Consider the following 230,686-nt stretch of genomic DNA (forward strand, 5'->3'; position numbering starts at 1 on the left):
GATCCCGCGAGTCCCGTGTCCGGCATAAAACCGGACGTCCCGAGACGGCAATTGTCTCACACTATAATCCCACAGAGGCGAAAGCCGTCTCGGGATCCGCCTAACTTCCAGAACCGCAACCCAGGCGGCGCTTGCGCACGCTTGCCCGCTGGCACGGGCTGTGGAACACAGGACGCCGGACTATTCGGAGCAAGCCATGTCCTTTGAAAAACTCGATACGCTCGGCCGCCGGCTGGAATCGCTGGAACATGCGCTGTCCATCCTGGGCGCCGACGAGGCGACCCACATGGCGGTGGGCGGCGGCGAGAAGCGCGCCGAAGCCATGTCCAATCTGGCCGGCATGTACCACAGGCAGGCCACCGCGCCCGAAATCGCCGACTGGATCGAGGCCGCCAAGGCCCAGGACCTGTCGGAGGACCAGCAACTGGCGCTCGGTGAGTTCGAGCGCAATTACATCAACGCCACCTGCCTGCCCACCGAATTCGTGGAACGGCGCACCGCCGCCACCATGCGCTCCGAGCAGCTCTGGCGCGACCTCCGCGCCAAGGGCGACTGGGACAGTTTCCTGCCGGCCCTCGAAGGCGTCGTCGCCCTCGTGCGCGAGGAAGCCCAGCTCCGCGCCGACGCCACGCAGCTGGCGCCCTACGATGCGCTGATGGATCAATATGATCCGGGCAACCGCATGGCCGATCTCGACGGCGTCTTCGACGACCTCAAGACCTTCCTCAAGGACTTCGTTGGCGAGGCGCTCGATGCCCAGGAGCGGCGGCTGAGCCTCCGCCCGCGCAAGAGCCTCCATGGCCCCTACCCGATCGAAAAGCAGCGCGAGCTCGGCCTTGCCGCCATGCGTGCCGTCGGTTTCGATTTCACCCATGGCTCGCTGGCCGTCTCGCACCATCCCTTTTGCGGCGGCGTGCCCACCGATGTGCGCATGACCACGCGCTACCGCACCGACGAATTCCTGTCCTCGCTCATGGGCGTGCTGCACGAAACCGGCCATGCCCTTTACGAGCAGGGGCTGCCCAAGGACTGGTCGCACTGGCCGCTGGGCAAGGCCCGCGGCATGGGCATTCACGAGTCCCAATCGCTGTTCGTCGAAATGCAGCTGGCCCGCAGCCCGGAATTCTGGGAATTCGCCCTGCCGCTGGTGCACCAGCATCTGGGTGAGGACGCCATCCCCGGCTGGGAAATCGCCGATATCCTCAACGAGGTGAACTTCGTGGAGCGCGGCTATATCCGCGTCGATGCCGACGAGGTCACCTACCCGCTCCACGTCATCCTCCGCTACGAACTCGAGCAGGACCTTGTCAGCGGCCGGATCGAGGCCAGCGACATCCCCGAAGCCTGGGACGCAAAGATGACCGAGTACCTGGGCATCTCCACCATCAACGATCCCCGGAACGGTCCCATGCAGGACGTTCATTGGCCGGGCGGCGCCTTCGGCTATTTCCCCAGCTACACGCTCGGCGCCATGATCGCCGCCCAGCAATGGGCAGCTTTGGAAAAGGCACAGCCTGACCTGCGCGACGACATCCGCCGGGGCGATTTCGCCAGCATCAACCAGTGGCGCGCCGACCACATCTGGTCGCAGGGCTCACGCTGGTCGACGCCCGACCTCATCACCCGTGCGACCGGCGAGCCGCTCAACGCGGACTTCTTCAAGGCGCATCTGAAGCGGCGATATCTGGGGAGCTGAGCCGGCGCTCGCAGCATCACGCAGCGGATGTTGACCACCACCAGACGTCACCCTCGGGCTTGACCCGAGGGCTCTTCGCTTGCGAACCGTTTGGTAAGTGCAGTGTCCTCGGGTCAAGCCGAGGATGACGCCGGTGGGCGTGGCCACTTCGAAGACGACAGGTTGACATCTCCGCCCCCTTCCCTATTTTCCCTCAATCCGCAGCACTGACCGGACGGCCCAAATGGATTCCACTTTGAACGACTGCCTCGCCCGCATCGCTCATCTGGAATCCGCCCATGCCTGCCTCCGTTTCCCTGCACCAGCTCAGCTGGTCCACGCCCGATAACCACCAGCTCTTCAGCGGCCTCGACCTCTCCTTCGGCCCCCACCGCACCGGCCTGATCGGCCGCAACGGCACGGGCAAGTCCACCCTGCTTCGTATCATCGCCGGTTTTATCCCCCCTGCCAGCGGCTCTGTTACCCTTCAGGGCACCATCGGCATGCTGGAACAGTCGGTACAGGTGAGACCCGAAACAACCATTGCTGAGCAACTTGGCATCGCAGCCGAACTGGCGCGGCTGGACCGCCTGGAACAGGGACTCGGCACGCTGGACGACGCCGGCGAAGCCGATTGGACCCTGCCCGGCCGCGTAGAGGAAGCGCTCGCGGATGTGGGGCTTCCCCACTACGCACCTGATCGTCCGGTCACGACGCTAAGCGGCGGCCAGCGCACGCGCCTATTGCTGGCCCGCCTCCTGCTGGCCGAGCCCGACATCATCCTCCTTGATGAGCCCACCAACAATCTCGACGCCGATGGACGCGCCGCCGTGGCCGAACTGCTCGGCCGCTGGCGCGGCGCCGCCATCGTGGTCAGCCACGACCGGACGCTGCTCCGCCAGATGGACGCCATCGTGGAACTGACCAGCCTCGGCGCCAGGACCTATGGCGGCAACTGGGACCACTATAGCGAGCGCAAGGCGCTGGAACTGGCGGCGGCGGAGCACGGCCTGTCCACCGCCGAGCGCAAGGTCGCCGAGATCGACCGCAAGATCCAGGCCGTGGCCGAGCGCAAGGCCCGCAAGGATGGCGCCGGCAAGCGTAAGGCTGCTCGCGGCGACATCCCCAGGATCATGCTGGGCGGCATGAAGGAAAACAGCGAGAATACCAGCGGCGAAGGCGCCCGGCTCGCCAGCCGCCTGCGCCAGGCCGCAGCGGAAGCGGCCTCCGAGGCGCGGGCCAATGTCGAAGTCCTGACCCCGCTCTCGGTCACGTTGACGCCCACCGGTCTTCCGGCGGGCAAGGTCGTGCTGCAGGCCGATGCCCTGAGCGGCGGACCCGATGCGGCAGCGCCCGTCATCAGGAATTTCTCGCTGCAGCTGACGGGACCCGAGCGCGTCGCCGTCACCGGCCCCAACGGCGCGGGCAAGACCACGCTGTTGCGCCTCCTGACCGGCGATCTGGCTCCGGCAGGCGGTTCAGCCCGTATCCTGGTGCCCCATGCGCTGCTCGACCAGACGGTGAGCCTCCTCGATCCCCAGCTCTCCATCCGCGACAACTTTCGCCTTCTCAATCCCGACGCCGACGAGAACACCGGCCGCGCAGCCCTCGCCCGCTTCATGTTCCGCGCCGATGCGGCCCTGCAGCTGGCCGGAACCCTCAGTGGCGGCGAGATGCTGCGCGCCGGGCTCGCCTGCACCATTGGCGGCAACAGCCCGCCGCAACTGCTGATCCTCGACGAACCGACCAATCACCTCGACATCCACGCCATCGAGCAGGTGGAGGCGGGGCTGCGTGGCTATGACGGCGCTTTGCTGGTCGTGAGCCACGATGCCGACTTCCTCGAACACATCGGCATCGACCGTACGGTCATACTCGGAGGCGACGCTAGTTGAGAAACACCGTGACCGTATCGCCCCTGCCCGCGGCATCCACCACGGAAAGGGTGACATAGCCGGGGCCGTCCGGATCCCAGAGGTTCTGCCGGGCAAAGTCCGGCCGGCCGATCGGCGCGCCGTTGGCGAAATAGGTGAAGGGCGGCACCCCGTTGCGCACCTTGACCATCAGCGGCGAGGCAAAGCCGGTGGCCAGCCCCAGGTCGACGTCGACCCCGTCGCCGGGATAGGCAATTTCGGGCGCCGCGTCCCGCGCCACCATGTCCTCGTCGGGGTGGCGGAAGCGGCGCAGCGGCGTCGGTAACTCGCTGTTGGAGGCAATGATGGCCCCGCTCGGCGCCCGCGGCAGCGGCGCACGCCGATCTCCGAGGCGGTCGAAGGCCTCGAACAGGATCGGCGCTGCGCCCACAATGCCGGAAAGGCCGGGCACCGGCTCCCCATCCGGCCGGCCCACCCAGACGCCTACGACGGTCTTGCCATCAAAGCCGATCGCCCAGGCATCGCGATAGCCATAGGACGTCCCGGTCTTGTAGGCGATCCGCCCGGGGGACCCATTGAGCGGCGGCGGCACGTCTGCCAGGATATCGGCCACATACCAGGCCGCCACCGGGTCCAGCACCGGCGCCGCAAGCCCAGCCTCCGGCGCCGGCACAATCCCGTCATGCAAGGTGACCGGTTCGCCGCCATTGCCGATCGCGGCATAGGTCGCCACCAGGTCGCGCAGCGTGATCCCCACGCCACCGAGGCCCACGGCAAGGCTGGGCGCCGTGTTGACCGGCAGGCGCGGATCGGCATGCGCCCGGCGCAGGCGCGAGACCAGCCGTGCCGGGCCTACGGCATCCAGCACCACGACGGCCGGGATGTTCAGCGACTCGGTGAGCGCATCATGGATCGTCACCGTCCCCCGGCTGAAACCGTCGAAATTGACCGGCACATAGGCGCCGAATGCCGTTGGACGGTCCTCGATCAGGCTCTCGGGATGGGCCAGGCCCAGTTCGAAGGCCAACCCATAGATCAGCGGCTTGAGCGTCGATCCCGGAGAGCGGATGGCCGTGGTCATGTCGACATAGCCAGCGCTCTGCGTTGCAAACAGGCCTGCAGAGCCCACCGAAGCCAAGATATCCCCGGTCCCGATATCGGCTGCTACAATAGCGATGGAAACCTTGGGATCAACAATGCGCGCCCGTCCTGCAGCCAAACGCTCAAGTGCCTCCTGCAGCCGCCGGTCGATGGTGAGCGCCACTTCGCGTTTCTCGGGCTGCGCCTTGACCGCCTGCTCCGCCAGGTGTGGGGCAAACATGGGGAACTCGCGACGCACCAGCGGCACCGGGTCGTCCTTGGCCGCAAGCGCCTCTTCGGCGGGCAAGGCTCCCATGGCGACGAGCCGGTCGAGCACCATGTCACGGCTGCGCCGCGCCGCTTCCGGGTCACGGTCCGGCCGCCGCGCCTCGGGCGATTGCGGCAGCGCCACCAGCAGCGCCGCTTCGGCGGTGGTGAGCCGTCCCGGCTCCTTGCCGAAATAGGCAAGGCTTGCCGCACGAACGCCCTCTATATTGCCGCCGAACGGCGCCAGCGTCAGGTAAAGGTCGATGATCTCGTCCTTGGTGAGGTCCTGCTCCAGCCGGTCGGCATGCACCATCTGCCGCAGCTTGCCCCAGAGGTTGCGCGTCGGCTGGCCCTCGACCAGCCGCGCCACCTGCATGGTCAGCGTCGAGCCGCCGGAAACCACCCTTCCCCCGGCCCCGACAAACTGCCCGGCAGCACGAGCCATGGACGACCAGGCAATGCCATGGTGACCCGCAAAGCCTCGGTCTTCATAGGCGATCAACATGTCGAGATAGCGGGGGTCGACCGTCTCTCGGTCCACCGGCAGGCGCCAGCGTCCGTCGCGCGTGGTGAAGGCGCGCAGCAACTGACCGTTGCGATCGGTAACCGCCGCAGAAACCGGCAGCGTCGCCACATCGGGCGTGGGCGGCAGGCTTCCCGCCGCCTCGCCTACCATCGAACTGAGCTGGACCGAACCCGCTGCCAGAAGAACGAACAGCGAGAACCCGGCAAGCGTCAGCCGCCGGATCCAAGGACTCGGCACCCATTCCCTGGGTCCTGCCGCCGCGTCGCTCATCGCCCGGTCGCGGAAACCTCGATCGACCCGGCTGCCCCGTTGGCCCGGTATTCAGGGCGGTACATGTCCTCCACCGTGGCACCGGGCAGGACGAAGCTGCCCGGAGAAACCGCCCGGACCAGATACGCCGTCCGGAAGATTCCACTTTCGCTGGAGTAACGGAATGCCGCCACATACTGATCGGTCCGCGACTCCACATGCGTAGCCCCGTCAAGCGTCAGCCAGTCGAAGTCGGAGACACCGCCGCCGGCAGAAAGATCGGGGTTCTCGATCTCGAAGCCCGCCGGCAAGGGATCGGTCACCAGGTATTGCCCGGATCCCAGCTGATCCGGCCGCACCGTAAGGAGAACCACGAAGCGGTCATTCTGCGCGATCGCATCGTTCTCGGGGTCGATCGGCGTTCCGTCGGGCAGGAAGTACTCGCGGATCAGCATGAAGCCATTGCTCGCCTCCTCCGGCGCCTCTTCAGGATAGCCCGTCACCGTCACCTTGGCTTCGGTATTGCTCTCGCCCGTATTGCCGATCTCGACCGGCGCGAAGTCGGTCTGCGAGAAGGAGCGATAGACTTGGCCGGTCAGCGCCTCGCCATTGAGGGTGATCGAGCCATCCGTGCTGGCCTCGCCCAGGGCGGCAGCAGCCAGCAGCGTCCAGCTGTCTTCTTGCGTCGAGGTATAACGCTCACGGTCCCGCAGCTTCGCCAGCTGGTTGGACAGCGAGGTCAGGTCGACCCCATCCAGCTTGAACTCGGCGGCCAATGCCAGGACGCCCGCCATGTCACGCAAGCGCGTCCCATAGTCGTCGCGGTAGCGCTTGTCCTCGGGCTCCGAAAGCCCTTCCACCGCAGCGGCAAAGGCCGAGTTGGCACGGCCCGGATCGCCATAAAGCGCCAGCGCTGCGCCAAGCTGTGCCTGCGCCAGCGGCGAGCCGAAGGCATCGAGCCTTGCCTCGTGATAGTAGCGCAGGTCGCCCATGGACACCTTTCCAGCCCGCGCCAGATCGTAGAGCGCATAGGCCACGCCCTCGCCGCCATCATCGAAGTCGCTGGCATAGGACAGCTGATTGGCCAGGTTGTCGAGGGCTCTGGTCATGGCCTGTTCGGGCACGGCATAGCCTGCATCCTTGGCCCGCAACAGGAAGTCCGTCACGAAACCATCCAGCCACATGTCCCCACCGTCAAAGGGCCGCCAAAGACCGAAGCCGCCACCAGCCGTCTGTTTGGACAAAACGTCGGCAATGGCATCGGTGACGGTCTGCTCGAGATCACCGTCCTCATCGAGGCCAATCATCTTGGCAACATCGTTGAGGTACAGCAGCGGCAGCGCCCGGGCCGAAACCTGCTCGGAACAGCCATAGGGGTAGCGGTCGAGCGCCAGCAGGAGACCCGGCACATCGAGCCGCGCCATGGGGCCAATCGCAAGCGTCATCTGGCCGGTATTGGCAAGGAAGCTGTCAAAATACTCGCTCCCTATGGTGGCGCTTTCCCCGGCCTTGATCGGCACGAGGCGGCTATTGGTGACAGGCGCACTGACCGGCCGCACCCCGAGCAGCAACTCCTTGACCTGCTCGGTACCGTCTGGCGCCGTTATCGTCAGCACCAGCGGCCAGTCCCCGATCTGCATGCCGTTGAGCGCCAGGTCGAGCGATGTGCGCTCGCCTTCTGCCAATTGCACCTCCTGGGCCTCGGCCGGTGTCGCAATCCCCTCGCCCGTGCCGAGCGCAACGCCATATGCACCCGCTTTACCGCCCACATTGTTGATCTCGACAAGGAGGCGCGACTCGTCCCCGACGCGCAGGAAACGCGGCGGGCTCAGCGTGACCACGACGGGATCGCGCACGATGACATCGGCCGAGGCATGGCCGACAGCCGTTTCGGTCCAGGCCATGGCCATGACCCGCACGGTGCCGGAGAAGTCGGGCATGTCGAAGGTGACGACCGCTTTGCCGTCTTCACCCACTTTGACAATGCCGGAATGGAGCGCCACAAGGACCGAAGTGGCCGGTGGCGTGCCGGTACGGGACGAACCGCCGTCGCCGCCCGAACGCATGGCGCCGGCAAGACCCTGCATCGGATCGATCAGCGAGCCGTAGAGGTCACGGACGTCCATGCCCAGTTGCCGCTGGCCGAAGTACCAGCCATCGGGATCGGGCACCTTGAAATTGGTGAGGTTGAGAATGCCAAGATCCACCGCCGCCACGGCAACATAGGCGGTCTCGCCTGCTGCAAGCTCGCCCAGATCGACCGTCGTGGTGAAACTCTGCCGCGGCAGCGTTTCCTCGGGTGTATCGAGGGTGACGTTCAGTTTGCGCTCGCCGGGATCGACATCGGCGAAGGCAAGGCCAAGCGCACGCGAGGGCATGCGCTTCTCGGCAGCGTCCGCCGGCCGATAAAGCACGGCCGTGACATAGGCCCCCGGGCCCCATTCCTCCGTCACCTCCAGCGGCACCGTGGTACCGCCTTCGGGTACATCCACCGCCTCCATGGCGATGACGCGGTTGTCGATGACCATGACCAGGGCGGTGCCGGCAAACTGCGGGTCAAGCTTCAGATTGGCCGTTTCGCCAACCCTGTACGCTGGCTTGTCCAGCGCCACCTCGAGCGTGTCGGGCGTGTCACTGCCGGCATCGGCATAGTAGTAGCCGGCATAGAACTCATAGCTCGACGAAGTCGGGTTCTCGCCGTTGCTCTCCACCTCGACGCGATAGAGCCCCCAATCGACATTGGTGCCGATCGTCGCGGGGCCGCCATCGGGGGTGTCGACGGCGCCCGTCGCCACTTCACGCGTCGTCGTGATGGATTCCCACTGCCAGGTAGAGCCATTGCGGTACCACTGGTAGTTGGTCTCGACGCGCGAGATGGACCACTGGAGGCCAGTGCTGGCCACCGCTTCGCCTTCCGGCGACACGACGATGATGTCGAACCTGGCTTCGCTGCCTTCCTCGAGGCCGGATGCGTCGCTGAAGGCTGGCTTGATGCCGATGCGGTCTCCGCTCGCCAGAACGGGCCGGCTGATGCTGCGCTCGACAGTCCGCCCGTTGGTGTCCACCAGCCGCAGCAGCAGTTGTGCTTCGAGCGGACGCGTGGTGACCTGCGGTTCGGGCAAGCTGATCTCTGCCACCGCGTTCCCGGCCTCATCGGTCGTGCCCACCACGCCCAGCGGCTCCCGGGTCGTCTCGATCGTGTCGTCGAGGCGCCCGAAGGTATAGCCGGGGAACGCCGTCAGCGTGGTCCTGGGGCTGATGATGGCGTCGGCTTCGATGTTGAGGCCCGGTGCCGTGGCGCCATAGAGGTACTTGGCAGCGACGTCGATTTCCGTGGTGACGCCGGTTTCCATCGCACCTTCAGCCGCGCTGACCTCGAACGACAGGCGTTCGGGCTCGAAATCTTCCACCAGGAAACTGGTGCTCGAAAGCGACGCGCCCTTCGGATCGGCAAAAAGGCGTGCTGTCCACGAACCGCGCATGGCCTCTGCAACCATCGGCAGCGCCACGAAGTAGCCGCCGGCACCCTCGTCCTGGAGCACCTGGCGCGTTGCGACGACGCCGTCAGGACGCTCGACTTCGAGCGTCAGCGGCAGGCCGGTAACGGCGTTAGCGCGTTCGTCGCGCAACATGGCCGTGAGATAAACCGTCTCGCCCGGCCGGTAGACGCCACGTTCGGTGGTGGCAAAGACGTCCAATGGACCGGGAGACGGGCGCCCCTCAACGCCGCGGTCTGTCAGATCGAAGGCGGGTCGGCTGAGGTCGAGGAAGGCATAGTCGCCCTCATCAGTCTCAGCCACCAACAGTTGCGGCGCCCTGCCCCCGGTGCCGCGGGCCAGACCTGGCGCGAAGATGGCACGCCCATCTGCATCCGTAGTGCCTTCGCCCAGGATCTCATTGTTCACCGCCACCAGGCGCACCTTGGCGCCGGCGATGGGCTGCGCGTCGGTGAGCCCACGCACAAAAGCATGCACGCCATCGTCGCCCTGGATCGTCGTCAGGCCGAGATCGGTGACGATGAACCACTGCGTGGCCACATCTTCCCAATATTCGTCGCCCGCTTCGGCGATGCGAGCGGTGATGACATAGGCACCAGGCTCCATCTCGCCCAGCGCCTCAGCCACGGGGATGGCGGTCGTCGTCAGCACATTGGGTTCGCCACGCGCGAGATCGACCTCACCATGCCAGACGTTTTCGCCAACCCGGCTGGCGATGTCCTCGGCGCCGTATTCGGAGAGATTGCCCTGGAAAATGCCGTCACGGACAGCCGTCGCAATGGACCGGTCGCCGATGCGATAGATAACGACCTCGGCCTTTTCGGCATTCACGGACGTAATCGGCAAACCGCCGCCCAGTCCTGCCGGCATCACATAGGCATTGTTGGCAAAGCCGACGAACGGCGCCCGATCGGGCACGTAGACGTCGAGCATCACATCCTTGAGCAGGCTTTCCCCATCAGCGGAAGGCAGCCCGGCGCGCAGGCGAATGGAATAGCGCCCGCCATGCGACAGCCCTTCCACGCAGATCTGATCCTGCTCGGTCTCGACCGAAGCCGCAGGCGTGTCCGCCACCACCACATAGGCGCTGAGGTCACTGGAGCCCAGCGGCAGGGGTTCGGAAAAAATGGCACAAACGCGCGGCGAGGCCGCTTCCGCATCCACCACATGATCGGTGACGCGGAAGCCGTTCTGCGCCACGACCTCCTCGAGATGGGCAGCAACGGCTTCGTTCTCGGCCAGGGCAAGGCTGAGGCGGTAGGTCGCGATCGCTTCGCGCCACATTTCTCTGAACTCGAGCGCGTTCGCCAGTGCAGCCAGCGAATCCGCGCGGTCCTGCTCTTCGGTGGAGCGGAGGAAGGCATTCATGGCTGCGGACGTGGCCGTCGATACCAGATCGGAAAGGCCGTCATTGTCCTCTTGGCCCGACACGGTTTCGGCACGAGAAAGCGCAGCTTGCGCCAGGGCTTGCCAAACATTGCGGTCACTGGCGTTGATGGCGAGGGCCTGCCGGTAGGCGACAATGGCCGCGGCGACATTGTCTTCGGCACTGGCTTCCTCGGCCGATTGCACCAGGCCGCTATAGGTCACCTTCGGCGGCGGCGCATCGGTCTGGGGCAGCTCGTCGGCAAAGCGATGCGCAGCGTCGACGAGGTCCTGCGCCGGGAATGGCAGCTCGGCATGACGGACGGCCTCCGTAGTGGCCGGCGCCGGCGAGCGGCTGACCTTGCCCGAGACTGCGCCGTCGAACGTGGTTTCCTCGCCCACAGCGCCCTTGAGGAAGCACCAGTTGCTCTGTGCGTTGAAGGTAAAGGCCCGACAGATGTTATCGTCGACGCAAGCCGCCGTGCAGGCATCGAGATCGGTGTTCTTGAGAATGGAGTAGTCGAACCCGGGAAGATCTGTGTCTTCCAGCAGGCTGATCTTGTGATCGGCAGCCATCGCCGCGGGCGAACCAAGCACCAAAGCCAGCGCCAGCCCAAGCCAGCGCACCTTCGAGACCACCTGCAGCATGTTGCCCTCCCAAGTTCAACGCCACCATATGCCCGTCAAGTCCGTGGGGAAGCAAGATGCGAAAATGTGGCGGTTAAACAGTTCTTGCTTTGCCTGGCGCAAAGCAAAAGGCCCGCTGCAAAGCGGGCCTTGGGAAGTTCGATTGGACTACTCGTCGCGATATACCTTTTCGCGCCGCTCGTGCATTTCCTGCGCTTCAAGGCTCAGCGTAGCGATAGGACGGGCATCGAGGCGCGCCAGGCCGATCGGATCGCCGGTTTCTTCGCAGTAGCCGTAGGTCCCATCGTCGATCCGCTTGAGGGCAGCATCGATCTTGGCGATCAGCTTGCGCTGGCGATCACGCGTCCGCAGCTCCAGCGAACGGTCGCTTTCCGAGCTGGCCCGGTCGGCCATGTCGGGATGGTTCTGCGACTCTTCCTGCAGGTTCTCGAGCGTTTCGCGGCTCTCGCGCAGGATATCCTCTTTCCAGGCGTTGAGCTTGGCACGGAAATATTCGCGCTGCCGCGGATTCATGAACGGCTCGTCGTCACTGGGCCGGTATTCAACTACTTCTGCAACCGAAGTCATCAGCAGACTCAACTCCAATGCACCCCTCAGGCGGCCTATATATGCGGCTGGCCTGCGCCCCGCAAGCAAACACCGTAATGCTGCTTAACCAGCGGCAGCCATAGCGCGAAAGGCGCATAGCCCGATACTGACAACAGTTTGATGACCGCCGCTAAAGAGGAGGAAATCTGTTGAACTTCGCCAGTTCGACCCGAACGCGCAGCTCGATGTCGTCGAGGAGACTATCAAGACCCGAGCCCGTCTGCTCCCGCGCCTCGCCCAGCAGGCGCACCATGTCGTCGAGACTGTCCGGGCTAACTTTGCCCAGCAAGAGGTCGGCACGAACATGGTCCAGCGTGTCGAGCAGCGCCTTGCCGCGCCGTACGCTCTTCTTCTTGCCGGTCAGCGGCTCCTCGACGCCCTGGAGTGCCAGAATGGAGTCGAGACCGGTCAATGCCTGTGCCGGCATATGACTAGCGACACGCGCCGGAGCGCTGCTCCCAGCCGGGACGAAGTCCACAGCCGCACCGGCCTTGCCGGCAGCTGCGCTGCGGTCAACACCGGAGAGACGATTGGTTGTATCGATGCGCAAGCTAGGGACTCGAATTCATGGACAAGGCCACCCCGGCAAAATCTGCCGGGAGCAGTTAACAGGGCGTTAACGCACTCGGCAGGAATTGCATCCTTGGCGTTTCGACGCAGAGAATTGCACCGCAGTCAGAAAATAATTCGACGCTATTTCAAAGATCTAAGCACAATCGACCGGGTTGGCATGGTTTTCGCAATAACCTCCCTGCCGCGTCTCCCGACGAGCCCGCGGCCAATGGACGAGGGTGTCGATGGCCAAATTTCTGCTGCGCAAGCTGTTCGCCGGTCTGCTGACCGCTTCGATGACACTCCTGCCCACCACCTCCGCGCAGGGCGCGGCGGCGCGCATCAAGGACATCGTCGATTTCGAAGGCGTCCGCGAAAACCAGTTGGTCGGCTACGGTCTTGTCGTCGGCCTCAACGGCACCGGCGACTCGCTCAACAACTCGCCCTTCACCAAGCAATCGCTGCAATCCATGCTGGAGCGGCTTGGCGTCAACACCGCCGGCGAGAACGTCCGCACCGCCAATGTCGCGGCGGTCATGGTCACCGCCCACCTGCCCCCCTTCGCCACCCAGGGCTCGCGGATCGACGTTTCCGTGGCGGCCATGGGCGACAGCGACAGTCTCCAGGGCGGCACCCTTCTGGTCACGCCCCTGGTAGGCGCCGACGGCGAGGTCTACGCCATTGCCCAGGGCCCAGTATCGATCAACGGCTTCAAGGCCGAGGGCGACGCCGCCAGCATCATCTCGGGCGTTCCAACCACCGGCCGCATCTCTTCGGGCGCCATGATCGAGCGGGAGATAGATTTCCATCTCGGCTCGCAGACCTCCCTGCGTCTGGCCTTGCGCAACCCCGACCTGACCACCGCACGCCGTATCGCGCTCGCCGTAAATGACTTCATTGGCGCTCCGACGGCGACGCCGGAAGACCCGGCCACCGTCCGCCTCACCCTGCCCCCAGGCTTCAACGGCAACATCGTCGACCTCCTCACCGACGTCGAACAGTTGATGGTGGAGACCGACCAGACCGCCAAGATCGTCATCGACGAGAATTCAGGCATCATCGTCATGGGAAAGGACGTGCGCGTCTCGAGCGTCGCCGTAGCCCAGTCCAATCTCACCGTAACGATCGCCGAAGATCCTACCGTGGTTCAGCCGCAGCCATTTGCCAACGGCGTCACCGCAGTTGAGGACAATACCCAACTCAACGCCAACCTCTCCGAGACCGCGCTGGCCGTCGTCAACGAGTCCGTCACCCTGCAGGAACTTGTGGACGGCCTCAATGCCCTCGGTATCTCGCCGCGCGATCTCATTGCCATCCTCCAGGCCATCAAGGCGACCGGCGCGCTGCAGGCCGAGATCGAGGTGCTGTGATGCTGCAATCCCTGCACAAGCCCGGCTCGACCCTCTCGCCGGCGCAGTATGCCACGGTCAAAGCGCAGGCCGAGGAACTTGAAGGCGTGTTTCTCAACACCCTGACCAAGGAACTCTTCTCCTCCATCAAGACGGACGAGAGCGCCATGGGCGGCGGTTTTGGCGAGGAGACCTGGCGCTCCATGCAATCCGAACAGCTCGCCGCCACAATGGCACAAGGTGGCGGACTCGGTATCGCCGAACAATTGCTGCCCGACCTGCTTGCCATGCAGGAGGCCGCCAACAACCAGAACAAACTACCGGGAGCCCCGAAATGACCGCAGCCGCACGCCTTGCCGCGCTCGACAGCCTGCCAGCCGAAGAGCTGTGCCACATGGCCGAAACCGCCCTTGCCGCCCTGGTGGACGTCATGAACCAGGAAACGACCCTGCTCCGCGCCGGCCATATGCGGCAGGCCAGTGTGCTGACGCCGGAAAAGACCAGACTGGCACAGGACTATGTCAGCTTCGCCCGCTCCATCCAGCGCCAGGGTCAGCGGCTGGGCACGCAAGCGCCCGCCGCTCTTGCCCGCCTGCGCCAGGGGCACGAGAGCCTTGCCACCCAGATGGCCGAAAACCTCCGCGTGCTGGCCACGGCCCGGATGGTGACGGAGGATCTCCTGACCGACGTCGCCAAGGTTGTGGGGCAGCAGAACAAGGCCAAAGCCTATGGGCGTAGCGGCGCTGTCGCGATCGATCCGGCAAGCTCTGCCCGCGGCATAGCCGTCAATCGCGCGATGTAAGGCATTTGTTTAAAGTTCGACTTGGAGCGGTAATGGCACCAAAAGGGGGCGGCGATAGTTCTGAAGGTTAGCACGCTGACCTCGCGAGGATTATCGCATGATCTCCGCCATTGCCGCCGACCTTCCGGTGACTGCAGACACGTCTCGTGGTCACCGCCGGCCGCCAGCGCCGCACAAGATGACGTCCAGGCCTGAAACCAAAGACTACACGAAGGCGCTGGAGGAAGACCGAGCCACACTGGCGGCACAGCCTGAGAGCCCGACCATACCCGCCGCGGCGAACTTCGCAGCCTCCGTCCTGTCCGGCGCTCTCCCCCCGGTTCCCGAGACGATGGAAGAACTGGTCCGCCGCATCGGCAGCAGCCCCATTCCCGTCGAATCACAGGCGCGTCTCAAGGACCTCCTGGTCTAGTTAGCGCCCGATGAACAGCTAAACGCCGCCCGCAAGTAAAAGCCCCGCCAAGCGGGGCTTTTTCGATGCACCCGGCAACTATTGCCCAGCAAGTGCGCCGCAATAAACGCCTGCGATTTAACGGTTCCTTATGACCTCCGGGCCCAAGTTCGGACGACCTCAGAAGAGGCTTCGTAGTACAGCGCATTCCTAGAAAAGGATGGACCATGTCCGATATCTCGCTTTCGAAAGCCGTTCGCACGAACCTGCTTTCGCTCCAGAACACCGCGACCATGATGGCAGCAACCCAGGATCGGTTGGCCACGGGCAACAAGGTGAACTCTGCCCTCGACAACCCGACCAACTTTTTCACCGCCTCGGCCCTCAACAGCCGCGCCGGCGATCTGAACCAGCTGATCGATAACATGGCTAACGGCGTCAAGACGCTGGAAGCCGCGGACAATGGTCTGACCTCGATCACCAAGACCCTGGAATCCATGCAATCGACCCTGCGTCAGGCCCGCCAGGACAAGTCCTTTGCCGTCGACACATTTGAAGTCGGCAAAGACAGCACCCTCAAGGTTGCCGGCGGTCGCTTCGGTGAATCCACCGACATCAAGCTGCAGGCTCCAAGCGGTGGCACCAAGGCAAGCGTTTCCTTTGCTGCCGCTTATGCCGAGCCGAGCATTGTGGGCTCTGCTGGCAATGGCACTATTGCTGGTGCAGGCGCTCGCGCCGTGATTAGCTACAACGCCAGCCACTTCACCGCGACCTCCAAGATGAAGGTTGATGGCCAAGAGATCACCTTCGATGGTGACGGCAACGCCACTGACACTGCGGCCGCAATCCAGACCGCACTGGGCGGCTCGGGCTCTGACTACACCGTCACCGCGGACACCGTGCGCAACTCGATCATCATCGAGAACAAGGACAAGACCCTTGCCTCGCCGAAGGTTGAATTGGGCTCCGGCATCACTGCAGCCACCTATGGCGAGACGTCATTCACCTACAATGCTGCCCATGCCGGTACCGTGACCGTTGGCGGTCAGGAGATCAGCAACGGCGGTGGTAGCTTCGACGAGTTTGTCACCGCGTTGAACGCGAAGGCCGAAGACGGCGGCTACACCGTCATCGCCGACAAGGCGACGCAGAAGATCACCCTGCGCAACGCCGAGCCGGGTGCCACTGCAGCTCCGACCATCTCCGGCCTGAGGGAACCCCTCGGCGCCAAGACCACGTTCGACCTGACCGGTGCAGCCGGTACGGCCAGCAACGAGATCGATTTCACGATCGACTCGATTGCACTGAACGACATCGTCGGTGCGGACGCGGCGACCGTTGGCGGTAACCTAAAGACCGCCATCGAAGGTAACGCCACCCTCAACGCCAAGTACTCGGTCACCATGGATGGCGATAACCTGGTGCTGACCCAGAAAGCCGGGGGTGCTGGCAAGACTGCTGCAGTCATGACTGCAACGGCTACCGGTACGGGTACTGCCCCGACGTCTACCACTGGTGCGTTCGTTGACGGCGATTCCACCGGCATCGCCGTGACCCGCACCAACGGTGCCGCCGGCGCTTCCACCAAGACCCTTGACGCTGCAGCGCACAAGTTCTCGGTGAATTATGGCGGCAAGTCGGTCGACCTCAATATTGTTGGTCGCGATGCCACTTCGGCAACGCCAAAGGAAGACCAGCTGAAGTCGATCAATGATCAGCTCAAGGCTGGTGGCCTCAGCGATATCGTGGCAACCTTCGACGCCGACGAGAAGCTGGTGCTGACCTCGACCAACCCGGAAGCCAAGACGCTGGCTATCTCCGGCACGAGCAACGACTTGTTCGGTACCAAGACGGTCTCCACCGGTGCAGCTGCGGTCTCCGCCTACAAGGCGACCAACGCCGTCGATCAGTTCGTTGAAGAGATCAACGGCAACGCGGCAACTTCCAAGTTCCTCCGTGCCTCGAACGACAACGGCAAGCTCCGCATCGAGAACCTCTCGACGCAGGAACTGTCCGTCGATTTCGACAAGGATGGCGCTAATGGCGCGGCTGCAACCTCGCACAAGATCGCGGGCAACTCCGTCCGTGAAGGCCTGGCCAAGCAGTTCAACGAACTCAAGGATCAGCTCAACAAGCTCTCCGACGATGCTTCGTTCAACGGCATCAACCTCCTCCGTGGCGACCAGCTGACGATCACCTTCAACGAGACTGGCAACTCGTTCATGCAGATCAAGGCTGGCGACGATCGTGGCGTCAACTCGCAGTCGCTCGACATCAGCGATCTGTCGGCCGTCGAGCTCGACGCCGACGAGAACATCGACAAGCTGCTTGGCGACATCAAGCTGGCTCTGAACGAAGTTCGTTCGCAGTCGTCTGCCTTCGGTTCGAACCTCTCGATCGTGCAGAACCGCCAGGACTTCACCAAGAACATGATCAACACGCTTGAGACTGGCGCTGCCAACCTCACGCTGGCTGACATGAACGCGGAAGCAGCGAACCTGCTGGCTCTTCAGACCCGTCAGTCGCTGTCGTCCTCTGCTCTCTCGATGGCTTCGCAGGCCGACCAGGGCGTGCTGCAGCTGCTCCGTTAATCGAAGCACTTACACTCGAATCGAAAAGGCGGGCTTCGGCCCGCCTTTTTGCTTTTGGCGCGGCGATTCTGCTGCGCCGACGGCCCTTCGGTAGTGTTCCAACCTGGCACAACCGTCAAAAGCGAGCAGTAACACTCCGGAAATCATCGTTTCTGCGGTCTTAACAGGCGTGGTTAATTCGTCATTAACGTTTACCTCCGTAAATCAAACCTTACTTGAAGGCGGAAGGCGTCCGGCCTCCCGGATGAGGTAAAGACCATGTCAGACATTTCCCTGTCGAAAGCAGTTCGCACGAACCTGCTGTCGCTGCAGAACACAGCCGATATGATGGCCAAGACGCAGGAACGCCTCGCGACCGGCAACAAGGTCAACTCGGCGCTGGACAACCCCACCAACTTCTTCACCGCCTCCGCGCTCAACAGCCGCGCCGGCGACATGAATTCGCTGATGGACAGCATGTCCAACGGTATCAAGACGCTGGAAGCGGCGGATAACGGCCTGACCTCGATCACCAAGACGCTGGAATCGATGCAGTCGACGCTCCGCCAGGCGCGCCAGGACAAGTCCTTCCAGACCGACACCTACGAGGTGAAGGCCGAGAGCACGCTCAAGCTCAGCGGCGGCCGTTTCGGTGAAATGCGCGAGATCCGCCTGCAGGCCCCGACCGGCGGCGAGAAGGCTCAGCTCACTGGCGCGCTGCCATATGCAGATCCCATCGCAGTTGCTCCTGAAGGCAATGGTGCACGCACCCTGATCGCGTACGACGCCTCGTTCAGCCAGAACGACAAACTGCGCATTGACGGCAAGGAAGTTACTCTCGGTGCCGGTGCCTATGCTAATGCCAGCGACCTAGCTGATCGCATCTCTGCAGCACTGACGACGGCAGGCATCACTGGCTATACGGTGAACGACACCGGCACTAGCGTCTTCATCGAACAGGCAGATAAGACCCTGCCCTCCCCAAAGATCGAGTTCGTCACCGGCGTCAATACCGCGACCTACGGCGAGACTTCTTTCATCTACGACGCAGCCGACATCGGCACGGTTACCGCCGGCGGCCAAAATATCACCACCGGCGGCGGCACGTTTGAGGAGTTCGTCGACTCGTTGAATGAGAAGGCCGAAGTCGGCGGCTACAAGGTCACTGCCGATCCAGCCACCAAGCGCATCACCCTGGTTTCCACCACACCAGGCGGTACTGCACCGACCATCACCGGTATCCGTGAGAATGCCCCAGCGACCGGCGCCTCCCACACCTTCGACGTAAACCTCGCGAACGTAAACGGCAGTTCCGTTTTCGGTAGCGCGGCCTTTGGTGCAGCACCCGCCAGTGTCTCGGCGATGATTACCACGCTGAATGCCGATGCAGGCTTCAACGCCAGCTACGTTGCGTCCGACGACGGCACCGGTCGTCTGGTTGTCACGAGCAAGACCCCGGGCACTGCCTCGCCAACGGTCAATCCAGCCGGTGGCGGCGCTGGCCTGACCAGCGTCCCCGGTTCGGCTGAAGCTGGAGCTGAGGCCATCACTGACGGCATCGCCGTCACCCGCACCGCAGGGGTCAACGGTGCCTTCCTCACCGAAGTCGAAGCGGCCTCCCACAAGATCACGCTGACCTACGGCACCAAGTCCGCCGACGTCAACATCGTTGGCCGCGACAGCTCGCTGTTCAAGGAAACTAATCAGCTCAAGCTGATCAACGATCAGCTCAAGGCTGCCGGCATCAACGATCTCGAAGCCACCTTCGACGCCGACGACAAGCTGGTCTTCACTTCGACAACCGCCGAGTCCAAGACGCTCGCCGTTTCGGGTGAAAGCAGCAACCTGTTGTTCGGCAGCGCCACAGTGGATACTGGCAACCCTCCGGTGTCCGCCTACAAGTCCTCGAACGCTGTTGACCAGTTCGTCGAAGAGATCAACCGGAACCCCGAAACAGCCGGCTTTATCCGCGCGTCGAACGACAACGGCAAGCTGCGCATTGAGAACCTGTCGACCCAGGAACTTGCCGTGGAGTTCGACAAGGACGGTGACGGGGTCGGTGCCTCGACCAATCACAAGATTGGTGGCAACAGCGTCCGTGGCAGCCTGGCCAACGAATACAACGACCTCAAGAACCAGCTAGATCGCCTGGCGGACGACGCCTCCTTCAACGGCATCAACCTACTGCGTGGCGACAACCTGCGCATCACCTTCAACGAGAGCGGCAATTCCTTCATCGAAATCCAGACCGAAGGTCAAGACGGTATCAATGCCGGTACGCTCCAGCTTGACCAGCTTGCCGCGATCGATCTCGACCAAGACGTCAGCATCGATGCTCTGCTCAACGACGTGAAGCTAGCACTCAACCAGGTCCGCACCCAGGCTTCCCAGTTCGGCTCGAACCTTTCGATCGTGCAGAACCGCCAGGACTTCACCAAGCAGATGATCAACACGCTGGAGACCGGCGCTGCCAACCTGACGCTGGCTGACATGAACGAAGAAGCGGCAAACCTGCTCGCCCTGCAGACCCGCCAGTCGCTGTCCTCCTCGTCCCTGTCGCTGGCCTCGCAGGCGGATCAGAGCATCCTCCAGCTCCTCCAGTAAGGGCACGTGCAGGGTTCACGCAGATAACCGCAGGGCGGGCCTCAGGGTCCGCCTTGATTGTTTCCGCCGCATTGGCGCGCTAGATCACCGGCAACACCGAAGCTTGGAGAGACGAGAATGGCGCTCAAGGTTGAACTCAAACCCGGCGAAAAGCTGCTGGTCGGGAACTGCATCATCACCAATTCGGACCAGCGGACGCGCCTCTTCATCGATGGCCGCGTCCCTATCCTGCGTGAGAAGGACATCCTTACTTCCGAGACTGCCAACACCCCCGCCAAGCGCATCTACCTGGCCGTCCAGCTCATGTATATCGAGGACGATATCACGGCAGCCAAGGACGCTTACTTCGCGCTGGTGAACGATTTTATCGAGGCGGTTCCATCTTCCGTCGGCCTGATTGCGCAAATCAACAACGAGATATTAACCGAGCAGCTATACAAGGCATTGAAGGCTGCTCAGAAGCTTATCGACTACGAACAGGATCTGCTCTCCAATGTATCAGCAAGGCGCGAAGGCCTACCAACAGACGGCCAAGGTAGTTGAATCGTCGCGTGAACGAGAGTCTGCTCTGCTCATGAAGGCAGCGGCCAGTCTGCAAAAGGTCAGGGACGAGTGGCCCAACAGCTTCGATGACATGCAGCCTGCGCTGAACTTCAACCGCAAGCTCTGGACCATCTTCATGACTTCGGTCACCAAGGAAGATAGTCCACTTCCGACCGAAGTGCGCCAGAACATCGCCAACCTGGGCCTGTTCATCATGAACCAGACGCGCGAAATGACGCTCGAGCCGCATCCACAGAAACTGGACGTGCTGGTTCGCTTGAATCGCCAGATCGCCGCCGGCCTGCGCGGCATGTAGCCAGCGCCGCATCGCCTTTCAAAGCCCCGCCTCGTGCGGGGCTTTTTGATTTCTGCTGCTACTCATGGTCAAAAGAAAACCCCCGCTCATGCGGGGGTCAAAACCTCGAAAATGGGAAACCTTTTTAGATGAAGTTCACCAGGCTCAGTTTGCTGACCATGGACGTGGTCTGGTAGCTCGCCTGAAGGCGCGTCTGCAGCGCCAGGATTTCCATGGCCACGTCCTCCTTGCTCACCGTCTCGATGTCGCTAAGCAAATTGTCGAGCTGGGCTTTGTAGTCGGTGTGACGCTTGGTGGAGTTTTCGAGCGTGCTGCGCGCCACGCCCAGCTCCATCGTCAGGATCTCGATCGATCCGGCTTCGGGATTGTGCGCTTCCGACATTTCCGACTGCTGCCTGATGGCCATGGCGTCAAAGCGACCCTTGGAAGTCTCATCCCCCGGCGGATAGGTTTCAACCGACATCGAGGCCATGGTGCGCACCAGGCGAAGGAAGCCTGACTCATTGGCCTGCATGCCATAGCTGACGCGCGTTGCATCATCGACCTGGGCGGTCACGCTCTGGCGCGGGCTGCCCTCCGCCGCCTTGGCAGCGTCAGTGAGCACCAGTTCGAGCCCGCCAGCGATGTTCTTGGCTGTAGCCTGTGGGTTGGCACCGATGGTGAATTGCCCAGGACCGGCCTTGCCGGCGACCGCCATCAGGGACACTTCCCGGACCGTTCCATCCGGCTGCGTCAGCGAAATGGTGACCTTCTCATTGGGCAGAGGATTGGTGGTCACCTCGAGCGACACGGAACTGGGATCGCCAGCGGTGTGGGTAGTCGTGATACCGGCGGTGGAAGCCGACACGCCGGTGACTTGGAAGCCATGAGCGGCGGACACTGGCGCCCGCTCCGTCAGGGTCACCGTATCTGTTGAGGTCGCGATGTCGAGGCGCCCCAATCCTGTGGCAGACACGGCGGGGGATTGCCCCTGGTACCACATGATCGTGTCTGCCGCCGTGGCGACCCGCATCCCCGTAGCGGTAGCGGGATTGCCGTTCACGCGCAGCACCGGCTCTCCTGGGCCATTGAAGAAGTTCTGCGCAGCACTGAACGTCGATGCGGCCGGCAGCTCCTCGGTGCCAACCTTGACCAGTTTGGCATCCAGAGCCGCCTTGAAGTTGGTGGCCGTTTCAGCGGCATCTGCACCGATCACAAAGCCGTCGACGGAGGCACCGGCCTGCTCTTCGGTCAGCGCCTTGAGCGTGATCTGCGTCTCCGTGCCGTCCGGCAAGGTCAGCCCAACGGTGATAGTATGCCCGGCAACGATCTGATCGGCCGGCGCGGGCTTAAAGGTGACGCTGATGGCATCACCATGGGGTGGCGTGCCGGGGACGGGCTGCGCCACTTCCACCGCGCCACTGGTGGTCGACACCGTGGACAGCTTGAGCCCGAACGGGTGCACGCCATCTTCCGCCAGACCAACGACGTTGACGCCATCGAGGTAGGACTGCAGCCGCCCACGACCATCGAGACCCGCATCGGCGGCCTTCCGCTCGGTAACGACGGCATTGAAGCCCGCCTTCCCCGCCTGCCCGTTCAGCAGGACATCGGTCGTGGGCAGTGGTGGCGTATCGGTATTGGAGCCGCCGAACAGATAGCGCCCAGCAACGTCCGAGTTGAGCAGCGTCACCAGTTCGTCGAGGCGGGCCTTTGAGAGACCTGGCAACGTCGCCATGTTGATGTCGTTGGTGCCGTACTGGCCCTGGATGGCAGAATTGCGCGCCTCGCCTTCGATCTTGTCGAAGCGGGTCATGGTCTTGTCGAGGAAGCTGAGGCGCAGATTGACCGTATCGATATTGCCCGAATAGCCCTCTATCTTGCCCAGGCGAGAGCGTACCGACAGCGACATCGGCAGGTCACGGCCCATTTCCGAGAGCTTGGATGCCTTTTCGCCTGTGCCCAACTGCGTCTGCAGCGTGGCGAACTTGTCCTGCATTTTGGAGATAACGCCGAACCCGGACTGCAGCGGGAACATCGACTTGTTGACGATCATCTTACGTTACCCCTCAAGTCGCCTGGAACAGCGTGTCGAGCAGTTCCTTGACCACCGACACCACACGTGCGTTGGCGGCGTAGGCATTCTGCAATTCCATCAGCCGCGCCATTTCTTCATCGACATTGACGCCATAGTCGCTCTCCATTTGGTCGGTGATGGTATCGAGCGTCAGCTGCCGGTCGTCCCGTTTGGTGATTGCAGCGTTGATCGTTGAGCCTTGGAACCCCACCACTTGCGAGATGAAGTCGCTCATGTTGCCGCTGAGCTGGAACTTGTCGCCATTGCCCGCCGGATTGCCGCCGGACACGAATTTCATCTTGGCGAGCTGGTCGATAACATAATCGGCGCGATCGGATTCGCCCAGCGTGCCACCCACCTCATACTGCACCATCAGCCGGTTATCGGCGAGAATTGCGTTGTTGACCGAGATGCGGGAGGCAAAGCCCTGCTTTTGCGCCGGATCGGTATCGAGGTTGTTGGTAAAGGGGCTGTTGCCCTGATCCACGAAAAGGTTGAAGCCAAGCCCTGCGCCCTGCAAGCCTTGCGACGTGGTGCGTGTCACGAGTGTCTTGACGTCAGTCTTACCAGGAAGTCCATCATCGAGCACGCGCAAGGTATCTCCGGTGCCGGTAATCTCAAGCCCGGGCAGCATGCCACCAAGCTTGTTGAGAACCTCGGGCGTAGCGCCGGCCGAAAGGTCGATGCCGATAACCCGCTGCCCGGTCGCATCGACATAATCGGCGGCTTCCTTCGTGTTGACCAGGCGTACCCGCTTGTCGACGCCATTGGCCGTGTAGTTGAGCAGCACGTCGTTGCCTGGTGCGAGCGCGGATAGATCAACCTCGAAGCCGGTGGCGTCGCCCACCTTTGCGGCGGTGCCGCTCGTCGTGATGGTCGAGAATGCCGTTGCAAGGTTGCCGGCGATCTCGTCGAGCTGATCCTGCGCCTCGACCAGTACCTTGTCGCGCAGTGAAATCAAGCCACCCAGTTCCCCACCCTGCAAGACGCCCTGGCTCACCAGATCAACGGTAAGCCCAGAAGGCGTTGTCAGTGTCAGCTTGCCGACCTTGGTCAGTTCAGGATCAGGATTGAACTTGGAATTGGGCGAGAGATTGCCGGCACTCTCGAAGTTGAAGCGAGAAATCCCGTTGTCCAGCAGACCCACACCCGAGCGGGTCATCAGCGCCACTGTGCCGTTGGGGCGATAGTCCGCCTGTACGTCGATCAACTCGGCGACGGATGAAACCAGGCGGTCGCGCTGGTCCTGCAGGGCGGCACGGGCGCTGTCGGTCATGCCGAGGTCGAGCATGCGGCTGTTGACCTCCGACAGCGAGTTCAGCATGCCGTTGAGGTTGTTGACGCCAAGGGCAATCTGACCTTCGGTCTCCTGCCGCATGCCTTGGATCGTGCTGGACATGCGGTTGAGCGTCTCGGCCATGGTCTGCGCGGCCTGAACCGCAGTTGACCGCGCCGTGTAGTCGTCAGGGCTGGTTGCGATCCCCTGCATCGCGTTCTGCAGGTTGTTGAACAGCGTATCGAGCGAACCGGCGCTGCCGGGTTTGCCTAAGAAGCCCTGCAACCGGTCGAGATAGCTCGCCTGCACGCCTGAGTTGGCGGTGTCGGAGACCTGGCGCGTGTAATAGGTCTGAAGGCTCTGGTTGAACGCTCGGTTGGCTCCTGCCGTGCGGGCATAGGAGCTGTTCTGGGCATTGTAGTCGATGATGTTGAGGGACTGCCTGTGATATCCCGGCGTACCCGCATTGGCGATGTTGCGGCTCAGGATGTCCAGTGAATCCTGATTGACCCGCAGGCCAGAGACAGCGTTGGTGAGGGAGGTCGACAAACCCATTCTGGGGATCCCCGAAGGAAGACGTTAGGTCCGGGGCCAGACGCCCCGAACCAGGTTCAAGAGCCCGCCTTAGCGGATCATATTGAGGGCTTCCTGCAGCATTTCGTCGGCCGTGCTGACGATGCGGGTGCCTGCGGCATAGGCCTGCTGCGTGACGATCAGCTTGGTGAACTCGTCGGAGATATCGGTGTTGGAGGCTTCCAGGGCTCCACCCAGCACGCCCGAACCGGACAGGTCGAGAATGGCCTCGCCCGATTCCGACGTGGTCGAGAATACGCCGCCGTCGAGGCGCTTGAGCTTGTTGATGGCGTTGAACTCGGCTGTCACCACCTGGGCCATGTCGATACGCTCACCGTTCGAGTAGGTGGCGGTGACGCGACCATTGTCGTTGATGGCGACAGAGACGAATTCGCCGGCGCCATAGCCGTTCTGGTTCAGCGTCGAGACATTCGCCGTGCCGTTGACGTCGGCGAACTGGCTGAGGCCGTTGGTGTCATAGCGGAACTCGACATCACCGACGGTCACGCCATTGATGGACAGGTTGCTTAGAACGATCGAGGAATCTGTGGGAGATGCAAGCGAACCGTCCGGTGCGAAGGTGAAGTCGGTGGGAACTTGCTTCCACATTTCTGCGCCGCCCGTAGCAAGGCTGTCCGACATGTAGAACAGATTCCAGGTGTCGGTGCCGCCGGCCTGCGCACTGGAAACCTTGGCCCAACGCAGTTGCACGTTCGCTGGCGCGCCATTCTCGGCGTAGACGGTGACTGCACCACCCGAGATGGAGTTCGATAGGAATAGGGCGTTCTGGTTGGCTGCCACGGAAGTCACCACCGTGCGAACAGGATCGGTGGAATTGGTGAGGTTGGGAATGCCGAGGCTGGCATCGCCTTCGACCACCTGGAAGCTGGCGTAGTGATTGTCGCCGAGTGTGATCTGGATACGGTTGCTGCCGTCGAGCGAGACAGTTGCACTGGCGGCCGAGGGACCGCCATTGGCGCGAATGGAGGCCTGCAGGTTGGCTAGCGCCGAAGCGATGTCCCCCGACACGTCGACGCCTTGGTTGGAACCACTATAAGTAGCGGTGTTATAGAAGTCGTAGGTGGACGTGGTGCCGTTGATGTTGAGCTTGATGCTCTGGCCAGGCTGGAAATAGGTCGCCGCAGCGGCGTTCATGGTCGCGGGCGTTGTGCCGGCCGCAAGGCCCAGCCCCGAAAGTGTCGGCACGTCCCCTGCGAGAGTGAACGACGCCGAGGTGTTTGTTCCAAGGTCGATATGCACTTGGCCGTCAGCGTTGAGGGCAACATTGGCATTGGCGGCAGGTCCTCCGCCGGCACGGACCAGGCCCTGGATCGTTGCGAGAACGGAGTTGATGGTAACTGGCGGCGTGATGTCGATGTCGTTGTTGACGCCCGCCCCTACTGCTGGGGCCTCAAAGAAGTCGAACACCACCGGGGCATTGCCGCCAACGGTTAAGGTGAGAGAGCCACCATTTGCAAGAACTGTGTTGGCATTTGCTGTGCCGACCATTGCCGTCGGCTTGCTGCCGTTCAGCGTCGCAGTCGTTGGCACGGCAACGATCTGATTCGTGCCGCCGACACGTGCGGGAGTGTTACCCGTGGCTGAATAGCTCCGCGGCTGCATGAGTTCGCTGTTGAAGATCGCCTTGTCGTAGGCCGTGGTCTTGGGCAGCTGCGGCAGGTTGGCCTGGTAGTTGATGCGGTTGGACTGCTGGGCCGGCAGGAAGCTGTTGGAGAGCTTGATCACTTCCGGCACGGAACCCGAAATGTTGCCCGTGCGGGTGTCGATCGGCAGGCCCTTGAGATAGTAACCGGCACCGTTGACCAACATGCCATCCTTGTCGATCTCGAAGTCGCCGCGGCGGGTGTAGAAGTTGCTGCCGGCAAAGACGGGGTTGCCGTCCGACTGGCCGATCTTCGGCTCGACGACGAAGAAGCCGTTGGAGTTGAGCGCAATGAAGGTCTCGTTGGACACCGTCTTGATGTCGCCACCAATGTCGTTGGTGCCGCGCGACTGCGCCAGCACGGCGCCGGGTACCTGGCGCGAGATCGGAGCATCGGGGATCAGGTCGAGAAAGTCGGTCTCGATGCGCTTGTACCCAGTGGTCTGCGAGTTCGCGATATTGCCCGAGATGTTTTCCAGCGCGTGCGCCTGGGCCCGCAGACCGGTCACCGCACTGGAAAGAGCGCCATAAATGCCCATGTGATACTCCGAAAATCCGTTGCGCCGTCGGACGCATTCGGCAGAAGCAATGCAAGGGCGATGCCAATCAGCTTTGGCTTTGTTTTAGTTGAACAATTTCTCTCAACGCACGCAGGATGAGCTACACCATCGGCAAGACCATCCTGCCGCTACGGCAGAAATTGCCGACCGCTTGTCGTCAGGCGTGGCATGCATTATTGCATGACCCGCAAACCGGGGCCCTACATGCTGTTTTCCAGTGCCGATGAATTCGTCAAAGCGCCGCGACGCGCCGTGACCGTGTTCGGCATGGCAGGCGTGGGCAAGACGCGTCTCAGCAACATGCTGCGCTCCAGCAACTGGTTTCACTATTCCGCCGATTACCGCATCGGCACCCGCTACATGGGCGAGTTCATCGTCGACAACTTCAAGGCCGAGGCCATGAAGGTGCCGTTTCTGCGCGACCTGCTGCGCTCGGACTCGATCTATATCTCGTCCAACATCACCTTCGACAATCTCGATCCACTGTCGACCTATCTCGGCACGCCTGGCAACCCTGACAAGGGCGGCCTGCCGCTGGCCGAATACCAGCGCCGGCAGGAGCAGCATCGGATTGCAGAGATTGCGGCCCTCACCGACGTCCCCTACTTCTTCGACCGCGCCAAAGCCCTCTATGGCTATGATGACTTCATCGCCGATACGGGTGGCTCGCTGATCGAGGTCATCGATCCAACCGATCCCCAGGATCCGGTGGTAAGGACCCTCGCCGCCTCCACCGCCCTGCTCTATATCCGCGGCACCGGCAAGGACGCCGCTGAACTGGTTCGCCGCTTCAAGCAATCGCCGAAGCCCATGTACTACCGCCCGCCCTTCCTCCTTGAGAAATGGGCCGAGTACAAGCTCATCCACGGCATCGTGGACGATTGCGATGTGGACCCCGCGGGCTTCGGCGCCTGGGGCTTCGAGGCGCTCCTGCATGACCGCCTGCCCCGCTATCAAGCGTTGGCCGACAACTTTGGTTATGTAGTCGAGGCATCCGATCTTGCCACGGTGCGTGACGGCGACGAGTTTATAGACTTGATGGCTGCAGCGATCGAACAGCGAATGCGATAGCGCGCTTCCTTCGGGGAGACGCGCACCGCCTGCATCGCTTCACGATCCATCTCTCGCAAGAGGCTCTCATGCCTATTCGTATTCCCGACAATCTCCCCGCCCGCAAGACGCTCGAAGACGAGGGCGTCTATGTGATGGATTCGACGCGCGCCGCGCGCCAGGACATCCGCCCGCTGTCCATCGGCCTCCTCAACCTGATGCCCAACAAGGAGCGCACCGAGACGCAGTTCACCCGGCTGATCGGCTCGACGCCCCTGCAGGTGGAACTAACGCTTGTGCGTGTCACCGACCACCAGAGCAAGAACACGTCCGAGGACTATCTCAAGACCTTCTACAAGACGTGGGAAGAGGTTCGGCCGCAGAAGTTCGACGGCTTCATCGTCACCGGCGCCCCGATCGCCCACATCCCCTTCGAGGAGGTGCGCTACTGGCCCGAAATGCTCGAGATCATGGATTGGACACAGACCAATGTGCACCACACTATGTTCATCTGCTGGGGCGCGCAGGCAGCGCTGCATCATTTCCATGGCGCGCACCGTTATCGCATGGGGCAGAAGGCCTTCGGCGTGTTCCGCCATCGCGTCATCAATCCGCGCTCGCCTTTCCTGCGTGGTTTCTCCGACAGCCCGATGATCCCCGTGTCGCGCTACAACGACATCGACCGGACCACACTCGGGCCGGACCTCGAGGTGCTGATCGACAACGCGGAGATCGGCGTCTGCATGCTAGGCGATCGCAAGCACCGCGCGGTGCATTTCCTCAATCACCTGGAATATGACAATCGCTCCCTGGCGGATGAATACGAGCGCGACATCAAGGCAGGGCTCGATACTGCCCCGCCAGCCAACCTCTTCCCCAATGGCGACACCACCGCTGAGCCCGAGAACCGCTGGCGCAGTCACGCCCACCTGTTGTTCCAGAACTGGATCAACGAGATCTACCAGACCACGCCATACGACATGACCAAGATTGGTACGGGCGAGGAATAGCTGCCTTCTCGGAGGTCACTTCCGCCAAGGCGGGAGTGACTCGGCTACTCCCCTGCGCCCACCCGCTTGAATGCTCTGCACAATTCCCTATCTTCCCCGGACGATAGAGAGACCTGCGCGTGCCCCAGAACCCTACGACCATTGTCGACGAACTGGGCATTGCCCTGGCCAATTTGGCTGACGCTGCAACGGGTGCAGTAACGCCAACCTTGCGACTGGGGGTGACCGGCCTCAGCCGGGCCGGCAAAACCATCTTCATCACGGCCTTGGTCCATAGTCTGCTGACCGGCGGCCGCATGCCCGGCTTTTCGCCGCTGGCTGAAGGCCGCTTCATCGGCGCCAGGCTTGCCGAGTATCCCGACGCCACTGTGCCACGCTTCGCCTATGAGCAGCACCTGGCTGCCCTGACGAGCGCCAATCCCGTCTGGCCGGAAGGAACGCGACGGATTTCCCAGCTCCGGCTGGTACTGAAATTCCAGTCCAAGCGCTGGTTCGGCAGCATGCGCGGTCCGTCGATCATCAATCTCGATATTGTCGACTATCCCGGCGAGTGGCTCCTCGACCTGCCCCTCCTCGGCCTCAGCTATGCGCAATGGAGTGCCGAAGCGCTGGATCGCGCCGATCGCCTAGGCTCTGGCAAGGAAGCAGGCCCCTTTATCGACTTGCTCAAAGAGATCGATCCACTCGGGGAGGCACGGGAGCCCGATGCGGAGCGCCTTGCTGCCGCCTTCACCGAATACCTGCGCCGCTCGCGTGAACACGGTGCCCTCTCCTCCCTGCCGCCGGGGCGTTTCCTCCTCCCAGGTGACATGGAAGGTTCGCCGGCGCTGACTTTTGCGCCTCTTCCACCGCAGCGCCAGGCGGTGCGTTCTGGCAGTCTTTATGCCCTGCTCGAAGGGCGCTTCGAAGCTTACAAGGATCAGATCGTCCGCCCGTTTTTCCGCGAACATTTTGCCCGCCTTGATCGGCAGATCGTTCTGGTGGACACCTTGCGCGCACTCAACGCCGGCCCTGCCGCCGTCGCGGACTTGGAGGCGGCCCTGACTGGGGTACTCGCCTGCTTCCGCCAGGGCGAGACTAATCCCCTGCTCCGCCCCTTCGTGCGCCGCATTGACCGCATCCTCTTTGCGGCCACCAAGGCCGACCATGTCCATCACACCAGCCATGATCGGCTGGAAGCGATCCTCAACCGGCTGGTGGCCAGCGCTAGCAAGCGTGCCCGCTTTGCCGGTGCCGAAACCAAGTCGGTCGCCATGGCCGCCATCCGCGCAACACGGGAGGGCACGATAGTCGAAGCTGGCGAGACGCTGCCGACCCTGATCGGGACACCGGTGAAAGGCGAAACGCTGGCTGGCACTTCCTATGATGGGAGAACCGAGATCGCGCTTTTTCCGGGCGACCTGCCGGAGCAGCCCGATCGGTTGTTCCAGGAAGGACAGTCGGCGGCGCTCAACTTCCTCCGCTTTACCCCGCCCCAACGCCTTGAGCGAAATGCAGAAGGCGACGTGATCTTCCCCTATATCCGGCTTGATCGTGCCTTGGATTACCTCATCGGGGATTGGCTCGCATGAAACCGCCTGTTGCTCGTCCGACCAACACCGTCTCTTCCGATCCCGACGCTACTCGCACACCGCGGGCCTTCGCCGCGAATGCGGCCGCCGTTGTGGAGCCGGCTTTCGACCCTTCGGAGGACGAGGCGCTCGTCGCTCCGCCACCTCGCCGCATGGGCGGGCTGGCCAAGTTGGCCTGGACGACCGGTGGCATCCTGGTTTCAGCCGGCCTGGGGCTGGCGGCTGAACGGCTCGTCAGCGACCTCTTTGCCGCCAACCAATGGCTGGGCTGGGCTGGCATTGCCGTGCTGGCCTTGTTCGTCCTCGCCGTTCTCGCACTTGCGGCGCGGGAAATGTTCGCCCTGCGGCGGCTCCGGGTACTCGATGCGCTCAAGCGCGATGCCGCGCATGCCACGGCTGAAAACGACCTCGATCGCGCCCGGCATGTCACCGACAGCCTTCTCACGATCTACGTCGCGCGCCCCGATCTCGCCCGTCCCCGGCAGCAGGTGGCGGAAAACCGGGAGCATGTCTTTGACGGGCATGATCTGGTGGCGCTGAACGAACGGAGCTTGATGGCACCGCTTGACGCGCGTGCCAAGGCGCTGACCGCAGCCTCGGCGCGGCGGGTGGCGCTGGTCACCGCCGTTTCGCCGCGCGCCCTGGTAGACGTCGCCTTCGTCATCTACGAGAGCATTCGTCTCGCCGGTGCGATAGCCCGGCTCTATGGCGCCCGACCGGGTCTATTGGGCTTCTGGCGCCTCGCGGGCGCGGTGTTGGGTCATCTGGCGGTCACTGGCGGATTGGTGCTGACCGATGGCCTGATCGAGCAACTCGTCGGCCAGGGCCTGGCCGCCAAACTCTCTGCCCGGCTCGGCGAAGGCGTGGTCAACGGGCTTATGACTGTGCGCGTCGGCATCGCCGCCATGCGAGTAGTCCGCCCGCTCCCTTTCGAGACGCAGAAGCAGCCCATGGTACGCGACTTCATCCCGGAGCTGACCAGGCTGGCGTCCGATCCAGGCTAGGATCAGGCGGCGTGGTCGAGCTGCTGCATCGTCTGGAACGTCTCTACCTGCGGCCTTGCGAAGTAGTACCCCTGAAACAGGCGAAGCCCCAAGCTGCGCAACACCCTCATTTCGGCTTCCGTTTCGACACCTTCGGCGAGGAGCGTAATGTTGAGCTCGGCAGCAATACCAACGAGGCCGCGCACGATGGCGTGCTTGACCTTGGAAGCTTCGATCCCGCGCAGCAGTTCCATGTCCAGCTTGATCAGGTCGGTCTGGAAGCGGGCCAGCAGCGACAGCCCAGCAAAGCCGGCACCGAAATCGTCCAGCGCCGTGGTGAAGCCCATGCGGCGGTATTCCGAAACAATGTGACTGACGTGAGCGACATCGTCGATGCGCTCGTTCTCGGTAAACTCGAACATTAACCGGCTGGTGTCGAACTGCATGCGTGAGGCAGCAGCAAGGGTCGCGCGGATGCATGCCTTGGGTTCGTAGACCGCGTTGGGCATGAAGTTGATGCTGAGCTTGGCGTCAGTGTTGCCGATCTTGGAACCGGCCAGTTCGATCGCCTTGACGCGGCAGGCCTGGTCGAAGGCATAACGGTTCTGCTCATTGACCTGGCTGAGCACCTGGTACGCGCTCTCGCCCCCGGTACCCCGAACCAGCGCCTCGTAACCCCATACCTTGCCGGCGGAGATATCGATGATGGGCTGGAACGCCATGGTAAAGGGAATGGAAAAACTGTTGGCGTCCGTATTGCGGCAGCCCTTGCATCCGGTAGGCATGACTTAACCTATGTTATTGAGCAACCAGCGCAATCTGGCCTGCATCCTGGCCCATAGGTCTTAAGTCACCGTCAATCGGCTCGGTTACCAATCAGTCTTTTGCGGCGCTCGGCGCCAGCGTCAACTTGAGCCCATCCAGCGCGTCGCTGCACAGAATCTGGCAGGAGAGCCGGGAATTTGACCGGACGTCTCCAACGCTGTCCAGCATGTCTTCTTCGTCGTCGCTCGGCGCGCCGACCACATCCAACCAGTCCTTGTCGACATAGACATGGCAGGTGGCGCAACTGAGGGCGCCGCCGCATTCGGCCTTGATGTTGAGACCCCAGTCACGGATCACTTCCATGACGCGCCACCCTTCCAGCCCCTCGAGCTGGTGGTTTTCGCCGGCCTGGTCCGTGACATGGATGATCATGAGCGTGCCCTCAACTTTCACGGGCGTCCATAGCGCCCCATGGCGCCACTCCGCAAGGGAGTGGCTCTCACGCTTTCGGCCTATGCGACACCCAGCTTCTTCTGCAGCTTGGTCGAACTGGTCGTGTACTGGAACACCACCCGCTCGCCTGGCGAAACGATTGCCTTGGCTGCCTGAGCCATCAAGGCCGCCTCATGGAAGCCCGAGAGGATCAGCTTGAGCTTGCCAGGGTAGTAATTGATGTCGCCGATGGCGAAGATACCGGGAACCGAGGTCTCGAATTTTTCGGTGTCCACCACGATCGTGTTGTCGTTGAGTTCCAGCCCCCAGTCGGCTACGGGACCGAGCTTCATGGTCAGGCCGAAGAAGGGCAGCAGGCGGGTCGCGGGGATTGAAAGGTCGCCCGCATCGGTCGTGAGATGGACGTGGTCGATCTGCCCATCGGTACCATCAAGCTTGGCAATCTGGCCAAGCTGGAAGTTGACCTTTCCGTCCGCAACAAGTTCCTTCATCTTGTTGACCGAAGCGGGCGCCGCCTTGAACGCGTCGCGGCGATGCACCAGCGTCAGCGTCCTCACGATGGGCTCGAGGTTGAGGGTCCAGTCGAGCGCGGAATCGCCGCCGCCGACGATCACCACGTCCTGATCACGGAAGTCTTCCATGCGGCGCACGGCGTAAAAAACCGACTTGTTCTCGAACGCCTCGATGCCCTCGACCGGAGGCCGCTTGGGCTGGAACGAACCGCCGCCAGCGGCAATCACCACCACCTTGGTGTGGAAGGTCTCGTCGGCGTCGGTCTGGAGCTTGAACGAGCCGTCGGCCTGCTTCTCGATCGAGTTGACCATGCGCGAGAAGTGGAATTCCGGCGAGAATGGCGCAATCTGCGCCATCAGGTTGTCGGTCAACTGCTGACCGGTGACCACCGGGAAGCCCGGAATGTCATAGATCGGCTTCTCGGGATAAAGCTCGGCGCACTGGCCGCCGGGGCGATCAAGGATGTCGATGAAATGGCATTTGAGATCGAGCAGCCCGAGTTCGAAGGCGGCAAACAGGCCGCAGGGACCTGCGCCGATGACGACGACATCGGTGGTAATTTCTGTGCTCATGTGATCTCAAGGTCCAATCGCCGGAGCGGCAGGGCTCCGGATTAAGCTGATAAACGTAATCCACTTACCCTAGTGGACGCGGCGGAGGAAGGGGCGGGTGCCGACGGGGACTTCCGTGAGACCAACCGGTTGATAGAACAGGGCAACTTCGGGAAGCCGGTTCTCGACCAGGGCCTGGCGGGTGGGCTCGTGGGTGACCACCAAGGCATTGATGCCGCAGCGGCGCATCAGCGGGATCTGATCCTGCAGAACGTCACCAACGGCCCTGATTTCGTTCGCATAATGATAACGTTCTGCTAACAGCCGCGCGGTGGAGTAACCGCGGCCATCGGTAAAGGCGGGGAACTTGATCGCCACCGATGCAAAGCGCTCAAGATCGCCCTCCACATCTTCGATCCGGTCGCCCGGCACGACCAGGAGACCCAGCGGGTGCTGCGTGGCGAGAAAAGCCTCGCGATTGGCGAGGAACACCGCCAGCGGCACGTGCTTGTAGGCAGCCGTCGCCGGCGTATCGTCCTCGGCCCACTCACGGAACGGATCCGCGATGAAGGCGCCATCCTTCCACAGCGTGTGCTTGGTCGCGGCGGCGTTGGTCATGGGCGAGGCAATGGCTCCGTTGAAGTCGAAGTGGATGCCGCACTCTTTCTTGTTGAGCCCGCGCCACCGTCCGGCGCGCGGATCCTCGCCTTCGGCAACCACCGAGGTGCAAGGCGCGCAGCCAATGGACTTGTAGCCCTTAGCGAACAGCGGATGCTCGGGCAAGCCGTGCTCGATCTTGTAGCGGTTGACGTCGGCGTCCGAGAAGTAGGCCAGCGGATTGACCTTGATGCGGTCGTCGCTGGTCAGCTCGAAATGGGGTAGCACGCCGCGCTCCTTAGTCTGGAAGCGTTTGCGACCGGTGACCCAGCCACCGAACTGGAGCGTGATCGGCTCCAGCGGCTCGGTCTTGCGGATATGGCAGCAGGAGTCCGGGTCCGTCTCCCAGAGCGTACCGGCCGGATCGAAACGCGCAAGGTCGGCCGGGTCGGGGTGGATGGCGTGAACGTTGATGAGGCCAAGATGGCGCTTCAGCGTTTCTACGTAGTCGAGGGTTTCAGCGAAGTGCTTGCCCGTCTCCAGGAAATAGACCGGCATTGAGGGATCAACCTGCGCCACCAGATGCAGCAGCACCGCCGAATCCGCGCCGAACGAGGACACGATGGCAAGATCGCCTGGCAGGACGTCGCTGACGGCGTAGCGGAGCACGCCAAGGGCGTCCATTTCGTCGAACATGCCGTTAAGGGCAAGGATGCCGAGTGCGCGCAGCTTGTCGTGGGCTACAGGAACCTGGGCCAGCTTAGGCATTGCCATATAGAGCCTCCTTGAATGGAGCTTCGCCCAGGCGGCGATAGGCCTCGATAAAGGTCTCGTCGCTGCTGGTGCGGTGGGCGATATAGGTATCGACCAGCGTTTCGATCGCGCCTGGCACGTTTTCCGCCTCGAAGCCGGGACCAATGATCTTGCCCACCGATGCCTTCTCGGTCGCGTCTCCACCAAGGGTGATCTGGTAGAGTTCGCCACCCTTCTTCTCGACGCCAAGAATGCCGATATGGCCGACATGGTGATGGCCGCAGGCATTGATGCAGCCCGAAATCTTGATCTTGAGATCACCGATTTCTGCCTGCCGCTTCGGTTCGGCGAAGGTCCGGCTAATCTCCTGTGCGATGGGGATCGAGCGGGCATTGGCCAGCGCGCAGAAATCGAGACCCGGGCAGCAGATCATGTCGGTGATGAGGCCGGTATTGCCTTCGGCCAGACCTGCAGCCACCAGCGCATCGTAGACGGCGCGAAGGTCGGTGATCGCCACATGCGGCAGAACCAGGTTCTGCTCATGGGTGACGCGCAGTTCGTCGAACGAATAGCGCTCTGCCAGATCGGCTACCACATCCATCTGCATGTCGGTGGCGTCGCCCGGAGCACCGCCCACGGGCTTGAGCGAAATGGTCACGGAGGCATAGCCGGGATGGCGGTGGGAGTTGATGTTGTTGTCGAGCCAGCGCCCATAGGCGGGATCGATAATGGACTCATAGGCAACATCGATCTTGGTGGCGCCGAGCGCCTTAAACTCTGGCGGCGCGAAATAGGTGGTGATGCGGTCCACCTCCTCTTGCGGCAGCGTCAGGACGCCGCCACGCACCTGGGCAAATTCGTTCTCCACCTGCCCCTTGATGGTCTCGAGCCCTTCCTCGTGCACGAGGATCTTGATGCGTGCCTTGAACTTGTTGTCCCGCCGGCCATAGCGGTTGTACACGCGCATGATGCTTTCGAGGTAGGCCAGCAGGTGCTCGTTAGGCACGAAGCTGTTGATCAGCTTGCCCACGATGGGAGTGCGGCCCAGCCCGCCGCCGACCCAGACTTCCCAGCCGATCTCTCCGGCTGCATTGGTGGCTGCCTGCAGGCCGATATCATGGAAGCGGATGGCTGCCCGGTCGTTGGGCGAGCCGGTGATCGCAATCTTGAACTTGCGCGGCAGGTAGGAAAACTCTGGATGTAGGCTCGACCACTGGCGGAGAATTTCCGCTATCGGCCGCGGGTCGATGATCTCGTCGGCTGCAGCGCCGGCGAACTGGTCCGTCGTGACATTGCGGATGCAATTGCCCGAGGTCTGGATCGCGTGCATTTCGACGCTGGCCAGTTCTCCGAGAATGGCCGGCACGTCCTTGAGGCGTGGCCAGTTGAACTGGATGTTCTGCCGCGTGGTGAAATGGCCATAGCCGCGGTCATAGGTGCGGGCGATATGTGCGAGCTTGCGCATCTGCCGCGATGACAGCGTCCCATAGGGCACGGCGATACGCAGCATATAGGCGTGGAGCTGCAGATAGAGCCCGTTCATCAGCCGGAGGGGGCGGAACTGCTCTTCGCTCAGTTCACCCGAGAGGCGGCGATGCACCTGGTCGGAAAACTGTGCAGTACGGCCGGAGACGAAGGCCGCGTCGAATTCGTCATATCGATACATGACCGTCCTCCCCCAGATGCTGGCGTTCATAGGCTTCGCCGCGCAGGCTCAGCGGTGCTGTGGGACCCGCCGCGCGGATGCGTTCGCGCAGGCGCTTGGGCGTGACGACGCCCGCCTCGAGCGTGACCTCTTCTATCTCGATGCCCACGATGCGGCCCGTCGCCTTGCTGGCGGCGATGGCGGCATCGCGATCAGCGACTTCGTCTTTGCTGAAGACGCGCGCCCATTGCAGGTTCTCTACCCAAGCACCTGTGGGGTCGAGATAAACCGTCCCGCCCGACGTCAATTCATTGCCAGTCAGTATTTCCATTGCTGCTACGCTACCTTGAAGCTCATGCCGGCGAGCTGGGCAGCGTCTGCCCAGTCGCCGGCCTCAACGGCTTCGCCTACAAAAATGATTGCGGGACCATCCGCCAGGGTCGCATGACCTTCAATCAGCGACGACAGATTGCCCGAATATGTTGTCATTGTGCTGCGCCCGGCATTGACCACGATACCCACTGGCGTCAGTGGGCTGAGGCCATGCGCCACTAGGCGCCCGGCAACCTCGGATGCGATGGACTTGCCCATATAAAGCGCCAGCGTCAGCCCAGACTGGGCGAGCTGCGCCCAGTGGTTAAGCTCGCCGTCATCGGCGCCATGGGCGGTCGCCATGATGAAGCCGCTGGACACTTTCCGCAGCGTCACCGGCGTCGCCGTATCGGCAGCGGCAGCGAGGGCGGCGCTGATGCCCGGAACGATCTGGTATTGTAGCCCCGCCTTGCGCAGCGCGGATATCTCTTCGCCGGCACGGCCAAAGACCATCGGGTCGCCTGACTTGAGCCGCGCCACGCGCTTGCCTTCCCTGGCAAGCCGCACGATCAGCGTGTTGATCTGCGCCTGGGAGAAGCTGTGGTGGCCCTTGGCCTTGCCGACATCGATCCGCTCGGCATCGCGGCGCCCCATGTCTACGACGACGCTCGGGACGAGCTGATCATGAACGATGACGTCGGCTTCCTGGAGCAACCGCTGCGCGCGCAGCGTCAGTAGGTCTTCCGAGCCAGGACCGGCGCCGATCAGCCAGACCACGCCCCGTCTTTCTCCGGCTGCGTGCTGCTGCAGCAGCTTGGTCGCGGCGACCAAGCCTTCGCCCCTGCTTTCGGCCCGCTCGATCTCGGGCGAGGTGACCAACCGCTCGTAGAAGCGGCGGCGGCTTGGCCCGTCCTGAATCAGGCTCTCAGCCAAATGGCGCAAGCGTCCGGCAAGTCCAGCGATTTTGCCAAGATTGGGCGCCAGCATGGCCTCGATGCGCGCCCGCACCAGCCGCGCCAGAACCGGCGCGTCGCCTTCGGTGGAAATGGCAACGGTGAGGGGCGCCCGCTCCACGATTGAGGGGGTGTAGAAATCGCACTCGGACGGGACGTCTACGACGTTGAGCGGGATGCCGCGGGCGCGCGCCGAGACCTTGGCGAGCTCGGCGTCGGCACCCTCTTCGGCGACAAAGACCAGGGCGGCGCCATCAAGGTCGGCAGCAGCGAAAGCGCGCGCGTGGACTTCGACCGGAAAGCCGGAAAAGAGCGGCTCGACACTGCGTGAAATAATGACGACCTGAGCAGTAGTCTTAGTGACCAACCGGACCTTGTTGAGGGCTTCTTCTCCACCGCCGACGATGACGATGCGCTGACCCTGTACTTTGTAGCTCAACGGAAATGTGTTGAGTTGACCCATTGGAACCCGTGCACTGAATGGCGGGAAAATACGCGACAGCAGCCGCCTGCCACAAGGTGTTGAGATTCAATAGCTTCTATATTTCCCTTCCGGTGCTGCGGATGGAACGAGGCCTATGGCTTTTGCCCAAGACCGCGATATGAATCTTTGGACCGCGTGCCTGGAAGAAATTTCGCGCAAGGATGTGCAGGAGAGCAGATGAGGACCACCCGCAACATCGCCGCCGTTTTCCTCCTCGCAGCTGCGGTGGCGCCCGTGACAAGCCTGGCGATGATGCCCTGGCCCCGAAAAGGAATTGCGGACGTTCCCAATGGCGTGGCAGCGCCCTTTGTAGGCCACTGGTCGATGGAGCAGGACGGCAGGCCCGCGACCGTCTATGCCACGTGCAAGCTGCCGGTGCGGATCAGGGCCGCCGACGACACGCACATCTTCTATGAAGGACCAAAGGACAGGGAAGCCGAGGCCGCCACGCAGCTGGTGGCGCGCGACGGCCGCACGCATTGGGAGCCCATTGCCGGCGGCCCGCGATATTTCACCGTCTGGGTCCATCCGGATCGTTTCCACCTCTATGAGGCGGAGGTGGAGGCCGAAATTGACTGGGGAGAGCCCTACGCGTTCACGCGCTGCGACTAGCCCTGCCGGCTGGGAACATGCACGACGAGACCATCGAGCGCATCGCGGACCTTGATCTGGCAGCTGAGACGGCTCTTGGCCGTAACGTCGAAGGCGAAATCCAGCATGTCTTCCTCCATGTTGGAGGGTCCCCCCACCGTCTCGGTCCAGGCGTCGTCGATATAGACATGGCAGGTGGCGCAGGTGCAGGCGCCGCCACACTCGGCGATGATGCCGGGTACGCCGTTCATGATGGCCGTTTCCATGACAGTGGCGCCATTCTGCGCCTCAGTCTCGATGCGTTCGCCGTCCTGCTGGACAAAGGTGATCTTGGTCATGAAGTCTCGGGGCTTGCTGTGTAGGGAGGGATATAGGGGATGGGACAGCGGTTTGGAACCCTGACCCAATAGCGAAGCTAAACCCTGCGCCTATTGTGATCGGTGGGTTGTTGCCTTGCGGAAATCCGCAGTAGACATCGCGGGCCGCTACGAAAGCGTGCCCGAACTTGCCTGAACCCCGATGCCACGACCTCGTCCTTCGACAGGCTCAGGATGGGGTCTACTGGGACGTCGTGGCTAAAGCTCCAGCAACCCCTCAAGGTAATGCCGCTCCACCCCAAACGTCTGCTTGATCTCCGCAATCTGCCCTAACACCGCTTCGCGGTCTCGCCCTGCCCTGCCATCCTTTTCGGCGACGATCAGGTTGTTCTTGGGCGTGTGGGCGTCGGAGACGAACTCGAAGACCTTGGTGCGATAGCCGTGCAGTTCCAGAAGCAGCGCACGCAACGTGTCGGTGACCATTTCGGCCTGCCGTTCGAGGAAAATGCCGTGGCGCAGCAGCGGCTGCAGCGTGCCCGATGGCGTGCCCGCCTCCATCTGGCGGCGGATCTGCTTATGGCAGCAGGGTGCCACGGCGATCAGGGATGCACCGGCGGTGATGCCCTTGAAGATGGCGTCATCGGTAGCCGTGTCGCAGGCGTGGAGCGCAATTACGGCGTCGGCGCCGCTGGCGTCATAGTCGATGATGGTCCCGGCAACGAAGCTGAGATTACCGAAGCCGGAAGCGGCGGCCGTCGCATTGCCGTCGGCGACCAGCTGGTCCCGTAGCTCAACGCCGATCACCTCGATCGGCTGCTGCGGCGCCAGGTGATCGTAAAGAGCAAAATCGAGATAGCCCTTGCCGGCGCCCATATCGACGACGCGCGGCTTCTCCGCCTTGATCGCCTGAATCAGTGGCGCAAAGATTTCGACCATCTTGTTGATCTGCCGGAACTTGTCCTGGCGGTCGTTTCGAACCTGACCGTCCTTGCCGGTGATCCCAAGCGCATGCAGCCAGGGCTTGCCTGTTTCGCCCAGCGGACGATTCTTGGCGCGGTTGTGTTCGGTAGAAGGCGCGGCGCGACCGGCAACTTCGGTGCGCTTGAGGCGGATCTTGTCGCCGTTGCGCTCGAACAGGAGGTCGAACTCTGTTGTCGCCAGCTGCGCCGAGCGAAATTCATCCTTGAGGCCCTGGCGCAAGAGCGCCAAGGCCTCGGGCTGGATCAGGTTCTTGATGATGTCGCGCGTCTTGTAGTGAAAGGTGAAGCTGAATTTCTCGCTTCCCTTGGCGACGATCTTCTTGACGTCGACATTCTTGAGGTCCGCTTCCGCGCCACGATAGCCGCCCAGCTTGAGCTTGATCAGCGTATTGCTGGCGAAGGCCGTCTTTACGGCCGAGAGGAATTCCTCGATGCGCTCGGTGCTCAATGCCGTTCCTTGGTGGTGAGGAAGCGGATGGCGGGGAAATCCTGCTTCGCGCGATCGGCCCACCAGGCGTTCTGCGCGAGGAAGACCGGCGCGCCAGTGCGGTCCTCGGCCATGTTCATCTTCTGCGCGGTGATGAAGCGATCAAGCTCTTTGGGATCGTCGCTCTCGACCCAACGCGCCACTTCATAGTTGAGGCTCTCGAAGGTGATCGGCACGCCATATTCCTTGGCAACGCGCGACGAGAGCACTTCGAGCTGCAGCTGGCCAACCACGCCCACGATCCAGTCGGCGCCCACCATGCGGCGAAACACCTGGGTGACGCCCTCCTCGGAAAGGTCGCTCAGCGCCTTGGCCATCTGCTTGGTCTTCATGTGATCGGTGAGACGCACGCGGCGGATGATTTCTGGCGCGAAGTTGGGAATGCCGGTGACGTTGATGGCAGCGCCTTCGGTCAGCGTGTCGCCCACCGACAACGTGCCATGGTTGGGGATGCCGACGATGTCGCCCGCCACCGCCTGCTCGGCCAGTTCGCGGTCATTGCCGAAAAAGAACATCGGGTTGGAGACGGCCATGTCCTTGCCCGAACGCACGTTCTTGAGGCGCATGCCGCGCGAGAAGGTGCCCGAGCAGAGGCGCACGAAGGCGATGCGGTCGCGGTGATTGGCGTCCATGTTCGCCTGCACCTTGAACACGAAGCCGGTGACCTTCTTGTCGGCCGGTTCAATGGGTGACGGAATGGCAGGCTGCGGGCGCGGCTCGGGGCCCCACTCACCCAGCGTGCGCAGGAGTTCGGCCACCCCGATGCCCTTGAGCGCTGAACCGAAGAGGACCGGGCTCAAATGCCCGGCATGGAAGGTTTCGAGGTCAAAGGGCGGCAACATGGCGGTCGCCATTTCCAGCGTTTCGAGCGCCGACATGAAGACCGGGTCCTCGACCAGCGTCTCGTTGTCGAGGAGGTCCTCGATGGCGTCGTATTCGGCTACCGGCTTGCCCTGGGGCGAGAGGACGCGCTTTTCCAGGAGGTCGAGATAGCCGTGGAAGTCGACGCCCTGCCCGATCGGCCACAGCACTGGCGTCAGGTCAAGCGCCAGCTTTCCCTGGATCTCGTCGATCAGGTCGAGCGGCGACAGGCCCTCGCGGTCCACCTTGTTGATGAAGGTGATGATCGGAATGTCGCGCAGCCGGCAGACCTCGAAGAGCTTGAGGGTCTGCGACTCGATGCCCTTGGCGGCGTCGATCACCATGATGGCGGCGTCGACAGCCGTCAGCGTGCGATAGGTGTCTTCCGAGAAGTCCGAGTGGCCTGGCGTGTCGAGGAGATTGAGCGTGAGCCCGTCATAGTCGAAGGTCATTACCGAGGAGGTGATGGAAATGCCGCGCTGCTGCTCCATTTCCATCCAGTCCGACCGCGTCGAGCGTGTGCCGGCCTTGCCGCGCACGGCACCGGCCGACTGGATGGCGCCGGCAGCGGCAAGGAGCCGCTCGGTCAGCGTCGTCTTGCCGGCGTCGGGGTGCGAGATGATCGCAAAGGTGCGGCGGGTGCGGAACGGCTCTGCAGACAGCCGGGGCGCAGCCTCGGCAACAGTGGACATGGACATCGGATAAGCTGGACTCTTGGGCCGCTGCAAGAGGCGCGGCAAGGTTAGCCGCTATATAGGTGATGGTGGCGGGAGGGTCAAACCGAGCGCCGAAAACAAATGGGCCCTGCCGATGGCAGAGCCCAGACACAGACGCGAAGTTGATCAGAACTTGTAGGCGAGACCGGCGCGAACGGTATGCGATGATACTTCCACATTTGGATAGACGACATCGAAGTTCATGTTGCGAGCACCCAGATTGGTATAGCGGTATTCCAGGCGGCCGGTCAGATTGTCCGAGAACGCCATTTCCACACCGGCACCGACCGTATAGCCGACGCGGACCGAAGCATCGGAAAACACGACGCCGGCCGGACTGGTGGTAGAACCGCCCGCATTGCCAAGGGCAACGCCAGCAGTGCCGTAGAACAGCAGGGTGTCGACCGCCACGCCGAAGCGCGCCCGGGCAGAACCCTGCGAATTCACATAGCCTCTGCAGGTCCAAAGGGGATTGCCGCAGGCGCGGGCGCCGTTGAAGCCTGAATAGTCCACATCCGCTTCACCACCGAAAACCAGGTTGCCGGACTGTGCGTTGAAGCCGGCGAACACGCCCCCCAGTGCGCCCGTACCTTCGATCGTGCCTTCGCCCGGAGCAAAGAGACGTACGCCCTGTCCGCCGATCCATGCACCGATATAAGCTCCGCTCCAGTCAAAGCCAGCGTCCTCATAAATGGGTTCGGGCGAAGACGGGATGACGAGATCGGCGGCAAGCACTGGCGTTGCCAGGATCGCCAAAACGGCAACGGTTGTGGTCTTGAGCATTTGAGCCTCCAGGAATGCTGGTTAAGCTCTAATGATTTATAGTTAATATCGACCTAATACTTCAGGTTGCCGCAATTTCAGGCAAGTAATTGAGGAGGAACAATTGTCCTGTCTATGCGGCTTCGCCGTCCAGCATGCTAGCAATAAAGCTTCGAACCTCCTCTACCGCAACGCAGAGGTCGCCGATGCGCTCGCGGGTGAGTGGCCGCCCTGCCTGCAATTCGGCTTCGCAGCCTCGGGCAAGATCGGCGATGGCCCAGGCGCCGACGCCATTGGCAGCACCCTTGAGCGAGTGGAGGTTGAGCGCCAGATCGTCGAAGCTTTCCGCCTGCTGCAGGCGGCTGAAATAGGTCTTGGCGGTCGTATCGAAGAGGCGGAGGATCTCCAGTTCCAGCCCCTCGTCGCCCAGGCACTGCTTGGCCAGATGCACGAGATCGATGGGGCGCATACCGCGCGGCGTGCTGACCTGGGCTGCGGCTTTGGCCGCTCCGACTGACGACGCCATGGCTGGCTCCTTGTACTGGCATGGCGACGCGCCCGGCGAAAAACTGGGCAATACCATGTGTTCAGGCTAGATTGCGCAGGTGAACAGCTGATTAAGCCACACCTTTGCCTTGCTTGGGGGCTTGGAGCAGACGGGGCTTCTTCCCCAAAAAATTAACCTTTGGGTAAGTTAGCACTCGGTTTGCGTAAAATTGAATGTATTAATGCGCTTTGAACCAGCACGCGGCGGCGACGGTTGGGGGAGCGATGCAAGTGTTTTGCATCAAATTGTTCCCATTTGGCGATGCGACCGGAAACGGCTGCGGAGTCATGACAACTCGACCATCCGCCTTGTTGCTGCGAAGCCGACGCGAGAGTTGTAAAGAGTATGGCGAAGAATCCGACCCCCAATAACGATCCCGCCGCGCTGGCTTTCTCGGCCGTCGAAGACGCTCTCAAGGACTCGGTGTTCAATCTGGACAGCACCCCCGCCAAGGCGCCTGAGCGCCGTGCCGCCGACCCTGCGCGCTCCGAGCGGCTGCGCGCCGCCGACAAGATCGCGCAGCAGGCTGGACCGGTCGCCAATGACGATCGCTTCCCTGCTTCCAAGATTCTTTACAGCCTGCAGAACCGGTCTTCGGCCGCGCCGACCTGGATCGCGCTGGTCCTTTCGCTGGTCTGGCTCGCCGCGGCCGGTGCCGTGGCCTGGCTGCGCTATGGCCCGCAGATGCAGAACTTTGGCCAGTTCGCGGGTACTGTAGACTTTGTGGGATTGCTGGCGATCTTGTTCCTCCCGGTCGTCGGCTTCTTTGCCGTGGCGACGCTGTTCCGCCGCGCGCAGGATCTGCGCAACGCTGCGTCTTCGATTACCCAGGCGGCCATGCGCCTCGCCGAGCCGGAGGTTACCGCGGCCGACAAGGTTGCTTCGGTTGGTCAGGCCGTGCGCCGTGAAGTCAACGCCCTGGGCGATGGACTGGAACGCGCCCTGTCGCGCGCCGGCGAACTCGAAGTGATGATCCACAACGAAGTCACGGCCCTCGAACGCACCTATTCGGACAATGAGTCGCGCATGCGTGCGCTGATCGCCGAACTGGCCAGCCAGCGCGAAAGCGTGCTCACCAATACCGAACGCGTGCGCGAAGCGATCACAGAAAGCCATACCGGTTTGGTGTTCGACCTCGACATGATCAGCCAGCGCATTGCCGGCACCATCGTCGAGAGCGGCGGCAATCTTACCCGCGCGCTCGAAACCGCCGGCAACACGCTCACCAACACCTTCGGCGAGCGCACCGAGAACTTCGTGTCGCTGGTCGACAATCGCACCACCGACTTCATCAGCGCACTCGATGACAGCGCCGGTCGCCTCGCCCTGAGCTTCGACGACAAGACCAGTGCGATGGCCGAAGTCCTCGACGCGCGGACGGCTGACCTCAATGCCGGTGTCGAGAACCGCATCGCCTCGCTGACCGACGCCCTGGACGCCCATTCGAACTCGATTGCCGAGGCCATCGACTCGCGGACGCAGGCGATCGAGCAGCGCACCGCGGCCCTAACCGGCAGCTTCGAGGACCGTACGCAGTCCATTGCCGGCCTGATCGAAGCCCGCACCAGTGAACTGGCTTCCGCGCTGGACGAGCGCACCTCCAACCTGTCGACGCTCCTAACCGAGGGCGGCGCTTCGCTGCTCGACCAGTTGCGCGACCGCGGTCATGAAGTGACCGGCGGGCTCGACATGATCGGCCAGCGTATTGCCGATGACATTACGGCACGCTCCCGCGAGGCCGAAGTGTTGCTGAACGCCCTGACCCGGCAGCTGGACGAGTCCGTCTCGATCCAGCTCAATGCCATGGATAGCCGCCTGCAGACGGCGATGATCGAGATCAACGGCGCCCTCGACGATACGTCCGAGCGCGCCCGCATTACCCTGGCCTCGGCCGGGCAGGATTCCCTCGGCCAGTTCGATGCGCGCCTGACCGAGATCGCTTCGATCCTCGACTCGCGCCTCCATACGCTGGACGGCGTGATCGGCGACAAGGGCGATAGCCTGATCGCACGGCTCGAAGCGCAGGGCACAAGCTTTGCCGCCCGCGCCAACGTGCTCGAAATGGCACTCAACGAGGAATCCGGCCGCTTCAACGACGTGGTGGCCGAACGCACCCGCGAACTTGGCGAGGTGCTCGGTTCGCGCACCCAGGTCATCAACGAGACCTTGTCCACCCGCAGCCGCGAACTGTCGCAGTCACTCGAGGGCCAGGCCGGCCTGATCGCCGATACACTCGACGGCCGTACCAGGGCGATCGAAGAGGTGCTCGCGGCGCGGACGACCGAGCTCAGCAGCGCCATCGAGACGCGGGCCATGGAACTGGGCGACACGCTGAGCGGCCACGGCCGCGACATGAGTGAAGCCATTCGGGTGCGCAGCCAGGAACTGGGCGAGACGCTCCAGGGCAGCACCTCGGCCTTCGACCAGGCCATTGCCGGACGCACGCAGCGCCTTGCCGACACCCTGTCGGAGCGGACCAACGCGCTGTCGCTCGAAATCGAATCCCGCACTGGATCGCTGGCGAGCCAGCTCGATGAGCGTACCACGACCCTCGTGACCCAGCTCGACGACCGCACCGCCACGATGGTGGGCCAGCTGGATGATCGTACCGCCACCATGGTTGGCCAACTGGATGACCGCACCGGTCTGCTGGTTGAGCGCCTCGATGACCGGACGGCCACCCTGGCCAACCAGATCGACGCGCGCACGAGCGGCCTCGGCGCGCAGATCGACGAACGCACCGGCGCCCTGGCCAGCCTTCTCGATGACCGCACCGGCACGCTGTTTACCCAGCTCGATAGCCGCACCGGCAGCTTCAACAACCAGCTCGACGATCGGATCGGCGCTTTGGTGAGCCAGCTCGACCAACGCACTAGCGGCCTTGCCAACGAGATCGCCGCGCAGACGAGCACGCTGACCGGCGAACTCGACGCACGGGCCACCGAATTGCGTTCGGCACTCGATGGCGGCACGGCCCAGCTCGCCCAGGCCGTAGGCACGCGTACGCAGCAGCTGTCCGAGGCGCTGAACCAGCGCACCCAGGCACTGAGCGATACGCTCGAGACACATACGACCTCGATCGGCGAAACCATCGGCCTGCGCACGGCCGAGCTGGCCGATACCATCGCCCAGCAGGGCGAGGAAGCACGCACAAAGATCGACGGCGCACTGCGCGAAGCCACCGACAACATGAGCGAGCGCGTCAACTCGATGTCGTCGCTGATCGCCGAGAAGGTGTCCGAACTCAACACCAACCTGGGCACCGGCCTCGACAGCGCCATTGGCCGCCTCTCCGACGCCGAGCATGGCATCACGGCACGCATCGACCTGGTCAGCAACACGGTCAGCGACAGCGCCCGCCAGGCGGCCGAGCTCATCGAGAGCGGCGTCAATGCGGCACGCAACGCCATTACCGACATGGTCGACCAGCGCCTGGGTACCCTGCCCGAGGCGATTACGGCCCGTGCCGACATCACGGCCGAACGCCTGGCCGCGCTCAATGCGACCATCAACACGTCCATCACCCAGTCGATGACCGACCTCGAAGCCGGCGCCGACCGCATCGAGGAAACCATCGCGACCCGCATCACCGCGGCCAGCCAGAACATCGTGGCTGACATCACGACCACGGCCAACCGCATGGACGACGCGGTACGGACGGCTCTCGAGCAGATTCGCGTCGCGGCGACCGACATCGACCACCTGCTCACGGTCAAGGCCGTGGGCGCGGTGGATACGATCGAAACCCGCCTCACCGACATCAACCAATCCGTGGAGCAGCATACCTCCGCCTTTGCCCAGCTGGTGACCGAGCGGTCGGCCCAGCTGCAGGGTGCGCTTGCCAGTCACGGCAATCTCCTGCGCGACGCTCTTGGCGAAAATGCCCGCGAAGCCGAAGCCATCATGGCCGTTTCGACCTCGCGCATTCTCACCGACGTCACCTCGGCGCTGGGCAAGCTTAACGACAGCAACCTGCTGCTGCAGCGCGTGCTGGACGCCTCGACGGCCAACCTTGCCAATCTCGAGACCAGCGTGGCCCAGCAAACGGCGAGCTATTCCACCACGGTGCGGGACGCCATCGGCCAGACCGAACAGGCCGGCGCCATGGTCAGCCAGCACGTCCAGGCGCTGCAGGCGACCATCCGCGGCATGGTCGACGAGTTCTCGTCCATCCTCGGCAAGCTCGATGCAGAAGCCGCCCAGATGACGCAGGCCTCCACTGCCCTTACCGTCTCGAGCGACAATGCGCTTGAAACGCTGGAAGACCGCCGTGGCGCCATGGATGCTCTGGCACAGAGCTTTGCCCTGCGCGCCGACGACATCGATGGCCGCATGCGCATGTTCGCCCAGTCGATCGCCGATACGGTCAACGACACCGAACGCCGCCTGATCGGCGCCCGCCGGGCCATGGACGAGGCGCTCACCGCAACCACCGGCACCATCGTCGAGACCATCGAGGCCTCCACCAACACGGTTTCGCAGGCTCTGCAGACCAATGCCGATCAGGTGGACAATGCGGTGCAGCGCGCCGCAGAAGCGGCCGCCGCAGCACTCAGCCAGACCGCATCTTCGGTCCGGCTGGCGCTCAACGACCAGACGTCGCAGGTCAACAGCGCATTGGAAGAGAACGCCCATCGCGTCAGCGACGTGCTGGCTTCGACGGCTGGCAGCGTGACCGATGTCCTGACCACGACGACGAGCACCCTGGCCGACACGATCAACGACAGCTCGGCCTCTGTGCGCAACGCCATTGCGGCCAATACCGGCACCTTCCGCCGCGCCATGGACGAGACCACCGGCACCTTCCGCCAGACGCTTGACGAAACCGCCGGCGAAGTCGGCGAAAAGATGGGTGACTTCCGCCAGGCGGCCGATGCCGAAAGCCGCCGTGCCGCCGCGGCCCTCCAGCAGGCACAGCAGCAGATGGCGGCCGAGATGCAGCGCGCCATCGAAGAGGCCACCCAGCGCTTCAACGACACGGCACGCGCCATGCGCGAAACCGCCCGCGAAGTGGGCAGCGAACTCGAAGCTACGCGTGCAGAACTGGCCCGCGGCGTCAACGAACTGCCCGAGGAAACCCGTGCCAGCGCCGCCGCCATGCGCCGCGTGGTCGCCGAGCAGATCGAGGCGCTGAGCGAGCTCAACGCAATCGTCCGCAGCCAGCCGGCAACCAGCGACGTGGCCGAGCGTCGTCCGTCCCGCCCTGCCCCGCGCACCGAAGCCCGCGTCGAACAGCCGGCCTACCAGCCGCGGCCGGCCGAACCTGCGCGCGACGTCTATCGCGAGCCGGCGCGCGCTCCGCTTGTGGATCCGATCCGCACCACGGAGCGCCAGCCCGAACCTGTCCGCCAGGCCGAGCCCGTTCGACAGGCCGAGCCCGTCCGTCAGGCTGAACCCGTGCGCCAGCCCGAACCGGTGCGCCCGGCAGCGGTTGCCGAAGCCGAGCCGGCCCCGCAGGCCGGCGAGAATGGCGGCTGGCTCCGCGACGTGTTGCGCAATGCCACGGCCAAGCAGCAGGGGGCGCAGCCGCAGCCGCAGCAGGCAGGCCTCTCCGGGCTCACCGAAGAGATCGCCCGCTCCATCGATGACCGTGCCCTTGCCGATGCCTGGGCCCGTTACCAGGCCGGCGAGTCCAACGTGTTCTCGCGCCGCATCTATACGCTGAGCGGCCAGAGCACCTATGACGACGTCCGCCGGAAGCTGCAGCGCGAACCCGACTTTGCCCGCACCGCCCAGGCTTATATGAGCGAGTTCGAGCAGTTGCTGAAGCGCGCTGCCGCCGGCCCGCAGCCTGCCGCCGAGACGCGCGAATATCTGCTCAGCGACCGCGGCAAGGTCTACACCACCCTGGCCCATGCCAGCGGCAGGCTGAACTAGGTTCTTCCCAAAACAAAACGGCCCCGGATGATCCGGGGCCGTTTTGTTTTGGGCCAGTGCTCTAGTCAGCTACGGCTTCTGTAGCTGGTGGCTCACGATCGCCGCGTTCCCAGTGGCCCTACCGTCCTCAAGCATCCTTGGGCGGCTTGAGGCGCAGCGAGACCAGGACGCAGACAATGGCTATCGAGGCCGTGGCGGTGGAGTAGAAAAAGGCGTGGGTGCCGAAGTGCTCGACCAGGATGCCGAAGATGGTCAGCGCCAGCATGGCGGCGCCCATACTGAGCATGTTGGCAAAACCCTGCGCCTCGGCCGCATTGGCTTCGTTGGTCCAGTTGGCGATGAAGTGCACGATGCCGAAATAGCCCATGCCGAAGCTGAAGGCGTGCAGCGTCTGCGTCAGGAAGAGGACTTCCACCGGCGGATTGAAGGCCATGATGGTGAAGCGCACCAGGGCCGCAAAGGCGGCGATCAGGATCATGTTACGCGCCGTGAAGCGGCCGCCGAAACGACGCCAGGCAAACATCAGGATCGCCTCCCCCACCGCCGCGATGCCGAGCAGCGGACCCAGGAAGTAATTGGGTATGCCGTTCTCGTGCCAGAGCAGTGCGCCGAAGCTGCCGATCACCGAGTTGGACGAATTGACCAGGGCAAAGGCCACTAGGGGCAGAACAAACCAGAGCTTGAGCGAGTCCTTGAGCTGGCTGCGGGGCATCTCGACCCCCGGCGTGTTGGTGAGCGTCAGCTCGGGCGCGGGGGCTCGGAAGCGCGGCAGAAGGAAGGCCAACGCCGCCCGCAGCAGCACCATGGCGACATAAAGCGTAACGAAAATTCCCGAGCCCAGCACGTTGAGGAAAAGGCCGAGCCCTGCGGCGGCAAAGACATAGCCAACCGTCGCCCAGGCGCGGATGGCGCCGAAGTCGGTGCCGTTGCGCCGCGTCATGCGGACGGTGGCAGCATCGATCACCGGCGCCACCAGGCCATTGCTGGTGGCGGTCAAACCCCAGATCAGGAGAATGCCCCAGAACTCGGAAACGAAATAAAGCGGCAGGGGCGCGAGCGCCGACACCAGCGAAATGAAGATGAGCGCCGAGCGCCAGTCGTCCGCGCGGTCGGCGACGCGGCCCACGATGATGTTGAGCAAGAGGAGACACAGCGTCGGCAAGGCGTTGACGAGGCCAATCTGATCTGCCGGGATGCCGTGCTCGCTGAGCCAGATGCCCAGAAACACCGAGGCGACGCCGCCCGGAACATAGACCATGAACTGGTAGATGGACGCGCGCAGCTCGGGCGTGTCCCAGCGCGAAGGTGCCGATGGCATGGAAGGTCAACTCCGGGCAAATCACTGCCCGGCGCTTTCCTGACTCGCATCAGCGGCCTTGGCAAGGCCGTTTGCAACGTTACTGTCCAGCTCAGGCGCGCATTTTGCGCGAGGGTGCCAGCACTGGTTCGAGCGCCTGGAAGAACTGCGCAGCGCTCACCTCCCAGGTGAAGCGCTCACCATGGGCTCGGGCGTCGGCGCGATCGAGGGTCAGGGCACGCAGGACTGCCTGCCCCAGATCGGCGTCGAGTGCACCGGCCTTCGGGTCGGAGAGCACATCCAGCGGTCCCGTGACGGGGAAGGCCGCCACGGGCGTGCCCGACGCCAGGGCCTCCGCGATCACATTGCCGAAGGTGTCAGTGAGGCTGGGAAATACCAGCACATCGGCGCTGCGGTAGATGGCGCCCAACTCCTCCCCGTGGCGGTAGCCGAGGAATACCGCGTCTGGAAAGGCGCGCATCAGGCGAAGGCGATCGGGACCATCGCCGACAACGATCTTGGTGCCGCGGACGTCGAGCTCCAAAAAGGCGCCAATGTTCTTTTCAGCCGCAACACGCCCGACATGAAGCAGATGTGGCCTTGGCAGGTCGGTGAACCAGGTCTTGGAACCGGGGTGGAAGCGCTCGCCATCAACGCCGCGGCTCCAGAGGGTGAGATTGCGGAAGCCCTTATCGAGAAGGTCCTGCCGCAGCGATGGCGTTGGCACCATGGTTCGGGTGGCAGCGCTGTGGAACCAGCGCAGATAGCCATAGGTCCAAGGTTGCGGCACCGGCATGCGCATGGCGAGATATTCGGCAAAGCGTGTGTGGAAGCTGGTGGTGAAGGCCAGCTCGCGATCTAGGCAATACTGCCGCGCCAGAAGACCGAGCGGCCCCTCGGTTGCAATGTGGATATGGTCGGCAGCGACCATGCCGATGTGCCGGGCAACGGCCCGCCTGGTGGCGAGCGACAGCCGAATCTCTGGATAGGTGGGGACCGGAAGCGTCCAGAATCGCTGCGGCGTCAGGTAGTGGAGGTCATGACCGGCCGCTTGCAAGACCCGGCCGATGCTTTCCAGGGTTCGCACGACGCCGTTGATCTGGGGGCGCCAGGCGTCCGTGACGATCAGGATGCGCCTGGAAGGGGTGGATCTGAACACGTCGAGCTGCATGGCGGCACCGATAAGGGTTTCAGTTCTTCCCTAGTGTGGCGCATCTTGGCGTCGCTCGTGTGAATGGTTGGTGACGGGCCGGTGACGCGCGGCTCAGCTCGCAGCCGCCCGGCGCAGGCGGAACTTGCGCGGTTCACCGAGCACCATCTCGGTCCACTTGATCAATTCGAACTCGCCCTCTGGCGTCTCGATGATGGCGGTGCAGCTTTCCACCCAGTCGCCGGTATTGATGTAGTGAATGCCCAGGCGTGAATGCATGTCGGCGAAGTGGATGTGGCCGCAGATGACGCCATCGACGCCCGACTGCTTGGCTTCATGCACCAAGGCTTCCTCGAAGCGGCCGATGACCGAGACCGCGTTCTTGACCTTCTGCTTGGCCCAGGCGCTCAAGGACCAGTACTGCAGGCCCAGGCGGCGGCGCACCCAGTTGATGGCGATGTTGACGCGCAAAGCGGCGTTGTAGGCCCAGTCGCCCACATGGGCGAGCCACTTGGCGTTCATCACCACCACGTCAAACTGGTCGCCGTGGATGACGAGATAAGTCTTGCCGGTGGCGGTAGTGTGCACGGTGCGGTCGACGAATTCGACCTCGCCAAAATAGGTGCCGAGATATTCGCGCAGGAACTCGTCGTGATTGCCGGGAAGGTAAACAATGCGAGTGCCTGCAGCGGCCTTGTCGAACAGCAACTGCCCGAGGACGTTGTACTCGCTTGGCCAGTGCCAGTTCTTGGCAAGGCGCCAGCCATCGAGGATGTCACCGACCAGATAGATTGTCTCGGCCTCATGGGCGCGCAGGAATTCGATCAGCTGGCCGACCCGAATGGGCTTCATGCCCAGATGCACATCCGAGATGAAAATGGCCCGGACTTGTCGGACTTCGCGGTATTCCGCCATCCAGCAACGACTCCTGCTTACTGGAGGCGCACTTTATCTGCGGAACGCGGCAGAGGGAACCATCCCTGCAGAGAAGGTGGGGAAAGCTCGCGTGGCTAGCGAATGCGCTGCTTGAGCTCGACGATACGGCCGTAGCTCTGCTCGATGCGGGCAGCAAATTCTGGATCCGCCTCAGCTTCTGCTAGGAGGATATCGAGGACTTCCTGACCGAGACCCGCCCGGTAGTCCGCGGTGTTGGAGAACAGCAGCACATCGGTGCCGGCGCGCACCGCCTGGACCACGGTCTCTTCAAGCGTGAAGTGATCGCGGATTGCACCCATTTCGAGGTCGTCGCTGATCACCACGCCATCGAAGCCCAGATCTTCACGCAGCACGCCGGTAATCCACTGCGGGGAGAGTGAAGCCGGCGTCTGCGCCCCTTCCTCGGCATAGCTGGCATGGAACAGGTGCCCCACCATCACCATGTCGACGATGCCCTCCGCGATGAGTTCACGGTAGGGATCGAGTTCACTCTCCTGCCATGTCTGGGTAATGTCGACAAAGCCCTCATGGCTGTCCGCTGTGGACGAGCCATGTCCGGGAAAATGCTTGAGCGCGGTCAGCAAACCGGCGGCATGGTGACCACGGATGAAGGCCTCGTCATAGGCGATCACGGTCTGCGCCTCGTCCCCGAAGGCGCGGCCGAAGCGGGCAATGACTTGATTGTTTGCGTTGAGATTGACGTCGGCCACCGGACCGAAATTGACCGAGAAGCCGAGGTCAGCAATTCCCTTGGCCATGTCGCCATAGATTTCCTCGGCCACGATGGGCGAGTGGTTCTTCGCTATGGTCGCGGCGTTGGGGATCTCCTTGAAGCCCACGGCCTTGGTCAGTCGCTCAACTGCGCCACCTTCTTGATCGACGGTTATGAAGGGCAGGAGTTCAGGCGATGCCGCCCGGAAGGCCTCGTTCATGCCGCGGACGGCGTCCAGCGACTTGACGTTGGTCTTGAGAAACATCACGCCGCCGAGACGACCTTCGGCCAGTTCGCCGGCGAGGGTCTTGACCGAGGCATCCGCGGCGTCATCGCCCTGGAAGCCCACGACGATCATCTGCCCGGCCATCTGTTCGATGGTTTGCGCGTGGGCAGCGACGGAAGACAGGGCGAGCGCCGATATGGCGAGGAGAAGATGACGTTTCACATGCAGGTCCGCAGAGGAATCACCGGGCAACGATGACGGGCAAAAGCCGGTGAAACAATGACCGGTTAGAAAAAGCGTTCACCTGCATCGGTCACGAAAGCGGGATGGCCCACCGGCTCCAGCCGGTAGGCCTAGGATGCATCAGCGGTTCTGCCGGTTCTCGATCAGGTCCGTCACCACAGCAGGATCAGCCAGGGTGGAGGTATCGCCCAGGGAGCCGAAATCGTTCTCGGCGACCTTGCGCAGGATGCGGCGCATGATCTTGCCGGACCGCGTCTTGGGCAGGCCCGGCGACCACTGGATGAGGTCAGGGGTTGCGATGGGGCCGATTTCCTTGCGCACCCAGTTCTTGAGCTCGCTCTTGAGGTCGTCGTCCCCGCTCTGCCCGGCCATCAGCGTCACATAGCAGTAGATGCCCTGCCCCTTGAGGTTGTGCGGATAGCCCACGACGGCGGCCTCCGAAACCTTGGGGTGGGCCACAAGCGCGCTCTCGACCTCGGCCGTGCCCAGGCGGTGACCGGAAACGTTGAGTACGTCGTCAACACGGCCGGTGATCCAGTAATAGCCGTCCTCGTCGCGGCGGCAGCCGTCGCCAGTGAAGTAGTAGCCCTTGTAGGTCTCGAAATAGGTCGAGACGAAGCGGCCATGATCGCCCCAGATGGTGCGGGCCTGGCCCGGCCAGCTGTCCTTGATGGCAAGGACGCCCTCGCCCTTGGTCTGCTCCTGGAGGCGCCCTTCCGGCGAAAGGAGCACCGGCTGCACGCCGAAGAAGGGCTTGGTTGCCGAACCTGGTTTGGTGGGAATGGCGCCGGGGAACGGTGCGATCATGTGGCCGCCGGTTTCCGTCTGCCACCAAGCGTCGATGATCTCGCAGCGCTCCTTGCCCACATGCTTGTGGTACCAGAGCCAGGCCTCGGGATTGATCGGCTCGCCCACCGTGCCCAGGAGACGGAGGCTCGGCATCTCGTACTTGTCGGCATATTCGCTGCCCGCGCCCATCAGGGAGCGGATCGCCGTGGGTGCCGTGTGGAAGATGTTGACCTTGTGCTTTTCCACCACCTGCCAGAAGCGGCTGGGATCGGGATAGGTCGGGATGCCCTCGAACATCAACGTGGTCGCCCCATTGGCCAGAGGGCCATAGACAATATAGCTGTGGCCGGTGACCCAGCCCACGTCGGCCGTGCACCAGAAGATCTCGCCACGCTTGTAGTCGAAGCTGAGTTCATGGGTCAGGGAGGCATAGGTCAGGTAGCCGCCCTGGGTGTGGAGCACACCCTTGGGCTTGCCGGTTGAGCCCGACGTATAGAGGATGAACAGCGGATCCTCGGCGTTCATCGGCTCCGGATCGTTGAACGGCTCGACGCCGGCGGCGGCTTCATGCCACCACACGTCGCGGCTGCCCTTCATCGGCACGTCGGCACCGGTATTGTGGACGACGAGCACCTTGCTGACGCCGGGGCAGTCATCGAGCGCCTTGTCGACATTGGCCTTGAGCGGGATGGTCTTGCCACCGCGGCGACCTTCGTCGGCGGTGATCACGAGAGCCGAGTCGCAGTCGTTGATGCGGCCCGCCAGGGCATCGGGGGAGAAGCCGCCGAAGACCACCGAATGCACGGCGCCGATCCGGGCGCAGGCCAGCATGGCATAGGCCGCCTGCGGGATCATGGGCAGGTAGATGGTCACGCGGTCGCCCTTGCGGACACCAAGCGACTTCAGCACATTGGCGCAGCGGCAGACCTTTTCGTGCAGGGTGCGGTAGCTGATATGCTCCGCCTGCCCATTGGGATCATCGGGCTCCCAGATGATGGCAATGTCGTCGCCATGGTCAAGCAGATGCCGATCGATGCAGTTGGCGGCAACGTTGAGCACCCCATCCTCGAACCATTTGATCGAGACATCGGGGTACTGGAACGTGGTGTTCTTGATCCTGGTGGGAAAGCGGACCCACTCGAGCCGCTTGGCCTGCTCGGCCCAAAACCCATCTGGGTCAGAGACCGAGCGCGCGTAGAGCGCGTCGTACTGGTCCTTGGTCACATGGGTGCGTGCGATCGCAGCCGCACTTGGCTCGAATACGAGCTGCTCGCTCATACTATCCTCCCTTGGTCTCTCCCGGCATCCGTTCTAAAGATGGGGAGGCTATCGGGCAAGGGCTCCTCCTCGGGCCCGGCGCGCAAGTTACCGCAACTGTTGAGCTACTCGCGATTAACTGCCTGACGGGTCGAGCCTTCGGCCGGCATCGGCAAGGTGCTACAAGGTGGGTCAGCAGCAAAAGGGACACGCATGAGCGCCACCGCGAAGATTTCGGGCCATGAAGCTGCTTCCGCCTCGAGCAGCCCGCTCCGGCCGGCGCGCTACGCCGATATCGCCATGGTGCACGGGCGGCTGCAGGAAGCGATCGATTCCTCTCCCCATTACAGGGCCCCGTTCAAGACCTATGAAAAGGCGCGACTGAGCAAGCTCTATCTCGCCAGCCTTCTGGACGCCGATCCGCACCATGTCATGGTGATGGAGCAAGGCGGCGGTCCGGCCGGTTTCATGCTCTCGGGGCCGGAGCTGGGTACGCTCTGGCTCTACTGGGCCTATATCTATCCCGAGCACCGTCACTCTCGGCTGGCGCTGACGGCGATGCGCGCCTTTGTCGAACATTGGGACAACGGCCGCTTCCACAAGATTGCGACCTATACCCGGCCAGGCAATGCTGCCCCGCAGGCCATCATCCAGCGCGCCGGTTTCGTGCAGGTCGCGACCTTGCGACAGCACATGTTCGGCGAGGACTACCTCCTGCACGAACGCACACTGACCAAGGTGGAGCCGGGCTATGATCACGGCACCAGTTGGGGCATTGCACAGCGTGCGCGGCGTATGGTGAAGCTGGCGGTAGCGCGCTAGCGCTACTCTGCAGCCACAGTTAGGGCGCGCCGGTGGCGAAACCACTGCATGATGGATACATCCATGTGGGCCGTGCGCAGGGCGGTCCACCACAGGCCTACCGACCATACCGAAATGGCGATAATGGCCGAGAGCGCCGCCCCCATCAGGCCCAGCCCCGGCACCAGCAGCCAGTTGGAGACCACGAGCGTTCCGATGCCAAGTGCCACAAAGGGCAGGCTGGCATAGGGGCGATCATGAATGGAAAGGACCAGCGACGCGGGGCCCATGGCCGAGCGGATCACCAATGCCAGGCACAGAACGGCCAGCGGCCCGGCGCCTGCAGCAAAGCTCGGGCCGAACAGCATCAGGAGCAGCGGCGCCACGAGCATCGTCGCGGCAAAGAGAGCCACGGAAATGACGCTTGCCACCATGTTGGCGTCGCCCACCTTGCGTTTGAACGCCTCCCGGTCGGCGTTGGCCTCGCTTTCAAACATGTCCGGGACCGTCACCGCATAGACAGCGGCCACCCCGAAGGAGATCAACGAGAAGAGGCGGGTACAGACGCCGAAGATCGCCAGCTCCTCGCGGGTCAGCGCGTGGCTGAGCAATAGGAGGTCGATATCGAAAAAGAAGTCCGTCGCCAGCGAGATCAGTACCCATGGCAAGGCAAAGCGCCACCAGCGGGCAGCTTCGTCCCGCCGGGGCGGCAGCGTATCGGCCAGCCGGGGAATCGAGGTGATGACGAAGGCGAAATGCACCAGGGCAATGCCGACATAGCCGAGGGCCACTGCCCAAAGCATCAGGGAAAATCCTTCTGCGGCCGTCTGCATGGTCAGGGCAACGAGAAAGCCCGAGATCACGATCAGCGGCCGGAACATCGTGTCGGCGAAAAAACCGGCGAATGGACGCTTCAGCCCCACCAGCACCGCACCGTTGACGTAAACCAGCGCCGTGCCGAAGGCGAGCAGCAGCACGGGCACGAAATGCTGCGCGAGCACGCTGGCGCCCTGCCCCATGGCTTCGAGCAGCAAGGGACCAAGCAGCAGCGCCACCACCAGGGTGCCCACCACATGGCCGTAGCAGCGCAGGAGGAAGACGATGAACTGCCGGCGCTCGCCACGCGCGCGATATTCGGCGCTGAAATAAGTGCCGACCGTGTGGAAGCCGAGCGGCATGACGACGGCGACGAGGTTCACGGTGGCGATCACCACCAGATATTCACCCAGGAGATCCGGGCCCCAGAGGCGGGCAATCAGGGCCTGCGTCAGGAAAACGAGCCCGGCGCCGCCCAGCCGTGCACCAAAGATGATGGTGGACTGCGATGCCAGGCGCCGCTGCAGACTCATGGCGCAGGCTCGGCGTCGTCTTTTTGCTGCGTCGGCCGCGTCAGCGGATTGCGCCAACCATCGACCTTACGCTGAAGGGCGTGGACGCTGTCGCGGGCCCAGAAAGCGCCAGCGCCGGCGGCATAGGCCAGCCGCCCGCTGGCGTAATTGGCCACGGGCGGTACCGGGCGAATGACGCCGGCGTCACCCACCATGCCCTTCTTGAACTGATGCAGGCCCTGGAACCCGTCCGTGCCGCCCAGATCATACCACTGCGCCTGCGTGTGGTCGCGCAACCAGCGAATGATGTGCCAGTGGAGGAAGTAGCCGGCGCGCAAGGGCAGCGCCTTGTCGTTAGTGGCACCATAGAGATAAACGGCCCGACCGCCCGCCTTGAAAATCAGCGCGCCTGCGACTAGTTCGCCGTCGTGGCGCACGAAGAACAGTTCAGGCCGGAGCGCCGGCACCTCGATCTGCATCAGTGCCGGCACGGTTTCATAGGCCGAATGATCTGAGAACTGCTTCCGATCCGTCATCGCATTATAGAGCGTCTCGAAATCACCTACGCGCTCCGCCCCAGCATATTCGAAGCTGAGCCCGGCCTTTTCCGCCTTGTTGAGTTGGCGGCGCCAGGTCTGGCTGAAGCTCTTGCGTTGCTCAGCATCCGAGAGGCGCAGATTGACGATGTAGCGGTTGGGGAAGCCCAGAACGGAGCCGCGGCGGAAGCCGCGCGCGATCAGGTGTCCGTACTCCTGGTTCACCTCGGTAATCGACGCCCGCGGCAGGATCGACAGCATCAATCGGCGGCGATCGGCATATTCGGCGACCATGGCCTCGACCATGCCGGCGCGGATCGCTGCCGCGTCACGGTGCGCCGCGTCTTTCAGCATCGGCGCCCATTTGGTGACAGCGATCTTGCCCAGGCGCAGCGGCAGGCTTTGTACCATCACCAGCGCACCGCCCACCACCTCATCGTCGCGGAGGAAGACCAGCGGTTCCTGCGCCACGCCAGGCCAGCGGATAGAGGCAAAGGCGTGCATCTGCTCCTGGCAGACTTCGTCGAAGCTGGCGATGGTCTGGTCCCATTCGGCACCAGAGACCAGCTGGGTTTCGAGCCGGAGACCAATCGCGCCCGCGGCCCGGACGGTGGGCGCGCTGGTCGTGCCGGCAACGACGCGATCGGCAAGGAAGGACATAAAAAACTTCCGCTCGGTATAACTCGAGCGGAAGCTAAGGCGCTTAGATGATCAAATTCCTATCTGGCGACGCCAAATGCCGCCATTTAGGACCTGTGGTTACCAAAGGCTAATGGGCTGCCGCTGCAGCAGGGGCATGTGGCGAGTAGAGCAGCGGGATTTCCGGCAGGGTGACGAAGGCACCGACGCCTTCAAGCGTCATGCGCACCGCAACCAGCAGGATGATCAGGAGACCGACCCAGGCAATCCAGCGATGCTTGTGCAGGAGGCCGGCAATAAAGGTCGCAGCCACGCCCATCATCACCACAGAGAGGCCAAGGCCGATGATCAGTGCCTCGAAGTGGTGCGCAGCCGCACCGGCAACGGCCAGGACGTTGTCGAGCGACATGGACACGTCGGCGATGATGATCTGGATAACGGCCTGGCGCAGGGTCTTCTTGGGCGCCTTGCCGGCCACCGTGCCGTCGGCATTGGTATCGGTGTTCTCGAGCGCTTCCTGCGCCTCGTGCTCCTCATCGTGGCTGGTGGTCAGCTCGCGATACATCTTCCAGCAGACATAGAGCAGCAGGATGCCGCCCGCGATCAGAAGGCCGCCGCCCAGCGCCAGCAGCTGCGTGGTGATCAGCGCAAAGAAGATGCGCAGCACCGTGGCGGCCAGGATGCCGATCAGGATCGCCTTGCGGCGCACGTCGCTGGCGAGACCGGCAGCAGCAAGGCCGATCACCACGGCATTGTCGCCCGCCAGGACGAGGTCGATGAGGATGACCTGAACCAGCGAGCTGATGAAACTCGGATCGATGCCGAACATGAGGAAACCTTGGGGAGAAGCTAACGAAATGTCGCAGGGGCTATACGCCACCCCCACCCCGGTGGGAAGCACTCAGGGCCTTCGGCGGTACAAAAAGCGGGAAAACTGGCGCTTTCCTGCGTGGCGACAGGTTGGTGACAGATTGTTGGCCCCGCCGCGCAGACGCGAAATCGCGCCACCGACCGGTGCAATATTGCAATCACTGCAGGGGAGACTTTGGTGGGCGAGCACGGATTCGAACCGTGGACCCGACGATTAAGAGTCGTCTGCTCTACCAGCTGAGCTACTCGCCCAGTGCTTGGGCTTCCAAAGTGGCGCCTCTATAGCGAAGGGTTCCCTGCCTGTCTACAGCTTCATGACACTTTCCTCACATCCTGTGTTTGCTACAAGGCGAGCAGGCATATTCGCATGGTAAAAGGGCACGATGACCGTCACTGAAGTCCTGATGATTCCAGCGCTCTGGCTGAGCTCCAACGCCCTGACGCTTCTCGCCGCCATCGCGGTACTGGTGGCGGGTTGGTATGTCGCCCGTGCCGCGTCCCGGGCGATCCGCCAGTTCCTCCCCCTTGCTTACGGCGTCGACAAGAACTTCGCGCCGCTCCTGTCACAAGCAGCGCGCTACGGCATTCTTATCTTTGCCCTGGTCACGGCGCTCAACCTGCTTGGCGTAGCCAGCAATTCAATCCTGACGGTACTCGGTGCGGCCGGCCTGGCAGTCGCCTTGGCGTTGCAGAACACGCTTGCCAACATCGCGGCTGGCATCATGCTGATCTGGCTCCGGCCGATCGCCATCGGCGAATTCATCCAGGGTGACGGCGTGGCTGGGGTTGTCGTTGAGATCGGGCTGTTTGGCACAAGGCTCCGCTCATCGAGCGGGCTTTATATCTTCACGCCCAACCAGAAGCTCTGGGCCTCTGCCATCACCAATCACAGCCGCGACCCGCAGCGCCGCATCGACGTCAATGTCAGCATTCCTGACACCATCGACATCGCCAAGACGCGCAAGATCCTGCTGCGCATTGCCGGGGAGGACCGAAGGGTGCTGTCCGATCCGGCACCCAATGTGCATGTGGACAGCTTTTCCGGCGCTGCGGTGAACATGCAGCTGCGGGCCTGGGTGGCCACGCCCGACTATCTGCCAACGCTTTATGCGCTGACCGAACAGGCCAAAATCGCTCTCAACCGGGAATTGTTCGGAAGCAAGGAAGACAAGTCGGGCATCACCGTCATTCCCGACCCGGCCAATCCGAGCCCGGAGACGCAGGCGGGTACCTGATCTGCGCCCGGAGCAGGCAACTTTTCCCCAAGCCGCTCTTTTGGGTGAGGAGAAACCCTCTGGAGCCTTCACATGAACGACGCCTTTCTTGGCATTTCCACCGCCTGGATCATCACCAATCTCTGGTCGCTGCTGATTGCCATTCTTGTGCTGGTGGCAGGCTGGTTTCTTGCGAAGTTCGTGTCGCGCTACGTCGCAACGCTCCTCTCGCAGCGGTTGAAGCGCGACGTGACGGTCGGCCCGCTTGTGGGGCAAGTGGTGCAATATGCCATTTTATTCGTGACCATTATCGTGGTGCTGGGACAATTCGGCGTCGAAACTGCCTCCATCCTCGCCGTGCTTGGCGCCGCCGGACTGGCTGTCGCCCTGGCCCTCCAGGGCACGCTCTCCAACATTGCCGCCGGCATCATGCTGCTCTTCCTGCGCCCCTTCAACGTGGGCGACAGCATCGATGCCGAGGGGACGGTCGGAACGGTTGTGGAGGTGGGGCTGTTTGCCACCCTCCTCCGCACGCATGAGGGCGTATTCCTCTTCGCGCCGAACTCCAAGCTCTCCAATGCGCGAATCATCAACTACACCCGCGAGCCGTCCCGCCTGCTGGAGATGAAATTCAACGTACCGCGCAATGCCGATCTCGCCTGGGTGCGGTCGGCCATCAAGCAGGGGCTACAGTCGCCTTTTCTGTCTCCCAGCGCCGAGCCGGAAGTGCTGGTGGATGCGTTGGGTGATTCGACGCTTGCCCTCGTCGCCAGGGTCCGGGTTCGCAGCCACGAGTGGCTGGAAGCCCGTTCGGATGTGCAGGAAAGGCTGCGCGCCGTGATCGATGACGCCGGGGGATTTGCTCCCCCGGCGACTGCTTGAGTCCTAGAGGCGATCGCGGAAGGCAGCGAAGTCCAGCACATTGCTGGCCGGTGGAGGCGGCGGCGAGTCTCTGCGCGTCTCGTCCATCAGAGTGATCGTCCGCTCGATTATATAACGCAACTGCCGGGTGCGGCTGTCGGCACCCTGCAGGATTGTGACGGCCCGCTGCAGGTGATCACGCGCAAGAATATAGGTGGGCAGCATGGTACCGACTCCGTTTGTTGATGATGAAAGACTGAGCGGAAGGTGCGCTCCCATGCTTTCTCCGACCTTGCCGGGCTGCGCCGCATTTGATGCAAATGCAATCGAGTAAGCTTGTTCCGCCGACAGCCCCGCCCCACGGGGCTTTGAGCTCGCCACCCTCGGCGGTGAACTGTGCATAACCTCCGCGACTATGATCTGGCGGGTGACCGGCTGTTGCCGATAGGATCACCCCACCATGCGAGTTGATCCTTTGCCCCGCCCGCCGCTGTCGCCACTCACCGCCAATCTGGCCGAAACCGTGCCCTTTGTCGGGCCCGAAGCCATTGCCCGCCGCAGCGGCATTCCGCTTCGGGCGAGAATCGGCGCCAACGAGAATCCCTTCGGCCCTGCCCCTTCGGTGATCGAGGCCATGGCACGCGCGGCGCGGAACAGCTGGCACTATGGCGACCCGGAAAACCACGACCTGCGCCAGGCGATTGCCGATCACCTCGGCATCCCCTTTGCCAATGTTATGCCCGGCGAAGGCGTCGATGCCATCCTGGGCATGGCGGTGCGGCTCTACGCGGCGCCGGGGAGCACGGTGGTGACGTCGCTGGGCGGCTACCCCACCTTCAACTACCATCTGTCCGGCTATGGCGCCCGCATTTATGCTGTGCCCTATGTGGAGGACCGCGAGGACCTCCAGAGCCTGGCTCAAGCTGCGGCGGAGACCGCCGCGGCGATGGTCTACCTCGCCAATCCCGACAATCCGATGGGGAGCTGGTGGGACGCCGAGGCGGTGCAACGCTTCATCGAGGCCGTGCCGGCCACGACCATGATCGTGCTCGACGAGGCCTATGGCGAGTTCGCCCCGCCCGGCACTTTGCCGCCACTTGAGGTGGACCGCCCCAACCTCCTGCGCATGCGCACATTCTCCAAGGCCTATGGCCTGGCAGGCACCCGCGTTGGTTACGTATTCGGCGAGGCGCAAAGCGTCTCCGCCTTTAATCGGATCCGCAATCACTTCGGCATCAGCAACGTGGCGCAATCAGCCGCAATCGCTGCATTAGCAGACCAGGAATTCCTCGAGCAGTCGATCGCCGCCGTCCGGCAGTCGCTGGCCGCGACCGGCGAGATCGTCCGCCGCCACGGTCTTGTTCCCCTGCCCTCGGCCACGAACTTCGTGGCGGTCGACTGCGGCCGGGATGGAAATCACGCCCGCGCCATCGTAGACGGACTGGCCCGACGGGGCGTCTTTATTCGCATGCCGAGCGTAGACCGGCTTAACCGCTGCATCCGCATCAGCGCCGGCACTGAAGAGGATCGGGAGCTGCTGGACGAGGCGCTTAGTGAAGTGCTCGAGGAACTGCGGCAGAGCCGATAAGGCGGTCCGTTGCCGAACCGCCTTGCTATCCGCCCTAGCCAGCCATAGCGCCCTGCGCCGCCGTCCCGCGGTCGATCAGCAGGCGGTTATAGGCGTTGAGATAGGCGCGCGCCGAAGCGACCAGCGTATCGGGTTCGGCTGCGTTGCCTGAAACGATCCGGCCGTTCATCTCGAGGCGGACATGCGCCGAAGCCTGCGCGTCGGTGCCCCCGGTCACGCCATCGACAGCGTAGAGCACGAGGTGCGGCTGCTGCCCCACGCCCTGCTTGATGGCGTTGAAGATGGCGTCAACCGAGCCCGTGCCCTCGAAGGTCACCGCCGATTCCTCGCCATCGATCGAAAGGGTCATGGTGCACTTGTGGGTGCCGCCGGTCTTGCTGACGACTTCCATGTCGACAAGCTTGATCCGGTCGCCCACAGAACCCACTTCGTCGTCCACCAGCGCCACGATATCGGCGTCGTAGACATGCTTCTTGCGGTCGGCCAGGTCCTTGAAGCGCACGAAAGCTTCCTGGAATGCATTGTCGCCCAGCTCGTAGCCGAGTTCGCGCAGCTTGTCCTTGAAGGCGGCGCGGCCCGAATGCTTGCCCATCACGAGGGTGGTTTCCTTAATGCCGACGCTGGCCGGCGTCATGATCTCGTAGGTTTCGGCATTCTTGAGCATGCCGTCCTGGTGGATGCCGCTTTCATGGGCGAAGGCATTCTTGCCCACGATGGCCTTGTTGTACTGCACCGGGAAATTGGCCGCCGCCGAGACGACCTTGCTGGCGCGCGCCAGATGCGTGGTTTCGATTTCGGTATGGTAGGGCATCGCGTCGCCGCGGGTCCGCAGCGCCATGACGATTTCCTCGAGCGCAGCATTGCCCGCCCGCTCGCCCAGGCCGTTGATAGTGCATTCCACCTGGCGGGCACCGCCGCGCACAGCCGCGAGCGAATTGGCGACAGCCAGACCCAGGTCGTTGTGGCAATGGGCCGAGAAGATCGCCTTGTCGGCGCCGGGCACCATGGTGATGATGTCGCGGAACATCTTCTCGTGCTCGTCCGGCACGGCATAGCCCACGGTATCGGGCAGGTTGATCGTGGTTGCACCCGCCTTGATCGCCGTCTCGACACAGCGCTTGAGAAACTCGATGGGCGTGCGGGTCGCATCCATTGCTGACCATTCCACATCGTCGATCAGGTTACGAGCCTGCGCGACGGTGCGCGCGATGATCTCGATGACCTCGTCCTCGGTCTTCTTCATCTGGTGCGCCAGATGGATCGGCGAGGTGGAAACGAAGGTGTGGATACGCCCGCGCTGGGCATGGCGCACGGCCTCGCCTGCCCGGTCGATATCGGCGGTGATGGCGCGCGCCAGCCCTGCCACCGTTGCCCGCTTCACCTGCTTGGCGACGGCAACGACGGCCTCGAAGTCGCCGTTGGAGGCAATGGGGAAACCGGCTTCGATGATGTCGACGCCCATTTCGTCCAGCGTCTCGGCAACCTGGAGCTTTTCCTCCAGCGTCATGGTGGCGCCGGGCGATTGCTCGCCATCGCGCAGGGTAGTGTCGAAAATAAAGACGCGGTCTTTGTTGGTATCGGCGGTGGCGGACATCAAGCTGTTCCTATCGAGCGGCCCAGAGTCGTGGCTCTGCAGGCCGGACATTTCACTGTTCGGCTGTGGCATAATCCCCTGACGACCCGCTCGCTAATCCGAGCTGCCGGTGATCAGGGGCTGATAAGAAGGAGAAGCAGGGCCGCGGGAAGGAGCAGCAAGCCAGCAGCCAGCACAAGAGCGCGGTTGCGCTCCTGCGTCTTGGAAATTGCAATGGCAATGGCGCGCTTGCGCTGCATGCGTTTAGTCCCGTGTGTTGTATCGACAATGCTTCAAAGCGCGATGCGGTTCAAGTCTGATCCGCAAAAACTCGGTAGCTTCAGGCGGAAAAGTTCGCCTCTTCCTTCAAGCGTGGTTACCGAGATCAAGCGTGCCCTCCGCGACGATGACGGCGTGTCCGCCGATCCCGCCATGGATCAGCACGTCATTTTCCTTGCGCAGCTGGAGCGTGATGCGGCAGGGGCGGCCCATTTCATGGCCTTGGCGAAGGGTAAGATCGAGCTGCCCGGTGCCGAGGTCGGCGTGCTCGGAGAGGAGACCGATCAGCGCGGCGGCGGCGGCACCCGTGCCGGGATCTTCCACCAGGCCCATACCTGGCGCAAACATCCGCGCTGCGAGATCGTTGCCGCTTTCCTGCGGCGTCTCGGTGAACACATAGACCGAGTTGTGGCCATGCGGGAACGTCTTGTTCCACTGTCCCATGTTGAGGTTGATGCGCGTCAGCACGCCCGCGTCGCGGACCGGCACGAGGTGAAAGTCGACCCCGGCACTGAACACGGCAGGCTGATAGGAACCGCAGCCGATCTCCTCGCGCTCGATCCCCAGCGCTAGGGCAATGGCAGCCCGATCGTCCAGGGAGGCGATGCGCACCGGCAACTGCGGCAGTGAAAAGCGTGCTTCGCCGGAGCGCTTGTCGTTGCGCTCGAAGAGTGCGGTGATCAGCCCAATCCTTTCCTCGATGCGGACGGCCGTGACCTTGTTCTGCAGGCCCAGCACCACTGCGGCACCCACCGTGGGATGGCCGGCAAAGGGCAGCTCTACGCCTGGCGTGAAGATGCGCACGGAGGCCGTGTTCCGCTCTCCTTGAGGCTTGGAGATGAAGATGGTTTCGCTGAGGTTGAACTCGCGGGCGATGGCCTGCATCTCCCCGTCAAGAAGCCCATCCGCCTTGCAGACGACAGCCAGCTGGTTGCCCTTGAGCGGCTCACGGGTGAAGACGTCGAGGAGGAGGTAATCGAGTTTCATGACTGCACCTTGGGCAGAGCGTATTCAGCGCGTTCAAGACCCAGGTGATCCACCAGCGCGTCTACCGCAACGCCATGATCGTCCCGTCCCGGCAGGCCGGAAATGGTGAGGCAGCCGATTATCCCTGCGCCCTTGATCCGGAGCGGAAAGCCGCCTCCGGCAATCACATAGTCGGCCATGTCGATGCCCGATTGCGGCGAGAACGGCACTTCGCCGCGTTCCAGCACCATGCGATAGCTCGCCCGCTGAAAACGGCGGACCGTGTTGATCTTGCGCCGCACCCATTCGGCATTGTCCGCGGACGTGCCAGCGGTGGCGGCAAAGAACATCTGCCGGTCCCAGGTCCGCAGATCGACCACCAGCGAAAGGCCTTCATCGGCCGCGCGGCTGCGGATGGCGGAGCCGATCTGATAGGCCACGGCTTCGTCGAAGGCCGGCAGGACCAGCTCCAGTTCCTGCCGTTTGACGCGTGCGATGTCGGCCTCTGTGCTCATGATCGTGTCCCCTGCGCCCTGGTCCAGGCGTCGAAAAGCGGCGTCCGGTCGGCAATGCCCTTGCCGAAATTGACGAGCCCTGGATCGATGTCGGCCCATTCGGCCTTGCTGTCGACCCAGATGTTGCCGACAGGCCTGGCCCAGTGCATGTCGTCCAGCGTGCCGGCGCGAGCGACCTTGATGCCCGGAGTCGGCGGGTCGTTCCAAATCCAGCCATGGCAGTTGGCGCAAAAGTTCATGGTGATGATATTGCCGCTATCGGCAGTGCGGCGGTATTGCTCGAGCTGCCCCGACAGAAGCTCGAAATCCTCGTCGCGCACGATCATGGACATGGACCACGCCGCGCCGGAGAAGCGCTGGCAGTCCTTGCAATGGCAGTTATAGACGCTGAGGGGCAAGGCCTTGAGGCGATAGCGCACCTGCCCGCAAACGCATCCACCCTCCACTGGAAACTTCGGCAGCGCCATTTCAATCCCCATGTCACAACGGTTCTAGACCAGCTCAGGAACGATTCGAAGACAAGCCGCACCACGCACTGACGCAAAAGAAAACGGGGGCCGAAGCCCCCGTCGCAAAGCTTAGTTCTTGGCCTTGTCGACCAGCGCGCCGGCCTTGATCCAGGGCATCATGTCGCGCAGCTTGGTGCCGACCTCCTCGATCTGGTGCTCGTCGGCAAGGCGGCGGGTGGCCTTGAAGCGCGAACCGCCGGCCTTGATTTCCTGCATCCATTCGGCGGTGAACTTGCCCGACTGGATGTCATGCAGCACGCGCTTCATCTCGGCCTTGGTTTCCGAGGTAATGATGCGCGGACCGGTGACGTATTCGCCCCATTCGGCGGTGTTGGAGATCGAGTAGTTCATGTTGGCGATGCCGCCCTGGTAGATCAGGTCGACGATCAGCTTCACTTCATGGAGGCACTCGAAATAGGCCATTTCCGGTGCGTAGCCGGCTTCCACCAGCGTTTCGAAGCCGGCGCGGATCAGCTCGACCAAGCCACCGCACAGCACGGCCTGCTCACCGAAGAGGTCGGTTTCGCATTCCTCGCGGAAGTTGGTTTCGATGATGCCCGAACGCCCGCCGCCGACGCCCGACGCATAGGCGAGAGCGATGTCATGGGCATTGCCCGAGGCATCCTGGTGCACGGCGATCAGGCACGGCACGCCGCCACCCTTCTGGTATTCGCCGCGCACGGTGTGACCGGGGCCCTTGGGGGCGATCATGATCACGTCGACGGTGGACTTGGGCTCAATGAGGTTGAAGTGGACGTTGAGGCCGTGGGCGAAAGCCAGGGCGGCGCCGTCGCGGATGTTGGGTTCGATATGCTGCTTGTAGATGTCAGCCTGAAGCTCATCAGGTGTCAGCATCATGATAACGTCGGCCCAGGCAGACGCATCAGCCACGGACATCACGCGCAGGCCCTCGCCCTCGGCCTTCTTGGCCGACGGCGAACCCGGGCGCAGGGCGACGACGACGTCGGTGACGCCAGAATCACGCAGGTTCAGCACATGGGCGTGGCCCTGCGAGCCATAGCCAACGATGGCGACCTTCTTGGCCTTGATGATGTTGAGATCGGCATCCCGATCGTAATAAACGCGCATGGGTTTCTCCCTTGAAATGCAGTGTTATGGGTTGTTGGCTTTCGCCCCATAAAGGGCAAAGAACTGGTCTGTCGCAGCCTTGACGTCGGCTTCGATATTGGCTTCCACATTGGACTGGGTCAGCGACTTGTCGCCCAGCAGCAGGCGGATCTGGACGTCGCGAACGACCAGACCGAAGAAGGTCCGGTAGGCGTCCTCGCTCGAGTCGAAGCGCAACAGCCTTGCGTCCCTGCCCGCTTCGAGAATGGGCTTGAGGCGGCGGCGGATGGCGAGCGGACCGTTTTCCAGCACGATGGTGCCCAGGCTATCCTTTTCCTGGGCAGCATGGGTCACGGCGGTGCGGTTGAGGGTCACCGACACTTCGCCCACGATCACGGTGAGCAGGTCCCGCGCGAACTGCTCGATGCTGAGGCGCAAGGCCTTGGCATTGAGGTGCGAGCGATCAACCACCGGCATACGCACCTTGGCTGCCTGCCACTGCACGGTCGCGGTCAGAAGGCCATCGCGATCGCCGAACCACTTGTAGAGCGTTTCCTTGGAACAGGAGGCGCGGCGTGCAACGGCCGTCATGGTCAAGCCGTCGCCGTTTTCCACCAGTAGATCGAGTGCAGCCGTCAGCACGGCCTGCTGCCGCGGCGTGAACGTCTCTTCATTGACCTTGATGGTCACCGGCACCGCGATTGTCTCCAAGCCAGATGCCGAACGCTTTCAGCAGAATTCGTCTTGCCGTACCGTACGGTACGGTTCGAAGCAAGCGCAAAGTTCGCCGTTTCTCCGGATTCATGCCGTCAAGCATGGCGATGAACTGCCGGGGTGTGGACATCCCCATCCTGGCTGCGCCAAGCTCATGATGCGGAGATACAGCTGTGGGAGAGGAAGAATGACGCTGACAATCAAGCGGCTCGGCCGGAACGACGTTACGGCGATGCGGCAGCTGAATGCCCTGTTCAGCACCGTCTTCGAAGACCCGGACAGCTATGCTTCCAAGCCCCCGGAAGACATCTACCTCGAGGCGCTCTTGGCCAAGGACCACTTTCTGGCGGTGGTGGCCATGGATGGCGCAGAGGTGGTAGGTGGCCTCGCGGCCTATCAGCTGGACAAGTTCGAGCAGGCCCGGTCCGAAATCTACATCTACGATCTCGCTGTCGCGGTCTCACACCGCCGCCGCGGCATTGCCCGGACCCTCATCACCGAACTCACCAGGATCGCGGCGGAGCGCGGCTGTTGGGTGGTCTATGTTCAGGCAGACTACGGGGATGATCCTGCCATCGCGCTCTACACGTCCATGGGGACGCGCGAGGACGTCCTGCACTTCGATATCGCCGTGCCGCCCAAACCGGGCAGCTGAGCTTGTGGCCTGTATCATAGGCAACGGTCTATCACCATGGATCAATTCGGGGGCCTTTTCGGCAACCTGAAGCCGCCTCCGCGCTTACTCGCAGAGGAGGATTGCACCATGGCCACCATCGTTCGCCTCACCCAGGCTCAGATCGACCAACTGCTCGCCGAAGCCGAAGACATGGAAGTTGCCTTCAAGGACATGCACGCCGAATTGTCCTCAGCGGGCACGGCCAAGGACACGCTTGCGCGTTTCGGCCGGCTGCATGACCGTTTCACCAGCGCCATTACCTTCCTGAAGCGGCAGCGCGAATTGGGCGGGTCCAACTAGGCGTCAGGCGTCCTTCCGGCCGGCCCCGCGCCTTTGCGGATGCCCGCCCAGCGATTGAAGCGGGCGAGGACAAGGCCGAAGGCGATCAGCAGCAGTCCACCGCCCAGGATGGAAAACGGCTGGGCGCCCAGTGCCATGAACCACTGAGTGAAGAAGTGAACCGCACCAAAGACGGCAACGGTATTGACCACCCAACGCCGGTTGGCAAAGAGCGCCCAGGCGCCGAATGCCAGCAGGGCCAGGGCCCAGGTAATGGCAAAAGCAAGGCCGGACCAACCCAGCACCTCGTCGCCGACGATGGTGCCTGCAAAGAAGGCGACATTGATGAGGAGGATGGCGGTGCGCATGGCAATCACCGCCAGCCGCTCCTGAGCCGGTGGCAGCCGGAGCGACACAGGATAGAGGACCAGGGTCAGCAGGGACAGGGCGCCGATGGCGACACTGAGGTAGCTCACGGACGACAACAGTTCACCGCCGAGAGTGATCGTAGCGCCGAAGGCAAGGACGGACAGTGAGACCAGAAGGCCGGACGTAGCCGCGACACCAGCCACCGCCAGTCCGAGCGTCAGCGCGGAGCGTACCCATAGATGCTCGCCATGGAGGAGGAAGAGGCTACCCACCAAGGCCAGGGCGCCGATCACCATGATGATCTGGGCAAAGAGCGACCACCGGCTCACCCTGCCGAGCCGCAGGGCAAAGCCCGCGGCGAAGAGCAAGCCGCCCAGCAGCGCCGCGGTCTCAACGCTTGGCAGCAGCACCCCTACCCCCACCGCCACTGCCGCGGCGCCCAGTGCCAGGAGGACATTGATGCCCAGCTGTCCCGTATCGGCCGCCGCATAGGTCTTGAGCCGTTCGGCCTCGGCGGGTGTCAGCTTGCCATCGGCGAGGAGCGCGTCGAGGTCCAGCGTGATCTTCATGTGCGCTCCTTTTATTGCGCCATACCTATCCGGCCGGCGTTCAACAGGAAAGAGCGGCACCGACGGGCAATGCGCCCACTGCAGAGGACCAACACTCCATCGTCACTTGCCGATGAAGCGCAGAGGGTCCATCTATCCTGCACTCCAACTGAAAGAGCCTTCCATGTCCCAGTTATTTTCACCCATCACCTTGCGCGACCTGACCCTCCGGAACCGCACGGTGGTTGCACCCATGTGCCAGTATTCGGCACAGGATGGTTTCGCCAATGACTGGCATTTCGTGCATCTCGGCCGCTTCGGTATCGGCGGCTTTGGCCTGGTGATTCTCGAGGCAACTGCTGTCGTTCCAGAGGGACGCATCACCTATGCGGACCTTGGCCTGTGGAAGGACGAACAGATCGCTCCCCTCACCCGCATCGTCGACTTCCTCCATAGCCAGGGTGCGGCTGTCGGCATCCAGCTTGCCCATGCCGGACGGAAGGCCTCGACGCCGGTGCCGTGGCGCAATGGCTTCGACGAGACCGAGGAGGAAAAGCAGGCACTGCATTTCGAAAGCTGGACTCCGGTCGCACCCAGTGATGAAATCCACGCCGAGAACAAGAACTTCACCAAGCCCGAGGCACTGGACGAGGCGGGCATCCGCAACGTCATCGACGGGTTCGTTGCGGCTGCGGGGCGCGCGGAACGCGCCGGGTTCGACACGGTCGAAATCCACGCGGCACATGGCTACCTCCTCAACCAGTTCCTGTCCCCGCTCGCCAACAAGCGGACTGACCGCTATGGCGGCAGCCGCGAAAACCGGATGCGCCTGCTGCTCGAAGTCACGGAGGCCGTGCGCGCCGTCTGGCCTTCTCACAAGCCGCTGCTCGTGCGCCTGTCCGTCAGCGACTGGCATCCGGAGGGCTGGCAGGTGGAGGACAGCGTTGTTCTCACCCGCGAGTTGAAGGCGCTCGGCGCCGATGCGATCGACGCCTCGAGCGGTGGCTTCGAGGGCGCCACCATGAGCGTCCAAGCTGACTACCAGGTGCCGTTTGCCGCCGCCGTCCGCAACGAGGGCGGCCTGCCATCCATAGCAGTGGGTTTGCTGGGCGACGTGCGCCGCGCGGAGGACATCGTCGCTAATGGCGAGGCCGACTTTGTTGCCCTGGCCCGCGGTGCCCTGGACAACCCTAATTGGCCGCTCCACGCCCGCCATGAGCTGGGCGCCAGCGACTACGATCTCTGGCCGAACCAGACCAAGCGCGTCCGCGAACGCGATCGCTCGTTGAAGCAGCGCAGCTGGGCATAGGCAACGTCTGCAAATCACCTTCGCGGCAACGCAAATTTGCCGCGATCCTCTCCACACTCTTGTTCGGCGGCTGGTCGATCACCAGATCAGCCCCGAGCAGGGAGACTCCGATGGATACCAAGGCCGCAATTCTGGCGCTGATGAGTGTGTGGGGTGTTGGCGTTTGCGCCACCGTGCCAGCTGCGGGTCAGGAATCGGAGGACATGACCGACGAAAGCGGTGACCGCAGCAATCCGCTCCTGAACAAGGTCTGGGTCCGCGCCGATGCCGACGACAGCCTGCCGGGCCCGATGCAGATCTTCCTGGGCGATGGTACGCTTGTCACCGACAGCTGCTGGGAGACCTATCGCCTGTCCAAGTGGCAACAGGTCAGCGACAGCGCCATCAGCTGGGACGAAGACGGCATGACCATCAATGCCGACATTGCCGAGCTGACCGAAACCGATCTCGTGCTCAGCCTGAAGCTGGGCAGCGAGGTACAGGAGCAGCGGTTCGTAACTGCGACCGTACCCTATCTATGCCCAGATATGGTGAAGTAGGGCCTTGCCACGACCTCGTCCTTCGACAAGCTCAGGATGAGGTCTGATGAAATCCCAGTAGACCTCATGGTGAGCCTGTCGAACCACGAGGTCTTGGCACAATGCTCTAAAGCACCACCTGCGTTCCGATTTCCACCACGCGTCCGGTCGGAATGTGGAAGTATTCCGTGGCGTCGCTGGCATTGCGCGCCAGCCGCGTGAACAGCCTATCCTGCCAGTAGCGGAGCGGGTTGCGCGACTTGGGTCCCGTCTTGAGGGATCGGCGGGAGAGGAAGAAGGACGTCGACATGATGTCGAACCTCCAGCCCAAACGCCGGGCCAGCACCAGGGCCTTGGGAATGTTGGGGCTCTCCATGTAGCCAAATGTGACCACGACGCGGCTGAAGAGCTCGTTATAGGCGTCGATGGTCACCTTCTCGTCGTCCGGCACGCGCGGCGACGCCGAGGTCCGGACGGTCAGGATGACGTTCTGCTCGTGCAGCACCTTGTAGTGCTTGAGGCTGTGCAGCAGCGCCGTCGGCGCGCCTTCGATGTCGCTGGTCAGGAACACGGCCGTACCCGGCACCAAAGTGGGGCGCTTCTTGGCCAGGTTGTCGACGAGGAATTGCAGCGGCACCTCGTCCCGGCGCGTCTTGTCCGCCAGGCGCCGGCGCCCCGCCATCCAACTCCACATGACCACGGCCACTGTCACCGCAACGAAAGCCGGCACCCAACCGCCCTGAAACAGCTTGGCGGCATTGGCAGCGAAGAAGCCGCCGTCGATCAGGGCAAACACCACCGCAAAACTGATCACTGCGGCCGGATGCCACTTCCAGTTGCGCCACATGACCACAACCAGCAGAGCCAGTGTCATGATCATGACGCCTGACACGGCAATGCCGTAGGCATGCGATAGCGCGCTGGAACTGCCAAACATCAGCACCAGCACCAGCACGCCCAGCATCAACATCGTGTTGATCTGGGGCATGTAGATCTGCCCGCTCTGGGTTTCGGAGGTATGGGTCACCACCATGCGCGGCAGCATGTTGAGCGCGATGGCCTGCTGGGTGAGACTATAGGTGCCCGAGATCACTGCCTGGCTGGCAATGATCGTCGCAAGGGTAGCCAGTGCCACGAATGGCCCCAGCGCCCATTCCGGCTGCATTTCAAAGAACGGGCTGTCCACGTTCTCCGGCCCGACCTGCAGGACGAAGGCTGCCTGGCCGAAATAGTTCAGCAGCAGGCAGGGGAACACGAGCGCGAACCAGACGATGACGATGGGTTTGCGGCCGAAATGACCCAGGTCGACATAGAGCGCTTCCGCACCGGTGACGGCCAGAAAGATGGCGCCAACGACAACAAAGGCAAGTCCGAGGTGGGTGACCAGAAATTCGAGCCCAAGCAATGGATTGAGCGCCCAGAGGACACTGGGATTGTCGACGATGTGAACCAGCCCCGAAATGCCCAGTACTAGGAACCACAAGCCGGTCACCGGGCCGAAAATCGTCGACACCTTAGCCGTGCCGAAGCGCTGTACCGCGAAGACGCCGATGATGATGACCAAGGTGATCGGCACCACCCACCGCTCCATCCCCGGGGCGACCAGCTTTGCCCCCTCCACTGCCGAAAGCACGGACATGGCCGGGGTGATGATCGCATCACCGAAGAACATGGCGGCGCCCATGACGCCAAGGACAGTGATCCAGATGGGCGGATTGGTGAAGGTCTTGCGCGCCAGCGCCATGAGCGACAGCGTGCCGCCTTCCCCGTTGTTGTCGGCACGCGTGACGAAGAAAACGTATTTGACCGCCACCGTCAGCGTCAGGGCCCAGACGATCAGCGACAGCAGGCCCAGGATTTCGCTCGTCGTGGTCGACGCGCCCGGCCTGATATGCATCGCCTCACGGAAAGCGTAGATCGGGCTGGTGCCGATATCGCCATAGACGACGCCCAGCGCACCGAGCATCAGCATCGGCAACTGCTTGGGAGAATGTGCGGAGTGGGAATGGTCGACTGCGTCGGCACCGGCCAGTTTCTCGCCGGTTGCATTCGTCTGCGTCATGAACCTGTTGCTTTCTTGGTCGAAGGCGGGCGCCGCTATACACCCGTCAATCGTCACACACAACACCGCGCCGCCCCGATTGGTTCAGAAGCAACAAGGGCCGCCCTTTCGGACGGCCCTCGCGGTAAACGAAGTTTGGAGGTCTTCGTATGGCTTATTCGGCAGCCTGCTTGGTTGCTGCCTCTGCGGCGCGAGCCGCCTTGGTTGCGTTGCCCCACCAGGCGAGCTGGTCGAGCATGTCGTTGGCTGGACCGCCGATCGAGCCTTCGATCTCGCTGAAAGGCTTGTTCTGCTGGCCAAGCGGATGGACGGCGAAGAAGTCCGAGCCGCCGATGTGAACGGCCGAGCGAGTCGAGACCATCTGCAGTTCGGTGCCGATGTTGCGCAGGTGCTCGGCGGCACGGGCACCACCGACGCTGCCATAGGCGACCATGCCGAAGGGCTTGCGGTTCCACTCGACATAGGCCTGGTCGAGGGCGTTCTTGAGCGCGCCGGTGATCGAGCGGTTATATTCGGCAACGACAAAGATGTAGCCGTCGAAGCCGGCCACCTTGTTCTGCCAGGCAACGGCGCGCGGGTCGCTCGACGGCATCCACAGGTTGGAGGCCATCTCATTGAAGAAGGGCAGGTCGAAGTCGCGCAGATCGACCAGTTCGGCTTCGATATCGGCGCGCTGATTGGCGCGGTCGAGGATCCACTGCGCCGGCTTGTCGCCGAAGCGGCTATCGCGGGTGGAAGAGATGATGACGGCGATCTTGAGCTTGGACACTTCAGTAGTTCCTCAGTAACAAATCGTAACTGAGGCGATATATGTGCCTACCAGAGGTCCTCACAAGGAGGCACCTTTCTGTGTTGCGGCGACATCGAACTGCCTAGGGCACAAGGATGTAAGTATTGGTCGGGACTGGAATATCTCGCTCCATCAGCGCGTCAAGACCCGCTTCCTGAGAAGAAGCGGTAGTTTGCCAACAAACTGTTCAATCCTCTTTGACGATGGACCTAGCTGCCAAGGGCGGCGCGATACTGCCGCACCGCCTCGGCAAAGCCGAGCAGCAGCGCGTCGGCCGTGATGCCGTGACCGATGGACACTTCGTCGACATGGGGAACGGCAGCCTGGAAGGCGCCGAGATTTGCGAGCGTCAGGTCATGGCCGGCGTTCACACCTAGGCCTGCAGCATGGGCCGCCTGGGCTGTGTGCGCCAGCGCCGCCAGTTCCCGCACCGCCCGGTCCGGATCATCGTAGCAGCCGCCATAGGGCCCGGTATAAAGCTCGATCCGGTCGGCGCCGGTTGCCCTGGCCGCCTGGACGCCCTCCACTCCTGCATCGGGATCGCAGAACAGGGATATGCGCCGGTTCGGCGCCTTGAGGCGCTGCACCACGTCGGTCAGGAAGTTGCCCTTGCCGCGGAAGTCCCAGCCATGGTCGGAAGTGGCCTGCAGCGGATCGTCGGGGACCAGCGTCACCTGCTGCGGATTGACCGCGTCGATCAGGGCGAGGAAGTCCTCGCTGGGATAACCCTCGATGTTGAACTCGGCAGCCGGGTATTCCTCGCGCAGCAGCGCCGAGAGGTCGAACACGTCGCTGCGGCGGATATGCCGCTCGTCAGGCCGCGGATGGACCGTGACGCCGCTGGCGCCGGCGTCCAGCACCACCCGCGCGATGCCGGTGACGCTCGGCCACGGCAGGTTGCGGCGGTTGCGGAGCTGCGCGACGGCGTTGAGGTTGACGGAAAGCAGGGTCATGGCAGGGACTCGCAAAACGATGCCCCTGCCCTATAGCAGACCGCCACGGGGACGGTCACATGCCTTCGCGACCGCGCGAGATGGCGGCGAGGCCGGTACGCACCACCTCCACAAGGCCGAGCGGCTGCATCAGGGCGATGAAGCTGTCGATCTTGTCGGGCTTGCCCGTCACCTCGAACACGAAGCTCTCGACGGTGGCGTCGACGATATGGGCCCGGAAGGCGTCGGCCAGGCGCAGCGTCTCGGCGCGATGATCGCCGGAGCCCGCCACCTTGATCAGGGCCAGTTCGCGTTCGATCGATGCGCCTTCCGCCGTCAGGTCATGCACCCGATGCACGGGCACCAGGCGCTCGAGCTGCACCTTGATCTGGACGAGCACCTTGGGCGTGGCGATCACGACGACGGTGATGCGACTAAGTCGACGCCCATGCTCCGTCTCGCTGACCGTCAAGCTCTCGATATTGTAGCCGCGGGCCGAAAACAGGCCGACGACGCGGGCCAGGATGCCCGGCTCGTTGTCGACAAGAACCGAAAGCGTATGGCGCTCGGTTTCCTGGGTTTCCTTGGTGATGAAATAGGCCGAACCGGTCGGCTGCAGATGTGCGTTCATTGGTCTTCTCCCCGCAGCGCCCTAGACGAGCTGCCGTCCCTTCTCGTCAATAATGTCGCCGATATTGGCCGTATCGGGCAGGATGATCTCGTTATGCGGCTTGCCTGATGGGATCATCGGCAGGCAGTTCTCGTCCTTCTCCACGATGACGTCGAACAGGACCGGGCCGTCATAGTCGAACATCTCGGCGATGGCGGCATCGAGCTCGGCCGGGTTTTCGCAGCGGATACCCTTGGCGCCATAGGCCTCCGCCAGCTTGACGAAATCGGGCAGTGATTCAGAGTAGCTATGGGCATAGCGCGACCCGTGCAGCAGGTCCTGCCACTGGCGGACCATGCCCATGCGCTCGTTGTTGAGGATGAAGATCTTGACCGGCAGGCGGTACTGCACGGCCGTCGAAATCTCCTGCATGGTCATCTGCACCGAAGCTTCGCCGGCGATGTCGATCACCAGGGCATCGGGATGGGCCACCTGCACGCCGACAGCGGCCGGCAGGCCATAGCCCATGGTACCCAAGCCACCCGAGGTCATCCAGTGATTGGGTTGGTCGAAGTGGAAGTGCTGGGCGGCCCACATCTGGTGCTGACCGACTTCCGTCGTGATGAACACTTCCTTGCCCTGCTTGCGGCTCATCTCGTAAAGCCGCTCGATCGCATATTGCGGCTTGATGGTCGTTTCGGAGTTCTTGTAGCCGAGCGAATCCACCGCGCGCCACTTTTCGATCTGCTTCCACCAAGGCGCGATGGCCTCGGTGCGGGGCTGATTGGTCTTGCTGCGCCAGATGCGCACCATCTCCGCCAGCACGCGCTCGCAGTCGCCGATGATCGGCACGTCGACGCGGACGACCTTGTTGATCGAGCTCGGATCGATATCGACGTGGATCTTGCGCGAATTTGGCGAGAAGGCATCGATACGCCCGGTGATGCGGTCGTCAAAGCGCGCACCGATATTGATCATGACGTCGCAGTCATGCATCGCCCAGTTGGCTTCGTAGGTGCCGTGCATGCCGAGCATGCCCATCCACTGCGGGTTCGAGGCCGGGAAGGCCCCGAGGCCCATCAGCGTCGAGGTCACCGGAAAGCCGGTAAGCTCGGCCAGCTCCCGCAGGTGCTTGGAGGCTTCGGGACCGGCATTGATGACGCCGCCGCCGGTATAGAAGATCGGCCGTTCAGCCTTGAGCATCATGTCGACAGCCGCCTCGATGGCCGCTGCGTCGCCGTCCATCTGGGGCCGGTAGCTCTGGTGGCGCAGCGTGTCGAGGTCGGGCCGGTAGTAGTCGCCAAGTGCGAACTGCACGTCCTTGGGGATATCGATCACCACGGGGCCTGGGCGACCGGTGATCGCAATGTGGAAAGCCTCATGCATGATGCGCGGCAGGTCTTCGACGCGTTTCACGAGGTAGTTGTACTTGGTGCAGGAGCGGGTGATGCCGACGGTGTCGCATTCCTGGAAGGCGTCGGAGCCGATCAGCGTGGTCGGCACCTGGGCGGTGATGCAGACCATGGGGATCGAGTCCATCAGGGCATCGGTGAGGCCGGTCACCGCATTGGTTGCACCGGGCCCGGAGGTCACGAGAACCACGCCACACTTGCCGGTGGAGCGCGCATAGCCTTCCGCCATGTGGGTGGCGCCCTGCTCGTGCCGCACGAGAATGTGCTGGACAAAATCCTGCTGGAACATGGCGTCGTAGATCGGGAGCGCCGCGCCGCCGGGATAGCCGAAGATATGCTCGACCCCCTGGTCGGCCAGCGCCTGGATCACCATCTCGGCGCCCGTCATTTTCTCGCCCATTGTTTTTCCTTTCCTTCCGTCCAGCCCAGTCTCGTAGCGGCGAAAACCGGGCAATAAAAAAGGCCCCGTTCGGGACCTGTTTTCGGCGCACCAGCTATCGCGCGGGACCTTTATCCCACGTTGCCGATGCGCCTGCCTACTACGAGAATGAGTGCCCGCACGGGACCTCTCCATGAAAATTCGGTCGCATTGATAGGTGCAATGTCCCGAACCTGTCAATAGCCGCACGCATTCTGCCGGCGCCTTAACCTGCAATATGGGTTTGAACGGTTAGGCAGGGCAAAGCATAGTCCCTCCGTTCATCCTGTTCGAGCCATCAACCGCACAATGCCGCGCTCCCTCCTGCCCCTTGGCATTGCCCTGGCCTTCTTGCTCCTTGCCGCGCTCGCCACGAGCTTCATCGTCCCGCCCGGGCCAATGCAGTGGCTGCTTGTTCTAGCGACCGGCGCAGCGGCCTATATGGCGCTCAATGTCGGGGCCAACGATGTGGCCAACAATGTCGGTCCTGCGGTGGGCGCCAAGGCCATCAGCATGGTAGGGGCGCTGGCACTGGCGGCTATGTTCGATGCAGCCGGTGCCCTGATGGCCGGCGGCGATGTTGTCACGACGGTCGCCAGCGAACTGCTTGTTGCCGAGGCTGGTCTCTCGAGCCTCGAAATTGCGCTGGTCATGATTGCAGCGCTCGTTGCGGCAGCATTGTGGATCAACCTGTCTACCGTTCTGGGAGCGCCGGTTTCGACGACGCATGCGATCATCGGGGCCATCATGGGTGCCGGCGTATCTGCCGCCGGCCTTGCAGCCATCAGTTGGCCCACCATCGGCATCATTTCCGCCAGTTGGGTCATCTCGCCCCTGCTGGGCGCTGCCTTTGCTGCCCTCCTCCATGGATTGATCCGCCGCACGATCACGAAGCGACCCAACAAGCTTGCCGCCGCCCGGCTTTGGCTCCCGCTTCTGATGGCTGCCATGGCCGGGATCTTTGCCATCTATCTCGCCACCAAGGTGCTGAGCCAGTGGTTCACGCTGGGGGCCCTGCCGTCGATGCTGCTGGCGGGTGGAGCGGCGCTACTAACCTGGTTCATGGCCATGCCCTGGGTGCGGCACCGCTCCCTTGCCTTGAGCAATCGCAAGAAAGACGTGGCCAAGCTGTTCCGCCCAGCGCTGATCATAGCGGCAGCGCTTCTGTCCTTCGCCCACGGTGCCAATGACGTGGCCAATGCACTGGGTCCCCTGGTTGCCGTCGCTCGCCTCACCGACGTGGTTCCCGTCGCCCAGCCGGGTGCGCCCTGGTGGAGCCTGCTGATCGGCGCCAGTGGCATTGCACTGGGCATCGCGCTCTTTGGTCCACGGGTGATCCATACGGTGGGAGAGCAGATCACCAAGCTCAACGAGATCCGCGCCTTTTGCGTGGCGCTTTCGGCAGCCACCACGGTCCTGGCGGCGGCAACGCTTGGCCTGCCCGTCTCGTCGACGCATGTCGCGGTGGGTGCCGTGTTTGGCGTCGGCTTCGTGCGGGAGTTCCTGGCCATTCGCAACATGAATGGGGCAGCCGTGCCGGTGCGCGCCAAGCTGGTGGATGCCTCCATGCTCAATGATCGGCCGGAGCAGGCGCTGGCGCGCGAACGCCGCAACGAGAAGCGTTACCTCGTGCGGCGGCTGAAGGTAGTGCAGATTGGCGTGGCCTGGGTGGTCACGCTGCCGGCTGCCGCCCTGTTGGGTGCAGTGACCAACCGCGTGCTCCACCTGTTCATTGCCTGACGCGGTCCGTGGTCAGGCTGCGGTGCAGCTTTTCGGCGAGACGAACCAAGGAACGCTCGGCCAGCAGGCGCCGGGCTTCCGCCAGAAGCACCCAGTGGCGCAGGCGCTGGTGCATCTCGTCCCATTCGTCGAGCTGCGTTTCCACCTTGAGCGGGTAAAGGTCGACATCGACCAGCACGCCCTTGTCCGAGATCTGGTAGCTGCCCAAGGGTTCCTGGCTGACCGTGCCGAGCACACCGGCTTCTTCCATCGCTTCCTTGGCGGCACTGTCCCAACCAGTCATGCCCGAACTGATCGAGCCCTTTGGAAAGATCCAGCGCCCGGTTCGGCGCGAGGTCACGAGGAGAAAGACCACCCGGCCCTCGACCAGCGTATAGGGCAAGGCGCCAGATTGTCTGGGAGTGGGTGCAGGGTCGGCCCTGGGGCTCCAATGCCGCAAAATCTCAAGCACGGATAAGTCGTCCCGCAGGGTTCATGAAGAGGTTGCCGGCTGCACTGCCGACAAAAAGAGGCACCCGGCCAGGATTGCTCCAAACCGGGTGCTCTGGCGCCCTAGGGCGCGTGCAGCATGGGGCGATGCTGCAATCTTGCTTAGCCGCGCGGGCAGGTGTCGCGGTAACGGCTGCCGTCAGGACGCTGGTAGATGCAGACGTCATTGCTGCCATCGGCACGGCCGATGACTTCACCGGCAGCTGCACCGACAACGGCACCAACGCCAGCACCAACTGCGGTGCTCAGCACGCTACCGCCAGCAGCAGCACCGATCACGCCGCCACCAACGGCGCCAATCGCAGCACCCTTTTCGGTGGTGGTGCAGGCGGCCATGGACAGAGCGGTGACGGCGATAATCAGAATCTTATGCATTGGAACCCTCCAAGGATAGTATCGAGGGCCAAAATGCACGGTTGCGTGATTGGTTCCAGCCCCGCCTCGGAGAAATTAACGAAAATGCAATTAGTGGTTCTTGCGAAGCACGCCGGAAAGCGCGGCAAGCAACCAGCCGCCGATCATGCAAACGCCGCCAAGTGGAGCGGCACCGGGAATTAGCGAATGTCCAAGCCACTGCCGCAAAGCCAGGTCGGCTGAAAACACAACCGTGCCGGACGCGAGCAGAATGCCGGCCAAGGCAATGACCTTGCCGCGACCCGCGAGGCTAATCGCCAGCAAAGCCGGCCCATGGGCGAGGCAAATGGCGGCAATCGCCATGAGATTCCGCGATTCGCCGGCATGCGAGGCCGCGGCCGCGCTCGCAACTCCCACGGCGCCGATCAGCCCGGCCAGCGCCAGCAGCAGCCGCATCATCGGATCACTTTGCGCCATTGCCTCACCTCTTCCGCACGCCCTGGCTTTCCTCTAAGCAGTTCGTCGCGAGTAGGACAATCAAATGAGCGAACACATTGCGGCAGCTCCCGACGCTGCCAGGGACACCTCACGCCGCGACGGCTGGGCCGCGGAATTGCGGGCCATGTTCGAGCTGGCCTGGCCATTGGTGATCGCCCAACTAGCGCAGAATGCGCTCCACACCACCGATGTGATCCTGCTCGGCTGGCTCGGATCCAACTACCTGGCCGCAGGCACCCTGGGCACAACCTTCATGATGCCCTTCCTGGTTGGTGGCGTCGGCGTAGTCGGTGCCGTGGCGCCGCTGGTGGCGCAGGCGCGTGGCTCGCGCGACATCAAGGCCGTGCGCCGTGTTGTGCGGCAAGGATGCTGGGCCGCCATCGCCCTGGCCGCCGTGCTCGTTCCGATCGTGCTCCAGATCAAACCCATCTTCGCGCTGCTGGGACAGGATCCCGGAGCGACCGAAATGGCGCACCAGTTCATCCAGATCGCTGCCTGGTCACTGTTCCCGGCGCTCGGCATCATCGCCTTTCGATCGCTCCTTTCAGCTTTTGACGCCACGCGCGCCATCCTGGTCATCACGGTCTTGGGCGTCCTGCTCAATGCCGCCATCGGCTATGTGCTGATCTTCGGGCACTTCAGCTTCCCGCGCCTCGAACTGCGCGGAGCGGCCATTGCGACGCTTGTGACGAACGTCGCCATGTTCCTGATGATGGTCGCCTATGTGCTGCGTCATCGCCGGCTCAAGCGCTTCAATGTCTTGCTGCGCTTCTGGCAGCCCGACTGGCCGCGCTTCCGGGAGATCTTCCGCATCGGTACGCCGATCGGCCTCACCGTTCTGGCCGAGGTTGGGCTCTTCACCGCGGCCGCTCTCCTGATGGGCCGCCTCGGCACGGATGAGGTGGCCGCCCATGCCATTGCGCTGCAATGTGCGTCCATGGCCTTCATGGTGCCGCTCGGCCTGGGCATTGCCGCCACCGTCCGCGTCGGCATGGCCTATGGCCGCAGCGATCCGGAAGGCATTCGCAAGGCAGGCTGGACCGCCTTCGTGCTCGGCACCGGCTTCATGGCCGTGTCCTGTACGGTGTTTTTGAGCATGGGTCCGACCATTGTCAGCTGGTTCCTCGATCCGCGCGTGCCGGAAAATGCCAATGCCCTGGCGCTGGCGGCGACCTTCCTCATGGTCGCCGGGATCTTCCAGTTGGTGGACGGCGCCCAGGTGGTTGCTGCGCATGCCTTGCGCGGTCTCAGCGACACCAAGGTGCCCATGATCCTGGCCATTCTCGGCTATTGGGCCGTTGGCCTGCCGGTCGCCTGGCTGCTTGGCTTCGTCGTCGGCTGGCGCGGCCTGGGCATCTGGATCGGCCTGGCGGTCGGCCTTGCCTTCGTGGCAGTCGTTCTCGTCAGCCGCTTTGCCATGCGCGAGCGGCTCGGGCTGCTTCGTCCGCGCTAGGCGCCTCCCAGGCCCCGCCGTGGCCAGTCGCCGAAGCGATTGCGGAACCAGGTGCGCTGCCGCTTGGCATATTGTTGCGTGGCGATGGTGGCGATGGCGATGGCCTCGTCGCGCCCGATAATGCCGTCCAGCCAATCGCCGATTTCGCGCACGCCGATAGCCTTCATCACGGGCAGCGATGGATCGAGGTCCAGATGCCGTAGCGCCTGCACCTCCTCCACCGCCCCGCCTGAAAACATCGTCTGGAACCGCTCGGCAATGCGCTGGCGCAGCACCTGGCGGTCGGGGTTGAGCACCAGGCGCTCGACCGAGTAGTCGGCGAGAAGGCTCGCCGACATCTCGTCCTGAAAGCTCGACAAGGTCCGGCCGGTCGCCCGCTTGACGGCAAGGGCGCGCGTCAGCCGCTGCGGATCCGCAACCTTGAGGCGCGACGCGGCGACGGGATCCTCCTGTTGCAGGAGTGCCAGGCGCTCGGCGCCATCGAGTGCTTGAATCTCTTGTTGAACTTCAAGAGCAATCTCGGGCGAGACCTCGGGAACATCGGCGAAGCCGTTCAGCAAGGCGTCGAAGTAAAGCCCAGTCCCGCCGGCGAAGATGACCGGCCCGCTGCCATCGTGCGACGACAGCACGTGCCCTACTGCCGTAAGCCACTGTCCCGTGGAAAAGCGCGTCGCAGCCGGCACTGTGCCATAGAGCAGATGGTCCGCCGCCTGCATGTCCGCCGCGCCGGGGCGCGCCGTGACCACTTGCAGCGTGTCGTAGACCTGCATGGCATCGGCGTTGATGATGGTGCCGCCCAAATCCTGCGCCATCCGCAGCGCAAGCGCCGACTTGCCGCTGGCAGTCGGACCCGCTATCAAAACCGCGCGTCCACGGACTGTCACACATTTCCCCCAAGAACAGATTCCATGTCAGTCCTTTGCCTCATTGCCGACCCGTCTGATTCCGAACTCGACCCCACCCTTGCTGCTTCGGTCGTGCGGGAGACAGGCGGCGAGCTGAACTGGCTCAATCACTCCATTGCCTGCGAGATCATCGCGCCCGAGTCAACCGATCCGCTGCCCATCGCGCGGGAGATCATCGGCACGCGCCGGGTCGATGCGGCCCTGGTGCCGGCGGAAAACCGCCGCAAGCAGATCCTCATCGCCGACATGGATTCCACCATGATCAACGAGGAATGCATCGACGAACTCGCCGCCGCTCTCGGCATCAAGGCCCAGGTTGCCGACATCACCGACCGCGCCATGCGCGGTGAGCTCGACTTCGCCCAGGCACTCGACACCCGTGTGGCTCTGCTCAAGGGGCTCGAACGCAAGGTGATCGAGGAAATCCGCCGCGAGAACATCACCCTTGCCCCGGGCGGCCGCGCGCTGGTGCAGACCATGAGGGAATATGGCGCCTATACCTCTTTGGTCTCGGGCGGCTTCACCTTCTTTGCCGATTACTTCGCCAAGCGCATCGGCTTCCACGAAGCCATTGCCAATGTGCTTGAATTCGACGGCGATGCCCTCACAGGCACGGTCAGCAAGCCGATCGTCGACAAGAACACCAAGCGTGAGCGCCTGCTGGCACTGGCCGCAGAACGCAACCTGCCGCTGAGCCAGACCATCGCCGTCGGGGACGGTGCCAATGACCTCGACATGATCCGCATCGCCGGCTTCGGCGTGGCTCTGCACGCCAAGCCTGCCGTTGCCGCCGAAGCGGGTATTTGCATCGATCATGGCGACCTGACCGCCCTGCTCTACCTCCAAGGCTACAGCGAAGAAGAAATCGTCCGCTGACGCCACCAACTCTATTGGTTGCTCCCAAACGAAAAGGCCGGCGCTGAGCGCCGGCCTTCGATTTTGTAGCCAACCTTACTGTGCTGCTGGCGCCGGTGCGGGCGCGGCAGGTGCCGGCTCGGGAGCCGGTGCAGGCGCATCTTCCGCCGGAGCAGGCACTTCGGTGCCTACGGTCGGCGAGAGTTCCGAGCCGTCTTCCAGCGTCAGGCTGGGCGCTGCGGTTTCTTCGATGCCGAGGCCATCAAGGGCAGGCTCATCCGCCGCTGGCGCCGTGATCGGGGCCGCGGTGGGCTGAACCGGCGCCGCCAGGTTCGGGTTTGCTGGCGGCAGTTCGCCATTGGAGCCGAAGTAGCGGAAGAACTCGCTATCGGGCGACAGCATCATGGTCGTGCCGGTATTCACCAGGGCGGAACGATAGGCCTCCATCGAGCGGTAGAACTCGAAGAATTCCTGATCCTGACCATAGGCTGCCGCGAACAAGCGGTTGCGTTCGGCGTCACCGGTACCTCGGATGATCTCGGCGTCGCGGGTTGCTGCCGCAACGATTTCCACTGCCTGTCGATCGGCAATAGCCCGCAGCGACTGCGCCTGTTCCTGACCGCGGGCCCGCAGCAGGGCGGCCTCGGCGAGACGTTCGGCACGCATGCGCTCGAAGGTCGTTGCCGAAACGTCCTGATCGAGATCGGTGCGCAGGATACGCACGTCCACCACGTCGACGCCGAGCTCGGCAAGATCAGGGCGGATGAGATCACGCGTTTCCTGCATCATCTGGGCGCGCTGGTCGCTGAGCGCCGCGTTGAACTCGCGGGCGGCATAGACCTGGCGCAGAGCCGAGTCGAGGTTGGCACCGATCCGGTCTTCAACCACCGAGAGCTGGCCCGTGGCACGCTGGCGGAACAGCCGAGCATCGGCAATGCGGTAGGTCAGGAAGGCATCGACCTGGTAGAAGGCGTTGCCCGAAACCTGCACGCGCATATTGGCGATGTCGTAGCGCAGCAGGCGGTCTTCGATGATCTGCACGCGGTCGACAAAGTCGGTCGGGATCTTGAGGTAGACGCCGGGCTCGGTGCGGATATCGGTGATCTGGCCGAAGCGGGTCACGATGGCCTGTTCACGCTCGTTGACGATGTAGATCGACGAGAAGAACACATAAAGCGCAACAAGAACGACGACGCCGATAGCAATGAGACGATTGTTCATGGCTTAGTTCCCCGTGGTCGTAGTCGTGGTGTTGGTCGTTGCGCCGGAGCGCAGTTCGGGCAGCGGCAGGTAGGGCACGACGCCCTGGCCGCTGGCTCCGTTTTCGATCAACACCTTTTCGGAGCTACCCAGCACTTCTTCCATGGTTTCAAGGAACAGGCGCTTGCGCGTTACCTCGGGCGAGTTGACGTATTCGGCATAGATGGCGTTGAAGCGCTCGGCCTCACCGGTCGCTTCCTGCACCACGCGGTTCGTGTAGGCGGCTGCGTCTTCGCGCAGGGCCGCGGCGCGACCACGCGCATCACCCAAAAGGGTATTGGCGTAGGAACGGGCCTCTTCCTGCAGGCGCGTCTCGTCCTGGCGGGCACGCTGCACTTCGTTGAAGGCATCGATCACTTCCGCCGGCGGACCGGCATTTTCGATCAGCACCTGCGTAACGTCGACGCCCAGACCGTAGCTGGTCAGGACATTGCGGATGATCTCGAGCACTTCGGTCTGAATGCCAGCGCGGTCGTCGCTATAGACTTCCTGGGCCGGACGGCGGCCGACCACTTCGCGCATCGCGCTTTCGGCGGCGTAGCGGATCATGGCTTCCTGGTCGCGCACGTTGAAGAGGTACGCGATTGGGTCATTGATAGCCCAGAACACCGAAAACTGGACGTTGACGATGTTCTGGTCGCCCGACAGCATCATGCCGTCGCTGGCGCCGCCGGCCTGGTTCCGGTTAGACGTCTGGGTAGCCGACGATGCGGTGCCGATCTGCGTCTGATTCAGCGTCAGCGGAACGCGTTCCACGCTTTCGATCGGCCAGACATGGAAGTGGAGACCCTCACCCGAAAGTTCGGGCTTGGGCGTACCGAACCGCAGTTCCACGCCCACTTCACTGGAGTTGATGGTGTAGACCGAGTTGATGCCCCAGAAGGCAATCAGCGCGAGCACACCGCCGATCAGGGCCCAGCGTCCGCCGGGGACCCCACCGCGGAACTGGTCGCGGCCACGGTTGAGAATATCTTCGAGGTTGGGCGTATTGCCACCCCCTGGCCGGCGTGGACCGCCGCCGCCACCGGGCGCCTGCCCCCAGGGACCGCCATTATTATTGCGGCCACCCCCGCCCCCATTATTCTCCCAAGGCATCGCGTTCCTTCCGCATCCACCGTTTCGTTGTGGACATATATAGGCAAGCGCCCGGCGCGATCAATGCGCCGCGCCTCAACGCCGCTCGTACACTTTGACGCGGTAGGTCGCCTCGTCCCTGGGGTTGGGTGCGACTTCGGGCAGATCGACCACCGCCCAGCCTTGAGGGTCGATCGGCGGAAACAGCACGTCGCCTTCCGGAGCCAGATCGACATGGGTGATATAGAGGCGATCGGCGCGGTCGATCAGCTGCCCGTAGAGCTCGCCCCCGCCGATGATCATGATCTCGTCGACGCCATCGGCGGCTGCAATCTGGCGCGCGCGGTTCAGCGCCTCTTCCACCGTCTTGCAGACCTCCACGCCTCCCGGCCGGTAGCCGGCCTGCCGCGTCACCACGATATTGGTGCGTCCCGGCAAGGGCTTCCCCACAGTCTCATACTGCTTGCGCCCCATGACGACCGGCTTGCCTATCGTAGTCGCCTTGAAGAAGGCCATGTCCGAAGGAATGCGCCACGGGATGGTCTGCTTGCTGCCGATGACACCGTTCTCTGCCACCGCAGCGATAAGGGCGATCTTGATCATCAAGCGGCTCCCAGGGCGAGAAGCGCCGCGCCATCGATCCGCACCTTGGTCCACTCGTCCTGCATCACGCCGCCCTGCGCCTTGTAGAATTTGATGCTCGGTTCGTTCCAATCGAGCACCCACCATTCGAACCGCCCCAGCTCCTCCCGAACGCATCGACGCGCGAGGTGCACCAGAAGGGCCTTGCCGATGCCCTTTCCGCGCATTGCAGGATCGACATAGAGGTCTTCGAGCCAGATGCCGTGCCGGCCCTGAAAGGTGGAATAGGTATAGAACCAGAGCGCAAAGCCCACCGGCTGCCCCTGCCACTCGGCGATCTCGCAGAACACCTTGGGATTGGCGCCGAAGAGGTCGCGCACTATATCGGCTTCGGTCGCCTTCGCCTCGTGGCTGAGCTTCTCGTACGCAGCCAGATCGGCGATGAAGCGGAGGATCGATGGGGCATCGGCCGCGACGGCCGGGCGGATGCTGAGGTCCTCCGCCATGCTACGGCGCCGGCTGCCGCTCGAGGAGGAGGATTTCCAGTTCTTTCTCGGGCCAGAAGTTCGTCTCCACCATCTCGAAAGTGGTGGGTCCGATCTTCTTGACGTTGTCGCCGCAGAACGAAACGAGGTTATCGGTACTGCCCTTGTCGACCACAAGGCGGAAGCGTTCGATGCTGCCGCTGCCCCAGTTGCCGCCGGTGGTCAGGATATAGGAGATCCAGCTCTCGTAGAACGGCGCCGACCAGGGTTCATCCGGGTTGGCGAGCGTTGCGCGCACCGCCTTGAGGAACCCCTCGTCGGTACAATACTTGGTCTTGTATTCCGTGGCGGGATCGTAGCCCTCGTAGGGGTCCCCGAGGAAACTGACGCCCACCGTGCCGCCGACGCTGGGTCTGTAGCGGTGTTCCACCGTGACCGTTTCGCCCGCCGGAAACGCGCCTTCCCAGGTATAGGTCGCCTTGTAGGTCCAGGCGGGCCAATAGTGCTTTTCCGAGCCGTCCCCGGAATCGAACTCGTCAGGGATCAGCATGCCCAGGTGCAGCAGGCGCTCGGCATCCTCGGGCGCCAGCTCGTCGGTGGCCTGCGTCGCCGCGTCGCTGATCGGCACCAGCGGCAGCCCCAGCTGCTTCACCAGCTTGGTGCGGTCGACGCCGAAGGCATAGGCATATTCGTGCAGCGTTGCCTCGACCGGCTCGCCATCCAGCGTCGTTTCGAACTCGAAGAGGTTGTCATCGGGCCCCGTCGGATAGGCGACGGGGGACCAGTGGTTTGGCACAATATCGGGCATGGGAAAGGCAACCAGGATGTTCTGGTCCTCGGCGCCATCATTGCGGAACTGGTAGATGACCCGGATCTCGTCCTTGGAAATGAACAGCTCCTCGCTCTCCATCACGATATGCTCATTGGTGACGAATTCGAGCCCGCCTGTCGTCAAAACCGCCGAGGTATCGTTGGCCATGACCGGGGCAGCAGCCAACAAGGCGCTGATCGCAATGAGAACTCTCATTCCACTCTCCATAGGTGCCACGCGCAACATCAACCTTGCGGTGGCAAGTAGCTAAGCCACTTTCGTTGCAGCGCTGCGTCAAGATCAACGCCGTTGTGGCGGGCAAACAGCAACAGCATGGCGAGCACGTCCGCCGTCTCGTCTTCCAGAGCTGTTCTTACGTCGTCTCCGCTGGCGCCCTTGAGCCGCCCGCGTCCGGTTGCCCGCAGAACCTCTGCGGTGAGTTCGCCCTGTTCTTCCTGCAGCTTGAGGATGAACCAGTCGTCATCACGCCGAATGTCGAACAGTTCCGCATAGCGATCGGAGACGCGGAGCAATGCATCCGTGAGCGCCGACAGCTGCCCGGTCATACCGAAACCGCCGCCTTTATGTGCGGATGGGGATCGTAGCCCACGAACTCGAAGTCCTCGAAGACGAAGTCCTCGATCCGTTGGACGGCAGGGTTGATCTTGAGCGTCGGCAGGGGCCGCGGCTCACGCGTCAGCTGCAGCCGGGCCTGTTCGAAGTGGTTGGCGTAGAGGTGCACGTCGCCAAAAGTGTGGACGAAGTCACCGACGCCGAGCCCCGTAACCTGCGCTACCATATGCGTCAGCAGCGCATAGGAGGCGATGTTGAAGGGTACGCCCAGGAAGGTGTCGGCCGAGCGCTGGTAGAGCTGGCAGCTGAGCTTGCCATTGGCGACATAGAACTGGAACAAGCAATGGCAGGGTGGCAGTGCCATTTCGTCGACTTCGGCGGGGTTCCAGGCCGACACGATGTGGCGCCGTGAGTCCGGCTTGGTGCGGATGGACTCGATGACGTTGGCCAGCTGATCGATCTTCTGCCCGCCCGGTGCGGGCCAGCTGCGCCACTGCGACCCATAGACCGGCCCGAGGTCGCCATTCTCGTCGGCCCATTCGTCCCAGATCTTGACGCCATGCTCCTGCAGCCATCGCACATTGGTCTCGCCGCGGATGAACCACAGGAGTTCATAGACGATTGACTTGAGGTGCAGCTTCTTGGTGGTCAGCAGCGGAAAGCCCTTCGAAAGGTCAAAGCGCATCTGGTAGCCGAACAGCGAGCGCGTACCGGTACCGGTGCGGTCCGCCTTGTCGACGCCGTGTTCGAGGATGTCGGAGAGGAGTTTGAGATAGGGCTGCATGCAGCCACTGATACCTCGATTCCGCGCCGTTGGCATGCCCCGACAAGCATGGGCACAACTCGTCACCGCGAGTAACCTAATACCGCCTGCAATGCCGCCGTTGGATGTCAGCAGCTTTGCGCTAAGCTACCCGTCAGCAACCAGGAGCGGCATCGTGGCCATCGAATATGTCAAACCCCAAGGCATGCACCATAACCCGGCCTTTTCGCAGGGCACATCATCATTCCTGCCGGTGCGCGTATCCTGCTGATCGGCGGCCAGAACGCCGTCGATGCCGACGGGAAAGTGGTGGGAAAGGACGATATTGGCCGGCAGACGCAACAGGCGCTGGGCAACATGCTCAAGGTCATTGATGCCGCAGGTGGCAGGATCGAAAACCTGGTCAAGGTCACGCTGGCCATCAAGCAAGGGATCGATCTCGGACCCGGTTTTGCCGAATGGATGAAGGTCTGGAACAATCGTCCCAATCCACCCACCGTTACGGCGCTGATGGTGGCGGGCCTCGCGCATCCTGACTACCTGATCGAGATCGAAGCCCAGGTGGTGCTGCCATGAGCCCGGCGCTTCGTCCGCTTCGCAAGCGGGAGGACATGCCTGACTTCGTCCGCGAGGCGCTCGATTCACGCAGCCTTCGCGCCGCCTATGAGGCCCGGCCGCCCTATCAGCGCAACGACTACCTGTTGTGGATCAACAAGGTGAAGCGTGAGGATACCAAGCTCCGCCATCTCGAACAGATGCTGGCGGAACTCGAGGCCGGCAATGTCTATATGGGCATGAAGTGGAACGGCTAGAGCTCTAGTCGTATGTATCCTCGTTGGCGCCAGCCGAATTTGGTCCCTCGGCGCCGGGGAGTTCCTTGTCGTCCTTCTTGGCCTGTTCGCTGCGGCCCGGATCCTGCTGGTTGGCGGTTTCCTGGCGGTCGACTTCCACCGTCTGGGCAGGACCCTTTTGCTCGAATGGCTGGCTCATGGCTGTTCTCCGTTGCTGAAGAAGACAACGTGGCTTCTCACTTTTGGGTCCATTTCGCCTGCGGGGTTTGCATACGGCAAGCGGCGTGCCTATATAGGTCTTGCCCGCAAGGGCTATGGCAATAAACTGTCATCGTAATAAACCTATCGGACCCGGGGGCAGTACCCGGCGCCTCCACCATGAGGGGGCGAAACAGGATCGACGAGGGCGTAAAGGGTGTGCTTTTGCTCGGTGAGGTACCACCGTTATCGGTCCGAAACTTATAGTTGCAAATGACAACCATAAGGCTCCAGTCGCTCTCGCTGCGTAAGCAGTGCTAGCATTGGGAAATTAAGTCCTCCAGCCCTAGCCGGCTGACAGGCGGGGTCCGCAGGCACCTGGCAACAGAAGCCTGCACCTTCCCTTCACCTTGAGTGCCTTTGTCCTTGAAATCTCACGGAACGTGAGGCTGATATGGACCGTTCGGGATTCTATGCCCCTGTTGCGCTGCAGCAGCCGAATTTATTGGAAGGTAGCCATGGCCGAAGATCACATGCGATACGACATTCTCGCCCAGGAAGCCCTGCGCGGGGTCGTGCGCAAGGTGCTGTCCGAAGTGGCGCGGACGGGCCTGCCGGGCGAACACCACTTTTTCATCTCCTTCTCGACCCGCGCCCCGGGCGTGCGCTTGAGCGAGAAACTGCTCGGCCAGTACGACAAGGAGATGACCATCGTCATCCAGAACCAGTATTGGGACCTCAAGGTCACCGAGACGGGCTTCGAGGTTGGTCTCTCCTTTGACGGCGTTCCAGAAACGCTGGTGATCCCCTTCTCGGCCATCAAGGGCTTCTTCGACCCCTCCGTACAGTTCGGTCTCCAGTTCGATCCGGCGACAGCACCCTCCTCCGAGGCGGTCGAGGGCAAGGCGGACGCGGCGACCGAAGCCGTCGCAGCAGCCGAACCAGGCGAGGACGCCACGGGCGAAAAGGTCGTCAGCCTCGACGCCTTCCGCAAGAAGCCTTGACCGCCATCGATGGACAAACGTTCCCTGTCCATCGCCGGCCATCGCACATCCATCGCGCTTGAAGCCGAGTTCTGGGAAGCCCTCGAGGCAATGGCAGCCGAAAAGGCCGTTCCCATGGCGCGGCTGATCCGCGACATCGACGAGAACCGGACTTCCCCGAACCTGTCCTCCGCCGCGCGGCTTGCCGTGCTCGCGTGGTACCGCAGGCGGGCCGAGGGCGCCGCCGGTACCGAGGCGCCAACAAGCTAGAACGGCGGCTGGTTCACGCCACTCCCGATGGACTGGTTGACCTGCGGCGGTGGCAGTTCGAAGGTAAATGGTGCAGCCGAACTTTCCGGCAAGACCTCGAACGAGGGACTGACCGGCTGTTGTTCCTGCTCAAGCTGCTGCTGCTCGAGGCGCCTTGCTGCTTCTGCCGCCTCCCGCGCCGCTTCTTCGGCTGCCAAACGGGCGGCTTCCTCGGCAGCACGCTTGCGCTGCGCCTCGATCAGCCGGTTGCGCTCTTCGGCTGCAGCCCTTTGCCTGGCGGCGTCTTCCGCCTGCAGCAGTTCGAGGCGATCGACCTCCAGCTCATTGGCGCGCACCAGTATCGCGGCAACCATCTCGTCGAGGTCCACCTCCACCTGCGGGGCAAGGAGCGTCCCCGCCAGCCGCGCAATCACCCGCGATGTATCCGGCCCCACAAGCCCAGAAGGATCCTCGAAGCCGGCCGGCGTCATGGTGAAGCTGCCATCGAGCTTGAGTGTTTCCAGCGCAAGGCTGAGGCTGCCGGAGAGATTGGCCCCCTCGCCTTCGACGATGAAGTTGGCCAGCCGCACCACGCCGCCCGCCAGGGTGAAGGCGCCGGTTGCGGCAGGCGCCGAGAATGTGTCCTGCCCAAGGGCGAGGCTCATCAACGCGGTCATGGCGTCCGGCTCCATGTTGAGCACGTCCTCGAAGCCAGCCACGGCGGGGTAGACGTCCGGCGACAACTGCTCGACCGAAAACCCGGTCAATGAGACGGTGCCCTCGCCGGCAGCGCTACCCAGAGCTTCGGCGAGGCTGGCGCCGGTGCCCTCGAAACTCATCCCTCCGGAGATCGTGCCATCCAGCGCAGCGCTGACGGCGCCGGGAGCGATCGTCTCCACCGGCAAGGCGTTCACGCTCAGCCGGCCGCTAAGGGTACGGGTTTCAAGCGGCCCGGCACAGCAAACCGCCATATCGAGCGCGATGCTTCCCTCGCCAGCCGCGGCTGTGAGATCAACGATGCGGGTGCGGGTCTCGTCCCAGTTCAGCTCAAACCAGGTTGCACCGAACTTGTCCGTCCCACCGGCCGACAGTGCGCCAGAGGCGACGGTCACGGCACCACGGGTCCGCCGCGCTTCACCGGTGTCGGCGAGAGGACCTTCGGGCCACACACCATCACCGGCAACCAGGGCTGCCGGTCCGAACAAGGTCGCCGCCAGCCCTTCGGCGGAGACACGGTCGACTTCCATCGCCCCTGTCACGGACCCCGTCGAGCCGGTCCGCGACAGCGTCAGCGCGCCAGAAAACGCCGTCTCGCTCGACGTCCCCGAGATCTCCGTCAGCTCGGCGACTTCCGTGCCTTTGAACGCAAGCTGCGCGCTGCCATTGGCGGCGGGCAACGACAAGCCGTCGGCGCCGATCACGCGCGCCAGTGCTCCCGCATCGTCGAGCCGGACGTCCAGCGTCCCTTCCCCGTCAATGGCGCCATTGTCACCGGGCTGCAGACGGCCTGCAAAGCTCACGCTCTCCTCGCCCAGGCTGGCCGTGATGTGGCTGATCAGGGCGTCGTTCGGCACCCCTTCGACGCCGAAGCTGACCAGCATCGACCCCTCGCCCGCAAACAGGCCGGCGGGGCCCAGGCCCAGTTGCTGGCTCAAGCCCGTAACGTCCGTGGATTCGAGCGCGCCAGTCACCCGCAGCGGTGCGGACGTCAGCCCCGCGAGCCCACTACTGAGTTCCGCCCGCAGGTTGAGTTCGCCCGCGCCCACGGCACCGTTCAGCGTCACCGTCTGTGCACCTTCGACCGGTACGCTGACGTTGACCAGCAGGTCGGCTGGGGAGGACCCGCCGAGATAGGTACGCCAGGACACAGGCAAGGAGGCCAGGTCGTAGAGCCGCTGCAGTGCCGGGGCCTCTCCCTCGACAATCCGCACCATTCCCTCGCCGGATACAGAGGGCTGTGCCGCGCTGCCGGAGAGGGCAAGCGTGGTATCTACTCCAACCCCGCCCCAGTCCGCTGCCGAAAGCCGCGAAAAGCTCAATTGCCCGGCGCCCCACTGGCCTTCCGCGACCAAGCCCTCCCCATCCAGATCCAGCAGCCGGGCGCTCTCGGCACTCAGCGCGAAACTGCCGGTAGGGAAACTGTTGGCGAAAGCGGCATCCCCTGCGCTATCCGGCAAGAGGGCTGCGAGGGCAGCGCTACCCGCCGTGCCCAGTTGGTCGAAATGCCCCACGAGGTCGAGCCGCCTCTCGTCCCCAAAGCCCAGCCGGGCCTCCACGGCGTGGCTGGTCTGGTCCAGGGTCAGGACTCCATTGCTGAGTCCAAGGGCATCGCCCGCCAGCATGACCTGCCCGGTGAGTTGCCCCGGCAGGTTGAACAGGGGGGTATTGTCGCCGGGCTTGCGCCACAGGGCCGCCAGTGCGTCGAGCCGTTCGCTCCGGACGTTCAGCTCACCCCGCAGCGTGGGCCGATCGGCCTCGGCAGCCAATGTGCCCTTGAGGCGAAGCTCCGTGTCGCCTGGCAGTTCACCGATCAACTGTTCAATGGACCAGACGCGGCCATCGGTGGTTGCATCCACCCGCAGGTTGCGCAGGGAGAAGCCACGTAGTCCAACCTCGGCTAGGTCGATCCCAATCCGGCCGGCGATGGGAGGCACGATCGGCGCGGGCAGTTCCGACAGGAGGCGTACGGCCTCGTATGGCAAGATGCTGGCATCTTCCTTGGCATCACGCGGCGGCAGCGACATCACACCACCAGACACTACCGCATCAAAGCTCCGGCGCATGCCCAGCTGTATGCTGGCCGCCCCGGTCAGCCGCGTCCCTGCCCGGTTTTCATCTGGCCGCAGTGTGTAGTTCGAGAACACTATGCGGTCAGTGGAGCCGGCGACCTTGGCTTCCAGCACCATGTCGCCACGAATGTCCTCCGCCGCCTGGGCCGCTGGTGGTGCCTGGCGGAAGACCAGATCGCCGTCGAACTTGGGCGCCATGCCAGCCTGCAATGCCCCCTCGGCCGAAAAGGAGAAGCGTCCCGACTGTGGCTGGAGAAACGCCGACAGCCGGGCATTGCCAGCCGCATCCGGCGCGCTGGCATTGATCCGCAGGCTATAGACGGCATCCCGGTATTCGGCGGTCCCGGCAAAGGAAAACGGCCCGCTGAAGTTGGAGAGCCTCAGGTCGCCAGTGACCTTTTCAGCAACGAAGTTCTCGCCCGAGCGCCGGTCCATCAACCGTACGGTGGCATCGACCACGGTGGTCTGCCCAAGGCTGATGCCGTCCGTCCCCGTGGCCACGGTGACTCCGCTGCCAAACAACCCGCTCTCGTCCACGGCAAAGTCGATGACCGGCTGGCGCAGGACCAGGCGGGTAATGGTGTAGTCATCGCGCAGGAAGTCGATCAGCGCGAACTCGGCCTCGACATTGTCGACGGTCGCAGCCGGCGCCTCGGTGGATCCAACCAGCACATCGGCAAAGCGCAGGCGCGGCTGCGGCAGGAGGCTGAACTCGATATCGCCCCGCACGGTGACAGGCGTGCCCAGCATCGCTGTCGCCAGTTCCTCCATGCGTCCGCGATAGTCGCTCCAGCTGATGAAATAGGGAGCAATGAAGGCGCCGGCCAGCACGATGATCGCCAGCGTACCGACGATGATGTAGATGCGGTTCAGCACGTCGAATGGTTACCCCGTAAAGCTGCGCAAGTGTAGGCAAGACCGGCTTACGCGCAAGCATGACCAAGGCTGAATACACGAGCGGAATGAGCGGCGGTGCCTCAATTGGGCGCGATGGCGCAAAAATGAAACGGCCGGGCACCAAGGCCCGGCCATTCAAGCGTGATGCATGCACGCTTATTGGATCGAGCCGATGGACCAGAAGAAGGTCTCGCCCGAAGAATCATCCACGCCATCATTGTCGGTGATGACATAGCCGTTGCCCTCGCTGTCGATGGCAAGGCTTTCCACCTTGTCCACCACATAGCCGTTGAAGGCCTGGAGGTCGGGGATCAGGTCGCGCACTTCCTCCTTGCTGACGGTGGGCAACTCGCCTCCCAGTTCAGCCGGCACCAGCTCGGCAACCGGCACGCGGAAAATCGCCTTCAAACCCGCCTTGGCACCGATCTGGTTGTCGCGCTCGACGATATAGGCGTTGTCGCCATGCACCGTGATTTCGCTGAGGCCGACCCAGCCACCTTCCGGCGCTGCTTCTAGCGGGTAGCGCACGGCGCCCCATTCTTCGGAAGCCGGCTTGTAGGACACGAGCTTCACGAAGCCCTTCTCATCGTCCTTCCACTCACGCTGGATGGCGATCCAGAGCGTGAGGTCGTCGCCCTCGCCGATAGCAGCAACGCCTTCGGCGCCCGAACGGATTTCGCCGGCCAGCAGCTCGGAGGGGAAGGCGATCTCGTCCTGGATTTCGCCTTCGGCATCGACATGGATCAGCGCGTGCGGCGTTAGGGCGCCGGTATCGCCTTCATTGGCCAGCCAGAACCCGCCCTCGCCGTCCAGCGTGATGCCTTCCAGATCGAGCTTCTGGGCCCGTTCGCCGTTGCGCGTGATCGGCGTCTTGGCCGTGATCACCGCCGGCGTTTGCGTCGCGTCGATTGTATAGATGGCCGGCTCACCCGAAAGCACGCTGTCGGAGACCGCGTAGATCGTGCCCGGCTCGGCTCCGGCGACGGCACCCGACAGGGCGCCCCAGCCAATTGGGTGGCCATCTTCATCGAGGTCACTGACGAGAGTGGGGTAGCTCGCCTCTCCCCCGGCGAGTTCAAAGAGCATTGCATGGCTGCCGACGCCGCCATCTTCCCGCAGGTCGGCTTCGTTGGCGGTGGCCAGGAGGTTGCGCTCGGGAATGGCGACCAGCCCCTCCGGCGAGATGCCGGATGGCAGCGACTGCACGAATTCGGGTTCAGCGCCGGTGTCCTTGTAGACGGCGATCAGCGAGGAGCGCTCTTCGGCAATGAAGATATACTGGGTGTCGCCAAAGGTCGCAACTTCCAGACCTTCGGGCTCCACGCCCTTCTTGTTGCGCCCGTCCGGATAGTGGCCCATCTGCGCCGCGTTGACATCGAGCGCATTGCCGGAGTCGAACAGTACCGAACCTTCCCGATCAAAGATTGTGAAGCCGCGCGAACCGCCGTTCCAATCGCCTTCATTGGCGACAACGAGGCGGTCATTGTCGAGCCACTTCACCGCATCGGGTTCGCGGGGCACGACCTTGTTCTCGCCCGAGAAATCAATCCGGCCGTCGTCCCTGGTATCGACGCCTGAAATGCCGGTCTCGCCAGCATCGAATCCGCCGACTACGGTCGCAGTCCTGGCATCGATGATGGCGACGTAATTGTTCTCCTGAAGCGTCACGGCAACCTCGTCCTGCTCGTTGAAGGCAACGAACTCGGCTTCCGCGTCATCTGCGGCCACGGCGGCGAGGCCTGTCAGCTCAACCTTCTTGATCCCGTCCTGGGTAACGGCACCATCAGCCAGCGTGACCAGCGTCAGGTAACCAGAGGGGGCCTGAGGAATATCGCCGTCGTTGACGTCTTCGTCGCGCTCGTTCTCGACGGCGATAGCAAGGATCGTGTTGTCCTTGTTGTGCGCGATAGAGTCGGGCTGGCCGCCAAGGTCGAACTCACCGTCGACCGACTGGCCGGCAATGTCGACCACTACCAGCTTGCCCGACGGCTCGGTGTAGGATTCGGAGGTGTTGACCGCCACATAGGCCTTGCCGCCGATTACCGTGACGGAAGTCGGTTCACCCTCCATATCGAGGAAGCCCGCTTCCTTGGGGGCCTTGGCGTCACTGATGCCGACAAAGCCGATGCCGCCAGCGGGACTGTCGGAATAGATCAGGGTCATGCCGTCATCGGTAGCGGTGATGATTTCCGAGGACGAGGCTTCTGCCTCGGGATTGTTCAACTCGACCGGAAAGCTGGCCACGCGGTTGAAATATTCGGCCGCTCCCACCGAAGCGGTCGTGGTGAGCAAGGCGGCAGTCAGCGCCGTCAGCAGTTTCGATGAATGCATGGAGGTCCCCCTGGATTGGTGGGCCTCCGCTTAGTGAGCCGCCAAGACTCTTCGATGACAGCTGTATGACGGATCGGTGACGCCCCCTCGTCCTATACAAGGTGGGCTACCGAACCTATATTGCGCACCAGAACAAAATGAGATTCGTCAAGGCTGGTCGACCGCCTGTGGCGCCAGCTTCCGGAACAAAGCACCGCATGTCCGAACCCGCTCCCCTGCACCGCCCGCTTGGCGGTCCCATCACCAGCCAGTTGAACCGGCAGCAAGCGCCGGACTACCTGGCCGGGCTGAATCCGGAGCAGCGCGACGCGGTGCTGTCGACCGAAGGGCCGCTCCTGGTGCTTGCCGGGGCGGGTACCGGCAAGACCCGGGTTCTCACCACGCGTATCGCCCATATCCTCAACCAGCGCCTCGCCTGGGGCAGCCAGATTCTGGCCGTGACCTTCACCAACAAGGCCGCGGGCGAGATGAAGAAGCGCATCCATGACCAGGTGCCGAATTTTGACGGCCTGCCGTGGATGGGCACCTTCCACTCGGTCTCGGCGCGCATCCTGCGTGCGCATGCCGAGCTGGTCGATCTCAAGCCGCAATTCACCATCCTCGACACGGACGACCAGATCCGGCTGATCAAGCAGCTGCTGGAAGCCGAGAACATCGACGACAAGCGCTGGCCGGCGCGGCAGTTCGCCGGGATGCTGGACGCCTGGAAGAACCGAGGCTGGCTGCCTAAGGACGTGCCGGTCACCGAGGGCGGCGTCTTTGCCAATGGCAAGTCGCTCAAGCTCTATGCCGACTACCAGGCGCGCCTCAAAGTGCTCAACGCCGCCGACTTCGGTGACTTGCTGCTGGAGTGCATCCGCCTGTTCCGTGAGAACCCGGAAGTTCTGGCCGAGTACCACCGCAAGTTCCGCTACATGCTGGTCGACGAGTACCAGGACAGCAACACGGCGCAATATTTGTGGCTGCGCCTCCTGGCGCAGGGTCGCCCGGCAAGCGAGGCCAATATCTGCGTCGTGGGTGACGACGACCAGTCCATCTATGGCTGGCGCGGCGCCGAGGTAGACAACATCCTGCGCTTCGAGAAGGACTTCCCCGGCGCCAAGGTCATCAAGCTCGAGCGCAACTACCGCTCCACCGCCAATATCCTTAAGGCCGCCTCGACCCTGATCGCCTTCAATGAAGGCCGCCTGGGCAAGACCCTTCATACCGACGTGGCCGAGGCCGGCGAGCCCATCTCCTTCACCCAGGTCTATGACTCCGAGGAGGAGGCGCGGACGGTTGGCGAGGAGATCGAGCAGTACCAGCGCCAGGGCGAGTCGCTGAACTCGATGGCGATCCTGGTGCGCGCCTCGTTCCAGATGCGCGAATTCGAAGAGCGCTTCATCACCCTCGGCCTCAACTATCGCGTCATCGGCGGCCCCCGCTTTTACGAGCGAAAGGAAATCCGCGACGCCCTGGCCTATCTCCGGCTCGTTGCACAGCCCTCCGACGACCTTGCCTTCGAACGCATCATCAACGTGCCCAAGCGGGGCCTTGGCGACTCCACGGTCAACATGCTGACGGCCACCTCGCGGCACCAGAACATGCCGCTGCTGCAGGCAACCCGCCTGATGGTTGAAACCGAGGATCTGAAACCCAAGCAGCGCACCACCCTGCGCAACCTGGTGGCGCAGTTCGACAACTGGTCCTATCGCGCCGACAGCCTGCCCCCCTACCAGCTGGTGGAGCAAATCCTCGAGGAAAGTGGCTATATGGACATGCTGGCGGCAGACAAATCCGCCGAGTCCCAGGGCCGCAAGGAAAACCTCAAGGAACTCAGCCGTTCCATGGAGGAGTTCGAAACCCTGGGCGGGTTCCTTGAACACATCTCGCTGGTCATGGATCGCGACAGCGCCGACTCCAGCGACGCCGTCACCATCATGACCCTCCATTCCGCCAAGGGGCTGGAATATGACACGGTCTTTCTTCCCGGTTGGGAAGACGGCACCTTCCCCAGCCAGCGCTCCATGGATGAAAGCGGCCGCGCCGGCCTGGAGGAAGAACGGCGCCTCGGCTATGTCGGCATAACCCGCGGGCGCAAGCGCGTCCGCATCTCGGCAGCGCAGAACCGGCGCATTCACGGCCTCTGGCAATCGGCCATTCCGTCGCGCTTCATCGACGAGTTGCCCCCCGACGCTGTCGTGGTCACCGATCGCGGATCGGCCTATGGCGGCTATAGCTATGGCGGCGGGGCCGCCAGCCGGTTCAACAAGGCTGACCCCTTCGAGAGCGTCTATGAAACGCCGGGCTGGCAACGTGCCCGCGCACAGCAGGCGAGCCGCAAGGGCGGTGGCCCCTTGACGATCGAGGGGGAACTGGTTGCGCGTTCCGTTGATCTGGGCAATGACCGCTCCGCCTTCGCAATCGGCGAACGCGTCTTCCACCTCAAGTTCGGCTACGGTGAAATCACCAATATCGAAGGCAACAAGCTGACCATCGAGTTCGAGAAGGCCGGTCAGAAGAAGGTGCTGGAGAGCTTCGTCAAGAAGGGCTGACAGGCGTAAGGATATATCTTTCGCCCACCTGCCCTTTTTCCGGTCCTGCATCAGACCTATTTCTCCCCTATCAACAGAGGAGAGAGAGATGATCATTTCGACCACGCCGACGCTGGAAGGCCGCCCCATCCGCGAATATCTGGGCATCGTCACCGGCGAAGTGATCGTCGGCGCGAACATCTTCCGCGATCTCTTTGCCAATATTCGCGACATCGTCGGCGGCCGCGCCGGTGCCTATGAAGGCGCCCTGCGCGATGCGCGCCGCCAGGCCTATGACGAACTGGCCTACGAAGCCGAGCGCGTCGGAGCGGATGCCGTAGTCGGTGTCGATCTCGACTATGAAGTGGTCGGCCAGGGCGGCTCCATGCTGATGGTTTCCATTTCCGGCACCGCCGTCCGCCTCTGACCGCTGGCTCCAGCTCGTCACAGCCAAGGCGATTGACCTTGCGCCGCTCTTGGCGCAAGGAGGCGGCAAATCAGGAATACGCCATGGCCGTCCAGCAACTCACCTCATCCGCCCTCAGCAAAGACCAGGCCTATGCGCTGGTAGATGCGGTCATGGAACTGGGTGAACTCGCGGCCACCGCCTCGGCACACGAGAACGAGGACACTGGCGAGTGGTTCTTTGAAGCCGGCTGCGAGGAGACACCGGACCTGCAGAGCTTCCGGGACCTGGCACAGCAGAGCCTCGGCATCGCCGTCGATTTCACCGTAGAAACGATCGACCCCGACATCAACTGGGTTGCCCGCTCTCTCGAGGGGCTGGCGCCCGTGATTGCCGGCGGATTCTATGTCTACGGTAGCCACGAGACGGCCCCCGTCCCGGGCGGGTTTACGCCCATGAAGATCGATGCCGCCCAGGCTTTCGGCACCGGGCACCACGAGACGACCACCGGGTGCCTTGAAGCCATCAACATCGTCCTCAAGCGCAGCCGTCCGCGGCACATGATCGACGTCGGCACTGGTACCGGAGTGCTGGCCATCGCCTTGGCCAAGCGCACCAACCGTACGGTGATCGCCAGCGATATCGACCCGGTTTCGGTCACCACGACCATCGACAACGCTGCCCAGAACGGCGTCGGCAAGCACATCGTGGCTCTGGAAGCCACCGGGGTGAACCACCCCGCGATCAAGCAGAACGCCCCCTACGATCTGATCGTCGCCAATATCCTTGCCGGTCCTTTGATGGCGCTGGCGCCATCGGTCGGCCGCATCGCGCAGAAGGGCGCCACCATCATTTTGTCCGGCATCCTCCAGCACCAGGCGCGCGGCGTCATCAATGCCTATGCCCGCCAGGGCATGGTGCTGAGCCAGAAGCTTCAGCGCAAGGACTGGACGACGCTCATCCTCCAGATGCCCTGAAGCCGAGCGCTTCATCGGCGTATCGCCAACTAAGTCCAGAAAAAGCAAAATCCCCGAAGCAGGCTTCGGGGATCAACCAGGATCGTCAGCAGTAAACCGCAGCGGGCCTTACGGGCGCTTGGTGAATGCGCCGATCAGCTGATGCTGCATGCGATAGCTGACCTGGCGGCTCGATTCACGGCCACGGGCTTCGAGGACGGACCCCAGTGCCTTGCGGAAATCGTTCTTGCTCTCGGTCATCTTAGTCTCCATGCACGTCGACGACGGTCTATTGCCCTCGTCACGGTCTATCTAGTTCAACGCGCCTTGCATGATTAGACGGTATTCCGTCAGACCAGCCCTGCAAGACTCGCAAACCGCCTTAGCGCTTCCTTAATCTTCCGTTCATCTCGTCCATTTCGCGCTCGAAACGGGCGACATAACGCTGGGCCTGGCGCTCGCGTCCGGCGATCAGCGCCTCGAATGCGCGGCGGGCAAAATTCTTGTCCTGTGCCATTTTCGCTCTCCTTTGTCCTGCTACTAAGATAGTGTCCGGCCACGCTTATTGTACTGGCCGTTTCGTCACGCCAGCCATGCCCTTACTGCAGTCCGCCCAAGGATCGTGCCGCCCATGTCGTCCCGGAACTTCCCACCCACGGTCTTCCAGAGCTTCGAGGAAAAGGCTGACAAGACCCAAGTCGCGCCGCGCCTTGCCGCCCTCCGGCAGGCAATGAAAGGCAGGGGTCTCGATGGTTTCCTGGTGCCCAGGGCCGACGCCCATCGCGGCGAGTCCGTTCCACCCGGCGAAGCCCGGCTGGCCTATCTCACCGGCTTCACCGGCTCGGCCGGTCTTGCCATGGTCGGTTCGGAGAAGGCAGGACTCTTTGTCGACAGCCGCTATACCCTGCAGGCACCGGCACAAACCGACACCGATCTGGTCACCGTCATTCAGTCTGATCGCGGCGGTCTCAATGACGCAGCGCGCGAGCTGGTCGCCGAAGGCAGCACCATTGCCTACGATCCATGGCTTCATACGCCGGGAGAGATCCGGGAGACGGCCAGCCTTCTGGAAGGCCACGCCACTCTGACTCCCGCAGAAAACCTGGTCGACACCATCTGGACCGATCGTCCTGCCCCTCCCGCCTCCCCGATTGAATTCCTCGGCCACAACCGCGCCGGCAAGACGGCAGCCGACAAGATCAAGGAGCTTCAGGCGTCGCTGGCCGCCGACCACGCCGATGCCGCAGTCCTGACCCTTCCCGAATCCATTTGCTGGCTGTTCAACATGCGCGGCCGCGATGTGCCCAACACTCCCTTTGTGCTGGCCTTTGCTATCGTGCCGCAGGAAGGCGAACCGGTGCTTTATCTGGGCGCTGACAGGATCACGCCCGAGTTGGAGCAATCCCTCCATGGCATCGCTCGTCTCGAAAGCCGCGAAGCCTTTGCCCCCGCCCTCGAGCATCTGGGCCGAGCCGGCAAGGCCGTGCTGATCGATCCGTCCAGCGCACCCGAGGCGGTGGCCACCACCCTGCGGCATGGCGGCGCCAAGCTGGTCGAGAAGCGCGACCCCGTGCTGCTGCCGAAGTCGCGCAAGAATGCTGCCGAACTCGCCGGCATGGTCGAAGCCCATCTGCTAGACGGCGTCGCCCTGGCCAAGTTCCTTGCCTGGTTCGACAGCGAAGCGCCAAAGGGCAAGCTCACCGAGATCGGCATCGTCACCGCGCTGGAGGCCTTCCGCCGCGAGGATGAGAGCTGCATCGACGCCAGCTTCGACACGATCGCCGGGGCTGGCCCCAATGGCGCCATCGTCCACTACCGCGTCAGCGACAAGACCGATCGCAGGCTCCGCCCCGGCGAGATCATGCTGGTGGATTCAGGGGCTCAATATCTGTCGGGCACCACCGACATCACCCGCACCCTTTCGACCGGCGCCACGACGCCCGAGCAGCGCGACCGCTATACGCGCGTTCTCAAGGGCATGATTGCCATATCCCGCGCACGCTTCCCCAAGGGCACCAGCGGCGCGCAGCTCGATATCCTCGCGCGCCAGTTCCTGTGGCAGGATGGGGTGACCTACAATCATGGCACCGGTCATGGCGTCGGTGCTTTCCTGGGCGTTCATGAGGGCCCCGTCGGCATCTCCTCGCGCTATACCCTGCCCTTGGAGGTCGGCAATGTCCTGTCCAACGAGCCCGGATACTACCAGGAAGGCGCCTTCGGCATCCGCATCGAGAACCTGATCACTGTGGTGGAAAGCCCCACCTATCCAGGCTATCTCGAATTCCAGACGCTGACCCTTGCGCCCATCGACAAGCGGCTCATCGAGCCTTCGCTCCTCACCGGCGAGGAGCGGAGCTGGCTCGACCTCTACCACCAGCAGGTGTGGCAGCAGATCGGCCCCCGCGTCAGCGGCAGCGTCAAGGCGTGGTTGCAGCAGGCAACGGCGGAGCTCTAGCCCCCTTCGCTACTCGGCGTCGCCCGTGGCCTCGGCGAAGATTTCGCTCAGGCGGTATTCATTGTCCGGATTGGTCGAGACCAGGTCATTGATCTTCCAGCCGCCGTCTTCGAACACCAATTCATAGACGAGGCTGCGCGGTTCGCCGAAATTCTCGAACGTAACCGCAACCGAAGCCGTGTCCCCCTCGATCTCGGCGTCACCGATCTCAAGCTCGGTGAGATCGAAATCTTGCCCATCGATATAGGGATCAAAGCCCAGGGCACCCATCTCGCCATCGGGCGTATTGGCATCATCGGCATCATAGAGCGCCTGCAGGGCTTCGGACCGGAAGCCGCTCTCGTCCTCGGGGAAGTCGCCGCTGGTATAGGGGCTGTAAAAAGCTTCCAGCAGCGCCTCCGGCGTCTGGTAGGGCTGGGCCAGGGCGAGGCTGCCCAGGGCAAGAAACAATCCGGTAGCGATGGCAGTGCGCATCGTGTCTCCGATGGGGTTAGTTGAACCAGAAGGCATAGCTGAGCCAGTCGGCGCCCAGTGTCTCGCTCGCCTCCGCAAAGCTTTGGGCATCTGCCACGGGGCCGTCACGAAGGAAGGGCAGCGCCCCCTGCCCCGTCATCAGCATAACGATGTCGGTTTCGGTCGCCGAGGTGAAGTAGGCCTCAAGATCGAAGCCCTGCTCGAAGCGCCAATGGGGCACCAGCAGTTCGCCCGCCAGCACCCGGTCCACCGTGTCGAGCGTCGCCAGCCAGGCATCCACCGTCTCCTGCGTTACCGTCATGCTTGGCACGATGGAGGTCTGCCGCGGCGATGGCACCAGTTCCCGGTTGTCGTCGTCTTCAGCCAGGATCAACTCCCAGTTCCGGCGCGACAGGGAGGTGATGCGCTTGAGGCGCTCCAGCACACCGGCGAGCCGCGGCGCGTCGGCCACGGAGAAGTCGCTGGTGTGGATAGCCGCAACCAGATCGGCAATCCAGGCATCACTGCTGGCATCCATGAACAGCATGCCGCCTTCAGAATGGTCCTGCATGGGCAGTCCCGCCTTGGGAAACACCCGATGCAGATAGGCGTCGAAAAAGGCCGAAAAGTCATGCGCCAGGAGAAGGTCTACCGGCGCTGCCACGATATTGCTGTAGCCGGCAAACCAGATCGCGTCGGCATTGTCGAAGCCGACGCTGGTGTCGGGACGCGGCGGCGGCCGCTTGACCTTGCCTTCCGGCGGCAGGCCATCCGGATATGGCATTTGTGCGAACTCCCCCAGCGCATCGACCAACAGCGCCAGCGTCTCTCCCTCGCCGGCCGCACCATTGCCGTCCAGATCCACCCGCACCTGGAACGGATCGATGGTGATAACGAAGCTCTCGCCATTCCCCGCCCGCTCGAAAAGGGCGGACGCGCTGGTCAGCTGGTCTTCGAAGGCTTCCAGTATGGCGCGCAAGTCCTGGTAGCTCAGCGGCTCCGGATCAGGATTTGCCGGACCCGGCTTCTCGGCGCCAGTGTCCATCCCCAGCAGCAGCGCCATGCCCGGGGAACCAGGGTCCGTCGCCCCGTGACGATACAGCGACTGCGCCAGATCTTCATAAGCGCTCACAAGGGTAAAGAGGCCAGTGGCGAAGCAGGCGTCGGATTGCTCCTCCTCGCAAAGCGCGGCGGCTTCGGGCGCGACCTCCCGCCAGCTGCCGTCATAGAGCCGGCTAGGCAGTTGGTCGCCCATCTCACCGGCAAGAGCGGGCACAAGCATGGCCACCATCATTGCCGCAACCCAACCCACCTGACGCATGCCGTCCCCCTACTTGCCCACGCGGGCAAACCATTCGTCTTCGCTGATCACCTCGACGCCAAGCGCCTCGGCCGACTTGAGCTTGGAGCCGGCGCCCGGCCCCGCGATCAGGATATCGGTCTTGGCCGACACCGATCCCGCAACCTTGGCGCCCAACCGCTCCGCCATAGCCTTGGCTTCCGATCGTGACATTTTTTCCAGCGTGCCGGTGAAAACCACGGTCTTTCCCGCCACGGCGCCGTCGGCGGCAATGGCAACGACGTAAGGCTTGGGGTGAACCTGCTCCAGCAGACGATCCAGCGCGGCCACATTGCGCTCGTTGGAGAAGAAGTCCACCAGCGCCTCGACCACCGTCGCACCAATACCGTCGATCGAAGGGAACACCGCCATCGGGTCGGCGGCGCCTACCAGCTCCTTGCCCGCCTCTTCCAGCTTGTCGATCGACCCGAAGGTACGCGCGAGGACAGCCGCGGTCGTCTCCCCGATATGCCGTATGCCCAGCGCGAAGATGAAGCGATCGAGCTCCGGCTCGCGCCGCGCGTCGATCGCCGCGAAAAGCTTGTCGAGCCCCTCATAGTTGCGGTCCTCGACGCTGCGCACATTCTTGCGCGCCTTGCCAGACTGGGCCTCGCGCTGGCGCGCCTGCTCCTCACGGCGTTCGGCCAGCGCCCGCTGCACCTCTCCGCGTCGACCCTTGAGCGTGAAGATGTCGGCCGCTGTCTTGATCAGGCCGGCATTAAAGAAGAGGTCGATGTTCTCGGCCCCGAGCCCTTCGATGTCCATCGCCCCGCGCGACACGAAGTGGCGCAGCGCCTCTACGGCCTGGGCGGGACAGATCATCTCGCCGGTGCAGCGGCGGCGGGAGTCCTCCTTGCCGGTCTTCTCGTTGAGTTCACGCGTCGCCGGCGACCCGCAGACGGGACAGGTATGCGGCATCTGATAGGGTTGTGCATCGGGCGGACGCTTCTCGAGCACCACGTCAACGATCTGCGGAATGACATCGCCAGCGCGCTGGATCAGCACGGTGTCGCCGATGCGGATATCCTTGCCGTCGCGGATCGGCTGGCCATTGCTGTCGCGGCCCGCAATGTAGTCTTCGTTGTGGAGCGTGGCATTGACCACCGTCACCCCACCGACGCTAACGGGATCCAGCCGGGCGATGGGCGCCAGTGTGCCGGTCCGACCCACCTGGATTTCGATGTCGCGCACCGTGGTGCGCGCCTGCTCTGCAGGGAACTTGTGCGCAATGGCCCAGCGCGGTTCGCCGGTGACGAAACCCCAGCGGCGCTGCAGCTCCAGTTGATCGACCTTGTAGACCACCCCGTCGATGTCATAGCCCAGCGAGGAGCGCTGCTCTTCGATCCGGTGGTAATGGGCGATCAATTCCTCCGCCGAGCGCGCGCGCACCATGAGCGGATTGATCTTGAAGCCCCAGTCGGCAAAGCGCTGCACCGCGTCGAACTGGGTTGGCGCAGGGTCCTCGCTGGCGGCCCCCCAGGCATAGGCAAAGAACTTGAGGTTGCGGCTTGCCGTAACTGACGCATCCTTCTGCCGCAGCGAACCGGCTGCCGTATTGCGTGGATTGACATAGTCCTGCCCGCCAGAGGCGGCGGAACGCGCCTTGAGCGCCTGGAACTCCGCATAGGTCATGTAGACCTCGCCGCGGATTTCAAAGGTCGCCGGCCAGCCGTTGCCGGCAAGCTTGTGGGGAATGTCGGCGATGGTCCTGAGGTTGGCGGTGATGTCCTCGCCAACCGTGCCGTCGCCGCGCGTGGCGCCACGCACGAAGACGCCATTCTCGTAAAGCAGCGATGCCGACAGCCCGTCGATCTTGGGCTCCGCCGTGAAGGCGATGTCGAGGTCCTTGTCGCGCTCAAAGAAACGGCGCCCACGCGCAATGAAATCGAGCACGTCCTCATCCGTATAGGCTTTCGCAAGGCTCAGCATCGGAACGGCATGCCGAACCTTGGCAAAGCCTTCGGCTGGTGGTGCCCCGACCGAGTTCGCCGGACTATTCGGCCGCACCAGATCGGGGAAGGCTTGCTCGATGGCATCGTTGCGCCGGCGCAGCGCATCGTATTCGGCGTCGGTAATCTCCGGCGCGTCCTTCTGGTGATAGGCGATGTCAGCTTGCGCGATGGCCTCGGCCAGCCGCGCCAGCTCGGCCTCGGCTTCGTCAGCGGTCAGGTCGGTGACGGGCTTGTTGGACAGGTCGGTCATCGCGGTGCACTCTGTTAGGCCTCATGGTGGGCCTGTCGAACCACGAGGCCGGGCACACCATCTTGCCACAACCTCGTCCTGCGACAGGCTCAGGATGAGGTCTACTTCTCTATTCTGTTAGAACCCTAATGGATTCCAGCCGGCGCGGGAATGACGCCGTATGTGAGGTGACAGCTACCCCACTTCGCTCAACAGCTTGCTTGCCGCAGCGCGCGCCTCGTCGGTGACCTTTGCGCCCGCCAGCATGCGCGCCACTTCCTCCTGCCGCGCCGCCACGTCGAGTGGCTTCACATGCGTGCGCATGAATGCCCCTTCCTTGACCGCCTGCTTTTCGATCAGCAGATGCCGCTGCGCCCGTGCCGCGACCTGCGGCGCATGGGTCACCGCCAGCACCTGCACCTTGCCCGCCAGGCGCGCCAGCCGCCGCCCGATCGCGTCGGCCACCGCCCCGCCGACACCGGTGTCGATTTCGTCAAAGATCAGTACCGGCGCCGAACCGCGATCCGCCAGCACCACCTTGAGCGCCAAGAGGAAACGGCTGAGTTCGCCACCCGACGCGACCTTGAGCAGCGGACCGGCTGCCGTGCCGGGATTGGTCTGCACATGGAACTGGATCTGGTCGAAGCCCGAGGCCGCCATGCGCCCATCGTCGACCTGATGATCCACGATGAACCGCGCCGAGCCCAGCTTCAGGTCGGGCAGTTCGGCGCCTACCGCCTTGCTGAGAGCACCCGCTGCCTTGGCTCGCCCCTTGCTCAGCACTTCGGCGGCCTTGCGATAGTCTTCCAGCGCCTTGACTTCCGCTGCCTGCAAGGCGGTCAAACGCGTCTCCCCGCTCTGCAGCGTTTCGAGATCGGCGCTGTACTTGGCCAGCACCTCCGCCAGGCCGTCACAGCTGGTCTGGTGCTTGCGGGCCATGGCGCGCAGGGCAAAGAGCCGCTCCTCCAACGCCTCTAGCTCGGATGGATCATAGGCGATTTCGCGCTTGAGCTCTTCCAGCGCATCACTGGTGCGGTCCAGCGCCACCAGTGACGCGTCGATCGTATCGACAATCGGCTGAAACAGTGTCTGCCCGCCATCGATCTTGCGCATCAGCCGGCGCATCAGGCCCGCTAGAGCCGGCGCCGGCGCCGAGGGTCCATTGAGCATCTCGTCGATCTCGACGACGTCGGATGCAGATCGCTCGGCCTGCTGCAGGTGCTGCCTCCGTTCGGCAAGTTCCTCTTCCTCGCCAACGGCCGGCTTGAGCTTGCTGAGTTCCTCCACCGTGTGACGCGCATAGTCTTCCGCAGCCAGCGCCTCGGCCACCAGCGCCTTCTGCTCGGCCACCGCCTCCTGCGCTTCGCCCAGCGCCAACCAGGCAGCGCGGACTTTGTCCACCTGCTTCTCGAGTTCGCCGAATGCGTCCAAAGCCGCACGATGCGTGGCGACATCTACCAGCGCCCGATCGTCATGCTGGCCGTGGATTTCCACGATCTGGCCGCCAACCTTCTGCAGCAGCGCCGCCGAGACCGGCTGGTCATTGATGAAGGCCTTCGTCCGTCCATCGGCAAACTGCACGCGGCGCAGGATCACGTCCTCGTCGTCGGGAATGGCATTGTCCCGCAAGGCCGCCCGTGCCGGGTGATCGGGTGCAAGCTGCAGCACGGCGACAACCTGCCCACTCTCCTGCCCGCTGCGCACCAGCGAGGCATCGCCGCGGCCACCCAGCGCCAGAGTCAGCGCATCAAGGAGGATCGACTTGCCGGCGCCGGTTTCCCCGGTCAATACGGTCATGCCCCCGTCGAGAGCCAGATCAAGCTGGTCGATCAGAACAATATTGCGAACCGAAAGCGCGTTCAGCATGCGCGGATTACCCTAGACTCTTGCCCGACTAATCTATCACCCGGCGGCCGTACGTGCGACGGCCATCGGACACAACTCCCGCACATCGGCGAGAACACGGTTCCACAAACGATCTGGGGCGCATTGTAGCGCCCCAGAACAAACTAGCAACAAAATCTTGGAACCCCTAGGTCCGAAGGCCCGCCATCCAACTGCCGCTGTTGACGGAGGGGGTAAGCCCTTGCTTGCCCAGGAGCTCGAAACCCTGCTTGTACCACGTGCTCGACGGGTAGTTGTGGCCCAGAACCGCGATCGCCGTACTGGCTTCGTTGGTCAGGCCCAGCAGCAGATAGGCTTCGGCGAGGCGATACAGCGCTTCCTCGATATGCGTCGATGTCTGCCAGGTTTCCACCACGACGCGGAAGCGGTTGATGGCCGCCGTATACTGCCCGTTGCCGAGATAATAGCGGCCCACCGACATTTCCTTGCCGGCCAGCTGGTCATAGGCCACCAGGAGCTTTTCCTTGGCGTCCTCGGCATATTCCGATTTCGGATAGGTGGAGATCACCAGGTTGTAGGTATCGATCGCGTCAGTCGAAAGCTGCTGGTCGCGCGTGATGTCCTTGATCTGCGCGAAATAGGCGTTGCCCTTGAGGTAAAGGACGTAAGCGGCGTCCTTGCCATTGGGGTAAAGCGCCATGTAGCGGTCGGCGGCCAGGATTGCCTCGGGCAGCTTGCCGGCACGATAATTTGCGAAGACCTGCATCAGCTTGGACTTTTCGACCATGGGGTCGCGGGGATGCTGCCGGTCAAGTTGTTCCAGCGACTTGATGGCTGTCGCGAAGTACTGGCGATCCATGTCGTCCAGCGCCTTCTGGTACAGCGTCGCAGCCGGAATGATCGGCTCTTCCTTGACCTTGGGCGGGCCAAACATGCTGCAGCCAGCAAGAAAGGCCGCGAAGGCAGCGACCGCCACAAACCGGGCGGTGCGGCTGGCGAAACCACCAAAAACGTCAACTGTCACGAAGTGCCCCGTCCTTAATCGAAACCGCTGGCTGCGGCGTAGTTAGCAATTGGATCAAAACTGTGGCGCGGCCGATCCGATCAGGAGCGCACCGAACGCAGGTAATGATTGACCGCAAGGCCTTGGGGTTGATCCTCGAAGGCTTCGAATTCAAGCGGCAGGTCCTCGGCGCCAACTATCTCATAGTTGGCTTCGCTGGAAAAGAGACCGGTCAGGACATGGGCATTGAGGGCATGGCCGCCCTTGTACGAACGGAAGCGGCCCCAGATCGGCAGGCCACCCAGCGACAGATCGCCGATCGCGTCGAGCAGCTTGTGGCGCACGAACTCGTCTTCGAAGCGCAGACCGCCGGGGTTGAGAATGCGGTCCTCGTGCACCGTGATGGAGTTGTCGAGGCTCGATCCCAGCGCATAGCCGGCCTGGCGCAGGATCTTGGCATCGCGCACAAAGCCAAAGGTGCGGGCGCGCGACACGTCTTCATAATAGCGGCGCGGTGTCCAATCGAAGATCATGCGCTGGCGGCCGATCACCTTGCTGTCGAAGTCGATCTCGAGATCGAGCGCACGGCCGTTATAGGGCTCGAGGGCGGCGAAGGCGTCGTTGTTGCGCACGGTCACGGCGCGCAGCACCTTGAGGAACTTGCGCTGCGCCGGCTGGATATCGAGGCCGACGCTGAGAATGGCATCGGCGAATGGGCGGGCGCTGCCATCGAGGATGGGGCACTCGCCGCCATCCAGCTTGATGATGGCGTTGTCGACACCCATGCCGCTGAGGGCCGAGGTCACGTGTTCGATCGTGGCAACGCTGATGCTGTCGCCAAGGTCGAGAGTCGTGCAGAGCGTCGTGCGGGTCACGCGCGAGAAGTGCACCGGAACCGGCACAGTCGTTGTGCCATCGCCACGTTCGCGGCAGATGGTCAGGCCCGAGTCAGGCGCGCCGGGGCTGATCGTCAGCGTCACTGGCTGGCCGCTATGCACGCCATATCCGGCGAAGCTGATCGCAGCAGCAAGAGTGCGCTGGCGCGTGGCAAGTTTATGCATACTCGAATAACTCCGACACGACCTTCTCCGCCCAGCAGGCGTGTTAGCCAAAAAAAACTCGGTGCGAAAGTCGCACCGAGTACTCTTCTTCGATTATACGCGGCAGATGTTAACCGTGTTTGCGCAGGAAGGCCGGGATCTCGAGGCTTTCCTTTTGCGGTGCCGGAGCCGGCTGGCGGCCGTGCATGTCGAGGTTGCCACGGGCACCTTCGACGCTCGGCGCGACGCGCGAACCCCTTGCGCCACCAGCTTCAATCGCGCTGCGCGCAGCGGCGTCGTCGGCCGGGGAGTAGACCGCTTCCTGCTTGGGAGCGGCAGCCTGCTGGCCCAGATTCAGGCCGACATTCGAGGCCAGTTTCTTGAACAAAGCGCGTGCATTACGCGGTTCGCTCTCGAGACGATCCTGCGGCTCCTGTGACCGGCGAGCAACAACCGGAAGCTCCTCGGTGCGCGGCATGCGGCGCTGACCTTCGGGCCGGGCAGCATGAGAGGGGACATAGACGCTCGGAACCGGCGAATCATCGACGGCAACAGGCTCGTCCTCGTGGATGCTCTGGGCCTCGGGGATATAGGGCTCCACGAAGACGCCATCGTCTTCCACGGCATCATAGGATGCTGCTGGGGCGGCATGCTGGCTGGACAGACTGAAAGCCTGGGCCATAGCCGCTTCCACATCCTGCTCGATCGCCTGAGGAACCGGCATCGGTGCCGGTGCGGGCGCAGGCGCCGGAGTTGCCACGGCGGCGCGCTCCATCTGCACGCGGGTCGGCTCGACCGGCACGTGGCGGCGCACTTCGAGCGGCGTACGCGAAGCATGCGGCTTCGCCGGCTCGAGGGCCTGCACCATGGTCGCGTCGGTGCCGGTGGCCACAACCGAAACGCGCAACGTGCCGGTGAGGCTCGGGTCGTAGGTGGCGCCGAGGATGATGTTGCAATCGGGATCGACTTCTTCGCGAATGCGCGAAGCCGCTTCGTCGACTTCGTAAAGGGTGAGGTCCGGACCGCCAGTGATCGAGATCAGGAGGCCACGGGCACCGTGCATCGAGACGTCGTCGAGCAGCGGGTTGGCGATGGCAGCTTCGGCGGCGTGGCGGGCACGATCTTCGCCCGAAGCCTCGCCGGTACCCATCATCGCCTTGCCCATGCCGCGCATTACGGCGCGCACGTCGGCGAAGTCGAGATTGATGAGGCCTTCCTTGACCATCAGGTCGGTGATGCAGGCAACACCCGAGAACAGCACCTGGTCGGCCATCGCGAAGGCGTCGGCGAAGGTGGTCTTCTCGTTGGCGACGCGGAAGAGGTTCTGGTTCGGAATGACGATCAGGGTATCAACGTGGCGATGCAGCTCGTCGATGCCATCTTCGGCGAGGCGCGCACGGCGATTGCCTTCGAAGTTGAACGGCTTGGTCACAACACCGACGGTCAGGATGCCCTGCTCGCGCGCCGCACGTGCTACAACCGGAGCAGCGCCGGTACCGGTACCACCGCCCATGCCGGCGGTGATGAAGACCATGTGCGAACCCGAGAGGTGATCGTTGATCTCATCCCAGCTTTCTTCGGCTGCAGCACGACCCACTTCGGGGTGCGAACCGGCGCCAAGACCTTCGGTAACGCCCACGCCAAGCTGGATGATGCGCTGCGCCTTGCTGAGCGCCAGTGCCTGCGCGTCGGTGTTGGCGACCACGAAGTCCACGCCATCGAGCCCGGACTCAATCATGTTGTTAACGGCGTTGCCGCCCGCGCCACCCGTACCAAAGACGGTAATGCGAGGCTTCAGTTCCTGAATATCCGGGATGGTGAGGTTGATGGTCATGAATGGCCTCATAGTGGCGTTGTTGGTAAAGATTTACCCTGCCAAACGTTAACCGCTCCCTAACAATTGTCTCACCGGTGTTAACGTGATCGCATTTTGCGACACGCCGCCGTTACGAATTCAAGTTTCATAAACCAAAAGTGGCATGTGACGTCGAAGGGCCCCGGCCTCGTTCGTCATCCGGTGGAACGCAACGAGGAGAACACCATGTCCAAGCTCATGCCCTGCCTCTGGTTTGACGACCGCATCGATGAAGCCATCGACTTCTACACCGCAACCTTCAAGAGCACACGCATCCATGCCCGGCTTCGCCAAGCTCCCGATCAGCCGACCTTTACCTGCACGCTCGAGATCGAAGGGCAGATGTTTCTCTTGCTTAACGGCGGCGACAAGACCAGCCGCCCATTCACCGAGGCGGTGAGCTTCGTCATCGAGACCGATGGGCAGGAAGAAACCGACTACTTTTGGGATCGGCTCACCGCAGATGGCGGCGAGGAAAGCATGTGCGGCTGGTGCAAGGACAAGTTCGGCCTCTCCTGGCAGGTCACGCCCAAGCAATTGCCGCAGACGCTGACCGGGTCGAACCAGGAAGGCGCCGGCCGCGCCATGCAGGCCATGCTCAAGATGCGCAAGATCGACGTCGCAGCGATCGAGCGTGCCTATCGCGGCGACTAGTCAGCGCTGATGGGTCAGCGCCCGGACACCCATGAGGCGCGGATTGGCGATAGCCATTCCGCTGCCCATGACGATGGCATCTTCCACGAGGCCCGACGACATCTGGCCGTAGCGGGCAATGGCCGCCTTGCGGAGCCTCAAGCCGATATAGGACGATAGCAGCGCCGCACCGATTGCCACGGCCGCGCCAGCCACCTGCTGGTTCCTTGGGGCGACCGCGGCGCCGGCGTAAGCCGATGTAATGGCACGCACGGCGAGGCCGATTGGCACGGTGCGATCTGGCGCCGACTTCATCTTGTCGCCGCCCATTTCCGCAGCAGCAAAGGCCAGCGTCCCGGCGGCAACAACCGGGTTCAGCATCAACTGCTGCAGCGGCAGGTTGGCGCGAACCTCGCCGCGCTGCGTGGCAACGGCAATCGCGGCGAGCGGCGTGATGCCGCGCTGACCTGCAACCAGGCCCATAAGAAGCGATCGAAGCATGGGTTATCTCTAGGACGGTGATGATGACCTAACGGCACGATCAGCAAAATCGATCCGCCAGCCGGCTTGCACGGCAAGAACAAAACACTAACATCCGGCCCATTACTGGTGAGTCTTACATCATGCTTGAAGCTTTTCTTGCCGCCTGGGTCGGCTGCATCCTGGCCCAGGCCTCGCCCGGACCCAACATGATGGCCACTGCCAGCGCGGCCCTTGGACAGGGCCGCCGGACAGCCCTGCTGGTGGTGCTGGGCATCAGCACGGGTTCGCTGCTCTGGGCGGCTGGCGTGTCGCTGGGTCTGGGTGCGCTGTTTGCCGCCTTTCCCCTTTTGCTGATCTTGCTGAAGTTTGTCGGCGGGCTCTATCTGCTCTGGATCGCAGTGCGCTCCTTGCGCTCGATCCTGGCCAACAATGAACTCTCGGTCGCCGCCCGGCAGCAGCCGCTCGGCGATTTCGCGGCCTGGCGCTATGGGCTCTTTGTGGTGATGACCAATCCCAAGGCCGCACTGATGTGGTCGGCCGTCGCGACCTTTCTGTTCGGCGCAGGTCTGGGCAGGCTGGAAGTGGTCGCCTTCGGGCCGCTGGTCGCCCTCTCCGCTTTCACCATCTACGGCTTTTATGGCCTCTTGTTTTCCACCGGCGTCGCCATGCGCGCCTATGGCCGCTTCTGGCGCGCCATTGAAGGCGCTTTCGGCCTGGCCTTTGGCGCGCTGGGCATGACGCTCCTCGCCTGGGGCGTACGCGACCTGCGCAGCTAGAAGCTCGTGCGCAGCCAGTTGCCGACGCGGGCAAAGTAGCCGTCGGTGCCGGTGAGCTTCCGCGAGCCACGCGGCTCCTGATATTCTTGCGAACAGACCTGCGGATAGATCAGCATGCCGGCAACGGTCGCGAAGGCTGCTCCCTTGGCCATTTCCGGCAGGCCGGCGATGCCCATCGGCCGGCCGTTGCGCACGTTTCGCGCCAGGGTGCGGCGCGCGACTTCCGGCAGGCCGGTCATTTCGCTGGCGCCGCCGGTCAGCACGAAGCGGCGACCGCAGACATCCATCATGCCCGTGGCTTGCATGCGGTCACGGATGGCGGTGAGGATTTCCTCGATGCGCGGGCGCATGATGCGGGTGAGCACCGAACGGGCCACCTGCCCCGGCGCCTCGTCATGCTGTGCGCCGACGGGGTTGATCGAGATCAGATCGCGTTCATCGGCCTGCCCGGGCAGCACCGACCCATAGAAGGTCTTGAGCCGCTCGGCATCGGCCACGCTGACCGACAGCTGGCGGGCAATATCAAGCGTCAGGTGATGGCCGCCAATGGCGATGGCATCGGCATAGACCAGGTGCCCGTCGTTGAATACCGACACCGTGGTTGTAGCGCCGCCGAAGTCGACGCAGGCAACGCCCAACTGGGCCTCGTCATCCACCAGCACCGACAGCCCTGAGGCATAGGGCGTGGCGATCAGGGCCTCTATCTGCAGGTGGCAGCGATGCAGCACCAGTTCCAGATTGCGCATCGCCAGCGTCTCGGAGCTGACAACGGCAACATCGACGCCCAGCTTGTCGCCGACCATGCCCTTGGGATCACGGATACCCTTCTGCCCGTCGATTGCGTAACCGATCGGCAACGCATGGATGATTGACCGCTCCGGCCGCACCGAACGTTCGTTGACCGCTCGCAGCACCCGGTGGAGGTCTGCCTTCTCCACTTCCTGCCCGTCGAGCGACACCGCCGCCGAGAACGTTTCCGAGCCCAGCCGCCCTGCCGTGACGTTGACGATGACCGATTCCAGCGTCAGTCCGGCCGCGCGCTCGGCCATGCCGACGACGGAGCGGATGGCATGCTCGGCCTTCTCGATATCGGTGACGACACCGCTCTTGACGCCCGCCGATGGGCCATAGCCGAAGCCGATCACCTCAGCCTGATGCGAGCGCCCCTTGAGCGCCCTGCCCTCGGGGCGCGGCGTGAGGCGCGCGATGACGCAGCAGATCTTGGTCGAACCGATATCAAGCACCGCCACCAGCGTGGTCTTGCCAGGCTGGACAGGGCGGAGCCGGGAGGTCATGGCATCGGTCATCATTGCGGAACGATCGGTTGGGCTAGTGTTTGCGAAGGAAGATTGCGCGGCGGCATTGGGTAAGGCTGGCCAGACTTGGCGCGCTCGATGATCGCCGCCTTACGCTCCTCCTCCTCGGCCGCGATCTCCTCGTCGGTCTTGGTGGGGCGCACGGCAACGAGATTGGCGACGCGAAGGTCGATCACGGTCAGGTCACGCTGCAGCAGCTGGTACTCGGCCTCGTAGTTCTCGAGGTGGTTCAATGCCCGCGCCACGCCGAGCTCGGGCAGCTGCACCCTGAGGCCGGTCTCGTAGATAAGATCCCAGCGCCGGTCGGCAATCCGCGACAGCGCCACCAGCCCCTGCTGCAGCACCGGATGCTGCTCAAGAGCGCGGATCATCACCATGGCGTCGTCGCTGGCGCCGTCGCCGACCACGAGAGGCAGTTCGCCATAGGCACCCCTGTCTTCCCCAATCTGCTCACCCGCTGCGTCAATGACAAAGGTAATGCCGTCCACGCGCCAGCGCGCCACCGGCGTCTCTTCGGTGATGGTGACGATCAGGTCGCCCGGATAGGTCTTGCGGACGCTCACGGTCTCAACGGCCGGCAGCTCGGCAATGCGCTGCCGCGCCGCCTCGACGTCGAAGGAAACGGTTGAGGTATGAGGCTCCACGCCCAGCGCATCGAAAATGGCCTGTTCACCGGTCAGGGTCTGGCCGGTTATAGAGATTTCGCCGATGGCAAAGCCGGCATCGGCAAAGCGGCCCTGCACCACTTCCGACAGGACGCCGGCACCAAAGGCGATCGGCTCGCGCAGCTGATAAAGGACGGTGGCGCCAGCCAGCAGCGCCGCCACGGCCAGGCCACGAACGATACCGGTGCGATGGAGCACCCAGGCGCGGCCGAGATTGTTGGCCAGCTTGCGCCGGGCCGGGCGGACAGGAACAGGCAATGCGCGAGGATCGACGATCCTGGCGCCAGCGAGAAAGGCCTCGCTTTTTACCTGTTGCAACTCGCGTCCTCCACCAGCCAGGAGACCAGATCTTCAAACGAATGCCCGGCATGCAACGCCTGTTCAGGCGCCAGCGAGGTGGGGGTCATGCCCGGCTGGGTGTTGATTTCCAGACAGACAAGCTCACCGTCTTCTCCCGCTGCATCGTTGTAGCGGAAGTCGGTTCTGGTGATGCCGCGGCAGCCAAGCGCAAGATGCGCCTGCAAGCTCATCTTTTGAACTTTGTCGTAAATTTTCGGTGAAATTTGCGCCGGAATGACATGTTGTGATCCGCCGGCGGAGTACTTTGCTTCGTAGTTGTAGAAGGCCAGGTCGGTGACGATCTCGGTGACCCCGAGCGCCACATCGCCCATCACGGCGCAGGTGAGCTCACGGCCGGGAATATAGCGCTCGACCATCAGCTCTTCCCCGCCCTTCCAGTCCTCACCGAGGATCTCCTGCGGCGGATGGGATTGGCCGGCCTTCACGATCATGATGCCAAAGCTCGAACCGTCGGCCACGGGCTTGACCACATAGGGAGCCGGCATGACATGGGCGCGGCCGACATCCGCGCGGCTGGCAATCACGTGATCGGTGACAGGTATTCCGGCAGCCTTGAGCATGATCTTGGCCTGGTGCTTGTTCATCGCCAGCGCCGAGGCCATCACGCCCGAATGGGTATAGGGAATGCGCAGGAATTCCAGCACGCCCTGGATCGTGCCATCCTCGCCGAAGCGTCCATGAAGGGCATTGAACGCCACGTCCGGCGCAATCTCCCGCAGCCGCTCGGCGATGTCGTAGCCCACGTCGACTTCGGTGACGCGGTAACCGGCATTGCGCAGTGCCTCTGCGCAGCCCCGCCCCGAGCTCAGCGATACGGGGCGCTCGTTGGAGAGCCCGCCCATCAGAACGGCAACGTGCTTGCTCATGGCAGTTCGGGCTCCTTGCCGATCAAGGCGCCCAGTTCGCCAGGCAGCGCAGCCGCCCATTGCGTGATATTGCCGGCGCCCAGGCACACGACATAGTCTCCGTCCTCGGCACGGCTGGCGATCAGCGCTGCCAGCGCTTCGGGGCCATCGATCAGCCGGGCATCGCGGTGGCCGCGGGCGCGAATGCGATTGACCAGCTCTTCATGGGTCACGCCCGGGATGGGCTGCTCGCCCGCCGCGTAGACCGGCGCGACGATCACCGTGTCGGCGTCGTTGAAGCAGGCCGAAAAGTCATCGAACAGATCATGGAGGCGCGAGTAGCGGTGCGGCTGCACCACGGCGATGACATCGCGTCGCGTCGAAGACCGCGCTGCCCGCAGCACGGCCGCAATCTCCACCGGGTGGTGGCCATAGTCGTCGATCACGGTGATCCCGCCAACAACACCCGTCCGGGTAAAGCGCCGCTTGACCCCGGTGAAGCCCTTGAGCCCCTTGCGGATTGCTTCCGCCGGCACGTGCAACTGGTCGGCCACCGCGATGGCAGCCGTAGCGTTGAGCGCGTTGTGAATGCCCGGCATGGGCAGTTCGAGCCCGTCGATCCTCAGCTGCGTCAGACGAATGCGGTCGCGGATCTCGACCGAGAACTTGCTGACCCCACCGACATTCTCCAAGTCTACGAGGCGCACATCGGCCTGCGGGTTCTGCCCATAGGTGATCACGCGGCGATCCTTGATCTCACCCACCAACGCCTGCACTTCCGGGTGGTCGAGGCACATCACGGCGAAGCCGTAAAAGGGCACGTTCTCGACGAACTGGTGGAAGGCCTTCCGCACGCCTTCGAAGTCGCCATAGTGGTCCAGGTGTTCCGGGTCGATGTTGGTGACCACCGCCACATCCGCCGGCAGCTTGACGAAGGTGCCGTCCGATTCATCGGCCTCGACCACCATCCATTCGCCGGCACCGAGACGGGCATTGGTGCCATAGGCGTTGATGATGCCGCCGTTGATCACCGTGGGATCGAGATTGCCAGCATCGAGCAACGTCGCCACGAGCGTCGTCGTGGTCGTCTTGCCATGCGTGCCGCCAATGGCGATTGCGGTCTTGAACCGCATGATCTCGGCCAGCATTTCGGCGCGCCGCACGATGGGCAGGGCCTTGGCGCGGGCCGCGACCAATTCCGGGTTATCCTTCTTGATCGCCGAGGAGACAACGACCACTTCGGCCTGGCCGAGGTTGTCGCCGCTCTGGCCGATCTCGACCTTGATGCCCATGTCGCGCAGCCGCTGCACGTTGGGATTGAGCGAAGCGTCCGAGCCCTGCACCACATAGCCCTGGTTGTGCAGGATCTCGGCAATGCCGCTCATGCCGATGCCGCCGATCCCGATGAAGTGGACGGGCCCGATATTGCGGGGCATTTTCATGAACGGTAATCCACTTCGAGGTTCTTGCCAGAGAGCATCTCGGCAATGTCAGCCAGCTTCTCGACCGCACCGGGCCGGCCCAGTGCGCGGGCAGCAGCGGCAGCGTTGGTCAGTGTTGCAGGCTCGGTTAACAGGGAGGTGAGGCGAGTGCCCAGCGATTGCGGCGACAGCGTGGCCTGCTCGGCGATCCATCCGGCGCCGGCATTCTCCATCACCAGGGCATTGTTCTTCTGGTCGGCATCGAGCGCGCCTGGCAGCGGCACCAGAATGGCGGGGCGTCCGAGCACGGTCAGTTCGGCAATCGTCGAGGCGCCGGAGCGGCCGATCACCAGGTGGCTTTGGGCCATGCGCTCGGGCAGGTCGGTGAAAAAGGCGGCCAGTTCCACATTGACCTTGGCCTGCCGGTAGGTTTCCGCCACGCGATCGAGATCGTCGGCGCGGCACTGCTGCACCACTTGGAGCCGTTGGCGCAATGCCTCCGGCAAGGTGGCGATAGCAGCCGGTACGATGTCCGACAGCGCCTTGGCGCCCTGGCTACCGCCAAAGATCACCAGACGGATCGGCCCATCCGCCGTCAGCGCCGGATACGGCGTGCCCGCCACCGCACGGACGCGGTCACGCACAGGGTTGCCTGAAACGATCTTTTCCAGCGTCAGCGTGTCGGCGAATTTGGTCTTCTCGAAGCTCATGGCCAACACGTCGGCAAAGCGGCCCAACGCCCTATTGGCGCGGCCCATGACGGCATTCTGCTCATGCAGGATTCCGGGAATGCCGAGGAGGTTGGCCGCCATGAATGGCGGAAAGGTCGGATAGCCGCCAAAGCCTACCACGCAGTCTGGCCGGTTCTGGCGCAGCTTGCCCCAGGCTACGCGAATGCCCTGCAAGATCCGGACACCGCCCCGGACGAACTTCACGGGGTTGCGTAGCGATGGCGTCGCCGACGGCACGATATGAATTTCGCTGGCTGGAAAGTCGGCGCCATAGCTCTCGACCCGGTGGTCGGTCATGAGCTCAACCCGATGCCCGCGGCGCAACAGTTCCTGTGCCAGCGCCATGGCCGGGAAGAGGTGCCCCCCGGTCCCGCCGGCCATCAACATGAACTTTTTCATTCGGCAGCCGCCAATGGTGCAACGGCGCTGCGATAGGCCGGGATACCTGTGGACATGCGCTCCTCTGGTTTGGTGCGGGTAAGCGCCAGCATCAGTCCCATGGCAAAGGCGATGGCGATCATGGATGTGCCGCCATAGGACACGAAGGGCAAGGTCATGCCCTTGGGGGGAATGAGGTTGAGGTTCACCGCCAGGTTGATGCCCGACTGCATGGCAAACTGGATCGCCAGCGTCGACGCGGCAAGGCGAGCGAACAGGCTGGACTGCCTCTGGGCGCCCATCATGGCGCGGATCACGATAAAGCCGATCAGCGCCACCAGCACCATGCAGAACAGGATGCCGAACTCGCCGGCAGCGGCCGAAAACACATAGTCGGCGTGAGCATCCGGGATCAGCTTCTTGGCAATGGACTCGCCCGGCCCGCGGCCGAACCATCCCCCTTCCAGCAGCGACTGGAGCGCGCGGTCGATCTGGTAGGTATTACCGCCGCCCTCTGGATTGAGGAACGTATCGATGCGGCGCGACACGTGCGGAAAGAACATATAGGCACCGAACAGCAGCGCCACCGCCGCACCGGCAAGACCGAAGATCACGAACCAGGAAATGCCTGATAGAAACAGCAGCACCGCATAGGTGCCAAGCACCAGCGCCGTTTGCCCGATATCGGGCTGCAGCAAAAGCGCACCCACGACCGAAGCCATCATTGCCGTCGCCAGGATACGGCCAGGCACGTTGCGATGGATCATCGACTCCGAGAACAGCCAGGCGCCCAGCACGGCGAAGGCGGGCTTGACGAATTCTGACGGCTGCACCGACTGCCCGGCAAAGGAGATCCAGCGGCGCGCGCCCTTGACCTCCGTGCCGAACCGCAACGTCGCCCACAGCAGCACCAGGCTGACGACGAAGGTCGCCAGCGCTGCCAGTCGCGCCTGGCGGTGGTTGAGCAGCGATGTCACCAGCATCACCGGCAGCGCCAGCAGGCAAAACAGCGCGTGGCGGATCACGAAATTCCATTCGTTGAGCCCGATGCGCTCCGCCACGGGCGGGCTCGCGGCAAAGCTCAGCACCATGCCGCAGGTCATAAGGAGGATCAGCGCGCCAAGCAGTTCGCGATCGATCGACCACCACCACTCCGCCAAGGGCGTCTTTTCGGCACGAGAGAACATCATGAGGCAGCCGGCAACTCGATACAAACTGCGCCATTTCTAGCAGCCGTTTGGTTACCGAATGCTCAAGACCGTTGCGTTTTGCGACTCGGTTAGCGCAGCTTGAGGCTCGACAGGCCCACAAGTGCCAACACGAAGCTGATGATCCAGAAGCGGATCACCACCTGCGACTCCGTCCAGCCCAGATGCTCGAAATGGTGGTGGATCGGGGCCATGCGGAACACGCGCTTGCCCGTGAGCTTGAACGACGCCACCTGGACGATCACCGACACCGCCTCGAGCACGAAGAGGCCACCGATAATGGCAAGGACCAGTTCATGCTTGGTGGCAACGGCGATCGTGCCCAGCGCACCGCCGAGGGCGAGCGAGCCCGTGTCGCCCATGAAGATCTGCGCTGGCGGCGCATTAAACCACAGGAAGCCTAATCCGGCGCCGATCAGCGCGCCGCAGACGACCGACAGCTCGGCCGTGCCCGGCACCGCATTGAGCAGGAGGTAGTCCGAGAAGTTGGCGCTACCGACTAGATAAGCGATGAGAGCAAAGCAAGCCGCAGCGACCATCACCGGCACGATGGCCAGGCCATCGAGTCCATCGGTAAGGTTGACCGAATTGCCCGCTGCAACCACCACGAACCCGCCGAACAAGATGTAGAAGTAGCCCAGGTTGAGCGCCAAGTCCTTGACGAATGGGAAGAGGAGCGACGTGCCGTATGAACCAGATGCCAGCTGCGAGATGAAGAAGGCGGCGATGCAGCCGATAAAGGCTTCGAGCAGCAGCCTCTGCCGCCCGCCGAAGCCCTTGTGGCTCATCCGCTTGACCTTGAGGTAGTCGTCATAGAAGCCGATGGCGCCAAAGCCGACAGTCACGAACAGCACGACCCAGACATAGCCGTTGGCTAGGTTTGCCCACAGCAGGGTCGAGATCACGGCACCCGACAGGATCATCAGCCCGCCCATGGTGGGCGTGCCCTTCTTGGTCAAGAGGTGCCCCGCCGGACCATCCTCGCGGATCGGTTGTCCCTTACCCTGCTTGAGGCGCAGCAGCGCGATCATGCCGGGACCGAAGAGAAACACGAAGAACAGGGCGGTTACGACAGCGCCCGCCGTACGGAAGGTGATGTAGCGGAAAACGTTGAAGGCCGCGAGTGCTTCACCCAGCTGACCAAGGAAATACAACATGAAGCGAAGGGTCCTTGTTGGGCGGAGTCAGTTGCTGCCGAACTGTTTACGGATCGTCTCGACGACGCCTGCGAGCCCCACGCCGTTTGATCCTTTGACCATAACTTCGTCGCCATAGGCAAGGTCGTTCACCACGATCTCAGCCATCTCCGCAGCCGTTTGTGTATGAGCGGCAACACGCCCGCTCCCGAGAGCCTCGGCCAGCGCCGTCATGGCACGACCGACGAGGTAGACCCCTTCTGCACCCGACGCCACAACCGCTGGGGCGAGACTTGCATGCAGGCTCGCCGATTGCGCACCCAGTTCCAGCATGTCGCCCAGGATCAGGACCTTGCGCCCATTCGGCGCCACCTGCGTCCTGAACACATCGAGCGCTGCCGTCATCGACGCCGTGTTGGCGTTATAGCTTTCATCCGTGAGCCAGAGCGGCATGTCGCCGGCGCCCAGACGCAGGCGCTGTCCGCGACCAGGCTGGGCACCGAAACTCTCGAGCGTCCGTAACGCAACGGCCGGCTCGACCCCGGCTAGAGACGCCACCGCCAGGGCCGCGGTGGCATTGGCCACCATGTGCCGGCCGGGCACATTGAGCACCAGCCGGTAGCTGGCCCCCTTATGCACCACCGTGGCAGTGCTTCCGCCGGCCGCCAATTCAACGTCCGTGATCTGCCAGTCTGCCCCCGCCCCTTCTCCATAGGTGACGACGCGGCCAACGCCTGCAACTTTCGCCTCCGCCAGGAGAACACCGATCTGCGCGTGATCCATGTTGAGGAGCGCCGTGCCCCCGGGCTCCAGCCCGGCAAAGATCTCCGCCTTCGCACGCGCAATTCCGTCCAGCGAGCCGAAAGCCTCGAGATGTGCCGCGGCAATGGTGGTGATGACGGCGATGTGCGGCCGCACCATCTGCGACAGCGGACGGATCTCGTCCGGGCCGCTCATGCCCATCTCGAAGACGCCGAATTGCGCCGTGGCGGGAAAACGGGCCAGCATCAGCGGAACGCCCCAGTGGTTGTTGTAGCTCTTGATCGAGGCGTGGGTTTCACCCGCCGCCTCTAAGACCACCCGTATCGCTTCCTTGGTCGTCGTCTTTCCCACGCTCCCGGTCACGCCCACGACCACCGCCCTGCTGCGCTCCCGCGCTGCCCGGCCGATATCACGCAGGCCTTCCAGCGCGTCGGGCACCACGACCTGCTTCGGCCCATCCCCCCGCTGCACCAGCGCCGCGGCGGCGCCATTGCCGAGCGCGGTTTCGACGAAGTCATGCCCATCGAACCGGTCGCCCTTGATCGCGACAAACAGCGCATCCGGCCCCAGCTCCCGCGAGTCGATGGATACTGAATTCACCGGCGTCGCCGGATCGAGGGCAGTAACGCCCCCCGTCGCAGCAATAATGGAAGCGATGGTGTGGAGAGGTTCGGTCATGGGTCTCGACGTCCGTGGCGCAGCGGCAAGGCAATACCCTCTCCCGCGGTGCCCCTCAAGGCACCTCGCCGCTACCGAGCGGCACCCAGCCTCTCGATGATGTCCAACTCGGCCTGAGCAAGCGCCGCTGGATCCGCAACGTCGATCAGCCAGACGCCAGCCGCTTCCGCCGCCGCCGCCAGGTCCTCATTGTCGCGCAAGGAACGCTCTACGAAGATGTCGATCAGGTGCTTCATGCGCACATCGCGTTCGTCATAGCCGCTCTCCCTTCGGATTCGCTCGCGAAGAAAGTCCGGCGCGGCATGGAGGCAAACCGTCAGCAGACCGTGTTGTGTAAGCGTTGCAACATGCTCCGGCCGGAGTGCCGAACCCTCCAGCACGAACCCACCCGACGCATTCTGCTCATCGGCAATCACCCGCTGCAGCAAGGGCCACATATTGGTGTGATGCACGCGCAGGAACCAGTAGATGCTCTGCGGCGAAAGGGTTTCGTAGAACTCCATGACCGGCTCCGGCACGCCCAGCCACGGCCGCCCGGGATGCCGCGCCAGTTGATCGGTCGAGACGACGCGCCAACCTTGAGCAGCACCGATCTTCTGAGCCAGGGTGGACTTCCCGCAATGGGACGTCCCGCCAATCAGCAGGCCCTTCACTTGGCGTCGCGCACAGCTTCCGCCACGACCTCATGGTCGGAGAAGTGGTGCTTGGTCGTCCCGATGATCTGGTAGTCCTCGTGGCCCTTGCCGGCGATCAGCAGCACGTCGCCCTTTTGGAGCGACTTCACTGCCTCGACGATTGCCGTCTTGCGATCGCCGATCTCCCGTGCGCCCTTGGCCGCCGCCAGGATTTCGGCACGGATCGTTGCGGCATTCTCGGTGCGCGGATTGTCATCGGTGATGATGACGTCGTCCGCCATGCGCTGGGCCACCTCGCCCATCATCGGGCGCTTGCCCTTGTCGCGGTCGCCACCGGCGCCGAACACCACCCGCAGCTTGCCCTTGGCATAGGGGCGCAGCGAGGCCAGCGCCGATTCCAGCGCCACCGGCTTGTGCGAATAGTCGATGAAGATGGCCGCGCCATTAAGCTCGGCCACCAGCTCCAGCCGGCCCTTTGCGCCAACAAGCTCGCTGAGCGCCGGAAACGCCTGCGCCTTGTCGACGCCGCTCGACATGGCCAGCGCCGCCGCCACGATGGCATTGCTCACCTGGAACTCACCCGTCAGCGGCAGGTGGAAGCTGAGCTTCTCGCCCACATGACGGATCTCGACCCGCTGCCCATAGCCCTCCGGCTTGACCGAAAGCACTTCGATATAGGCGCCCTCGCGCCCCACCGTCAGCAGCGTCGCGCTGGCGCCCAGCGCCGCGAACATGAAGGGCTCGTATTCAGGATCGTCGACGTTGACCACGGCGGCGCCGCCATCCACCAAGAGGTCGGTGAACAGCCGAAGCTTGGCGTCGCGATACTCTTCCATGCTCGCATGGTAGTCGAGGTGATCACGACTGAGATTGGTGAAGGCCACGGCCTCGAAATGCATGCCGTCGAGCCGGCGCTGGTCAAGACCATGGCTCGAAGCCTCCAGCGCCACGTGGTCGATACCCTGCGCCTTGAGCGCGCGCATCGACTGGTGCAGCGTGCGCGAGTCCGGTGTGGTGAGGCTGCCGTCGATATGGCGTGTCGCCGTGTCGACGCCCAGCGTGCCGATGCTGGCACCGGGAATGCCGGCATAGTTCCAGATTTGGCGCACAAAGGAGGCGACGGAAGTCTTTCCGTTGGTGCCGGTGACTGCGACTGTGATTTCCGGCTGCGGCTCGAAGATGCGCGAGGCGGCCCGGGCATAGGATGCGCGCACGTCCTTGACGATGATCACCGGTACGCCCGGATCGCCCACTGGCGCCGTATCGGTGATGATCGCCAGCGCCCCGCGCTTGACCGCATCTGCGACGAACTGGTTGCCATGCACATTGTTGCCCGGCAGCGCGAAGAAGATGTCGCCCGGCTCGATCCGGCGGCTATCGGAATTGAGGCCGAATACCGCGCCGAGCCCCTTCTTGGGCCGCGCACCGGAACCTTCGAGCAGTTGTGTTACGCTGAGTGACACGGGGTCAGTCCTTCGAAATCAGTTGAATTGCGAGCCCGGCGGGCCGTTGCGAAGCGGGGCGGGAACGAGACTATCGTCGATAAGCGGCGAAAAATCGGGCGCGATACCGAGCATCGGCGCTGCGCGCTGTACGATGCGGCCTGTGACCTGTCCGGCATTCCAGCCGGCCGTCGTGCCCGACTGCGGGTTTTCCGCCTTTGGTTCGTCCACCATCACCACCATGGCATAGCGCGGGTCATCGAGCGGGAAGGCGGAACCAAAGAAGTTGGTCACCTTGCTCGACGAGTAGCGGCCATCCACCACCTTTTCAGCCGTGCCGGTCTTGCCGCCCACGCGGAAGCCCAGCGCCAGCTTGTTCATCTGTGAACCTGAACCGCCTGAACCGATGGCGTTGAGCCGCATCAGGTAGCGGATGGCCTCGCTGGTCGACGGCTGGACCACGCGCCGATAAAGCGGCTCAGCCTCAGCCACGTCGCGCTTGTAAAGAGTTGGCGGCACATAGTTGCCGCCATTCACGAAGGCCGAATAGGCCGCGACCATGTGCAGGGGCGAGACCGAAAGCCCGTGCCCGAACGACGCCGTCGCCGCGCCAACTTCGGAGAATTCCTTTGGCACGCTGGGCAGCCGCATCTCAGGCAGCTCGAACGGCACGCGCTGGTCAAAACCCATCGTGGTGAGGAACGCGCGGTAATTGTCCTTCCCCATCGCCTGCATCACTCGGATGGTGCCGATGTTGGACGAGAACTTGTAGACTTCGGGCAGGCTAAGGATGCGGTGCTTGCCGTGGAAGTCGTCGATGGTGAACCGGCCAAAGCGCACGCCGAAGCGCGCATCGAACTGGTCGGTAATCCGCACCGCACCGCTGTCGATCGCCCCCGCCAGGGTGACGGTCTTGAAGATCGAGCCGGGTTCGAAAATGCCCGCGGTGACCCGGTTGAAGCTGTCCTTGACCAAGGCCGTCTCAGGCGCATTGGGGTTGAAATCTGGGACCGACGCCATGGCGATGATTTCGCCGGTGCGGACGTCCATCATCACGCCTGCAGCCGCAATTGCCTGATACCTTGTCATTGCGTCCAGCAGTTGCTCGTGCATGACGTGCTGCACGCGCATGTCGACGCTCAGTTCCACCGGCGCCAGCGCATTGCCACGCGCAAGGCCCAGGTCCTGCAGCAGCGCCACCGCTTCGCTGTCCATGTGCCGCTCGATACCGGCGATGCCCTGATTGTCGATATTGGTCGAACCCAGGATATGGCTGGCCTCGGTCATGCCGGGATAGAAGCGCTTGGACTCCGTGATGAAGTCGATGCCTGGGATGCCCAGGCGCATCACCTTGTCCTGGATCGCCGGCGACAGTTCGCGCTGCACCCAGACGAAACCCTTGTCGCCGGTCAGGCGGTTGCGCAGCCAGTTCTCGTTGAGATCAGGCAGCACGGTGCGCAGCTTGCGCACGGCTTCCTCGACGTCGATGATCCGCCGCGGCTCGGCGAACAGCGACGGCACGCGGATGTCCACGGCCATCTCGAGCCCGTTGCGGTCGAGGATAGGTGGACGCGTCGCGGTGATGATGTCGCGCGCCTGGCCCTCGATCGTCGTGTCGGTTTCCACCATGCCTAGTTGTACCAGCCGCCCCCCGACAAGGGCGAAGCCAAGCACGATGGCCAGGATCATCCAGCGAATGCGCGCCTGGGTCAGGTTGCCGCGCGCCTTGCGGCTGCCTTCAATGGAGATTGTTGGGGTGAAATCCTCGGCAATGGCCATCACTCGATCCCTTCCATCTCAAGGATCGCATCGATCGGGTCGACGCCCGACGCCAGCGCCTCGAACAGCGCATCCATGGCCATGCTGTTGGGCTTTGCCGGACGCATCGGCAGATCGGCAAACGAGCCGAACTGCTCCTGCTTCACCGGTGCAATGGCCAGCGCAAACTCATGCCGCGCGACAATCGGTGCGATATGCCCCGGCTGCGTCAGCACCGCCTCGTCGGCCTTGAGGATCGACAGCTCCCCCTCCTGCGCATCGATCTGCGCGATCAGGCGCGTGCGTTCCGACGCCGTGTTCTCGATGGCAAACTTGAGGCCGTAGACGCCCGACAGCATGAGCACGCTGGTGAAGATCAGGATAATGTTGAGGTTGCGGATCATTCAGCCCCCCTCACCCGTGGCACGCTCAATCCTTCGAGCGTCACTGGCCGCGCCGGCGCAGCCGAGCGTGTGCCGGCCCGCAATACGGCGGAGCGCGCACGCGGGTTGCGCCCGAGTTCAGCCTCGCCAGCCTTGCGCGCCTTGGCGACCTCGACCCAGCGCCGCGCTTCCGTCTCGACCTGGGGCAGGTGGCGCGATTGGGCGGGCCCACCCTTGTCAGGGTCGAAGAAGCGTTTGACGATCCGGTCTTCAAGCGAATGAAACGTCACAACGACCAGCCGCCCACTCTCGGGCAGCAGCCGCTCGGCCGCGAACAGCGCCTCGACCAGTTGCTCGAACTCGGCGTTCACGGCAATGCGCAGCGCCTGGAACGTGCGTGTCGCGGGATGCGCATCGCCCGGCTTGCGGCCGATGGCCTTCTCGACGATCCGCGCCAGGTCCAGCGTGGTCTCGATGGGCGCAGTCTCGCGCGCAGCGACGATGAATTGCGCGATGCGCCGCGACTTGCGCTCTTCGCCAAAGGCATAAAGCAGGTTGGCCAGCGGCTCGGCATCTAGCGTGTTGACGAGGTCGGCGGCGCTTTCGCCCTCACCGCTCATGCGCATGTCGAGCGGCCCCTCTCGCATGAACGAGAAGCCGCGCTCGGGCTGGTCGAGCTGCATGGAGGACACACCGATGTCGAGCACCACGCCATCGATTCCACCAAAGGCGGAAGCTAGAGTATCGAGTTGGGAAAACGTGCCGGGCACGAACTGGAAGCGCTCGCCGAACTCGGCCTTGAGCGAGTCTGCGAATGGCTTCACGGTCGGGTCGCGATCTATGGCAATGACGCTAGCGCCTGCCTCGAGCAGCGCACGCGAATAGCCACCTGCGCCAAAGGTGCCGTCGACGATGCGCTTGCCGGGGAGTGGCGACAGGGCCTCGAGCACCTCGTCCAAGAGGACGGGAAGGTGCGGGCCTGCCTCCTGGCCGTTTTCGGGCATGAAAAGCTTGCCCATAGATGCCGCTACTCCACTTCCGGCATTCGGCCGGTCTATTCACATCGGCTCACTTTGACCAAGGACGCTTAAGATTTTGTTTCCCATGCGGCTCTCGCCTGCGTTTTCCTGTGAGCAGTAGGCCAACTAATGCCCCGAAACGGCCTCTGAATTGCTTTTCGTTGTTGTACACCCCTGCCCTTTGCGCCATGAACGCAAGTGTTCTGCGCCGGGACTTCTGCATGCCGATTTCCACCAATGTGTTTGTGCGTTCGACGACGCTGCTGCTGGCCGTCGCCTTCCTGGCGCTGGCCGCTATCGTCGGTACAACCATCTGGCTCGTCGAGAACAACAACTACTGGTTCAACGAAACCACCAATGCGCGCGTAGCTCGCGCTGCTGTGGTCAACGTTCGCAACGCGCTGCAGGATGCCGAAACCAGCCAGCGCGGTTACCTGCTAACGCAGGAAGAGCGCTATCTGGCCCCCTACAACGCCGCCGTGCCCGAGCTACCGGGTTTTCTCGACCGCCTCGATGGCGTGCTCGCTCCCTATCCGGAAGCTGAAGGCGTTGCCGAACGCATTCGTACCGTCACCAATGCCAAACTTGCCGAACTCGCGCAGACCATTGAACTCACCCGCTCCGGTCGACTGGCAGAGGCGCTTGCCGTCATACGGACCGACCAGGGTAAAGAAGACATGGATGCGTTGCGCACCCTCTTCACCGGGATCATCGATGCAGCAGACACGCGCACTATTGAAGGCCTCGAAAATCAGCGCAACGGCACCGTCGCCCTGCGTTGGGTGACGATCATCGGCGGCCTCATCATCTTCGCCTTTGTCGGCGCAGCCGCCTGGACGGTCGTGACCTACAACCGTGAAATCACTGCCGCTCGGGCAGAAGTGGAGGCCGCCAATGCCAGCCTTGAGCAGCGGGTGCGCGAGCGCACGTCCGACCTTGGGCGCGCCAACGAGGAAATCCAGCGCTTCGCCTATATCGTGACGCATGACCTGCGCGCGCCTCTGGTCAACATCATGGGCTTTACCAGCGAGCTGGAAACCAGCGTGGGTGAACTCTCCCGCTACATGGCCGACAAGGATGACGACAGCGATCCAAAATTCGCCGACGCCAAGCTGGCGGCCACCGAAGACCTGCCCGAAGCGATCACCTTCATCCGCGCCGCCACGCGCAAGATGGACAGCCTGATCAACGCCATCCTCAAGATTTCGCGCGAAGGCCGCCGCCAGCTCAAGCCGGAGACCCTGGACCTGGCCGAGATCATCAAGGCCACCGTCAATTCGGTGCAGCACCAGATCGTCGAGAATGGCGGCTCGGTAGACCTCGACATTCGCGTGCCCCGCCTTGTCAGCGACAAGCTGTCGCTCGAACAGGTGCTCGGCAATCTCCTCGACAACGCCGTCAAATACCAGCAGCCGGGCCGGCCGGTGACCCTTGCCATTCGGGGCAAGCAGATGTCCGGCAACCGCGTCGAGATCGAGGTCGAGGACAACGGCCGCGGCATTGCCGCCAGCGACCATGAGCGGGTCTTTGAACTCTTCCGCCGCGCCGGTACCCAGACCCAGCCCGGCGAAGGCATCGGCCTCGCGCATGTCCGCACCATGGTGCGCAGCCTGGGCGGCGACATCACCCTGCGTTCCGAACTGGGCGTGGGCACCACCTTCATTATAAACCTGCCGCGCGACCTGCGCAGCTTTCTCGGGAGCAAATCGGCATGAGCAACGACGGCAAGCCAGTTACCATCATCATGATCGAGGACGATGAGGGCCACGCGCGCCTCATCGAAAAGAACATCCGCCGCGCTGGCGTGTCCAACCAGATCGTGCCCTTCACCAATGGCACGGCCGCTCTGGAATACCTTATGGGTCCCGATGGGTCCGGCGAGGTCAATAAGGGCCGCCAGCTCCTCGTGCTGCTCGACCTCAACCTGCCCGACATGACCGGCGTAGACATCCTTGAAAAGGTCAAGGGCAACGAGCACACCCGGCGCTCGCCTGTCGTGGTGCTGACGACGACTGATGATCAGCGCGAGATCCAGCGCTGCTACGATCTGGGCGCCAATGTCTACATCACCAAGCCGGTCGACTATGACGGCTTCGCCAATGCAATCCGCCAGCTTGGCCTGTTCTTCTCCGTCATGCAGGTTCCGGAAACCAACTGATCATGCCCCAGCGGCCTCCTCAGGTCCTCTACATCGACGACGATCCAGGCCTGGCACGGCTCGTGCAAAAGGCGCTGGAACGGCGCGGCTATGCCGTGGAACTTGCGGAGACCGGTGAGGCTGGCCTCGAGCGCATCCGGCGCGGCGGCATCGACGTCGTCGGCCTTGACCACTACCTGCCCGGCGGCACCGGCATTGACGTGCTCGAGCAGATGGCGGACCTTCCGGACCGGCCTGCGGTCGTCTACGTCACCGGCACTGCGGAAACCGCCGTCGCTGTCGCAGCACTCAAGGCAGGTGCGGCCGACTACGTGCTCAAGGCCGTGGACGAGGATTTCATCGAGCTCCTCAGCAGTGCCATCACCAGCGCCGTCGACCTGATCAGCCTCAACCGCGCCAAGGCGACGGCCGAGCGCGAAATGCGCGAAGCGCGCGAGCGGGCCGAAATGCTCTTGGGCGAGGTCAATCACCGCGTCGCCAACAGCCTCGCCATGGTGGCAGCCCTTGTCGGCCTGCAGGCAAATGCCGTCGACAATGACGATGCCAAGCAAGCCCTCGCCGAGACCCAGGCCCGCATCCAGGCCATCGCCGGCGTCCACCGCCACCTCTATACGACCGACGACGTCCGCTCCGTCCAGATCGCCGATTACCTGCAGAGCCTGGCCGCCGAACTCGAAACCACCATGCGCGCTACCGGCAACGACTCCCGCATCCTGGTTACCGCCGACAACATTGCCATTCCTACCGAGAAAGCTGCCTCCATCGGCGTCATTGTCACCGAACTCGTGACCAACGCCATCAAGTACGCCTATGCAGACCTCGGCCAGGGCGATGTCCGCATCCGCATGACCCGCGGTGGAGACGAGACGGTGGACCTCTCCGTGGAAGACGACGGGATCGGCTGGGACGGCAGCGGCAAGCCGCAGGGCACTGGCCTCGGCAGCCGCATCGTGCGGGCCATGGCCAGCAGCCTCGGCGCCACCGTCGCCTACCGCACCGAAGGCGGCGGCACCCGCGTCAACGTCCAGTTCCCGGCTTAAAGACCGACTGCTTTCTTCAAGACTTCATCGATCCGCGTTTGCCAGCCTGGTCCATCTGCCTTGAAGCGTTCGACAACCTCGGCGGTAAGACGGATCGAAACCGGGATCTTCTTGGGCTCAACTTGAAGCCCACGCGTCTTGGGAAAAGCTTTCAATACCTCCGGCGGCAACACTTCATGGGCCGGACGGGCCCGCTTGAAGTCCTCCTCGGTCCATTCGGGATTGTCGTCGTCAAAGAGCACTGTTTTGGACATGACGTCTGATCTCCTTGTCGTGGGCACGTCTCAAGCTGATCGGGCGCACGCTCGCGCCTCGCGTAGTGAAGACCAAGCAATAGTGCTCGCCGTCGATCAGACCCCAGGCCCGGTAGCGATCTTCACCATAGTCAAAGCGGGTGTCTGCCTCGACAGCAAGCATGTCAAAATCACTCGCCCTTGCGAGCGAAATGCCGTGCTTGGCGACGTTGGTCGCTTCCTTGAAAGGATCGAACTCGATGGCCATGCATGTATATACAATTTGCCTGCTCCCGTTTCAAGGGGAGACAAAGGTAAACGCCAGTTGACCTATAAGCCGGGTTCTGTAGGGCCTGCGCCTTGCGGGCAGGCGTGGTGACCATTCATCTGTGGCGCCTGTTGCCAGGACGCTCGTGCAACCAACCCGGATGATCTGGCCTCAAAACTGGCTGGGGCCGAAGCCCCGCGTCATCCCTATTTGGTCTTGCTCCCGGTGGGGTTTACCGTGCAGCTTCCATTGCTGGTCGCCCGGTGCGCTCTTACCGCACCCTTTCACCCTTACCGCTCCAGGGAGCGGCGGTTTGCTTTCTGTGGCACTTTCCCTGGGGTCGCCCCCGCCGGCCGTTAACCGGCACCGTGTTTCGAAGGAGCCCGGACTTTCCTCCAGCAGCAGGTTACCCCACTGCCAGCGGTCACCCGGTCAACTGGCATCGGTGGTGTAGAGACCTCGGAGCCCCGGCGTCAAGCCGTGGCGTCGGCCGTCAACAGCGGCGTCTGCGCCGGCTTGGTCAGCGCCTGGTAGGCCAGGTTGATCGCCTTCATCCTGTCGGTCGCCACGTCGATCAGGTCTTCCGGCACGCCCTTGGCAATCAGCCGGTCGGGATGATGCTCGGCCACAAGGAGCCGATAGACCCGCCGGATCTCGGCAGCGTCGGCACCGGGCGCGAGGCCGAGCACGGCATAGGGGTCGACGCCCGCCTCAAGCCGCACATGCTGGCTTGCCAACTGCTCGAAGCGCACCTCGTCGAAGCCGAAGATGTCGCTGACCGATTTCAGGTAGTCGAGTTCCGCCTCATGCACCATGCCATCGGCGGTCGCGATATAGAACAGCGAGTCGAGCACGTGTTCGAGCGTGTCGGGACTGTCGTGGAAGAAGCGCGTCACCTTGCGCGCATAGGCGTCGTAGCCAGCCACGTCCTGCTTGGCGAGGTTGAATACCCGCGCCACCTGCGCCTCGTGCCCGGCGGCGATTTCCACCGTCGCGCGGAACGCGCGCTCCTCCGATGCAGTGACAGCACCGTCGGCCACCGCCATCTTGGCGGCCAAGGCAATCAGCGCCAGGGTAAAGGCGGCATCGCGGCCGCCGGGCAGCCAGTTGTCCGGGTCGAGCGCATTGGCCAGCGAGCCGGCAAGGCCCGTGCGTTGGCTGAAAGAGCCAACGAAATCGCTCAGCCGGTGCCACATGTCGCTTTCGGTCTCGCAATCGCGCATGCCCGTGACTATCCGCTGCGCCTGTTGATCGGGTGCGGAGCTTAGCGCCTGCCGCATCCCCGGTCCACACGCGACTGGCGCATGGCTTCCCTGCCCTAGTCGGCGAAGAAGGAGAAGACCGGCTCTTCCCAGCCGATCACGCGGTCACCGCGGCGCGGCTGGGGCGCCTCGTCGAGGAAGAATCCCTCCCCATTCCGGGTCATGGTCGCAGCGCTGCCCTGCTTGCGCGCGAGGAATTCGGAAAGCGGGCCGGTTTCCCAGTCCTCCAGCTCGTCAGCGGTCACCGTCGCTGAGGAACGCGGCCCCAGTTCTGCTGGCACATAGACTTCCTGAACAGGAGGTGCCACGGCCACCGGCACCCGGATGGGATCCGGCCGCATGGAGAGCGGCATGGGAACCGGAGCAATCTTTTGCGGCGGAATGGCAGCCACTTCAACCGGATCGGCAACAGGTGCAACCGGCACCGCAGTCCCTGCGGGCGGGGTGGTGATAATCGGCGTCCGCGCGGCAGGAGCAGCGGCAGTCTTGGCCGGCTGCGCCGCAGGCTTGTCACCCGCGCCGGTGATATAGCTCGGCAGGGGCTTGCCCGACTGGATAAAGGTGTCGACCACATTGGCCGTCTGCGCCGGCTTGGGAGATGCTGCGACCACGGGCTTGGCCGCTGGTGTCGAAGCAACCTGCTCCGCAGGCTTTGCGACCGCCACTTGCTCCACCGGCTCGCTGACCGGCGCCTTGGGGCGCTGGCTCAGCGGTGCGGGCGCAGGTGCGGTCGGCGCGGCGACTACGGCCACCTGAGCAGTCGCCGGTTCGGCCTTTGCGGCGAACTGCGCCGACAGGAGGTCCGCCGTCGGCACGCCCACGACAAGCACAGCACCGGCCCAGGTCAGTCCATTGGTGATGCGGCGATCGATCTTCATGTCTCTACGTCCCGATAAGCTTCGCCCCGGAGGGGGAAGAAGCCCGTTTTCGTGGCCATTTTGTGAAACGCGGCCCACCTGGCAAGCATTGCGCCTCGTCCGATGAACGGCACCTGAATAGGCAACGCTGCCTGATGGCACCAGATCATGGTGAACACAAGGTTAAGATCGCATGCTCCTATGGACGCCGCCCCAGGATACGGGCAAGCGCCAGCGCCAGTGGCGAACGGTTATGCGTATAGATGTGGAACTCGGTTACGCCCTCGTCTAGCAACTCCGTCACCTGCTCCGCCGCAACGGCCGAAGCGACCAGCGCATGCGTCTCTGGCTCATCGTCCAGCCCCTCGAAACGCTCAGCCAGCCAGTCAGGAATGGAGGCGCCGCAGCGGCCGGCGAAGTTGGCAATCTGCTTGAAGCTGTGGATCGGCTGGATCCCCGGCACGATGGGTGCGGTGATGCCAGCCGCCCGGGCCCGATCCAGGTAGCGAAGATAGTCGCCATTGCTGAAAAACATCTGCGTGATCGCCCGGTCCGCGCCCGCATCGATCTTGCGTTTGAGGTTGTCGATCTCGGTCTGCCAGTCGGGGCTTTGAGGGTGCTTTTCCGGATAGGCGGCGACGGAGATGTCGAAGTCGCCCAGCCGGCGCAGGCCAGCCACGAGGTCCGCAGCGTTGTGATAGCCCTGCGGATGCGGCGTGAACGGCTGTCCCACCCCCTCCGGCGGGTCACCGCGCAGGGCCACGATCCGGTTGATGCCCGCCTGCTGGTACCCCCGCACCACGGTATCGACCTCCTCGCGCGACGCGCCCACGCAGGTCAAATGCGCGGCAGCATCCACACCCGTTTCCGCCTTGATGCGGCTGACCATGCGCAGGGTACGTTCCCGCGTCGATCCACCGGCGCCATAGGTGACCGAGACGAAACGCGGCTTCAGCGGCGCAAGCTTGTGCACACTGTCCCAGAACTTTTCCTCCATGACGTCGGTCTTGGGCGGAAAGAACTCGAAGGAGATTTGCAGGTCCGGCCGCTGGTCAGCGGTCTGGCGGCTGGCGCGGTGGTCGTCGTCAAGCATTGGTCTATCCGTTCAAGAGCTTGTCGCTGAGGCGCCACAGGCAAACCGTCAGCCCACGTTCGGTGCTTTGGCTGGGAAATTGCCGCACCCAGTCGATGTTGAGACCCGCCGCGGCGCTCCAGGCGCTCATCTGCGCCTCCGACAGGCCAAGGCGGCGGTGTGCGTGCTCGCTGCGCAGGAATTCGAGGTCATGCGGGGCAAAGTCCACGATCACCATTCGCCCGCCCGGCTTCAGCAGTCGCCGCGCCTGCGCCAGCATTCGACCCGGATCGTCGAAGTAATGCAGCACCTGGTGCACCACGATCACATCGGCAGGTCCGGCGGCCAGGTCCACATCGCCGATATCACCCAAACGCACCTGCGCATGATTGATACCGGCCGATGCCAGGCGCGAACGCGCCACGGCCAGCATCTCGCGACTCGAATCGATGCCGATGCCGCGCTTGTAGCTCTCCTTGAGCACCTCCAGCATGCGGCCCGTCCCGGTGCCGAGGTCGATCAGCGTCTCGACCTTCTGCCCATCGAGAGCCGCGACCACTGCGGCTTCCACCGCCTCTTCGGGAACATGCAGGGTCTTGAGCAGGTCCCAACTGCCGGCCACCTTGGCGAAATACTGGCTGGCTTGCGCCTGCTGCGCCGCCCGCACCTTTTCCTGCCTTTCGATGTCACGCGCACGGTCGGCGTCGCTGTCGCTGACCCGCTCTATCAGCCATCGCGCCAGCGCACCCGCCTCACCGTCTGGCGCCAGGCCATAATAGGCCCAGGCGCCCTCGGCATTGCGTTCGATCAGCCCGGCATCGGCCAGGAGCTTCAGGTGCCGCGACACGCGCGGCTGGCTTTGCTTGAGGATTTCGGTGAGGTCCTTGACCGAATGGTCGCCATCGGCGAGCAAGGCGAGGAGCCGCAGCCGCGTCCCCTCGCCTGCCGCCTTGAGCACCGTCACCAATTCGTCCAGACCCGCCATCGCCCCTCACCAGATATAAAGATGTCTTTATATCTATATCGAAGGCGCGGTCCAGTGGCTTCGCACCAACCCGCTTCAGAAATCCCTGTACGGCGCACAAGGACGGAAACGAAAGACCCCGCTGCCGCGGGGTCCCTCAACTCAGGCGCTCATCGCCGCGCGCTCTTCACTGACAGCGCGCTTGCGGAAGGAATGGGCCCGCCACAGTTCGAATATGCCTTGCGCCTCGTCTTCGTCCAGGGCGGCGAAACGGCTGGAAACCATCCGCTTGTCCGCCTCCGTGGGCAGGTCTCGCCAGGGCAGCGTCGCAACAATAGCCTCGAACAGGTCGGTCGAAAGACCCGCTGCCTTGAGCGCCACCGTGATCGCCACATAATCCTGGCTCGCGAGCCATTTGACGAACACTTCCGGCCCGATGCTGAGGATAACGGTGAGCGCCGCCGCCGCATGGTGGCCATAGCCAAAGCGGGCGAAGCGCGCCAGGGCACGGTCGTCGAGCTGACGCCGATCGCTCAGCGCCTTGACCTGGTTATAGGCGACCTTCCATTCGCTGGCCGAGAAGCCGGCGCGGTTGCGCATGCGATTGTAGACCACCGCATTGACCTTGCCCGCCGCCACCGGGTCGAGCGGCCGGCCGCCACGCTCCGCCTCGCCCAGGGTTTCGAGCACCTTGCTGGACACGGAGTCGATCTCCCCGCGCAGCGACTTCCAGTCGATCTCGGGCCGGTTGCGCAGATCGGCGGCAATCTCGGCATCCCTACTGGCGCGCTGCACCAGCTTTTCGATCGTGTTCTTGTCGAGTTCAGCATTGCTGTTGCGCATCAGCCGGATGACCGAGGAGCGTTCGCCGTGCTCGACGATCGCTTCGCCCACCCGGTCGGGCACATTGCTGCGGCCGGCAATGGCAACGCGGTGCTCTTCGCTTTGCCGCGAAACGATGTCGATGAGGTCGTCGTCGGAAAGGACGTTGGAAAATTCCAGCAGCGGCTTGGCCACTTCGATATCGTCATTGGCCAGCTTTACGACCACAGTGCCCGGCGCGCGCTCCAGCGGCGCCAGGAGCTTGGCCACATGCACCCGCGCCTCGACTTCGACCAGTTCGGCGAGCTGGCAAAGCACCTCGTCATACTGGGCGACCTGTTCGTCGTCGCACCGGTCGGAAACATAGCTGAACAACTGCGCCATGTTGCGGAACAACTGTTCGCGCTCGGTATTGGTGTGCTCGCCGTTGAGCACGCGAAAGCTCGAAAACGCCCGTTCGCCTTGATCCAGTTCCGACATGCTCGCCTCATTCTGTGCGATGAATATAGGGTCACTGTGCGGGCGACATGCTCAGGCCGCCTGAAGGCGGTCGGGCAAATTCGTTTCAATTTTTAACGATCAGCAAAAGCAAAAGGCCCCGGATCGCTCCGGAGCCTCTTTATCAAGATGCGGCCGCTACTTAGTGGAGGTCGAAGCGATCGGCTTCCATCACCTTCACCCAGGCGGCAATGAAGTCCTTGGTGAACTTCGGTGCGGAGTCGGATTGGGCATAAACCTCGGCCAGTGCCCGCAGCTGCGAGTGCGAACCAAATATCAGGTCGACGCGGGTGCCGGTCCAGCGCAGTTCGCCGGTCTTGCGGTCGCGGCCTTCGTAGACGCCCTCTTCGCCTTCCTTGGGCGACCACTCGGTGGCCATGCTCAGGAGATTGAGGAAGAAGTCGTTGCTGAGCGTACCCGGACGATCGGTGAAGACGCCATGCTGATTGACGCCAACCTCGAGCACCCGCAGGCCACCCAGCAGCACGGTCATTTCCGGTCCGGTCAGGCGCAGCAGCTGCGCCTTGTCGATCAGGGCCTCCTCCTGCTCCATGAAGGCGCGATTGCTGTAGTAGTTGCGAAAGCCGTCGGTGCGCGGCTCGAGCGCGCCGAAGGACACCACGTCGGTCTGCTCCTGCGAGGCATCCATGCGGCCTGGGGTAAAGGGCACCGTCACCGAATTGCCCGCTGCTTCCGCGGCCATCTCGATGCCGACACCACCAGCCAGGACGATCAGGTCCGCCAGCGACACCTTCTTGCCACCGGCCTGGAACTCGGCCCGGATGGCTTCAAGCGTTTCCAGGACCCGCGCTAGTTGGCTCGGCTGATTGACCACCCAGTCTTTCTGCGGCGCCAGCCGAATACGGGCGCCATTGGCACCGCCCCGCTTGTCGGAGCCGCGATAGGTCGAGGCTGAAGCCCAGGCTGTGGACACCAGTTCCGATACCGTGAGGCCGGAGGCGGCGATCTTTTGCTTGAGAGCCGTCACGTCGGCCTCATTGACGAGGTCATGGTCCACGGGCGGGATCACGTCCTGCCAGATCAGGTCCTCGGCCGGCACTTCTGGACCGAGGTAACGGACCTTGGGGCCCATGTCGCGGTGCGTCAGCTTGAACCAGGCACGGGCGAAGGCATCGGCGAACTGATCGGGATTTTCGAGGAACCGGCGCGAAATCTTCTCGTATGCGGGGTCGAAGCGCAGCGCCAGGTCCGATGTCAGCATGGTTGGCCGGTGCTTCTTGTTGGGGTCGAAGGCATCGGGAATGACACGTTCGTCGGTCTTGGCCACCCACTGCTTGGCGCCGGCGGGGCTTGTGGTCAGTTCCCACTCATAGTTGAAGAGATTGCTGAAGAAATAAAAGCTCCAGCGCGTGGGCGTCTGCGACCAGGTGACCTCGAGGCCCGAGGTGATGGCATGGGTGCCGTGTCCGGTTTCGTACTTGCTCTTCCAGCCCAGGCCCTGATCTTCGAGGTCGGCGCCTTCCGGTTCTGCGGCAATCAGCGACGGATCGCCGGCGCCGTGTGTCTTGCCGAAGGTGTGCCCGCCGGCGATCAGCGCTACGGTTTCCTCGTCATTCATGCCCATGCGGCCGAATGTTTCGCGGATGTCGCGTGCCGAGGCGATCGGATCGGGATTGCCGTTGGGGCCTTCCGGATTGACATAGATGAGGCCCATCTGCACCGCGCCCAGCGGGTCCGACAACTGCCGTTCGCCCGAATAGCGCTCGTCGCCCAGCCACGTGCCCTCCGGGCCCCAATAGAGCTCCTCGGGCTCCCACACATCGGCGCGGCCGCCGGCAAAGCCGAAGGTCCGGAAGCCCATGGATTCGAGTGCGACATTGCCCGTGAGGATCATCAGGTCGCCCCAGGAGATGGCATTGCCGTATTTCTGCTTGATCGGCCAGATCAGCCGGCGTGCCTTGTCGAGGTTGGCATTGTCCGGCCAGGAATTGAGCGGCGCAAACCGCTGCTGGCCCTGCCCCGCGCCGCCGCGGCCGTCGGTAATGCGGTAGGTACCGGCCGAGTGCCAGGCCATGCGAATGAAGAGCCCGCCATAGTGGCCGAAGTCAGCCGGCCACCAGTCCTGCGAGTCGGTCATGACCTTGCGGAGGTCAGCCTTGACTGCCGCAAGATCGAGCTTCTTGAACTCTTCGGCATAGTTGAAGTCGGCGCCCATGGGGTCCGACAGCGACGAGTTGCGGTGCAGCATGGTGAGGTCGAGCTGCTTGGGCCACCAATCACGGTTGCCATGGCCCTTGCGGCCGTGGTTCACCGGACACTGGCCTGCGGAGGCTTTGGTATTGGGATCGGTCACGAAACATCTCCTGGACTTGCTGTTGGGCGCCTTATAGGAAGCTGCCGATCATTAGGCCAATTGATTATACCTTCTGCACAGATAGGCTGACCTTATCATGGTTCTAACCCTCAAGCAGATGCGCTACGCGGTCGCCGTTGCCGATGCCGGCCATTTCGGCCGCGCCGCCCGCGCCTGCAACATCAGCCAGCCGGCCCTGAGCCAGCAGGTCCAGGCCATCGAGGACCTCTGCGGCACCCCACTTTTCGACCGCCTGAAATCCGGCGTCAGGCCAACGCCCTTCGGCGCCGAATTCCTCCAGCGCGCGCGCCAGGTCCTCGACAGCGCCGACGCCCTCACCGCCTTCACGCTCGGCCAGGCGGGCCTGCCGGATCGCCCCATCCGCTTCGGCCTCATTCCCACCGTCGCGCCCTACCTCCTGCCCGACATCTTCCCCGCCCTGACGCGCGAGTTGCCCGAACTCAAGCTCACCATCAGCGAGAGCCGCACCGACGCCTTGATCGCCGGCTTAGTCGAAGGCAGCCTCGACCTCGCCCTCATCGGCACCGACGCACCCGACCACGGCGTCCGGCTGGTGAGCCGCACGCTCTTTGACGATCCATTTGTGCTGGCGACCAGCCGCGACGAGAACACCTCGGCGCCGGTTTCCCTGTCGAGCCTCGCTCCCGAACGCATCCTGCTGCTCGACGAGGGCCACTGCTTCCGCGACCAGACCCTGGCCGCCTGCCGGCTAGGCAGCGACGCCGGCGCCAGCACCTTTGCCGCCACCTCGCTCTCGACAATTGTGGAATTCGTCGCCAACGGCCAGGGCGTGACCCTGCTGCCGCGCATCGCTTTGCGCAAGGAAGCCACCGACCCGCGCATCCGCATCCACGACCTGTCCGCCCCCGGCGCCGGCAGGCGCCTGTCGTTAGTATGGCGCGAGGCCACGCCCTTCGGCGCCGTGTTCGACCGGATCGCCGAGGTTATCCGCGCAACCCGCCCCTAGGCGGCAGCCACCCGCCGGCGCCCGCGAAAACTGTCATAGCTGAACACCATGAGCGACACCCAGATCAGGGCGAAGCTTACGAGCCGCAGAGCGTTCAGATGCTCGCCAAACAGGAAAATGGCGACCAGGAACTGCAGCGAAGGCGCGATATACTGGAACATGCCGATCGTGGTCAGCCGCAGCCGCCGCACCGCCAGCGCAAACAGCAGCAGCGGAATGGCTGTCGCCGGCCCGGTCAGCACCAGCCACATCATCAGGTACGGATCGGCATGCACCCCCGGTCCGACGGTGAGGAAACTATAGATCACATAGGCCAGCGCCGCCGGGACCAGCATCGCCGTTTCGGCAAAGAGGCCCGTCGCGGGTCCCAGTTGCGCCGTCTTGCGGAAATAGCCATAGAACCCAAAAGACAGCGCCAGCCCCAGCGCCACGAACGGGATCTTGCCCAGGCCAACCGCCTGTATGGCAATCGCCACGACGGCGATCAGGATGGAAATCGTCTGTAGCCGGTTCTGCCGCTCCCCCAAGAGGATCATGCCCATTAGGACATTGACCAGTGGATTGATGAAGTAGCCAAAGCTTGCCTCCAGCACCTGCCCCGTTTCCACCGCCCAGACATAAAGCAGCCAATTGCCCGCCAGGAGCACGGCTGACAGCAATGTCCCCAGCGCGCGCTTGCGGTCGGCAAACAGCGCCCGCACTTCACCGAAGCCGCCGGTGAACAGGAGGATGCCGGCCAGCAGCACCAGTGACCAGATGGTGCGCTCGGCCACGATCAACACCGATCCTGCCGCCTCGACCTGCCGGAACAGGAGTGGCAGGAAGCCCCAGAGCGTATAGGCTGCGAGCGCCGCCAGCACGCCGTTGCGCTTTTCGGTTCCGCCCTTCGCCGGTGAAACGTCAACAGGCGTAAGCGCTTCGGGTGCAGATTCAGGAAGGGACATGACGGGCTCCGCGCCCGCTCTTGAGCGCATCGCTTTCACTTACCAGCGCCCGCGGCACGGGGCCAATCAGAGTTTGTGATCGGCAAAGCCGGTAAAGCTGATGGCTCGTGCCAACCTTTTGGGAATCGATGCGTTGACGGGTTGGCGCCTTCGCGCGCCCGGATCACTACCAGCAGGAGTTTGACCATGAAGAAGACCGTCACCTGGGTACTTATCGCCGACGGCGCGCAGGCGCGCGTCCTCGAAAATACCGGCCCGGGCAAGGGACTGAAGCAGGTTGAAGGCCTCGATTGGTCCATGGAGACCTTGCAGGCACGCGATCTGGTCACCGACCGCCCTGGCACCAGGGGCGGTGGCGGCAGCCCCAATCGTGGCGGCACCGTTCCTCGCACCGACCCGGTGGAATACCGGGAAACCGAATTCGTTAAATCCGTTGCTGCCGAGCTTGATCGTCACCAGCAAAGGGGCGACTTCGACCGCCTGGTTATCGCCGCTGCACCCGTTGCGCTGGGCGACCTGCGCAAGGCCATCTCCCCTGCCGTGCAGAAAACCATCCTGGCCGAGCTCAACAAAGACCTGACCAACATCCCCACCGCGCAGCTCGATCAGCATCTCGACGGTATTCTAGCTGCTTAATCAGGCACTTAGCTTCGGGAGTCGACTCAATTCGTCACCGTATTGAATCGGCTCCTCAACGGCTTCACTCTTCGCTTGAATAGCTCTCGTCATCCTCATCCTCGACGTCACCATCGATGGCGTCGAGGAACTCGATCAGCATGGAATTGACGAGCTCAGGCTTTTCGATGCTGGGGATATGCGCCACCCCTTCCAGCACCGCCGCAAAGGCATTCGGCATCTCCTCCGACAGGGTCTCGTGCCGCTCGATCAGCGCGGTGAAATCCTCGTCACCCACCAGCAGCAGGGTCGGCGCACCAACTTCGCCGACGCGCGGCCAGGCCGGCTGCGGTTGCTCACCCATCGTCAGCTCGGGCTTGCCCAGCGCGATGGCATTCATGTCCAAAAACAGCTCGCGAACCGCACCGCCCACCCGGCCGCTTTGCGCCCGCGGCCCATCCAGCCATTCATGCGCCTGCACGCGGTTGAGCATGTCGCGGTCGCCGCGCTCCCACGCATCCTCCTCGGCAGCCTCCAGCATTTCTTCGGCCTGCGTGGCGCTCCAAGGCGCCGCGGTGACGGAAGTCCCGATCAGCACCAGGCCAATGACCCGCCCCGGATGCCGCAGCGCGAAGTCCAGCGCCAGCCCGCCGCCCAGCGAGCAGCCGACCAGCACCGCGGCATGGATGTCATGCGCCGCCAGCACCGCCTCAAGGTCATCCAAATGGCTGAACACCTCGTCGGGGCTCTCGGTCTCGCCATAGCCGCGCCGATCATAGGCGATGGCCTGCCAGCCCTCCTCCGCCACCGCCCGCATCTGGCTTTCCCACATCCGCTTGTCGCAGACGCCGGCGTGGAGGAACACCACCGGCAGCCCCTCGCCGAGCACGCGTCCCGCCAGGTGCGCGCCGCCAACGCCAACAGTGAACGCCTCGCCTACCATGCGCAGATTTCCGTATCAGTGTCGGCGCTGACCCAGCAGGCCGGGTCCTTGCCCGACCGCTCATAGTTGCCCGGCAACCAGACCATACGACCGCCCGGCTCGAAGACTGCCCCGGCCGTTGCGGTACCATCCTCGATCAGGAGCTGGAAACTCGGCTTGCCCGGCGCGGAGATTTCGAAACTCCCGCTCTTGTCCAGGGTTTCGAACTGGCACGGATATTCACCATCATCGGTGCTAAAGCACCGCGCATCCTTGGCCAATGCGGGCCCCGCAAGCGTCACCAGCAGCGCACCGGCGCCGACAAGCGTCCAAACCTTCATGACGTCACTCCTCCGCCTGCTCCACCATGGCGCAGAACCGGAACTCGTCGTCCCGCGCCCAGCATCCAGGCTTCCCTTCTACGGGTACCAACTGCCCTACTTCCTCCGGCCGCTTTCCCGGCGAAGCATCCATGTCGATGAGGTACCCGGTTCCACCCGCCCCATCTTCGTCCAAGGCAAAGGCAAAAATGCGCCCATCCGGCAGGGAAAACGTCAGCCCATCGCCATCCACGGCAACGTCACAGGAAAAACTGCCAAGGTCGGAAATGGTGCACTGGCCAGGGGCTGCTGCAGCAACGGCGATGCCAATCGCCAATGCGGCAGCCATCGCAGCCGCCGCCCAACTTATTCGCGTCAAGTCTCGCTCCCACAGCATACATCGCTTCAATGCCGCCCAATGTTCTTAGCGCGGCTAGGGCGGTATGTCGCGAGCTTTTGGAGCAGCGTCTGCTTCAAAGAACAAGGGCGCCACCGTTGACCGGCAGCGCCCTGAATCATCACCGCGTCAGCGGCTTGTACGTCGCCCGCTTCGGGTTCACTGCGTCGGCGCCGAGCCGGCGGACCTTGTCGGCTTCATAGTCGGCGAAGTTGCCTTCGAACCATTCCACATGGCTGTTGCCCTCGAAGGCCAGCATGTGCGTCGCCAGGCGATCAAGGAACATGCGATCGTGGCTGATGATCACGGCGCAGCCGGCAAACTCCTCCAGCGCCTCTTCAAGCGCTGCCAGGGTTTCGGTGTCGAGGTCGTTGGTCGGTTCGTCGAGCAGCAGCACATTGGCGCCGCTCTTGAGCATCTTGGCCAGATGAACGCGGTTGCGCTGCCCGCCCGAGAGGTTCCCGACCTTCTGCTGCTGGTCGCCGCCCTTGAAGTTGAACGAGGACGTATAGGCACGCGAATTGACCTCGCGCTTGCCCAGCATCAGCACTTCGTCGCCTTCCGAGATCTCTTCCCACACGGTCTTGTTGGGGTTCAGCGTGTCGCGGCTCTGGTCGACATAGCCGAGGTTGACGTTTTCGGCGACCGTTACCGTGCCAGCATCAGGCTTTTCTTGGCCGGTAAGCATGCGGAACAGCGTCGTCTTGCCCGCGCCGTTTGGCCCGATCACGCCCACGATGCCGCCCGGGGGCAGCTTGAAGGTGAGATTGTCGATCAGGAGCCGATCGCCATAGCTCTTGGAGAGCCCCTCGATGTCGATCACATTGTGGCCCAGGCGCTCGCCGGGCGGAATGATGATCTGTGCCGTCGAAGACTGCGTGCGCGCCTCGTTGATCTTGACCAGTTCGTCATAGGCCTTGATGCGCGCCTTGCTCTTGCTCTGGCGGGCCTGCGGCGACTGGCCCATCCATTCGCGCTCGCGCTCCAGCACCTTGGCACGAGCGGCATCTTCGCTCTTTTCCTGGGCGAAGCGCTTGGCTTTGGCTTCGAGATAGGCCGAGTAATTGCCCTCGTACGGCACGCCGCGGCCGCGATCGAGTTCGAGAATCCAGCCGGTGACATTGTCGAGGAAGTAGCGGTCGTGGGTGATGATCAGCACCGCGCCCTCGAACTCGCGCAGGTGCCGTTCCAGCCATGCCGTGGTCTCGGCATCGAGGTGGTTGGTCGGTTCGTCGAGGAGCAGCAGGTCGGGCTTGCTGAGGAGCAGCGCGCAGAGCGCCACGCGGCGGCGTTCGCCACCCGAAAGCTTGGTCACGTCGGCATCGCCCGGCGGGCAGCCCAGCGCTTCCATGGCCACTTCCACCTGCGACTCGAGGTCCCACAGGTTCTGTGCGTCGATGATGTCCTGGAGCTTGGTCGCCTCGTCGGCCGTCTCGTCGGAATAGTTCATCATCAACTCGTTGTAACGGTCGACAATGTCCTTCTTTTCCTTGACGCCGGTCATGACGTTGCCGAGCACATTGAGCTGCGGATCGAGCTCGGGCTCCTGCGCCAGGTAGCCGATCTTGGCGCCATCGGCCGCCCAGGCTTCGCCAGTGAACTCGGTGTCGATGCCCGCCATGATCTTGAGCAGGGTCGACTTGCCCGAGCCGTTCGGGCCCAGGATGCCGATCTTGGCGTCCGGGTAGAAGGAGAGATGGATGTTGTCCAACACCTTCTTGCCGCCGGCATAGGACTTGGACATTCCGTGCATGTGGTAGATGAACTGGCGAGCCATCGGCTAGCGGACCTCTTGGGCGTTTCAGGAATTGGCCGCCTATGTAGGCCAAGCGCGCGAAGGGGGCAACCGGGCCGCTGTGGTCCGAATTACGCCCCAATGAGCCGCGATTGCTGTCGCGCCATCCCCATGCCAAGGCTATGGCTCTGTCCTGCCAGCTGTTTCGGAGTTCTTCATGCTAACCAGAACCGCGCTGTCCCTCGCTCTGGGCGCCCTGATGTCGCTGAGCGCCTGGGCCCAGGAGGCAGTGCCCGCGCCCGAAGTGGCCAACTTCACCCTCGATAATGGCCTCGAGGTCGTGGTCATCCCCGATCGGCGCGCGCCCATCGTCACCCACATGGTCTGGTACAAGATCGGCAGTGCCGACGAGCCGGCAGGCAAGTCGGGCATTGCCCACTTCCTCGAACACCTGATGTTCAAGGGCACCGAGAAGCACCCCGCCGGCGAGATGGACAGCGTCATCGCCGAGATCGGCGGCTATACCAATGCCTTCACCAGCAAGGATGTGACCGTCTACCACCAGACGGTGCCGCCCGATTACCTCGACGAGATGATGGATTTCGAGGCCGACCGCATGCGTGGCCTGGTGCTGCCGGAAGAGGTCATCGCCGCCGAGCGCGACGTGATCCTCGAGGAACGCAACCAGCGCATCGAAGGCAGCCCCCAAGCGCTCCTGGGCGAGGAAACGGCCGCCACGCTCTACCAGAACCACCCCTATCGCATCCCCACCATCGGCTGGATGCACGAAATGGAGCAGCTCAGCCGCGAGGACGCGCTCGATTTCTACCACCGCTTTTATGCGCCCAACAACGCCGTGCTGGTCGTCGCCGGTGATGTCGAGCCGGAAGCGGTGCGCAAACTCGCCGAGGAGACCTATGGCAAGGTCGAACGCGGCCCAGACCTGCCGCCGCGTGTCCGTCCCGCTGAGCCGCGCTACGACACGGCCCGCACCGTGACCTTGAGCGACCCGCGCGTCGGCGTCCCCAGCTTCAGCACCGCCTGGGTCACCCCCAGCTACCGCATGGCCGAGCCGGGCGAAGCCGAGGCGCTCGATCTCCTGGCCGAAATTCTCGGCGGCGGCTCGCGCAGCCGCTTCTATCAGGAGATCGTGGTCAAGACCGGCATCGCCTCGGGCGTCGGCGCCAGCTACGATGGCGGCGCCTATGATCCAGGCAGTTTCACCCTTTATGGCATGCCCCAGGGCGAACGGACGCTGGAGGAAGTGCAGGAAGCTGTCTCCAGGGAAGTCACCCGCCTGATCGAGGACGGCGTCACCGCCGAGGAACTCGACGCCGCCAAGATGCGCTTCGTGCGCGGGCTGATCTTTGCCCGCGATGAACAATCCAACATGGCCAATATCTATGGCAGCCGCCTCGCCAATGGCGGCACCGTAGCGGACATCAGCGAATGGCCCGATCGTATCCGGGCTGTTACGCCCGAACAGGTCCAGGCCGTCGCCGCCAAATATCTCGACCCCAAGATCGCCGTTACCGGCTACCTGCTGCCCAGCGAAAACGGAGCCCAGTAAGACCCATGTTCGTCCCTTCCTTGCTCCGCCGCAGCCTCGCCGCCCTGGCAGCCCCCGCCCTTGTGCTTCTCTCTAGCCTCCCCGCACTCGCCGAGGTCGAGTTCCAGCAGGTTACCTCGCCCCAGGGCATCGAGGCCTGGCTCGTGGAAGACTACGCCGTGCCAATCATTACCGTCCGCTTCGCCTTCGAGGGCGGCAGCTCGCAGGACCCGGCGGGCAAGGAGGGGCTGGCCAACCTCATCACCGCCCTCTTTGACGAAGGCGCCGGCGACCTCGACAGCGACGCCTTTCAGATCGCGCTGGACGCGGCCGGGGCCGAGATGAACTTCGATGCCAGCCAGGATGCCATCTACGGCTCCATGCGGCTCCTAGCCGACCAGCGCGAAGAGGCCTTCGGCCTGCTCAAGCTCGCCCTCGAAGAACCGCGTTTCGACCAGAATCCAATCGACCGCATGCGCGCCCAGATCCTGAGCGGCATCGCCATCGACGCCCAGGACCCCACCACCGCCGCCCAGAAGCTCTGGCGCGAAACGCTATACGGCAGCCATCCCTATGCCCGTGAGTTGGAGGGCACGCCCGAAACCCTCAACACCATCACCGCCGACGACCTTCACCAGTTCCACCAGAAGCAGTTCGCCCGCGACAACCTGCATGTCGCGATCGTCGGTGCCATCGACGCCGAGACCGCTGCCGAAACACTCGACCTCCTCTTCGGCGCCCTGCCCGAGGCGCCCGAACTGACGCCCGTGGCAGACATCCAGCCCACCCTGGGCAAGGACGTCGCCGTCGACTACCCCCTGCCCCAGACCAGCATCTTCATGGCCTATCCGGGCGTCGAGCACGACGCCCCCGATTATTTTGCCGCCACCATCATGACCGAAATCCTGGGCGGCAGCAGCGACCTGTCGCGGCTCAACGACGAGGTGCGCGAAAAGCGCGGCCTGACCTATGGCGTCCGCGCGTCGCTGTTCAACCAGCAGCACGCCAACGGGCTGGTTCTCAGCACCTCGACCCGCGCCGATCGCGCCAGCGAGACGCTGGGCGTCATCGAAGATGTGGTCGCCCGCCTCGCTGCCCAAGGTCCCACCGAAGCCGAGCTGGCATCGGCCAAGAAGTACCTCATCGGCTCGGCAACGCTGGAAGAGCTCCGCTCCTCGAGCGCCATCGCCGGCACGCTGATCGGGCTCCAGATGTGGGATCTGGGCATCGACTACCTGCCCCGTCGTACCGAGCTCATCAACGCGGTAACCGTCGATGAGGTCAAGGCCGTCGCCACCAAGCTCCTCGGCACCGAGCCGACCACGCTCCTGCTGGGTCCCCAGGCGACCGAGGAACAACCATGAGCTTCCGCTTCCCGCGCCGCGGCCGCTCCCTGGCCCCAGGCCAGCGCGCCGAACTGACGCTGATCGACCTCGACGGTCGGTCCGAAGTCATCTTCACCGCCGACGAAGTCATCGAGGCACCCAACTGGTCGCCCGATAGAGAGACCCTCGTCTTCAACAGCGGCGGCCGTCTGTTCCGCATCGCGGTGACCGGCGGTACACCGGAGCCGATCGACACCGGCACCCTTGCCGATCTCAACAACGACCATGTGCTGTCGCCGGACGGCTCGACCATCTATGTCAGCTCCGACGATGGCCACCTCTACGCCGTACCCTTCGCCGGCGGCACGCCCCGCCGCGTCTCCAACACACACGCGACCCCATTCCACTACTATCTGCACGGCATCTCACCCGACGGCGAGACGCTGACCTATGTGGCTATCGAGCAGCCCTCGGGCCAACGGCGCGTCAACGTCTTCACAATCCCCGCCCGGGGCGGCCCCGACCGGCGGCTGACCGATCTCGACGTGCCCAATGACGGGCCGGAATTCTCCCCCGACGGCCGCTGGATCTATTTCAACTCCGAACTGGCAGCGAGCCAAGCTGGCCATGCACAGATCTTCCGCATGCACGCCGACCACGGCAGCGCCCTCGAGCAGCTGACCTTCGACAGCTTCGTCAACTGGTTCCCCCACCTCTCGCCGGACGGCAAGCATGTCTCGGTGCTGAGCTACCCGCCCGGCACCACCGGCCACCCGCCCGACAAGGATGTCCAGCTCCGCCTGATGGCGCCCGATGGCGGCGATCTTCGCGTTCTCGCCAGCTTCTTTGGCGGCCAGGGCACCATCAACGTCAACTCCTGGTCGCCCGACAGCCGGCGCCTCGCCTACGTCGCCTATCCTTTGTGCTGAGGCCGTTGGGGGAACGGCGAGCACCATTGCCCGTTGTTTTCAAACCCGCAATCGAGGACAAGCCCATGCACCGTCTGACCCTGAGCGCCGCCGCCAGCCTTGCCCTCGTACTTCCCGCGTTGGCGCAGGACCCCGGCACCGCCATGGCCACCTTCATCGATCGCGACGGTCTTGAAGTAGGCTCTGTAATCCTTGCGCAGGGCCGCGACGCTATCACCATCGTCGGCGACCTGACCGGCCTCACGCCGGGAGAACACGGCTTCCATTTCCACGAGACCGGCGATTGCGACGGCACCACCGGCTTTGAATCCGCTGGCAGCCACGTCAATCCCGATAGCCATCAGCATGGCCTGGAAAACCCCGAAGGTCCCCACTCTGGCGATCTCCCCAACGTGATCGCAGGCCAAGACGGCACGGCCGCCGTCAACGTCACCTCCGCCACCATTTCGCTTGATGCGGCGGATCCCGCCTATGTCTTCGACGCCGACGGCACGGCACTCGTGGTCCACGCCGCAGCCGACGATCAAGTGACCGATCCATCCGGCAATTCCGGAGACCGCGTCGCCTGCGCGGTGATAGAGGCCAACACGGCGCCCTAAGCGCCGCACCCACCTCCGGCTTGAACAGGCATGTGGACATGCCCATCTTGTCCACACTGATCCGCTTGACCGCGGCGCGGCGGGCGGGCAGGTTGGGCGCATTCCCCTTAAAGACTTAGTCGTGAAGCGCATGCCGAACGGGTTTGGCTGGGGATAAGCCTATTAAGAGCATCGGAAAACGATGCGACCGCAAAGACCGAGAGCCAGCGACGGGGTCGCCATGGCTCTCTCGTGCCGATTGGAGGCGACGAATGGACAAGATCCCGATGACGATCGGAGGCCACAAGGCCCTGACCGAAGAATTTGAGCACCGCACCGCCAACGAGCGCCGTCGCATCATCGACGCGATCGCCGAGGCCCGCGCTCATGGGGACCTGTCCGAGAACGCCGAGTATTCGGCGGCCAAGGAGCAGCAGAGCCTCAACGAAGGCCGCATCAAGGAACTTGAGACCATCCTCGCGCTTGCTGACATCATAGATGTCAGCAAGCTGGGCGGCTCCACCGTCAAGTTCGGCGCCACCGTCACCTATATTGACGAAGACACCGAGGAAGAAAAAACCTACCAGGTGGTCGGCGACCCCGAGGCCGACGCCTCTGCCGGCCGCATCTCGATCTCCTCGCCGATCGCCCGCGCCATGATCGGCAAGGAAGAAGGCGATTCGTTCGAAGTGTCCGCTCCGGGCGGCGCTAAGAGCTACGAGATCATCAAGATCCGCTACATCTAGGCCCCTTTCGAGCGGCCGCGGCCGGATCGCTGTGGCATTTGCGCCTGATCCACAGGGCAAGCGCCACAAAAACACACTTTGCCTTGAAAGAGCACTCCTTCGCCCCTTAACTAGGGGCCGAAGGACACTCGCATCTATTGGAGAGCGTCGCGATGCACGCGAAAGTCATCATCATCGGTTCAGGCCCTGCCGGCTACACCGCAGCGATCTATGCGGCCCGCGCCATGCTCGAACCGGTCATGATCCAGGGCCTGCAGCCCGGCGGCCAGCTCACCATCACTACCGATGTCGAGAACTATCCCGGCTTTGCCGACGTCATCCAGGGGCCATGGCTGATGGACCAGATGAAGGCGCAGGCCGAACATGTCGGCACCAAGATCGTCAACGACCTCATCGTCAATGTCGATTTCGACCGGCGCCCCTTCGTGCTGACTGGCGACAGCGGCGATGTGTACACCGCCGACTCGCTCATCATCGCGACCGGTGCCCAGGCCAAGTGGCTCGGCCTGCCGTCGGAGCAGAAGTTCCAGGGCTTCGGCGTCTCCGCCTGCGCCACGTGCGACGGCTTCTTCTATCGCAACAAGGAAGTTCTGGTGGTCGGCGGCGGCAACACCGCTGTCGAAGAGGCTCTGTTCCTCACCAACTTTGCATCCAAGGTCATCCTGGTGCATCGCCGCAACGAGTTCCGCGCCGAGCGCATCCTCCAGGAACGCCTGTTCAAAAACCCCAAGATCGAAGTGCGCTGGAACCACGAGATCGCCGATATCGGCGGCTCGGCCATGCCGCCTTCGGTCAATTCGGTGACGCTGCGCGACCTTGCCAGCAACCGCACCTATGAGCAGCCCATCGACGGCATCTTCATCGCCATCGGCCACGCGCCGTCCACCTCGATATTTGCCGGCAAGCTCGACATGAAGCCCGGCGGCTATTTAAAGGTGAAGCCCGGCACCACCGAAACCAACATCCCTGGCGTCTTTGCGGCCGGCGACGTTACCGACGACGTTTACCGTCAGGCAATCACGGCAGCAGGCATGGGTTGCATGGCAGCCCTTGAAGCGGAACGCTTCCTCGCAGAACACGAACTCGCCGAAGCGGCGGAGTAGGCCACACCCAACCAAAGGCGTCACAAGAAATGCTCGACTGGGACAAACTCCGGATATTCCACACCGCCGCCGAGTCGGGCAGTTTCACCCATGCCGCCGAAAAACTCGGCATGTCGCAGTCTGCGGTATCGCGACAGATCTCCGCCCTTGAAGACGACCTGGGTCTCAAGCTCTTTATCCGCCACGCCCGTGGCCTGGTCCTCACCGAAGTGGGTGAGCAGCTCTTCCGCACCGCCCACCGGATGCATTGGGAACTGCAGCAGGTCGAGACGCAGATGTCAGAGTCCCAGGACGTTCCGACGGGTCCGCTGATCGTCACCACCACCGTGGGCATTGGTTCCGCCTGGCTATCGTCGCGCCTGGCCGAATTCATCAAGCTTTACCCGCTGATCCAGCTTGAAATCCGCCTCAACGATGCTGAGCTCGACCTCGCCATGCGCGAAGCCGACGTGGCCATCCGCCTCCATCGGCCTAACCAGTCCGAAATGATCCAGCGCAAGCTGTTCACGGTGCACAACCATTTCTATGCGTCGAACACCTATATCGACGAGTTCGGCATGCCCAACAGCTCCGATCAGCTGGAGGACCACCGCATCATCAGCTTCGGCGAACCGGTGCCGTCCTACCTGGGCGACATCAACTACCTCGAGCGCATGGGCCGTTCGGATTCGAGCCCGCGCCGCGCCGTGCTCAAGGTCAACTCGATCTACGGCATGCTCCAGGCCTGCCGCGCCGGCGTTGGCATCGCCATGCTGCCCGACTACGTGACCGAGAACGAGCAAAGCCTGGTCTCGGTCCTGCCCGAAATCGAGCTCCCCGCCTACGAAGCCTATTTCGTCTACCCGCCCGCCCTCAAGAACTCCAAACGCGTCGGCGTCTTCCGCGACTTCCTCGTCGCCAAAGCTCGGGAATGGAGCTTCTGAGCGGCCGCTACGCGGCAAAAACGCGCCAGTGGCGCGTTTTTAGCTCAGAAGGCTATGAGACCTACGGTCGAATGGCGGTCAGCCGTGAAAATCGCTCCGGTGGAGCGATTTTAGGCTAGAAGGCCATGAGACCTATGGTCGAATGGCGGTGGAGCGGCCGCCCACGCGGAAGCATCCACTAAGCTCGCGCCTCCTGCGCCTCTCTCCGCCATAAGCGAAGGGACCGAGGATGAGACCGCACTGCGAGTTATTGACCCCCCTAACCCTCCCCCTCAGCAGGGAGGGAGCCGGACTTCAGCGCTCGGGCCGACCAGGCATAACAAACTGTCGGTGACTCCTCTCTGCCGTCCAGTCAGCATCCTCGAACCCCTCCGCTCCTGCGCCTCCCTCCCCCTTGCGGGGAGGGACCGAGGGTGGGGGTCCCTCAGCGAACCACCGCGCCCTCTAAGCCTCGGCGGCATACGCCTTCGACTCTCCGAGACGTCGTCTACTTCACCCCCGAATCCCTCTCCCGCACATGACGTTTTTATGAGCTTCCTGCATGCATTGACTGCATAGCTTTCATGCCGCTTGCCCGATTGTTGAGCAGAAGCTCACCCCCTATATGCCTCCTCACACAGCGGGTGCTTCTCCTCCTCCCTTGCGCCCGTTGCGTTCCCTCCTTGTGAGACTTTGTCTCGCAACTTTATGGCTCCGCTCTCCCCTCGAGCGGGGCCATATTTTTTGCCCTGTGAGCTTTGCGTTTTTGCATGGCTGACATGTTCAACCCTCTATTGTCTATCTGATCAGTAGAGTTCATATGTGGGTGGTCGCTGAGACGCGCTCCGTATCCTCCTCCCTCGGACCCCGTATCGCGACACTGAACCGAGATCGTATCCTCCTCCCTCGATCAAGGTTCATTGGCAGAGTGCATATCCTCCTCCCTTGCTCTCTGCCCCACTTTCGATTTGGCTTCGGCCCAGTCATGAGCCCCGTCTTCGGACGGGGCTTTTTTTTGCTTCGCGCTGCCGCAGGCAACCAGCCATACGCTCGCGCGTTGTTCGCCCAGGCCTAACGAGCCCAGGTTGACAGATTGTCGCTGTGCAGAATGCATGGCAGTCATGTTGACCTATGCATTGCTGACCAAACGGTCAAAATCTATATTGTTCGTGTCGCTGGTGAAGCCGCTCCGTATCCTCCTCCCTCGGACCCGCTTCTTGCGACACCGGATCGAAGCCGTATCCTCCTCCCTCGGCTTGGGTCCACCCGGTTCGGCGCATATCCTCCTCCCTTGCGCTGGACCAAAACTTTCGATTTGGCTTCGGCCCTATCATAAGGCTCCAACTTCGGTTGGAGCCTCTTTTTTTGGTCTGCAGGATTTTGCATGGCAGACCTTCAGAATCGGCGTTTGTCTCCTCTTCTGGCCAGTCCGATAGTGGCGCCGCAAGATCGGCGGCAATCGTGGGCCGCCTCTCCAAGGTCTTAGCTCGTGCTGTTGACCTCCAGGCCCTGCCCTCCCCTCGGGCGGGGCCTTTCTTTTAAGCCATTTCTGCCCGGCAAGAACTGCCGCCACGCATAGCCTGCCAAACCAGCACACTGACACTCAACAATTTTCTCCGGCACGGCGCTTGCAACCATGTCCCTATACGAGCCGGGGAGCGTCCAATGGTTGCCGTCAACAGCACCTATTCCACCAACACCTACTACAAGGCAGCAGCCGCTGCGGCCTCGGCGCCAGGCGCCGCTGCTACCACTCCCGCGGCGCAGGCCGGAACGGCGCAGAAGGCTGCCGCGACCGTCACCCTGTCAGATGAAGCCAAAGCCGCCCTCGCCGCCAAAGATTTCGCCCAGGTGCTCGCCGATGCCCGCACCAAGCTGGTTGCGCTACTGAAAGATGCTGGCCGCACCAGTCCCCTGGAAGGCGAACAACTGGCGCTGGATCTGTCGAGCCTCGACCCGCGGGAGCTCTTTGCCATGGCGAGCGACGACAGTTTCAGCGAAGACGAACGCGCTGCCGCCGGCATCGAAATGCAGCGCCGCTTCGAGGCGGCCCTGGCAGGTCCCGCCGCCCTTGCCAAGGTCACCGGCAGCTTCACCGGCCTCTACAAGGCCGCCGCAGAATATCTCGACAGCCTCGGCCCCGAGGAGAAAGCCGGCGCCGACTGGATCGCGGGCCGTGCCGCCGTCACCGAGGGTCAAAAGCAGCTGCAGGCCGACAGCAAGACCTTGCCCGATGCCGGCGAGGACGACCCCGTGGCGCTCTACCTGGCTTTGGTGGAGGCCGGCGAGCAGATCAAGCCGCGGCCCATTGCCGACGTCGCCACCACAGCCCGTAAGACCCTCGACGCGCTCTATGCCGAGGCCAATGCCGCCGGCAAGGTGCCGACCTTCAACAAAACCACCACCATCGGCACCTATATCGACATGTCCAAGTTCGACAGCCGCTCGCTTTCGGCCATCGTGCTCGACAAGACCGGCAAGTTCAGCGCCGACGAAGTCTCGGCCGCCCAGTCCGCCATGCGCGGCAAGAGCGGCGCCGCCCTGGTCGCCGGTTTCCAGAACGCGGCCAAGTCCAGCGACCCCACCGCCTTCAGCCAGAACATCATGTCCCTCTTCGGCGCCATGAGTCCCGAGGAACGCCAAGCTGCCGGCTGGAGCGAAGCCTTCTACCAGGCCGCCGTCGACAGCTACACCACCACCAGCAAACTCACGCAAATGTTCGCCCAGGCCGGCGGCGACTCCACCGGCTTCATGGCATGGATGGGCAAGTAGCCACCTCCACCGGCCGTCACCCTCGGGCTCGACCCGAGGGCCCTACACTTACGATGCGACGACTAAACACAGCCCCCTAGGCTCAACCCCGAGGGTGACGCCCAGCTGCGCTAGAACCCCTACCGGATCCCCGCGCAGAACCCTTGGATCCGCGCCACCGCCTCCGCCAGCTCCGCATCGCTCGCCGCATAGCTCAGCCGAAAATGGCCCGACAGCCCGAACGCCGTGCCATGCACCAGCGCCACGCCGGTTTCCTCCAGCAGCGCCATGACGAAATCCTCGTCCGTCGCCAGCAGCGTGCCCCCGGCACTGGTCTTGCCCAGCAGCCGCTTGCACGAGGGGAACACATAGAACGCCCCCTCCGGCACGAGGCAATCCAGCCCAGTGTTAGCGTTCAGCCCGCTGACCACCATGTCGCGCCGACGCTGGAACACGTCCCGCCACTCCGCCAGAAACTCTTGCGGTCCATTGAGCGCCTCCACCGCTGCCCATTGCGCGATCGAGCTCGGATTGGTGGTCGACTGGCTCTGCAGCTTGGTCATGGCCGCCAGCAGCGGCCGCGGCCCGGTGCAATAGCCGATGCGCCAGCCGGTCATGGCATGCGACTTCGACACGCCATTCATGGTCAGCGTCCTTGGCCGCAGAAGTGGCTCCACCTGCGCGATGGTGGCGAATTGCCCGCCGTCATAGACCAGCACTTCGTAGATATCATCGGTCAGGATATGCACATGCGGATGCCGCAACAGCACCTCGGCCAGACCCTTGAGCTCCCCGGCCGAATAGGCCGCGCCCGTCGGATTGCTCGGCGTATTGAGGATCAGCCACTTGGACTTGGGCGTAATCGCCGCTTCCAGCACCTCCGGCTTGAGCTTGAACCCGGTTGAGTCGTCTGCCACCGCAAAGACCGGCTCGGCACCACACAGGCGCACGATCTCGGGATAGCTCACCCAATAGGGCACCGGCACCACCACCTCGTCGCCGGGGTTGAGCGTCGCCATCAGGGCGTTGAAGATGATCTGCTTGCCGCCCGAGGCCACGAAACAGTCCGCAGCCGTCACCTCGAGCCCGTTGTCGCGCCGGAACTTGGCGGCAACCGCCTCCTTGAGTTCGGGGATGCCGTCCACATTGGTGTAGCGCGTCTTGCCTTCGTTCATCGCGCGGATGGCAGCTTCGCGCACATGGAGCGGCGTGTCGAAGTCGGGCTCACCGGCCGAGAGCGCGATGATGTCGCGCCCGTCCCGCGCCATGTCGCGCGCCTTCTGGCTGATCGCAACCGTCGCCGACGGCGCCACGCGCCCCAGTGCCTCCGACAAAAATCCCATCACAGCCTCCCAAATGCCGGCAGACTGATATTGCCTTGGCGCACGCGAGGCAAGTTCAGGCGCGCGGCGGCGCCGTCGTTTCGCGCACGACGAGCCTGGTCTCGAGATATCGCTTGCCCGTCATCTGCTTGCCGCCCAGCGCCGCATCCACGGCCATCTGCGCGATCTCGGCCATTGGCTGTTCCATGGTGGTCAGCGGCGGGGTTGCCACTTCCGCTTCCGGCACACCGTCGAATCCCACGATCGAAACGTCTCCGGGCACGTTCATCCCGTGCCGGAAGAGCCATTCAACGGCCCACATGGCGACCTTGTCCGACATGGCGAGGATGGCCGTAGGCGTCGTCTCGGCGCCCATCATCAGCTCCATCATGGCCTGTGTGCTGGCACGCGTTTCCCGCGTCTCATAGATCGGCACGCTGCCGATGGGTATGCCGGCGGCCTCCAATGCCTCCCAATAGCCTAGCGCCCGGTCCCGCGAGGTTGAATACATCGCCGCCCGCACATGCGCTTCGTCAACCGGGCCCATGCCCTCAAGCCCGAAGGTTGTCGCCAGCACCGCAAGGTTCCGATGCCCCAGTCCGATGAGGTGCTCCGCTGCGGCCCTTGCACCCGAGACATTGTCGACGCCGATGGCCGGAATGCTGTCGTCATCCCCGCCAATGGCCAGGGCGACGTAGGGAAGTTGCCGAGCGCGCGTCACTTCAACAAGCCTGTCCCCGCCCTCGACGCAGAGCAGGATAAAGCCGTCGACCACCGCTGACTGGATATTCCAGTCTACCCGCTCATCGCTGAGTGCCGAGACAAGGGCAACCCCTGCCCCCTGTGCGTCGCAGATATTGGAAATGTGCCTGAGCAGGTCGCGCGCCCACGGATCCTCGAAGAAATAGCTCAGCGGCTCGATCGCCGCGACACCGACAGCATTGACCCTTCCTTGGCGCAGCAGCCGCCCTGTGATGCTGGGGCCGGCATAACCCATCTCCTGGGCGACCTTGAGGACATGCTCGCGCACCTCCTCGCGCACCAGATCGGGCTTGCTGAAGACGTTCGAGGCTGTCCCCTGCGACACGCCCGCAGCCTTAGCCACGTCGCGGAGTTTGACCGTACCGTCTGGCTGCACGCCGCCGCTGCCACTGATTTTCGCTACCATCCCAAAGACATAGCACATAATTTGTACCGGTTCAATTTTCACTTGATTTTGTCTGCGGGGAAGCGCATATTTTGAACCGGTTCAAGACATCGTACACTCGCTTTTTGAATCGATTCAACAGGAGATGAAGATGATCCCCGCAAGTTATATGTTCAAAACTGTCTATGATCAGGCCTGGGAACGTCCCGACACCGAACGCGCCGCGCCGCAGGTGATCCGCCGCGACGGGCTGCTGACGCCAATGCTCCAGCAGATTTGGAACTTTGTTCGCCATCATCCCCCACTTGCCCGGCATCAGTTCCGCTCCCACGCCTATCGTTAGCACCAGGAAAACACCTGCCACATTGCCGCCATGAAATGGTCTGCCGATCACCCCATTGGCCCCAAACTCGAAACGCATTCCGCTGGCTTAGTCGCTCCATCGCAACAGCAAGGTGGACGTCGATCCCATGCACAAATCTGCGTCCCCCAAGCGGAAGTTCAAGCGTATCGCCATCGCGACCACAGCCCTGGTCGGCGGCGGCTCTGTTGCCGCGCTTCTTGCCGGCGTCACGCCCGCGACGGCCGCACACCTGGCCAGCCAGCCTGATGCGCCCATCGTGGCCTTCATGGTGCCGCTGACCATTCTTGTTCTTGTGATGCTCTACGAAGTCGCGCGCATTGCCTTGCGCGGCAACCTGCCGGCGGAAGCAGTTGCTCCCCGGCGCACTCTTCGCCACTGGTCCCCCGGCCGCGGCGAGAGCTGACCTCCACTTCTCCTGACTGACGTTGACCTGGGCCAGCTTCGCGCTGGCCCTTCTTTTTATCAGGTGAGCCGCAACACACCTGCCAGACTTGGCGCAAAGCCTGCTCGTCGGTAGAAATCCTCGAGGTGCGGCTCGAAATCGACATGCAGCCAATGGGCACCGCGCTGCTGCGCCAGGTCCTTGGCCCGCGCCAGCAACAGAAGTCCGACGCCGCGGCGCTGGTAGTCGGCATGCACCGTGGTATCGAGGATAAAGGCGTGAACCCCGCCGTCCCAAGCAACATTGACGAAGCCGACCAGCGCATCGCCGTCGAAAGCCCCCACATGGGCAAGGCTGCGCCCCAGCACAGGCGCGAAACTCTTGGGTCCTTTGCTCTTCCACGCGGAAAGCCACAGCGCATTAATGGCCTCGTCCGTGGGAAACGGATCACTCACGATCTCGATCAAGCCTGCCTCTTTCATTACCAACCTGACCAAGTGTTCATCCCCTCGCAAGGTCGTGAACAGGTCACCTCGTCTAGTGTCGATCCTGCCGGTCCAGCCGGCTCCCATGCAAAGGATTAGACCATGAAACTGATCTCCAAAACCGCCGCGGCGGCTCTCCTCACCGCCACCTTGGGCGCCACTGCCATCGTTCCCGCCTATGCGCAGCAGCCAGTCCCCCAGCAGAGCCACAGCATTTTCCGCGATCATCACGGCGGCCCTCGCAATGGCGGACCGCTTGGTGGAGGCGACTTCCTCAGCTTCGAGCGTGGTGCGGAAGCCATCGAGATCGCCCTGGTGCGCCTCAGCCACCGTGTTGACCTCTCGGCCGAACAGCAGCCACTGTTCGACGCATTCCGCACCGCCGCCTTGGCTGCCGCGACCGATTTCGAGGCGGTAACCGAGAAGCTGCGCCCCGCCGCTCCCGCGGATGATCAGGCCGCCGCAACGCCCGATCTTGCCGAGCGGCTGAACAAGGCCATCGAACTGCAAAAGGCCCGTCTCGCAGCACTCGAAGCGGTACAGCCCGCGGCCGTCGCCTTCTTCGACAGCCTCTCCGAAGAGCAAAAGGCTAACCTCCGGCCCCAGCGGCCGATGCGCGACCGCGATGATCAGGGCGGCTGGGGCATGAATGGTCCGCGCCATCCCGGCCCGTCCGACAACCCGGCTCCGGCACCGTCCGAGGCACCCGCCGAAACCCAGACCAACGGCTAGACCGTTCGGCGCTCCTCCGCCCCTCCAGCGGAGCATCGCCACGGCAGTGGGCCGACCCGCCCCTGCCAGGAACCCCGGCTCTCAACAGCCGGGGTTTGCTTTTGGGCTCCCATCTTCTACCAATCGGGCACCCCGAACTGGATAGACCATGACCGCCCTACCACTCGATTCCGCCCGCCTGCGCGCCCACTTCCCTGCCTTCGGCGAAGCCTCACTAGAGGGCCAGGCGTTCTTCGAGAATGCGGGCGGCTCCTATACATCGCGCCAGGTGCTCGACAAGCTCGACCGCTTCTACCGCGCCACCAAGGTGCAGCCCTATGGTGTGTATCCGGCCTCGCGAGAAGCCGGTGAAGCCATGGACCTGAGCTTCACCCGCATGGCGCAGGCCCTCAACGTCTCGCCCGACTGGATCCATTTCGGCCCCTCCTCGTCCGCCAACACCTACGTCCTGGGCAATGCCTTCGCCGCTTGGCTGAAGCCAGGCGATGTCGTGATCGTCACCGACCAGGACCACGAAGCCAACACCGGCAACTGGCGCCGCCTGGCGCGCATGGGCGCCGAGATTCGCGAGTGGAAGGTTGATCCGCAAACCGGACGCCTGGCCCTCTCCGATCTCGATCGGCTTCTCGACACGAGGGTCAAGCTGATCGCTGCGCCCCACTGCTCCAACATTGCCGGGGAGATCAACCCGGTTGCTGAGATCACCGCACGGGCAAGGTCGGTCGGCGCCGTCACCGCCATCGACGGCGTCAGTTACGCGCCCCATGGCCTGCCGGATGTGACGGCGTTGGGCGCCGACATCTACTTTTTCTCCGCCTACAAGATTTATGGTCCTCACCAGGGCGTCCTTGCCATCCGGCCGGACCTGGCGCTCTCGCTCCCCAACCAAGGGCACTATTTCAACGAGGGCAAGCCGCGCTACCGCCTGACGCCGGCCGGGCCCGACCACGCGCAGATTGCCGCCAGTTCCGGCGTGGTCGACTACCTCGAGGCCGTTGCCTCTATGGCAGGGCCGGAAACGGAGGGAGCCGATCCCTTCCGCCGCGCCCACGCCGCCATGCGCGCCCAGGAAGTTGCCTTGGCCACGCCCCTGCTGAACTACCTGAGCGGCAAGAACTCTGTGCGCCTCATCGGCCCTGCCGATCCCCTCACCCGCGCACCCACCATCGCCCTGGCGCTCGAGGAGCCGGGCGCTGCCGTTGCGGCCCGTCTCGCCCGTCACAAGGTCATGGCCAGCGGAGGCCACTTCTACGCCTATCGCCTGCTCGAAGCCCTGGGCATCGACCCCAACCACGGCGTCCTCCGCCTCTCCTTCGTCCACTACACCACGCCCGAAGAAATCACCCAACTCGTCACCGCCCTCGACGCTGAACTGCCGTAGCCACCTGAACTCTCAGTCTACCCCCCTCCCCCTTGGGAGGAGGCCGGGAGGAGGTGGTGAGCGCCCCGATCCTCGACGCCCCTATCCACCCAGCGAGACCACCATGCCCCGCATCGTCGCCGCCCTCATGCTCCTGATCTGCACCATGCTCTGGGGCTTCGCCTTCGTAGCGCAGAAAACCGCCATGGACTCGATGGGCCCCCTGACCTTCATGGGCGTGCGTTACCTCCTCGGCGGCTTCTGCGTCCTGCCGCTGGCGCTGCTCGAACGGCGCCGCAAGCCTGAAAAGCTGCAACCCGCGCAGTGGAGCACGATCCTCGTCATCTGCCTGGTGTTCTTCTTCGGCTCTTGGCTGCAGCAGGCGGGCCTCGCCACCACGACGGCGACCAATGGCGGCTTTCTCACCAGTCTCTACGTCTTCTTCGTGCCCGTTCTGGGCTTCCTGCTGTTCCGCACGCGCCCGCACCCCATCATCTATGCCTGCGTGCCGCTGGCTCTGGTCGGGACCTACTATCTCAATGGCGGCGGTCTCTCGAGCTTCAACACCGGCGATGCGCTGATCGTCTGCTGTGCCCTCTTCTGGGCTGTCCACGTGACGTTGCTCGGTCGCGTTGCCCAGGCGACTGGCCTGCCCATCTTCGTTTCCGCGCTCAGCTTCCTGGCAGCGGGTGCTATCGCCCTGCCGCTGGCTTTCGCGTTCGAGACACCACAATGGCACCACCTGTCCGCAGGCTGGGTCGAACTCGCCTATGCTGGCATTCTCTCGACCGCCGTGGCCTTCACCTTCCAGGCCGTTGGCCAGCAATATGTGCCGCCTGCCAACGCCGCGATCATCCTTTCCGCCGAGTCGCTGTTTGCAGCCCTGGGCGGCGCCCTGCTCCTGGGTGATCGCCTGCCGCCCATCGGCTATGCCGGCGCAGCGCTGATCTTTATGGCCATTCTCGCCGTGGAGGCCCTGCCGCCGCTATGGGCGCGGCGGCGCATGCACCTGCCGCACCCGACCAATTAGCGCTACTCGGCGTAGCGATACATCTGGTAGGTCTTGCAGATGATCAGCGCCACGCACCCCTTAAGCGTGATCTGGTCCTCGCTCACCTGCGTGATCGTGCCGCCGGCGGTCTGGCCGTAGATGTGGAGGTCCCCCTTCCACTGATTGGGTCCGACCTGTTGCGCGTGATCGATCATCATCGTGTTGAGGTAGGGCAGGTTCTCGGCGTTGTCGGCGCCGTTGCCCAGCCAGATCAGCGTGCCGCACAGCTGCGTGCCGTCGCCGCACATCTCCACCTTGTAGCGGGAATCGCGCATCTCGATCTCCCAGGTGCCCTCGGGCGAGGCCAGCGCCGGCTGCGCCAGCAGCGCCATTGCACCAAGAACCAGAACCGCTTTCCGCATCGCAACAACTCCATTCGGGAACGGGGCGATCCTGCCTCCGGCAAGCTGAACCGCAACTGAACAGCGGCGAGAGCGGCTGTCATGCTCGCGTCATCGAAACAGTTTAGCCTCTCGCCTGTTCCCGGCCCATCCCCAATGGCCCGGACTGCCGCGCCCCACGTCCCCAACGTCGCGCCCGGCTCTGGAGACCCTGGCTGCCAACCCTGGCTCTCCGCCGATCATCGGCTTTCTGGCCGCCCCCGGGCGGCCTCTTTTTTGTGGAGCGCGCGTCATACCCTCTCGCGCAAGTTCCCGCGCTCCGGCACAACCACGCCATGGCCAAGCTTTATTTTTCCTTTGCGGCAATGAACGCCGGCAAGTCCACCTTGCTGCTGCAGGCAGCCTATAACTACCGCGAGCGCGGCATGCGGCCCCTGCTCTACACGTCCTCGCTCTATGTCGAGAACGGCGTCGGCCTCATTTCCTCGCGCATCGGCATTTCCGAGCCGGCCATGCTTTATTCGAGCGAGGACGACCTTTTCCACGCCATCCGCGAGGAAACCGAGAGCGGCAAGGTCGACTGCGTCTTTGTCGACGAGGCGCAGTTCCTCACTCCTGACCAGGTCTGGCAGCTCGCCCGCGTTAGCGATCGCCTGCGCATCCCGGTCATGTGCTTCGGTCTCCGCACCGACTTCCAGGGCAAGCTCTTCCCCGGCTCCGAGCAGCTGCTCGCCATCGCCGATGTCCTGCGCGAAATCCGCACCATCTGCGAATGCGGCGCCAAGGCCACAATGGTGGTCCGCCAAAGCCCAGATGGCCGCGTGCTCACCGCGGGCGAACAGGTCGCCATCGAGAAATCGGTCTATATCTCGCTTTGCCGCAAACACTGGGAAGAAGCCGTCGGCCGCTGGCCCGTGAAAGGACCCTGATCATGCACCACGATGAAACCGAACCCAAGGGCACCCTCACCATCCGCACCCTCGCCATGCCCGGCGACACCAACCCCGCCGGGGACATCTTCGGTGGCTGGGTCCTCTCGCAGATGGACATCGCCGGCTCCATTGCCGCGGTCGAGCGCGTCAAAGGCCGCACCGTCACCGTGGCCGTCGAAGCCATGACTTTTATCGCCCCGGTCAAGGTCGGCGACGTCCTGTGCATCTACACCACCGTCGAGCGCGTCGGCACCACCTCGATCACCGTCGGCATGGAAGCCTGGGCCCGCCGCAACAAGCTGGCCGACCGCGTCAAGGTCACCGAGGGCCGCTTTGTCTACGTGGCGCTCAATGAAGACGGCACCAAGCGGCGGATCGATTCCTGACGCTGTCGTTCAGCCAGCATTCAGCCGCGCCTTTCTAGAAAAAACACCAGCAACGCCGATGCTGGCAAAGCATCGGAGCTGCCCACAATTTCCGTTCCGCCGGAACTCTTTTCCGAGGGTTTCCGTTGGTTCAACCAAATACTGGCCACCGCAAGCGTCGCCCATTCGGGCCGGTTGGACCAGCACTACAGGAGCGCCAAGCATGAACCGTCGTAACCGCAAGACCCTGCTGAATGTCGCCACCGGCGTTGCCGTGGCCACCACTGCACTGGTCGTCTTCCTCCCGGCCGCCAACGCTGCCCCCGGCACGATCACCAGCAACATCAACGTCCGCCAGGGACCTGGCACCAACTATGCCGTGGTCGACACCGTGCGCCGCGGCACCACGGTCGACGTGCAGCAATGCCAGGGGTCCTGGTGCTACATTTCCAAGCCCGGCCCGGACGGCTGGGTCTCGGGTAACTACCTGAGCGCCGCCGGCGGTGGCGTGGTCAATCCGCAGCAGCCCGGCATTTCCTTCGGCTTCTCCACCGGCCCCAATGGCCCCAACATCAATATCGGTGTCGGCCAGCAGCCTCAGCGTCCGCCGCGCCCACCGGTTGTCGTTGAGCCCGCCTATGGTGAGGTCTGCTTCTTTGACCGTACCCGCTTCCGCGGCGAGAGCTTCTGCCTTGAAGAAGGCGACCGCGTCGGCAACCTGGCCGATTGGGCCGACCGCATCTCCTCCATCGACAATCCCGATGGCCTTGAGGTCCAGGTCTGCTCGGAGCGCAACTATCGCGACTGCCGCACCTACACCACCAGCGCCTCCTCGCTGGGTGACTTCGACGACTACGTCGTCTCGGTCCGCGTCCGCTAAGCGGCAGCAACAAGCATCTTCAAAGGCGCGGCTCCGGCCGCGCCTTTTTTGTTTGCCCTCTTGGATCATGGACCTTGTCAGGATAGGTTCGCGCCACTTGCCGGTAGAGGATTGTTGCCATGCGCCTTTTCACCCGTCTCCTGAGTGCTCTCCCCGCCGCCTTCCTGGCGCTGAGCCTGTCCCTCAGCCCCGCTTCTGCCCTCTCCGAGTCGGGCACCCTCGCTTGGAGCACCGATCCGCTCACCCTGCGCGAAGGGCCGGGCACCGCCTATGACGTCACCGGCACAATCGCCGCCGATCTTCACATCAAGGTGCTGCGCTGCCAGCAACTCTGGTGCCTGGTCGATGGCGATACCGGCCGCGGCTGGACCGACAAGAACAACATCTCCTTCGGCAAGACGTCCGCAGACTGGCCCGGCGGCATCAATCCCGATTATCCCAGCGGCGGCACCGCCTGCTTCTACACCGGCAGCAACTATTCGGGCCTCGAATACTGCTTCTCCAGCGGCCGCGTCATCCGCGACCTCCACCTCGCCGGCCTCGACAACCGCTTCAACTCGGTGCGCCTCTACGGCACCTCCGTCGCCGCCTGCCGTGATCGCTTCTTCCAGAGCTATTGCGAACGCATCATCGAATCCCAGCCGGTGCTGGACCAATATCTGCAGGGCGCCCTCTCCTCCGTCCGCGTTTACTGATCTGGCGCACTCTTCGTAGCGGCCCCCACTTCACCTCCGGGCGCGACAGGCGTATCCTTGCTGTGTCGCGCCAATGGAGGAGGCGCCACGCAAGGGGGAAAACATGCCAGCAATTTCGCACTACTTCTTTCGCTCGGCCATTTTGTTTCTGGTGGTCGGGATTTCGGTCGGCATCCACATGTCGGTCAGCGGCAACCACAATGTCACCGGCGCCCACGCCCATATCAACCTGCTCGGCTGGGTAACCAGCGCCCTGTTCGGCGGCTATTACGCGCTCAACCCGGCCAAGGCCACCAGCCGCCTCGCCCTGGCGCAATACGTGATCTACACGCTTGGCGTCATCGTCATGGGCGGCTCGCTCTACCTGGTCCTGCAGGGCACTCCGGGCCTCGAAGGCATTCTCGCCATCGGTTCGCTGACCACCTTCCTGGGCGTCCTGCTCTTTGCCTGGATCGTCTGGTCACCTTCTTCGCAAAAGTTTGGAACCCTTCAGGCCGCCGAGTAGTTGAAACGCGATGTGGGCAGGTTTACCTGCCCGCATCATTCGGGGTGACGTGCGCAGATGGCTCCATTACTGTGCCGGTAATTGGAGCCTGCCTTGCCTGACGAAACCTTGCGCGGCGCGTTGCGCGCACGAACTGCACCTGCCCATGAACAGCTCGACCATGCCGTCGGCCACTTCAGCGATCTGGCCACCTATTGCCACTTCGCCCGCAACACCTATCGCTTCCGCCACGCCGTCGAAGCCGCCATGCTGGCCGCGGAGCCGGTCTGGCCAATCGATCCCGTCGCACATCTGGCTGCCGAGGACCTTGCCGATCTCAGGCTGAGCCGGCCATCGACAACGCCCTTCCCCCTGCCCTTGACCAGCGAGGCGGCCCAACTCGGTGTCGCCTATGTACTGGAAGGTTCGGGGCTGGGCGCGCGCCTCTTGGTGCGCGAGGCGGGCAAGCTTGGCCTCACTTCTGCCTTTGGTGCCCGCCACCTTGCCAGGCAGGCCGCCGATCACGACCGCTGGCGCCGTTTCGTAGCGCTGCTGGATTCCACCAGCGCTGCCACCGACGCTGTCACTGCCGCCGCCGAAGCTACGTTCCGCTTCGCTCTCTCCATTTACGCCGAGCCTGCGCATGAACGAGCTTAGTCCAGTCAATCTTACTAATTGTGACGTGGAGCCCATCCACATCCCCGGCAGCATCCAGCCCCATGGCTGCCTGCTGGCCTGCAATGTCAGCGTCACCTCGATCGTGCGGCACTCTGTCAACAGTCAGGCCCTGCTTGGCGTCGAGGGCGATCTCAACGGTCGGGATCTCGCCAGCATCGTCGGCCACGCCCTCGAGCACGACATGCGCAATGCTTTGGCGCGGACACCCGAGGGCACGCGCTCGGCCCTCCTGTTCAACAAGGCGCTGCCTAACGGTCGCCGCTTCGACATCGCGGTACACCGGTTCAAGGGCAATGCCATCATCGAGTTCGAGCCCGCTGGCGAAGACATTGCCAAGCCTCTAGAACTTGCCCGGGCCATGCTGACCCGTATCTCCGCGCTGCGATCGGTCGACCGGCTCATCCGTGATACCGCCCGGCTGGTCCAGGGCATGCTCGGCTATGACCGTGTGATGATCTACCAGTTCGGCCAGGATGGCGCCGGCAAGGTCATCAGCGAAGCCAAGCGCGCCGATCTCGAAAGCTTTTTCGGCCAATATTTCCCTGCAGGCGACATCCCCGTTCAGGCCCGCGCCCTATACCTCAAGAACACCATCCGCATCATCTCGGATGCCAATTTCGAGCGCATCCGCATCAGTCCGCAGTTCGATCCATCCGGTGAACCGCTCGACCTGTCCTTTGCCCATCTGCGCAGCGTCTCCCCGATCCATTGCGAATATTTGCGCAACATGGGCGTCGGCGCTTCGATGTCCATTTCCATTATCGTGGACGGCGCCCTCTGGGGCCTGATCACCTGCCATCACTACAGCCCCCGCACCCTGTCCATGGCGCAGCGGGTGGCGGCCGAAATGTTCGGCGACTTCTTCTCGCTGCAGTTGACGGCTCTCCGCCACAAGCAGTCGCTCGACGCCGCGACCGCCGCCCGCGACGCACTTGATGGCTTGCTGCGGGCAGCCGTGCGCGTCGAGGACATCAACGAACTTCTGCGCGAACGGCTGGGCGATTTCGGCAAGCTGATCCCGGCGAATGGCCTCGCCATGTGGCTCGATGGCAAGCTGACCCTCTCTGGCAACACCCCGCCTGCCGATGCCATCCCAGGCCTAGCGCGCTTTGCCGATACGGTGACGGAGGGCGGCCGCGTCTGGGCCACCCACAAGCTGTCCGATGTCGTCTCGGGCGCAGATGAATATGCCGAACATGCAGCGGGAGCGCTCGTGCTCCCCTTGTCACAGCGCCCGCGCGACTACGTCTTCCTCTTCCGCAAGGAGATGGTGCAGACGCTGGAATGGGCCGGCAATCCGGAAAAAACCTATGAGTCCGGTCCGCTTGGCGACCGCCTGACCCCGCGCAAGAGCTTCGCCATCTGGAAGGAGACCGTGCACCACCAGTCGACGCCTTGGACCGAACAGGAGCGTGAATTCGCCGATGCGGCACGCGCGGCTCTCGTGGGTGTCATTCTGCAGCATTCTGAACTCCTCGCCGACGAACGCGCCAAGGCCGAAGTCCGCCACCGCATGCTCAACGAGGAGCTCAACCATCGCGTCAAGAACATCCTTGCCGTGATCAAGTCGCTGGTGACGAACCCGGTCGAAGAAGAAAAAACTCTGGAGGCCTACGTTGAGTCCCTCCGCGGCCGCATCCAGGCGCTCTCGCTTGCCCACGATCAGGTGATCCGCGGCGAAGGCGGCGGCGGCCTGCAGGATCTGCTGGAGGCGGAACTGCTGCCCTATCGCGGCAACGGCACCACGATCACCCTGACAGGCCCGAACGTCTGGATGGATGCGCGCTCCTTCTCCATCATGGCGCTGGTGCTGCACGAATTGTCCACCAACGCAGCCAAATACGGTGCCCTGTCCCGTCCTGGCGGGCGGTTGGATGTCACTTGGGACGTCGACAATGTCGGCGCCTGCGACCTCAAATGGGTCGAAAGCGATGGCCCTCTCGTCAGCCCGCCCAGCCGCCGCGGCTTCGGCACAGTGCTGATCGACCGCAGCGTTCCCTTCGACCTCGGCGGCGAAAGCGACGTCCAGTATCACCCCACCGGTGTCGTGGCGCGTTTCCGCATTCCTCCGAAGTTCGTTTCGCTTCGGAGCGTCCGGTCCCAGGCCAAGCCTGCAGCATCGGCCTTTGCGGGCAGCAGGTCCACAGCCCATCTCGCCGGCATCCGGACGCTGATTGTCGAGGACCAGATGCTGATCGCGCTCGACCTCGAGCAGATCCTCGAAGATGCAGGCCTTGAGGTCCTGGCCACCGTCACCTCCTCGGCCGAGGCGCTCGCCTACCTGGAGCGCAATCTCCCCGACCTCGCCGTGCTCGACGTCAATCTGGGCGACGGCAATTCCGAGCCGATTGCCCATGCCCTGCGTGCAAGGAACATCCCCTTCATCTTCGCCACGGGCTATGGCGACGACGGCATCGCCAGGACCCTTGCCGATGTTCCGGTGGTGCGCAAACCCTATTCGCGTGAGGCAATCCTCGCCGAGCTGGGCCGCCTCATGCCGGCGCTAGGCCAGCACTGAGCGGCGTGTCTCGGCGTTGACGAAGAGGGCGGCCACGGCCGCCAGCACCAGCAAGCCGGCAAAGAGCCCGATCGCCAGGTTGAAGTCCTGCACGAAGACTACGGCTAGCAGGGACGGCGCCAGCAGCCCGCCCAGCCGCGCCATGGCCCCGGCCGCCCCCATGCCGGTGGCGCGGGACGCCGTGGGATAGAGCTCGGGCGTGAAGGCATAGAGCGCGCCCCAGGTGCCGAGGAGAGCAAAGCTCATGGTGAGGATCGCCGCGCCGATCAGGTAGCCGTCGCTGGCGACAAGGAACAGCGCGCACCCAGCCGCACTGAGCAGCAGGAAGCCGATCAGCGTCGGCTTGCGGCCCACCGCCTCCACGCCCCAGGCCGCCAGCGCATAGCCGGGGATCTGCGCCAGTGCCACCACCACGAGGAAGCCATAGCCGCGCACATAGCCGAACCCGTCCGCCGCCAGCCGCGACGGCAGCCAGGTGAACACGCCGTAATAGGAAACCGAAACCAGGAACCACACGACGAGGATCGACAGGGTCCTTCGCCGCAGCTCTGGGGAAAACAGCCCCACGCCCTGCACAACCGGGGGAGCCGAGATCGTCGCATCCGGCGGCAGCTTCTCGTGGCCATTGGTGCGCAGCACATCGTTAAGCACCGCCTTCAGCCCCTGCTCGTCCCCCCGCCGCTGCAGGTAAAGCGGCGACTCCGGCACCCACAGGCGCAACCAGATACCGATCAGCGCCGGCAAAGCGGTTACGGCAAAGATCCAGCGCCACGCATCGGCCGGCACGACGAGGCTGGCCACCCATGCGGCAAGCGCGATGACCACGGTGCCCACCGCCCAGAAGCCTTCCAGCATCACCAGCCAGCGGCCGCGATTCCGGGCCGGCAGGAACTCGGCCATCATCGCATAATCCACCGGCAGGGTGCCGCCCACGGCAATGCCGGTAAGGAAGCGCAAGGCAAACAGCACAAGAAGGTTCGGCGCAAAGACCGAGAGGAGCCCGAAAACCGCGTCGCAGGCCACGGTGACCAGCAGCACTCGCCGCCGTCCGAAACGGTCCGCGAGCCGCCCGAAGACGCCGGCTCCGATCAGCATGCCCAAGAAAAACAGCGTTCCTGTCTGCAGCGCCTCGGGCAGCGACACCTCGAACGAAGCCGCGATGGACGCACTGGTAAAGCCCACCGCCAGCACCTGCATGGCATCGGCTGCCCAGACCAGTCCGAAAATCGCCAGCAGGCGCCGCTGAAACCGCCCCGCCCCTGCCCGCTCCAGGATCGCTTCAACCGTCTGCATGCCCATCCCCTGCATCACACTGCCGGATAGGCTCTATCCGAGTCGGGTATGCTTGAAAGCTCCCGTCAGCCGCGCAACTCCATTTCTGGCGTATTGAGCGCCACGGGTGGCGCCCGGAAGCCCATGGCCGCCCACGCCGAAAACAGCCGCCCGAAAAACAGCGCGGTGTGACGCCGGCCATGCGGCACCGCATCATCCAGCACGGTCGGATCGGCAAGATCGCTGGTTACGGTCCGCAACTGGGCCGGCGGCAGGTCTTTGCCATGCCACAGATTGCCATAAAGGCTCACCCAGTGGCCGCCCTTGAACTCCAGCAGCACCGGCGTGTTGCAGCAGGTGGCGATCACCCGCCGCGTCTGCCGATCGGGGCCAAGCCGGAAGTTGCGCAACCGCTCCCAGCCCGCGACAATCCTCGTGCGATCCTTGCGGTAAAGCACGAAATGGGTCGAGCCATGCGCCCCCACCACCTGCGTGTGTCCGGGCAGGCCCTCGATGCGCCGCGCCGCTTCACGGCACGAATTGCAGAAACACTCAGCCACGGTGATCGGCTTTCCGACGATTGCCAGCCTAACCTCTCCGCACTGGCAGCTCAGCTCCGTCTCGTTCATCCTCTCGCCTCCTCCGGGCTTTTTGTACAATCAACTGACACAGCCTGTCAGCAGAGGGCGTTCCTTCTTCGTTCGGGAGGGGTTAAGGTGTCGACAACATTGCATTCATGCGCCTCCATCCCCATCTGAGACGCATCCAAGACATCTAGGGCAGACCATGGCCGACAAGTCCGCACGTCCCGGCAAAGCCGAATTCTCCATCGACGAGTTCTTCGCCGAGATCGAAAAGGCCGAGGACATGGCCGCCTCCAAGCCGCTTTATGCCGAGCGCATGAAGAACAAGCGCGCGCTGGACCGGGCCGAGGCTGCGGAAAAGGAAGCGGCTGCCCCCAAGACCCCGCTGGAAAAGCGCCGCTCGACCAAGAGCTCGCACGACACCGTAACCGGCATGTCGCCCAAGGCGCCGCGCTCGCGCGCCAATTCGGTCGAGCGCGTCGATTTCGATGGCATGGGCGAGGCCCCCCAGGCCGGCTTCAACCACAAGCCTTCCGCCCGCGCCATCTCCCGCGCCGCCGCCGCCGATCCCGAGGCGCAGGCTCGCCTGCGCGAAGCCCTCGATGCGTCGGTCAAAAAGAACAAGGCGCGCAACAACGAAGACGTTTCCAACGCCACCACTGTCGGCGTCACGGCAACAGTGAAAGCCCTCGAGCAGATCATCCTCCACGGCCGCAAGGAGGTGGAAGGCTCCTCCCCCTGGGTACCGCACAAGGGGCAGAACCGCCTCGACAAGCGCGGCCCGCGCAAGCCCTTCCGCATGGTCACCGACAAGACCCCCGCCGGCGACCAGCCCACCGCCATCGCCGAGCTGGTGGAAGGCATCAACAATGGCGAAACCGACCAGGTGCTGCTGGGCGTCACCGGCTCGGGCAAGACCTTCACCGCCGCCCAGGTGATCGCCGCCACCAACCGCCCGGCGCTGATCCTGGCGCCCAACAAGACCCTCGCCGCCCAGCTCTATGGCGAGTTCAAGACCTTCTTCCCCGACAATGCGGTGGAATATTTCGTCTCCTACTACGACTACTACCAGCCCGAGGCCTACGTCCCGCGCACCGACACCTATATCGAGAAGGAATCCACCATCAACGAGCAGATCGACCGCATGCGCCACTCGGCCACGCGCGCGATCCTCGAGCGCGACGACGTGATCATCGTTGCCTCCGTCTCCTGCATCTACGGCATCGGCTCGGTGGAAGACTACACCGCCATGACCATCGACGTGCAGAAGGGCGAAAAGATCGACCAGCGCCAGCTCCTGGCCAAGCTGGTCGCCCTCCAGTACAAGCGCGGCGATACCGGCTTCGTGCGCGGCACCTTTCGCGTGCGCGGCGATACAGTCGAAATCTTCCCCGCCCACTATGAAGCCGCCGCCTGGCGCGTCTCGCTGTTCGGCAACGAGATCGAAAGCATCGTCGAATTCGATCCCCTCACCGGCAAGAAGTCCGCCGACCTCACCTTCATTCGCGTCTTCGCCAATTCCCACCACGTGACGCCGCGCACCACGATGAACCAGGCGATCAAGCAGATCCGCTCCGATCTCGCCGCGCGCCTCCAGGAGCTCAACGGCGCCGGTCGGTTCCTCGAGGCCCAGCGCCTCGAACAGCGCACCCTGTTCGACCTCGAAATGATGGAAGCCACCGGCTCCTGCGCCGGCATCGAAAACTATTCGCGCTACTTTTCCGGCCGCAAGCCCGGCGAGCCACCGCCGACCCTGTTCGAATACCTGCCCGACAATGCCCTGGTCTTCGTCGACGAATCCCACGTCACCATCGGCCAGCTCGGCGCCATGTATCGCGGCGACCTCCGCCGCAAGGCGACCCTTGCCGAATACGGCTTCCGCCTCCCCTCCTGCATGGACAATCGCCCCCTCCGCTTCGAGGAGTGGAACGCCATGCGCCCGCAATCGGTCTACGTCTCGGCCACGCCTGGCTCCTGGGAAATGGACCAGACCGGCGGCGTCTTCGCCGAACAGGTGATCCGCCCCACCGGCCTCATCGATCCCCCGGTCGAGATCCGCCCCGCCAAGGCCCAGGTCGACGACGTGGTCGACGAAATCCGCACCACGATCAAGGCCGGCTACCGGACCCTCCTCACCGTCCTCACCAAGAAAATGGCCGAGGACCTCACCGAATACCTGCATGAACAGGGCATCCGCGTCCGCTACATGCACTCCGATGTCGACACCATCGAGCGCATCGAAATCATCCGCGACCTCCGCCTGGGCGCCTTCGACGTCCTGGTCGGCATCAACCTCCTGCGCGAAGGCCTCGACATCCCCGAATGCGGGTTCGTCGCCATTCTCGACGCCGACAAGGAAGGTTTCCTGCGCTCAGAGACCTCCCTGATCCAGACCATCGGCCGCGCCGCCCGCAACGTCGACGGCAAGGTCGTGCTCTATGCCGACAAGATCACCGGCTCCATGGAACGCGCCCTGGCCGAAACCAACCGCCGCCGCGAAAAGCAGATGGCCTATAACGAGGCCAACGGCATCACCCCCCAGTCCGTCCGCTCCAACATCCACGACATTGTCGACAGCGTCTACGAACAGGACCACGTCACCGTCTCCATCGGCAAAGGCCGCGACGGCAAGGAACAGGTCCAGGTCGGCGCCAACCTCGCCGCCGTCATCAAGGACATGGAAGCCCAGATGCGCGAAGCGGCGACGAACCTGGAGTTCGAGAAGGCTGCAAGGCTACGCGACGAGGTCAAGCGGCTGCGGGAGATGGAGCTGGATACGCTAGAGGGGGAGGTCAGCTAAAGCTGAAGCCCTCGGGCCTAACCCGAGGGGTCTTTCTTGAACAGTAGGAAATGGCGGCGATGCTCCTCGATAGTGGTTACGCTGTTGTGGAAGGTAGAACTGCGCAACAGATTTCAATGACGCGAGAAGACCACCTGTTGGCAAATCCTTATCATCCCCACGTTAAGGCCTAGCATTTGTGAGAAGTCCTTAAGCGGCAGTCTTTAGAGAAGCCAGAAGCTCCTTCTGCTTCGTCAGTGCCAGCTCGATAGCCTTGAACAACGCCAAAAATCTTGAGCCCCACATCGAAGGTTCAATCTCTCGAGTTTTCGCCAGCAGAAAGTTCTGTGCATTTCCTTTATGATTGTCGTGCAGAAGGAATGGCTCTAGATCGCCGAAAACGTCTACAGAGTACGACTTGAAGTACTGCGGAGAGCGCTCGTAGAGTTCATTGATCCATTCGTCGGGAAACAGACCCTCTAAAGCGAATCCGCTTCTTACTGACAAGAAATCGGTACCCGACTCAAAACGCACTTGCTTGTTGCCGAGAAACTGCTGGAGTTCAGTCCTACACTTGATCCCCGCGTCATCCCCGTCAAGTACCGATACGAAAGCTCGTTCTCGCGAGATCATCTGATAGGTAGTCTTCACGAAGGCCGTCAGATCCCGCACGCCACCAAATGTGAGGAACTTCGATTTCGTGAGTAGCGGGAAATCAATTGCATCGAGAACACCGCCGGAGATCAAAGCTTCTAATGCATATTCGAAGACAGAGCGGTCACTCTGCCCCTCAACAGCGACGTTGTATTCAGCTAGGTTGAAATAATCCGAAAACCTGACTCCTAGCGAGCTGCGAATTCGGTCAGTTGCTCTATAATAGGTATCAAAGGTACGAAGCACGGTTCTACCAGCTTCGATTTCGCAGCCAACCACCTTTTCAACGTCTGTTGGAACGAAAGCTAGAGAGTGAGTGCTTATGACCACCGTCGATTCATTGCCCAGCTTTCTGATGAGCCTATCAACGACTCCCGACAATTCAGGATGCAGGTATGACTCCGGCTCTTCAATCAACCAAATAGGCCTGTAACCCTCTAGACGTCGCACTTGGTCAATCCAAACCAAGGCTGAGAATATAGCTGCCGATTGGACACCTGTGCCCTTGCGGGAAAACTCTGTTGCGATCTGATCAGAGATTTGGAACTCGACACTTGACATGAAGTCCGAGTGCGCTTTTGGACCGGTGTTTATTCTAGTGGTAATTCCGCCCATGCCACATTCTGATAGTGTCATGTTCATGATGTCAGTAATGACACTTAAAGCATTATTCACATCAGGTATTACCTTGGATATAATCTCCCTAGTTGACTTTACAATTTCCGGAGAAACTACGTCAGTAAATATTTCCGAATAACTTTTGGCAGATGGTGTATATATTACTTGAAAAGTTCGAAAGATCCGCTCAATTAATTCGTTCTGAACTCTTGAGTACTGTGCGTTCGGTCCTCCAGACGGCCTCTTAGCATTCGGAAAGAATGCATAAACCGGCTTATTCTTTTCGGTGAAGTACACGCTCAGGACGATATTCGAAGTTTTCGGCGGCGGCTCGGGATGCAGCAGACGAAGTTCTTCATGAAGACGCGTGAAATCTGAGTCAAACTCTGGATCATTGGGCTCAAATGTTACCGCGATACTGGTACGCTCACCATGTAAACCGTGAGTTAAATCGATTGCATGGTCGTATTTGTTATTATCTTGACCTGAAAAGAAAACCCCTATTGCACGAAGGATATTAGATTTTCCTGCGTTATTAGGACCAACTATTGTCATTCCGCTATGAACATCGAAATTTATCTCGTTGCGTACAGTACGGAAATTTCGAATTCGAACGTTAGTCAGCTGCATGTTTGCTCTCTCCATCCTATGAAAGGCATGATTCCTCGACAGAAACAATAATTGTGATGTCTCAAGAGTTATCACCGCGACTATTCGGCCTTCGTATTGAGTATCGGAGCATGCGGGGTGTTCGAGACTTCGAGTAACTTGGCACATGTGGGAGAACCCTACTGACCCATTCCGAAGGAGCAGAAGGTGCCACATCCCCGATGCGCTCCTCCCCCTTACCAGGGGGAGGTTGGGTGGGGGTCCGGCGCAGCCGGCCTCCAAGAACCTCAAGCAAACTCAGTGCGTGGGAAGAAAACCCCCACCCGGCCTCCCCCTGAAGGAGGGGAGGAGCAGAGGGCTCCGCATTCCCGATGCGCCCCTCCCCCTTACCAGGGGGAGGTTGGGTGGGGGTCCGGCGCAGCCGGCCTTTCCGGTCACAAGCAAGCTCAGCGCTCATGGAAAGAAACCCCCTCCCGGCCCCCCCTGAAGGGGGAGGAGCAGAGCCCCAAACGCAACAAGCCCGGCCGAAGCCGGGCTTGCCACAGGAAAAGATCGGCAGCTGTTACTGCTTTTTCTGCTGACCGGGGGCGCTATCCCTGGCGTCGCCGTCCTGCTGGCCGGGCGCGAAGTCCTTGGCCGGGCCATCCTGCTGGCCAGGCGCGAATTCGCGGGCGCTGTTGGCATTGCCGTTCCCGTCGAGCTCGGCTTCGATGGCCGCCGTCAGTTCAGCCGAACCGGATATAGCCGCGCAGGTGGCGCTGAGATCGCCCACCGCAATGCCGCAGACTTCGGCCGCGGCTTCAGCGGAAAGCGAGATGGTGCTGGGCACGTCATCGACATCGATGCCGAGGTCGCCGGCAATGTGGGTGCGGATGCCGGACAGGTCGACCACGACCGTGTCCTGCGCCAAGGCGGCGCCCGAAAGGAGCAGCGACGTGGCGAAAGACAAAACAGCAGGTTTACGCATTTCATTCTCCTCGAACTGAAAAGCCCTCGCCCTCCTAACCCGCCCCCGCGCCTTCCGTTCCAGATAAGTCATTGTTTATAAAGTGAAATTGCGGTTACACCCTATTTCAGGCTCTCGTCAGCTACCGCCCAGCCAGCCGCCGCACCGTCTCCAGATACGTCGCCCGCTTCTCGTCGCTGGCACCCTTCATGCTGCCGAGCCGCGTCAGCTTGACCGGCTTGATGCCGCAAAAATCCAGCACCGCCTTTTTCATCATCGCCACGTCGCTGTTGCGATATGCCAGCAGCAGATAAAGGCTGGGCGCGTCGGAGGTGGTGATCAGCTGCGCCGAGCGGCCCTTGAGCAGCTTGTCCCATAAGGGACCCTCGTCATGCGGCTTGAACGCGAAGCCGGGCAGGACGGCACGGTCCATAAACCCCTTGAGCAGCGCCGGCACCGAACCCCACCACACCGGATAGATGATCACCCAGTGCTCGCACCACCTGATCAACTCCTGCGCCTGGACGAGGTCGGGCTCCAGCTCCTGGATTTCCCTATAGCCCTTGTGGAGGATCGGATCGAAGGCGAGCGCGCCCAGATCCTGCCGCCGCACCTCGTGCCCCGCAGCCTTTGCCGCCGCCTCGTAGGCGTCCGCCAGCGCCCCGCAGAAACTCTCCCCGTCAGGATGGGCCAGCAGCAGATAGATGTGCATGCAAAAGTCTCCGTCTTGAACGTGGTTTTTGGCTCAGGTGTCGTGGTCCGGATGCTGGCGGTTGCTCGCCTGGATGCGCGTCAGCATGCCTTGGGGATCCTCGGCATAGGTCGGCGCATCGCCGGGCAGCTTTTCGATGCCGTGCCACCACGGGACGCGGCTTTCCACCCCATATTGCACCACCGGCGGCACGCGGTCGGGCTGATCGAAGCTGCCGGCAAGGACGCCGATATCGGGATAATCGGGATAGTCGAAGATCAGGGGCGTGCCGCAGTCCCGGCAAAAGCCCCGCCGCGCCACAGAAGACGAGTGAAACCAGCTGATTGCGCCGCGCGTCACCGCAAAATCGCTCTTGAGCACGGGACAGATCACCGCGAACGGCCCGCCCACCGCCTTCTGGCACATGCGGCAATGGCAGAGGTGGACGTTTTCCGGCTGGACGCCCACCCGGTAGCGCACGGCGCCACATTGGCAGCCGCCGGTCAGCGGCGTCTCGAGCTTCTGATAGGTCACCATAAAGGGAGCCTCGCCGCCCGCCCTTCCGCTGTCAATCGCCGCGCGCCCGATCACATTGCGACCGGCCCTCTGGACTCTTTCCCGCAACGCGATTTAGAACAAAAAGAGAACACCCACTCCGGGAGAATACCGATGCCCAGCTTCACCACCGAACTTGCCAACCGCACCACTCGCGACCTGCCGCTGACCCTGGCCGAAGCCAGCCAGATGGCCGAGGCCGGCTTCCGCTTTGCCGAGTTCAACCCGGAAAACAACTGCTACCGGTTGAGTCGCCCCTTCGAACTCGTCATCATCCGCGACACCAACACCCTGACCATCAGGCAATAGCACTTATCCCCGCCCGCTCCGGAGGCCTTACCCTGAGGCAAAAGGAGCAGGCGATGAACGACATCATTTCGTATGACCGGGTGTTTGAACATGGACAGTATACCCAGCGGCTGAGGGCGTTGCGGCCCGCCGTCCTGGAGGCGTTTCGCGATGCGCCCGAGGCGCTGGCGAGCCCCCTCCTTACCGGCACGGTCGGGGCGCTGCTCGGCGACATCTACCGCCTGGTGTCGCGCGAGCCCGGCGCCCGTCTGCTGCCCCGGCCCGATCCGGCCCGGCCGCCACGCCACCGCCAGCTCAACAGCATGCTGCGCGATGCGCAGCTGGCGCTCGACACCTTTGCCTGGCGCCACCGCGACCACGAGCACGAATATGGCGACGAGTGGATTACCCTGGAGGGGATCGCCTATCGGGAGGAGAACCTGGGAAAGTTATCCCCGCCCGATGACGACGATCTATAATCGCTCCGTTCCTGCCATGCACGCGGCGCTGACGCAGCGCCGGGCAGGAGAACTGGATGCCGGGGGCGCCCGGCACTGGCGTGGATGCTGACCACCGGCAGGCCGGGGACGTGAGAAGGAGAAGGGGGGGATCCCCGCCCGATCGCCCAACCGGACGTTCCTTCATGGAGCCGCTCGATGCATGCGCCGGATATCCCGTTCGTGTGAAGCGGCTTTCGCCTCTTCAACAACACCAAGCAGGCGGCGCAAGCCGTCGGGGCGAAAGCCGCTTCCCACCGTGCCCCCGGATGCCATGCGGCAGACCGGCGCATCGGCACGTCCGCAACTTCCCCCCTCTTGGCCCGTTCCTGCTCCATCACCGCAATGGAGCCCAAGCATGGTCAAGGAACACCACGACAACGACAAGACCCCGGCCGAGGTGCAGGATCGCATCTGGGAACTGGCCGACAAGATCGACATCTGCATGTTCACCACCTGGGATGGCGAACGCCAGCGCTCCCGCCCCCTCTCCGCCCGCGTCCGCCGCGAGGAACATGCCATCCACTTCCTGGTCGACGCCGAGGGCCAGAAGAACTGGCAGGTGGACAAGTTCCCCTGGGTCTCCTGCGCCTGGGTCGATTCCGGCGGCCACAAATATGCAGTGATCTCGGGCAGCGCCGAGGTCACCAATGACCGCGCCAAGATCACCGAGCTCTGGACCGATTTCGACAAGGCCTGGTGGGACGATGCCAGCGACCCCTCCATCCGCCTCCTCACCGTCACCCCAGATGACGGCGAACTCTGGGACAGCCCCAACCGCGCCGTCGCCTTCGCCAAGATGGCGGTCGCCGCCGTGACCGGCACCGCCCCCGATTTCGGCGACAACGCCAAGGTCGACCTCTAGCTTGAAACTCGGCGGCAGCTGGCGCATTGGACTCCCCAAACGGAGTTCTCCCATGCGCCAGCCGCTCTTTTGGCCGCTCTCCTGCTCGCCGCCACCCCCGCTCTCGCCGAGCCGATCACCGCCCGCGTTTCGGGCGGCAACATTGCCGTCCACGCCGGCCCCGACAGCGGCTACCGCATCATCGGCCGCATCCCCGACGGCTCCCAGATCCCTATCGACAGCTGCACCCAGGTCGATGCCGACTCCCCCTTCGGCACCCTGGGCGATGCAGGTTATCCCCTCTGGGGCCGCAGCAGCGTACAATGGTGCCACATCCCCGACACCGGCTGGGTCCGGCGGGACGAGATCGTGGGCCGGGGCCTGGTCAACGTCACCCCACCAGACTTCGCCGGCCCCGGCTGGTAGAAAAGGGCCCCTCTCCCCAGCGGGGAGTAGCGCCGCCTCTCCTTCGCCCCCCACCTTCCCCAAGGGGGGTAACGCCGCCTCTCCTTCGCCCCACACCTTCTCCAAGGGGGGTAACGCCGCCTCTCCTTCGCCCCCCACCCCTCCCCCGCCCCATCGCAACCGGCTTGCCAAGCTCTCCCGCATTTGTCAGACATATGGCATTAGTCGATTTCTGAGGGGAAATCGCATCGGCCGCACCGGAGGGAGTTTTTCAATGAATGCAGCACTGAAACTGGCGGGCATGCTGGTCGCCGCCACGGCCATGACCCTGCCCGTCCTCGCGCAGACCACCGTCGTGGCGCCCGGCCAATCCACTGCCGGCACCTATATGGATTACATGAAGACGGTCTATGACCGCGCCACCTTCTCCGAATTGCTGCAGGTGCCGATCGCCACCTTCGACAAGGAATTCGAGCTGACGCCCATGGCCGCCGAGTCTTGGTCGCAGTCCGAGGACGGGCTGACCTGGACGTTCAAGCTCCGCCCCGGTCTCGTCTGGTCGGACGGCGAGCCGCTCACCGCCGAAGACTACGTCTTCGCCCTCCAGCGCGCCGCCACCTCCGGCTATGATTTCGCCTGGTATTGGGACTTCGCCGGCGGCATCAAGGGCTGGAAGGAAGTCACCGAAGGCAGTGCCGATGTGGCGACGCTCGGTCTCAAGGCGGTCGACGACCTCACCATCGAAGTCACTACCGTGGCGCCCAAGCCCTATTTCCCCTCCGTCACCAGCCTCTGGTACCCCGTGCCCAAGCACAAGGTCGACGAACTGGGCGACGACTGGGCGGTCAACGTCGAGTCCATCGTCTCCTCCGGCCCCTTCGAGATCGAGAGCTGGGAAAAGTCCAACAACGCCGTCGTCTTCACCAAGTCCGATACCTATACCGGCCCCTGGCAGGCCCAGATCGACCGTCTGGAAGTCGATCCCACCCTCGGCGCGCCCGAAGTCGGCCTGCCGGCCTTCCTTGCCGGCGACGCTGATTATTCCTTCCTCAATACCGGTCAGGTGCCCGTCGCCAGCCAGCGCTACCCCAATGGCATCCGCAAGAACGCGGTCTTTGCCACCTCCTACATTTCCTATGACCTCGACTCCGAGCCGTTCAACGACGTCAACGTCCGCCGCGCCTTCTATTATGCCGTCGACCGCGCCGAACTGACCTCCACTGTCCTCAAGGACATCGCCATCCCGGCCGGCTCCATCCTGCCGCCCGGCTATCCTGGCTACAATGAAGAGGTCGCCGCGCAAGCCGTGTTCGGTCCGGAAAAGGCCAAGCAGTTCATGGCCGATGCCGGCTACCCGAATGGCGAAGGCTTCCCCGAAATCGAGATCTGGTATCGCGAAGAAGGCGGCTATAACGGCGCCATCATCCCTGCCATGGCGCAGTATCTGCAGGCCGAGTTCAAGGAAGTGCTGGGCATCACCATGAACATCCGCGTCCTTCCCGGCGCCGAATGGATGGATGGCCTGCGCAACAAGACCAACAACATCTTCATCGCACCTTACGAATACGACTACCTCGATCCGTCGAACTTCTACGGCATCTTCTTCAACGGCGGCCGCCACGGCTACCACATCTCGGAGTATGATGCCCTCGTCGCCAAGGCCGATGCCGAAAGCGATTGGGATACCCGCTTCGACCTCTATGGCGACGCCGAGCAGATCATGATCGACCAGGGCCTGATCGTGCCGCTGGTCCATCCTGTGACCATCGCCGTCATCTCCGACGAACTCGGCGGCGAGGCCTCCGAGCCCAACGCCCTGGGCTTCACGCCGCTCGATCGTCTGGCCCACTACTTCTTCACCCACCTGACCAAGCAGTAACGGCCGTGCACAACCTGCTCCCCGGCCATGCCGGGGAGCATCTCGCCTCGCTTCCCAGGTTGCTCATGCCCCTCGTCCAGATCGAAGACCTCAAGGTCAGCTTCAGCCAGTATGGCGGGCGGATCGACGCCGTGCGGGGCATCAGCTTTTCGGTTGGTGATGGCGAAAGCCTCGGCATTGTCGGGGAATCCGGATCCGGCAAGTCGGTCAGCTGCGGCGCCCTGCTCCGCCTCTTGCCAGCCACGGCCAATGTCTCGGCCACGACCCTGCAGCTGGATGGGGTGGACGTCGCACGGGCCGGCAAGGAAGACCTTGCGCGCCTCCGCGGCCGCTCGGCGGCCATGATTTTCCAGGATCCGATGACCGCCTTCGACCCGGTCTTCACCATCGGCCACCAGATCGCCGAAACCGTCCAGGCGCATCGTCGGCTCAGCAAGCGCGACGCCTTGGCAGAAGCCGAACAGCTCCTGGTGCGCGTCGAGATCAAGAACGCCCGGGATGTCCTTTCCTACTATCCGCATCAGCTCTCGGGCGGCATGCTTCAGCGTGCCATGATCGCTATGGCGCTCTCCTGCCGTCCGAAGCTACTGATCGCCGACGAGCCGACCACCGCCCTCGATGTCACCATCCAGGCGCAGATTCTCCAACTCATCAAGCGCGTGCAGGCCGAGTTCGGTATGGCCCTGATCATGATCACCCATGATCTGGGCGTCATCGCCGAGACCGTGGATCGCGTCCTCGTCATGTATGGCGGCGAGGTCATGGAAGAAGGCTCCGTAGAGCAGATCTTCGATGCGCCCCGTCACGCCTATACCAAAGCGCTCCTAGCAAGCCTCGATGCACGCTACGATCCCTCGCCCACCGCGGAAACCGCCGCCGAGCCAGCGCTTGAACTGCGCGGCATCGCCAAGACTTTCTCCATCAAGCGCCGTCGCGGCTTGTTCACCAGCCACGCCGACTTCCATGCCGTCAGGCCTCTCGACATCATCCTGCCGCGCAACCGCATCGTCGGCCTTGTCGGTGAATCCGGCTCCGGCAAGACCACGACCGGCCTCATGGCCATGCGCCTCACCGAGCCCACGGGTGGGCAGATCCTGCTCGACGGCACCGACATCACCGCTCTCGGCAGCGAGGCGCTGAAAGGCCATCGCCGCCGCATGCAGATCGTCTTCCAGGACAGCTATTCGGCCCTGGACCCGATGATGACGCTGTCCCAGATTGTCGCCGAACCGCTCCACATCCATGGCATCGGCAGCCGGGGCGAGCAGACGGACAAGGCTCTCGATTGGCTCGAGCGCGTCGGCCTGCCGCGCAGCTTCGGCAATCGCTACTCTCACGAACTGTCCGGCGGTCAGCGCCAGCGCGTCGCTATCGCCCGTGCCCTGATCCTCGAACCAACCGTACTGGTCGCGGACGAGCCAACCTCCGCGCTCGATGTCACCGTCAAGGCACAGATCATCGGCCTCCTCAAGGCGCTGCAGGGCGAAATGGGTCTGTCGATCCTCTTCATCAGCCATGACCTCTCGACCGTGAAATCCCTCACCGACAGCGTTGTGGTCATGTATCGCGGCCGCATCGTCGAGGAAGCGCCCACGGCACGGATCTTCAGCGAACCGCAGCACCCCTATACCCGCGCCCTGCTCGACGCCCTTCCGGCCACCAATCCCCGCCACAAGCGCGAGCGGACCTTCCTTAGCGCCGACGAGATCGCGGCCGCCACGCCGCGCTACACCGTCATCCAAACAGGTATGGCGCCCAACGCCCAGCCGCAACTTGTCACCATCGCCCCGGGCCACCGGGTCGAGGCGATCGTCACGACGTGAGGCGCGCAACATGATCCTTTACATCCTCCGCCGCCTCCTCTCGGTCGCCGTCACCTTCATTATCGTATCGCTCGTCATCTTCTTCATGATGCACGCCATCCCGGGCGGACCGTTCGACGCCAACGACATGCCCGTCTCGGCGGCAGTGCGCGAAAAGCTGATGGCGCAGCTGGGTCTCGATCAACCGCTCCACGTCCAGTACCTCCGCTACATGTGGGGCGTGCTGCATTTCGACTTCGGCGTGCCCTATCAGAGCCCCGGCGAAACTGTCACCCAGCTCCTGTCGCGGGCCTGGGTTCCGTCCCTGGTCCTGGGCGGCCTCGGCGTGCTGATCGGCGCCCCACTCGGCATCCTCCTTGGCATGGCGGCGGCCCTCAACCGCAATACCTGGATCGACTATTTCGCCTCGACGCTGGCCACGCTCGGGCTCACCATCCCCGTCTTCGTGACCTCGATGCTGCTGATCCTGATCTTTGCCGTCTGGCTCAATTGGCTGCCCGCCAGCGGCTGGGGCAAGCCGGAGCGCTGGATCCTGCCCATCGCCGTCTATGCGCTGATCCCGCTGGCGACCTATGCCCGTTACACCCGTTCGGCCATGCTCGACACGCTCAACCGTCCCTTCGTCACCGTGCTGCGCGCCAAGGGTCTGAGCGAGCGCCGCATCATCTTCCAGCACGTGCTGCGCAACTCCGCCATTCCCCTGGTTACCGTCTTCCTGCCCATGTTCATCGGCACCGCGACGGGCTCCATCTTCGTCGAGGCCATGTTCCGCGTGCCCGGCCTCGGCGCCTATTTCGTCTCCTCCATCGAGGGCCGCGACTACCCGCTCGAAATGGCGCTGATGCTGATGATCACCTTCATGTACTGCATCGCCTATCTGCTGAGTGACATCGTCTACGCCCTGATCAACCCGCGCATCCGTGTAGGAGGCGGGCAATGACCATCGATACGACCCCCGTTGCGTCACCGCATCGCCAGCGCAATCCACTCTGGTTTGCCTGGCAGCGTTTCATCGGCAACAAGGCGGCCATGGTCGCTGGCGCCGTCCTGCTGGTCCTGATCCTGATGGCGCTGTTTGCCCCCCTGATCACCCCCGCGCCACCCGATGCACAGCTGTTTCTGACCGAGGCGCTCGCCTTCCCCTCCAGCCAGCACTGGTTCGGCATCGATAGCCTCGGGCGCGATTTTTACACTCGCATCGTCTATGGCGCCCGCGTCTCGCTCACCATCGGCTTTGCCGCCGCCCTGTTCAGCCTCCTGATCGGCATCCCGCTCGGCGCCTTTGCCGGCTATTTCGGCGGCAAGACCGACTGGTTCATCATGCGCGTCATCGAGCTCTTCTCGGTGGTTCCGCCGCTCTTGGCCGCCATGCTGCTCGGCGCCCTGACCCGCGGCGGCTACTTCACCATCATCCTGATCGCCGCGCTCTTCGGCTGGGTGCAGGTCTGCCTCCTCGTCCGCGCACAGGTAAAGGCGTTCCGCGAAAGGGAATTCGTGCGCGCTGCCCAGGCGCTCGGCGCTTCGCCCTGGTACGTCATCCGCCGCCACCTCATCCCCAACTCCATCTCGCCCATCATCGTCGGCTTCGTCCTGGCCATTCCCTTGGCCATGATGCTGGAGGCAAGCCTCAGCTTCCTCGGCATCGGCGTGCCGCCGCCCACGCCGACTTGGGGCCAGATGATCAACGAGGGCATCGATTTCATGTTCTTCTACTGGCACCTCGCGGTCTTCCCCACCGCCGCGCTCGCCATCACCGTCCTTGCCACGACGCTGTTCGGAGACGGCCTGCGCGACGCTCTCGATCCCACTCTGAAAGGCCGCTGACGTGTCCGAAAATCTTGCCCGGCAGTTCCTTCTTCGCGAGGACGTCGTGTTCCTCAATCACGGCTCCTTCGGCGCCTGCCCACGTCCTGTCTTTGCCGACTATCAGAAGTGGCAACTGGAGCTCGAGGGACAACCCGTGGAATTCCTCGGCCGCCGTCTCACCGACCTCCTCCGAGAGCCGCGCGTGCGGCTCGCCGCCGAGCTGGGCTGCTCTGCCGACGACCTGGTCGGCGTCACCAATGCCACAACCGGCCTCAACGTCGTCGCCCAGTCGCTCGACCTCAAGCCGGGCGACCAGATCCTCACCACCGACCATGAATATTCCGCCCTGGAAAAGACCTGGGCCTATGTGGCGCGGCATACCGGCGCCGAAATCGTTGTAGTCAACATTCCCCTGCCGCTTGTCAGCGAGGCCCAATTCACCGACGCCATTCTGGCCGGCATGACTGACCGCACCAGGGTCCTCTTTCTCAGCCACATCACCTCGCCCACGGCCCTCCTGTTCCCGATCGAAAGGGCCGTTGCCGAAGCACGCCGCCGCGGCATCTGGAGCGTTATCGATGGCGCCCATACGCCCGGTCACATCCCGCTCGACCTCGATAAGCTTGGCGCCGATTTCTACTCGGGCAATTGCCACAAGTGGATGATGTCACCCAAGGGTTCTGCCTTTCTCCACGCACGCCCCGAGGTCCAGAGCCTGCTCGATCCCCTCGTCATCTCCCATGGCTGGACCAAGGACTCGAAGGTCCCCGGCACCAGGGGCGCCTTCGGCAATTCGCCCTTTGTCGACGAGATCGAAATCCAGGGCACGCGCGATCCCTCGCCATGGCTGACTGTTCCCGCCGCCATCGACTTTCGCCGCGACAATGACTGGACCAGCGTCCAGGCCCATTGCCAGGCGCTGGCGCAGGACACGGCGCGGCGCCTGGGCGAACTCACCGGCCTGCCGCCGCTTAGCGCCCCCCAATTCTGCGCCCCGCAAATGGTCGCCATGCCCATCCCGCCCTGCGACACCGACCAGCTCAAGATCGACCTGCTGGACCGCTACGCTATCGAAATCCCCGTCTTCACATGGCAGGACACCTCTATCTGCCGCCTCTCCGTCCAAGGCTACAACTCCCGCGGGCAGATGGATCTGCTGTTAGAGGCGCTCACCGAACTTCTGGGCCTTGGCGCGGGGCGGCAGCGAGCTTCGGCAAGCTGACAAATCGCCTGAACTATGGTGTGTGTGCCCGCGTTGCCGGACCACAGGAGCGACCGATCGTGACGCAAGGCGCACTAAGCTATCTTGAGCCGCTGGAAACCCGCACCCGGGGCGTCGCGGTTCTCGACGCGCTTGCCGAGATGGTCGAGCGCTCGGGCCTCACCATCGGTGATCGCCTGCCTCCTGAAGTCTCGCTGGCAGCCACGCTCGGCGTCGGCCGCTCCACCATCCGTGAGGCGCTCAACCGTTGGGAGGGTCTCGGCATCATCCGCCGCCGCCGCGGTGACGGCACCTACCTTTCGGCGCGCGTCCAGACCTCCCGCGGCCTTGTGCCCACCATGGTCCGCCTCGAGGGCGAAGCGCTGCTCCGCCTCATGGAAATCCGCCGCACGCTGGAAAACGACGTCGTGCGCAAGGCGACGCTGAACGCCACGGATCAGCAGCGTAAGGACATCGGCCGCCTCTGCGACCTCCTCTTGATCGAAGTTGACGCCGGCCGTCCCTGGCGCAAGGCTGATCACGCCTTCCACGGCGCCATCTACGACGCGTCTGGCAATCCCATGTATGGCCAGTTGCTCATGAACCTCGACCACGCCTTGGAACGCGGCGGCGCCTCGCCCTTCAGCGCCGATGCTTTCGGCTTGGCCTCGTTCCCACTGCACCGCGACCTCGCTGACGCCATCGTCGCCTCTGACCCTGACGCGGCCGTCCGCGCCATCAACCGCATCCTCGATAGCGTCGAAGGCGAAGTCCGCGCCATCATCGACGCCGGTAAGACAGGCTGAGGTGCCACGCCCTCTTGGTTCGGAGCGCCAGAGAGCGCACCTCACCGAGGACTGTTGAAGCCTGGAGTTCTCCGTAGCCCTCATGGTGAGGCGCTTTGCCAAGCAAAGCCTCGAACCACGAGGGCGTGGCACATTGTTACAGCCAGCCGGCAAGCTCGCGCCGCACCATCGATTCAATCATGTCCATCCCGCCCGGGCTGGCATTGAGGCAGGGAATATAGGCGAACTGCTCGCCGCCCGCTTCCATGAAGGTCTCGCGGCCCTGCATGTTGATCTCTTCCAGCGTCTCGATACAGTCCGCCGAGAACGCCGGGGCGAGGATCGCCACCTTCTTGACGCCCTGCTTGGGCAAAGCTTCCAGCGTCACATCGGTATAGGGCTCGAGCCACTTGGTGGGTCCGAAACGCGACTGGAACGTCACCATCAGCTTGCTGTTGTCCCAGCCCAGATGTTCCCGCACCAGCCGTGTCGTCTTGTAGCATTGGCAATGGTAGGGGTCGCCGCGCTCCAGATACTCCACCGGCATGCCATGGTAGCTGGTGATCACCAGATCCGGCTCGAATGGGAGCGCCGCGACGCCATCGCGGATCGAGTTGGCCAGCGTCTCAACATATTTCGGATCATCGAAATAGGCCGGCGCCGTGCGCACCGCCGGCTGCCAGCGCATTTGCCGCAGGGCGTCGAACGCCTTGTCGTTGGCTGTCGCCGTCGTTGTAGCAGAATACTGCGGATAGAGCGGCACGAGGAGGATCTTCTGGCATCCCGCCGCCTGCATCTTCTCCAGCACGCTCTTGGTCGAGGGATTGCCATAACGCATGGCATAATCCACCACGACATTGTCGTGCCCGGCTAGCCGCTGCGCCAGCGCTTCGGTCTGATCGCGGGTGATCACACGCAAGGGGCTCTCGTTGCGCTCCTTGTCCCAGATCTGGGAATAGGCATGGCCGCTCCTTCGCGGCCGGAAGCTGAGGATCACCAGGTTGAGAATAGGCCACCACAGCCACTTCGGCGTCTCGATGACGCGGGGATCGCTAAGGAATTCCTTGAGGTAGCGCCGTACACTCCAATAGTCCGTCGCATCGGGCGTACCCAGGTTGAGCAGCACGACGCCGATCTTGGGTGACGGAACAGGCGGATGGGCAGGCGGAAGGTGATCGGACATGGGGCGCCAGTTTGGAGGGATTCTAGGCTGGCGCACCATAACCCCTCCGCCGCTAACCGCAAGGCGGCGTTGGGTCGCGCTCTTCCGCCCCCGCACTCGTGCCGCCGAGGACTACACACTCGCCGCCAACAGCAGCACCCCAAAGCCCAGCACCGCCACCGCGCCCGCGAGCTCGGCCCACCACACCACGGCGGCAGCCACCGGGTTGTCCACCCCACCGATCCGCCGCGCCAACCCCTTTGCCGTCACCGCCACGGTCGCCAGCACCGCCACGGTGATCGCTGTTCCCACGCCCATCAGCAGGACCGCCGCAATTCCCGCGGGCACCAGCCCCTGCGACAGCGCGAAGACCAGCACCACCAGCGCCCCGGAACAGGGACGCAACCCCACCGCCAGCACCACGCCAATCTGCTCCCGCAGGCTCCCATTCGTCGCCTCGGGCGTCACCACATGGGCATGCCCATCGTCATGGTGATGCTCGTGGCGATGGTCATGATCGTGGTCATGGTCATGCACATGCAGGTGGTGCCGCGCCATGTGCGCCATGTCGTGGCCGTGGTGCGCATGGCCCCAGCCGAACACCTTTCGCGCCACCAGCCACAGCCCGAGCAGCGCCACCAGCGCATAGGACACGACGCCGATCCAGTGCGCCGCGTCGCCCATGGCAACGCTGGTCATGCCCAGGATGCCGGCAGCAATCAGCACGAAGCCGATCGCCACCACCGACTGCAGCAGCGCCGAGATCACGCTCAGCGTCACCCCACGCCGCAGCTGCGTCTCATTGGCCAGCATATAGGAGGAGATTACCACCTTGCCGTGCCCCGGCCCCGCCGCGTGGAACACGCCATAGAGGAAACTCAGCCCACCCAAGACCCAGAAGGCGGTCCAGTCCGTCCGCAGCGCATCGAGCGAGGCCGTCAACGCGCCATAAAAGCTGCGCTGCTGGTCCTGCAGCCAGCCGAAGAACCCGCTCCGCGGCAGGTTGAGGCCGGGCTCAGGCGGCGGTCCGCCAAAGGGCAACGCCGGCCGCGCCTCGGCCACCTGCGTCGCCGCCTCGATAGCGGTCGTCGGCGCCGCCGCAACAGGGGCCTCGCCACAGCTGATCGCAATCAGCCCCTGCGTTCCGCGCATCGCCGCCGCCAGGTCAGGCGGCAGTTCTAGAACCTCGGGCCCCAGCGCATAGAGCCGTTCCTCCACCGCCGGGTCCATCGGCTTGGGCGGCTCCAGCACAACGCCGCAGTCGCCCGGCGCCCCGTCGAGCGTCACCGTTCCGGCATCGGCAAAGCTGATGGCGACATAATATTCGGGATCATAGACGGCCAACTCGAACGGCCCATCAATCGGCATAGGCGCCGTCGCGTCCAGCGAGTAACTGAGCGTTACATGGCCGTCCTCATAAACCATGCGCTGGTCGCCGCGCGGCGTAAACGACATCAACGCCTCGCCTTCCCCGGCATAGGTGTAGAAGCCATATTCGGCCAGGCCCACCATATTCTCGTCCGCCAGGCCCTGCAGTTCCTCCGGCGAGGTCTCGCGGTCGCCATTGGTATCCAGCCCCTGGATCATCCAGGCCGAAAACGCCGTGTCGAACTGCCACGCATGACGCAGCCCCGAGACCGCACCATTGGCGTCGAACTCAACCACAGCCTTGGCGTCGATCAGGATATGGGGGTGCGAGGCGGCCGGAACTGTCAGAGCCAGGAAGCCAACGGCAAAGGCTGCCAGGCGCCTGTTCGGGAAACCAATGGTCAAGTCGTGCCCCAGCCTTGCGCTAGTGAATGGGATGGTGCTGGAACCAGTCAACCAGGTGGTCAATCAGCGCCCGCACCTTGCCCGCCAGGTGCCGCCGGTGCGGATAAACCGCCTGCAGCGTCTGCCCCGTTGGCAGGAAATCGGCCAAAACGGGCACGAGGTCTCCGCTCGCGATCGACGGCTCCGCCAGATAGGACGGCAATACGACGAAACCGAGATTCATCACCGCCGCCTGCCGCGCCGCCAATGGCGAGTTCACCCGCAGCGGGCCGTTGACCGGCACCGAGATGGTCTTTCCATCCTCGATAAACCGCCAGTTCGACTGGCCCTGGAGGTTGACATCGACGATGCAGGGCAGCTGCCGCAGGTCCTCAGGATGCTTGGGCATGCCGAACTGCTTGAGCAGCGCCGGCGCTGCCCCCACCACCACATGCATGTCGGCAATCTTGCGCGCGATCAGTGAGGAATCCGCCAGCGTCGAAATGCGCAGCGCTACGTCGATCCCCTCGTCGACCAGGTCGACATAGCGATCCTCCAGACGCAGGTCGAGGCTCACCTTCGGATACTTTTTGAGATACTCGTAGATCGCCGGCGCCAGCGTGGACTCGCCAAAATTGCGCGGTGCCGAAACCCGCAGCATGCCGCGAGGTTCGGCCGTCTGGTCGGTGATCGTGGCGTCGAGGTCGTCGAGTTGCTGCAGCAGGGCGCTCGCTTCCCGGTAATAGGCCTCGCCCGCCTCTGTCAGGCTGAGCTTGCGCGTCGTACGGTTCATCAGCCGCACGCCGAGATAATCCTCGAGATCGGTGACATACTTGCTGAGTAGCGCCTTGGACCGGCCATGCTGCCGCGCCGCCGCGGAGAACCCGCCTGAGTCGAAGACTTGCACAAAGGCGCGGATACGGGCGAGGTCTTGCGTCATGGCGTTCCGTTCACCGGATCAGGGCAATGCACGCATAACTCATCATCGTAAGGTGAACAATAACGGCCTTGGCCCCTCCGCGATTAACGATAGGATGGGAACAGCAATCGACGTGCCAGAGGAGTTCGGACTATTTTCCCGCCCATGTCCAGGCCTTCATCCCGTTCAACGCTTTATCGGCTCATCGAGGCCGGGCAGCTGGCCCACCAGGCACTGCTGCAGCCTTTGCTGGAACGGGGACTTGAACCCGGCGACGATGCCATCCTCTTCGAACTGGGCCGAGCCGGCACCACCGAGATGGACCTGGCGGCCGAACTTGGCCTCACCGAAGTTGCCCTAGCCACCCGGCTTTCCCGCCTCATTGACCGCGGCCTTGTCACGCGTCAGGCGGTCGGACCCGAACTCGCCCCCGGTGTGGCGCTCAGCGAACGCGGCGTCCGCATCCGCAATGGCCTCGCCGATCACTGGGCGCAGCTGGAAGAGGCGCTGATGGGCGAGCTCAAGCCCAGGCAGCGCAAGAAACTCGGAGAGCGTCTCAAGCGTTTTGTGGATCTGCTGCGCCTGTAATGGAAAGCTGAAGAAGCCATTCAGGTCCGGTTCATCGCGGGGGTGATTATCTCCCGTTACAGGCACTCAGTGCCCAACAGGTGAAGGAGATCAACAATGGCTTTGAGCAAGAAACTCATGGCAGGTGGGCTGGCAGCCTTGGCGCTCATGGCGACCGCCGGCTCCGCTTTTGCCGCCCCCGCTTATGCGACTGGCAATGTCAACGTACGCTCCGGCCCGGGCACGGGCTACTCGCAGGTCGACGTGCTGCGTCGCGGCGACCGTGTCGACGTGCAGCAATGCCGCGGCAGTTGGTGCTATGTCGAAAAGCGCGGTCCCGATGGCTGGGTTTCGGCCAACTATCTTGAGCGTGGTGGCCGCCCCGGCTGGAACGATCGCCCCGATTGGGACCGTCCGGGTTGGGACAACGGCCCCGGCTGGGATCGTCCTCCGCACTGGCACAATCCGCGTCCCCCGCGTCCGCCACACTGGAATCCGCGCCCGCCGCGCCCCCAGCCTTGGCCCGGCTATGACAACGGCAGCAGCGTCTGCTTCAACGGTCCCAACGGCTACTTCTGCGTCGGTGACTAAAACTTCAACGCCGCCCTCCGGGGCGGCGTTTTCTTGCCTAGTCCCTGCCCGGCAGGCTTGGCTCCTGCGGCACCGGCACCCGCCGGATTCGCTCCCGCGCCATCACCACCAGCCCTGCCGCCACGATGATCACCGCCCCCACCAGCGAGACCGGGTCGATCCAGTGGCCGAACACCAGGGCGCTGAGGAAAATCGCCCAGGGCAGCGAAAAGTAGTTGAACGGCTGCACCGTGCTGGCCGGCGCCATTGACAGGGCAAACACCATCAGCCCGTGCCCCAGGCATGACGTGACCATGATGGTGACCACCAGACCGAAATCGCTCCACGCCATCGGCTGCCAGAAGAATATGCCCACCGCAGTCGACAGCAGGAGCCCCATCAATCCCGTATAAACCATGCTGGTCGCCGCACTGTCGAACTGGCTGACCTTGCGGGTGATCACGATATAGATCGAATAAAGCGTCGACGAGATCACCGCAAACAGCACGCCCCAGCCAAGCGGCAGCCCGCCCGGCCGTACGATCACCATGGCACCGAGAAAACCTATCCCCACCGCCACGAACCGGAACACGCCCACCTTCTCGCCCAGGATGGGGATGGCAAACAGCGTCACCAGCAGCGGATAGACCAGCGAAATGGCCTGCAGCTCGCCCAGCGGCACGCTCTGCAGCGCCATGGCGAAGAACCAGATTTCAACGATCAGCAGCGAACCGCGCACCACCTGCAGCACCGGCACCTTCGAGCTCAGCGCCTGCCGCAGTGGCGCCTGCCGCAACACCAGGACCAGCGCGAACAGCGCAAAGCCCCAATAGCGCATCATGGTGACTTGGAACGGCGAATACGTCTGCACCAGCGTCTTGGACAAAACATCCTGGATGCCGAACACACCGATTGTGAAGAGGGTCAGCATTATGGCCCGGCCCACATTGTCGACGCGGGCATGTGCAGTGGACGGGGTCATCGGATCAGGTCACAGTGGGGAGCGGTCACCAAGGGCTAGCGCAAAGCCTGCCGCTTCGCCAGTGTGCTGATCGGCCTCGCTGCTGCCACGGCCTGTCAGCACCCGGAGCGCCACCGGCATTGAAGCGCCCGGTCGAAACAGCCTATGGTCCGCCCAATGTCGCACACGCCCATACCCTCGAATCGTCCCGTCGCGCTGATCACTGGCGCCAGCGACCGCATTGGCGCTGCCATTGCCCGCCGCCTGGCGCGCCAGGGCCATGCCGTCGTTATCCACTATCGCTCCAATGCCGAGGGCGCCCGCGCCCTTCGCGACGAGATCCGCGACAATGGCGGCGAAGCCGAGATCCTGGCAGCCGATCTTGCCAACCGCCGCGAACGCACCGCGCTTGTCGCTCGGGCCGCAGGCGTCTTTGGCCCGATCACCATCCTCGTCAACAACGCCTCCTTGTTCGACCCCGACAGCGCCCGCGACGTCGACGAAACCCTCTGGGACCAGCACTTCGCCATCCATGCCGAAGCCCCGATCTTTTTGTCGCGCGACTTCGCCGCACAGCTTCCACCCGGGGTCGAAGGCAACATCGTCAACATGGTCGACGAGCGCGTGCTCCATCCCACGCCCGCCTATTTCAGCTATACGCTGTCGAAATCGGTGCTGTGGACCGCTACCCGCACCCTGGCGCAATCGCTGGCACCTGCCATTCGCGTCAACGCCATCGGCCCCGGACCGGTCCTGCCCCACACGCGCCAGTCGCAGGCTGAATTCGAGCAGTCCGTTGCAGCGCTGCCCCTCCAGCGCCACGCCGGTCCCGACGCCATTGCCGACGGCGTCATAATGTTGCTCAATACGCCGTCCATGACGGGGCAGATGCTCGCGCTCGATGGCGGCGAACATCTCGAATACCTGCCCAAGAGCAAGCCCACTCCCCGGTCATGACCGACGCACCCACTCCTCCCGCTAGCGGCCACGAAGTCATTCGCAGCTTCGTCCGCACCCTGCCCGCTGCCCCCGGCGTTTACCGCATGCTCGATGCGAACGGCGAGGTCATGTATGTGGGCAAGGCACGCAACCTCAAGACGCGAGTCACCAATTACACCCGTCCCGACGCGCTCGAGGTCCGCCTTCAGCGCATGATCGCGGCCACGGTCAGCATGGAATTCGTGCGCACCGAGACCGAGTCCGAGGCGCTGCTGCTCGAAGCCAACATGATCAAGCGCCTCAAGCCGCGCTTCAACGTGCTGCTGCGCGACGACAAGAGCTTCCCCTATATTCTGATCGCCACCGACCACGAGGCGCCCGAACTCACCAAGCACCGCGGCACCCGCCGCCGTCCCGGCCACTATTTCGGTCCCTTCGCCTCCGCCACCGCCGTCGCCCGCACCATTTCAAGCCTGCAAAAGGCCTTCCTCCTGCGCAATTGCTCGGACAGCTTTTATGCCGCCCGCACCCGCCCGTGCCTCCAGCACCAGATCAAGCGCTGTGCCGGCCCCTGCACGCGTGAAATCAGCCTCGAAGGCTATGCCGAGCTCGTGGAAGACGCGCGCCAGTTCCTGTCCGGCAAGTCCAGCGCCGTCCGCAATCACCTCCAGGCCGACATGAACCAGGCGGCCGAGCAGCTTGATTTTGAACGCGCCGCGCTGATCCGCGACCGCCTCTCCGCTCTGGCCTTGGTCCAGTCGCAAGGCGACGCCACCGCAAAAACGGTCGAAGAAGCCGATGTCTTCGCCATCCACCACGAAGGCGGCCAGTTCTGCGTCCAGGTCTTCTTTTTCCGCGCCTTCCAGAACTGGGGCAACTATCCCTACCGCCCGCGCGCCGACGCCTCGCTCACCGATGCCGAAGTCCTCGAAGCCTTCATCGGACAGTTCTACGAGAACCGCACCCCTGCGCGCCTCGTTCTTGTCAGCCACGAACTCAGCGAACACGCGCTGATGGAAGAAGCCCTTTCCACCCGCGCCGGCCGCCGTGTTTATATCGAGCAGCCGCGGCGCGGCGAAAAGCGTGACCTGGTCAACCACGCCCTCAACAACGCGCGCGAAGCGCTCGGCCGTCAGCTCGCCGAGGGCGCCACCAACCGCACCCTGCTCGAAGGCGTCGCCAATTGCTTCGGCCTGGACGAGCCCCCGCGCCGCATCGAGGTCTACGACAACTCCCACATCCAGGGCACCAACGCCGTGGGCGCCATGATCGTCGCCGGCGAAGAAGGCTTCTCGAAAAAGCATTACCGCACTTTCAACATCAAGTCCGACATCACCGCTGGCGACGACTTCGGCATGATGCGCGAAGTGCTGACCCGCCGCTTCACCCGCCTTGCCAACGAGAGCAACGAGGAAGCCGCTGAAGACCAGGAGAGCGGCGGCATGCCCGACTGGCCCGACGTCGTCTTCATCGACGGCGGCGCCGGCCAGCTCAACGCCGTGCGCGAGGTCATATCCGAAATGAACCTCCCCAAGGACGTGACCTTTATCGGCATCGCTAAGGGCGAGGAGCGCGACGCGGGGCGAGAAAAGTTCTTCATGGAAGGCCGCGAAGCCTTCATGCTGCCGCACCGCGACCCGGTCCTCTACTACGTCCAGCGCCTGCGCGACGAAGCCCACCGCTTCGCCATCGGCACCCACCGCGCCAAGCGCAAGAAGGACCAGATCAAGAACCCGCTCGACGAGATCGAGGGCATCGGTCCCGCCCGCAAGCGCGCCCTCCTCAACCACTTCGGCTCCGCCAAAGCCGTCGGCCGCGCCTCCCTCGCCGACCTCGAAAACGTCCCGACCATCTCCAGGGCCATGGCCCAGCTGGTCTACGACCACTTCAATCGCTGATCGCCGGCCAAAGGCAAAATCGCTCCAGTGGAGCGATTTTAGGTGATCAGGCCATGAGGCCTATGGCCGAATGGCTCCGAGCCCGCGGCTCCGCCTCCCTCCCCCTTGCGGGGAGGGTAGCGTAGCTAGGCCAACGGCCATAGCGCAGCTAGGGTGGGGGTCATCGGTCCATCCAATTGTCGAAATGCGCTCCCCTCATCCGTGGTACCAATGAACACCACCGGAGCATCCCCATGAAGTTCATCACCTTCGTCACCACCACCAATCCTGCCGAAGCCGGCGCCCCGCCGCCCGCCCTGATGCAGGCCATCGTCCAGCTCGGCATGGAGGCCGGCGCCCGTATGCTGGAAACCGGCGGCATGTCCGACACCGGCAAGGTCTCGGTCCGCAAGCGCCAGGTCGTCACCGACGGCCCCTATGCCGAATCCAAGGAACTGGTCGGCGGCTACGCCATCTACGAACTCCCCACCGAAGCCGAGATCATCGACTGGTCCCAACGCTTCGCCGCCCTCCACACCCAGCACTGGCCTCAGTGGGAAGGCCAAATCGCCATTCAGCAGCTACACGACTTCAACATGGCCGGCGGAGCTTGACGCCCTCCCACTCACCGGCCGTCACCCTCGGGCTTGACCCGAGGGCTCTTCACTTGCGGCGCGACCACAAAGCGCAGCCCCATCGCCTCCCTCCCCCTTGAGGGGAGGGACCGAGGGTAGGGGTTCTGAATTCTCCCACGCTTTAAGCCCGCGCATAAATGAAAACCTCCAACCCTCCTCTCAACGGCAAGGGGATCGCCAAAAGTCGGACTCGACAACACCGAACTCTCGCGCTAGCTTTCCTTCATGATCACCGCCGGCACCTTCTCGTTTTGGTATTTTAGCTATCCGCTCCCGGCGGAGGCTACCGCGCGCTTGATCTGATCTTTCCAGGATACGACCAACCCGAAGCCCACCGCCCGAACCCTCGAGGCGGTTTTTTTGTGCCCCTCGACAATCCCGAGGACCCGCACCATGCTCAAATCCACCGACGACCTTCGCATCACTGAAATCAAGCCGCTGACCACTCCCATCGAGGTCATGCGCCAGCATCCGCGCACCGACGCTGCGACCCGCACCGTCCTCAGCGCCCGTCATGCCTTCCACAACATCCTCTCCGGCAGCGATGACCGCCTGGCGGTTGTTGTCGGTCCCTGCTCCATCCACGACACCAAGGCAGCCATGGACTACGCCCAGCGCCTGGTGCCGCTGCGCGACCGGCTCGGTGACCGCCTCGAGATCATCATGCGCGTCTATTTCGAAAAGCCTCGCACCACCGTGGGCTGGAAGGGCCTCATCAATGACCCCAACCTCGACGGCAGCTTCCAGATCGACACCGGCCTCCACACTGCCCGTGCGCTCCTGCTTGATATTGCCAACTTAGGCCTGCCCGCCGCCTGCGAATTCCTCGACATGACCACGCCGCAATACATCGCCGACCTCGTCTCCTGGGCCGCCATCGGCGCCCGCACCACCGAGTCGCAGATCCACCGCGAACTGGCCTCCGGCCTGTCCTGCCCCGTCGGCTTCAAGAACGGCACCGACGGCAACGTCAAGATCGCGCTCGATGCCGTCAGCTCGGCCAGCCAGCCACACCATTTCCTCGCCGTTACCAAGGACGGCCGCTCAGCCATTGCCGCCACCACCGGCAACGAGGACTGCCACATCATCCTACGCGGCGGAAAGACGCCCAACTACGACACCCAAAGCGTCGAGGCAGCCGCGGCAGCCGCCGCCAAATCCGGCCTCGCGCCCGCAATCATGATCGATGCCAGCCACGCCAATTCTTCCAAAAACCCGGAAAACCAGCCCCTCGTCCTCGCCGACATCGGCGCCCAACTCGCCGCCGGCGACAGGCGCATTATCGGCGTCATGATCGAGTCCAACCTCGTCGCCGGCCGCCAGGACCTGGTCGCAGGCCAGCCTCTCACCTACGGCCAGTCCATCACCGACGGCTGCATCGACTGGAACACGACAGTAACCGCCCTCGAAGCCCTCGCCGAAGCCGTCACCCACCGCCGCGCCACCACGAACCAGCAGGTCGCGTAAGCCGCAAGGGGCTCGGACCTTGATCGACCACCACGCCATCCCCGCGAAAGCGGGGATCCATTCTTAAGTCAAAAGAGTGAGATTCCCGTTTTCGCGGGAATGACGTGGTGACGGTACGAGCTGGCGACACCACCGCGCCGGAACCCTTGACCCCTCTTCGCCATTCCTGTTCTGTCCAGCCATGGCCAGAAACCCGCTCACCCTCGTCCCCAACATCATTACCATCGCGCGCATTGCCGCGATCATCCCGATCGTCTGGCTGGTGATTTCCGGCGATACGACCCTGCGCATGATCGCGCTGGTGCTCTATATCGCCGCTGCAGCCAGCGACTGGCTCGACGGCTATCTCGCCCGCGCCTGGAACCAGTATTCCCCCCTTGGCCGCATGCTGGACCCCATCGCCGACAAGCTCCTCGTCGGCATCCTGATCGCTGCCCTCGCCTGGGACGGCAGTTTCTCCGCGTTGGACATGGTGCCTGTCTCGGCCATCCTGTTCCGCGAGTTCTTCATCTCCGGCCTGCGCGAGTTCCTCGGCAATGCGAAGGTCGTGCTCAACGTCACCTGGCTCGCCAAGTGGAAAACCACTATCCAGCTGGTTGCCCTCGCCGTCGTCCTGCTCGAGCGCGCCGTTCCCGCCCTCGGCATCGTCAGCGATCTCCTGCTCTGGCTCGCCGGCATCCTGACGCTCTGGACGGGCTTTGAGTATCTGCGCGCCAGCTGGCCGCACCTCGTCGACGAGCCCAAATGAAGATCCTCTATTTCGCCTGGCTGCGCGAAAGGCTCAATCGCGGCGAGGAGGACGTCTCGCCGCCTCCCGAGGTCACGACCGTGGCCGAACTCATCGACTGGCTCGCCAGCCGCGACGAAGCCTTTGCCCACGCTGCCCAAAAGCGCGCCCTGATCCGGGCGGCCGTAGACGCACGCCTTGCCAAGCCGGACGCGTCTATCTTGGGTGCCACGACCGTGGCGCTTTTCCCACCCATGACCGGCGGCTAGCATGACGGTCCGAGTCACCACCGAAGCCTTCGACCCCGGCGCCGAAACCAATGCCTTCATCGCCGCCGCTCAAGGCGCGGGCGCTGCCGTCACCTTCACCGGCCTCGTCCGCTCCACAACCGACGCCCCCATCAGCGCCCTGACGCTGGAATGCTATCCCGAACTCGCCGTCAACCAACTCACCGCCCTGATCGATGATGCAAAAGCACGCTTCGAGCTCCTCGCCGCGGCCGTCATCCACCGCTACGGCACGCTCCACCCCGGCGACCCCATCGTCCAGGTCATGACCCTCGCCCTCCATCGCCAGGCTGCCTTCGCGGGCGCCCAGTTCATTATGGATTACCTCAAGACCGACGCCCCCTTTTGGAAGCAGGAAACGCGCCCCGATGGCACGCACTGGGTAGAAGCAAAAAACGCCGACGACCACGCAAAGGCGCGCTGGGAGTAACAAGCTTCCACACCCACCAGCCGTCACCCTCGGGCCTGACCCGAGGGCTCTACACTTACTAAGCTCCGGTATCCCGCCCTCAGACGAAATCAACGGTGGCCCGATGCAAAAAAAGCCGGGCTCAAAGCCCGGCTTTCTTGAATCTCGACACAGCTGACCCTACTCCTCCGCCGCCCGCTTCGGCTGCACTTCCGCCGCATAAGCATCAATAAGCGTCCGGCACCCGTCGCCCGGAGCAAAATTATACTCCCCAATCAGGCTGACCGGCGTCACTTCCGCGGCCGTCCCGGTCAGGAAGCACTCGTCGAACTGCGACAGCTCTTCGGGCATGATGTGGCGCTCGGTCACGCTAAAGCCGTTGCGCTTGGCCAGCTCGATCAGCGTCTGCCGCGTGATGCCGTTGAGGAAGCAGTCCGGCGTCGGCGTCGTGATCTCCTTGCCCTTGATGAAGAATACGTTGGCGCCCGTGGCTTCCGCCACATAGCCGCGATAGTCCAGCATCAGCGCATCGGCAAAGCCATTGGCCATGGCCGCGTCCTTGGACAGCGTGCAGATCATGTAGAGGCCCGCCGCCTTGGCCGAAGACGGAATGGTCTCCGGGCTAGGGCGTTTCCACTTGCTCCATTCGAGGCGAATGCCCTTCAGCTTCTCCTCGACGGAGAAATAGCTCGGCCACACCCAGGCGGCGATCGCCAGGTGCACCTTGTTGTTGCGCGCCGGAACGCTGAGCTCTTCCGAACCGCGCCACGCCACGGGACGCACATAGGCGTCCACAAGACCGTTCTTTTCCAGCACCTGCCGCTTTGCCTCTTCGATCTCGTCGACCGAATAGGGAATGGTGAAATCGAGCGTCTTGCCCGAACGGATCAGCCGCTCGGTATGCTCGCGCGACTTGAAGATCTCGCCGCCATAGGCGCGCTCACCTTCGAACACCGAGCTGGCATAGTGCAGACCATGCGTCAGCACATGGATTTTTGCGTCTTTCCAGGGCTTGAACTCGCCGTCAAACCAAATCCAGCCATCGCGCTGGTCCATGGGCACGCCTGCCATGATCCTCTCCCAAACAAAAAGGCACCGCCTGTGCAGTCCCTGCTGGCGCCGATCATGCTCCAGCTCAAGCCCTTGGCAAAGCTCAAAGGCTGCGGGATAAGACTGAACGGCGTCCTGATGGGAAGACAATGCCAGCACCGCAAAAAAATGTCAACATAGCTGACATAAATCCTGTCCCGGCTACAGAGTCCCTGCCCCTCGACATCATGGGCCTGTTCTTCTTTGCCTATCGCGACTTCACCGGCGATGCCGACGCGCTGCTCGACCGGCAGGGGTTCGGGCGGGCGCATCACCGCGTCCTCTATTTCGTCAACCTTCGTCCCGGCATGCCGGTTGCCGATCTGCTCGACATCCTCAAGATCACCAAGCAAAGCCTGGCGCGCGTGCTGCGGCAACTCATCGACAATGGCTATGTCGAGCAAAAGACCGGCCATTCCGACCGCCGCCAGCGCCTGCTCTATGCAACCGACAAAGGCCGCGAACTCTTCGCCGTTTTGTCGGCCACCCAGGCCAGCCGCATCAATGACGCAATCTCGGCGCTGCCGGCTGAAGCACGCCGCACAGTCGTCCGCTTCCTGGTCGGCATGGTCGAACCGGAAGACCGGATGGTGCTGGACCGGCTGAACCTGACCGCCGGCCTTTAGGGCCAGCGGTCAGCGCACAATCAGCGGAGAAGGCGAGCAGGTCCTCGTCGACAGACCGCTGCTCGTGCGTTCTCGGGAACCCATCCCTGCAAGGCTACAAGTCCTCCCGCAGCCATTTCGTTCAGCCCGGCCGATCACTTTTGGTGTTATCCAGGGGCGGCAAGCGGCCAAGAAAAAGGGCGCGAAACCGAAGTTTCGCGCCCCACCGGAGACACCACAAAGGAGCGTCAGCCTCTGCGGCAGTCCACCGATCGAATGGACCCGGGAGGGGGCAGGTCCATATCTTGTCCGGATCGTTTGAGGTGGTCACCGGTTCGTTGGCTTAACGAGATTTGCACGTGGTGGTTCCGCAGCAATTATCCCTCGCCGATCACATCTGGATAGGCCCCAAGTGCGCCCGTCAAAGCAAAGCGCCCGGCAAAAGCCGGGCGCCACAGAGAGATATTCGCTCAGATTACTGTGCAGTCGGCGTGATGAAGCCGGCTTCGCTGCAGTTTTCAAGCGTGATCAGGTCCATGTCGATCGTGCCGACGTCGGCGGTGTCGTCATCTTCTTCGTCCGAACCGGTCGCAGTGCCGGTTGCGGCTGCGTCGGCCGACGAATCATCGTCGGTGGAGTTCAGTTCCGACTCATCGCTAGAAGCGCCAGCTGCCTGGTTGGCTTCGTTCTGCAGGTCTTCGCAATAGACCTTCACGCGTTCCATGTCTCCCTCGGAAAGGGTCTGGCCGCCAATCGAGGTCTGGGCAAAAGCGGTGCCGGAGAAGCCAAGAACGATAGCAAGGGTCGAAGCCGAAACAAGAGTCTTGATGTGCATTTTGATAGCCTTCTTTAATGTCTCAATGAATGAGCACCTGCTCGCCTAGGAAACGCGGGGACTTGACAAACGTTGCCGAAAAAATCTTGGAACGGGAAAGCTCTTCGCGCTGAGTCAAGGTTGAAGTCTATCCACTTGCGGCACCTCAAGGCCTGAGCCGGGGCTGACGCCGGGGCCGAACAGCACTACAAGGGGTATGAGCTTCAAGGACCCACGCATGACCACCGACGCCAAAAACGCCCTTCTCGGCAAGATCACCAACCTGCTGCACGATCTGCGCAGCGAAGGCGCCGAAAACGGCGAGGCCATGTTTCTTCTGGGCTCCGCCGCTGCGGAATTGACCAAGCCGGGGCAGCACGGCACCTGGCGCCAGTTTAAGGCGGCCCTGAGCCCCGCCGAGATCGTCGATTACCTCCAGCAGATCGACCGCGAGGGTAATCGTCTCCTGGACGAAGACAAGGTCACGCTGGCCTACGCGCTGCAGGTTGTCGGCATGTCCCTGGCCGTCACACGCGATGACACGCCCGAGCTGCAGGAAGGCGTCTCCTTCCTTGATGACATCATCGAACAGACGCTGGTCAACTATCAGGCCTATATCCGGGCCCGCAAGCACGCCTAGCGGCAGAATTTCCGCCGCAGTTGACCACTACCGTTGCGGCAAGGGGCAGTGGGAGATCTTTCGATGAACAAGATGCTTCTGAGCGTTGCGGCAATCACCGGGCTGCTCCATTCCGCCGCCCTGGCAGCCGAAACCAGCCTGCAGATTGAAATTGCAGCCACCGGCGATTTCCAGCGCCATGTCATGACCTATGACTGCGCCACCGAAACGCCCCTCACGGTGACCTACATCAATGCCGCTCCCAATTTCCTTGCCGTAGTGCCCGTTCCCGAGGAAGACGAGGAGCTGATCTTCGCCTCCGTCGTTTCCGCCTCCGGCGCGAGCTACGCCTCGGGCCGCTGGCTCTGGTCGACCAAGGGCACTGAAGCTAGTCTCCAGGACACCACTTTGGGCGATGAGGCCGAGCCTGTGCTGACCTGTTCGGAACTCAGCAACGCCCCCTGAGTGCAACGCCGCTGATTGAGCAGGCGAAGCTGCTATGGCATATGCCGTTCCAGCGCTGACCGGAGACCACGCCCGCCATGAGCATGCTCATTGCCGCCTTCATGTTTGTTGCCCTTTTGGCCGTGGCCACCGCCCACTTCGCCTGGTCCCTGGGCTCGACCTGGCCAATCCGCGGCGAAAAGCTTCTGGCGCAAACCGTCGTCGGCTTTGAAGGCATCGAGCGCATGCCACCGCGCCTCGCGTCTTTCGCCGTCGCTGTCGCGACACTTGCCGCCGGCATCCTGGCGCTCGCCCTGGCCGACCATGACAGCGGGGGCGTTCCGCTCACTCTTTCCGGGCTGCCGCTCGCCGCGGTGTTCCTGGCCCGTGGCTTTGTCGGCTACAGCGCATGGTGGGCGCGAAAGACCCCTGAGCCGAACTTCCGTCTTAACGACCGCCGCGTCTATTCTCCGCTCTGCCTCTTCCTCGGCTTCGGCTTTCTGGCTCTTGTTGTGCTGAGACTGATTTGACCGAAGTCATCCGCCTCCGCCGGCACCTCGCGGCGCTTGACGCCGTCGACACGCATTGGCCAAGCGGGTTCCGCCCGGCACCACTCAGCGCCGTTGAGCCGGCCGCACTCCATCTGCTGCTCGACAGCAGCTATCGCAACGGCTTCGGCGCCGTCCCGCCCTTCGCACAATGGTGGCTCGCCGTCACTGCGGACGCCGAGTTCGACCCCGATCTGGTCTTCATCGCCCTGGCCGACACCGGCGCCCTCGCCGGCATGGCGCTGTGCTGGAGCAGTGCCTTCATCAAAGACCTTGCGGTTGCCGAAGACCATCGAGGTAAAGGCGTGGGCGCTGCCCTCCTCCGCAGCGCCTTCGCCGCTTTCCAGCGGCATGGCGCAAGCCACGTCGACCTCAAGGTCATGGCGGGCAATGCCGCAGCTCTCAGGCTCTACCAGAGCCTGGGAATGACGGAAGTGCCGCTCTAGGACACGCTGACGACATGCGTCACCAGCCGCGTTTCGCTCAGGTGGTGGATCAGCAGCCCCGGCGGATCGACGATGTCGGCCTTCTTCCCATCGAGGTCGAGGCGATTGGCCCGCGCCACCGAAGGTGCCATCGTAGCCGGCCGGTCCGCAAAGCGGGTAAACATCGGCCGGTGCACATGGCCACAGGTAGTGCCATAAACAACGTCGCTTGCCTGCCCGATTACCAGCGACAGCGCTTCCTCGCTGCGACACTTGTTGCGGTCCTTGTTGTCGACCCCGCAAAAGAACGGATGCTGGTGCATGAAGATCAGCGCCGGAGCTCCGCCGCTATTGAGCCGCTCCCCCAGCCAGTCGAGCACTGGCGCAGCATCGCCGTGATGGGCTCCTGCCACCGTCACATCGAGTCCGATTGCCCGGACTTCCGCGCCGATCTGCCCCTCGACGCAAAGCGGCCGGTCGCTTTCCCAGCCGAAGCGCTCACCGAACACCGCGCGCATCTCTCCATGGTCGTCCACATTGCCGGGCACCAGAAGAAACGGCGTCTTCATCGCCTCGAGGCGCTTGTTGATGGCGCGATAGCTCTTTTCGTGCTCCGCCTCCGCCAGGTCACCGCTGATGATGATCGCATCCGGCTCCAGTGCCTGCAGCCAGTCTAGTACCTTGTCCAGCCGCTCCAGCGGCTTGTTAGAGCCATCGGCGTGGATGTCGCTGAGCTGGGCGATGATCATGCTGCCTGTCCCGGTCTGATGAGCGCAACCACCGAACGGGGCCCGAGCGTGGCAGTGCCATCCCGCAGGACGATTTCGGTACCAGGATCGGAAACGATGCCGATCATCCACTCCCCCTGCGGCAGGCGGGCCACCACCGGCTCCACCCGCCGGTTGAACCACACCACGACCTCGTCCTCCTTGTTGTGAAGATGCATGCCGAGAACCGAGGCGGTCGAGTCACCCCAATCGCCCTCGTTCATCTCGCGCCCGTCCGGATGCAGCCAGACCACGTCGCGCACGCCGTTCTTGTCCTGCCCAGTGAGGAAATGGTCATGCGTCAGCGCTGAATGCGCCTTGCGGAACTTGCTGAGCGCGGCCACGAAGTCGACCATGTCGCCGTCGGCACTTTCCCAGTCGAGCCAGGTGATCTCGTTGTCCTGCGCATAGGCATTGTTGTTGCCCTGCTGCGTGCGGAACATCTCGTCGCCCTGCTGCAGGAGCGGCACGCCGCGCGACATGAACAGCGTCGCCAAAAGCGCGCGCACGTCGCGCTTGCGCGCCAGGACGATATTCAGGTCGTCGGTCTCGCCCTCGACGCCACAATTCCACGATCGGTTGTGGTTGTGGCCGTCATTGTTGTTCTCTCCGTTCGCCTCGTTGTGCTTGTGCTGGTAGGTCACGAGGTCGCGCAACGTAAAGCCGTCATGCACGGCAAGGAGATTTACGCCGTGGCTGGGCTTGCGCCCGGCATGGTCGAAGATTTCGGCAGAGCCTGCGACCTTCCCCGCCAGGGCGCCGATCTTGCCGTTCTCGCCGCGCCAGAACTCGCGGATTTCGTCGCGATACGTATCGTTGTGCTCGCGGAACTCCTTGCCGAACTGCCCCAGCGCGTAACCGCCCGGACCCGGATCCCAGGGCTCGGCCACGAGGATACACTTGCTGAGCACCGGGTCAGCCTTGATCTTCTGCAGCATCTCGGCATTGGGGTTGAACCCCGGCTCGCGGCCCAACACCGTCGCCAGGTCGAAGCGGAAGCCGGATACCCCCATCTCCTCGACCCAGTAGCGCAGCGAGTCGATCACCAGCCGCTGCACCGCCGGATGGTCGCAACGCAGCGTATTGCCGGTCCCCGTGTCGTTGACCAGCACCTGCTTTCCATCGACCTCGACGAACCGGTAGTAGGTCCGCGCGTCCAGCCCCATGAGGCTCAGCATCGGCCCCTGCGCGTCCCCTTCCCCAGTGTGGTTGTAGACTACGTCGAGGATCACCGAGATCCCGTTCTTGCGGTAAAGATCGGTCATGTTCCGCAATTCATGCGGTCCACGTGGCGCCAGCCGCGGGTCGATCGCCGAATAGGCGACCGGATTGTAGCCCCAAGCATTGGTCAGCCCCAGCGCCGGCAGGTGCCCCTCGTCGATCCACGCAGCCGTCGGCATCAACTGCAGCGTGTCGACGCCGATATACTTGAGATGGTCGATCACTCGCTGCGTCGTCAGCGCCGCGATTGTCCCCCGCAGCGGCCCCTGCACGCTGGGGTGCCGCATCGTATAGCCGCGCACATTCATCTCGTAGAACAGGCCCGGCGCCTTCTTGCGCGGCAGGAGGTTCTCCCAGATCTCGCTGACCACCACCGCCTTGGGGATGAGCGGCGCCGTATCCACAGCCTCGGCCCGGTCGAGCCGCAAGCGCGGCGACCGAACGAACACCCGGTCGAGCCTCTTGGCATAGGGATCGACCAGGAGCTTCATCGGATCGAAGAAATAGCCCTGGTCCGGATCATAGGGCCCATCCGCGCGCAAGCCGTAGCGCGCGCCGGCGCCGATGCCCGCGATCAGGCCGGCATGGATATGGTCCTGGTGCACATCCAGCTCGAACCGGTCCGTTTCCTGGTCCAGTTCGTCGAACAGCGACACCCAGATCGCGGTGGCGCTCTCGGAATAAACGGCAAAATTGACGCCCGCCTCGGTCACTGTGGCACCGAGGCGGTCGATACTGCCCCCATTGGGGACCAGCATGGGCTTCATTGACTATCCGCTGTTAGGTAATGACGCTGGGTTCCTGCCGGCCGGTCCGCTGCTTGATGCCGGCCACCTCTTCGGCAATGGCGATCAGGGGCTCGAGCGCCGCCTGCGTTTCGAGATCGTGCCGCCCATCGGCCGCCTCGTAGCGCTCGAGATAAAGGCGCAGCGTTGCGCCCACCGTGCCGGTGCCCGAAAGGCGCAAGACGATGCGCGAACCGTCGGTAAAGCCGATGCGCACGCCCTGCTTGGCGCTGGTCGAGCCGTCCACCGGATCATGGTAGGTGAAGTCATCGGCATAGGCGACCTGGAGGTCATCGCCGAACACCTTGCCCGGCAGGCTCGGCAACTGCGCCCGCAGGTCATCCACTAGCTTGCCTGCAACGCCAGAATCGACCTCTTCATAATCGTGGCGGGTGTAGTAGTTGCGCCCATAGGTCGACCAATGCTCGCGCACGATCTCGTCGACGCCCTGCTTGCGCACGGCCAGGATGTTGAGCCAGAGCAGCACCGCCCAGAGCCCGTCCTTTTCGCGCACATGGTTCGAGCCCGTTCCCGCGCTTTCCTCGCCGCAGATCGTCACCCGGCCGGCGTCAAGCAGGTTGCCGAAGAACTTCCAGCCCGTCGGTGTCTCGTGCATTTCGATGCCGAGCTTTTCCGCCACCCGGTCGGCCGCGGCGCTGGTCGGCATCGAGCGGGCGATGCCGGCAATGCCGTCCTTGTAGCCCGGCGCCAGATGCGCATTGGCCGCCAGGAGCGCCAGCGAATCTGAAGGCGTCACGAACCGGTTCTTGCCGATGATGAGGTTGCGGTCCCCGTCCCCGTCCGAGGCGGCGCCGAAGTCCGGGCCCTCCTGGGTCATCAGCAGGTCATACATGTCCTTGCAATAGACCAGGTTCGGATCGGGATGCCCGTCATTGAACGATGGCGACGGCGTGCCATTGATCACCGTTCCCTTGGGCGCCCCGAGCTTGCCCTCGAGGATCGCGTGGGCATACGGCCCAGTCACCGCCGACATGGCATCGAAGGTCATGCGGAAGCCCGAGGCAAACAGCTGGCGGATCGCGTCGAAGTCGAACAGCGTCTCCATCAGCGCCGCATAGTCGGTCACCGGATCGATCACCTCGACCGTCATGTCGCCCACTGTCTGAGTTCCGATGGTGCCGAGATCGATATCGCCGGCATCCACGGTTTTGTAGCTGTCGATGACCTTGGTGCGCGCATAGACGGCATCGGTGATCTTCTCCGGTGCCGGCCCGCCATTGCCGATATTGTACTTGATGCCGAAGTCGCCCTCCGGCCCACCCGGATTGTGGCTGGCCGACAGCACCAGGCCACCGAAGGCCTTGTAGTGGCGGATCACATGGCTGGCCGCCGGCGTCGACAGGATACCGCCCTGCCCCACCAGCACCTTGCCGAACCCGTTCGCCGCAGCGATGCGGATCGCCTTCTGGATGGCCACGTCGTTGTAGAACCGCCCGTCGCCGCCGATTACCAGCGTCTGGCCCTCAAAGCCCTCGAGGCTGTCAAAGATCGCCTGGATATAGTTCTCGACATAGTTGGGCTGCTGGTAAACCGTCACCCGCTTGCGCAGGCCCGACGTGCCCGGCTTCTGGTCGTTATAGGGCGTGGTGTTAATCGTCTGAATCGTCATTGGTCTTGAGCCCCAGTAAGGAAGCGTAGAGGTCGGCATAGCGTCCGGCGCTGGTGTCCCAGGACACGTCCGACTTCATCCCCCGCCGCTGAATTTTCTTCCAGATCTTCTCGTCGCGATAGAGCCGCACCGTCCGGCGGATCGCTTCATAGAGCGCATGCGCGCTGTTGGCATCAAACACCACGCCGGTGGCGACTTCGGCGGCAATGGCCGCCGGATTGGCGTCGATCACCGTGTCGGCCAGGCCGCCGATGCGGCTGACCACCGGCACACAACCATAGCGCAGGCCATAGAGCTGGGTCAGCCCGCATGGCTCGAAGCGCGACGGGATGATGATGGCGTCGCATCCGCCCTGCATCAGGTGGCTGAGCGCCTCGTTATAGCCGCTCCACATTCCCACCTTGCCCGGATGCCGCGCCGTCATGTTGCGGAACCCGTCTTCGAGATAGGCCTCGCCCGATCCCAGCACCGCGAGGCGCCCGCCCAGGTCCACCAAGCCATCGACCGTCTGCAGCAGCAGGTCCATGCCCTTCTGGTCTGTCAGCCGGCTGACCACGCAGAACAAGGGCCCATCGGTGCCGTCCAGCCCGAACTTCTCGACGACCGCCTGCTTGTTGGCGAGGCGCCCGTTCATCGTATTGGCGGTAAAGGTGCGCACCAACGCCTTGTCGGTCGCCGGGTCCCAGGCCTCGACGTCGATGCCGTTCAATATGCCCATCACCGTTTCGGCCCGCCCGTTGAGCAGGCCTTCTAGGCCCATGCCGAATTCGGGCGTCCGAATCTCATCAGCATAGTTGGGGCTGACCGTGGTGACAAAGTCGGCGCATTCCATGCCCGATTTCAGATACGACACCCCACCGAAATACTCGACGCCCCCGACCCCGAAGGCATGCTGCGGCAGCCGCAGCTGCCCGAATATTTCGGCCCCGAAAAAGCCCTTGAAGGCTAGGTTATGGATGGTCATCACCGTCTTGATATGTGCGACGGGGCTGAACTTGACGTAGGCGGGCGCCAGGCCCGCCTGCCAGTCATGGGCGTGGATCACCTGCGGATGGTAGCCATCCACCATGCCCATGCTGAGTTCTGCAGCCACCCAACCCAGCGCCGCGAAGCGCTTCCAGTTGTCCGGCCAGTCCCAGCCATCCGGGCTGACATAAGGATTGCCCGGCCGGTCATAGAGCTGCGGAGCATCGATGACGATGACATCGAGCCCCTCCACCCGCGCGGCGATCAGCTTGGCCTGCACGCCGAACAGGTCGTCGAGTTCCTTGACGACCCGTCCGCCGCTGAGCTTGCCCATCACCGAAGGATAGCCGGGCACCAGCGTCCGCATGGTCACCCCATGCGAACTCAGCGCGCCCGGCAAGGCCCCGGCCACGTCGGCAAGGCCGCCGGTCTTGATCAGCGGATAAACCTCGGACGCAACCGAGAGAACTTCGATCATCGGCCTGCCAGATACTTGTTGACCATGTTCTGGGTAATCAGCGTAACCCCATCGTCGCTGCGGCGGAACCACTTGGCGTCGAATTCCGGATCCTCGCCGACCACCAATCCTTCGGGGATGTTGACGCCGCGATCGATCACCACCTTCTTGAGCCGGGCATTACGGCCGATATCGCAATAGGGCAGCACCACCGCCTCATCCAGCACCGAATAGGAGTGGACGCGCGAACCCGTCGACAGCAGCGTGCGCTGCAGGTGCCCGCCCGAAATGATGCAGTCGCCCGAGACCAGCGAGTTCACCGCCGAGCCGCGGCGGCCGTCGAAATCATGCACGAACTTGGCCGGCGGCGTGATCTCGGCATAGGTCCAGATCGGCCAGTCGCGGTCATAAAGATCGAGCTGCGGCTTGATGTCGGTGAGGTCGATCGAAGCCTTCCAATAGGCATCGATCGTGCCGACGTCGCGCCAGTAGCTGACTTCCTCGTTGCTCGACCGCACGCAAGAGCGCGGAAAGCGATGCGCCCAGGCCGTGCCGTTCTTGACGATATAGGGGATGATGTCCTTGCCGAAGTCGCGGTTGGAGCCTTCGGTCGCCGCATCCCGGCGCAGCTGTTCCATGAGGAACCGCGTCTCGAACACATAGATACCCATGGACGCCAGTGCCATGTCCGGCTTGTCCGGAATGCCCGGCGGATCCTTGGGCTTTTCGACGAAGTCGACCACCCGGTCGCGCCCGTCCACATGCATCACGCCAAAGCCCGTGGCCTCCATGCGCGGCACTTCGAGGCACCCGATGGTCACGTCGGCGCCCGTGTCCACATGCTGGCGCAGCATGATTTCGTAGTCCATCTTGTAGATATGGTCGCCCGCGAGGATCACGATGTAGCGGGCGCCCGAATCCTCGATGATGTCCATGTTCTGGTATACGGCGTCGGCGGTACCGGCATACCACATGTCTTCGCGCACGCGCTGCGAGGCGGGCAAGACGTCGAAGCTCTCGTTACGTTCCTGGCGGAGGAAGTTCCAGCCGCGCGACAGGTGGCGGATCAGCGAATGCGCCTGATATTGCGTCGCTACCGAAATGCGGCGGATGCCGGAATTGATCGCATTGGACAGCGCGAAGTCGATGATGCGCGACTTGCCGCCAAAGTAAACGGCCGGCTTGGCACGGCGGTCGGTCAATTCCATCAGGCGCGTGCCGCGGCCACCGGCCAGCACATAGGCCATGGCCTCGCGAGCCAGTGGCGATGGTACTCTATAGTCGGCCATTTCTAAACCCTCCGCTTCTGCCCGTTAAACCGGGACTGATGCACCCCGCCGGCTCACGCCGGCTCATATTTGAAAAACACGGTCGACAACGGCGGCAGGTAGATTTCTGCCTCTGCCGGCCAGTGTCGACCTTCAACTGCGTAGGCTTCAACCGCGCCTTGATTGCCCGTGTTGGAGCCTGAATACCAACCGGCGTCGGTATTGATGCGTTCCACCCATTTGCCGGCGATAGGCATGGGGATCTTGTACCCGCTGCGTGGCACTGGCGTGAAATTGGAGACCACGAGGATCGGATCGCTTCCCGGCGCCTTGCGCAGCCAGGCGAACACCGAATTGGCGTGGTCGTTACCGATCACCCATTCAAAGCCCTCCGGCTCGTTGTCGCGCTCATGCAGCGCCGGCAGTTCGCGATAGGCGAGATTGAGGTCTGCCACCAGGCGGCGGATGCCCTCGTGCATGCCGGCGTCCAGCAGGTACCAGTCCAGCGACTTGGCCTCGGCCCATTCCTCGCGCTGCGCAAATTCCTGTCCCATGAACAGGAGCTTCTTGCCCGGGAATCCCCACATGAAACCGTAATAGGCGCGCAGGTTGGCAAATTGCTGCCAGTCATCGCCGGGCATCTTTTCCAGCAGCGATCCCTTGCCATGCACCACTTCATCGTGGCTCAGCGGCAGCACGAAGTTCTCGCTGAAGGCGTAGACCGCGCCAAAGGTCATGTCGTTGTGGTGATGCTTGCGGTGCACAGGCTCCCGGCTCATGTAGCGCAGGGTGTCGTTCATGAACCCCATGTTCCACTTGAAGCCGAAGCCCAACCCGCCCGCATGCGCCGGCGCACTGACGCCCGGCCAGGACGTGGATTCTTCGGCGATCATGAACGTACCGGGATGTAGCCGATAGGCTTCCGAGTTCACCCGCTTGAGGAATTCCACGGCTTCAAGGTTCTGGTTGCCCCCGAACTTGTTGGGCACCCACTGCCCCTGCTGCCGCGAATAGTCGAGGTAGAGCATCGACGCTACGGCATCCACGCGCAGTCCATCGATGTGGAATTTTTCAAGCCAGTAGAGGGCGTTGTTCACAAGGAAGCTCACCACTTCCTTGCGCCCGAAATTGTAGATCGCGGTATTCCAGTCGGGGTGAAAACCCTGTCGCGGATCGGCATGCTCATAAAGCGCCGTGCCATCGAAGTTGGCGAGGCCATGCGCGTCGGTCGGGAAGTGCGCCGGCACCCAGTCGAGGATCACCCCCAGCCCCGCCTCATGCGCCGCGTTGACGAAGCGCGCAAACCCCGCCGGATCACCAAAGCGCGCCGTCGGCGCATAGAGCCCGGTCGGCTGGTAGCCCCAGCTCGGATCATAGGGATGTTCGGTAATCGGCAGGAGCTCGATATGGGTATAGCCCATGTCGGCCGCATAGGGCACCAGCTGCTCGGCCAGCTGGTCATAGCTCAGGAACCCGCCATCGGCGCGGCGCCGCCAGCTGCCTAGATGCACCTCATAGATCGACATCGGCGTGCGGCGCCAATCGCGCCTTGCTCGCTCCTCGAGATACTTCTCGTCCGTCCAGCTGAAGGCCGTCGGGTCCGGCACCACGGACGCCGTCTTTGGCCGCATCTCCGCCTGCCGCGCAAACGGGTCGGCCTTGAGCGGCTGGATTGTACCATCCGGCCCGACGATCTCGTACTTGTAGAGCGTGCCCGTCCCCAGCACCGGGATGAACACCTCCCAGATGCCGGTCTCCAGCCGATTGCGCATCGGGTGCCGACGCCCATCCCAGTCGTTGAACGGTCCCACCACGCTGACGCGCCGGGCATTGGGCGCCCAGACGGCAAAGTGCGTGCCGTGGATCCCCTCGAACTCCATCTCGTGCGCGCCGAGCTTGTCGAACAGGCGCAGGTGGCTGCCCTCACCGATATAGTAGTCGTCCATCGGGCCGAGCACCGGTCCAAAGGAATAGGGATCATAGACGTCCCATTCCCCGCCGGCATTCTTGGCGCGATAACGCACCGGCTGCCGCTCCGAAATGGTCACCCGGCCTTCAAAAAACCCCGCCGCATGGCGCGGGATCAGGTGGCCGAGCTCGGCGCCGTCCAGCGCATAGGCCGTCACCGTGTCCGCATGGGGGATAAAGGCCCGCAGCACCCACTGCCCGGCCACTTCATGCAGGCCGAGGAAGGCGAAGGCATTGCCATGGCGGCCATTGACCACCGCTTCGATCTCACGCGAGTCCGCTTGCCAGTTTTCCTTGGTCACAGGCACGTCTCCTCGAATATGAAATCGTCGCCAGTGCCGCACCACCCTTTGCCGGGGCGATGCAGATCAACAGTGCTGTTTGCCCGATCGCCCCCGACCATTTGCCGCCTACTCAGCCGCTGTCCGCACGCCCCAGATGTCCTGGGCATATTGCGTAATGGTCCGGTCCGAAGAAAAGAACGGAACGCGCGCCGTGTTGCGGATGGCCATGGCGTTCCAGCGCGCACGATCGCGCCAGATCGCATCCACCTCGGCCTGCGCCGCGACATAGGCATCGAAGTCGCGCGCCACCATGAACCAGTCGTGGTCATAAAGACCGCCGACCAGGTCGCGGTAACGATGCGGATCGTCCGGCGAGAACACGCCGGAGGCAATTGATTCCAGCGCTTCCTTGAGGCGTGGCGATGCATCGATGGCCGCACGTGGCGCTTCGCCCCGCGCCCGCTTCTCGTTGACCTCTTCGGTGGTGAGGCCAAAGATCACGATATTGTCCGCGCCCACTTCCTTGTGCATCTCGACATTGGCGCCGTCCATCGTGCCGATGGTGATGGCGCCATTGGCCATGAACTTCATGTTACCCGTGCCAGACGCCTCCATGCCCGCCGTGGAAATCTGTTCGCTCAGATCTGCCGCAGGCACGATGACTTCCGCCAGGCTCACATTGTAATTGGGCAAGAACACTACCTTGAGCAAACCACGTACCGCGGGGTCGTGGTTGATGACCTTGGCAACGTCATTGATAAGTTTGATGACGAGCTTGGCGTTCCAGTAGCCTGGAGCCGCCTTGCCCGCGAAGATCTTAACGCGCGGCACGTAATCCCGTTCCGGATGCGCACGAATTTCGTCATACAGCGCAACGGCTTGGATAATATTGAGTAACTGCCGCTTGTATTCGTGGATGCGCTTGATCTGCACGTCGAACATGGCGTCCGGCGAAACCGTCACGCCGAGCCGGTCCTTAATCAGCTTGGCCAGCCGCTGCTTGTTGCCCTGCTTGACCGCCGCGAACTGCTTTTGGAAGCTCTTGTCGTCGGCATGGGCATCCAAGCCCTTGAGCAGCCGGATGTCGTCGAGAAACTCCGGCCCGATCCGGTCGCTGATCAGCTTGGTGAGCTCGGGATTGCACTGCATCAGCCAGCGCCGCGGCGTGATGCCGTTGGTCTTGTTGTTGATCCTCTCCGGATAAAGCTTGTGCAGGTCGGAAAACACCGTCTGCTTCATCAACTCGGTATGGAGCGCCGACACCCCGTTGATCGAGTGCGAGCCCACAAAGGCCAGTTGGCCCATGCGCACCCTTCGCCCGCCATTCTCGTCGATCAGCGACACATTGGCGATCTGCTGGTCGTTGAACTTGGCGCGCGTGCGCGCATCGGTCAGCACATCGGCATTGATCTGGTAGATGATCTGCATGTGCCGCGGCAGCAGCCGCTCCATCAGCGACACCGGCCAGCTTTCGAGCGCCTCGGGCAGCAGCGTGTGGTTGGTGTAGCCGAACGTGCCGCGGGTCAGCTTCCACGCCTCCGCCCATTCCACCCCGTTATTGTCGACGAGAATGCGCATCATCTCGGCAATGGAAATGGCCGGATGGGTATCGTTGAGCTGGATTGCCACCTTGTCCGGCAGCGAGGCGAGGTTGCCATATTGCTGCAGATGCCGCCGCACGATGTCCTGCAGCGACGCGGACGAGAAAAAGAACTCCTGGCGCAGCCGCAATTCCTGCCCCGCCGCCGTCGAATCCGCCGGATACAGCACGCGCGTGATGGCACCCGCCCGGGCGCTTTCCTCGAGCGCGCCGATATGGTCACCCGAGTTGAACTTGTCGAGCAGGATCGGGTCGATCGGCTGCGCGCTCCACAGGCGCAGCGTATTCACCCGGGCTCCGCGCCAGCCCACGATCGGCGTGTCATAGGCCACCGCCAGCAGGTGGTCGTTGGGCCGCCATTCCTGCCGCGTCGTTCCGTCCGGATCGGTCACCGGCTCGACATGCCCGCCAAAGCCGATCTCATAGGCGCTCTCGCGCCGCTCGAATTCCCAGGGATTACCGTGCGTCAGCCAGTCCTCGGGCAGTTCCACCTGCCAGCCTTCGCTCATTTCCTGCCGGAACAGGCCATGCACATAGCGGATGCCATAGCCATAGGCCGGGATCTGCACCGACGACATCGATTCAAGGAAACACGCCGCCAGCCGCCCCAAGCCCCCATTGCCCAGCGCCGCATCGGGCTCGAGGTCGATCAGGTCGCCGAGGTCAACATTGAGGTTCTTGAGCGCCTCGCGCACCGGCTCCATCAGCCCGACATTGCTCATCGCGTCGCGCATCAGCCGGCCGATCAGGAATTCAAGGCTGAGGTAGTAAACTCGCTTCCCCGATGACCGCCACGTCTCGCGCGACGATTCCATCCAGCGGTCCATGACGCGATCGCGCACGGCGAGGATCGTGGCTGCCAGCCAGTCGTGCCGCCGGGCAACGATGGGGTCCTTGCCAACCGAATAGATCAGCCTTTCCAGGATTTCAGCCTGAATGGCCTCAACGCTGGTGGCGCGAGGCTCTGGCGTCGGGGCGTCGTAGACGATGGGCTGTTGCGGCATATCGCAGTCCAGATTTCATTACGATGTAGTCCCCTCAGCGCCAGTCTGGCACTTAATCCCGGGGGGCGAAAGCCCCAACCACGGACGGGCTAAACAGGTTGCACCGACCGCCCGCTCTGTTCAACCGCGTCTTCGGCGGCGTCAGCGGCCGCCTCCTTGGGCACGGTGACGCCGCTTTCGCGAGCCTGCTCCTCGGCATTGCTGATCAGCAGCGTCCCCAGGTTCCGCCAGTCCTCGCCGGCCAGCTGCCGCTCGAAGCGCTGCCGGTCGCGGTCGCGCACGCCTTCCACCACCTCGGCGGCTTCCTCTTCGCTGGCACCCAGCATGGAAACCGCCTCCCCTCCGAAGGCCAGCGCCGACTCGAACACTTCGCGCACCTGGAACTCCGCCCCGGCGCGGATCAGCTCGATGGCATGCGAGCGGTCATAGGCTCGTGCCAGCACGCGCGTCAGCGGAAACTCGTCGCGCACCAGTTCCGCAATCCGCGTCGTTTGCACCTTGTCGTCGGTGCAGATCAGGATGAGGTCGGCCGTGCTGGCCCCGGCGGCATGCAGGATATCGAGCCGCGTCCCGTCGCCATAGTAAACCTTGAAGCCGATCTGCGCGGCGGCGCGGATCATGTCCGTGTCGTTGTCGATGATCGACACCGAATGGTGCATGGCCAGCAGCGGCTGCGACGCGATCTGCCCGAACCGGCCGAAGCCGATGATCAGGATACGCCCCGAAAGCCCGTCGGCCACGTCCACGCCATCCATCGACTGTTCGGCCCGCTTGGGCATGACGTATTTCAGCCCGATGATCAAAAACGGCGTCAGCACCATCGAAACGATCACCGTGGCGGTGAAGATGGCATTGGTCGGCCCGTCGATGATCCCCGCCGCCACCGCTGTTGTATAGAGCACGAAGGCGAATTCCCCGCCCTGCCCCATGAACACCGCACGCTCCAGCGCCACGGCATGCGACGACCGCAGGAGCCGGGCAATGACGTAGATCGCAACCGCCTTGACCACCATATAGGCCACGACGCTGAGGGCGATCACCTGCCAGTTCTGTCCCACGATGCGCAGGTCCAGCGACATCCCTACCGCCAGGAAGAACAGCCCCAGGAGAATGCCACGGAACGGCTCGACGTCTGCCTCCAGCTGATGCCGGAAGGTCGAGGTCGATAGGAGCACGCCCGCAAGGAACGCCCCCATCGCCATCGACAGTCCACTCGCCTGGAACAGCAAAGCCGCGCCGAGCACCACCAGCAGGGCCGCCGCCGTCATCACCTCACGCAGCTTGGTCGAGGCGAGGAGCGCAAAGAACGGGTTCATCACCCTTCGCCCCACAAAGATCAGTGCCAGCACCGCTCCGATCGGCGCTGCGATCGACACCACGCGTGTCAGCAGGTCCACGTCGCCGCCCGACGAGGGCGCGAGGATCGCCACCACCGCCAGCAGCGGCACGATGGCAAGGTCCTCCAGCAGGAGGATCGACACCATGCGTTGCCCACTATCGGTGGCCAGCTGTCCGCGCTCGGCCAGGATTTGCATCACGATCGCCGTCGAGGTGAGGACGAAACCCATGCCGAAGATGAACGCCACGACCGGCGCAAAGCCGAGCAGTATGCCGGTGCCCGTCAGAAGCGCGCCGCAGGCGCCGACCTGGATCACGCCGAGGCCGAAGATTTGCCGGCGCAGCGCCCAGAGCTTGGCCGGCTCCATTTCGAGCCCCACGATGAAGAGAAACATCACGACGCCTAGCTCGGCCGTGGTGAGCACGGCTTCCGGATTGGTGATCAGCCCTATTCCCGACGGTCCGAGCAGCAGGCCCGCCGCCAGGTAACCGAGCACCGAGCCCAATCCCAGCCGCTTGAACAGGGGCACGCCGATGACGGCGGCTCCCAGCAGCGCCACCACCGGCACCAGATCGACACCATGCGCCGCAGCGTCCGCTGCATGCCCCACCACTTCACCAGCCACCGGGAATCCTCAAACCATGAACCAGTTCGGACTCTTTCCGGCGCCGCCCTCACCGTCAAGGGGCGCTAGCGGGCAGCTTCCATGCCATCGGGTGCAGTCCCCTCCGGCGGCCGCATCCGCTCCTCCCTGCGCTTCTCGCCGGGTGCGTCTTCGGCTTCAGACTGTTCGCGGATGGCCTGCGCCGTATTGGCCAGCGTCGCCTCCCGCGCCGTCATATAGGCTGTGCCGCGCACCGGCCGCCTTGGCAGCATTGGTCGGCTCGGCAAGGCATGCCCCAGCACCGAGGTGAGGATCAGCAGCAGGGGCACTGCCACCAGGCCCCCCACTGGCCCCCAGGCCCAGAGCCAGAAGGTGATCGACAAGAAGATCAGGAATGGGTTGAGCGTCATCGTCCGCCCAATGAAATGCGGCGTGATGATCTGCCCTTCGAGGAAGTTGATGGCGATATAGCATCCGACAGGCAGCAGGATCTCCTGCAGCGTCGTCTGCGTTCCCAGGCCCACCGCGAGCAGCACCAGCCACATCACCGCCTGCCCCACATAGGGGATGTAGTTGAGCACGGCGGCCATGGCACCCCAGAGCAGCGGCGAGGGCATGCCGATCAGCCACATCACCAGCGCCACGGCGCAGCCCACACCCGCATTGATCACCGTGATCGAAAGGAGAAACCGGCTGACCCGGCTTTCCACGTCTCGGAAGATATGCGCCGTTCGCCAGCGCAGGCGGCGCCCCACCACCAGCGACAGGACGGAAACCCGGATGTGGTTTCGTGTCGCCAGAAAGAAGTAGAGGCTCGCGAGAAAGATCAGCACCTGCGCCAGGATCGCCGGCGCCAGCATAGCCATGCCGATCATTTCGCTACCATCCTCGACGGTGACCGCCATGGCGCTCTCGTCGCTGAACATCGAGGTAATTTGCGACTGGAAGGCCGAGACCGCTTCCAGCGGACCCTGCAGGGTCGCCAACTGCGCCTGCAGCTTCTCCCAGAGCGCCGGTGCCCGTGCCACCCAGTCCGACAGCGGCACCGCAAACAGCGCCATGCCTGCAGCGATGATCCCGATCAGCATCAGCACCACGGCGGCGGCCGAAAGCGCCGGCGGCACGCCCACATGCTCCAGCCGGTCCGCCACTGGACCGAACATCAGTCCCACGACCACCGCCAGTGTCACCGGCGCCAGAAACACCTGTCCTTCGCGCAACGTATAAAGTGCCGCCAGGCACCCCACGAGCACCAGCGCCACGCGCGCTGCATTGGCAAGGAGGCGCTCGAACTGCAGGGCGTTCAGGGGTCGCGGTCCCGGCAGGGAACGTGGCGCACGTGCCATCGGAAATCCATGGTTGCGCCCCCGCGTCTTCGAAACGTCACCTCGGGTCGATCGTTCCCCTCCAACTTGTCCGTGCCGGCTGTCGACCGCGCTGAAATCCAACGCTAATCTCCCCGCGGATTCGAACCAGGGCTCCATCATGTCTCGCAAGATTATCATCGACACCGATCCCGGCCAGGACGACGCCGTGGCCATCCTTCTGGCCCTCGCCTCACCGGAGGAGTTGGACGTGCTGGGCGTCGTTGCCGTCGCGGGCAATGTCGGGCTGCATCACAATGCCAACAATGCCCGCAAGGTGGTCGAACTTTCGGGCCGCCGCGACATCCCGGTCTATGCCGGATGCGCCCGTCCCCTGCGACGCCATCTGGTGACCGCCGAACACGTGCACGGCGACACCGGTCTCAACGGCCCCGACCTGCCCAATCCGACCATTCCCCTCCAGGACCAGCACGGGGTCGACTACATCATCGACACCTTGATGGCCGCCCCCGCCGGCACCATCACCCTCTGCACCCTCGGGCCGCTGACCAACATCGCTATGGCGCTGATCAAGCAGCCGGCCATCGCCGAACGCATCCAGGAAATCGTCATGATGGGCGGTGCCTATTTTGAGGTGGGCAACATCACCCCGGCCGCCGAGTTCAACATCTATGTCGATCCCGAGGCCGCCGACGTGGTTCTCCGTTCCGGCGTTCCGATCACCATGCTGCCGCTCGACGTCACGCATCAGATCCAGTCCACGCCCGAGCGCCTTGCCGCCATCAAGGGCATCGGCAACCGCACCGGCCAGGCCGTGTTCGAGATGCTGACCTTCTCCGAGGGTTTCGACCTGCAGAAATACGGCTGGTCCGGCGCGCCGCTCCACGACCCGACCGTCATCGCCTATCTGCTGAAACCCGAACTCTTCGAAGGCCGCCACTGCAACGTCACCATCGAGACCGGCAGTGAACTCACAGTCGGTATGACAGTGACCGACTACTGGCACGTCACCGGCAAGGTGCGGAATGTCAACTACCTCCGCAACGGCAACGCCGAAGGCTTCTTCGCCCTGCTCACCGACCGCCTCGTCCGCCTCCCCTGAACGTAGGGCAAGATCCCACCACACCCACCGCCCGGCCCCTCCCCCTCGAGGGGGAGGATGGGAGGGGCTGGGGCCCACGATCAAACCTCCCGTCCAAAATCTTATCCCCGCCCCTCTCCTCCGCGTTTATACTCCCCCCATCGCCCCGCCAAAGCGCGATCATGACGAGTGATGAGCGGGAACGACTGCCGGGAAGCCTGGGTCGCCAGGCTTCCGCACGGATGCTGACCACCGGCCTGCTCTGGTCGAGGTGATGGGAGCCGCCGACCAGGCTCCGTTACCGACCACTGGTGCAAAAACCCCAAAAGGGCGGCCGCTCGATGCATGTGTGAAAAATCCGGCGTGATGGCGAGACTGCGATCTCACTTCACACTCTACCCTTCCGAGACCGTGGTCTCGCCATCGCCGCTTACCTGATAACCGCACCCAAAGGCGGCGCTTCGGCACGGCCCTATCTTGGCAAGCTCCGGACGCTGGCATAGTGTCCGCCACCGGATCGGAGACCCCGCCATGGAACCCTTTACCCTTCTGACCTTCACCATTGCCTATGCCATTGCGGTGCTCGTGCCCGGCCCCGGCGTGGCGGCGGTTGTCGCCCGTGCTTTGGGCGGCGGCTTCAAGGGCGCCTTCCCAATGGTTCTGGGCATCCTGGCTGGCGATCTGGTCTACTTCGTCTTCGCGGTTTTCGGCCTTGCCGCCGTTGCCACCTATTTCGGCCCGGTCTTCACCGTGATACGCTGGGCCGGCGCCGCCTATCTGCTTTATATCGCCTATAAGTTCTGGACCGCCCGCCCGGGCGCCGAGCAGATGAAGCCCCGGAACGAAGGCAGCTGGAAGACCTTCCTCGCCGGTTTCTCGCTTACCATGGGCAATCCCAAGACCATCGTCTTCTACCTCGCCATCCTCCCCACGGTGATCCCGCTCGACCAGATGACCCCACTCGCCTTTGCCGAGCTGACCTTCATTGTCGTCGTGGTCCTCCTGATCATCGGCTGCGGCTATGCCTGGCTGGCCTCCGCCGCCCGCGAGATGTTCAAGAGCGAGCGCGCCCTCGGCCGCCTCAACAAGACCGCCGGCGCCATGATGGCCACCGCCGCCGGCTTGGTCGTCTGGCAGCATTAAACCGCTACGGTTCAACGGTTTAGTCTTACCCTGTAAGGGGTTCCACCAAGGTCTTTCTATAATTCGTTAACGTAGGTGATCGGCAGGAACGTTATCCTCCCGCCCCCGCTTTTCCCGGACTATCCACTCACTGGGAAAGCCAAATGTTCTATTCAGACGGTAAACTGCAGTATCCGGTCGTCGTCGAGAAGCCCGACCCGCTTTTCGCTCGTGCCCTTCAGCAGGCCATTGGCGGCGTGGAAGGCGAAATCCGCGTTTGCATGCAGTATTTCTTCCAGGCCATGGGTGCCCGCGGCAATCCCAAGTTCCGCGACCTGCTGCTCAACACGGCGACCGAGGAAATTGGCCATATCGAGATGCTCGCCACCGCTGTGGCGCTCAACCTCGAAGGTGCGCCGGTCGGCCTCAAGGACGAAATCGCTGACGATCCGATCGCCAGCTCGGTGCTGGGGGGCACCAACCTCAAGAACTTCCTGTCTGCCGGCATGTCCGCCATGCCCGTGGACTCCGACGGTGTTCCCTTCGACATGTCCCACGTCTATGCCAGCGGCAATATCGCCGCCGACATGACCGCCAATATCGCCGCCGAGTCCACCGGCCGCGTCCTAGCCGTTCGCCTCTACAACATGACCACCGATCCGGGCATGAAGGACATGCTTCAGTTCCTGATCGCCCGCGATACAATGCACCAGAACCAGTGGATGGCAGCGCTCGAGGAACTGGGTGGCCCCACCGGCGCCTTCCCCATTCCCAACAGCCATCCTCAGGCCGAGGAAAAGCAGGAATTCAGCTATTCCTTCTTCAGCCACCTCCTCAACGGCGAACCGCCAACCGGCCGCTGGTCCACTGGTCCGTCGGTCGACGGCAAGGGTGAGTTCAGCGTCGTCAACAGTGAACCCATGGGCCAAAAGCCCGTTCTGCCTCCGGCCCGTCCTCGTGGCGGCGCCCAAGCCGAACAGATCTGATTTCACACCTGCGGCTGCGCCTCCTGCGCAGCCGCACCCAACGCGATTGGTGCAGTTTAACGATGTCAAACGTTCCCGATATTACCCTCAACGACGGCAACACCATTCCCCAGCTCGGCTTCGGCGTCTGGCAGGTGCCCGATGAAGAAGCGACTCCCGCAGTGGTTGAAGCGATCAAGGCCGGCTACCGGCTGATCGACACCGCCGAGGGCTATGACAACGAAGAAGGCGTTGGCAAGGCCATCCGCGACGTTGGGGTACCGCGTGAGCAGTTGTTTATCACCAGCAAGCTGCGCAACGGCGCCCACGACTATGACGAAGCCATCAAGGCCTTCGAGCTCAGCGCCAAGAAACTTGGCCTCGATTATCTCGACATGTTCCTGATCCACTGGCCCGTGCCGGAGCAGGACAAATATGTCGACGCCTGGCGCGCCTTTGTGGAACTCCAGAAGCAGGGCCGCATCCGCTCCATCGGCGTCTCGAACTTCATTCCCGAATATCTTGATCGCATCGTCGATGCTACCGGCGTTGTGCCGGTGGTCAACCAGTTGGAGCTGCACCCCAAGTATCAGCAGCGCGATGTGCGCGACTACCATGCCAAGCACAACATCGCCATCGAGTGCTACAGCCCGCTCGGCAGCGGTGCCGTCCTTGATGATAAGGTCATCGGCGAGATCGCCAAAAAACACGGCAAGAGCGTTTCGCAGGTCATCCTGCGCTGGGAACTGGACCAGGGCCTGATCGTGATCCCCAAGTCCACCCATGCCGAACGCATCCAGCAGAACATCGACGTCTTCGGCTTCCAGCTCGACGACGAAGACCGCCAGCGTATCGATGCGCTTGACGATCCAAAGGAAGGCAAGACCGGCAGCTTCCCTGAAACAATGAACAGCCTGTTCTAACTGCCCGACCTGCAACAACGCCTGGCTGTCCGCAGCAATGCGGACAGCATATCCGCCGCCTTGTTAACAAATGAGGGCGTAGCGGATCGTGGGCTCGTCTATCCTAGACTGCCCACACCCAGGTATAATCATGAACGAAATGTCCGCCATTGCACCCGCTCTTCAGCGGGAGCAGGAAACCAAATTTGGCACTCAAATCTTGCCCAAGGGCGTTCGCTTCCGGCTGTGGGCCCCACTCTCGGAAGCCGTGTCGCTCAAGATCTACGACCTTGAACTCGTTGTCCCCATGACGCCCCTCCCCCGCGGTTGGTACGAGGTGGAAGTGGAAGAGGCACTGCCCGGCATGCGCTACCGCTTCGTCCTCGAGAACGGCCAGGAAGTGCCCGACCCCGCCTCCCGCTTCCAACCCGAAGACCTCGATGGTCCCAGCGAGATCATCGATCCACGCAGCTTCCCCTGGACCGATGCCGGCTGGCGTGGGCGCTCCTGGGAAGAAACCATCATCTATGAGCTTCACGTTGGCACCTTCACACCCGAAGGCACCTTCCGCAGCGCCATCGGCAAGCTGGACGCGCTGGTCGACCTCGGCATCACCGCCATCGAGATCATGCCCGTCGCCGACTTCGCCGGCCGCTGGAACTGGGGCTATGACGGCGCCCATCTGTTCTCACCCGACTCCAGCTACGGCCGCCCCGAAGACCTCAAGGCGCTGATCAACGAGGCCCATGCCCGCGGCCTCAGCGTCTTTCTTGACGTGGTCTACAATCACTTCGGCCCCAAGGGGAATTTCCTCAAGGTCTATACGCCCCTGATGAACACCGAGCACAAGACGCCATGGGGCCCCGCTGTCAATTTCGACGCCGAAGGGTCGGAGACCATCCGCGACTACGTCTTTGCCAATGCACGCTACTGGCTCAATGAATTCCGCTTCGATGGCCTCCGCTTCGACGCCGTCCACGAGATCCGTGACTATGGCCCCCGCCACATGCTGCAGGACTTGGCCGAGCAGATCCGCGCCTCCACCGATGGCCGCTTCATCCACCTGATCGCCGAGAACTCGGACAACCAGGCGGGCTGGCTCAAGCGCCGCGACGACGGCGCCCCCTGGCTCTACGACGGGCAGTGGAGCGACGACATCCACCACAGCCTCCACAACGCCATCACCGGCGAAAGCTTCTGGTACTACGCCGATTTCGAGAACCGCCTCGATCTGGTCGGACGTGCCCTGGCCGAGGGCCTTGCCTGGCAGGGCGAGTTCATGGAGCATGAGGGGCGCGAAAAAGGCGAACCCAGCGCCTTCCTGCCGCCCACGGCCTTCGTCTCCTATGCGCAGAACCATGATCAGGCCGGCAACCGGCCTTTTGGTGAGCGGCTGAGCCATCTGGTGCCACCATCCTGCGCCCGCCTCTGGGCCGCGATCTATCTCCTGTCGCCGCAGATCCCCATGCTGTTCATGGGCGAGGAATGGGCAGCCAAGCAGCCCTTCACCTTTTTCTCCGATGTCGGCGAGGACCTGGCCGACACCATCCGCCAGGGCCGTGATGAGGAAATGAAGACCTTCCCGCGCCGCGGCGATCAAGGCAAGGCGCCCGACCCCATGGCCGAAGACACCTTCCGGGCCTGCAAGCTCGATTGGGATGACCGCGAGGAAGGCGAACATGCCCGCTTCCTCCTGCTCTACCGGCGCCTGATCGCGCTGCGCAAGAAGGAGATCATCCCGCGCCTTGCCGGCATGGAAGGCAATAGCGGCCGCTACGAGTTGCTTGGTGAGCGCACGCTCCGCGTCACCTGGACCCTGGGCGATAAATCCGAATTGTCGCTTGTCGCAAACTTATCCTCGGAGCCCTTCAACGGCATCAATGTGTGGGGCAGCGACCATCTTTGGCTCGAAGGCTTCGCCACGGGCGAGACGCTGGAGGGCTGGAGCGCGGTTTTTACTCTGAAAGGACCAAACTAGCATGAGGCCTTGGTGGCAGGACGCGGTTGGCTACGCCATTTTCCCACTCTCTTTCCAGGACAGCGACGGCGACGGGTGGGGCGACATCAACGGCATCACCAGCCGGCTGGACTACATGCAATGGCTCGGCATCGACCTGATCTGGCTGGGACCGCTGTATCGTTCGCCGCTGATCGACGCCGGCTACGACATCGCCGATTTCGAGGCCATCGATCCCCGCTTCGGCACGCTCGCGGATTTCGATCGCATGCTGGCCGAAATCCATCATCGCGGCATGCGGCTGGTGATGGACTTCGTCCCCAACCATACGTCCGATCAGCACGAATGGTTCAAGCAGAGCCGCTCTTCTCGAACCGATCCCAAGCGCGACTGGTACATCTGGCGCGACGGCAAGTCAGATGGCCAGCCGCCCAGCAACTGGATCGACAACACCAAGCAGCCTGCCTGGACCTGGGACGAGGCTACCGGCCAGTGGTACTACCACCTGTTCCTCCCCTCCCAGCCTGACCTCAACCTGCGCAATCCTGATGTGATCGACGCCATCGAGCGCGGCATGGCCTTCTGGCTCGATCGCGGCATCGACGGCTTCCGGCTGGACTCCGCCATGAACCTTTTCGAGGACGAGTTCCTGCGCGACGAACCCATGGATGACGATCTGGATTCCGAGCCGCCCGGCTGGATGGACCACGTCTTCAGCTCCGACCGGCCAGAGACCCACCGCCTCATCGCCCGCTTCCGCCGCCTGCTCGACCGCTATGGCGACAAGGTCTTCATCGGTGAGGTTCAGGC

Annotated in this window: 208 protein-coding genes, 1 tRNA gene, 2 other RNA genes and 1 pseudogene (1 of these 212 cut by a window edge); 94 read left to right on the forward strand and 118 right to left on the reverse strand. The window is 63.4% G+C overall.

From position 1 onward, the window contains the following. Positions 1-196: 196 nt before the first annotated feature. Positions 197-1,696 (forward strand): carboxypeptidase M32, encoded by a 1,500-nt coding sequence (locus VIL88_RS00005; protein WP_331984633.1) that lies wholly within the window; start codon positions 197-199, stop codon positions 1,694-1,696. A 278-nt stretch (positions 1,697-1,974) separates the two neighbouring features. Then, positions 1,975-3,570, forward strand: coding sequence for an ABC-F family ATP-binding cassette domain-containing protein (locus VIL88_RS00010; protein WP_331984635.1), 1,596 nt, complete (start codon positions 1,975-1,977; stop codon positions 3,568-3,570). Here VIL88_RS00010 and pbpC read toward each other — a convergent pair. From pbpC to VIL88_RS00030, 4 genes are all read right to left on the reverse strand, one after another. After that, positions 3,563-5,692, reverse strand: coding sequence for a penicillin-binding protein 1C (gene pbpC / locus VIL88_RS00015; protein WP_331984637.1), 2,130 nt, complete (start codon positions 5,690-5,692; stop codon positions 3,563-3,565). The genes VIL88_RS00010 and pbpC overlap by 8 nt on opposite strands. Next, entirely contained in the window at positions 5,689-11,181 is a 5,493-nt protein-coding gene (locus tag VIL88_RS00020; RefSeq protein ID WP_331984639.1) for an alpha-2-macroglobulin family protein, read from the reverse strand. Before VIL88_RS00020 ends, pbpC begins: the two co-directional genes overlap by 4 nt. Before the next feature lie 147 nt (positions 11,182-11,328). Next, entirely contained in the window at positions 11,329-11,748 is a 420-nt protein-coding gene (gene dksA / locus VIL88_RS00025; protein ID WP_331984641.1) for an RNA polymerase-binding protein DksA, read from the reverse strand. A 151-nt stretch (positions 11,749-11,899) separates the two neighbouring features. After that, on the reverse strand, positions 11,900-12,319 hold the full coding sequence (locus tag VIL88_RS00030) for a flagellar assembly protein FliX (protein WP_331984643.1): 420 nt from the start codon (positions 12,317-12,319) through the stop codon (positions 11,900-11,902). Between the two features lie 298 nt (positions 12,320-12,617). Here VIL88_RS00030 and VIL88_RS00035 point away from each other — a divergent pair, with 298 nt between their 5' ends. The 8 genes from VIL88_RS00035 (at position 12,618) to flaF (ending at position 20,896) form a co-directional block, all read left to right on the forward strand. Continuing rightward, positions 12,618-13,691 (forward strand): flagellar basal body P-ring protein FlgI, encoded by a 1,074-nt coding sequence (locus VIL88_RS00035; protein WP_331985686.1) that lies wholly within the window; start codon positions 12,618-12,620, stop codon positions 13,689-13,691. Further along, positions 13,691-14,008 carry a rod-binding protein gene (locus tag VIL88_RS00040; protein WP_331984645.1) on the forward strand — a complete coding sequence of 106 codons (318 nt, stop codon included), beginning with the start codon at positions 13,691-13,693 and terminating at the stop codon, positions 14,006-14,008. The genes VIL88_RS00035 and VIL88_RS00040 overlap by 1 nt, the downstream gene beginning before the upstream one ends. Further along, complete coding sequence (locus VIL88_RS00045) at positions 14,005-14,472, forward strand: flagellar protein FlgN (protein WP_331984647.1); 468 nt, start codon at positions 14,005-14,007, stop codon at positions 14,470-14,472. Before VIL88_RS00040 ends, VIL88_RS00045 begins: the two co-directional genes overlap by 4 nt. A gap of 97 nt (positions 14,473-14,569) precedes the next feature. Next, positions 14,570-14,884, forward strand: coding sequence for a hypothetical protein (locus tag VIL88_RS00050; protein WP_331984649.1), 315 nt, complete (start codon positions 14,570-14,572; stop codon positions 14,882-14,884). Positions 14,885-15,090: 206 nt separating this feature from the next. After that, entirely contained in the window at positions 15,091-17,454 is a 2,364-nt protein-coding gene (locus VIL88_RS00055) for a flagellin (RefSeq protein ID WP_331984651.1), read from the forward strand. Between the two features lie 258 nt (positions 17,455-17,712). Further along, positions 17,713-20,037: a flagellin gene (locus VIL88_RS00060; protein WP_331984653.1), complete on the forward strand. Its 2,325-nt coding sequence runs from the start codon at positions 17,713-17,715 to the stop codon at positions 20,035-20,037. A 117-nt stretch (positions 20,038-20,154) separates the two neighbouring features. Continuing rightward, positions 20,155-20,580 (forward strand): flagellar biosynthesis repressor FlbT, encoded by a 426-nt coding sequence (flbT, locus tag VIL88_RS00065; protein ID WP_331984655.1) that lies wholly within the window; start codon positions 20,155-20,157, stop codon positions 20,578-20,580. Beyond that, positions 20,531-20,896, forward strand: coding sequence for a flagellar biosynthesis regulator FlaF (gene flaF, locus VIL88_RS00070; protein WP_331984657.1), 366 nt, complete (start codon positions 20,531-20,533; stop codon positions 20,894-20,896). Before flbT ends, flaF begins: the two co-directional genes overlap by 50 nt. A 124-nt stretch (positions 20,897-21,020) precedes the next feature. Here flaF and VIL88_RS00075 read toward each other — a convergent pair whose 3' ends face one another. The 3 genes from VIL88_RS00075 to VIL88_RS00085 all read right to left on the reverse strand — a co-directional run bounded on the left by VIL88_RS00075 (position 21,021) and on the right by VIL88_RS00085 (position 27,003). Further along, positions 21,021-22,931: a hypothetical protein gene (locus VIL88_RS00075; RefSeq protein ID WP_331984659.1), complete on the reverse strand. Its 1,911-nt coding sequence runs from the start codon at positions 22,929-22,931 to the stop codon at positions 21,021-21,023. A 13-nt stretch (positions 22,932-22,944) separates the two neighbouring features. Next, positions 22,945-24,783 carry a flagellar hook-associated protein FlgK gene (flgK, locus tag VIL88_RS00080; protein ID WP_331984661.1) on the reverse strand — a complete coding sequence of 613 codons (1,839 nt, stop codon included), beginning with the start codon at positions 24,781-24,783 and terminating at the stop codon, positions 22,945-22,947. Positions 24,784-24,852: 69 nt separating this feature from the next. Beyond that, positions 24,853-27,003, reverse strand: coding sequence for a flagellar hook-basal body complex protein (locus tag VIL88_RS00085; RefSeq protein WP_331984663.1), 2,151 nt, complete (start codon positions 27,001-27,003; stop codon positions 24,853-24,855). A 201-nt stretch (positions 27,004-27,204) separates the two neighbouring features. On the opposite strand from VIL88_RS00085, the gene VIL88_RS00090 reads away from it, so the two are divergent. From VIL88_RS00090 to VIL88_RS00105, 4 genes are all read left to right on the forward strand, one after another. Continuing rightward, positions 27,205-28,095 (forward strand): ATPase, encoded by an 891-nt coding sequence (locus VIL88_RS00090; RefSeq protein ID WP_331984665.1) that lies wholly within the window; start codon positions 27,205-27,207, stop codon positions 28,093-28,095. Positions 28,096-28,163: 68 nt separating this feature from the next. After that, on the forward strand, positions 28,164-29,084 hold the full coding sequence (locus VIL88_RS00095; protein WP_331984667.1) for a homoserine O-succinyltransferase: 921 nt from the start codon (positions 28,164-28,166) through the stop codon (positions 29,082-29,084). 119 nt (positions 29,085-29,203) lie between these two features. Further along, complete coding sequence (locus VIL88_RS00100) at positions 29,204-30,655, forward strand: YcjX family protein (RefSeq protein ID WP_331984669.1); 1,452 nt, start codon at positions 29,204-29,206, stop codon at positions 30,653-30,655. Continuing rightward, the gene (locus VIL88_RS00105) at positions 30,652-31,659 is read left to right on the forward strand and encodes a TIGR01620 family protein (RefSeq protein WP_331984671.1); all 1,008 of its coding nucleotides are present in this window, start codon (positions 30,652-30,654) and stop codon (positions 31,657-31,659) included. The genes VIL88_RS00100 and VIL88_RS00105 overlap by 4 nt, the downstream gene beginning before the upstream one ends. 2 nt (positions 31,660-31,661) lie before the next feature. On the opposite strand, the gene VIL88_RS00110 is transcribed toward VIL88_RS00105, so the two are convergent. The 7 genes from VIL88_RS00110 to cysG form a co-directional block, all read right to left on the reverse strand. Continuing rightward, entirely contained in the window at positions 31,662-32,423 is a 762-nt protein-coding gene (locus tag VIL88_RS00110) for an EAL domain-containing protein (RefSeq protein WP_331984673.1), read from the reverse strand. A gap of 91 nt (positions 32,424-32,514) precedes the next feature. Further along, positions 32,515-32,835, reverse strand: a complete 321-nt coding sequence (locus tag VIL88_RS00115; protein ID WP_331984675.1) for a 2Fe-2S iron-sulfur cluster-binding protein — start codon at positions 32,833-32,835, stop codon at positions 32,515-32,517. A gap of 80 nt (positions 32,836-32,915) precedes the next feature. Next, entirely contained in the window at positions 32,916-33,941 is a 1,026-nt protein-coding gene (locus VIL88_RS00120) for an NAD(P)/FAD-dependent oxidoreductase (protein WP_331984677.1), read from the reverse strand. A 69-nt stretch (positions 33,942-34,010) separates the two neighbouring features. Continuing rightward, positions 34,011-35,291 carry a phosphoadenylyl-sulfate reductase gene (locus VIL88_RS00125; RefSeq protein ID WP_331984679.1) on the reverse strand — a complete coding sequence of 427 codons (1,281 nt, stop codon included), beginning with the start codon at positions 35,289-35,291 and terminating at the stop codon, positions 34,011-34,013. Beyond that, positions 35,278-36,936, reverse strand: coding sequence for a nitrite/sulfite reductase (locus VIL88_RS00130; RefSeq protein WP_331984681.1), 1,659 nt, complete (start codon positions 36,934-36,936; stop codon positions 35,278-35,280). Before VIL88_RS00130 ends, VIL88_RS00125 begins: the two co-directional genes overlap by 14 nt. After that, positions 36,923-37,246 carry a DUF2849 domain-containing protein gene (locus VIL88_RS00135; protein ID WP_331984683.1) on the reverse strand — a complete coding sequence of 108 codons (324 nt, stop codon included), beginning with the start codon at positions 37,244-37,246 and terminating at the stop codon, positions 36,923-36,925. Before VIL88_RS00135 ends, VIL88_RS00130 begins: the two co-directional genes overlap by 14 nt. 5 nt (positions 37,247-37,251) lie before the next feature. Then, positions 37,252-38,643, reverse strand: coding sequence for a siroheme synthase CysG (gene cysG, locus VIL88_RS00140; RefSeq protein WP_331984684.1), 1,392 nt, complete (start codon positions 38,641-38,643; stop codon positions 37,252-37,254). 198 nt (positions 38,644-38,841) lie between these two features. Between cysG and VIL88_RS00145 the strand changes: the two genes are divergently transcribed. Next, positions 38,842-39,276: a hypothetical protein gene (locus VIL88_RS00145; protein WP_331984686.1), complete on the forward strand. Its 435-nt coding sequence runs from the start codon at positions 38,842-38,844 to the stop codon at positions 39,274-39,276. On the opposite strand, the gene VIL88_RS00150 is transcribed toward VIL88_RS00145, so the two are convergent. The 5 genes from VIL88_RS00150 to VIL88_RS00170 all read right to left on the reverse strand — a co-directional run bounded on the left by VIL88_RS00150 (position 39,273) and on the right by VIL88_RS00170 (position 43,904). Then, entirely contained in the window at positions 39,273-39,593 is a 321-nt protein-coding gene (locus tag VIL88_RS00150; RefSeq protein ID WP_331984688.1) for a 2Fe-2S iron-sulfur cluster-binding protein, read from the reverse strand. The two genes, VIL88_RS00145 and VIL88_RS00150, sit on opposite strands and share 4 nt — an antisense overlap. A gap of 237 nt (positions 39,594-39,830) precedes the next feature. Next, positions 39,831-41,000: an SAM-dependent methyltransferase gene (locus tag VIL88_RS00155; protein ID WP_331984690.1), complete on the reverse strand. Its 1,170-nt coding sequence runs from the start codon at positions 40,998-41,000 to the stop codon at positions 39,831-39,833. Continuing rightward, entirely contained in the window at positions 40,997-42,598 is a 1,602-nt protein-coding gene (locus tag VIL88_RS00160; protein ID WP_331984692.1) for a peptide chain release factor 3, read from the reverse strand. Before VIL88_RS00160 ends, VIL88_RS00155 begins: the two co-directional genes overlap by 4 nt. A gap of 144 nt (positions 42,599-42,742) precedes the next feature. Further along, positions 42,743-43,399, reverse strand: a complete 657-nt coding sequence (locus VIL88_RS00165) for an outer membrane protein (RefSeq protein ID WP_331984694.1) — start codon at positions 43,397-43,399, stop codon at positions 42,743-42,745. A 112-nt stretch (positions 43,400-43,511) separates the two neighbouring features. Then, positions 43,512-43,904 (reverse strand): Hpt domain-containing protein, encoded by a 393-nt coding sequence (locus VIL88_RS00170; RefSeq protein WP_331984696.1) that lies wholly within the window; start codon positions 43,902-43,904, stop codon positions 43,512-43,514. Between the two features lie 366 nt (positions 43,905-44,270). Here VIL88_RS00170 and VIL88_RS00175 point away from each other — a divergent pair, with 366 nt between their 5' ends. Continuing rightward, entirely contained in the window at positions 44,271-49,802 is a 5,532-nt protein-coding gene (locus VIL88_RS00175) for a hypothetical protein (RefSeq protein ID WP_331984698.1), read from the forward strand. Between the two features lie 127 nt (positions 49,803-49,929). On the opposite strand, the gene VIL88_RS00180 is transcribed toward VIL88_RS00175, so the two are convergent. The 5 genes from VIL88_RS00180 to acs form a co-directional block, all read right to left on the reverse strand. Then, positions 49,930-51,120 carry an MFS transporter gene (locus tag VIL88_RS00180; protein WP_331984700.1) on the reverse strand — a complete coding sequence of 397 codons (1,191 nt, stop codon included), beginning with the start codon at positions 51,118-51,120 and terminating at the stop codon, positions 49,930-49,932. 91 nt (positions 51,121-51,211) lie between these two features. Beyond that, positions 51,212-52,258, reverse strand: a complete 1,047-nt coding sequence (locus VIL88_RS00185) for a glycosyltransferase family 1 protein (protein ID WP_331984702.1) — start codon at positions 52,256-52,258, stop codon at positions 51,212-51,214. 105 nt (positions 52,259-52,363) lie between these two features. Beyond that, complete coding sequence (locus VIL88_RS00190) at positions 52,364-53,164, reverse strand: UDP-2,3-diacylglucosamine diphosphatase (RefSeq protein WP_331984704.1); 801 nt, start codon at positions 53,162-53,164, stop codon at positions 52,364-52,366. Positions 53,165-53,259: 95 nt separating this feature from the next. Beyond that, positions 53,260-54,345 (reverse strand): glycoside hydrolase family 3 N-terminal domain-containing protein, encoded by a 1,086-nt coding sequence (locus VIL88_RS00195; protein ID WP_331984706.1) that lies wholly within the window; start codon positions 54,343-54,345, stop codon positions 53,260-53,262. Between the two features lie 141 nt (positions 54,346-54,486). Then, positions 54,487-56,433: an acetate--CoA ligase gene (acs, locus tag VIL88_RS00200; protein WP_331984708.1), complete on the reverse strand. Its 1,947-nt coding sequence runs from the start codon at positions 56,431-56,433 to the stop codon at positions 54,487-54,489. A gap of 192 nt (positions 56,434-56,625) precedes the next feature. On the opposite strand from acs, the gene VIL88_RS00205 reads away from it, so the two are divergent. Continuing rightward, a complete protein-coding gene (locus VIL88_RS00205; RefSeq protein WP_331984710.1) occupies positions 56,626-57,234 on the forward strand; it encodes a GNAT family N-acetyltransferase in 609 nt (202 codons plus the stop codon). Positions 57,235-57,236: 2 nt separating this feature from the next. Here VIL88_RS00205 and VIL88_RS00210 read toward each other — a convergent pair whose 3' ends face one another. From VIL88_RS00210 to VIL88_RS00225, 4 genes are all read right to left on the reverse strand, one after another. Further along, positions 57,237-58,562: a lipopolysaccharide biosynthesis protein gene (locus tag VIL88_RS00210; protein WP_331984712.1), complete on the reverse strand. Its 1,326-nt coding sequence runs from the start codon at positions 58,560-58,562 to the stop codon at positions 57,237-57,239. After that, complete coding sequence (locus VIL88_RS00215; protein WP_331984714.1) at positions 58,559-59,737, reverse strand: GNAT family N-acetyltransferase; 1,179 nt, start codon at positions 59,735-59,737, stop codon at positions 58,559-58,561. The genes VIL88_RS00210 and VIL88_RS00215 overlap by 4 nt, the downstream gene beginning before the upstream one ends. 109 nt (positions 59,738-59,846) lie before the next feature. Then, positions 59,847-60,545: a YjbE family putative metal transport protein gene (locus VIL88_RS00220; RefSeq protein WP_331984716.1), complete on the reverse strand. Its 699-nt coding sequence runs from the start codon at positions 60,543-60,545 to the stop codon at positions 59,847-59,849. A 217-nt stretch (positions 60,546-60,762) separates the two neighbouring features. Continuing rightward, positions 60,763-60,838 (reverse strand) — tRNA-Lys (locus VIL88_RS00225). 131 nt (positions 60,839-60,969) lie between these two features. On the opposite strand from VIL88_RS00225, the gene VIL88_RS00230 reads away from it, so the two are divergent. Both VIL88_RS00230 and VIL88_RS00235 read left to right on the forward strand, forming a co-directional pair. After that, the gene (locus VIL88_RS00230; protein ID WP_331984718.1) at positions 60,970-61,821 is read left to right on the forward strand and encodes a mechanosensitive ion channel family protein; all 852 of its coding nucleotides are present in this window, start codon (positions 60,970-60,972) and stop codon (positions 61,819-61,821) included. Between the two features lie 72 nt (positions 61,822-61,893). Further along, complete coding sequence (locus VIL88_RS00235) at positions 61,894-62,682, forward strand: mechanosensitive ion channel family protein (protein ID WP_331984720.1); 789 nt, start codon at positions 61,894-61,896, stop codon at positions 62,680-62,682. A 3-nt stretch (positions 62,683-62,685) separates the two neighbouring features. Here the strand turns inward: VIL88_RS00235 and VIL88_RS00240 are convergent, their stop codons facing one another. Next, entirely contained in the window at positions 62,686-62,886 is a 201-nt protein-coding gene (locus tag VIL88_RS00240; RefSeq protein WP_331984722.1) for a hypothetical protein, read from the reverse strand. A gap of 235 nt (positions 62,887-63,121) precedes the next feature. On the opposite strand from VIL88_RS00240, the gene VIL88_RS00245 reads away from it, so the two are divergent. Beyond that, entirely contained in the window at positions 63,122-64,249 is a 1,128-nt protein-coding gene (locus tag VIL88_RS00245; protein ID WP_331984724.1) for a pyridoxal phosphate-dependent aminotransferase, read from the forward strand. A 34-nt stretch (positions 64,250-64,283) separates the two neighbouring features. Here VIL88_RS00245 and VIL88_RS00250 read toward each other — a convergent pair whose 3' ends face one another. The 7 genes from VIL88_RS00250 to VIL88_RS00280 form a co-directional block, all read right to left on the reverse strand. After that, on the reverse strand, positions 64,284-65,843 hold the full coding sequence (locus tag VIL88_RS00250; RefSeq protein WP_331984726.1) for a 2-isopropylmalate synthase: 1,560 nt from the start codon (positions 65,841-65,843) through the stop codon (positions 64,284-64,286). Between the two features lie 113 nt (positions 65,844-65,956). Further along, positions 65,957-66,082: a hypothetical protein gene (locus tag VIL88_RS00255; protein WP_331984728.1), complete on the reverse strand. Its 126-nt coding sequence runs from the start codon at positions 66,080-66,082 to the stop codon at positions 65,957-65,959. Positions 66,083-66,188: 106 nt separating this feature from the next. Then, positions 66,189-67,088 carry a PhzF family phenazine biosynthesis protein gene (locus tag VIL88_RS00260; protein WP_331984730.1) on the reverse strand — a complete coding sequence of 300 codons (900 nt, stop codon included), beginning with the start codon at positions 67,086-67,088 and terminating at the stop codon, positions 66,189-66,191. After that, positions 67,085-67,582 (reverse strand): heme-degrading domain-containing protein, encoded by a 498-nt coding sequence (locus VIL88_RS00265; RefSeq protein WP_331984732.1) that lies wholly within the window; start codon positions 67,580-67,582, stop codon positions 67,085-67,087. Before VIL88_RS00265 ends, VIL88_RS00260 begins: the two co-directional genes overlap by 4 nt. After that, positions 67,579-68,049: a GFA family protein gene (locus tag VIL88_RS00270; protein ID WP_331984734.1), complete on the reverse strand. Its 471-nt coding sequence runs from the start codon at positions 68,047-68,049 to the stop codon at positions 67,579-67,581. The genes VIL88_RS00265 and VIL88_RS00270 overlap by 4 nt, the downstream gene beginning before the upstream one ends. A 111-nt stretch (positions 68,050-68,160) precedes the next feature. Next, complete coding sequence (ilvC, locus tag VIL88_RS00275) at positions 68,161-69,180, reverse strand: ketol-acid reductoisomerase (protein ID WP_331984736.1); 1,020 nt, start codon at positions 69,178-69,180, stop codon at positions 68,161-68,163. A 24-nt stretch (positions 69,181-69,204) separates the two neighbouring features. Beyond that, positions 69,205-69,870: a TetR/AcrR family transcriptional regulator gene (locus tag VIL88_RS00280; RefSeq protein WP_414650092.1), complete on the reverse strand. Its 666-nt coding sequence runs from the start codon at positions 69,868-69,870 to the stop codon at positions 69,205-69,207. 190 nt (positions 69,871-70,060) lie between these two features. On the opposite strand from VIL88_RS00280, the gene VIL88_RS00285 reads away from it, so the two are divergent. Both VIL88_RS00285 and VIL88_RS00290 read left to right on the forward strand, forming a co-directional pair. Next, a complete protein-coding gene (locus tag VIL88_RS00285; protein WP_331984738.1) occupies positions 70,061-70,528 on the forward strand; it encodes an AAC(3)-I family aminoglycoside N-acetyltransferase in 468 nt (155 codons plus the stop codon). 108 nt (positions 70,529-70,636) lie between these two features. After that, on the forward strand, positions 70,637-70,849 hold the full coding sequence (locus VIL88_RS00290; protein ID WP_331984740.1) for a hypothetical protein: 213 nt from the start codon (positions 70,637-70,639) through the stop codon (positions 70,847-70,849). On the opposite strand, the gene VIL88_RS00295 is transcribed toward VIL88_RS00290, so the two are convergent. Then, the gene (locus VIL88_RS00295) at positions 70,846-71,766 is read right to left on the reverse strand and encodes a hypothetical protein (RefSeq protein WP_331984742.1); all 921 of its coding nucleotides are present in this window, start codon (positions 71,764-71,766) and stop codon (positions 70,846-70,848) included. The two genes, VIL88_RS00290 and VIL88_RS00295, sit on opposite strands and share 4 nt — an antisense overlap. A 163-nt stretch (positions 71,767-71,929) precedes the next feature. Here VIL88_RS00295 and VIL88_RS00300 point away from each other — a divergent pair, with 163 nt between their 5' ends. Continuing rightward, complete coding sequence (locus VIL88_RS00300; RefSeq protein WP_331984744.1) at positions 71,930-73,054, forward strand: NADH:flavin oxidoreductase/NADH oxidase; 1,125 nt, start codon at positions 71,930-71,932, stop codon at positions 73,052-73,054. A 110-nt stretch (positions 73,055-73,164) separates the two neighbouring features. Beyond that, positions 73,165-73,593: a hypothetical protein gene (locus VIL88_RS00305; RefSeq protein WP_331984746.1), complete on the forward strand. Its 429-nt coding sequence runs from the start codon at positions 73,165-73,167 to the stop codon at positions 73,591-73,593. A 106-nt stretch (positions 73,594-73,699) separates the two neighbouring features. Here the strand turns inward: VIL88_RS00305 and VIL88_RS00310 are convergent, their stop codons facing one another. The 5 genes from VIL88_RS00310 to VIL88_RS00330 form a co-directional block, all read right to left on the reverse strand. Next, on the reverse strand, positions 73,700-75,634 hold the full coding sequence (locus VIL88_RS00310) for a potassium transporter Kup (protein WP_414650093.1): 1,935 nt from the start codon (positions 75,632-75,634) through the stop codon (positions 73,700-73,702). 154 nt (positions 75,635-75,788) lie between these two features. Further along, entirely contained in the window at positions 75,789-76,403 is a 615-nt protein-coding gene (locus tag VIL88_RS00315; protein ID WP_331984747.1) for an NAD(P)H-dependent oxidoreductase, read from the reverse strand. Positions 76,404-76,633: 230 nt separating this feature from the next. After that, a complete protein-coding gene (locus VIL88_RS00320; RefSeq protein ID WP_331984749.1) occupies positions 76,634-77,377 on the reverse strand; it encodes a pyridoxine 5'-phosphate synthase in 744 nt (247 codons plus the stop codon). Between the two features lie 55 nt (positions 77,378-77,432). Continuing rightward, on the reverse strand, positions 77,433-77,987 hold the full coding sequence (ilvN, locus tag VIL88_RS00325; protein WP_331984751.1) for an acetolactate synthase small subunit: 555 nt from the start codon (positions 77,985-77,987) through the stop codon (positions 77,433-77,435). Positions 77,988-78,008: 21 nt separating this feature from the next. Continuing rightward, positions 78,009-79,778: an acetolactate synthase 3 large subunit gene (locus tag VIL88_RS00330; RefSeq protein WP_331984753.1), complete on the reverse strand. Its 1,770-nt coding sequence runs from the start codon at positions 79,776-79,778 to the stop codon at positions 78,009-78,011. Between the two features lie 327 nt (positions 79,779-80,105). Here VIL88_RS00330 and VIL88_RS00335 point away from each other — a divergent pair, with 327 nt between their 5' ends. Then, complete coding sequence (locus tag VIL88_RS00335; RefSeq protein WP_331984755.1) at positions 80,106-81,536, forward strand: inorganic phosphate transporter; 1,431 nt, start codon at positions 80,106-80,108, stop codon at positions 81,534-81,536. Here VIL88_RS00335 and VIL88_RS00340 read toward each other — a convergent pair. The 3 genes from VIL88_RS00340 to VIL88_RS00350 form a co-directional block, all read right to left on the reverse strand. Continuing rightward, positions 81,526-81,987 (reverse strand): NUDIX hydrolase, encoded by a 462-nt coding sequence (locus VIL88_RS00340; protein ID WP_331984757.1) that lies wholly within the window; start codon positions 81,985-81,987, stop codon positions 81,526-81,528. The two genes, VIL88_RS00335 and VIL88_RS00340, sit on opposite strands and share 11 nt — an antisense overlap. Positions 81,988-82,127: 140 nt before the next feature. Next, positions 82,128-82,400 carry a YMGG-like glycine zipper-containing protein gene (locus tag VIL88_RS00345; RefSeq protein WP_331984759.1) on the reverse strand — a complete coding sequence of 91 codons (273 nt, stop codon included), beginning with the start codon at positions 82,398-82,400 and terminating at the stop codon, positions 82,128-82,130. 90 nt (positions 82,401-82,490) lie between these two features. Continuing rightward, a complete protein-coding gene (locus VIL88_RS00350; RefSeq protein WP_331984761.1) occupies positions 82,491-82,856 on the reverse strand; it encodes a DUF423 domain-containing protein in 366 nt (121 codons plus the stop codon). A 64-nt stretch (positions 82,857-82,920) separates the two neighbouring features. Here VIL88_RS00350 and VIL88_RS00355 point away from each other — a divergent pair, with 64 nt between their 5' ends. Then, positions 82,921-84,330: an MATE family efflux transporter gene (locus VIL88_RS00355; RefSeq protein ID WP_331984763.1), complete on the forward strand. Its 1,410-nt coding sequence runs from the start codon at positions 82,921-82,923 to the stop codon at positions 84,328-84,330. Here the strand turns inward: VIL88_RS00355 and miaA are convergent. Continuing rightward, positions 84,327-85,214: a tRNA (adenosine(37)-N6)-dimethylallyltransferase MiaA gene (gene miaA, locus VIL88_RS00360; RefSeq protein ID WP_331984765.1), complete on the reverse strand. Its 888-nt coding sequence runs from the start codon at positions 85,212-85,214 to the stop codon at positions 84,327-84,329. The genes VIL88_RS00355 and miaA overlap by 4 nt on opposite strands. Before the next feature lie 24 nt (positions 85,215-85,238). Between miaA and serB the strand changes: the two genes are divergently transcribed. After that, positions 85,239-86,111 carry a phosphoserine phosphatase SerB gene (gene serB / locus VIL88_RS00365; protein ID WP_331984767.1) on the forward strand — a complete coding sequence of 291 codons (873 nt, stop codon included), beginning with the start codon at positions 85,239-85,241 and terminating at the stop codon, positions 86,109-86,111. A 297-nt stretch (positions 86,112-86,408) separates the two neighbouring features. On the opposite strand, the pseudogene hflC reads toward serB, so the two are convergent. The 7 genes and pseudogenes from hflC to VIL88_RS00400 all read right to left on the reverse strand — a co-directional run. Continuing rightward, positions 86,409-87,311, reverse strand: a pseudogene (gene hflC, locus VIL88_RS00370) (protease modulator HflC); the annotation flags it as partial. Positions 87,312-87,314: 3 nt separating this feature from the next. Next, positions 87,315-88,445, reverse strand: a complete 1,131-nt coding sequence (hflK, locus tag VIL88_RS00375) for an FtsH protease activity modulator HflK (RefSeq protein ID WP_331984771.1) — start codon at positions 88,443-88,445, stop codon at positions 87,315-87,317. A 75-nt stretch (positions 88,446-88,520) separates the two neighbouring features. Next, a complete protein-coding gene (locus VIL88_RS00380) occupies positions 88,521-89,027 on the reverse strand; it encodes a dihydrofolate reductase (RefSeq protein ID WP_331984773.1) in 507 nt (168 codons plus the stop codon). After that, positions 89,027-89,512 carry a GNAT family N-acetyltransferase gene (locus VIL88_RS00385; RefSeq protein ID WP_331984775.1) on the reverse strand — a complete coding sequence of 162 codons (486 nt, stop codon included), beginning with the start codon at positions 89,510-89,512 and terminating at the stop codon, positions 89,027-89,029. Before VIL88_RS00385 ends, VIL88_RS00380 begins: the two co-directional genes overlap by 1 nt. A 1-nt stretch (position 89,513) precedes the next feature. Next, entirely contained in the window at positions 89,514-90,518 is a 1,005-nt protein-coding gene (locus VIL88_RS00390; RefSeq protein WP_331984777.1) for a DUF4424 domain-containing protein, read from the reverse strand. Between the two features lie 29 nt (positions 90,519-90,547). Beyond that, positions 90,548-90,868 (reverse strand): phosphoribosyl-ATP pyrophosphohydrolase, encoded by a 321-nt coding sequence (locus VIL88_RS00395; protein WP_331984779.1) that lies wholly within the window; start codon positions 90,866-90,868, stop codon positions 90,548-90,550. Continuing rightward, on the reverse strand, positions 90,865-91,659 hold the full coding sequence (locus VIL88_RS00400; protein WP_331984781.1) for a thymidylate synthase: 795 nt from the start codon (positions 91,657-91,659) through the stop codon (positions 90,865-90,867). The genes VIL88_RS00395 and VIL88_RS00400 overlap by 4 nt, the downstream gene beginning before the upstream one ends. Before the next feature lie 288 nt (positions 91,660-91,947). Between VIL88_RS00400 and VIL88_RS00405 the strand changes: the two genes are divergently transcribed. Together VIL88_RS00405 and VIL88_RS00410 are read left to right on the forward strand one after the other, a co-directional pair. Continuing rightward, the gene (locus VIL88_RS00405; RefSeq protein WP_331984783.1) at positions 91,948-92,214 is read left to right on the forward strand and encodes a RidA family protein; all 267 of its coding nucleotides are present in this window, start codon (positions 91,948-91,950) and stop codon (positions 92,212-92,214) included. A 35-nt stretch (positions 92,215-92,249) separates the two neighbouring features. Then, positions 92,250-92,450 carry a YdeI/OmpD-associated family protein gene (locus VIL88_RS00410; protein ID WP_331984785.1) on the forward strand — a complete coding sequence of 67 codons (201 nt, stop codon included), beginning with the start codon at positions 92,250-92,252 and terminating at the stop codon, positions 92,448-92,450. Between the two features lie 4 nt (positions 92,451-92,454). On the opposite strand, the gene VIL88_RS00415 is transcribed toward VIL88_RS00410, so the two are convergent. Further along, positions 92,455-92,628, reverse strand: coding sequence for a hypothetical protein (locus tag VIL88_RS00415; protein WP_331984787.1), 174 nt, complete (start codon positions 92,626-92,628; stop codon positions 92,455-92,457). A 63-nt stretch (positions 92,629-92,691) separates the two neighbouring features. Here VIL88_RS00415 and ssrA point away from each other — a divergent pair. The 3 genes from ssrA to VIL88_RS00430 all read left to right on the forward strand — a co-directional run bounded on the left by ssrA (position 92,692) and on the right by VIL88_RS00430 (position 93,880). Beyond that, positions 92,692-93,026: a transfer-messenger RNA gene (gene ssrA, locus VIL88_RS00420) on the forward strand. A 119-nt stretch (positions 93,027-93,145) separates the two neighbouring features. Further along, positions 93,146-93,631, forward strand: coding sequence for an SspB family protein (locus VIL88_RS00425; protein WP_331984789.1), 486 nt, complete (start codon positions 93,146-93,148; stop codon positions 93,629-93,631). Between the two features lie 9 nt (positions 93,632-93,640). After that, a complete protein-coding gene (locus VIL88_RS00430) occupies positions 93,641-93,880 on the forward strand; it encodes a ribbon-helix-helix domain-containing protein (protein ID WP_331984791.1) in 240 nt (79 codons plus the stop codon). On the opposite strand, the gene VIL88_RS00435 is transcribed toward VIL88_RS00430, so the two are convergent. Beyond that, the gene (locus VIL88_RS00435) at positions 93,877-97,524 is read right to left on the reverse strand and encodes an AsmA-like C-terminal region-containing protein (protein ID WP_331984793.1); all 3,648 of its coding nucleotides are present in this window, start codon (positions 97,522-97,524) and stop codon (positions 93,877-93,879) included. The genes VIL88_RS00430 and VIL88_RS00435 overlap by 4 nt on opposite strands. Before the next feature lie 177 nt (positions 97,525-97,701). Then, the gene (locus tag VIL88_RS00440; RefSeq protein WP_331984795.1) at positions 97,702-99,876 is read right to left on the reverse strand and encodes an esterase-like activity of phytase family protein; all 2,175 of its coding nucleotides are present in this window, start codon (positions 99,874-99,876) and stop codon (positions 97,702-97,704) included. A 197-nt stretch (positions 99,877-100,073) separates the two neighbouring features. Here VIL88_RS00440 and VIL88_RS00445 point away from each other — a divergent pair, with 197 nt between their 5' ends. The 3 genes from VIL88_RS00445 (at position 100,074) to VIL88_RS00455 (ending at position 103,772) form a co-directional block, all read left to right on the forward strand. Further along, positions 100,074-102,410, forward strand: coding sequence for an ATP-dependent helicase (locus VIL88_RS00445; RefSeq protein WP_331984797.1), 2,337 nt, complete (start codon positions 100,074-100,076; stop codon positions 102,408-102,410). An 88-nt stretch (positions 102,411-102,498) separates the two neighbouring features. Next, on the forward strand, positions 102,499-102,816 hold the full coding sequence (locus tag VIL88_RS00450; protein WP_331984799.1) for a heavy metal-binding domain-containing protein: 318 nt from the start codon (positions 102,499-102,501) through the stop codon (positions 102,814-102,816). Positions 102,817-102,899: 83 nt separating this feature from the next. After that, positions 102,900-103,772, forward strand: a complete 873-nt coding sequence (locus tag VIL88_RS00455; RefSeq protein ID WP_331984801.1) for a 50S ribosomal protein L11 methyltransferase — start codon at positions 102,900-102,902, stop codon at positions 103,770-103,772. Positions 103,773-103,880: 108 nt separating this feature from the next. On the opposite strand, the gene VIL88_RS00460 is transcribed toward VIL88_RS00455, so the two are convergent. Next, positions 103,881-104,012, reverse strand: coding sequence for a hypothetical protein (locus VIL88_RS00460; RefSeq protein ID WP_300280515.1), 132 nt, complete (start codon positions 104,010-104,012; stop codon positions 103,881-103,883). A gap of 121 nt (positions 104,013-104,133) precedes the next feature. Beyond that, positions 104,134-104,268 (reverse strand): hypothetical protein, encoded by a 135-nt coding sequence (locus tag VIL88_RS00465; protein ID WP_331984806.1) that lies wholly within the window; start codon positions 104,266-104,268, stop codon positions 104,134-104,136. A 114-nt stretch (positions 104,269-104,382) separates the two neighbouring features. Between VIL88_RS00465 and VIL88_RS00470 the strand changes: the two genes are divergently transcribed. Next, complete coding sequence (locus VIL88_RS00470; RefSeq protein ID WP_331984808.1) at positions 104,383-106,206, forward strand: aminopeptidase P family protein; 1,824 nt, start codon at positions 104,383-104,385, stop codon at positions 106,204-106,206. Between the two features lie 9 nt (positions 106,207-106,215). On the opposite strand, the gene VIL88_RS00475 is transcribed toward VIL88_RS00470, so the two are convergent. The 7 genes from VIL88_RS00475 to ftsZ all read right to left on the reverse strand — a co-directional run bounded on the left by VIL88_RS00475 (position 106,216) and on the right by ftsZ (position 115,901). Beyond that, positions 106,216-106,680 (reverse strand): DUF3828 domain-containing protein, encoded by a 465-nt coding sequence (locus VIL88_RS00475; protein ID WP_331984810.1) that lies wholly within the window; start codon positions 106,678-106,680, stop codon positions 106,216-106,218. Positions 106,681-106,696: 16 nt separating this feature from the next. Continuing rightward, positions 106,697-107,980 (reverse strand): hypothetical protein, encoded by a 1,284-nt coding sequence (locus VIL88_RS00480; protein ID WP_331984812.1) that lies wholly within the window; start codon positions 107,978-107,980, stop codon positions 106,697-106,699. 9 nt (positions 107,981-107,989) lie between these two features. Continuing rightward, a complete protein-coding gene (ligA, locus tag VIL88_RS00485; protein WP_331985692.1) occupies positions 107,990-110,191 on the reverse strand; it encodes an NAD-dependent DNA ligase LigA in 2,202 nt (733 codons plus the stop codon). A 183-nt stretch (positions 110,192-110,374) separates the two neighbouring features. Then, on the reverse strand, positions 110,375-112,045 hold the full coding sequence (gene recN / locus VIL88_RS00490; RefSeq protein ID WP_331984814.1) for a DNA repair protein RecN: 1,671 nt from the start codon (positions 112,043-112,045) through the stop codon (positions 110,375-110,377). Positions 112,046-112,211: 166 nt separating this feature from the next. After that, positions 112,212-113,048 carry an outer membrane protein assembly factor BamD gene (locus VIL88_RS00495; protein ID WP_331984816.1) on the reverse strand — a complete coding sequence of 279 codons (837 nt, stop codon included), beginning with the start codon at positions 113,046-113,048 and terminating at the stop codon, positions 112,212-112,214. A gap of 80 nt (positions 113,049-113,128) precedes the next feature. Then, on the reverse strand, positions 113,129-114,088 hold the full coding sequence (gene lpxC / locus VIL88_RS00500) for a UDP-3-O-acyl-N-acetylglucosamine deacetylase (RefSeq protein ID WP_331984818.1): 960 nt from the start codon (positions 114,086-114,088) through the stop codon (positions 113,129-113,131). Between the two features lie 109 nt (positions 114,089-114,197). After that, on the reverse strand, positions 114,198-115,901 hold the full coding sequence (ftsZ, locus tag VIL88_RS00505; protein WP_331984820.1) for a cell division protein FtsZ: 1,704 nt from the start codon (positions 115,899-115,901) through the stop codon (positions 114,198-114,200). A 207-nt stretch (positions 115,902-116,108) separates the two neighbouring features. Here ftsZ and VIL88_RS00510 point away from each other — a divergent pair, with 207 nt between their 5' ends. Beyond that, the gene (locus tag VIL88_RS00510) at positions 116,109-116,576 is read left to right on the forward strand and encodes a VOC family protein (RefSeq protein WP_331984822.1); all 468 of its coding nucleotides are present in this window, start codon (positions 116,109-116,111) and stop codon (positions 116,574-116,576) included. On the opposite strand, the gene VIL88_RS00515 is transcribed toward VIL88_RS00510, so the two are convergent. Next, positions 116,577-117,056, reverse strand: a complete 480-nt coding sequence (locus VIL88_RS00515; RefSeq protein WP_331984824.1) for a DUF4126 domain-containing protein — start codon at positions 117,054-117,056, stop codon at positions 116,577-116,579. A gap of 122 nt (positions 117,057-117,178) precedes the next feature. Here VIL88_RS00515 and VIL88_RS00520 point away from each other — a divergent pair, with 122 nt between their 5' ends. Next, on the forward strand, positions 117,179-117,814 hold the full coding sequence (locus tag VIL88_RS00520) for a LysE family translocator (RefSeq protein WP_331984826.1): 636 nt from the start codon (positions 117,179-117,181) through the stop codon (positions 117,812-117,814). Here VIL88_RS00520 and ftsA read toward each other — a convergent pair. The 13 genes from ftsA to rsmH form a co-directional block, all read right to left on the reverse strand. Next, positions 117,811-119,109, reverse strand: coding sequence for a cell division protein FtsA (gene ftsA, locus VIL88_RS00525; RefSeq protein ID WP_331984828.1), 1,299 nt, complete (start codon positions 119,107-119,109; stop codon positions 117,811-117,813). The genes VIL88_RS00520 and ftsA overlap by 4 nt on opposite strands. Positions 119,110-119,120: 11 nt before the next feature. Beyond that, complete coding sequence (locus VIL88_RS00530) at positions 119,121-120,113, reverse strand: cell division protein FtsQ/DivIB (RefSeq protein WP_331984830.1); 993 nt, start codon at positions 120,111-120,113, stop codon at positions 119,121-119,123. Then, entirely contained in the window at positions 120,101-121,021 is a 921-nt protein-coding gene (locus VIL88_RS00535) for a D-alanine--D-alanine ligase (protein WP_331984832.1), read from the reverse strand. The genes VIL88_RS00530 and VIL88_RS00535 overlap by 13 nt, the downstream gene beginning before the upstream one ends. Beyond that, positions 121,018-122,442: a UDP-N-acetylmuramate--L-alanine ligase gene (gene murC, locus VIL88_RS00540; RefSeq protein ID WP_331984834.1), complete on the reverse strand. Its 1,425-nt coding sequence runs from the start codon at positions 122,440-122,442 to the stop codon at positions 121,018-121,020. The genes VIL88_RS00535 and murC overlap by 4 nt, the downstream gene beginning before the upstream one ends. After that, positions 122,439-123,551, reverse strand: coding sequence for an undecaprenyldiphospho-muramoylpentapeptide beta-N-acetylglucosaminyltransferase (murG, locus tag VIL88_RS00545; RefSeq protein ID WP_331984836.1), 1,113 nt, complete (start codon positions 123,549-123,551; stop codon positions 122,439-122,441). The genes murC and murG overlap by 4 nt, the downstream gene beginning before the upstream one ends. Continuing rightward, positions 123,548-124,720, reverse strand: coding sequence for a putative peptidoglycan glycosyltransferase FtsW (locus tag VIL88_RS00550; protein ID WP_331984838.1), 1,173 nt, complete (start codon positions 124,718-124,720; stop codon positions 123,548-123,550). Before VIL88_RS00550 ends, murG begins: the two co-directional genes overlap by 4 nt. 89 nt (positions 124,721-124,809) lie before the next feature. Then, complete coding sequence (mraY, locus tag VIL88_RS00555; protein ID WP_331984840.1) at positions 124,810-125,895, reverse strand: phospho-N-acetylmuramoyl-pentapeptide-transferase; 1,086 nt, start codon at positions 125,893-125,895, stop codon at positions 124,810-124,812. Positions 125,896-125,922: 27 nt separating this feature from the next. Next, positions 125,923-127,314 (reverse strand): UDP-N-acetylmuramoyl-tripeptide--D-alanyl-D-alanine ligase, encoded by a 1,392-nt coding sequence (locus VIL88_RS00560; RefSeq protein WP_331984842.1) that lies wholly within the window; start codon positions 127,312-127,314, stop codon positions 125,923-125,925. 71 nt (positions 127,315-127,385) lie between these two features. Continuing rightward, entirely contained in the window at positions 127,386-127,967 is a 582-nt protein-coding gene (locus VIL88_RS00565) for a hypothetical protein (RefSeq protein ID WP_331984844.1), read from the reverse strand. Next, positions 127,964-129,412 carry a UDP-N-acetylmuramoyl-L-alanyl-D-glutamate--2,6-diaminopimelate ligase gene (locus tag VIL88_RS00570; RefSeq protein ID WP_331984846.1) on the reverse strand — a complete coding sequence of 483 codons (1,449 nt, stop codon included), beginning with the start codon at positions 129,410-129,412 and terminating at the stop codon, positions 127,964-127,966. Before VIL88_RS00570 ends, VIL88_RS00565 begins: the two co-directional genes overlap by 4 nt. An 18-nt stretch (positions 129,413-129,430) precedes the next feature. Further along, on the reverse strand, positions 129,431-131,170 hold the full coding sequence (locus VIL88_RS00575; RefSeq protein ID WP_331984848.1) for a penicillin-binding protein 2: 1,740 nt from the start codon (positions 131,168-131,170) through the stop codon (positions 129,431-129,433). Continuing rightward, positions 131,170-131,553, reverse strand: a complete 384-nt coding sequence (gene ftsL, locus VIL88_RS00580) for a cell division protein FtsL (protein WP_331984850.1) — start codon at positions 131,551-131,553, stop codon at positions 131,170-131,172. The genes VIL88_RS00575 and ftsL overlap by 1 nt, the downstream gene beginning before the upstream one ends. Then, a complete protein-coding gene (gene rsmH, locus VIL88_RS00585) occupies positions 131,550-132,551 on the reverse strand; it encodes a 16S rRNA (cytosine(1402)-N(4))-methyltransferase RsmH (protein ID WP_331984852.1) in 1,002 nt (333 codons plus the stop codon). Before rsmH ends, ftsL begins: the two co-directional genes overlap by 4 nt. Before the next feature lie 221 nt (positions 132,552-132,772). Here rsmH and VIL88_RS00590 point away from each other — a divergent pair, with 221 nt between their 5' ends. Genes VIL88_RS00590 through VIL88_RS00600 form a run of 3 tightly spaced genes read left to right on the forward strand, consistent with a single transcriptional unit; the run spans position 132,773 to position 135,749 of the window. Continuing rightward, entirely contained in the window at positions 132,773-134,266 is a 1,494-nt protein-coding gene (locus VIL88_RS00590) for a CHASE3 domain-containing protein (protein WP_331984854.1), read from the forward strand. After that, positions 134,263-134,709, forward strand: coding sequence for a response regulator (locus VIL88_RS00595; RefSeq protein WP_331984856.1), 447 nt, complete (start codon positions 134,263-134,265; stop codon positions 134,707-134,709). The genes VIL88_RS00590 and VIL88_RS00595 overlap by 4 nt, the downstream gene beginning before the upstream one ends. Positions 134,710-134,711: 2 nt before the next feature. Then, positions 134,712-135,749 (forward strand): response regulator, encoded by a 1,038-nt coding sequence (locus VIL88_RS00600; RefSeq protein WP_331984858.1) that lies wholly within the window; start codon positions 134,712-134,714, stop codon positions 135,747-135,749. Here VIL88_RS00600 and VIL88_RS00605 read toward each other — a convergent pair. The 9 genes from VIL88_RS00605 to katG all read right to left on the reverse strand — a co-directional run bounded on the left by VIL88_RS00605 (position 135,746) and on the right by katG (position 144,039). Continuing rightward, the gene (locus tag VIL88_RS00605; protein ID WP_331984859.1) at positions 135,746-136,003 is read right to left on the reverse strand and encodes a BrnA antitoxin family protein; all 258 of its coding nucleotides are present in this window, start codon (positions 136,001-136,003) and stop codon (positions 135,746-135,748) included. The genes VIL88_RS00600 and VIL88_RS00605 overlap by 4 nt on opposite strands. After that, entirely contained in the window at positions 135,981-136,250 is a 270-nt protein-coding gene (locus tag VIL88_RS00610; protein WP_331984862.1) for a BrnT family toxin, read from the reverse strand. Before VIL88_RS00610 ends, VIL88_RS00605 begins: the two co-directional genes overlap by 23 nt. Positions 136,251-136,299: 49 nt before the next feature. Beyond that, positions 136,300-136,690, reverse strand: an RNA gene (gene rnpB, locus VIL88_RS00615) — RNase P RNA component class A. A gap of 33 nt (positions 136,691-136,723) precedes the next feature. Then, positions 136,724-137,473, reverse strand: a complete 750-nt coding sequence (locus tag VIL88_RS00620; protein WP_331984864.1) for a DnaJ family molecular chaperone — start codon at positions 137,471-137,473, stop codon at positions 136,724-136,726. A 95-nt stretch (positions 137,474-137,568) separates the two neighbouring features. Continuing rightward, positions 137,569-138,390, reverse strand: coding sequence for a hypothetical protein (locus VIL88_RS00625; RefSeq protein ID WP_331984866.1), 822 nt, complete (start codon positions 138,388-138,390; stop codon positions 137,569-137,571). Positions 138,391-138,568: 178 nt separating this feature from the next. Beyond that, positions 138,569-139,462, reverse strand: a complete 894-nt coding sequence (gene metF / locus VIL88_RS00630) for a methylenetetrahydrofolate reductase [NAD(P)H] (protein ID WP_331984868.1) — start codon at positions 139,460-139,462, stop codon at positions 138,569-138,571. 4 nt (positions 139,463-139,466) lie between these two features. Next, a complete protein-coding gene (locus VIL88_RS00635; protein ID WP_331984870.1) occupies positions 139,467-140,426 on the reverse strand; it encodes a metalloregulator ArsR/SmtB family transcription factor in 960 nt (319 codons plus the stop codon). A gap of 141 nt (positions 140,427-140,567) precedes the next feature. After that, on the reverse strand, positions 140,568-141,707 hold the full coding sequence (locus VIL88_RS00640) for a DUF2336 domain-containing protein (protein WP_331984872.1): 1,140 nt from the start codon (positions 141,705-141,707) through the stop codon (positions 140,568-140,570). Positions 141,708-141,867: 160 nt separating this feature from the next. Then, a complete protein-coding gene (gene katG, locus VIL88_RS00645) occupies positions 141,868-144,039 on the reverse strand; it encodes a catalase/peroxidase HPI (protein WP_331984874.1) in 2,172 nt (723 codons plus the stop codon). Between the two features lie 97 nt (positions 144,040-144,136). Between katG and VIL88_RS00650 the strand changes: the two genes are divergently transcribed. Then, positions 144,137-145,027, forward strand: coding sequence for a hydrogen peroxide-inducible genes activator (locus VIL88_RS00650; RefSeq protein ID WP_331984876.1), 891 nt, complete (start codon positions 144,137-144,139; stop codon positions 145,025-145,027). Here VIL88_RS00650 and rarD read toward each other — a convergent pair. Further along, positions 145,024-145,971, reverse strand: coding sequence for an EamA family transporter RarD (gene rarD / locus VIL88_RS00655; protein WP_331984878.1), 948 nt, complete (start codon positions 145,969-145,971; stop codon positions 145,024-145,026). The two genes, VIL88_RS00650 and rarD, sit on opposite strands and share 4 nt — an antisense overlap. A gap of 186 nt (positions 145,972-146,157) precedes the next feature. On the opposite strand from rarD, the gene VIL88_RS00660 reads away from it, so the two are divergent. After that, positions 146,158-146,607 (forward strand): host attachment protein, encoded by a 450-nt coding sequence (locus tag VIL88_RS00660; protein WP_331984880.1) that lies wholly within the window; start codon positions 146,158-146,160, stop codon positions 146,605-146,607. Between the two features lie 64 nt (positions 146,608-146,671). Here the strand turns inward: VIL88_RS00660 and VIL88_RS00665 are convergent, their stop codons facing one another. The 4 genes from VIL88_RS00665 to ettA form a co-directional block, all read right to left on the reverse strand. Next, positions 146,672-147,529, reverse strand: a complete 858-nt coding sequence (locus VIL88_RS00665) for an alpha/beta hydrolase (protein ID WP_331984882.1) — start codon at positions 147,527-147,529, stop codon at positions 146,672-146,674. Further along, a complete protein-coding gene (locus tag VIL88_RS00670; RefSeq protein ID WP_331984884.1) occupies positions 147,523-147,849 on the reverse strand; it encodes a hypothetical protein in 327 nt (108 codons plus the stop codon). Before VIL88_RS00670 ends, VIL88_RS00665 begins: the two co-directional genes overlap by 7 nt. A 4-nt stretch (positions 147,850-147,853) precedes the next feature. After that, on the reverse strand, positions 147,854-148,207 hold the full coding sequence (locus VIL88_RS00675) for a hypothetical protein (RefSeq protein ID WP_331984886.1): 354 nt from the start codon (positions 148,205-148,207) through the stop codon (positions 147,854-147,856). A gap of 139 nt (positions 148,208-148,346) precedes the next feature. Beyond that, complete coding sequence (gene ettA / locus VIL88_RS00680) at positions 148,347-150,002, reverse strand: energy-dependent translational throttle protein EttA (protein ID WP_331984888.1); 1,656 nt, start codon at positions 150,000-150,002, stop codon at positions 148,347-148,349. A gap of 175 nt (positions 150,003-150,177) precedes the next feature. Here ettA and VIL88_RS00685 point away from each other — a divergent pair, with 175 nt between their 5' ends. The 8 genes from VIL88_RS00685 (at position 150,178) to VIL88_RS00720 (ending at position 159,864) form a co-directional block, all read left to right on the forward strand. Continuing rightward, a complete protein-coding gene (locus VIL88_RS00685; RefSeq protein WP_414650094.1) occupies positions 150,178-151,530 on the forward strand; it encodes a M16 family metallopeptidase in 1,353 nt (450 codons plus the stop codon). A 5-nt stretch (positions 151,531-151,535) separates the two neighbouring features. After that, positions 151,536-152,873, forward strand: a complete 1,338-nt coding sequence (locus VIL88_RS00690; protein WP_331984890.1) for a pitrilysin family protein — start codon at positions 151,536-151,538, stop codon at positions 152,871-152,873. Beyond that, positions 152,870-153,763 (forward strand): biopolymer transporter Tol, encoded by an 894-nt coding sequence (locus VIL88_RS00695; RefSeq protein WP_331984892.1) that lies wholly within the window; start codon positions 152,870-152,872, stop codon positions 153,761-153,763. Before VIL88_RS00690 ends, VIL88_RS00695 begins: the two co-directional genes overlap by 4 nt. Positions 153,764-153,828: 65 nt before the next feature. Further along, positions 153,829-154,362 carry a superoxide dismutase family protein gene (locus tag VIL88_RS00700; protein ID WP_331984894.1) on the forward strand — a complete coding sequence of 178 codons (534 nt, stop codon included), beginning with the start codon at positions 153,829-153,831 and terminating at the stop codon, positions 154,360-154,362. Between the two features lie 251 nt (positions 154,363-154,613). Further along, a complete protein-coding gene (gene greA / locus VIL88_RS00705; protein ID WP_331984896.1) occupies positions 154,614-155,087 on the forward strand; it encodes a transcription elongation factor GreA in 474 nt (157 codons plus the stop codon). 152 nt (positions 155,088-155,239) lie between these two features. After that, positions 155,240-156,190 (forward strand): thioredoxin-disulfide reductase, encoded by a 951-nt coding sequence (trxB, locus tag VIL88_RS00710; RefSeq protein WP_331984898.1) that lies wholly within the window; start codon positions 155,240-155,242, stop codon positions 156,188-156,190. Positions 156,191-156,219: 29 nt separating this feature from the next. After that, entirely contained in the window at positions 156,220-157,113 is an 894-nt protein-coding gene (locus tag VIL88_RS00715; protein WP_331984900.1) for a LysR family transcriptional regulator, read from the forward strand. Between the two features lie 1,644 nt (positions 157,114-158,757). After that, a complete protein-coding gene (locus VIL88_RS00720; protein ID WP_331984902.1) occupies positions 158,758-159,864 on the forward strand; it encodes a hypothetical protein in 1,107 nt (368 codons plus the stop codon). Between the two features lie 119 nt (positions 159,865-159,983). Here VIL88_RS00720 and VIL88_RS00725 read toward each other — a convergent pair whose 3' ends face one another. Next, positions 159,984-161,186: a pyridoxal phosphate-dependent aminotransferase gene (locus tag VIL88_RS00725; RefSeq protein WP_331984904.1), complete on the reverse strand. Its 1,203-nt coding sequence runs from the start codon at positions 161,184-161,186 to the stop codon at positions 159,984-159,986. A 55-nt stretch (positions 161,187-161,241) separates the two neighbouring features. Then, complete coding sequence (locus tag VIL88_RS00730; protein ID WP_331984906.1) at positions 161,242-162,333, reverse strand: LacI family DNA-binding transcriptional regulator; 1,092 nt, start codon at positions 162,331-162,333, stop codon at positions 161,242-161,244. Positions 162,334-162,463: 130 nt separating this feature from the next. Here VIL88_RS00730 and VIL88_RS00735 point away from each other — a divergent pair, with 130 nt between their 5' ends. Continuing rightward, positions 162,464-162,655, forward strand: coding sequence for a hypothetical protein (locus VIL88_RS00735; RefSeq protein WP_331984908.1), 192 nt, complete (start codon positions 162,464-162,466; stop codon positions 162,653-162,655). 127 nt (positions 162,656-162,782) lie between these two features. Beyond that, the gene (locus VIL88_RS00740) at positions 162,783-163,079 is read left to right on the forward strand and encodes a hypothetical protein (RefSeq protein WP_331984910.1); all 297 of its coding nucleotides are present in this window, start codon (positions 162,783-162,785) and stop codon (positions 163,077-163,079) included. A 59-nt stretch (positions 163,080-163,138) separates the two neighbouring features. Here the strand turns inward: VIL88_RS00740 and VIL88_RS00745 are convergent, their stop codons facing one another. Beyond that, positions 163,139-163,525: a GNAT family N-acetyltransferase gene (locus VIL88_RS00745; protein ID WP_331984912.1), complete on the reverse strand. Its 387-nt coding sequence runs from the start codon at positions 163,523-163,525 to the stop codon at positions 163,139-163,141. Positions 163,526-163,645: 120 nt separating this feature from the next. Between VIL88_RS00745 and VIL88_RS00750 the strand changes: the two genes are divergently transcribed. The 3 genes from VIL88_RS00750 to VIL88_RS00760 all read left to right on the forward strand — a co-directional run bounded on the left by VIL88_RS00750 (position 163,646) and on the right by VIL88_RS00760 (position 166,665). Then, the gene (locus tag VIL88_RS00750; protein ID WP_331984914.1) at positions 163,646-164,275 is read left to right on the forward strand and encodes a Spy/CpxP family protein refolding chaperone; all 630 of its coding nucleotides are present in this window, start codon (positions 163,646-163,648) and stop codon (positions 164,273-164,275) included. Between the two features lie 148 nt (positions 164,276-164,423). Beyond that, on the forward strand, positions 164,424-165,656 hold the full coding sequence (locus VIL88_RS00755) for an aminotransferase class V-fold PLP-dependent enzyme (RefSeq protein WP_331984916.1): 1,233 nt from the start codon (positions 164,424-164,426) through the stop codon (positions 165,654-165,656). Between the two features lie 103 nt (positions 165,657-165,759). Beyond that, entirely contained in the window at positions 165,760-166,665 is a 906-nt protein-coding gene (locus VIL88_RS00760; protein WP_331984918.1) for a DMT family transporter, read from the forward strand. A 2-nt stretch (positions 166,666-166,667) separates the two neighbouring features. On the opposite strand, the gene VIL88_RS00765 is transcribed toward VIL88_RS00760, so the two are convergent. Beyond that, on the reverse strand, positions 166,668-167,048 hold the full coding sequence (locus VIL88_RS00765; RefSeq protein ID WP_331984920.1) for a DUF2147 domain-containing protein: 381 nt from the start codon (positions 167,046-167,048) through the stop codon (positions 166,668-166,670). Between the two features lie 314 nt (positions 167,049-167,362). On the opposite strand from VIL88_RS00765, the gene VIL88_RS00770 reads away from it, so the two are divergent. The 7 genes from VIL88_RS00770 to VIL88_RS00800 all read left to right on the forward strand — a co-directional run bounded on the left by VIL88_RS00770 (position 167,363) and on the right by VIL88_RS00800 (position 173,579). Then, entirely contained in the window at positions 167,363-167,956 is a 594-nt protein-coding gene (locus tag VIL88_RS00770) for a thymidine kinase (protein ID WP_331984922.1), read from the forward strand. A 2-nt stretch (positions 167,957-167,958) separates the two neighbouring features. Further along, positions 167,959-168,345 (forward strand): acyl-CoA thioesterase, encoded by a 387-nt coding sequence (locus tag VIL88_RS00775; protein WP_331984924.1) that lies wholly within the window; start codon positions 167,959-167,961, stop codon positions 168,343-168,345. A 202-nt stretch (positions 168,346-168,547) separates the two neighbouring features. Continuing rightward, positions 168,548-169,204 carry an SH3 domain-containing protein gene (locus VIL88_RS00780; protein WP_331984926.1) on the forward strand — a complete coding sequence of 219 codons (657 nt, stop codon included), beginning with the start codon at positions 168,548-168,550 and terminating at the stop codon, positions 169,202-169,204. A 119-nt stretch (positions 169,205-169,323) separates the two neighbouring features. Then, on the forward strand, positions 169,324-169,899 hold the full coding sequence (locus tag VIL88_RS00785; RefSeq protein ID WP_331984928.1) for an SH3 domain-containing protein: 576 nt from the start codon (positions 169,324-169,326) through the stop codon (positions 169,897-169,899). A 103-nt stretch (positions 169,900-170,002) separates the two neighbouring features. Then, positions 170,003-170,404: a hypothetical protein gene (locus VIL88_RS00790; RefSeq protein ID WP_331984930.1), complete on the forward strand. Its 402-nt coding sequence runs from the start codon at positions 170,003-170,005 to the stop codon at positions 170,402-170,404. A gap of 93 nt (positions 170,405-170,497) precedes the next feature. Next, entirely contained in the window at positions 170,498-171,040 is a 543-nt protein-coding gene (locus tag VIL88_RS00795; protein WP_331984932.1) for a biliverdin-producing heme oxygenase, read from the forward strand. Then, positions 171,027-173,579 (forward strand): HWE histidine kinase domain-containing protein, encoded by a 2,553-nt coding sequence (locus tag VIL88_RS00800; RefSeq protein WP_331984934.1) that lies wholly within the window; start codon positions 171,027-171,029, stop codon positions 173,577-173,579. Before VIL88_RS00795 ends, VIL88_RS00800 begins: the two co-directional genes overlap by 14 nt. Here VIL88_RS00800 and VIL88_RS00805 read toward each other — a convergent pair. Together VIL88_RS00805 and VIL88_RS00810 are read right to left on the reverse strand one after the other, a co-directional pair. After that, complete coding sequence (locus tag VIL88_RS00805) at positions 173,565-174,872, reverse strand: MFS transporter (protein WP_414650095.1); 1,308 nt, start codon at positions 174,870-174,872, stop codon at positions 173,565-173,567. The two genes, VIL88_RS00800 and VIL88_RS00805, sit on opposite strands and share 15 nt — an antisense overlap. A gap of 65 nt (positions 174,873-174,937) precedes the next feature. Continuing rightward, positions 174,938-175,480, reverse strand: coding sequence for a hypothetical protein (locus VIL88_RS00810; RefSeq protein WP_331984938.1), 543 nt, complete (start codon positions 175,478-175,480; stop codon positions 174,938-174,940). 157 nt (positions 175,481-175,637) lie between these two features. Here VIL88_RS00810 and uvrB point away from each other — a divergent pair, with 157 nt between their 5' ends. Beyond that, positions 175,638-178,235 carry an excinuclease ABC subunit UvrB gene (gene uvrB, locus VIL88_RS00815; protein ID WP_414650096.1) on the forward strand — a complete coding sequence of 866 codons (2,598 nt, stop codon included), beginning with the start codon at positions 175,638-175,640 and terminating at the stop codon, positions 178,233-178,235. 189 nt (positions 178,236-178,424) lie between these two features. Here the strand turns inward: uvrB and VIL88_RS00820 are convergent, their stop codons facing one another. The 4 genes from VIL88_RS00820 to VIL88_RS00835 form a co-directional block, all read right to left on the reverse strand. Beyond that, on the reverse strand, positions 178,425-180,116 hold the full coding sequence (locus tag VIL88_RS00820; RefSeq protein WP_331984942.1) for an ATP-dependent nuclease: 1,692 nt from the start codon (positions 180,114-180,116) through the stop codon (positions 178,425-178,427). A gap of 541 nt (positions 180,117-180,657) precedes the next feature. Beyond that, positions 180,658-181,062 (reverse strand): hypothetical protein, encoded by a 405-nt coding sequence (locus VIL88_RS00825; protein ID WP_331984944.1) that lies wholly within the window; start codon positions 181,060-181,062, stop codon positions 180,658-180,660. A gap of 121 nt (positions 181,063-181,183) precedes the next feature. Next, positions 181,184-181,753: an NAD(P)H-dependent oxidoreductase gene (locus VIL88_RS00830; RefSeq protein WP_331984946.1), complete on the reverse strand. Its 570-nt coding sequence runs from the start codon at positions 181,751-181,753 to the stop codon at positions 181,184-181,186. A gap of 33 nt (positions 181,754-181,786) precedes the next feature. Next, positions 181,787-182,269: a GFA family protein gene (locus VIL88_RS00835; RefSeq protein ID WP_331984948.1), complete on the reverse strand. Its 483-nt coding sequence runs from the start codon at positions 182,267-182,269 to the stop codon at positions 181,787-181,789. Positions 182,270-182,401: 132 nt separating this feature from the next. Between VIL88_RS00835 and VIL88_RS00840 the strand changes: the two genes are divergently transcribed. The 10 genes from VIL88_RS00840 to VIL88_RS00885 all read left to right on the forward strand — a co-directional run bounded on the left by VIL88_RS00840 (position 182,402) and on the right by VIL88_RS00885 (position 191,836). Further along, entirely contained in the window at positions 182,402-182,596 is a 195-nt protein-coding gene (locus VIL88_RS00840) for a hypothetical protein (RefSeq protein ID WP_331984950.1), read from the forward strand. Positions 182,597-182,649: 53 nt separating this feature from the next. Then, positions 182,650-183,054, forward strand: coding sequence for a hypothetical protein (locus VIL88_RS00845; protein WP_331984952.1), 405 nt, complete (start codon positions 182,650-182,652; stop codon positions 183,052-183,054). A 376-nt stretch (positions 183,055-183,430) separates the two neighbouring features. After that, positions 183,431-183,937 (forward strand): pyridoxamine 5'-phosphate oxidase family protein, encoded by a 507-nt coding sequence (locus tag VIL88_RS00850; RefSeq protein ID WP_331984954.1) that lies wholly within the window; start codon positions 183,431-183,433, stop codon positions 183,935-183,937. 69 nt (positions 183,938-184,006) lie between these two features. After that, the gene (locus VIL88_RS00855; protein ID WP_331984956.1) at positions 184,007-184,342 is read left to right on the forward strand and encodes a hypothetical protein; all 336 of its coding nucleotides are present in this window, start codon (positions 184,007-184,009) and stop codon (positions 184,340-184,342) included. A gap of 253 nt (positions 184,343-184,595) precedes the next feature. Next, positions 184,596-186,200 carry a peptide ABC transporter substrate-binding protein gene (locus VIL88_RS00860; protein ID WP_331984958.1) on the forward strand — a complete coding sequence of 535 codons (1,605 nt, stop codon included), beginning with the start codon at positions 184,596-184,598 and terminating at the stop codon, positions 186,198-186,200. A 5-nt stretch (positions 186,201-186,205) separates the two neighbouring features. Then, positions 186,206-188,023 carry an ABC transporter ATP-binding protein gene (locus tag VIL88_RS00865; RefSeq protein ID WP_331984960.1) on the forward strand — a complete coding sequence of 606 codons (1,818 nt, stop codon included), beginning with the start codon at positions 186,206-186,208 and terminating at the stop codon, positions 188,021-188,023. Between the two features lie 10 nt (positions 188,024-188,033). Next, positions 188,034-188,963 carry an ABC transporter permease gene (locus tag VIL88_RS00870; protein ID WP_331984962.1) on the forward strand — a complete coding sequence of 310 codons (930 nt, stop codon included), beginning with the start codon at positions 188,034-188,036 and terminating at the stop codon, positions 188,961-188,963. After that, entirely contained in the window at positions 188,960-189,847 is an 888-nt protein-coding gene (locus VIL88_RS00875) for an ABC transporter permease (protein WP_331984964.1), read from the forward strand. Before VIL88_RS00870 ends, VIL88_RS00875 begins: the two co-directional genes overlap by 4 nt. A gap of 1 nt (position 189,848) precedes the next feature. Further along, positions 189,849-191,051, forward strand: a complete 1,203-nt coding sequence (locus VIL88_RS00880) for an aminotransferase class V-fold PLP-dependent enzyme (RefSeq protein ID WP_331984966.1) — start codon at positions 189,849-189,851, stop codon at positions 191,049-191,051. Positions 191,052-191,110: 59 nt separating this feature from the next. Further along, positions 191,111-191,836: a FadR/GntR family transcriptional regulator gene (locus tag VIL88_RS00885; protein ID WP_331984967.1), complete on the forward strand. Its 726-nt coding sequence runs from the start codon at positions 191,111-191,113 to the stop codon at positions 191,834-191,836. 136 nt (positions 191,837-191,972) lie between these two features. On the opposite strand, the gene hemH is transcribed toward VIL88_RS00885, so the two are convergent. The 3 genes from hemH to VIL88_RS00900 form a co-directional block, all read right to left on the reverse strand. Beyond that, positions 191,973-192,998 (reverse strand): ferrochelatase, encoded by a 1,026-nt coding sequence (gene hemH, locus VIL88_RS00890; protein ID WP_331984968.1) that lies wholly within the window; start codon positions 192,996-192,998, stop codon positions 191,973-191,975. Between the two features lie 111 nt (positions 192,999-193,109). Beyond that, positions 193,110-194,750 carry a DUF1007 family protein gene (locus VIL88_RS00895; RefSeq protein WP_331984970.1) on the reverse strand — a complete coding sequence of 547 codons (1,641 nt, stop codon included), beginning with the start codon at positions 194,748-194,750 and terminating at the stop codon, positions 193,110-193,112. 19 nt (positions 194,751-194,769) lie between these two features. Further along, complete coding sequence (locus tag VIL88_RS00900) at positions 194,770-195,669, reverse strand: LysR family transcriptional regulator (protein WP_331984973.1); 900 nt, start codon at positions 195,667-195,669, stop codon at positions 194,770-194,772. A 144-nt stretch (positions 195,670-195,813) separates the two neighbouring features. Here VIL88_RS00900 and VIL88_RS00905 point away from each other — a divergent pair, with 144 nt between their 5' ends. Continuing rightward, entirely contained in the window at positions 195,814-196,236 is a 423-nt protein-coding gene (locus VIL88_RS00905; protein ID WP_331984975.1) for a helix-turn-helix domain-containing protein, read from the forward strand. A gap of 96 nt (positions 196,237-196,332) precedes the next feature. Continuing rightward, positions 196,333-196,806, forward strand: a complete 474-nt coding sequence (locus VIL88_RS00910) for an SH3 domain-containing protein (RefSeq protein ID WP_331984977.1) — start codon at positions 196,333-196,335, stop codon at positions 196,804-196,806. 37 nt (positions 196,807-196,843) lie between these two features. Here VIL88_RS00910 and VIL88_RS00915 read toward each other — a convergent pair whose 3' ends face one another. Beyond that, a complete protein-coding gene (locus tag VIL88_RS00915) occupies positions 196,844-197,767 on the reverse strand; it encodes a DMT family transporter (RefSeq protein ID WP_331984979.1) in 924 nt (307 codons plus the stop codon). A gap of 156 nt (positions 197,768-197,923) precedes the next feature. Here VIL88_RS00915 and VIL88_RS00920 point away from each other — a divergent pair, with 156 nt between their 5' ends. From VIL88_RS00920 to VIL88_RS00950, 7 genes are all read left to right on the forward strand, one after another. Further along, entirely contained in the window at positions 197,924-198,703 is a 780-nt protein-coding gene (locus tag VIL88_RS00920) for an SDR family oxidoreductase (protein ID WP_331984981.1), read from the forward strand. Further along, positions 198,700-200,583, forward strand: coding sequence for an excinuclease ABC subunit UvrC (gene uvrC, locus VIL88_RS00925; RefSeq protein WP_331984983.1), 1,884 nt, complete (start codon positions 198,700-198,702; stop codon positions 200,581-200,583). Before VIL88_RS00920 ends, uvrC begins: the two co-directional genes overlap by 4 nt. Positions 200,584-200,816: 233 nt before the next feature. Then, positions 200,817-201,176 (forward strand): YciI family protein, encoded by a 360-nt coding sequence (locus VIL88_RS00930; RefSeq protein ID WP_331984985.1) that lies wholly within the window; start codon positions 200,817-200,819, stop codon positions 201,174-201,176. A gap of 414 nt (positions 201,177-201,590) precedes the next feature. After that, positions 201,591-202,664, forward strand: coding sequence for a 3-deoxy-7-phosphoheptulonate synthase (locus VIL88_RS00935; protein WP_331984987.1), 1,074 nt, complete (start codon positions 201,591-201,593; stop codon positions 202,662-202,664). 181 nt (positions 202,665-202,845) lie between these two features. Continuing rightward, positions 202,846-203,412: a CDP-diacylglycerol--glycerol-3-phosphate 3-phosphatidyltransferase gene (pgsA, locus tag VIL88_RS00940; protein ID WP_331984989.1), complete on the forward strand. Its 567-nt coding sequence runs from the start codon at positions 202,846-202,848 to the stop codon at positions 203,410-203,412. Continuing rightward, on the forward strand, positions 203,409-203,660 hold the full coding sequence (moaD, locus tag VIL88_RS00945; RefSeq protein WP_331984991.1) for a molybdopterin converting factor subunit 1: 252 nt from the start codon (positions 203,409-203,411) through the stop codon (positions 203,658-203,660). The genes pgsA and moaD overlap by 4 nt, the downstream gene beginning before the upstream one ends. 1 nt (position 203,661) lies before the next feature. Next, the gene (locus tag VIL88_RS00950; RefSeq protein ID WP_331984993.1) at positions 203,662-204,108 is read left to right on the forward strand and encodes a molybdenum cofactor biosynthesis protein MoaE; all 447 of its coding nucleotides are present in this window, start codon (positions 203,662-203,664) and stop codon (positions 204,106-204,108) included. 159 nt (positions 204,109-204,267) lie between these two features. Here VIL88_RS00950 and VIL88_RS00955 read toward each other — a convergent pair whose 3' ends face one another. After that, complete coding sequence (locus VIL88_RS00955; RefSeq protein ID WP_331984995.1) at positions 204,268-205,158, reverse strand: branched-chain amino acid aminotransferase; 891 nt, start codon at positions 205,156-205,158, stop codon at positions 204,268-204,270. Between the two features lie 128 nt (positions 205,159-205,286). Between VIL88_RS00955 and VIL88_RS00960 the strand changes: the two genes are divergently transcribed. Beyond that, a complete protein-coding gene (locus VIL88_RS00960; protein WP_331984997.1) occupies positions 205,287-205,802 on the forward strand; it encodes a MarR family winged helix-turn-helix transcriptional regulator in 516 nt (171 codons plus the stop codon). A gap of 454 nt (positions 205,803-206,256) precedes the next feature. Here the strand turns inward: VIL88_RS00960 and VIL88_RS00965 are convergent, their stop codons facing one another. Beyond that, positions 206,257-206,616 (reverse strand): hypothetical protein, encoded by a 360-nt coding sequence (locus tag VIL88_RS00965; RefSeq protein WP_331984999.1) that lies wholly within the window; start codon positions 206,614-206,616, stop codon positions 206,257-206,259. A 217-nt stretch (positions 206,617-206,833) separates the two neighbouring features. Between VIL88_RS00965 and VIL88_RS00970 the strand changes: the two genes are divergently transcribed. The 4 genes from VIL88_RS00970 to VIL88_RS00985 all read left to right on the forward strand — a co-directional run bounded on the left by VIL88_RS00970 (position 206,834) and on the right by VIL88_RS00985 (position 208,652). Further along, positions 206,834-207,235, forward strand: a complete 402-nt coding sequence (locus VIL88_RS00970) for a hypothetical protein (protein ID WP_331985001.1) — start codon at positions 206,834-206,836, stop codon at positions 207,233-207,235. Positions 207,236-207,298: 63 nt separating this feature from the next. Beyond that, a complete protein-coding gene (locus VIL88_RS00975) occupies positions 207,299-207,679 on the forward strand; it encodes an MliC family protein (RefSeq protein ID WP_331985003.1) in 381 nt (126 codons plus the stop codon). A gap of 77 nt (positions 207,680-207,756) precedes the next feature. After that, positions 207,757-208,188 carry a DUF3995 domain-containing protein gene (locus VIL88_RS00980; RefSeq protein WP_331985005.1) on the forward strand — a complete coding sequence of 144 codons (432 nt, stop codon included), beginning with the start codon at positions 207,757-207,759 and terminating at the stop codon, positions 208,186-208,188. Beyond that, positions 208,185-208,652, forward strand: coding sequence for a GNAT family N-acetyltransferase (locus VIL88_RS00985; RefSeq protein ID WP_331985007.1), 468 nt, complete (start codon positions 208,185-208,187; stop codon positions 208,650-208,652). The genes VIL88_RS00980 and VIL88_RS00985 overlap by 4 nt, the downstream gene beginning before the upstream one ends. Here VIL88_RS00985 and VIL88_RS00990 read toward each other — a convergent pair. From VIL88_RS00990 to VIL88_RS01030, 9 genes are all read right to left on the reverse strand, one after another. Beyond that, entirely contained in the window at positions 208,649-209,380 is a 732-nt protein-coding gene (locus tag VIL88_RS00990; protein ID WP_331985009.1) for a metallophosphoesterase, read from the reverse strand. The genes VIL88_RS00985 and VIL88_RS00990 overlap by 4 nt on opposite strands. Next, entirely contained in the window at positions 209,377-211,386 is a 2,010-nt protein-coding gene (gene glgX / locus VIL88_RS00995) for a glycogen debranching protein GlgX (protein ID WP_331985011.1), read from the reverse strand. Before glgX ends, VIL88_RS00990 begins: the two co-directional genes overlap by 4 nt. A 13-nt stretch (positions 211,387-211,399) precedes the next feature. After that, entirely contained in the window at positions 211,400-213,034 is a 1,635-nt protein-coding gene (locus tag VIL88_RS01000; RefSeq protein WP_331985013.1) for an alpha-D-glucose phosphate-specific phosphoglucomutase, read from the reverse strand. Next, positions 213,015-214,475, reverse strand: a complete 1,461-nt coding sequence (gene glgA, locus VIL88_RS01005) for a glycogen synthase GlgA (protein ID WP_331985696.1) — start codon at positions 214,473-214,475, stop codon at positions 213,015-213,017. Before glgA ends, VIL88_RS01000 begins: the two co-directional genes overlap by 20 nt. After that, positions 214,475-215,746, reverse strand: a complete 1,272-nt coding sequence (gene glgC / locus VIL88_RS01010; protein WP_331985015.1) for a glucose-1-phosphate adenylyltransferase — start codon at positions 215,744-215,746, stop codon at positions 214,475-214,477. The genes glgA and glgC overlap by 1 nt, the downstream gene beginning before the upstream one ends. A gap of 53 nt (positions 215,747-215,799) precedes the next feature. Then, positions 215,800-217,995 (reverse strand): 1,4-alpha-glucan branching protein GlgB, encoded by a 2,196-nt coding sequence (gene glgB, locus VIL88_RS01015; protein ID WP_331985017.1) that lies wholly within the window; start codon positions 217,993-217,995, stop codon positions 215,800-215,802. A gap of 108 nt (positions 217,996-218,103) precedes the next feature. Beyond that, a complete protein-coding gene (locus tag VIL88_RS01020) occupies positions 218,104-220,581 on the reverse strand; it encodes a glycogen/starch/alpha-glucan phosphorylase (RefSeq protein ID WP_331985019.1) in 2,478 nt (825 codons plus the stop codon). Between the two features lie 89 nt (positions 220,582-220,670). Next, positions 220,671-222,545, reverse strand: coding sequence for a monovalent cation:proton antiporter-2 (CPA2) family protein (locus tag VIL88_RS01025; protein ID WP_331985020.1), 1,875 nt, complete (start codon positions 222,543-222,545; stop codon positions 220,671-220,673). Positions 222,546-222,610: 65 nt separating this feature from the next. After that, positions 222,611-223,870: an AI-2E family transporter gene (locus tag VIL88_RS01030; RefSeq protein ID WP_331985022.1), complete on the reverse strand. Its 1,260-nt coding sequence runs from the start codon at positions 223,868-223,870 to the stop codon at positions 222,611-222,613. A 139-nt stretch (positions 223,871-224,009) separates the two neighbouring features. Here VIL88_RS01030 and VIL88_RS01035 point away from each other — a divergent pair, with 139 nt between their 5' ends. The 6 genes from VIL88_RS01035 to VIL88_RS01060 all read left to right on the forward strand — a co-directional run. Beyond that, positions 224,010-224,951, forward strand: coding sequence for a nucleoside hydrolase (locus tag VIL88_RS01035; protein WP_331985024.1), 942 nt, complete (start codon positions 224,010-224,012; stop codon positions 224,949-224,951). 510 nt (positions 224,952-225,461) lie between these two features. Further along, positions 225,462-226,073, forward strand: coding sequence for a LysE family translocator (locus VIL88_RS01040; protein WP_331985026.1), 612 nt, complete (start codon positions 225,462-225,464; stop codon positions 226,071-226,073). Between the two features lie 143 nt (positions 226,074-226,216). After that, on the forward strand, positions 226,217-227,038 hold the full coding sequence (locus VIL88_RS01045; RefSeq protein WP_331985028.1) for a manganese catalase family protein: 822 nt from the start codon (positions 226,217-226,219) through the stop codon (positions 227,036-227,038). A gap of 62 nt (positions 227,039-227,100) precedes the next feature. Continuing rightward, on the forward strand, positions 227,101-227,940 hold the full coding sequence (locus tag VIL88_RS01050; protein WP_331985030.1) for an aldo/keto reductase: 840 nt from the start codon (positions 227,101-227,103) through the stop codon (positions 227,938-227,940). Between the two features lie 130 nt (positions 227,941-228,070). Next, entirely contained in the window at positions 228,071-229,897 is a 1,827-nt protein-coding gene (treZ, locus tag VIL88_RS01055) for a malto-oligosyltrehalose trehalohydrolase (protein ID WP_331985032.1), read from the forward strand. Between the two features lies 1 nt (position 229,898). Then, positions 229,899-230,686, forward strand: the 5' portion of a protein-coding gene (locus VIL88_RS01060) for an alpha-amylase family glycosyl hydrolase (RefSeq protein WP_331985034.1). 781 nt of this gene lie beyond the right edge of the window; only the first 788 of its 1,569 coding nucleotides appear in the window; the start codon lies at positions 229,899-229,901; its stop codon lies off the right edge, out of view.

The sequence above is a fragment of the Devosia sp. genome (genome assembly GCF_036563435.1).
In the GTDB taxonomy this organism is placed as follows: Bacteria; Pseudomonadota; Alphaproteobacteria; order Rhizobiales; family Devosiaceae; genus Devosia.

Coding starts and splice junctions, on each gene's coding strand:
- VIL88_RS00005 (WP_331984633.1), top strand. CDS start 197: ATGTCCTTTGAAAAACTCGATACGCTCGGCCGCCGGCTGGAATCGCTG.
- VIL88_RS00010 (WP_331984635.1), top strand. CDS start 1,975: ATGCCTGCCTCCGTTTCCCTGCACCAGCTCAGCTGGTCCACGCCCGAT.
- pbpC (WP_331984637.1), bottom strand. CDS start 5,692: ATGAGCGACGCGGCGGCAGGACCCAGGGAATGGGTGCCGAGTCCTTGG.
- VIL88_RS00020 (WP_331984639.1), bottom strand. CDS start 11,181: ATGCTGCAGGTGGTCTCGAAGGTGCGCTGGCTTGGGCTGGCGCTGGCT.
- dksA (WP_331984641.1), bottom strand. CDS start 11,748: ATGACTTCGGTTGCAGAAGTAGTTGAATACCGGCCCAGTGACGACGAG.
- VIL88_RS00035 (WP_331985686.1), top strand. CDS start 12,618: ATGACACTCCTGCCCACCACCTCCGCGCAGGGCGCGGCGGCGCGCATC.
- VIL88_RS00040 (WP_331984645.1), top strand. CDS start 13,691: ATGCTGCAATCCCTGCACAAGCCCGGCTCGACCCTCTCGCCGGCGCAG.
- VIL88_RS00045 (WP_331984647.1), top strand. CDS start 14,005: ATGACCGCAGCCGCACGCCTTGCCGCGCTCGACAGCCTGCCAGCCGAA.
- VIL88_RS00050 (WP_331984649.1), top strand. CDS start 14,570: ATGATCTCCGCCATTGCCGCCGACCTTCCGGTGACTGCAGACACGTCT.
- VIL88_RS00055 (WP_331984651.1), top strand. CDS start 15,091: ATGTCCGATATCTCGCTTTCGAAAGCCGTTCGCACGAACCTGCTTTCG.
- VIL88_RS00060 (WP_331984653.1), top strand. CDS start 17,713: ATGTCAGACATTTCCCTGTCGAAAGCAGTTCGCACGAACCTGCTGTCG.
- flbT (WP_331984655.1), top strand. CDS start 20,155: ATGGCGCTCAAGGTTGAACTCAAACCCGGCGAAAAGCTGCTGGTCGGG.
- flaF (WP_331984657.1), top strand. CDS start 20,531: ATGTATCAGCAAGGCGCGAAGGCCTACCAACAGACGGCCAAGGTAGTT.
- VIL88_RS00075 (WP_331984659.1), bottom strand. CDS start 22,931: ATGATCGTCAACAAGTCGATGTTCCCGCTGCAGTCCGGGTTCGGCGTT.
- flgK (WP_331984661.1), bottom strand. CDS start 24,783: ATGGGTTTGTCGACCTCCCTCACCAACGCTGTCTCTGGCCTGCGGGTC.
- VIL88_RS00085 (WP_331984663.1), bottom strand. CDS start 27,003: ATGGGCATTTATGGCGCTCTTTCCAGTGCGGTGACCGGTCTGCGGGCC.
- VIL88_RS00090 (WP_331984665.1), top strand. CDS start 27,205: ATGACCCGCAAACCGGGGCCCTACATGCTGTTTTCCAGTGCCGATGAA.
- VIL88_RS00095 (WP_331984667.1), top strand. CDS start 28,164: ATGCCTATTCGTATTCCCGACAATCTCCCCGCCCGCAAGACGCTCGAA.
- VIL88_RS00105 (WP_331984671.1), top strand. CDS start 30,652: ATGAAACCGCCTGTTGCTCGTCCGACCAACACCGTCTCTTCCGATCCC.
- VIL88_RS00110 (WP_331984673.1), bottom strand. CDS start 32,423: ATGCCTACCGGATGCAAGGGCTGCCGCAATACGGACGCCAACAGTTTT.
- VIL88_RS00115 (WP_331984675.1), bottom strand. CDS start 32,835: ATGATCATCCATGTCACGGACCAGGCCGGCGAAAACCACCAGCTCGAG.
- VIL88_RS00120 (WP_331984677.1), bottom strand. CDS start 33,941: ATGAGCACAGAAATTACCACCGATGTCGTCGTCATCGGCGCAGGTCCC.
- VIL88_RS00125 (WP_331984679.1), bottom strand. CDS start 35,291: ATGGCAATGCCTAAGCTGGCCCAGGTTCCTGTAGCCCACGACAAGCTG.
- VIL88_RS00130 (WP_331984681.1), bottom strand. CDS start 36,936: ATGTATCGATATGACGAATTCGACGCGGCCTTCGTCTCCGGCCGTACT.
- VIL88_RS00135 (WP_331984683.1), bottom strand. CDS start 37,246: ATGGAAATACTGACTGGCAATGAATTGACGTCGGGCGGGACGGTTTAT.
- cysG (WP_331984684.1), bottom strand. CDS start 38,643: ATGGGTCAACTCAACACATTTCCGTTGAGCTACAAAGTACAGGGTCAG.
- VIL88_RS00145 (WP_331984686.1), top strand. CDS start 38,842: ATGAGGACCACCCGCAACATCGCCGCCGTTTTCCTCCTCGCAGCTGCG.
- VIL88_RS00150 (WP_331984688.1), bottom strand. CDS start 39,593: ATGACCAAGATCACCTTTGTCCAGCAGGACGGCGAACGCATCGAGACT.
- VIL88_RS00160 (WP_331984692.1), bottom strand. CDS start 42,598: ATGTCCATGTCCACTGTTGCCGAGGCTGCGCCCCGGCTGTCTGCAGAG.
- VIL88_RS00165 (WP_331984694.1), bottom strand. CDS start 43,399: ATGCTCAAGACCACAACCGTTGCCGTTTTGGCGATCCTGGCAACGCCA.
- VIL88_RS00170 (WP_331984696.1), bottom strand. CDS start 43,904: ATGGCGTCGTCAGTCGGAGCGGCCAAAGCCGCAGCCCAGGTCAGCACG.
- VIL88_RS00175 (WP_331984698.1), top strand. CDS start 44,271: ATGGCGAAGAATCCGACCCCCAATAACGATCCCGCCGCGCTGGCTTTC.
- VIL88_RS00180 (WP_331984700.1), bottom strand. CDS start 51,120: ATGCCATCGGCACCTTCGCGCTGGGACACGCCCGAGCTGCGCGCGTCC.
- VIL88_RS00190 (WP_331984704.1), bottom strand. CDS start 53,164: ATGGCGGAATACCGCGAAGTCCGACAAGTCCGGGCCATTTTCATCTCG.
- acs (WP_331984708.1), bottom strand. CDS start 56,433: ATGAGCGAGCAGCTCGTATTCGAGCCAAGTGCGGCTGCGATCGCACGC.
- VIL88_RS00205 (WP_331984710.1), top strand. CDS start 56,626: ATGAGCGCCACCGCGAAGATTTCGGGCCATGAAGCTGCTTCCGCCTCG.
- VIL88_RS00210 (WP_331984712.1), bottom strand. CDS start 58,562: ATGAGTCTGCAGCGGCGCCTGGCATCGCAGTCCACCATCATCTTTGGT.
- VIL88_RS00215 (WP_331984714.1), bottom strand. CDS start 59,737: ATGTCCTTCCTTGCCGATCGCGTCGTTGCCGGCACGACCAGCGCGCCC.
- VIL88_RS00220 (WP_331984716.1), bottom strand. CDS start 60,545: ATGTTCGGCATCGATCCGAGTTTCATCAGCTCGCTGGTTCAGGTCATC.
- VIL88_RS00230 (WP_331984718.1), top strand. CDS start 60,970: ATGACCGTCACTGAAGTCCTGATGATTCCAGCGCTCTGGCTGAGCTCC.
- VIL88_RS00235 (WP_331984720.1), top strand. CDS start 61,894: ATGAACGACGCCTTTCTTGGCATTTCCACCGCCTGGATCATCACCAAT.
- VIL88_RS00240 (WP_331984722.1), bottom strand. CDS start 62,886: ATGCTGCCCACCTATATTCTTGCGCGTGATCACCTGCAGCGGGCCGTC.
- VIL88_RS00245 (WP_331984724.1), top strand. CDS start 63,122: ATGCGAGTTGATCCTTTGCCCCGCCCGCCGCTGTCGCCACTCACCGCC.
- VIL88_RS00250 (WP_331984726.1), bottom strand. CDS start 65,843: ATGTCCGCCACCGCCGATACCAACAAAGACCGCGTCTTTATTTTCGAC.
- VIL88_RS00255 (WP_331984728.1), bottom strand. CDS start 66,082: ATGCAGCGCAAGCGCGCCATTGCCATTGCAATTTCCAAGACGCAGGAG.
- VIL88_RS00260 (WP_331984730.1), bottom strand. CDS start 67,088: ATGAAACTCGATTACCTCCTCCTCGACGTCTTCACCCGTGAGCCGCTC.
- VIL88_RS00265 (WP_331984732.1), bottom strand. CDS start 67,582: ATGAGCACAGAGGCCGACATCGCACGCGTCAAACGGCAGGAACTGGAG.
- VIL88_RS00270 (WP_331984734.1), bottom strand. CDS start 68,049: ATGGCGCTGCCGAAGTTTCCAGTGGAGGGTGGATGCGTTTGCGGGCAG.
- ilvC (WP_331984736.1), bottom strand. CDS start 69,180: ATGCGCGTTTATTACGATCGGGATGCCGATCTCAACATCATCAAGGCC.
- VIL88_RS00285 (WP_331984738.1), top strand. CDS start 70,061: ATGACGCTGACAATCAAGCGGCTCGGCCGGAACGACGTTACGGCGATG.
- VIL88_RS00290 (WP_331984740.1), top strand. CDS start 70,637: ATGGCCACCATCGTTCGCCTCACCCAGGCTCAGATCGACCAACTGCTC.
- VIL88_RS00295 (WP_331984742.1), bottom strand. CDS start 71,766: ATGAAGATCACGCTGGACCTCGACGCGCTCCTCGCCGATGGCAAGCTG.
- VIL88_RS00300 (WP_331984744.1), top strand. CDS start 71,930: ATGTCCCAGTTATTTTCACCCATCACCTTGCGCGACCTGACCCTCCGG.
- VIL88_RS00305 (WP_331984746.1), top strand. CDS start 73,165: ATGGATACCAAGGCCGCAATTCTGGCGCTGATGAGTGTGTGGGGTGTT.
- VIL88_RS00310 (WP_414650093.1), bottom strand. CDS start 75,634: ATGACGCAGACGAATGCAACCGGCGAGAAACTGGCCGGTGCCGACGCA.
- VIL88_RS00320 (WP_331984749.1), bottom strand. CDS start 77,377: ATGACCCTGCTTTCCGTCAACCTCAACGCCGTCGCGCAGCTCCGCAAC.
- ilvN (WP_331984751.1), bottom strand. CDS start 77,987: ATGAACGCACATCTGCAGCCGACCGGTTCGGCCTATTTCATCACCAAG.
- VIL88_RS00330 (WP_331984753.1), bottom strand. CDS start 79,778: ATGGGCGAGAAAATGACGGGCGCCGAGATGGTGATCCAGGCGCTGGCC.
- VIL88_RS00335 (WP_331984755.1), top strand. CDS start 80,106: ATGCCGCGCTCCCTCCTGCCCCTTGGCATTGCCCTGGCCTTCTTGCTC.
- VIL88_RS00345 (WP_331984759.1), bottom strand. CDS start 82,400: ATGCATAAGATTCTGATTATCGCCGTCACCGCTCTGTCCATGGCCGCC.
- VIL88_RS00350 (WP_331984761.1), bottom strand. CDS start 82,856: ATGGCGCAAAGTGATCCGATGATGCGGCTGCTGCTGGCGCTGGCCGGG.
- VIL88_RS00355 (WP_331984763.1), top strand. CDS start 82,921: ATGAGCGAACACATTGCGGCAGCTCCCGACGCTGCCAGGGACACCTCA.
- serB (WP_331984767.1), top strand. CDS start 85,239: ATGTCAGTCCTTTGCCTCATTGCCGACCCGTCTGATTCCGAACTCGAC.
- hflK (WP_331984771.1), bottom strand. CDS start 88,445: ATGCCTTGGGAGAATAATGGGGGCGGGGGTGGCCGCAATAATAATGGC.
- VIL88_RS00380 (WP_331984773.1), bottom strand. CDS start 89,027: ATGATCAAGATCGCCCTTATCGCTGCGGTGGCAGAGAACGGTGTCATC.
- VIL88_RS00385 (WP_331984775.1), bottom strand. CDS start 89,512: ATGGCGGAGGACCTCAGCATCCGCCCGGCCGTCGCGGCCGATGCCCCA.
- VIL88_RS00390 (WP_331984777.1), bottom strand. CDS start 90,518: ATGAGAGTTCTCATTGCGATCAGCGCCTTGTTGGCTGCTGCCCCGGTC.
- VIL88_RS00395 (WP_331984779.1), bottom strand. CDS start 90,868: ATGACCGGGCAGCTGTCGGCGCTCACGGATGCATTGCTCCGCGTCTCC.
- VIL88_RS00400 (WP_331984781.1), bottom strand. CDS start 91,659: ATGCAGCCCTATCTCAAACTCCTCTCCGACATCCTCGAACACGGCGTC.
- VIL88_RS00410 (WP_331984785.1), top strand. CDS start 92,250: ATGCCTGACTTCGTCCGCGAGGCGCTCGATTCACGCAGCCTTCGCGCC.
- VIL88_RS00415 (WP_331984787.1), bottom strand. CDS start 92,628: ATGAGCCAGCCATTCGAGCAAAAGGGTCCTGCCCAGACGGTGGAAGTC.
- VIL88_RS00425 (WP_331984789.1), top strand. CDS start 93,146: ATGGCCGAAGATCACATGCGATACGACATTCTCGCCCAGGAAGCCCTG.
- VIL88_RS00430 (WP_331984791.1), top strand. CDS start 93,641: ATGGACAAACGTTCCCTGTCCATCGCCGGCCATCGCACATCCATCGCG.
- VIL88_RS00440 (WP_331984795.1), bottom strand. CDS start 99,876: ATGCATTCATCGAAACTGCTGACGGCGCTGACTGCCGCCTTGCTCACC.
- VIL88_RS00445 (WP_331984797.1), top strand. CDS start 100,074: ATGTCCGAACCCGCTCCCCTGCACCGCCCGCTTGGCGGTCCCATCACC.
- VIL88_RS00450 (WP_331984799.1), top strand. CDS start 102,499: ATGATCATTTCGACCACGCCGACGCTGGAAGGCCGCCCCATCCGCGAA.
- VIL88_RS00455 (WP_331984801.1), top strand. CDS start 102,900: ATGGCCGTCCAGCAACTCACCTCATCCGCCCTCAGCAAAGACCAGGCC.
- VIL88_RS00460 (WP_300280515.1), bottom strand. CDS start 104,012: ATGACCGAGAGCAAGAACGATTTCCGCAAGGCACTGGGGTCCGTCCTC.
- VIL88_RS00465 (WP_331984806.1), bottom strand. CDS start 104,268: ATGGCACAGGACAAGAATTTTGCCCGCCGCGCATTCGAGGCGCTGATC.
- VIL88_RS00470 (WP_331984808.1), top strand. CDS start 104,383: ATGTCGTCCCGGAACTTCCCACCCACGGTCTTCCAGAGCTTCGAGGAA.
- VIL88_RS00475 (WP_331984810.1), bottom strand. CDS start 106,680: ATGCGCACTGCCATCGCTACCGGATTGTTTCTTGCCCTGGGCAGCCTC.
- VIL88_RS00480 (WP_331984812.1), bottom strand. CDS start 107,980: ATGCGTCAGGTGGGTTGGGTTGCGGCAATGATGGTGGCCATGCTTGTG.
- recN (WP_331984814.1), bottom strand. CDS start 112,045: ATGCTGAACGCGCTTTCGGTTCGCAATATTGTTCTGATCGACCAGCTT.
- lpxC (WP_331984818.1), bottom strand. CDS start 114,088: ATGCATAAACTTGCCACGCGCCAGCGCACTCTTGCTGCTGCGATCAGC.
- ftsZ (WP_331984820.1), bottom strand. CDS start 115,901: ATGACCATCAACCTCACCATCCCGGATATTCAGGAACTGAAGCCTCGC.
- VIL88_RS00510 (WP_331984822.1), top strand. CDS start 116,109: ATGTCCAAGCTCATGCCCTGCCTCTGGTTTGACGACCGCATCGATGAA.
- VIL88_RS00515 (WP_331984824.1), bottom strand. CDS start 117,056: ATGCTTCGATCGCTTCTTATGGGCCTGGTTGCAGGTCAGCGCGGCATC.
- VIL88_RS00520 (WP_331984826.1), top strand. CDS start 117,179: ATGCTTGAAGCTTTTCTTGCCGCCTGGGTCGGCTGCATCCTGGCCCAG.
- ftsA (WP_331984828.1), bottom strand. CDS start 119,109: ATGACCTCCCGGCTCCGCCCTGTCCAGCCTGGCAAGACCACGCTGGTG.
- VIL88_RS00535 (WP_331984832.1), bottom strand. CDS start 121,021: ATGAGCAAGCACGTTGCCGTTCTGATGGGCGGGCTCTCCAACGAGCGC.
- murC (WP_331984834.1), bottom strand. CDS start 122,442: ATGAAAATGCCCCGCAATATCGGGCCCGTCCACTTCATCGGGATCGGC.
- murG (WP_331984836.1), bottom strand. CDS start 123,551: ATGAAAAAGTTCATGTTGATGGCCGGCGGGACCGGGGGGCACCTCTTC.
- VIL88_RS00550 (WP_331984838.1), bottom strand. CDS start 124,720: ATGATGTTCTCTCGTGCCGAAAAGACGCCCTTGGCGGAGTGGTGGTGG.
- mraY (WP_331984840.1), bottom strand. CDS start 125,895: ATGTTGTATTTCCTTGGTCAGCTGGGTGAAGCACTCGCGGCCTTCAAC.
- VIL88_RS00560 (WP_331984842.1), bottom strand. CDS start 127,314: ATGACCGAACCTCTCCACACCATCGCTTCCATTATTGCTGCGACGGGG.
- VIL88_RS00575 (WP_331984848.1), bottom strand. CDS start 131,170: ATGGCCATTGCCGAGGATTTCACCCCAACAATCTCCATTGAAGGCAGC.
- ftsL (WP_331984850.1), bottom strand. CDS start 131,553: ATGATCCGCAACCTCAACATTATCCTGATCTTCACCAGCGTGCTCATG.
- rsmH (WP_331984852.1), bottom strand. CDS start 132,551: ATGGGCAAGCTTTTCATGCCCGAAAACGGCCAGGAGGCAGGCCCGCAC.
- VIL88_RS00590 (WP_331984854.1), top strand. CDS start 132,773: ATGCCGATTTCCACCAATGTGTTTGTGCGTTCGACGACGCTGCTGCTG.
- VIL88_RS00595 (WP_331984856.1), top strand. CDS start 134,263: ATGAGCAACGACGGCAAGCCAGTTACCATCATCATGATCGAGGACGAT.
- VIL88_RS00600 (WP_331984858.1), top strand. CDS start 134,712: ATGCCCCAGCGGCCTCCTCAGGTCCTCTACATCGACGACGATCCAGGC.
- VIL88_RS00605 (WP_331984859.1), bottom strand. CDS start 136,003: ATGTCCAAAACAGTGCTCTTTGACGACGACAATCCCGAATGGACCGAG.
- VIL88_RS00610 (WP_331984862.1), bottom strand. CDS start 136,250: ATGGCCATCGAGTTCGATCCTTTCAAGGAAGCGACCAACGTCGCCAAG.
- VIL88_RS00620 (WP_331984864.1), bottom strand. CDS start 137,473: ATGCGCGATTGCGAGACCGAAAGCGACATGTGGCACCGGCTGAGCGAT.
- VIL88_RS00625 (WP_331984866.1), bottom strand. CDS start 138,390: ATGAAGATCGATCGCCGCATCACCAATGGACTGACCTGGGCCGGTGCT.
- metF (WP_331984868.1), bottom strand. CDS start 139,462: ATGCTTGACGACGACCACCGCGCCAGCCGCCAGACCGCTGACCAGCGG.
- VIL88_RS00635 (WP_331984870.1), bottom strand. CDS start 140,426: ATGGCGGGTCTGGACGAATTGGTGACGGTGCTCAAGGCGGCAGGCGAG.
- VIL88_RS00640 (WP_331984872.1), bottom strand. CDS start 141,707: ATGTCGGAACTGGATCAAGGCGAACGGGCGTTTTCGAGCTTTCGCGTG.
- VIL88_RS00650 (WP_331984876.1), top strand. CDS start 144,137: ATGGTTCTAACCCTCAAGCAGATGCGCTACGCGGTCGCCGTTGCCGAT.
- rarD (WP_331984878.1), bottom strand. CDS start 145,971: ATGTCCCTTCCTGAATCTGCACCCGAAGCGCTTACGCCTGTTGACGTT.
- VIL88_RS00660 (WP_331984880.1), top strand. CDS start 146,158: ATGAAGAAGACCGTCACCTGGGTACTTATCGCCGACGGCGCGCAGGCG.
- VIL88_RS00665 (WP_331984882.1), bottom strand. CDS start 147,529: ATGGTAGGCGAGGCGTTCACTGTTGGCGTTGGCGGCGCGCACCTGGCG.
- VIL88_RS00670 (WP_331984884.1), bottom strand. CDS start 147,849: ATGAAGGTTTGGACGCTTGTCGGCGCCGGTGCGCTGCTGGTGACGCTT.
- ettA (WP_331984888.1), bottom strand. CDS start 150,002: ATGGCTCGCCAGTTCATCTACCACATGCACGGAATGTCCAAGTCCTAT.
- VIL88_RS00685 (WP_414650094.1), top strand. CDS start 150,178: ATGCTAACCAGAACCGCGCTGTCCCTCGCTCTGGGCGCCCTGATGTCG.
- VIL88_RS00690 (WP_331984890.1), top strand. CDS start 151,536: ATGTTCGTCCCTTCCTTGCTCCGCCGCAGCCTCGCCGCCCTGGCAGCC.
- VIL88_RS00695 (WP_331984892.1), top strand. CDS start 152,870: ATGAGCTTCCGCTTCCCGCGCCGCGGCCGCTCCCTGGCCCCAGGCCAG.
- VIL88_RS00700 (WP_331984894.1), top strand. CDS start 153,829: ATGCACCGTCTGACCCTGAGCGCCGCCGCCAGCCTTGCCCTCGTACTT.
- greA (WP_331984896.1), top strand. CDS start 154,614: ATGGACAAGATCCCGATGACGATCGGAGGCCACAAGGCCCTGACCGAA.
- trxB (WP_331984898.1), top strand. CDS start 155,240: ATGCACGCGAAAGTCATCATCATCGGTTCAGGCCCTGCCGGCTACACC.
- VIL88_RS00715 (WP_331984900.1), top strand. CDS start 156,220: ATGCTCGACTGGGACAAACTCCGGATATTCCACACCGCCGCCGAGTCG.
- VIL88_RS00720 (WP_331984902.1), top strand. CDS start 158,758: ATGGTTGCCGTCAACAGCACCTATTCCACCAACACCTACTACAAGGCA.
- VIL88_RS00725 (WP_331984904.1), bottom strand. CDS start 161,186: ATGGGATTTTTGTCGGAGGCACTGGGGCGCGTGGCGCCGTCGGCGACG.
- VIL88_RS00730 (WP_331984906.1), bottom strand. CDS start 162,333: ATGGTAGCGAAAATCAGTGGCAGCGGCGGCGTGCAGCCAGACGGTACG.
- VIL88_RS00735 (WP_331984908.1), top strand. CDS start 162,464: ATGATCCCCGCAAGTTATATGTTCAAAACTGTCTATGATCAGGCCTGG.
- VIL88_RS00740 (WP_331984910.1), top strand. CDS start 162,783: ATGCACAAATCTGCGTCCCCCAAGCGGAAGTTCAAGCGTATCGCCATC.
- VIL88_RS00750 (WP_331984914.1), top strand. CDS start 163,646: ATGAAACTGATCTCCAAAACCGCCGCGGCGGCTCTCCTCACCGCCACC.
- VIL88_RS00755 (WP_331984916.1), top strand. CDS start 164,424: ATGACCGCCCTACCACTCGATTCCGCCCGCCTGCGCGCCCACTTCCCT.
- VIL88_RS00760 (WP_331984918.1), top strand. CDS start 165,760: ATGCCCCGCATCGTCGCCGCCCTCATGCTCCTGATCTGCACCATGCTC.
- VIL88_RS00765 (WP_331984920.1), bottom strand. CDS start 167,048: ATGCGGAAAGCGGTTCTGGTTCTTGGTGCAATGGCGCTGCTGGCGCAG.
- VIL88_RS00770 (WP_331984922.1), top strand. CDS start 167,363: ATGGCCAAGCTTTATTTTTCCTTTGCGGCAATGAACGCCGGCAAGTCC.
- VIL88_RS00775 (WP_331984924.1), top strand. CDS start 167,959: ATGCACCACGATGAAACCGAACCCAAGGGCACCCTCACCATCCGCACC.
- VIL88_RS00780 (WP_331984926.1), top strand. CDS start 168,548: ATGAACCGTCGTAACCGCAAGACCCTGCTGAATGTCGCCACCGGCGTT.
- VIL88_RS00785 (WP_331984928.1), top strand. CDS start 169,324: ATGCGCCTTTTCACCCGTCTCCTGAGTGCTCTCCCCGCCGCCTTCCTG.
- VIL88_RS00790 (WP_331984930.1), top strand. CDS start 170,003: ATGCCAGCAATTTCGCACTACTTCTTTCGCTCGGCCATTTTGTTTCTG.
- VIL88_RS00800 (WP_331984934.1), top strand. CDS start 171,027: ATGAACGAGCTTAGTCCAGTCAATCTTACTAATTGTGACGTGGAGCCC.
- VIL88_RS00805 (WP_414650095.1), bottom strand. CDS start 174,872: ATGCAGACGGTTGAAGCGATCCTGGAGCGGGCAGGGGCGGGGCGGTTT.
- VIL88_RS00810 (WP_331984938.1), bottom strand. CDS start 175,480: ATGAACGAGACGGAGCTGAGCTGCCAGTGCGGAGAGGTTAGGCTGGCA.
- uvrB (WP_414650096.1), top strand. CDS start 175,638: ATGGCCGACAAGTCCGCACGTCCCGGCAAAGCCGAATTCTCCATCGAC.
- VIL88_RS00820 (WP_331984942.1), bottom strand. CDS start 180,116: ATGCAGCTGACTAACGTTCGAATTCGAAATTTCCGTACTGTACGCAAC.
- VIL88_RS00825 (WP_331984944.1), bottom strand. CDS start 181,062: ATGCGTAAACCTGCTGTTTTGTCTTTCGCCACGTCGCTGCTCCTTTCG.
- VIL88_RS00830 (WP_331984946.1), bottom strand. CDS start 181,753: ATGCACATCTATCTGCTGCTGGCCCATCCTGACGGGGAGAGTTTCTGC.
- VIL88_RS00835 (WP_331984948.1), bottom strand. CDS start 182,269: ATGGTGACCTATCAGAAGCTCGAGACGCCGCTGACCGGCGGCTGCCAA.
- VIL88_RS00840 (WP_331984950.1), top strand. CDS start 182,402: ATGCCCAGCTTCACCACCGAACTTGCCAACCGCACCACTCGCGACCTG.
- VIL88_RS00845 (WP_331984952.1), top strand. CDS start 182,650: ATGAACGACATCATTTCGTATGACCGGGTGTTTGAACATGGACAGTAT.
- VIL88_RS00850 (WP_331984954.1), top strand. CDS start 183,431: ATGGTCAAGGAACACCACGACAACGACAAGACCCCGGCCGAGGTGCAG.
- VIL88_RS00860 (WP_331984958.1), top strand. CDS start 184,596: ATGAATGCAGCACTGAAACTGGCGGGCATGCTGGTCGCCGCCACGGCC.
- VIL88_RS00870 (WP_331984962.1), top strand. CDS start 188,034: ATGATCCTTTACATCCTCCGCCGCCTCCTCTCGGTCGCCGTCACCTTC.
- VIL88_RS00875 (WP_331984964.1), top strand. CDS start 188,960: ATGACCATCGATACGACCCCCGTTGCGTCACCGCATCGCCAGCGCAAT.
- hemH (WP_331984968.1), bottom strand. CDS start 192,998: ATGTCCGATCACCTTCCGCCTGCCCATCCGCCTGTTCCGTCACCCAAG.
- VIL88_RS00900 (WP_331984973.1), bottom strand. CDS start 195,669: ATGACGCAAGACCTCGCCCGTATCCGCGCCTTTGTGCAAGTCTTCGAC.
- VIL88_RS00905 (WP_331984975.1), top strand. CDS start 195,814: ATGTCCAGGCCTTCATCCCGTTCAACGCTTTATCGGCTCATCGAGGCC.
- VIL88_RS00910 (WP_331984977.1), top strand. CDS start 196,333: ATGGCTTTGAGCAAGAAACTCATGGCAGGTGGGCTGGCAGCCTTGGCG.
- VIL88_RS00915 (WP_331984979.1), bottom strand. CDS start 197,767: ATGACCCCGTCCACTGCACATGCCCGCGTCGACAATGTGGGCCGGGCC.
- VIL88_RS00920 (WP_331984981.1), top strand. CDS start 197,924: ATGTCGCACACGCCCATACCCTCGAATCGTCCCGTCGCGCTGATCACT.
- uvrC (WP_331984983.1), top strand. CDS start 198,700: ATGACCGACGCACCCACTCCTCCCGCTAGCGGCCACGAAGTCATTCGC.
- VIL88_RS00930 (WP_331984985.1), top strand. CDS start 200,817: ATGAAGTTCATCACCTTCGTCACCACCACCAATCCTGCCGAAGCCGGC.
- VIL88_RS00935 (WP_331984987.1), top strand. CDS start 201,591: ATGCTCAAATCCACCGACGACCTTCGCATCACTGAAATCAAGCCGCTG.
- pgsA (WP_331984989.1), top strand. CDS start 202,846: ATGGCCAGAAACCCGCTCACCCTCGTCCCCAACATCATTACCATCGCG.
- moaD (WP_331984991.1), top strand. CDS start 203,409: ATGAAGATCCTCTATTTCGCCTGGCTGCGCGAAAGGCTCAATCGCGGC.
- VIL88_RS00950 (WP_331984993.1), top strand. CDS start 203,662: ATGACGGTCCGAGTCACCACCGAAGCCTTCGACCCCGGCGCCGAAACC.
- VIL88_RS00955 (WP_331984995.1), bottom strand. CDS start 205,158: ATGGCAGGCGTGCCCATGGACCAGCGCGATGGCTGGATTTGGTTTGAC.
- VIL88_RS00960 (WP_331984997.1), top strand. CDS start 205,287: ATGCCAGCACCGCAAAAAAATGTCAACATAGCTGACATAAATCCTGTC.
- VIL88_RS00965 (WP_331984999.1), bottom strand. CDS start 206,616: ATGCACATCAAGACTCTTGTTTCGGCTTCGACCCTTGCTATCGTTCTT.
- VIL88_RS00970 (WP_331985001.1), top strand. CDS start 206,834: ATGACCACCGACGCCAAAAACGCCCTTCTCGGCAAGATCACCAACCTG.
- VIL88_RS00975 (WP_331985003.1), top strand. CDS start 207,299: ATGAACAAGATGCTTCTGAGCGTTGCGGCAATCACCGGGCTGCTCCAT.
- VIL88_RS00980 (WP_331985005.1), top strand. CDS start 207,757: ATGAGCATGCTCATTGCCGCCTTCATGTTTGTTGCCCTTTTGGCCGTG.
- VIL88_RS00990 (WP_331985009.1), bottom strand. CDS start 209,380: ATGATCATCGCCCAGCTCAGCGACATCCACGCCGATGGCTCTAACAAG.
- glgX (WP_331985011.1), bottom strand. CDS start 211,386: ATGAAGCCCATGCTGGTCCCCAATGGGGGCAGTATCGACCGCCTCGGT.
- VIL88_RS01000 (WP_331985013.1), bottom strand. CDS start 213,034: ATGACGATTCAGACGATTAACACCACGCCCTATAACGACCAGAAGCCG.
- glgC (WP_331985015.1), bottom strand. CDS start 215,746: ATGGCCGACTATAGAGTACCATCGCCACTGGCTCGCGAGGCCATGGCC.
- VIL88_RS01020 (WP_331985019.1), bottom strand. CDS start 220,581: ATGCCGCAACAGCCCATCGTCTACGACGCCCCGACGCCAGAGCCTCGC.
- VIL88_RS01030 (WP_331985022.1), bottom strand. CDS start 223,870: ATGGCACGTGCGCCACGTTCCCTGCCGGGACCGCGACCCCTGAACGCC.
- VIL88_RS01035 (WP_331985024.1), top strand. CDS start 224,010: ATGTCTCGCAAGATTATCATCGACACCGATCCCGGCCAGGACGACGCC.
- VIL88_RS01040 (WP_331985026.1), top strand. CDS start 225,462: ATGGAACCCTTTACCCTTCTGACCTTCACCATTGCCTATGCCATTGCG.
- VIL88_RS01045 (WP_331985028.1), top strand. CDS start 226,217: ATGTTCTATTCAGACGGTAAACTGCAGTATCCGGTCGTCGTCGAGAAG.
- VIL88_RS01050 (WP_331985030.1), top strand. CDS start 227,101: ATGTCAAACGTTCCCGATATTACCCTCAACGACGGCAACACCATTCCC.
- treZ (WP_331985032.1), top strand. CDS start 228,071: ATGAACGAAATGTCCGCCATTGCACCCGCTCTTCAGCGGGAGCAGGAA.